General features: G+C 71.1%; 216 protein-coding genes, 2 tRNA genes and 3 pseudogenes (2 of these 221 cut by a window edge). 79 read left to right on the plus strand and 142 right to left on the minus strand.

From position 1 onward, the window contains the following. Both H504_RS0126885 and H504_RS0126890 read left to right on the plus strand, forming a co-directional pair. Positions 1-213, plus strand: the end of a protein-coding gene (locus H504_RS0126885; protein WP_342668804.1) for a M15 family metallopeptidase. 426 nt of this gene lie to the left of the window's left edge; 213 of the gene's 639 nt are visible here — the last part of the coding sequence; the start codon falls outside the window, past its left edge; the stop codon is at positions 211-213. 182 nt (positions 214-395) lie between these two features. Further along, complete coding sequence (locus tag H504_RS0126890; protein WP_157440653.1) at positions 396-623, plus strand: hypothetical protein; 228 nt, start codon at positions 396-398, stop codon at positions 621-623. 708 nt (positions 624-1331) lie between these two features. Here H504_RS0126890 and H504_RS0126895 read toward each other — a convergent pair. After that, the gene (locus H504_RS0126895) at positions 1332-2414 is read right to left on the minus strand and encodes a M48 family metallopeptidase (RefSeq protein WP_026425305.1); all 1083 of its coding nucleotides are present in this window, start codon (positions 2412-2414) and stop codon (positions 1332-1334) included. Positions 2415-2557: 143 nt separating this feature from the next. On the opposite strand from H504_RS0126895, the gene H504_RS0126900 reads away from it, so the two are divergent. Together H504_RS0126900 and H504_RS0126905 are read left to right on the plus strand one after the other, a co-directional pair. After that, positions 2558-3094 carry a YbhB/YbcL family Raf kinase inhibitor-like protein gene (locus H504_RS0126900; protein WP_026425306.1) on the plus strand — a complete coding sequence of 179 codons (537 nt, stop codon included), beginning with the start codon at positions 2558-2560 and terminating at the stop codon, positions 3092-3094. A 45-nt stretch (positions 3095-3139) separates the two neighbouring features. Continuing rightward, positions 3140-4534: a mycothione reductase gene (locus H504_RS0126905; protein WP_026425307.1), complete on the plus strand. Its 1395-nt coding sequence runs from the start codon at positions 3140-3142 to the stop codon at positions 4532-4534. Positions 4535-4559: 25 nt separating this feature from the next. On the opposite strand, the gene H504_RS0126910 is transcribed toward H504_RS0126905, so the two are convergent. Continuing rightward, positions 4560-5819 carry a CynX/NimT family MFS transporter gene (locus tag H504_RS0126910; protein ID WP_084468255.1) on the minus strand — a complete coding sequence of 420 codons (1260 nt, stop codon included), beginning with the start codon at positions 5817-5819 and terminating at the stop codon, positions 4560-4562. A 49-nt stretch (positions 5820-5868) separates the two neighbouring features. Here H504_RS0126910 and H504_RS0126915 point away from each other — a divergent pair, with 49 nt between their 5' ends. Then, positions 5869-6543 (plus strand): FadR/GntR family transcriptional regulator, encoded by a 675-nt coding sequence (locus H504_RS0126915; RefSeq protein ID WP_026425309.1) that lies wholly within the window; start codon positions 5869-5871, stop codon positions 6541-6543. A 36-nt stretch (positions 6544-6579) separates the two neighbouring features. On the opposite strand, the gene H504_RS0126920 is transcribed toward H504_RS0126915, so the two are convergent. Next, a complete protein-coding gene (locus H504_RS0126920; RefSeq protein WP_051386329.1) occupies positions 6580-8148 on the minus strand; it encodes a cobyric acid synthase in 1569 nt (522 codons plus the stop codon). Positions 8149-8159: 11 nt separating this feature from the next. Here H504_RS0126920 and H504_RS0126925 point away from each other — a divergent pair, with 11 nt between their 5' ends. Further along, positions 8160-8867, plus strand: a complete 708-nt coding sequence (locus tag H504_RS0126925; protein ID WP_026425311.1) for an alpha/beta fold hydrolase — start codon at positions 8160-8162, stop codon at positions 8865-8867. A gap of 9 nt (positions 8868-8876) precedes the next feature. Here the strand turns inward: H504_RS0126925 and map are convergent, their stop codons facing one another. From map to dxr, 6 genes are all read right to left on the minus strand, one after another. Then, positions 8877-9734: a type I methionyl aminopeptidase gene (gene map, locus H504_RS0126930; RefSeq protein ID WP_026425312.1), complete on the minus strand. Its 858-nt coding sequence runs from the start codon at positions 9732-9734 to the stop codon at positions 8877-8879. Positions 9735-9877: 143 nt separating this feature from the next. Further along, positions 9878-11689, minus strand: a complete 1812-nt coding sequence (locus H504_RS0126935) for a penicillin-binding transpeptidase domain-containing protein (RefSeq protein WP_245614470.1) — start codon at positions 11687-11689, stop codon at positions 9878-9880. Positions 11690-11744: 55 nt separating this feature from the next. Continuing rightward, positions 11745-12602: a GNAT family N-acetyltransferase gene (locus tag H504_RS0126940; RefSeq protein ID WP_026425314.1), complete on the minus strand. Its 858-nt coding sequence runs from the start codon at positions 12600-12602 to the stop codon at positions 11745-11747. A 105-nt stretch (positions 12603-12707) separates the two neighbouring features. Beyond that, positions 12708-13871 carry a flavodoxin-dependent (E)-4-hydroxy-3-methylbut-2-enyl-diphosphate synthase gene (gene ispG / locus H504_RS0126945; RefSeq protein WP_026425315.1) on the minus strand — a complete coding sequence of 388 codons (1164 nt, stop codon included), beginning with the start codon at positions 13869-13871 and terminating at the stop codon, positions 12708-12710. 48 nt (positions 13872-13919) lie between these two features. Further along, a complete protein-coding gene (locus H504_RS0126950) occupies positions 13920-15137 on the minus strand; it encodes a M50 family metallopeptidase (RefSeq protein ID WP_026425316.1) in 1218 nt (405 codons plus the stop codon). A 2-nt stretch (positions 15138-15139) separates the two neighbouring features. Further along, the gene (dxr, locus tag H504_RS0126955) at positions 15140-16381 is read right to left on the minus strand and encodes a 1-deoxy-D-xylulose-5-phosphate reductoisomerase (RefSeq protein WP_035306304.1); all 1242 of its coding nucleotides are present in this window, start codon (positions 16379-16381) and stop codon (positions 15140-15142) included. Positions 16382-16588: 207 nt separating this feature from the next. Between dxr and H504_RS0126960 the strand changes: the two genes are divergently transcribed. From H504_RS0126960 to H504_RS0126970, 3 genes are all read left to right on the plus strand, one after another. Then, positions 16589-16861, plus strand: a complete 273-nt coding sequence (locus H504_RS0126960) for a GlsB/YeaQ/YmgE family stress response membrane protein (protein WP_026425318.1) — start codon at positions 16589-16591, stop codon at positions 16859-16861. A gap of 115 nt (positions 16862-16976) precedes the next feature. After that, positions 16977-17246, plus strand: a complete 270-nt coding sequence (locus H504_RS0126965) for a DUF2631 domain-containing protein (RefSeq protein ID WP_026425319.1) — start codon at positions 16977-16979, stop codon at positions 17244-17246. Between the two features lie 236 nt (positions 17247-17482). After that, entirely contained in the window at positions 17483-17971 is a 489-nt protein-coding gene (locus H504_RS0126970) for a beta-class carbonic anhydrase (protein WP_026425320.1), read from the plus strand. A gap of 42 nt (positions 17972-18013) precedes the next feature. On the opposite strand, the gene H504_RS0126975 is transcribed toward H504_RS0126970, so the two are convergent. The 4 genes from H504_RS0126975 to rlmN all read right to left on the minus strand — a co-directional run bounded on the left by H504_RS0126975 (position 18014) and on the right by rlmN (position 20173). After that, positions 18014-18436, minus strand: coding sequence for a type II toxin-antitoxin system VapC family toxin (locus tag H504_RS0126975; RefSeq protein WP_026425321.1), 423 nt, complete (start codon positions 18434-18436; stop codon positions 18014-18016). Then, entirely contained in the window at positions 18433-18678 is a 246-nt protein-coding gene (locus tag H504_RS0126980; RefSeq protein ID WP_026425322.1) for a FitA-like ribbon-helix-helix domain-containing protein, read from the minus strand. Before H504_RS0126980 ends, H504_RS0126975 begins: the two co-directional genes overlap by 4 nt. A 231-nt stretch (positions 18679-18909) precedes the next feature. After that, positions 18910-19038 carry a hypothetical protein gene (locus tag H504_RS43715; protein WP_281173671.1) on the minus strand — a complete coding sequence of 43 codons (129 nt, stop codon included), beginning with the start codon at positions 19036-19038 and terminating at the stop codon, positions 18910-18912. A 31-nt stretch (positions 19039-19069) separates the two neighbouring features. After that, on the minus strand, positions 19070-20173 hold the full coding sequence (rlmN, locus tag H504_RS0126990) for a dual-specificity RNA methyltransferase RlmN (RefSeq protein WP_026425323.1): 1104 nt from the start codon (positions 20171-20173) through the stop codon (positions 19070-19072). Between the two features lie 204 nt (positions 20174-20377). Here rlmN and H504_RS0126995 point away from each other — a divergent pair, with 204 nt between their 5' ends. Beyond that, complete coding sequence (locus H504_RS0126995; RefSeq protein ID WP_026425324.1) at positions 20378-21067, plus strand: helix-turn-helix transcriptional regulator; 690 nt, start codon at positions 20378-20380, stop codon at positions 21065-21067. Positions 21068-21133: 66 nt separating this feature from the next. On the opposite strand, the gene H504_RS0127000 is transcribed toward H504_RS0126995, so the two are convergent. Continuing rightward, a complete protein-coding gene (locus H504_RS0127000; RefSeq protein ID WP_245614471.1) occupies positions 21134-21877 on the minus strand; it encodes a class I SAM-dependent methyltransferase in 744 nt (247 codons plus the stop codon). Positions 21878-22028: 151 nt separating this feature from the next. Between H504_RS0127000 and H504_RS0127005 the strand changes: the two genes are divergently transcribed. Continuing rightward, entirely contained in the window at positions 22029-22880 is an 852-nt protein-coding gene (locus H504_RS0127005; RefSeq protein WP_051386306.1) for a VOC family protein, read from the plus strand. A gap of 6 nt (positions 22881-22886) precedes the next feature. Here H504_RS0127005 and H504_RS0127010 read toward each other — a convergent pair whose 3' ends face one another. The 5 genes from H504_RS0127010 to rpsB all read right to left on the minus strand — a co-directional run bounded on the left by H504_RS0127010 (position 22887) and on the right by rpsB (position 26970). Then, entirely contained in the window at positions 22887-23738 is an 852-nt protein-coding gene (locus H504_RS0127010; RefSeq protein ID WP_026425327.1) for a phosphatidate cytidylyltransferase, read from the minus strand. An 82-nt stretch (positions 23739-23820) separates the two neighbouring features. Beyond that, entirely contained in the window at positions 23821-24378 is a 558-nt protein-coding gene (gene frr, locus H504_RS0127015; RefSeq protein WP_026425328.1) for a ribosome recycling factor, read from the minus strand. Positions 24379-24419: 41 nt separating this feature from the next. After that, positions 24420-25145 (minus strand): UMP kinase, encoded by a 726-nt coding sequence (gene pyrH, locus H504_RS0127020; protein WP_026425329.1) that lies wholly within the window; start codon positions 25143-25145, stop codon positions 24420-24422. Positions 25146-25229: 84 nt separating this feature from the next. Further along, positions 25230-26045 carry a translation elongation factor Ts gene (tsf, locus tag H504_RS0127025; RefSeq protein WP_026425330.1) on the minus strand — a complete coding sequence of 272 codons (816 nt, stop codon included), beginning with the start codon at positions 26043-26045 and terminating at the stop codon, positions 25230-25232. Positions 26046-26124: 79 nt separating this feature from the next. Then, entirely contained in the window at positions 26125-26970 is an 846-nt protein-coding gene (gene rpsB / locus H504_RS0127030; RefSeq protein WP_026425331.1) for a 30S ribosomal protein S2, read from the minus strand. A 354-nt stretch (positions 26971-27324) separates the two neighbouring features. Between rpsB and H504_RS43720 the strand changes: the two genes are divergently transcribed. Then, complete coding sequence (locus H504_RS43720; protein ID WP_051386307.1) at positions 27325-27849, plus strand: M23 family metallopeptidase; 525 nt, start codon at positions 27325-27327, stop codon at positions 27847-27849. A gap of 516 nt (positions 27850-28365) precedes the next feature. Here the strand turns inward: H504_RS43720 and H504_RS0127040 are convergent. The 23 genes and pseudogenes from H504_RS0127040 to H504_RS0127145 all read right to left on the minus strand — a co-directional run bounded on the left by H504_RS0127040 (position 28366) and on the right by H504_RS0127145 (position 51194). After that, positions 28366-29298 carry a FliA/WhiG family RNA polymerase sigma factor gene (locus tag H504_RS0127040; protein WP_169735467.1) on the minus strand — a complete coding sequence of 311 codons (933 nt, stop codon included), beginning with the start codon at positions 29296-29298 and terminating at the stop codon, positions 28366-28368. Continuing rightward, complete coding sequence (locus H504_RS43355; RefSeq protein WP_425394084.1) at positions 29270-30139, minus strand: tyrosine-type recombinase/integrase; 870 nt, start codon at positions 30137-30139, stop codon at positions 29270-29272. Before H504_RS43355 ends, H504_RS0127040 begins: the two co-directional genes overlap by 29 nt. 581 nt (positions 30140-30720) lie before the next feature. Continuing rightward, positions 30721-30886: pseudogene (locus H504_RS41655) on the minus strand (site-specific integrase); the annotation flags it as partial. A 90-nt stretch (positions 30887-30976) separates the two neighbouring features. Continuing rightward, positions 30977-32107: a DNA-processing protein DprA gene (dprA, locus tag H504_RS0127050; protein WP_026425334.1), complete on the minus strand. Its 1131-nt coding sequence runs from the start codon at positions 32105-32107 to the stop codon at positions 30977-30979. 202 nt (positions 32108-32309) lie between these two features. Next, positions 32310-33827 (minus strand): YifB family Mg chelatase-like AAA ATPase, encoded by a 1518-nt coding sequence (locus tag H504_RS0127055; RefSeq protein ID WP_026425335.1) that lies wholly within the window; start codon positions 33825-33827, stop codon positions 32310-32312. After that, positions 33827-34183, minus strand: coding sequence for a YraN family protein (locus H504_RS0127060; RefSeq protein WP_026425336.1), 357 nt, complete (start codon positions 34181-34183; stop codon positions 33827-33829). Before H504_RS0127060 ends, H504_RS0127055 begins: the two co-directional genes overlap by 1 nt. A 468-nt stretch (positions 34184-34651) precedes the next feature. Then, positions 34652-34975: a DUF2469 domain-containing protein gene (locus H504_RS0127065; RefSeq protein WP_026425337.1), complete on the minus strand. Its 324-nt coding sequence runs from the start codon at positions 34973-34975 to the stop codon at positions 34652-34654. 40 nt (positions 34976-35015) lie between these two features. Continuing rightward, positions 35016-35756 (minus strand): ribonuclease HII, encoded by a 741-nt coding sequence (locus tag H504_RS0127070; RefSeq protein ID WP_026425338.1) that lies wholly within the window; start codon positions 35754-35756, stop codon positions 35016-35018. After that, positions 35753-36634: a signal peptidase I gene (gene lepB / locus H504_RS0127075; RefSeq protein WP_026425339.1), complete on the minus strand. Its 882-nt coding sequence runs from the start codon at positions 36632-36634 to the stop codon at positions 35753-35755. Before lepB (H504_RS0127075) ends, H504_RS0127070 begins: the two co-directional genes overlap by 4 nt. A gap of 9 nt (positions 36635-36643) precedes the next feature. Beyond that, complete coding sequence (gene lepB, locus H504_RS0127080) at positions 36644-37525, minus strand: signal peptidase I (RefSeq protein ID WP_051386332.1); 882 nt, start codon at positions 37523-37525, stop codon at positions 36644-36646. A gap of 160 nt (positions 37526-37685) precedes the next feature. Beyond that, complete coding sequence (lepB, locus tag H504_RS0127085; RefSeq protein ID WP_425394085.1) at positions 37686-38594, minus strand: signal peptidase I; 909 nt, start codon at positions 38592-38594, stop codon at positions 37686-37688. A 987-nt stretch (positions 38595-39581) separates the two neighbouring features. After that, positions 39582-39941: a 50S ribosomal protein L19 gene (gene rplS / locus H504_RS0127090; RefSeq protein ID WP_026425342.1), complete on the minus strand. Its 360-nt coding sequence runs from the start codon at positions 39939-39941 to the stop codon at positions 39582-39584. 123 nt (positions 39942-40064) lie between these two features. Beyond that, a complete protein-coding gene (gene trmD / locus H504_RS0127095) occupies positions 40065-40835 on the minus strand; it encodes a tRNA (guanosine(37)-N1)-methyltransferase TrmD (protein WP_026425343.1) in 771 nt (256 codons plus the stop codon). After that, positions 40835-41359, minus strand: a complete 525-nt coding sequence (rimM, locus tag H504_RS0127100) for a ribosome maturation factor RimM (RefSeq protein ID WP_026425344.1) — start codon at positions 41357-41359, stop codon at positions 40835-40837. Before rimM ends, trmD begins: the two co-directional genes overlap by 1 nt. A 14-nt stretch (positions 41360-41373) precedes the next feature. Continuing rightward, complete coding sequence (locus H504_RS0127105; RefSeq protein ID WP_018682041.1) at positions 41374-41613, minus strand: RNA-binding protein; 240 nt, start codon at positions 41611-41613, stop codon at positions 41374-41376. Next, positions 41610-42047: a 30S ribosomal protein S16 gene (gene rpsP, locus H504_RS0127110; RefSeq protein ID WP_026425345.1), complete on the minus strand. Its 438-nt coding sequence runs from the start codon at positions 42045-42047 to the stop codon at positions 41610-41612. The genes H504_RS0127105 and rpsP overlap by 4 nt, the downstream gene beginning before the upstream one ends. Positions 42048-42219: 172 nt before the next feature. Continuing rightward, the gene (locus H504_RS0127115) at positions 42220-42969 is read right to left on the minus strand and encodes a LamB/YcsF family protein (RefSeq protein ID WP_026425346.1); all 750 of its coding nucleotides are present in this window, start codon (positions 42967-42969) and stop codon (positions 42220-42222) included. Beyond that, entirely contained in the window at positions 42966-43742 is a 777-nt protein-coding gene (locus tag H504_RS0127120) for a CPBP family intramembrane glutamic endopeptidase (RefSeq protein WP_026425347.1), read from the minus strand. The genes H504_RS0127115 and H504_RS0127120 overlap by 4 nt, the downstream gene beginning before the upstream one ends. Before the next feature lie 79 nt (positions 43743-43821). Then, positions 43822-44895: an amidohydrolase family protein gene (locus tag H504_RS0127125; protein WP_026425348.1), complete on the minus strand. Its 1074-nt coding sequence runs from the start codon at positions 44893-44895 to the stop codon at positions 43822-43824. Then, on the minus strand, positions 44892-46433 hold the full coding sequence (ffh, locus tag H504_RS0127130) for a signal recognition particle protein (protein WP_026425349.1): 1542 nt from the start codon (positions 46431-46433) through the stop codon (positions 44892-44894). Before ffh ends, H504_RS0127125 begins: the two co-directional genes overlap by 4 nt. Before the next feature lie 566 nt (positions 46434-46999). Beyond that, the gene (locus H504_RS0127135) at positions 47000-49330 is read right to left on the minus strand and encodes a [protein-PII] uridylyltransferase (RefSeq protein ID WP_051386308.1); all 2331 of its coding nucleotides are present in this window, start codon (positions 49328-49330) and stop codon (positions 47000-47002) included. Between the two features lie 134 nt (positions 49331-49464). After that, positions 49465-49803 carry a P-II family nitrogen regulator gene (locus tag H504_RS0127140; protein WP_026425351.1) on the minus strand — a complete coding sequence of 113 codons (339 nt, stop codon included), beginning with the start codon at positions 49801-49803 and terminating at the stop codon, positions 49465-49467. Next, positions 49800-51194, minus strand: coding sequence for an ammonium transporter (locus H504_RS0127145; RefSeq protein ID WP_211239406.1), 1395 nt, complete (start codon positions 51192-51194; stop codon positions 49800-49802). Before H504_RS0127145 ends, H504_RS0127140 begins: the two co-directional genes overlap by 4 nt. A gap of 171 nt (positions 51195-51365) precedes the next feature. Between H504_RS0127145 and H504_RS0127150 the strand changes: the two genes are divergently transcribed. Next, positions 51366-52022, plus strand: coding sequence for a (2Fe-2S)-binding protein (locus tag H504_RS0127150; RefSeq protein ID WP_051386309.1), 657 nt, complete (start codon positions 51366-51368; stop codon positions 52020-52022). Here the strand turns inward: H504_RS0127150 and H504_RS37250 are convergent. The 8 genes from H504_RS37250 to ftsY all read right to left on the minus strand — a co-directional run bounded on the left by H504_RS37250 (position 51980) and on the right by ftsY (position 61063). After that, on the minus strand, positions 51980-53020 hold the full coding sequence (locus tag H504_RS37250) for a DUF6986 family protein (RefSeq protein ID WP_051386310.1): 1041 nt from the start codon (positions 53018-53020) through the stop codon (positions 51980-51982). The two genes, H504_RS0127150 and H504_RS37250, sit on opposite strands and share 43 nt — an antisense overlap. A gap of 64 nt (positions 53021-53084) precedes the next feature. Then, positions 53085-53759, minus strand: a complete 675-nt coding sequence (locus H504_RS0127160; RefSeq protein WP_026425354.1) for a response regulator — start codon at positions 53757-53759, stop codon at positions 53085-53087. Then, positions 53756-54400, minus strand: coding sequence for an ATP-binding protein (locus H504_RS0127165; RefSeq protein WP_026425355.1), 645 nt, complete (start codon positions 54398-54400; stop codon positions 53756-53758). Before H504_RS0127165 ends, H504_RS0127160 begins: the two co-directional genes overlap by 4 nt. 144 nt (positions 54401-54544) lie before the next feature. Beyond that, positions 54545-55171, minus strand: coding sequence for a class F sortase (locus tag H504_RS37255; RefSeq protein WP_035306318.1), 627 nt, complete (start codon positions 55169-55171; stop codon positions 54545-54547). Continuing rightward, positions 55168-55971 carry a DUF4397 domain-containing protein gene (locus H504_RS37260; RefSeq protein ID WP_051386311.1) on the minus strand — a complete coding sequence of 268 codons (804 nt, stop codon included), beginning with the start codon at positions 55969-55971 and terminating at the stop codon, positions 55168-55170. The genes H504_RS37255 and H504_RS37260 overlap by 4 nt, the downstream gene beginning before the upstream one ends. 59 nt (positions 55972-56030) lie before the next feature. Beyond that, positions 56031-58811 (minus strand): glycosyltransferase family 2 protein, encoded by a 2781-nt coding sequence (locus H504_RS0127180; protein WP_026425356.1) that lies wholly within the window; start codon positions 58809-58811, stop codon positions 56031-56033. Between the two features lie 106 nt (positions 58812-58917). Further along, positions 58918-59595: a response regulator transcription factor gene (locus H504_RS0127185; protein ID WP_026425357.1), complete on the minus strand. Its 678-nt coding sequence runs from the start codon at positions 59593-59595 to the stop codon at positions 58918-58920. A gap of 100 nt (positions 59596-59695) precedes the next feature. Beyond that, a complete protein-coding gene (gene ftsY / locus H504_RS0127190) occupies positions 59696-61063 on the minus strand; it encodes a signal recognition particle-docking protein FtsY (protein ID WP_026425358.1) in 1368 nt (455 codons plus the stop codon). Between the two features lie 163 nt (positions 61064-61226). Here ftsY and H504_RS0127195 point away from each other — a divergent pair, with 163 nt between their 5' ends. Next, a complete protein-coding gene (locus H504_RS0127195) occupies positions 61227-62738 on the plus strand; it encodes a sodium:solute symporter (protein ID WP_026425359.1) in 1512 nt (503 codons plus the stop codon). Here H504_RS0127195 and H504_RS0127200 read toward each other — a convergent pair. Both H504_RS0127200 and H504_RS0127205 read right to left on the minus strand, forming a co-directional pair. After that, complete coding sequence (locus tag H504_RS0127200) at positions 62735-64162, minus strand: FAD-binding protein (protein WP_035306321.1); 1428 nt, start codon at positions 64160-64162, stop codon at positions 62735-62737. The genes H504_RS0127195 and H504_RS0127200 overlap by 4 nt on opposite strands. Before the next feature lie 79 nt (positions 64163-64241). Continuing rightward, entirely contained in the window at positions 64242-65159 is a 918-nt protein-coding gene (locus H504_RS0127205) for a GNAT family N-acetyltransferase (protein ID WP_157440654.1), read from the minus strand. 378 nt (positions 65160-65537) lie between these two features. Between H504_RS0127205 and H504_RS0127210 the strand changes: the two genes are divergently transcribed. Continuing rightward, positions 65538-66044 (plus strand): hypothetical protein, encoded by a 507-nt coding sequence (locus H504_RS0127210; RefSeq protein ID WP_026425362.1) that lies wholly within the window; start codon positions 65538-65540, stop codon positions 66042-66044. A gap of 107 nt (positions 66045-66151) precedes the next feature. Here the strand turns inward: H504_RS0127210 and smc are convergent, their stop codons facing one another. The 5 genes from smc to H504_RS0127235 all read right to left on the minus strand — a co-directional run bounded on the left by smc (position 66152) and on the right by H504_RS0127235 (position 73742). Continuing rightward, entirely contained in the window at positions 66152-69940 is a 3789-nt protein-coding gene (gene smc / locus H504_RS37265) for a chromosome segregation protein SMC (RefSeq protein WP_245614473.1), read from the minus strand. Between the two features lie 121 nt (positions 69941-70061). Then, complete coding sequence (locus H504_RS0127220) at positions 70062-70790, minus strand: anti-sigma factor family protein (protein WP_026425363.1); 729 nt, start codon at positions 70788-70790, stop codon at positions 70062-70064. Continuing rightward, on the minus strand, positions 70787-71302 hold the full coding sequence (locus H504_RS0127225; protein WP_026425364.1) for a sigma-70 family RNA polymerase sigma factor: 516 nt from the start codon (positions 71300-71302) through the stop codon (positions 70787-70789). The genes H504_RS0127220 and H504_RS0127225 overlap by 4 nt, the downstream gene beginning before the upstream one ends. Positions 71303-71377: 75 nt before the next feature. Continuing rightward, positions 71378-71707 carry an acylphosphatase gene (locus H504_RS0127230; protein WP_051386312.1) on the minus strand — a complete coding sequence of 110 codons (330 nt, stop codon included), beginning with the start codon at positions 71705-71707 and terminating at the stop codon, positions 71378-71380. 529 nt (positions 71708-72236) lie between these two features. After that, complete coding sequence (locus tag H504_RS0127235; protein ID WP_026425366.1) at positions 72237-73742, minus strand: alkaline phosphatase family protein; 1506 nt, start codon at positions 73740-73742, stop codon at positions 72237-72239. A 216-nt stretch (positions 73743-73958) separates the two neighbouring features. Here H504_RS0127235 and H504_RS0127240 point away from each other — a divergent pair, with 216 nt between their 5' ends. Beyond that, the gene (locus tag H504_RS0127240) at positions 73959-74507 is read left to right on the plus strand and encodes a hypothetical protein (protein ID WP_026425367.1); all 549 of its coding nucleotides are present in this window, start codon (positions 73959-73961) and stop codon (positions 74505-74507) included. A 75-nt stretch (positions 74508-74582) separates the two neighbouring features. After that, complete coding sequence (locus H504_RS0127245; protein ID WP_026425368.1) at positions 74583-75317, plus strand: CAP domain-containing protein; 735 nt, start codon at positions 74583-74585, stop codon at positions 75315-75317. Here the strand turns inward: H504_RS0127245 and H504_RS0127250 are convergent, their stop codons facing one another. The 12 genes and pseudogenes from H504_RS0127250 to H504_RS0127295 form a co-directional block, all read right to left on the minus strand. Beyond that, complete coding sequence (locus H504_RS0127250) at positions 75318-75998, minus strand: response regulator (protein WP_026425369.1); 681 nt, start codon at positions 75996-75998, stop codon at positions 75318-75320. Positions 75999-76161: 163 nt separating this feature from the next. Next, complete coding sequence (locus tag H504_RS0127255) at positions 76162-77286, minus strand: HAAS signaling domain-containing protein (protein ID WP_026425370.1); 1125 nt, start codon at positions 77284-77286, stop codon at positions 76162-76164. After that, positions 77283-77609, minus strand: a complete 327-nt coding sequence (locus H504_RS0127260) for a PadR family transcriptional regulator (protein WP_026425371.1) — start codon at positions 77607-77609, stop codon at positions 77283-77285. The genes H504_RS0127255 and H504_RS0127260 overlap by 4 nt, the downstream gene beginning before the upstream one ends. Before the next feature lie 300 nt (positions 77610-77909). Further along, a complete protein-coding gene (locus H504_RS44120) occupies positions 77910-78191 on the minus strand; it encodes an IS30 family transposase (protein ID WP_425394080.1) in 282 nt (93 codons plus the stop codon). Between the two features lie 10 nt (positions 78192-78201). Next, a complete protein-coding gene (locus H504_RS44125) occupies positions 78202-78441 on the minus strand; it encodes a hypothetical protein (protein ID WP_026425372.1) in 240 nt (79 codons plus the stop codon). Positions 78442-78696: 255 nt separating this feature from the next. Continuing rightward, positions 78697-78804, minus strand: a pseudogene (locus tag H504_RS43900) (hypothetical protein); the annotation flags it as partial. Positions 78805-79030: 226 nt separating this feature from the next. After that, positions 79031-79885, minus strand: coding sequence for a bifunctional DNA-formamidopyrimidine glycosylase/DNA-(apurinic or apyrimidinic site) lyase (gene mutM / locus H504_RS0127270; RefSeq protein WP_026425373.1), 855 nt, complete (start codon positions 79883-79885; stop codon positions 79031-79033). A gap of 2 nt (positions 79886-79887) precedes the next feature. Further along, positions 79888-80637, minus strand: coding sequence for a ribonuclease III (gene rnc / locus H504_RS0127275; RefSeq protein WP_026425374.1), 750 nt, complete (start codon positions 80635-80637; stop codon positions 79888-79890). A 17-nt stretch (positions 80638-80654) separates the two neighbouring features. Then, positions 80655-80837, minus strand: coding sequence for a 50S ribosomal protein L32 (gene rpmF / locus H504_RS0127280; RefSeq protein WP_026425375.1), 183 nt, complete (start codon positions 80835-80837; stop codon positions 80655-80657). A 46-nt stretch (positions 80838-80883) separates the two neighbouring features. Then, positions 80884-81462, minus strand: a complete 579-nt coding sequence (locus H504_RS0127285) for a YceD family protein (protein ID WP_026425376.1) — start codon at positions 81460-81462, stop codon at positions 80884-80886. A gap of 108 nt (positions 81463-81570) precedes the next feature. Further along, positions 81571-82287, minus strand: a complete 717-nt coding sequence (locus tag H504_RS0127290) for a DivIVA domain-containing protein (RefSeq protein WP_026425377.1) — start codon at positions 82285-82287, stop codon at positions 81571-81573. Positions 82288-82403: 116 nt separating this feature from the next. Next, positions 82404-82829, minus strand: a complete 426-nt coding sequence (locus H504_RS0127295) for a guanyl-specific ribonuclease (RefSeq protein ID WP_026425378.1) — start codon at positions 82827-82829, stop codon at positions 82404-82406. A 73-nt stretch (positions 82830-82902) separates the two neighbouring features. Between H504_RS0127295 and H504_RS0127300 the strand changes: the two genes are divergently transcribed. Next, positions 82903-83343 (plus strand): GNAT family N-acetyltransferase, encoded by a 441-nt coding sequence (locus tag H504_RS0127300; protein ID WP_026425379.1) that lies wholly within the window; start codon positions 82903-82905, stop codon positions 83341-83343. A gap of 4 nt (positions 83344-83347) precedes the next feature. Here the strand turns inward: H504_RS0127300 and coaD are convergent, their stop codons facing one another. Continuing rightward, positions 83348-83839 (minus strand): pantetheine-phosphate adenylyltransferase, encoded by a 492-nt coding sequence (gene coaD, locus H504_RS0127305; RefSeq protein ID WP_026425380.1) that lies wholly within the window; start codon positions 83837-83839, stop codon positions 83348-83350. Between the two features lie 52 nt (positions 83840-83891). Then, on the minus strand, positions 83892-84461 hold the full coding sequence (gene rsmD, locus H504_RS0127310) for a 16S rRNA (guanine(966)-N(2))-methyltransferase RsmD (protein ID WP_026425381.1): 570 nt from the start codon (positions 84459-84461) through the stop codon (positions 83892-83894). Between the two features lie 138 nt (positions 84462-84599). On the opposite strand from rsmD, the gene H504_RS0127315 reads away from it, so the two are divergent. Further along, the gene (locus H504_RS0127315; RefSeq protein WP_026425382.1) at positions 84600-86687 is read left to right on the plus strand and encodes a HelD family protein; all 2088 of its coding nucleotides are present in this window, start codon (positions 84600-84602) and stop codon (positions 86685-86687) included. A 401-nt stretch (positions 86688-87088) separates the two neighbouring features. Here the strand turns inward: H504_RS0127315 and H504_RS39070 are convergent, their stop codons facing one another. From H504_RS39070 to H504_RS0127330, 4 genes are all read right to left on the minus strand, one after another. Further along, a complete protein-coding gene (locus tag H504_RS39070) occupies positions 87089-88648 on the minus strand; it encodes a coiled-coil domain-containing protein (protein WP_051386313.1) in 1560 nt (519 codons plus the stop codon). Between the two features lie 75 nt (positions 88649-88723). After that, complete coding sequence (locus H504_RS0127325) at positions 88724-89176, minus strand: DUF6230 family protein (RefSeq protein ID WP_281173672.1); 453 nt, start codon at positions 89174-89176, stop codon at positions 88724-88726. 47 nt (positions 89177-89223) lie between these two features. After that, the gene (locus H504_RS41660; protein WP_157440655.1) at positions 89224-89571 is read right to left on the minus strand and encodes a DUF6114 domain-containing protein; all 348 of its coding nucleotides are present in this window, start codon (positions 89569-89571) and stop codon (positions 89224-89226) included. Then, entirely contained in the window at positions 89568-89837 is a 270-nt protein-coding gene (locus H504_RS0127330; RefSeq protein ID WP_342668809.1) for a DUF6230 family protein, read from the minus strand. Before H504_RS0127330 ends, H504_RS41660 begins: the two co-directional genes overlap by 4 nt. Positions 89838-90294: 457 nt before the next feature. Here H504_RS0127330 and H504_RS37280 point away from each other — a divergent pair, with 457 nt between their 5' ends. The 3 genes from H504_RS37280 (at position 90295) to H504_RS0127350 (ending at position 97582) form a co-directional block, all read left to right on the plus strand. After that, positions 90295-91419 (plus strand): discoidin domain-containing protein, encoded by a 1125-nt coding sequence (locus tag H504_RS37280; protein ID WP_026425385.1) that lies wholly within the window; start codon positions 90295-90297, stop codon positions 91417-91419. Between the two features lie 199 nt (positions 91420-91618). After that, entirely contained in the window at positions 91619-94993 is a 3375-nt protein-coding gene (locus tag H504_RS0127345; protein WP_026425386.1) for a pyruvate carboxylase, read from the plus strand. Positions 94994-95284: 291 nt separating this feature from the next. Continuing rightward, positions 95285-97582, plus strand: coding sequence for an ATP-binding protein (locus H504_RS0127350; protein ID WP_157440657.1), 2298 nt, complete (start codon positions 95285-95287; stop codon positions 97580-97582). A gap of 693 nt (positions 97583-98275) precedes the next feature. On the opposite strand, the gene recG is transcribed toward H504_RS0127350, so the two are convergent. Continuing rightward, positions 98276-100447, minus strand: a complete 2172-nt coding sequence (recG, locus tag H504_RS0127360; RefSeq protein WP_026425389.1) for an ATP-dependent DNA helicase RecG — start codon at positions 100445-100447, stop codon at positions 98276-98278. Between the two features lie 62 nt (positions 100448-100509). Beyond that, a complete protein-coding gene (locus H504_RS0127365; protein ID WP_026425390.1) occupies positions 100510-102117 on the minus strand; it encodes a DAK2 domain-containing protein in 1608 nt (535 codons plus the stop codon). A 177-nt stretch (positions 102118-102294) separates the two neighbouring features. Between H504_RS0127365 and rpmB the strand changes: the two genes are divergently transcribed. Beyond that, the gene (gene rpmB, locus H504_RS0127370) at positions 102295-102486 is read left to right on the plus strand and encodes a 50S ribosomal protein L28 (RefSeq protein WP_018682090.1); all 192 of its coding nucleotides are present in this window, start codon (positions 102295-102297) and stop codon (positions 102484-102486) included. A gap of 498 nt (positions 102487-102984) precedes the next feature. On the opposite strand, the gene H504_RS0127375 is transcribed toward rpmB, so the two are convergent. From H504_RS0127375 to H504_RS0127385, 3 genes are read right to left on the minus strand one after another with little or no spacing between them, the layout of a single operon-like run. Beyond that, positions 102985-103659, minus strand: a complete 675-nt coding sequence (locus tag H504_RS0127375) for a uracil-DNA glycosylase (RefSeq protein WP_035306329.1) — start codon at positions 103657-103659, stop codon at positions 102985-102987. A 37-nt stretch (positions 103660-103696) separates the two neighbouring features. Next, positions 103697-104152: a GNAT family N-acetyltransferase gene (locus tag H504_RS0127380; RefSeq protein WP_026425392.1), complete on the minus strand. Its 456-nt coding sequence runs from the start codon at positions 104150-104152 to the stop codon at positions 103697-103699. Between the two features lie 54 nt (positions 104153-104206). Continuing rightward, positions 104207-105172, minus strand: a complete 966-nt coding sequence (locus H504_RS0127385; protein ID WP_026425393.1) for a thiamine-phosphate kinase — start codon at positions 105170-105172, stop codon at positions 104207-104209. Between the two features lie 108 nt (positions 105173-105280). On the opposite strand from H504_RS0127385, the gene H504_RS0127390 reads away from it, so the two are divergent. Continuing rightward, complete coding sequence (locus H504_RS0127390) at positions 105281-105514, plus strand: Lrp/AsnC ligand binding domain-containing protein (RefSeq protein WP_026425394.1); 234 nt, start codon at positions 105281-105283, stop codon at positions 105512-105514. Between the two features lie 19 nt (positions 105515-105533). Then, the gene (locus H504_RS0127395) at positions 105534-106130 is read left to right on the plus strand and encodes a DUF3515 domain-containing protein (protein ID WP_245614474.1); all 597 of its coding nucleotides are present in this window, start codon (positions 105534-105536) and stop codon (positions 106128-106130) included. A 12-nt stretch (positions 106131-106142) separates the two neighbouring features. Here the strand turns inward: H504_RS0127395 and H504_RS0127400 are convergent, their stop codons facing one another. Beyond that, positions 106143-107279 (minus strand): D-alanine--D-alanine ligase family protein, encoded by a 1137-nt coding sequence (locus H504_RS0127400; protein ID WP_169735468.1) that lies wholly within the window; start codon positions 107277-107279, stop codon positions 106143-106145. Positions 107280-107290: 11 nt separating this feature from the next. Next, positions 107291-108730, minus strand: a complete 1440-nt coding sequence (gene pdxR / locus H504_RS37285; RefSeq protein WP_051386335.1) for a MocR-like pyridoxine biosynthesis transcription factor PdxR — start codon at positions 108728-108730, stop codon at positions 107291-107293. Positions 108731-108797: 67 nt separating this feature from the next. Between pdxR and H504_RS0127410 the strand changes: the two genes are divergently transcribed. Next, positions 108798-109460: a pyridoxamine 5'-phosphate oxidase family protein gene (locus tag H504_RS0127410; RefSeq protein WP_026425397.1), complete on the plus strand. Its 663-nt coding sequence runs from the start codon at positions 108798-108800 to the stop codon at positions 109458-109460. Here the strand turns inward: H504_RS0127410 and H504_RS0127415 are convergent. Beyond that, positions 109429-109905, minus strand: coding sequence for a cysteine dioxygenase (locus H504_RS0127415; RefSeq protein WP_026425398.1), 477 nt, complete (start codon positions 109903-109905; stop codon positions 109429-109431). The genes H504_RS0127410 and H504_RS0127415 overlap by 32 nt on opposite strands. A 1094-nt stretch (positions 109906-110999) precedes the next feature. On the opposite strand from H504_RS0127415, the gene H504_RS0127420 reads away from it, so the two are divergent. Together H504_RS0127420 and H504_RS0127425 are read left to right on the plus strand one after the other, a co-directional pair. Then, the gene (locus H504_RS0127420; RefSeq protein ID WP_035306332.1) at positions 111000-111593 is read left to right on the plus strand and encodes a sigma-70 family RNA polymerase sigma factor; all 594 of its coding nucleotides are present in this window, start codon (positions 111000-111002) and stop codon (positions 111591-111593) included. After that, positions 111590-112324, plus strand: coding sequence for an anti-sigma factor (locus H504_RS0127425; RefSeq protein ID WP_035306334.1), 735 nt, complete (start codon positions 111590-111592; stop codon positions 112322-112324). The genes H504_RS0127420 and H504_RS0127425 overlap by 4 nt, the downstream gene beginning before the upstream one ends. A 15-nt stretch (positions 112325-112339) precedes the next feature. On the opposite strand, the gene H504_RS0127430 is transcribed toward H504_RS0127425, so the two are convergent. The 3 genes from H504_RS0127430 to H504_RS0127440 are packed head-to-tail and all read right to left on the minus strand — an operon-like array spanning position 112340 to position 115183. After that, positions 112340-113452, minus strand: a complete 1113-nt coding sequence (locus H504_RS0127430) for a cystathionine gamma-lyase (RefSeq protein WP_026425400.1) — start codon at positions 113450-113452, stop codon at positions 112340-112342. Next, a complete protein-coding gene (locus tag H504_RS0127435; RefSeq protein ID WP_026425401.1) occupies positions 113449-114453 on the minus strand; it encodes an NAD(P)H-dependent glycerol-3-phosphate dehydrogenase in 1005 nt (334 codons plus the stop codon). Before H504_RS0127435 ends, H504_RS0127430 begins: the two co-directional genes overlap by 4 nt. Positions 114454-114457: 4 nt before the next feature. Further along, positions 114458-115183, minus strand: a complete 726-nt coding sequence (locus H504_RS0127440) for a lysophospholipid acyltransferase family protein (RefSeq protein ID WP_026425402.1) — start codon at positions 115181-115183, stop codon at positions 114458-114460. Positions 115184-115300: 117 nt separating this feature from the next. Here H504_RS0127440 and cofC point away from each other — a divergent pair, with 117 nt between their 5' ends. The 3 genes from cofC to H504_RS0127455 all read left to right on the plus strand — a co-directional run bounded on the left by cofC (position 115301) and on the right by H504_RS0127455 (position 119144). Beyond that, a complete protein-coding gene (gene cofC, locus H504_RS0127445) occupies positions 115301-115948 on the plus strand; it encodes a 2-phospho-L-lactate guanylyltransferase (RefSeq protein ID WP_245614475.1) in 648 nt (215 codons plus the stop codon). A gap of 79 nt (positions 115949-116027) precedes the next feature. Continuing rightward, on the plus strand, positions 116028-118226 hold the full coding sequence (locus H504_RS0127450) for an RNA degradosome polyphosphate kinase (protein WP_051386314.1): 2199 nt from the start codon (positions 116028-116030) through the stop codon (positions 118224-118226). Between the two features lie 3 nt (positions 118227-118229). Continuing rightward, positions 118230-119144, plus strand: coding sequence for an NUDIX hydrolase (locus H504_RS0127455; protein ID WP_342668805.1), 915 nt, complete (start codon positions 118230-118232; stop codon positions 119142-119144). Between the two features lie 288 nt (positions 119145-119432). Here H504_RS0127455 and H504_RS0127460 read toward each other — a convergent pair whose 3' ends face one another. The 3 genes from H504_RS0127460 to leuC all read right to left on the minus strand — a co-directional run bounded on the left by H504_RS0127460 (position 119433) and on the right by leuC (position 122424). Next, complete coding sequence (locus H504_RS0127460) at positions 119433-120116, minus strand: HU family DNA-binding protein (protein ID WP_026425406.1); 684 nt, start codon at positions 120114-120116, stop codon at positions 119433-119435. 265 nt (positions 120117-120381) lie between these two features. Further along, positions 120382-120984, minus strand: a complete 603-nt coding sequence (gene leuD / locus H504_RS0127465) for a 3-isopropylmalate dehydratase small subunit (RefSeq protein WP_026425407.1) — start codon at positions 120982-120984, stop codon at positions 120382-120384. Positions 120985-120993: 9 nt separating this feature from the next. Beyond that, positions 120994-122424, minus strand: coding sequence for a 3-isopropylmalate dehydratase large subunit (gene leuC / locus H504_RS0127470; protein WP_026425408.1), 1431 nt, complete (start codon positions 122422-122424; stop codon positions 120994-120996). Between the two features lie 64 nt (positions 122425-122488). Between leuC and H504_RS0127475 the strand changes: the two genes are divergently transcribed. Next, complete coding sequence (locus tag H504_RS0127475; RefSeq protein WP_211239407.1) at positions 122489-123190, plus strand: IclR family transcriptional regulator; 702 nt, start codon at positions 122489-122491, stop codon at positions 123188-123190. 440 nt (positions 123191-123630) lie between these two features. On the opposite strand, the gene H504_RS0127480 is transcribed toward H504_RS0127475, so the two are convergent. The 3 genes from H504_RS0127480 to H504_RS0127490 form a co-directional block, all read right to left on the minus strand. Beyond that, positions 123631-123703: transfer RNA gene (locus tag H504_RS0127480), tRNA-Glu, on the minus strand. Between the two features lie 67 nt (positions 123704-123770). Further along, positions 123771-123845, minus strand: a tRNA-Gln gene (locus H504_RS0127485). Between the two features lie 102 nt (positions 123846-123947). Beyond that, entirely contained in the window at positions 123948-124748 is an 801-nt protein-coding gene (locus tag H504_RS0127490) for an HAD family hydrolase (protein ID WP_084468259.1), read from the minus strand. Between the two features lie 533 nt (positions 124749-125281). On the opposite strand from H504_RS0127490, the gene H504_RS0127495 reads away from it, so the two are divergent. Further along, positions 125282-126541 carry an FAD-dependent oxidoreductase gene (locus H504_RS0127495; RefSeq protein ID WP_035306339.1) on the plus strand — a complete coding sequence of 420 codons (1260 nt, stop codon included), beginning with the start codon at positions 125282-125284 and terminating at the stop codon, positions 126539-126541. Between the two features lie 90 nt (positions 126542-126631). On the opposite strand, the gene H504_RS0127500 is transcribed toward H504_RS0127495, so the two are convergent. From H504_RS0127500 to H504_RS0127530, 6 genes are all read right to left on the minus strand, one after another. Further along, on the minus strand, positions 126632-127411 hold the full coding sequence (locus H504_RS0127500; RefSeq protein ID WP_026425412.1) for a fumarylacetoacetate hydrolase family protein: 780 nt from the start codon (positions 127409-127411) through the stop codon (positions 126632-126634). Between the two features lie 34 nt (positions 127412-127445). Then, positions 127446-129110 (minus strand): citramalate synthase, encoded by a 1665-nt coding sequence (gene cimA / locus H504_RS0127505; RefSeq protein ID WP_026425413.1) that lies wholly within the window; start codon positions 129108-129110, stop codon positions 127446-127448. Between the two features lie 267 nt (positions 129111-129377). Continuing rightward, positions 129378-130415, minus strand: coding sequence for a 3-isopropylmalate dehydrogenase (locus H504_RS0127515; protein WP_026425414.1), 1038 nt, complete (start codon positions 130413-130415; stop codon positions 129378-129380). 250 nt (positions 130416-130665) lie between these two features. Then, the gene (gene serA / locus H504_RS0127520; protein ID WP_026425415.1) at positions 130666-132258 is read right to left on the minus strand and encodes a phosphoglycerate dehydrogenase; all 1593 of its coding nucleotides are present in this window, start codon (positions 132256-132258) and stop codon (positions 130666-130668) included. Between the two features lie 123 nt (positions 132259-132381). After that, complete coding sequence (locus H504_RS41665) at positions 132382-132549, minus strand: hypothetical protein (protein WP_157440658.1); 168 nt, start codon at positions 132547-132549, stop codon at positions 132382-132384. Positions 132550-133460: 911 nt separating this feature from the next. After that, on the minus strand, positions 133461-133736 hold the full coding sequence (locus H504_RS0127530; protein WP_026425416.1) for a DUF397 domain-containing protein: 276 nt from the start codon (positions 133734-133736) through the stop codon (positions 133461-133463). Between the two features lie 115 nt (positions 133737-133851). Here H504_RS0127530 and H504_RS0127535 point away from each other — a divergent pair, with 115 nt between their 5' ends. After that, positions 133852-134565, plus strand: a complete 714-nt coding sequence (locus H504_RS0127535) for a hypothetical protein (protein WP_026425417.1) — start codon at positions 133852-133854, stop codon at positions 134563-134565. Positions 134566-134607: 42 nt separating this feature from the next. Here the strand turns inward: H504_RS0127535 and ilvC are convergent, their stop codons facing one another. The 3 genes from ilvC to H504_RS0127550 are packed head-to-tail and all read right to left on the minus strand — an operon-like array spanning position 134608 to position 138014. After that, the gene (gene ilvC, locus H504_RS0127540; RefSeq protein WP_026425418.1) at positions 134608-135621 is read right to left on the minus strand and encodes a ketol-acid reductoisomerase; all 1014 of its coding nucleotides are present in this window, start codon (positions 135619-135621) and stop codon (positions 134608-134610) included. Between the two features lie 36 nt (positions 135622-135657). Beyond that, positions 135658-136164, minus strand: a complete 507-nt coding sequence (gene ilvN / locus H504_RS0127545; RefSeq protein ID WP_026425419.1) for an acetolactate synthase small subunit — start codon at positions 136162-136164, stop codon at positions 135658-135660. Positions 136165-136169: 5 nt separating this feature from the next. After that, the gene (locus H504_RS0127550; protein WP_035306342.1) at positions 136170-138014 is read right to left on the minus strand and encodes an acetolactate synthase large subunit; all 1845 of its coding nucleotides are present in this window, start codon (positions 138012-138014) and stop codon (positions 136170-136172) included. A gap of 471 nt (positions 138015-138485) precedes the next feature. On the opposite strand from H504_RS0127550, the gene H504_RS37295 reads away from it, so the two are divergent. Both H504_RS37295 and ilvD read left to right on the plus strand, forming a co-directional pair. Further along, the gene (locus tag H504_RS37295; protein WP_035306345.1) at positions 138486-138962 is read left to right on the plus strand and encodes a PH domain-containing protein; all 477 of its coding nucleotides are present in this window, start codon (positions 138486-138488) and stop codon (positions 138960-138962) included. Between the two features lie 112 nt (positions 138963-139074). Further along, positions 139075-140919 carry a dihydroxy-acid dehydratase gene (gene ilvD, locus H504_RS0127560; RefSeq protein ID WP_026425421.1) on the plus strand — a complete coding sequence of 615 codons (1845 nt, stop codon included), beginning with the start codon at positions 139075-139077 and terminating at the stop codon, positions 140917-140919. 66 nt (positions 140920-140985) lie between these two features. On the opposite strand, the gene H504_RS37300 is transcribed toward ilvD, so the two are convergent. Both H504_RS37300 and H504_RS0127570 read right to left on the minus strand, forming a co-directional pair. Beyond that, complete coding sequence (locus tag H504_RS37300) at positions 140986-141684, minus strand: DoxX family protein (RefSeq protein ID WP_051386315.1); 699 nt, start codon at positions 141682-141684, stop codon at positions 140986-140988. 54 nt (positions 141685-141738) lie between these two features. Continuing rightward, positions 141739-142647, minus strand: coding sequence for a 2-hydroxyacid dehydrogenase (locus H504_RS0127570; RefSeq protein WP_026425422.1), 909 nt, complete (start codon positions 142645-142647; stop codon positions 141739-141741). A gap of 49 nt (positions 142648-142696) precedes the next feature. Between H504_RS0127570 and H504_RS0127575 the strand changes: the two genes are divergently transcribed. Beyond that, positions 142697-144640 (plus strand): tetratricopeptide repeat protein, encoded by a 1944-nt coding sequence (locus H504_RS0127575; RefSeq protein WP_026425423.1) that lies wholly within the window; start codon positions 142697-142699, stop codon positions 144638-144640. On the opposite strand, the gene H504_RS0127580 is transcribed toward H504_RS0127575, so the two are convergent. From H504_RS0127580 to gatC, 7 genes are all read right to left on the minus strand, one after another. Next, the gene (locus H504_RS0127580) at positions 144637-145809 is read right to left on the minus strand and encodes a PQQ-dependent sugar dehydrogenase (RefSeq protein ID WP_026425424.1); all 1173 of its coding nucleotides are present in this window, start codon (positions 145807-145809) and stop codon (positions 144637-144639) included. The two genes, H504_RS0127575 and H504_RS0127580, sit on opposite strands and share 4 nt — an antisense overlap. A gap of 750 nt (positions 145810-146559) precedes the next feature. Beyond that, positions 146560-147765 carry a helix-turn-helix domain-containing protein gene (locus H504_RS0127585; protein WP_026425425.1) on the minus strand — a complete coding sequence of 402 codons (1206 nt, stop codon included), beginning with the start codon at positions 147763-147765 and terminating at the stop codon, positions 146560-146562. Then, on the minus strand, positions 147765-148067 hold the full coding sequence (locus tag H504_RS0127590; RefSeq protein WP_026425426.1) for a putative quinol monooxygenase: 303 nt from the start codon (positions 148065-148067) through the stop codon (positions 147765-147767). The genes H504_RS0127585 and H504_RS0127590 overlap by 1 nt, the downstream gene beginning before the upstream one ends. A gap of 114 nt (positions 148068-148181) precedes the next feature. After that, positions 148182-149684, minus strand: coding sequence for an Asp-tRNA(Asn)/Glu-tRNA(Gln) amidotransferase subunit GatB (gatB, locus tag H504_RS0127595; protein WP_281173673.1), 1503 nt, complete (start codon positions 149682-149684; stop codon positions 148182-148184). Beyond that, the gene (locus H504_RS0127600) at positions 149681-149875 is read right to left on the minus strand and encodes a hypothetical protein (protein ID WP_026425428.1); all 195 of its coding nucleotides are present in this window, start codon (positions 149873-149875) and stop codon (positions 149681-149683) included. The genes gatB and H504_RS0127600 overlap by 4 nt, the downstream gene beginning before the upstream one ends. Then, positions 149875-151386 carry an Asp-tRNA(Asn)/Glu-tRNA(Gln) amidotransferase subunit GatA gene (gatA, locus tag H504_RS0127605; protein ID WP_026425429.1) on the minus strand — a complete coding sequence of 504 codons (1512 nt, stop codon included), beginning with the start codon at positions 151384-151386 and terminating at the stop codon, positions 149875-149877. Before gatA ends, H504_RS0127600 begins: the two co-directional genes overlap by 1 nt. Next, on the minus strand, positions 151383-151682 hold the full coding sequence (gene gatC, locus H504_RS0127610) for an Asp-tRNA(Asn)/Glu-tRNA(Gln) amidotransferase subunit GatC (protein WP_026425430.1): 300 nt from the start codon (positions 151680-151682) through the stop codon (positions 151383-151385). Before gatC ends, gatA begins: the two co-directional genes overlap by 4 nt. A 675-nt stretch (positions 151683-152357) precedes the next feature. On the opposite strand from gatC, the gene H504_RS0127615 reads away from it, so the two are divergent. Beyond that, a complete protein-coding gene (locus tag H504_RS0127615; protein ID WP_026425431.1) occupies positions 152358-153011 on the plus strand; it encodes an ACT domain-containing protein in 654 nt (217 codons plus the stop codon). A 97-nt stretch (positions 153012-153108) separates the two neighbouring features. Here the strand turns inward: H504_RS0127615 and H504_RS0127620 are convergent, their stop codons facing one another. From H504_RS0127620 to H504_RS0127660, 8 genes are all read right to left on the minus strand, one after another. Continuing rightward, entirely contained in the window at positions 153109-153609 is a 501-nt protein-coding gene (locus tag H504_RS0127620) for a GNAT family N-acetyltransferase (RefSeq protein ID WP_026425432.1), read from the minus strand. A 603-nt stretch (positions 153610-154212) separates the two neighbouring features. Further along, positions 154213-154398 carry a hypothetical protein gene (locus tag H504_RS0127625; protein ID WP_026425433.1) on the minus strand — a complete coding sequence of 62 codons (186 nt, stop codon included), beginning with the start codon at positions 154396-154398 and terminating at the stop codon, positions 154213-154215. A 122-nt stretch (positions 154399-154520) separates the two neighbouring features. After that, positions 154521-154688, minus strand: a complete 168-nt coding sequence (locus tag H504_RS41675; protein ID WP_157440660.1) for a hypothetical protein — start codon at positions 154686-154688, stop codon at positions 154521-154523. Positions 154689-154842: 154 nt separating this feature from the next. After that, complete coding sequence (gene ligA, locus H504_RS37305) at positions 154843-157056, minus strand: NAD-dependent DNA ligase LigA (RefSeq protein ID WP_425394086.1); 2214 nt, start codon at positions 157054-157056, stop codon at positions 154843-154845. Between the two features lie 104 nt (positions 157057-157160). Further along, the gene (locus H504_RS37310) at positions 157161-157793 is read right to left on the minus strand and encodes a hypothetical protein (RefSeq protein ID WP_035306349.1); all 633 of its coding nucleotides are present in this window, start codon (positions 157791-157793) and stop codon (positions 157161-157163) included. A gap of 30 nt (positions 157794-157823) precedes the next feature. Then, entirely contained in the window at positions 157824-158570 is a 747-nt protein-coding gene (locus H504_RS0127650; RefSeq protein ID WP_026425435.1) for a succinate dehydrogenase/fumarate reductase iron-sulfur subunit, read from the minus strand. Continuing rightward, positions 158567-160495, minus strand: coding sequence for a fumarate reductase/succinate dehydrogenase flavoprotein subunit (locus H504_RS0127655; protein ID WP_026425436.1), 1929 nt, complete (start codon positions 160493-160495; stop codon positions 158567-158569). Before H504_RS0127655 ends, H504_RS0127650 begins: the two co-directional genes overlap by 4 nt. A gap of 5 nt (positions 160496-160500) precedes the next feature. After that, positions 160501-161208 (minus strand): succinate dehydrogenase cytochrome b subunit, encoded by a 708-nt coding sequence (locus H504_RS0127660; protein ID WP_157440661.1) that lies wholly within the window; start codon positions 161206-161208, stop codon positions 160501-160503. Positions 161209-161295: 87 nt separating this feature from the next. Here H504_RS0127660 and H504_RS0127665 point away from each other — a divergent pair, with 87 nt between their 5' ends. Then, a complete protein-coding gene (locus H504_RS0127665) occupies positions 161296-162222 on the plus strand; it encodes a LysR family transcriptional regulator (RefSeq protein ID WP_026425438.1) in 927 nt (308 codons plus the stop codon). Positions 162223-162247: 25 nt separating this feature from the next. Here H504_RS0127665 and H504_RS0127670 read toward each other — a convergent pair whose 3' ends face one another. Further along, positions 162248-162835 carry a DUF2867 domain-containing protein gene (locus tag H504_RS0127670; RefSeq protein WP_026425439.1) on the minus strand — a complete coding sequence of 196 codons (588 nt, stop codon included), beginning with the start codon at positions 162833-162835 and terminating at the stop codon, positions 162248-162250. 10 nt (positions 162836-162845) lie between these two features. Then, positions 162846-163874: a methionine synthase gene (locus tag H504_RS0127675; protein ID WP_026425440.1), complete on the minus strand. Its 1029-nt coding sequence runs from the start codon at positions 163872-163874 to the stop codon at positions 162846-162848. A 65-nt stretch (positions 163875-163939) separates the two neighbouring features. On the opposite strand from H504_RS0127675, the gene H504_RS0127680 reads away from it, so the two are divergent. Beyond that, entirely contained in the window at positions 163940-164830 is an 891-nt protein-coding gene (locus H504_RS0127680; RefSeq protein ID WP_026425441.1) for a serine/threonine dehydratase, read from the plus strand. On the opposite strand, the gene H504_RS37315 is transcribed toward H504_RS0127680, so the two are convergent. Further along, a complete protein-coding gene (locus H504_RS37315; RefSeq protein WP_051386316.1) occupies positions 164790-165338 on the minus strand; it encodes an SDR family oxidoreductase in 549 nt (182 codons plus the stop codon). The genes H504_RS0127680 and H504_RS37315 overlap by 41 nt on opposite strands. Positions 165339-165497: 159 nt before the next feature. On the opposite strand from H504_RS37315, the gene H504_RS0127690 reads away from it, so the two are divergent. The 5 genes from H504_RS0127690 to H504_RS0127710 all read left to right on the plus strand — a co-directional run bounded on the left by H504_RS0127690 (position 165498) and on the right by H504_RS0127710 (position 170369). Further along, a complete protein-coding gene (locus tag H504_RS0127690; protein ID WP_026425442.1) occupies positions 165498-166544 on the plus strand; it encodes a GAF domain-containing sensor histidine kinase in 1047 nt (348 codons plus the stop codon). Beyond that, complete coding sequence (locus tag H504_RS0127695; RefSeq protein ID WP_026425443.1) at positions 166534-167175, plus strand: response regulator; 642 nt, start codon at positions 166534-166536, stop codon at positions 167173-167175. The genes H504_RS0127690 and H504_RS0127695 overlap by 11 nt, the downstream gene beginning before the upstream one ends. Before the next feature lie 199 nt (positions 167176-167374). Continuing rightward, positions 167375-168385: an efflux RND transporter periplasmic adaptor subunit gene (locus H504_RS0127700; RefSeq protein WP_026425444.1), complete on the plus strand. Its 1011-nt coding sequence runs from the start codon at positions 167375-167377 to the stop codon at positions 168383-168385. Then, complete coding sequence (locus H504_RS0127705; RefSeq protein ID WP_026425445.1) at positions 168382-169080, plus strand: ABC transporter ATP-binding protein; 699 nt, start codon at positions 168382-168384, stop codon at positions 169078-169080. Before H504_RS0127700 ends, H504_RS0127705 begins: the two co-directional genes overlap by 4 nt. Further along, positions 169080-170369, plus strand: a complete 1290-nt coding sequence (locus H504_RS0127710) for an ABC transporter permease (protein WP_026425446.1) — start codon at positions 169080-169082, stop codon at positions 170367-170369. The genes H504_RS0127705 and H504_RS0127710 overlap by 1 nt, the downstream gene beginning before the upstream one ends. Before the next feature lie 103 nt (positions 170370-170472). Here H504_RS0127710 and H504_RS0127715 read toward each other — a convergent pair whose 3' ends face one another. From H504_RS0127715 to H504_RS37325, 11 genes and pseudogenes are all read right to left on the minus strand, one after another. Then, on the minus strand, positions 170473-173043 hold the full coding sequence (locus H504_RS0127715; protein ID WP_026425447.1) for a CHAT domain-containing protein: 2571 nt from the start codon (positions 173041-173043) through the stop codon (positions 170473-170475). A gap of 68 nt (positions 173044-173111) precedes the next feature. Next, positions 173112-174974, minus strand: coding sequence for a S8 family peptidase (locus tag H504_RS39075; RefSeq protein WP_051386318.1), 1863 nt, complete (start codon positions 174972-174974; stop codon positions 173112-173114). 537 nt (positions 174975-175511) lie between these two features. Then, complete coding sequence (mnmA, locus tag H504_RS0127725) at positions 175512-176600, minus strand: tRNA 2-thiouridine(34) synthase MnmA (protein ID WP_026425448.1); 1089 nt, start codon at positions 176598-176600, stop codon at positions 175512-175514. 3 nt (positions 176601-176603) lie between these two features. Then, entirely contained in the window at positions 176604-177824 is a 1221-nt protein-coding gene (locus H504_RS0127730) for a cysteine desulfurase family protein (protein WP_026425449.1), read from the minus strand. 34 nt (positions 177825-177858) lie between these two features. Then, on the minus strand, positions 177859-179235 hold the full coding sequence (locus H504_RS0127735; protein ID WP_026425450.1) for an MFS transporter: 1377 nt from the start codon (positions 179233-179235) through the stop codon (positions 177859-177861). 82 nt (positions 179236-179317) lie between these two features. After that, positions 179318-180187: a lysophospholipid acyltransferase family protein gene (locus tag H504_RS0127740; RefSeq protein ID WP_026425451.1), complete on the minus strand. Its 870-nt coding sequence runs from the start codon at positions 180185-180187 to the stop codon at positions 179318-179320. Positions 180188-180235: 48 nt separating this feature from the next. Continuing rightward, positions 180236-181000, minus strand: coding sequence for a GNAT family N-acetyltransferase (locus H504_RS0127745; RefSeq protein WP_026425452.1), 765 nt, complete (start codon positions 180998-181000; stop codon positions 180236-180238). 152 nt (positions 181001-181152) lie between these two features. Continuing rightward, positions 181153-182121 carry an electron transfer flavoprotein subunit alpha/FixB family protein gene (locus H504_RS0127750; protein ID WP_026425453.1) on the minus strand — a complete coding sequence of 323 codons (969 nt, stop codon included), beginning with the start codon at positions 182119-182121 and terminating at the stop codon, positions 181153-181155. An 11-nt stretch (positions 182122-182132) separates the two neighbouring features. Then, entirely contained in the window at positions 182133-182918 is a 786-nt protein-coding gene (locus tag H504_RS0127755; RefSeq protein ID WP_026425454.1) for an electron transfer flavoprotein subunit beta/FixA family protein, read from the minus strand. Positions 182919-183305: 387 nt separating this feature from the next. Beyond that, positions 183306-183917 carry a DUF397 domain-containing protein gene (locus H504_RS43365; protein WP_245614476.1) on the minus strand — a complete coding sequence of 204 codons (612 nt, stop codon included), beginning with the start codon at positions 183915-183917 and terminating at the stop codon, positions 183306-183308. Positions 183918-184135: 218 nt separating this feature from the next. After that, positions 184136-185071 (minus strand): annotated as a pseudogene (locus tag H504_RS37325) (helix-turn-helix domain-containing protein); the annotation flags it as partial. 80 nt (positions 185072-185151) lie between these two features. Between H504_RS37325 and H504_RS0127770 the strand changes: the two are divergent. After that, on the plus strand, positions 185152-185976 hold the full coding sequence (locus tag H504_RS0127770; protein ID WP_026425456.1) for an SAM-dependent methyltransferase: 825 nt from the start codon (positions 185152-185154) through the stop codon (positions 185974-185976). A gap of 1833 nt (positions 185977-187809) precedes the next feature. Here H504_RS0127770 and H504_RS37330 read toward each other — a convergent pair. Further along, a complete protein-coding gene (locus H504_RS37330) occupies positions 187810-188670 on the minus strand; it encodes a helix-turn-helix domain-containing protein (RefSeq protein ID WP_035306356.1) in 861 nt (286 codons plus the stop codon). Between the two features lie 257 nt (positions 188671-188927). Between H504_RS37330 and H504_RS0127780 the strand changes: the two genes are divergently transcribed. The 4 genes from H504_RS0127780 to H504_RS42695 all read left to right on the plus strand — a co-directional run bounded on the left by H504_RS0127780 (position 188928) and on the right by H504_RS42695 (position 192574). After that, a complete protein-coding gene (locus H504_RS0127780) occupies positions 188928-189902 on the plus strand; it encodes an aldo/keto reductase (RefSeq protein ID WP_281173674.1) in 975 nt (324 codons plus the stop codon). A 15-nt stretch (positions 189903-189917) separates the two neighbouring features. Beyond that, positions 189918-190319 carry a carboxymuconolactone decarboxylase family protein gene (locus tag H504_RS0127785; protein WP_026425458.1) on the plus strand — a complete coding sequence of 134 codons (402 nt, stop codon included), beginning with the start codon at positions 189918-189920 and terminating at the stop codon, positions 190317-190319. 40 nt (positions 190320-190359) lie between these two features. After that, the gene (locus tag H504_RS37335; RefSeq protein ID WP_051386319.1) at positions 190360-191607 is read left to right on the plus strand and encodes an MFS transporter; all 1248 of its coding nucleotides are present in this window, start codon (positions 190360-190362) and stop codon (positions 191605-191607) included. A 259-nt stretch (positions 191608-191866) separates the two neighbouring features. Then, entirely contained in the window at positions 191867-192574 is a 708-nt protein-coding gene (locus H504_RS42695; RefSeq protein ID WP_051386320.1) for a helix-turn-helix transcriptional regulator, read from the plus strand. Positions 192575-192712: 138 nt separating this feature from the next. Here H504_RS42695 and H504_RS0127800 read toward each other — a convergent pair whose 3' ends face one another. Continuing rightward, a complete protein-coding gene (locus H504_RS0127800) occupies positions 192713-193474 on the minus strand; it encodes an SDR family oxidoreductase (RefSeq protein ID WP_026425459.1) in 762 nt (253 codons plus the stop codon). Between the two features lie 151 nt (positions 193475-193625). Between H504_RS0127800 and H504_RS0127805 the strand changes: the two genes are divergently transcribed. Next, entirely contained in the window at positions 193626-194480 is an 855-nt protein-coding gene (locus H504_RS0127805) for a helix-turn-helix transcriptional regulator (RefSeq protein ID WP_026425460.1), read from the plus strand. A gap of 142 nt (positions 194481-194622) precedes the next feature. Here H504_RS0127805 and H504_RS0127810 read toward each other — a convergent pair whose 3' ends face one another. Next, a complete protein-coding gene (locus H504_RS0127810) occupies positions 194623-195897 on the minus strand; it encodes an MFS transporter (RefSeq protein ID WP_026425461.1) in 1275 nt (424 codons plus the stop codon). Positions 195898-196117: 220 nt separating this feature from the next. Between H504_RS0127810 and H504_RS0127820 the strand changes: the two genes are divergently transcribed. Continuing rightward, positions 196118-196729 carry a malonic semialdehyde reductase gene (locus H504_RS0127820; protein ID WP_026425462.1) on the plus strand — a complete coding sequence of 204 codons (612 nt, stop codon included), beginning with the start codon at positions 196118-196120 and terminating at the stop codon, positions 196727-196729. 57 nt (positions 196730-196786) lie between these two features. Here the strand turns inward: H504_RS0127820 and H504_RS0127825 are convergent, their stop codons facing one another. Continuing rightward, positions 196787-198190: an LVIVD repeat-containing protein gene (locus H504_RS0127825; protein WP_026425463.1), complete on the minus strand. Its 1404-nt coding sequence runs from the start codon at positions 198188-198190 to the stop codon at positions 196787-196789. Positions 198191-198412: 222 nt separating this feature from the next. On the opposite strand from H504_RS0127825, the gene H504_RS0127830 reads away from it, so the two are divergent. The 3 genes from H504_RS0127830 to H504_RS0127840 all read left to right on the plus strand — a co-directional run bounded on the left by H504_RS0127830 (position 198413) and on the right by H504_RS0127840 (position 201960). Further along, positions 198413-199042 (plus strand): DUF305 domain-containing protein, encoded by a 630-nt coding sequence (locus tag H504_RS0127830; RefSeq protein ID WP_245614477.1) that lies wholly within the window; start codon positions 198413-198415, stop codon positions 199040-199042. A gap of 193 nt (positions 199043-199235) precedes the next feature. Further along, positions 199236-201290 carry a threonine--tRNA ligase gene (gene thrS, locus H504_RS0127835; RefSeq protein ID WP_026425465.1) on the plus strand — a complete coding sequence of 685 codons (2055 nt, stop codon included), beginning with the start codon at positions 199236-199238 and terminating at the stop codon, positions 201288-201290. Between the two features lie 118 nt (positions 201291-201408). After that, entirely contained in the window at positions 201409-201960 is a 552-nt protein-coding gene (locus H504_RS0127840; RefSeq protein WP_026425466.1) for an HIT family protein, read from the plus strand. A 79-nt stretch (positions 201961-202039) separates the two neighbouring features. Here H504_RS0127840 and H504_RS0127845 read toward each other — a convergent pair whose 3' ends face one another. Next, a complete protein-coding gene (locus H504_RS0127845; protein ID WP_026425467.1) occupies positions 202040-202591 on the minus strand; it encodes a YceI family protein in 552 nt (183 codons plus the stop codon). Positions 202592-202672: 81 nt separating this feature from the next. Here H504_RS0127845 and H504_RS37345 point away from each other — a divergent pair, with 81 nt between their 5' ends. The 5 genes from H504_RS37345 to H504_RS0127870 all read left to right on the plus strand — a co-directional run bounded on the left by H504_RS37345 (position 202673) and on the right by H504_RS0127870 (position 206920). After that, a complete protein-coding gene (locus H504_RS37345; protein ID WP_035306364.1) occupies positions 202673-203161 on the plus strand; it encodes a MarR family winged helix-turn-helix transcriptional regulator in 489 nt (162 codons plus the stop codon). An 85-nt stretch (positions 203162-203246) separates the two neighbouring features. Further along, complete coding sequence (gene pgsA / locus H504_RS0127855; RefSeq protein ID WP_026425468.1) at positions 203247-203870, plus strand: phosphatidylinositol phosphate synthase; 624 nt, start codon at positions 203247-203249, stop codon at positions 203868-203870. Continuing rightward, entirely contained in the window at positions 203867-204778 is a 912-nt protein-coding gene (locus H504_RS0127860; protein ID WP_026425469.1) for a phosphatidylinositol mannoside acyltransferase, read from the plus strand. Before pgsA ends, H504_RS0127860 begins: the two co-directional genes overlap by 4 nt. Before the next feature lie 43 nt (positions 204779-204821). Continuing rightward, positions 204822-205955 (plus strand): glycosyltransferase family 4 protein, encoded by a 1134-nt coding sequence (locus tag H504_RS0127865; RefSeq protein WP_035306366.1) that lies wholly within the window; start codon positions 204822-204824, stop codon positions 205953-205955. Continuing rightward, positions 205952-206920 (plus strand): NUDIX hydrolase, encoded by a 969-nt coding sequence (locus H504_RS0127870; RefSeq protein WP_026425471.1) that lies wholly within the window; start codon positions 205952-205954, stop codon positions 206918-206920. The genes H504_RS0127865 and H504_RS0127870 overlap by 4 nt, the downstream gene beginning before the upstream one ends. Here H504_RS0127870 and H504_RS0127875 read toward each other — a convergent pair. Continuing rightward, the gene (locus H504_RS0127875; protein WP_026425472.1) at positions 206917-209022 is read right to left on the minus strand and encodes an elongation factor G-like protein EF-G2; all 2106 of its coding nucleotides are present in this window, start codon (positions 209020-209022) and stop codon (positions 206917-206919) included. The two genes, H504_RS0127870 and H504_RS0127875, sit on opposite strands and share 4 nt — an antisense overlap. Before the next feature lie 251 nt (positions 209023-209273). On the opposite strand from H504_RS0127875, the gene pdxS reads away from it, so the two are divergent. Next, the gene (pdxS, locus tag H504_RS0127880; RefSeq protein ID WP_425394082.1) at positions 209274-210206 is read left to right on the plus strand and encodes a pyridoxal 5'-phosphate synthase lyase subunit PdxS; all 933 of its coding nucleotides are present in this window, start codon (positions 209274-209276) and stop codon (positions 210204-210206) included. Between the two features lie 29 nt (positions 210207-210235). Here pdxS and H504_RS0127885 read toward each other — a convergent pair whose 3' ends face one another. Next, positions 210236-210793: a helix-turn-helix domain-containing protein gene (locus H504_RS0127885; protein WP_026425474.1), complete on the minus strand. Its 558-nt coding sequence runs from the start codon at positions 210791-210793 to the stop codon at positions 210236-210238. Positions 210794-210881: 88 nt separating this feature from the next. Between H504_RS0127885 and H504_RS0127890 the strand changes: the two genes are divergently transcribed. From H504_RS0127890 to H504_RS0127960, 15 genes are all read left to right on the plus strand, one after another. Beyond that, a complete protein-coding gene (locus H504_RS0127890) occupies positions 210882-211583 on the plus strand; it encodes an AzlC family ABC transporter permease (RefSeq protein WP_026425475.1) in 702 nt (233 codons plus the stop codon). Then, positions 211580-211888 carry an AzlD domain-containing protein gene (locus H504_RS0127895; protein ID WP_026425476.1) on the plus strand — a complete coding sequence of 103 codons (309 nt, stop codon included), beginning with the start codon at positions 211580-211582 and terminating at the stop codon, positions 211886-211888. Before H504_RS0127890 ends, H504_RS0127895 begins: the two co-directional genes overlap by 4 nt. Positions 211889-211942: 54 nt before the next feature. Further along, entirely contained in the window at positions 211943-212614 is a 672-nt protein-coding gene (gene pdxT, locus H504_RS37350) for a pyridoxal 5'-phosphate synthase glutaminase subunit PdxT (RefSeq protein WP_051386321.1), read from the plus strand. Further along, positions 212611-213360: a YebC/PmpR family DNA-binding transcriptional regulator gene (locus H504_RS0127905; protein WP_026425477.1), complete on the plus strand. Its 750-nt coding sequence runs from the start codon at positions 212611-212613 to the stop codon at positions 213358-213360. Before pdxT ends, H504_RS0127905 begins: the two co-directional genes overlap by 4 nt. A 66-nt stretch (positions 213361-213426) precedes the next feature. After that, complete coding sequence (locus H504_RS0127910; RefSeq protein WP_035306371.1) at positions 213427-213939, plus strand: DUF4262 domain-containing protein; 513 nt, start codon at positions 213427-213429, stop codon at positions 213937-213939. An 81-nt stretch (positions 213940-214020) separates the two neighbouring features. Continuing rightward, positions 214021-215718: a metallophosphoesterase gene (locus H504_RS37355; RefSeq protein ID WP_035306374.1), complete on the plus strand. Its 1698-nt coding sequence runs from the start codon at positions 214021-214023 to the stop codon at positions 215716-215718. Positions 215719-215779: 61 nt separating this feature from the next. Then, the gene (gene ruvC / locus H504_RS37360) at positions 215780-216412 is read left to right on the plus strand and encodes a crossover junction endodeoxyribonuclease RuvC (protein WP_051386322.1); all 633 of its coding nucleotides are present in this window, start codon (positions 215780-215782) and stop codon (positions 216410-216412) included. After that, positions 216409-217002, plus strand: coding sequence for a Holliday junction branch migration protein RuvA (gene ruvA / locus H504_RS0127925; RefSeq protein WP_026425479.1), 594 nt, complete (start codon positions 216409-216411; stop codon positions 217000-217002). The genes ruvC and ruvA overlap by 4 nt, the downstream gene beginning before the upstream one ends. Next, positions 217002-218054 (plus strand): Holliday junction branch migration DNA helicase RuvB, encoded by a 1053-nt coding sequence (ruvB, locus tag H504_RS0127930; protein ID WP_035306377.1) that lies wholly within the window; start codon positions 217002-217004, stop codon positions 218052-218054. The genes ruvA and ruvB overlap by 1 nt, the downstream gene beginning before the upstream one ends. 158 nt (positions 218055-218212) lie before the next feature. Next, positions 218213-218584 carry a preprotein translocase subunit YajC gene (yajC, locus tag H504_RS0127935; protein ID WP_026425481.1) on the plus strand — a complete coding sequence of 124 codons (372 nt, stop codon included), beginning with the start codon at positions 218213-218215 and terminating at the stop codon, positions 218582-218584. Positions 218585-218795: 211 nt separating this feature from the next. Further along, positions 218796-220661, plus strand: a complete 1866-nt coding sequence (secD, locus tag H504_RS0127940) for a protein translocase subunit SecD (RefSeq protein ID WP_026425482.1) — start codon at positions 218796-218798, stop codon at positions 220659-220661. Positions 220662-220666: 5 nt separating this feature from the next. Next, positions 220667-221959 (plus strand): protein translocase subunit SecF, encoded by a 1293-nt coding sequence (gene secF / locus H504_RS0127945; protein WP_026425483.1) that lies wholly within the window; start codon positions 220667-220669, stop codon positions 221957-221959. Then, the gene (locus H504_RS0127950) at positions 221956-222480 is read left to right on the plus strand and encodes an adenine phosphoribosyltransferase (RefSeq protein ID WP_026425484.1); all 525 of its coding nucleotides are present in this window, start codon (positions 221956-221958) and stop codon (positions 222478-222480) included. The genes secF and H504_RS0127950 overlap by 4 nt, the downstream gene beginning before the upstream one ends. A 202-nt stretch (positions 222481-222682) precedes the next feature. Continuing rightward, positions 222683-224974, plus strand: a complete 2292-nt coding sequence (locus H504_RS0127955; RefSeq protein WP_026425485.1) for a RelA/SpoT family protein — start codon at positions 222683-222685, stop codon at positions 224972-224974. A 60-nt stretch (positions 224975-225034) separates the two neighbouring features. Beyond that, on the plus strand, positions 225035-225919 hold the full coding sequence (locus tag H504_RS0127960) for a hypothetical protein (protein ID WP_026425486.1): 885 nt from the start codon (positions 225035-225037) through the stop codon (positions 225917-225919). On the opposite strand, the gene H504_RS0127965 is transcribed toward H504_RS0127960, so the two are convergent. Both H504_RS0127965 and H504_RS0127970 read right to left on the minus strand, forming a co-directional pair. After that, the gene (locus tag H504_RS0127965; protein ID WP_026425487.1) at positions 225897-226604 is read right to left on the minus strand and encodes a helix-turn-helix transcriptional regulator; all 708 of its coding nucleotides are present in this window, start codon (positions 226602-226604) and stop codon (positions 225897-225899) included. The genes H504_RS0127960 and H504_RS0127965 overlap by 23 nt on opposite strands. Beyond that, complete coding sequence (locus H504_RS0127970; RefSeq protein WP_026425488.1) at positions 226601-227494, minus strand: peptidylprolyl isomerase; 894 nt, start codon at positions 227492-227494, stop codon at positions 226601-226603. Before H504_RS0127970 ends, H504_RS0127965 begins: the two co-directional genes overlap by 4 nt. Positions 227495-227624: 130 nt before the next feature. Here H504_RS0127970 and H504_RS0127975 point away from each other — a divergent pair, with 130 nt between their 5' ends. Together H504_RS0127975 and H504_RS0127980 are read left to right on the plus strand one after the other, a co-directional pair. Continuing rightward, positions 227625-228320 carry an MBL fold metallo-hydrolase gene (locus tag H504_RS0127975; RefSeq protein WP_026425489.1) on the plus strand — a complete coding sequence of 232 codons (696 nt, stop codon included), beginning with the start codon at positions 227625-227627 and terminating at the stop codon, positions 228318-228320. A gap of 4 nt (positions 228321-228324) precedes the next feature. Beyond that, the gene (locus H504_RS0127980; protein ID WP_026425490.1) at positions 228325-228969 is read left to right on the plus strand and encodes a hypothetical protein; all 645 of its coding nucleotides are present in this window, start codon (positions 228325-228327) and stop codon (positions 228967-228969) included. Here the strand turns inward: H504_RS0127980 and H504_RS0127985 are convergent. Further along, complete coding sequence (locus H504_RS0127985) at positions 228941-230272, minus strand: YibE/F family protein (RefSeq protein ID WP_245614478.1); 1332 nt, start codon at positions 230270-230272, stop codon at positions 228941-228943. The genes H504_RS0127980 and H504_RS0127985 overlap by 29 nt on opposite strands. Before the next feature lie 70 nt (positions 230273-230342). Here H504_RS0127985 and H504_RS0127990 point away from each other — a divergent pair, with 70 nt between their 5' ends. After that, a protein-coding gene (locus tag H504_RS0127990) for an intein-containing Rv2578c family radical SAM protein (RefSeq protein WP_157440664.1) crosses the window boundary here: on the plus strand, positions 230343-230686 show its 5' end (the start). 1606 nt of this gene lie beyond the right edge of the window; only the first 344 of its 1950 coding nucleotides appear in the window; its start codon is at positions 230343-230345; the stop codon falls past the right edge of the window.

Below are 230686 nucleotides of genomic sequence, written 5' to 3' on the forward strand. Positions count from 1 at the left end.
GTGGATGTCAATCCGTTTTGCAATCCTTACACGAAGGGGAAACTGGTGCTGCCGGAGCTTGCCTCGTCCTATGTGGACCGAGGGGATCGGCGGGCGGGGATGGTCTACCCGGGGGACGGGGTGGTGCGGGCGTTCGCGGGCATCGGGTGGACGTGGGGTGGGGGCTGGAGCTCGCCGGTCGATCGGCAGCACTTCACGGCGACCGGCGGCTGATGATCACCGATAGCTGGGATGTGTAACGCTGCGCACAGGGGAGGCGACCCTGAAATGGACCGCACGCAGCACCCGAGACACCAGCGTAGGCCGGACACCACAGCGGGTTCGGCCATCCGCACCCGGCCGGGCGGATACGCGCGTTGGTGACCCACAGCGATCAATGAGCAGGAGGACCGGTGGTGACAAGTACGAACGCAGCGCCCAAGAGTGGCCGGAGATGGCTGTTCCTTGCCGTCTGGCTGCTCTGGTTCGCGGTTGGCTTCCCCTATCCGACACCCACGTGGCCTGCCGTCGGCATGGCCGCTCTGCTGGCGAGCGGAGCGGCGACGCTGATGGTGTTGGCGGCGACGGGGATCGGGTGGTGGCAGCACCGGCCGCGGACGGTGCGTGGGGAGCAGCGGTCGTAGGGGGTGAGTGGTTTTGCGGGCGTCCGGGGATGGTGCGGGCGCCCGCTTGGCTTTGGGAGTCACTGGGCCTCGGCTGCGCCTCGGGGTTCGGCCTGGTCGCCTTCGGCGACGCCGGCCGCGGGCGCCAGATAAAACGGGGGTGCCCGCTGGGGTGAAGTTGTTTTGTTCGGGGCCCCTAGCGGCAGCCTCAGGTAAGGCTAAAAGGCGGGGCCACTGGAAAGCGTGGCCTTACCCGCCAGCCGGCTTAGGCCACCGCCTCCCCCAAACAAAACAACTCCACCCCAGCGGGCAGTTGGCATCGGCGGCTCCCGAGGCGCGCGGCGCGGGAGTGCTGTGGTGCTCCTATGGGGCGGGTTTCGAGGCGCGCGGCGCGGGAGTGCTGTGGTGCTTCAGCCCAGCGGGCGGTTGGGGTCGGCGGGTTTCGAGGCCCGTGGTGCGGGCTGGCGGGCTTCGTTGATGGGTCGGGGGATTTCGGGTGGGCGGTGCAGGCTCGCGGCCTTTGCTGAAGCCCGACCTCACGAGCGATCACCGAATGATGTCGACCCAACATCCGCCCAATCGCCTGAACGAACAACCCACACGTAATTCCCGCGAAATCGTCTCCCGCTCCGCAACACTCAACATCTCACGACACGCCATCACACAATCTCCACTCACCCACCTACGCGGAGATCATCCCACACATGGCGCCTCGACCACTTGAGGTGGCTAGTTGGGGTCGGCGTTGGTGTTGGTGGTGTCGTCGGTGGGGCGGGGGGTGGGGGTGAACTTGCTGAAGACCTTGCCCGCGGTGTCGAAGATGGTTTCGCCGACGGTGGTGAGGAGGGTGGTGAGGGGGTCGGTGGATTGGGTGAAGGATTCCTTGTAGGAGCTGGCGGCGGATTTGAGGTCGTCGGCGAAGTCTTTGGTGGGGGTGTCGGTGTCGCGGCGAGGGTATTGCGCGGTGAGGATGGTGCGGTAGTCGTCGGAGGCGGCCCAGCGTTGGAGTTGGGCGGCGCGGACTACGGCGAAGGGGTGGTTCATGCCTTCGACGTTGCGGAGTTTGTGGATGCTGTCGCGGATGTCGTCGACTTCTTCGTATTCCTTGGCTTGTTGGAGGAATGACGGGAGGTCGATCTGGGTGAGGTCGGTGCCGCCTGCCAGGTAGACGTGGGCGCGGAGGGCGGCGGCGGGGTCCTGGCCTGCCAGGAGGCCCGCGCGGTCGGCCGTCAACTCGGCCTTGCGGAACCATTCGCGGAGGGCGGCGATGATGGCGCGCAGGCCGAGGGCGCCCATGGGGACGAACGAGATGGTGGCCTGGAGGTTGACCAGGCGTACCAGCAAAGTCCTCAGCACGGCGTGGCCGGAGAGGACGTGACCCATCTCGTGGCCGATGACGAAGCGGAGGCTTTCGGTGTCCAGGGCCTCGACCAGGCCGGTCGTCAAGACGATGAACGGCTCGTCGATGCCGATGGTGAGGGCTTGGGCGTCCGGGTTTCGCTCGACGAACACATTGGGCACCGTGTCGAGGTCCAGGGTTTCGGCGCAGTCGAGGCGGAGTTGGTTGAGCTTGGGGTACTGCTTCTCGCCGACCCGGATGGACGAGGCCAGGGCCATCAGGCGTTCGCCGCGTTCGGTGAACAGGCCCGCGGCGGTCTTGAGAACATCCGAGAGGCCGGGGATGGCGCGCAGGCCCGCCATGGCGCCGCGGTCGGCGGGGTGTTCGTAGGCGCGGGGGCTGATCCGCGGGAAGCGGACCCGGGTCGTCGAACGGGACACCTCATGGTCCGGGTGGTCAGGGCTCTCGGTCACGGCGGCTTCCTCCCCAAATGGTCTGGTAACCCCCACATTAGGCCGAACAGGCCGGACGGTGTCGGGGTTTGTCCACAGGCGAGCAAGCACCCGGACTAGATTCGGTGGCGACGAAACGAAACACGACGGCTGGAGGAAGACAGATGAGCCTGGACCGCCCGGTCGCCCCCGATCCCTACGCGCTGCTGCCCGCGGTCGGCACGTTCGACGTGACCTCGACTGACGTGCGGGACGGCGCGAAGCTGGACCTCAGGTACGTGCACGGGTCCGCGGGTGGCGAGAACGTGTCGCCGCAGTTGGCGTGGAGTGGGGCGCCGGAGGGCACCAAGAGCTACGTGGTCACCTGCTTCGACCCGGACGCCCCGATCCCAGGCGGGTTCTGGCACTGGGTCGCGGTGAACCTGCCCGCCGACACGACCGAGTTGCCCACGGGCGCAGGTAGCGGCGACGACAGCCTGCCCGGGGACGCGTTCCACGTCCGCGCCGACTACGGCTCCCGCGAGTACGGCGGTGCCGCGCCGCCGCAGGACGACCAGGACCACCGGTACTTCTTCGTGGTGCACGCGGTCGACGTCGAACGACTGGACGTGGATGAGAACGCCTCGCCCGCGGTGGTCAGCTTCAACCTGGCGTTCCACACGTTGGCTCGCGCGATCATCACCCCCACCTACGCGCACTGACGAGCGTGGGAATGCGGGAACCGGTTGGTGCGGTTTGATGTGGTCGTGGCCCACTACGACCTGGTGATCATCGGAACCGGCTCCGGCAACTCGCTGCTGGACCCGCGGTTCGCGCACCTGCGCACGGCGATCGTGGAGCGCGGGGTGTTCGGCGGGACCTGCCTGAACGTGGGCTGCATCCCGACGAAGATGTTCGTGCACACCGCTGACGTCGCCGCCACGCCGGGGCACTCGTCCCGGCTCGGTGTCGACGAGACGCTGGACCGGGTGCGGTGGCCGGACATCCGGGACCGGGTCTTCGGCCGGATCGACCCCATCGCCGCCGGTGGTGAGCAGTACCGGCGGGAGCACCCGGACAACGCCAACGTCACGGTGTACGCGGGGACCGCGCGGTTCACCGGGCAGCGGCGGTTGGAGATCACGCCCAACGACGGCGCCGCGGCCGAGACGATCACCGCTGACCGGATCGTGCTGGCCGCCGGTGGGCGCGCGGTCGTCCCGGACATCGATGGCATCCACGACGTCGACTTCCACACCAGCGACACGGTCATGCGGCTGGCCGAGCTGCCCGAGCGCATGGCGATCTTGGGCGGCGGGTTCATCGCGGCCGAGTTCGCGCACGTGTTCTCGGCGTTCGGGGTGGCCGTCACCGTGATCGCCCGCTCGGGTGCGCTGCTGCGCGCCGAGGACCGCGACGTCAGCCGCCGGTTCACCGAGCTGGCCCGGCAACGCTGGGACGTCCGGCTGGACCGCAAGGCCGTGCGGGTCGAAAAGATCGAGACCGGGGTCCGGCTGCACCTGGAGGGTCCTGGCGGCGCGGAGACCGTGGACGCGGACCTGCTGCTCGTCGCGACCGGCCGCACGCCGAACACCGACCGGCTCGACGTGGCGGCGGGCGGCATCGAGGTCGCGCCGACCGGGCACGTGGTGGTCGACGAGTTCCAGCGGACCAGCGCGGCGGGCGTGTGGGCGCTGGGCGACATCAGCTCGCCGTTCGAGCTCAAGCACGTCGCCAACCACGAGGCGCGGGTCGTCCAGCACAACCTGCTGCACGCGGACGAGCTCATCGCCGCCGACCACCGGTTCGTGCCGCACGCGGTGTTCACCTCGCCGCAGATCGCCTCGGTGGGGCTGACCGAGCAGGAAGCCGAGGAGCGCGGGCTGCCCTGGGTGGCGGCGACCGAGGCGTTCGGCAGCATCGCCTACGGCTGGGCGATGGAGGACACGACCGGGTTCGCCAAGATCATCGCCGATCCGGACACCGGGTTGATCCTGGGCGCGCACATCATCGGCCCGCAGGCGCCGACCCTGCTGCAACCGATCATCCAGGCGATGAGCTTCGGCCTGGACGCCCGCTCGATGGCACGCGGCCAGTACTGGATCCACCCCGGCATGCCCGAGGTCGTCGAGAACGCCCTGCTGAACCTGAAACTGAACTAGTGGCTCGACCCAGAAGGTTGGGCCACTAAACCGTCCTGGGCCGTCCGGCGGCGTAGCCGAAGACGGCCTGCACCGCCGTGACGACCAGGACGAGGACCAACGACGCGGTCCAGTTGCCGGTGGCCCCGCGCAGCACCCCGAACAGGAACGGGCCACCGGCGGCGATGAGGTACCCGATCGACTGGGCCATCGCGGAGAGCGACGCCGTGTCGGCCGGGTGTTCGGTGCGCAGCGCGAGCACGGTGATGAGCAGCGGGAACACCCCCATGCCGACCCCGGCGAGCACCGTCCAGGCCAGCGGCGCGGCGCTCGGGGCGACCAGCAGGCCGACCATGCCGAGCCCGCCGACGAGCGTCAACGCCACGATCAGGCCGGACTGCGATCGCATCCGGACGGCCAGCGGCGGCAGCAGGAGCCCGGTGGGGACGCCGAACAGGGTGCAGATGGCCAGGTAGAGACCGGCGGTGTTCCGGTCGACCCCGGCGTCCACCAGGACCTCGGGCAGCCAGCCCATGATCACGTAGGCGATGAGCGACTGCAGGCCGAAGAACAGCGTCACGATCCAGGCGAGCCGGTTGCGGTACAGGGACCGGCGGGGCTGCGGCGGCGCCGACCCGGTCACGGCGGTGTGCCGGGCGGCGGTGACCCACAGGAGCAGGGCGGCCGCGCCGAGCAACGCCCACGAGCCCAGCGCCAACCGCCAGTCGGCGAGGGCGTCCGCGAGCGGTGGGGTCAGCGCGGCGCCGATCGCGCCGCCGCCGGAGAGGGCGCCCATGTAGATCCCGGTGACCAGACCGATCCGGTCCGGGTACGACTGCTTGATGACCACCGGGAGCAGGACGTTGCCCACGGCGATGCCCGCGCAGGCGACCAGCGTCCCGCCGAGCACGACGAGCGGGCCGTCGAGCACGCGGATCGCCAACCCGGCGGTCAGCAGCGCCAACGCGCCGCCGATCGACCGGGCGAGACCGAAACGCCTGTTCAGCCGGGGCGCGAGGACGCCTGCGGCGCCGAAGCAGACGGCCGGGAGCGCGGTGAGCGCGCTGGCCCAGGCGTGACTGGCGCCCAAAGACCCGCGCACCTGCTCCAACACGGATGCCAGACTGGTCACCGCGGGCCGCAGGTTCGCCGCGGCCAGGGCGACCCCGACAACCAACAGGACCGTGCCGACCAGGGCGGTGCCGCGCGGAGTGATTCCGGCCGGGTCCGTGGTCGGTGCCCCCACGGCAGGGCCCGGCGTGGCAGTCTTGACGTCCCCGGCGCTCCGCCTGTCGTGGAGCGTCATGGTCCGAGTATCACATAAACATAGGATGTTTGTCGGAAAGGATGGCGCTGTGCCGTTGGCCACTACCCGGCGTTCCGGCCTCGTCGACCAGGTGATCGACCAGATGCGGGCGGCGATCACCAACGCGGAGTGGAAGGTCGGCGAACGCATCCCGACCGAGCCCGAACTCGTCACCGCCCTCGGCGTCGGCCGCAACACGGTCCGCGAGGCGGTGCGCGCCCTGTCCCACGCGGGCCTGCTGGAGGTGCGCCAGGGCGACGGCACCTTCGTCCGCGCCACCAGCGAGTTCTCCGGCGCGGTCCGGCGGCTCGCGGGCACCGAACTGCGGGACGTGCTGCAGGTCCGGCGGACCCTCGAGGTCGAGGGCGCCCGGCTGGCCGCGGCGCACCGCACCGAGGAGGAACTGACCGACCTGACCGAGCTGCTCAACGCCCGCGACCACTCGATGACCACGAAGGACTACGAGCTCGGGGTCGACCAGGACGCCGCTTTCCACCTCGCGGTCGTGCGCTGCTCGCACAACTCCCTGCTGGCGGAGCTGTACCAGGGGCTGACCGAGGTCGTGCGCGCGTCGGTGGCCAGCACGGTCAGCACCAAGCCCAGCATGGCCGCGGTCGACCACCAGCGGCTGCTGGCGGCCATCCGCGACCGGGACACCGCCCGCGCCGCCGCGGAGGCCGCGGGCTTCCTCGACGAGCTGCTGGCCGACCTCGACCAGGACTGAGCCGCTCACCCCCGATCGAGCCCCGATCGAGCACGGTCACGCCCCTGGCGGCAGGACCGGCAGACCCGGCGGTGCGCCGTGCTCGATCAGGTGCGTGATCGCCCGGGTGTCCAGGTGGTCGGCCACCAGGTCACCGAGCAGGTCGAGTTGGGCTTGGCGGGCGGCGGCGAAGTCGGTGTCGACAGCGGGGCGGAAGCCCGCGCGGCCCGCGCGGTCAGCCGCCCACACCAGGAACGCGCGACGGACACCGTCGTTCTCCAGCAGCCCGTGCCAGTGGGTGCCGACGACCGCGTCCGCCAGCGCGCCCTCACCCGAGCCGTCCGGGAGGGTGATCAGCGACCGCTCGGCGTGCCGGGTGACCCGGCCGTGGTGGATCTCGTAGCCGGTCGCGGGCGCGTCGAAGACGGTGCCGTGCGGACGGGTGAGGGTCTTACCGGTGGCGAACTCGACGTCGAGGTCGAGGAGGGCGAGGCCGTCGACGGTACCCGCGCCGGACTCGACGCGGTCGTCGATCCGGTTGGCGAGCATCTGGAAACCACCGCAGATGCCGAGCAGCGGCAACCCGCGGCGGTGGTGGTCGACGACGGCATCGGCCAACCCGGTGCGGCGCAACCAGGCCAGATCGTCCACTGTGGACTTCGAGCCGGGCAGCACGACCAGGTCGGCGTCGGCGAGGCGCGCGGGCTCGGTGACGAAGCGGACGGAGACACCCGGTTCGCAGGCCAGCGCCTCGACGTCGGTGGCGTTGGAGATCCGGGGCAGCCGGACGACGGCCACCCGCAACCACTGGTCGCCCAGCGGCGGCCGGGGACGCCCGACCACCCCGTCGGCGGTGTAGGACAGGGAGTCCTCGGCGTCGAGCCACAACTCCTCGCGCCAGGGCAGCACGCCCAACACCGGCCTGCCGGTGAGCAGGCGCAGTCGGGCCAGGCCGGGGTCGAGCAGGGCCGGATCACCGCGGAACTTGTTGATCACGAATCCGGCGATGAGGGCCTGGTCGGCGGCGTCGAGGAGGGCGAGCGTGCCGAAGAGGTGCGCGAAGACGCCACCGCGGTCGATGTCGCCCACGACGAGCACGGGGATGTCCGCCGCGCGCGCGAGCCCCATGTTGGCGATGTCGGTGGCACGGAGGTTGATCTCGGTGGGTGAACCAGCACCTTCGCAGATGACGACCTCGTAGTCGGCGCGCAGGTCGGCCACTGTGCTGAGCACGACCTCCATGAGCTCGGCCTTCCGCGCACGGTAGGACAACGCGGACGCGAACCCGGTGGGCTTACCGAGCACGACAACCTGAGAGGTCCGGTCAGAACCCGGCTTCAAGAGGACCGGGTTGAACCGGACACTCGGCTCGACACCGCACGCGGCAGCCTGCACGGCCTGGGCACGGCCGATCTCGCCACCGTCGAGCGTGACCATGGAGTTGTTGGACATGTTCTGGGCCTTGAACGGCGCGACCCGGACCCCCTGGCGGGCCAACCAGCGGCACAACCCGGCGACCAACACACTCTTGCCCGCGTCGGAAGTCGTCCCGGCTACCAGGAGGGCACCGGCCAACACGCACCTCCACCAACGTCCACTCCCCCGCGGACACCCGGGGGCTGCCATCATCTTCTGTCATGCCCGCCGCAGCCGTCACCGCAGTCCTGGCGCACAGCCCGTTCCTGGGGCCGGCCAGCCTCCGCCCGCTGGCCGACGCGCTCGCCGCGCTCGGGCACCCCACCGTCCTGCTCGACCTGCTGCCCAGCGTCGCCGCGGCGCCGGTCCACCAGCGGCTGATCGGCGCCTTCGCCGACGCCCTGTCCGACGCGGCCCTCACCGGCCCGATCGCCATCGTCGGCCACAGCGGCGCCGGTCCCCTGCTGCCCGCGTTCGCCGAGGAACTCGAGGACGACGTGCGCGCCCTGGTCTACCTGGACGCGGGCCTGCCCACCCCCGGTCGCAGTTGGCGCGACACCGCCACCGCCGCCGAGTACGCCGACCTGCGCGACCGCAGCCGCGACGGTATCCTCCCGCACTGGCCCCAGTGGTCCCCGACCGATCCGCTGGCCGCCGTCACCGACCCGGCCCTGCGCGCCGAGATCACCGACGAGGCCCCCGAGGTGCCGCTGGCCTACCTCAAGGAACCCCACCCCACCGTCGAGTGGACCGGCCCGACCGGCTACGTCCGGCTCTCGGCGGACCACGCCGCCGACGCCGACACCGCCCGCGCGAACGGCTGGCCCGTCCGCGCGGCCGACCTGCACCACCTCGCCGCCGCGACCCACCCCGAACCCGTCGCCCGGCTGGTGCTGGCGGTACTGCTGGAACTGCTCAGCGGGGACTGAGGGCCGGGGTCACGGCAGGGTGAGGATCTCCGAGCCCGTGTCGGTGACGACCAGGGTGTGCTCGAACTGGGCGGTCCACGACTTGTCCTTCGTGGTGGCGGTCCAGTTGTCGTCCCACAGGTCGTAGTCGATGCCGCCGAGGGTGATCATCGGCTCGATGGTGAAGGTCATCCCCGGCTCGATCACGGTGCGGTCGTTGAGGTCCTCGTAGTGCAGCACGACCAGTCCACTGTGGAAGGACCGGGCGATGCCGTGGCCGGTGAACGCGCGCACCACGCCGTAGTCGAACCGCTTGGCGTACTTCTCGATGACCCGGCCGATCACGTTGAACTCCCGGCCGGGCCGCACCGCCGCGATCGCCCGCATGGTCGCCTCGTGGGTGCGCTCGACCAGCAGCCGCGCCTCCTCGCTGACCTCGCCCGCCAGGAAGGTGGCGTTGGTGTCGCCGTGCACGCCGCCGAGGTAGGCGGTGACGTCGATGTTGACGATGTCGCCGTCCTCGATCACCGTCGAGTCCGGGATGCCGTGGCAGATCACCTCGTTGAGCGACACGCAGCACGACTTCGGGTAGCCGCGGTAGCCCAGCGTGGACGGGTAGGCCCGGTGGTCGAGCAGGTACTCGTGCACCACGGCGTCGATGTCGTCGGTGGTCGCCCCCGGCTTGACCGCCTTGCCACCCTCCTGCAGCGCCCGCGCCGCGATCCGACTGGCCACCCGCATCGCTTCGATGATCTCCGGCGGCTGCACCCACGGGTCGGTGTTCTTCGCGGGCGCGGGACGGTCCACGTACTCGGGCCGGACGATGGTGGACGGCACAACCCGACGGGACGTCTGCACGCCGGGCGTCAACGGGGCACGAACGGACATGCCCTCCACCCTACGACCCCCACCCACCCCGTTTCCCACCCGGCAAACCACCACCCGCGCACATCACACCTCGACGTGGCAACACCGGCCAACCCCCGGCTACAACCGGCTCCCGGGTACTCGACCTTCCTCGTTGCCGCGGCTCAACCGACCGAGGTGAGGAAGCGGCCCGCGGCCTGGACGGCGGTGGTGGACTGGCCGACGTCGGTGAGCAGGACGGCGAAGGCGAGGTCGCCCTTGTACCCGACGAACCACCCGTGTGAGTGGGTTCCGTCGCCGAACTGGGCGGTGCCGGTCTTGCCGCGGACATCGCCCAGCGGCTTCAGCGCGGTGGCGGTGCCGGTGGCGACGACCTCGGCCATCATGCCGCGCACGGAGTCGAGGACGGCGCCGGGCACCGGGTCGGGGGTACTGTCGATCTTGGTTTCCGAGCCGTGCACCAGGACCGGCTTGGGCACGCTGCCCGAGGCGACGGTGGCGGCGACCACGGCCATGCCGAACGGGCTGGCGACCACCTTGCCCTGCCCGAACCCGTCCTCGGCGCGCTCGGTCTGACCGGACGCGGACGGCACGGACCCGGTGACCGTGGTCACCCCCGGGATGACGAAGTCCAGGCCGAGACCGAGCTTCTTGGCCATCTGGGTCAGCTCGTCGGGCCCCATGGCGAGGGCGAGCTGGGCGAAGGTGGTGTTGCAGGAGAACGCGAACGCGTTGCGCATCGGGATGACGCCCTTGTCGAACTTGTTGCTGTTCGGGATCTCCCGGCCGTCGACGACGGTGGTGCCGGGGCAGCCGAGCGGCGTGTCCGCGGTCGCCTTGCCGGAGGCAACGGCCTCGGCGGCGGTGACGATCTTGAAGGTGGAGCCGGGCGGGTAGCGGCCGGTCAGCGCGAGCGTGCCCTGCTGGTCGGCCGGGGTGTTCTGCGCGACGGCGAGCACGTCACCGGTGGAGGGCTGGATGGCCACGATCATCGACGGGGTCTTCTCCCCCGCGATGGCCGCCTGCGCGGCGTTCTGCACCTTGGTGCTCAGCGCCAACTGCACGGCCTTCGCCGGTTCCGCCGCCTTGGCGTAGAGCTCCTCGCCCTCCTTGCCCGCGCTGTCGACGGTGTACACCCGCCACCCCGACTTGCCCTGCACCTGGTCCTCGACCAGCTTGCGCAGACTGGGCAGCAGCGCGGGCGCGAACTTCTTGTCCAGCGGCAGCAACCGGGTGGACGCGGTGAACCGCACCCCGGCCAGGTCGTAGATCTGCGCCTTGACCTTCTGGTAGTCCGCGTCGCGCAACGACACCACCGGGTACGGCTGCCCGTTGGCCTTCGCCGCGCCGTCGAGGATGCCCTGCGCGGTGATCGTCGGGTCGATCCCGCCCAGCGCCTTGGCCAACTGGCCCGCGATCGCGGTGGCGTCGCCCGCCTTCGCCTGCTCGAACACCACCGACACGACCCGGTCCGGCTGCATCACGGCCTGGCCGTCCCGGTCGAGCAGCGGCGCCAACTGGGCGTCGTTGTCCTGCACCGCCAACGTCTGCTGCGCGGCCAGCTTCGGGTGCAGCACCGCGGGTTCCCAGTGCACCTTCCACTTCTCGTCCTGCAGCCGCAGCTCGAACTTGCTGTCGTAGGACCACAACCGGTTGTGCCCCAGGTCCCAGGTCAGGTGGTAGGTCGCCGTCGCCGTGTTGTCGGTCGTGTCGACCCGGTTGACCTGCGCCATCACCGTGGCCGGTTTGAGCGCGCCGCGGACCTTGTCCATCAACGCCTTCGCCGAGTCGGCCGCGTCGGTCTGCGCGGACGCCGACGCCGTGTCGCCACCGGCGAACGCGGCGACGAACTGACTGGCCGCGTCCTCCGGCTTCGGATCGGAGCCGAACAGGCCGCAGCCCGCCAGCGGGAGAACGGCCACCAGCGCGATGAGCAGCGCGAGCAGCCGGGCGGTCGGACGGTGAGAGGCAAGCACGGCCGCAGTATGCCCGCTTCCGGGGAATCAGCGCCGGAAGTTGTCCACAGGCGGATCAGAACAGCACGGTCGCGTACTGCCCGACCTGCGCGAACCCGATCCTGTCATATACAGCACGGGCAGGTGCGTTGTAGCCGTTGACATACAGGCTCGCGGTCCGTCCCATCCCGCTGACCAGCCGCTGGACCACCGCCGCCGTCCCGGTGCCGCCCAGCCCCTCACCGCGCCGGTCCGGGTGCACCCACACGCCCTGGATCTGCCCGACCATGCTGGACAACGCGCCGATCTCGGCCTTGAACACGACCTCGTCGCCCTCGAACCGGGCGAACGCGCGGCCCGCCGCGATCAACTCGGCGACCCTGGCCCGGTAGCCCGCGCCGCCGTCACCCAACCGGGGGTCGATGCCGACCTCCTCGATGAACATGCGCACCGCGGCGGGCAGGTACCGGTCCAGCTCGTCCGGGCGCACCGGCCGCACCCGGGGATCGGGGGTGACCAGCGGGGTGCTGCGCAGCGCCAGCAGCGGCTGGTCGGCCCGCACCTCGCGGGCGGGCCCCCACTCGGCCGACAGCTCGGCCCACAACCCCAGCACCTGCTCGGCCGGGCCGACCATCGACGAACACATCCGCCTCCGCCGCAACGCCCGGTCGGCGAACGCGCGCAGCGACGACGGTCTGCCGCGCAACGGGACCAGGTTCGGCCCGGCGAAACACAGCGCGTCGAGCCGCCCCGAGGCGCGCAGGCCACGGCTGTCGCAACCCCACACCTCGCCACCCAACCGCCACGGGTCCAACCCGGCCGCCTCGACCCGCGAGGCCACCATGCAGGACGCCACGGGATCGGCGGTGAGCACCGCGCGCACCGCCTGGCCGTCCCGCTCGTCGAGCAGCCGCGCTCCTGCTAGCCGCAACACGCCCTCAGCGTGCCAGAAAGCACGACCGGGGGAAAATGGTGTGAATCCCCGGCGCCCCCGGCATCGTCGCCGACTTCACTCGTTCGGCGGCGCGCCGCCGCCCGCTCAGCCGACCGCGACGACGGTGGGAGCCCCGGACTCGCCGTCGACCGGCTCGCCCATCTCCTCGGCCAAGCGCATGGCCTCCTCGATCAGGGTCTCCACGATCTGCGCCTCCGGCACGGTCTTGACGACCTGGCCCTTGACGAAGATCTGGCCCTTGCCGTTGCCCGACGCCACGCCGAGATCCGCCTCGCGGGCCTCCCCCGGTCCGTTGACCACGCAGCCCATGACCGCGACCCGCAGCGGCACCGACATGCCCTCCAGGCCCGCGGTGACCTGGTCGGCCAGCTTGTAGACGTCGACCTGGGCGCGACCGCAGGACGGGCAGGACACGATCTCCAGCTTGCGCGGCCGCAGGTTCAGCGACTGCAGGATCTGCAGGCCGACCTTGACCTCCTCCACCGGCGGCGCGGACAGCGACACCCGGATCGTGTCGCCGATGCCCTGCCGCAGCAGCGCGCCGAAGGCCACCGCCGACTTGATGGTGCCCTGGAACGCCGGGCCCGCCTCGGTGACGCCGAGGTGCAGCGGGTAGTCGCACTGGGCGGCCAGCAGCTCGTACGCGCGGACCATCACGACCGGGTCGTTGTGCTTGACCGAGATCTTGATGTCGTGGAAGTCGTGCTCGGCGAACAGCGACGCCTCCCACAGCGCCGACTCGGCCAGCGCCTCCGGGGTCGCCTTGCCGTACTTCTCCATCAGCCGCTTGTCCAGCGAGCCCGCGTTCACGCCGATCCGGATCGGCGTGCCGTGGTCCTTCGCGGCCTGCGCGATCTCCTTGACCTGGTCGTCGAACTTGCGGATGTTGCCCGGGTTGACCCGGACCGCCGCGCAGCCCGCCTCGATCGCGGCGAAGACGTACTTGGGTTGGAAGTGGATGTCGGCGATGACCGGGATCTGCGACTTCCTGGCGATCGCGGACAGCGCGTCGGCGTCGTCCTGCGACGGGCAGGCCACCCGGACGATGTCGCAGCCCGCCGCGGTCAGCTCGGCGATCTGCTGCAGCGTGGCGTTGATGTCGGCGGTCACGGTGGTCGTCATCGACTGCACCGAGACGGGGGAGTCACTGCCGACGCCGACCGAGCCGACCTGGAGTTGGCGGGTCTTGCGGCGCTCGGAGAGCACGGGGGGCGGCGTGGTGGGCATGCCGAGCATCACGTCGGACATGAAGACCTCTCTGAAATCAATGCTGGGCTCTTGTCCCAGTGTGCGCTCTTATTGCAGTCGAATCGGGTTCACGATGTCCGCGGTCACGGTGAGGAGCACCACCGCGCCACCGAGGATGACGAGGACCATCGTGATCCCAGCCAGCCTGTTGTAGTCCACCGGGCCGGCGGGCGCCTTCCCACGCGCCTTGCGGATCACGTCCCGTACCCGTTCGTACAAGACGACCGCGATGTGCCCGCCGTCGAGCGGTAGCAGCGGCAGCAGGTTGAACACACCGACGAAGAAGTTCAGCGCCGCGAGCATGAGGACGAAGATCTGCCACACGCCCTGCTCGACCGCGTCCGCGCCGATGATGCTGGCGCCGACGACGCTGACCGGTCGCTCGGGGTCGTTCTGCTCGCCGCCGATCGCCCGCAGCACGGCGGGGATCTTCTGCGGGAACTTCATCAACCCTTCCCAGGTGGACGCGAACAACTGCCCGGTGAACTTGGTGGTACCGCCGATGGCCGCGATGGGTCCGTAGTGGAGTGTCCCACCCGGTCCGACGCCGATCGCACCGACCTCGGTGACCGCGTTGTCCGAACCCGCCTTCGCGTCCGGCGAGGTGCGCTGGACGGTGGCCACGTCCACGGTGACCGTCCGCTGCACACCGTCACGCTCGACGACGAAGGTGTTCTCCCCGTGCAGACCGCGGATCTTGCCGACCAGGTCGCTCCAGGTGCCCGCGGGTTGGCCGTTCACGCTGATGATCTCGTCGCCGGGCAGGATGCCCGCGGCCTTGGCTGGCGACGGGTCGCTCGCCGTGCACGCGCTCAGCTTCAGCGTCTTGGCGTCCTGAGTGGCCGCCGCGCACTCGGTGCTGCCGACCAACGGCTTGCTCTCCGTGTTCGGCAGGCCCATGGTCACGGCCATCAGGTACAGGATGATGAACCCGAGCAGGAAGTGCGTGATCGACCCGGCGGACATCACCACCACGCGCTTCCAGGTGGCGAACCGCCACATCGCCCGCGGCGCCTCCTCGGCGGTCACCGGGTCCAGCGCCGTCATACCCGCGATGTCGCAGAAACCACCCGCCGGGATGACCTTGAGCCCGTACTCGGTCTCACCGCGGCGGAACGAGAACAGCGTCGGGCCGAACCCGATGAAGTACCGGCGCACCCGCATGCCGAACGCCTTCGCCGAGACCATGTGCCCGGCCTCGTGCAGCGCCACCGACACGCAGATGCCCAGCGCGAACAGCACGAACCCCAGCAACCAAGCGACCACGGTCAATCCCTTCCCGACCCGGCGTCCACGGACACGGCGAGCAGCTCGGCGGCCCTGGCCCGCGCCCACTCCTCGGCGGCGAGCACCTCGTCCACGTCCCGCGGCGGGCCGTGCCAGGCCACCGCGTCGTCGACCACCCTGTGCACAGTGTCCACGATGTCTGTGAAGGTGGTGTCGCCCCGCAGGAAGGCGGCCACCGCCTCCTCGTTGGCCGCGTTGAACACCGCGGGCAGGCAGCCACCGGTCGTCCCGACGGCCCTGGCCAGCCGCACCGCGGGGAACGTGTCGTCGTCGAGCGGCTCGAAGGTCCACTGCGCGGGTACGCCCCAGTCACAGGGACGCGCGGCGCCGGGCACCCGTTCCGGCCAGGCCAGCGCCAGCGCGATCGGCAGCCGCATGTCCGGTGGGCTGGCCTGGGCCAGCGTGGAGCCGTCGGTGAAGGTGACCATCGAGTGCACCACCGACTGCGGGTGGACGACCACGTCGACCCGGTCGTAGGGCACGCCGAACAGCAGGTGCGCCTCGATCAGCTCCAGCGCCTTGTTGACCAGCGTCGCCGAGTTGATCGTGATGACCGGGCCCATCGCCCAGGTCGGGTGGCGCAGCGCCTGCTCGGCGGTGACGCCGACCAGGTCCGCCCTGGTCCGGCCGCGGAACGGGCCGCCGGAGGCGGTCAGGACCAGCCGGTCCACCTCCTCGGCGCGGCCGCCGCGCAGCGCCTGGGCCATCGCCGAGTGCTCGGAGTCGACCGGCACGAGTTGGCCCGGCCTGGCCGCGGCGAGCACCAGGTCACCGCCGGCGACCAGCGACTCCTTGTTCGCCAGGGCCAGCGTCGCGCCGGTGCGCAACGCGCTCAGCGTCGGGGCGAGACCCCGCGAACCGGTGATGCCGTTGAGCACCACATCGACCGGGACCGACTCGATCAACTCGGTGACCGCGTCCTGGCCCGCGAAGACCCGGGGCACGGGCACGCCTGCCCGCTTGGCCGCGGCGTCCAGCGCCGCCCGCAGGTCAGCGGCCGCGGCGGTCCTGGTCACGGCGACGGCGCCGACCTGGAAGCGCAGCGCCTGCTCGGCCAGCAGCGCCGGATCGGACCCACCCGCGGCGAGCCCGGCCACGGTGAACCGATCGGGATTGGCCGCGACGAGGTCGAGTGCCTGGGTGCCGACGGAGCCGGTCGAACCGAGCACGAGCAGTGAGCGCCGAGCGGTGCCGGGCGCGGGGGAAGCACTCATCACCACCATTGTGGCCGACGGCCCGACACGCACGGCAACGGCCACCGGGTGATGTCGCGTCCCCGCGCGCACCGTCCGTACCGCGAAGGATCGTCCGAACGGCGCAATCCGAAAAAAGTTCCGCACCGAAGGAGTGAAACTCCGACACCGGGGGCACTTACTCGGCAGCACGGAAAGACCGCCGGGACGCGCGGCGGTCATCTGGAAGGAGCATCGATGGGCATTCTCGGCTGGATCGTTCTCGGTTTGGTCGCCGGTCTCATCGCCAAGGCCATCATGCCTGGTCGGGACCCGGGGGGCATCATCATCACGATCCTCATCGGCATCGTGGGCGCCATCATCGGCGGATTCATCGGCAACGCGATCTTCGGGGGCGGACTCGGCACATTCTTCGACCTCCGCACCTGGCTGCTGTCGATTCTCGGATCGGTGATCCTGCTGGCCATCTACCGCGCGGTCACCGGCGGTCGGGGTCGGGCAAGGGTGTAGCCGAGCGAGACCCGTCACACCCGAGGGCGCCGTGGGCAACCACGGCGCCCTCGGGCTGTGCGGGGTGTGGGAGGATCGGCGGCGAAGCAGTGTGGTTCGAGCTGGAGGGAAACACGTGGCGAACACGGAGCTGGAGAAGCGGAAGCCCACCGCGGCGGGCACCGTGAGCCCCGCGGACGAGCCGTCCGCCGAGTGGGGCTGGCACGGGTCGTTCCCGCGCGCCACCCTGATCGCCGGGGTGGTCGTCGGGATCGTCATGTTCCTCATGCTCATCGGCAACCACCGCGGCCGCACCGAGGACCTGTGGCTCGTCGGCGTCGGCGTGCTGCTGCTCGGCGGGGTCGCCTGGAAGGTCCACAAGAACCGGACCTCCTGGCGGCGCTAGCAAACGATCACTCGGAAGAGTGGTTACGCGCCCGCCCACGTGGTGGGCATCTGTTGCGGGTGTGCGCACGGGCACAGTTGGCTGACGGCCATGCGCCCCTGTGCACTCGAGCCGTTCTGGCCATCGCGCCGACCCCGGCTCTACGACGAAGCGTGTACGACGGCCGCGTGGGTGCGCTGAACCCCACGCGGCCGTCGTCGTTTCCGTCCACACCCGACACAGATCCGGAGCCCACCATGTCCGTCACGGACGAACTGCTCGCCAACAACGCCGAGTACGCCTCGGCGTTCCAGGGCCCGCTGCCGCTCCCGCCCGCCAAGCACGTCGCGGTCGTCGCCTGCATGGACGCCCGCATCAACGTCTACGGCGTGCTGGGCCTGGCGGAGGGCGAGGCCCACGTCATCCGCAACGCGGGCGGCGTCGTCACCGAGGACGAGATCCGCTCGCTGGCCATCAGCCAGCGCCTGCTCGGCACCACCGAGATCATCCTCATCCACCACACCGACTGCGGCATGCTCACCTTCTCCGACAAGGACTTCCGCGACGGCATCCGGGACGAAACCGGCGTCCGCCCCGCCTGGTCCTCCGAGGCCTTCGACGACCTGGACACCGACGTCCGCCAGTCCATCGCCCGCATCAAGTCCAGCCCCTTCATCCCGGTGAAGGACTCCATCCGCGGCTTCATCTTCGACGTCGCCACCGGCAAGCTGAACGAGGTCGCCTGAGACGGCCCGGGGACGCGACCCCCGGTCGCGTCCCCGGTTCGACTACGAATCACCCCACGGGTCGCGGAGAGCGATCCCGGTGTCAACGAAGTCCTTGACGTTGCGCGTACCCAGACACGCGGCATGACTACGGCAGATCGACGCGATAAGCGCATCGGCCATGCTTATCGGGAGCCCAGCGCGTTCGCGCGTTGACACTATGTCCCCGTAGTACTCGGCGGCCACGGTGTCGAACGGCAAGATCCGGTCTTGGAAGTCTTCCGCCAACAACCCGGCAACCTTGTCCACGAGCGTTTCCTTACGCCGCCCGTCGGCCACCCTGGCAACACCGTAGGTCAGTTCGGCCGCCGTGACCGCGGTGAGGTAGACCTCCGCCACCGGATACCGGTCAACCCACCGCACGACGGTGTCGTCCGGGGACTGCCGCATCAACTCGGAAACGACGTTCGTATCGAGAACGATCACTCGAAGATCTCCGGCAACCGGGGGAACTCCGTCCGCTCCGGCAGTTCAAGCGCCACGTCACCGACATCGGTGAACCTCTGCCGGATCCGCGACCCCAACCCCGGACCAGTCGCCGACCTGGTCAGCGCCGCCGCGAGGATCGCCCGGACCTCGGCCTCCATGGATCGGCCGTGCTCAGCGGCCCGCACTCGCAACTTGGCCTTGAGATCCTCGTCGAGGTCACGGATGGTCAAGGTAGCCACAGCACACCTCTCACTGCTAGCAGTGCAGTCAATGCTAGCACGGATGGCTGTTCTCGTCCTCGGCAACGAGGGTCATCCCCCTGGGTGCCAAGGGTCAAGGTCTCCTCCAGCGCCGCCAAGTCCGCATACCCGTGGTCGCGCTCCGCCCGGTCAACGAAATCAGACAAGCGATCTCGCACCACCTGGAGTGGCTCAACCACGTATTCGATGGGCACCCGAGGCATGCCGCCGCTACGACCACACGAGGTCGGTCGGCTGAGCGGCCTCACGGTCTACCTCAAGAGTGGACACGACATCGTGGTCTTCGAAGTCGGCAACGAGCTTCAGACGGCCACCCAGCGCGAGAACGTATCGGCTCAAGGTGTCCACCTCCATCCCGCAGTGGCCCTGCTCAGCCCTCGGCGGCGAGCTGCCCGCAGGCGGCGGCGATCTCCTGGCCCCGGGTGTCGCGAACGGTGCACTCCACGCCCTGTTCCTTCACCCGCCGGACGAACTCGCGCTCGACCGGCTTCGGGGACGCGTCCCATTTCGAGCCCGGGGTCGGGTTCAGCGGGATGACGTTGACGTGGGCGAACTGGCCGAGGTGCTTGTGCAGCAGCTTGCCCAGCAGGTCCGCCCGCCACGGCTGGTCGTTGATGTCGCGGATCAGCGCGTACTCGATGGACACCCGGCGCCCCGTGCGGTCGGCGTAACCGCGGGCGGCGTCGAGGACCTCGGCCACCTTCCACCGCGTGTTCACCGGCACCAGGGTGTCCCGCAGCTCGTCATCCGGCGTGTGCAGGGAAACCGCGAGCCGGACCTGCAAACCCTCTTCGGTCAGTTTCCGAATCCCCGGCACCAACCCCACCGTCGACACGGTCACCGAGCGCTGGGAGATCCCGAAACCGTCCGGGGCGGGATCGCAGATTCGGTGAACAGCCGCCAGAACCCGGCCGAAGTTGGCCAATGGTTCACCCATACCCATGAAGACGATGTTGGACAGCCTGCCCGGGTCGCCGAGTTCGCCGTCGCGGAGGGTAGCAGCGGCGGCGCGGACCTGGTCGACGATTTCGGCGGTGGAGAGGTTGCGTTGGAGGCCGCCCTGGCCGGTGGCACAGAAGGGGCAGGCCATCCCGCAGCCCGCCTGGCTGGAGACGCACAGGGTGACGCGGTCGGGGTAACGCATGAGGACGCTCTCCAGGAGCGTGCCGTCGTGGGCTTTCCACAGCGTCTTGCGGGTGGAGCCGTCGTCGCAGGTGACGTGGCGGACGACGGTCAGCAGGGGCGGGAGCAGCGAGTCGGCGAGGCGGTCGCGGGTGGCGGCCGGGATGTCGGTCATCGCGGCGGGGTCGGCGGTCAGCCGGGCGAAGTAGTGGTTGGAGAGCTGGTTCGCGCGGAACGGCTTCTCCCCGAGTTCGGCCACCGCGGCGCGGCGTTCGTCGGCGGTGAGGTCGGCGAGGTGCCGGGGCGGCAGGCCGCGCCGGGGTGCGTCGAAGACGAGGGGAAGTGAGGTCATGGCCACCCCATTGTCCCACGTCGGCGGGCGGCGGTTCGGGGCGGCCGCAGTGCGCCGGGCGGGCTTGGGACGGCGGCGCCACCCGGTCACGAGCAGGCAGAACCCGCCCCGACCAGATTGCCCGTTGCATCGCGACATGTTCCGATATATCGTTGAGCTATCGCGAGCGACCGGCTCGCGGTCAACCAACCAGGGGAGAGAACAATGCAGATCCCACACGAGCACCTGCACCGGCGCGGCCCATGGCGCCGACACGCACGCCGCGGCGAGCACGGTTTCGGCGCGGACTTCGGACCGGAGGATGAGATGACCCCGCCCTTCCCGCCGCTGCCCCCGTTCCCGCCCGGCGCCCCGTTCGGTCCGGGTGGACCGTTCGGCGGCGGCTGGGGCCGGGGGCACGGCCGCGGCGGCCGGGGGCGCGGGATGGGCAGGCAGCGCCGGGGCGACGTGCGCGCCGCGCTGCTGGCCCTGCTGACCGAACGCCCGATGCACGGCTACGAGATGATCCAGGAGATCGCCGAGCGCAGCGGCGGGATCTGGAAGCCGAGCCCCGGCTCGGTCTACCCGACCCTGCAACTGCTCGCCGACGAGGGCCTGGTCACCGCGGTCGACGGCGACGGCGGCAAGCGCCTGTTCCAGTTGACCGAGGACGGCACGGCCGCCGCGGGCAAGCTGGACAGCACCCCGCCGTGGGAGCAGGCGAGCGCCGACGTGGACCAGAGCGACGTCGCGCTGCGGTCCGCCATCGGCCAACTGGCCGCGGCCGCCATCGCGGTGTCGCAGGCCGGTAACGCCAACCAGAAGGCCCGCGCGGTCGACATCCTCAACGGGGCCCGCCGCGAGCTGTACTCGCTCCTCGGCGAGGACACCGCTACCGAGGACAGCGCCGAGTAAGCGCTAACCGGGGGTCTTAGAGCTGCCCGCAGTACCTTCCACAGGGGTGCTGCGGGCAGTTTCGCGTCAGCCGACGATGAGCCCACTCGGCTTGCGGCGCACGAGGGCGCGGTAGCCGACCGGGAACTCCAGACCCGGGGTCTCCGCTATTGCGCGCGCGGCAACGGCGGCCGAGAACTCTATGCGCAGCACGGCTTCCAACGTCTCGCGGTCGGGGAACGCCCACCGCGTCACCACCCGGTGCCGCCCAAAGCCGGAGATCTCGAAGAACCGGTCGACCTCGGCGACGTCGTACCCGGGTAGGTCCGCGCGCATCCACCGCCCATACGGCGGGTGCGCGGCGTCCAGGTCGACGATCACCAACGCGCCGCCGGGCCGCAGCACGCGATCGGCCTCGCGCAGGCCGGGTTCGCAACCGGGGCCGAAGAAGTAGGCCGTGCGGGCGTGCACCACGTCAACGCTCGCGTCCGCCACCGGCAAGTCCTGCGCCGACCCGAGCACGACCGCGACCCCGGTCATCCCGTCGATCCGCGTCTTGGCGCGCTCCACCAGCGGCGGGTGCGGTTCGACACCGAGCACGGCCGCGGCGCGTTCGGCGAAGCGCGGCAGGTGGAAACCGTCGCCGCAGCCGACGTCCAGCACGTCGCCGGTCCAGTTCGCGACACCGGCGAGCAGCCGCCAGATCTCGCCATCGGCGTCCTGGGCGCGGTTCTCCGCCTCGTACACCTGCGGCCAGTGCCAGATGTTCGGGCTGGGCAGCACCCGGTCCGCGCGCAGCGTCGCCGTCAACCGCTCCCGCGCCCGTGCCACCAGTGCCCTGCCCCCGAAGCCCACCCGCCAAGGAAAGCACACCGGCTGCCCAGCGCGGTGGGCGGTCAAACGCCAGGAAGATCACCACCGCGAAGCGGCTGACTGACCCACTCGATCGGGTTAGTGTCAGGGAACTCGCCAGGAGGTCGCCATGATGCCAAGCGATGCGATCAGCGCTCTGGAAGAAGTGCCGGATGGCACCCCGGGCAGACCCTGTTGGGTCGAGGTCGCCACCCCGGACCCCACGGCAAGCAGTGAGTTCTACCGGGGCCTCTTCGGGTGGACCTATCGAGTAGGCGACGACGGTTACGTCATGGCGTACGTGGACGAGGTGTCCGTGGCGGGCATCTATACGCCGCAAGGCGGACAACCCAGTCTCTGGACGCTCTACCTAACCGTGCACGACACGGGCAACACGACTGAACGCGTCCTCCAACTCGGCGGCCAGATCCTCACCGCGCCGCGCGAGATCCCCGGCCAGGGCGGCCTGCTCATCGCGGCCGACCCGAGCGGCGGCCCCATCGGCTTCTGGCGGCAAGACCGCGGCTGGGACCTCGGCACCGGTTTCCCCGGCGCGTTCACCTGGGCCGAGCTGAACACCTGGGACGGCGCCGCGGCCGACGAGTTCTTCCGCGCCCTGTTCGGGTTCGAGCAGTCCCAGATCGGCGACGGCGACAACTTCGACTACACCAGTTGGCGGCTCAACGGCGACGAACTGCTCGGCAGGCTCCGGATGGGCCCCGAGTTCGCCGCGGACAGACCCCCGCACTGGATGGTGTTCTTCGAGGTGGACCCGGAAATCGGGACCGACGCCACGGCCGCGCTCGCGGTCCGCCTCGGCGGCCGGATCACTGTGCCGCCCTTCGACTCCCCGTACGGACGGGCAGCGGTGCTCGCCGACGTCACCGGCGCCGAGTTCACCGTGCTCGACCGCTCCCTCGCCATCTCCGTGGTCCCGGAGGAGGAAATCGGCGCGGAAGTCGACGACCCGTACGACGACTAGCGCCCTTTAAACGGGGATGAACAAGCGCAGCAGAAGCAGGGACACAACGGCCGACGGCAACAGCGAGTCCAACCGGTCCATCAGGCCGCCGTGCCCAGGCAGCAGCGTGCCCATGTCCTTGATCCCCAGGTCCCGCTTGATCACCGACTCGACCAGGTCGCCCAGGGTGGCCGTGGCGACCAGGGCGGCGCCGAACAGCACCCCCTGCCACCACCGGCCGTCCAGCATCAGGGTGAGCGCCAGCGCGCCCGCGACGACACCGGCGACCAGCGACCCGGCGAAGCCCTCCCAGGACTTCTTGGGGCTGATCGTCGGCGCCATCGGGTGCTTGCCGAACAACACGCCCGCGATGTACCCGCCGGTGTCCGAGCTGACCACGAGGATCAGGAAGCACAGCACCCGGTGGGTGCCGTCGGCGGGCAACACCATCATCGCCGCGAACGACGCGAACAACGGCACGTACGCGGCGGTGAACACCGACGCCGTCACGTCCCGCAGGTAACCGTCGACCCCGCCGCGCAGCCGCCACAGCAGGCACGCCAGCAGCGTCACCACGAACGCCGCCAACACCGCGTCCCGGCCGAACGGCCACGACAGCCACACCATCGCCTGACCGCCGACCAGCACCGGCCACCGCGCGACCTCGATCCCCGCGCCCCGGCGCAACGCCCCGGTCAGCTCCCAGGTGGCCACCGCGACCGCCACCGCGACGACGCCGACGAAACTCTGCCGAACCGTCAACAACGACACGAGGATCGCCGCACCCAGGCCGAGCCCGACCCCGATCGCGGCAGGCAGGTTGCGCCCGGCCCGGGAGGCCCGCGGCGCGGCGGGCCCACCGGCGCTCTCGACGCTCACCCGTCGGTCCCCGACCGAATCATGCTCCAGCTCCCCAACGGGTCCGGCCACCATCCCAGCGATCCCCCTCCACCGCGCGAGGTCAGACCTCCAGCAGCTCGGTTTCCTTGTGCTTGACCAACTCTTCGACCTGGTGGACGTACCGGTCGGTCAGGTTCTGCAGTTCCTTCTCCGCGCGGGCGACGTCGTCCTCACCGGACTCGCCGTCCTTGACCAGCCGGTCGAGCTCCTCCTTGGCCTTGCGGCGGATGTTGCGGATGGAGATCTTGGCGTCCTCGCCCTTGGTCTTGGCGACCTTGACCATCTCCCGGCGCCGCTCCTCGGACAACTGCGGGATGACCACGCGGATCACCGTGCCGTCGTTGGACGGGTTGACCCCCAGGTCCGAGTCCCGGATCGCCTTCTCGATCGTGTTGAGCGCGCTCACGTCGTAGGGCTTGACCACGGCCATCCTGGCCTCCGGGATGGCGACGCTGGCCACCTGGTTCAGCGGGGTGGGCGTCCCGTAGTACTCCACGTGGATCCGGGAGAACATGGACGGCGTCGCCCGGCCGGTGCGCACCGCCCCGAGGTCCTCCTTGGCCACCGACACCGCTTTGTCCATCTTCTCCTCGGCGTCGAGGAGTGTCTCGTCGATCAAGGGTGCTCCTTGTCCATCTACCCGCGAACCCGCTCGCGCGGTCACGCGGTCGGGGTGCTGACCAGCGTGCCGATCCTCTCACCACGCACCGCGCGGGCGATGTTCCCCTCCGTCAGGAGGTTGAACACGATGATCGGCATGTTGTTGTCCATGCACAGGCTGAAGGCGGTCGCGTCGGCCACCTTGAGGTTGCGCTCCAGGACCTCGCGGTGGGTGATGTCGGTGAACATCTTCGCGTCCGGTTCGAGCCGCGGGTCGGCGTCGTAGACCCCGTCGACCGCCTTGGCCATCAGCACCACGTCGCAGCCGATCTCCAGCGCGCGCTGGGCGGCGGCGGTGTCGGTGGAGAAGTACGGCATCCCCACCCCGCAGCCGAAGATCACCACACGGCCCTTCTCCAGGTGCCGCTCGGCCCGGCGCGGGATGTACGGCTCGGCGACCTGGCCCATCGTGATCGCCGTCTGCACCCGCGTGTCGATGCCTTCCTTCTCCAGGAAGTCCTGCAGGGCGAGGCAGTTCATCACGGTGCCGAGCATCGCCATGTAGTCGGCGCGGTCGCGGTCCATGCCGCGCTGGCTCAACTCCGCGCCGCGGAAGAAGTTGCCGCCGCCGATCACGATCGAGGTCTGCACCCCGCCGCGGACCACGTCGGCGACCTGGCGGGCGACGGTGAGCACCACATCGGGGTCGACGCCGATCTCGCCGCCGCCGAACATCTCGCCACCGAGCTTGAGCAGCACGCGGCGGAACTTGCCGTTCTGACTCACGTAGACCCCTCCTCGTGACTATGCCCCGCCCCCGTTTCCCCGGGGGCGGGGCACAATCGGATCACTGCGGCCGCGCCGAACCGGTCAGGACTGGCCGACCTCGAAGCGGGCGAACCGGGTCACGGTGACCCCGGCCTCGTCCAGCAGCGCCTTCACCGACTTCTTCGAGTCGAACACCGAGGACTGCTCGAGCAGCACGACGTCCTTGTAGAAACCGTTGACCCGACCCTCGACGATCTTGGGCAGCGCCGCCTCCGGCTTGCCCTCCTCGCGGGCGGTCTCCTCGGCGATGCGCCGCTCGTTGGCGACGACATCGGCCGGGACCTCGTCGCGGGTGACGTAGCTCGGCTTCATCGCCGCGATCTGCTGGGCGACCTGCCTGGCCGCGTCCTCGCCCGCACCGGTGTACTCGACCAGCACGCCGACCGCCGGGGGCAGGTCGGAGGCGCGCTTGTGCAGGTAGGTGCTGACGGTGCCGTCGAAGTTGACCGACCGGCGCAGCTCCAGCTTCTCGCCGATCTTGGCCGAGAGGGCCTGCACGGCCTCGTCGACGGTGGACCCGTCCAGCGGGGCGGCCTTGAGGGCGTCGACCTCGGTGGCACCGGAGGACTTCGCGGCGACGACGATCTTGGTCGCCAGCTCCTGGAACTCCTCGTTCTTGGCCACGAAGTCGGTCTCGCAGTTCAGCTCGACCAGCACGCCGCCCTCGGCGGCGACCAGGCCCTGCGCGGTGGCGCGCTCGGCGCGCTTGCCGACGTCCTTGGCGCCCTTGATGCGCAGGATCTCAACGGCCTTCTCGAAGTCGCCGTCGGTCTCGGTCAGCGCCTTCTTGCAGTCCATCATTCCGGCGCCGGTCAGGTCCCGGAGCTTCTTGACGTCGGCCGCGGTGAAGTTCGACATCGTGCGTTTTCCGTCCTTCTTCGGGTACGCGCGTTGGGAAGGGGTCCCCGGCGGGCGGGTCGCCCGCCGGGGTGAGCCGTCAGGACTCGGCCGGGGTCTCGGTCGCCTCGGCGACCGCGGTGGCGGCCTGCTCGCCGTCGGCCGCGGCGGTCTCGGCGCCTGCCAGCAGCTCCTGCTCCCACTCGGCCAGCGGCTCGGCGGCACCCGCCTCGGGCTTGTCCGAGCCGTTGCGCGCGCCGGAGCGGGCGATCAGACCGGCGGCGGCGGCCTCGGCGACCACCTTGGTCAGCAGGGCGGCGGAGCGGATCGCGTCGTCGTTGCCCGGGATCGGGTAGTCGACCTCGTCCGGGTCGCAGTTCGTGTCCAGGATCGCCACGATCGGGATGTTCAGCTTGCGCGCCTCGCCGACGGCGATGTGCTCCTTCTTGGTGTCCACGATCCAGATGGCGGAGGGAACCTTCGCCATGTCGCGGATACCGCCCAGGGTGCGCTCCAGCTTGTCCTTCTCCCGGGTGAGCATGAGGATCTCCTTCTTGGTGAGACCCTGGAAGCCACCCGTCTGCTCCATCGCCTCGAGCTCCTTGAGCCGCTGCAGGCGCTTGTGGACGGTGGAGAAGTTGGTGAGCATGCCGCCCAGCCAGCGCTGGTTGACGAACGGCATCCCGACGCGCTTCGCCTCGTTGGCGATCGCCTCCTGCGCCTGCTTCTTCGTGCCGACGAACAGGATGGAGCCGCCGTGCGCGACGGTCTCCTTCACGAACTCGTACGCGCGATCGATGTAAGTCAGCGTCTGCCGCAGGTCGATGATGTAGATACCGTTGCGGTCGGTGAGGATGTAGCGCTTCATCTTCGGGTTCCAGCGGCGGGTCTGGTGCCCGAAGTGCACGCCGGAATCCAGCAACTGCTTCATGGTGACGACGGCCATGGCCGGTTTCGCACCTCTTCATTCGGGCGCGCTCGGCCGGTGGGGCCAGGCACGCGATCACGGTTGTCGCAGCGGACCCGGCAGGTCCACCACCCTGGTGCCGTGCGGACGCCCGGACCCGGTGGTGGTGACACCATCGAGACCGCCGGGCGTCGGTGACCGCGCTCTGTGGGACCGCGGACGCGCACTGGCACGCGAAGTCGTCCGGTGAAGGCCACAGGACGCGGGGGAAGCATACGCCGCACCGGTGGGTCAACCGGAACCGGATTGCCCGGCCACGTCAAGATCCAAAGTTGTCCACAGGCCCGAAGTCGACGGTGGCGATCTTGAGCCGGTCTGCGGGACCCTGGTCACATGGTAGTTGACCTGCGGGGATCCGCATTCGTTCTGGTGGTCGTGGTGGTGTTGACCCTGTTGTCAGGCGTCCGCGCGGTGGGAACGACAGCACCCGGACAACGACCCCGGGTGTTCGCCTGGCCACTGGCACCACCCCGACCGGTGGGCCGCCCGTTCACCGCGCCGGCGCACCTGTACGGGCCGGGACACCGGGGCGTGGACTTACCGGGGACCGTGGGCGAACCGGTGTACGCGGCGGCGGACGGGGTGGTGGCTTTCGCCAGGCCGGTGATCTCCCGTGGCGTGGTATCCGTGCAACACCCGCAAGGTCTGCGGACCACGTACGAACCGGTCACACCCGTGGTCACCGCAGGCGCGGTCGTGCACCGAGGAGACCGGATCGCCCTGCTCACCGCAGGCCACGACGGCTGCCCCGGCGCACCCGCCTGCCTGCACTGGGGCTTACGACGGGGACGGGAGTACCTGGACCCACTGGTGGCGGTGAATCGCCCCCGAGTGCGGCTACTCCCCGTCTCCCCCTGATTTCAACGCTTCTTCGACCGTGGAAAGGAGGAATGACCCAGTCGGCAGATGCTCGATCCGTGAGGTCGTGAACGCCGCCGGGGCCCGGATGCGGGTGGACGAGGTCTCCATCGGCGACCACGTGCCGGTCGGTGGCGGGGCACAGACACCGCTGGACGGTCGCGATCGCCACCGTCCTGGCTACTGCGCCCAGCCCGGGTCACGCGTCGGCAACAGCCCCGGTGCTCGACCAACCCGGCTCGCCATGCTGCCTGCGGGTGCGGCGGCTAGACCCAATGCCGTCAAGTCAAGCGTCTCTGCTGGCCAGCGACCCTGTGGACACCTTGACCGGCCTCGAAGTCCACTGGAAGCGTGGTCCACAGAGGTCAGAACTCGCGGAGTGCGAGGCGAACGCCCGGGTCGCCATCTCCCGGGCGGGTCGCCACCGACGGCGGAACCCGCCATCGACCCGCCTTCCGGAGGCCACGGAACTGCACCTGACCTGCGAAAACTCGGCTCAACCCAGCGGCATTGCGGCTAGACCTCGGCGGTTTCCATGAGTTTGGCGCGGAGGCGGAGGACGGCGCGGGTGTGCAGTTGGCAGACGCGGGACTCGGTGACGCCGAGGACGCGGCCGATCTCGGCGAGGGTGAGGTTCTCGAAGTAGTAGAGGGTCACCACCACCCGGTCGCGTTCGACCAGGAGGCCGATAGCCTCGGCGAGTTGGCGGCGGTTGTCCTGGTCCACCAAGAGGGCTACCGGGTCCTCGGCGGCCTCGTCCTCCAGCACGTCGGCGAGGGAGTTGGCGCCCCGGCCCGCAGCGGCGAGTTCGTCGAGGGCGACGACGCTGGTGAGCTGGAGTTGGGCGTAGACGTCGCGGAGTTCGCCGACCGAGAGGCCGAGCTCGTCGGCGAGTTCGGCGTCGGTGGGGGTGCGCTGCAGTTTGGCGCCGAGCCGCTCGATGCCGCGTTCCACCTCGCGGGCCCGGCCGCGGACGGTGCGCGGCACCCAGTCCTGGGCGCGCAGGTCGTCCAGGATGGCGCCGCGGATGCGCTGCATCGCGTAGGTCTCGAACTTGAGGCCACGTTCGGGTTCGAACTTCTCGATCGCGTCGACCAGGCCGAAGATGCCGGACTGGATCAGGTCGGAGACGTCGACGTGCGCGGGCAGACCGGTGCCGACCCGGCCCGCGACGTACTTGACCAGCGGGGCGTAGTGCAGCACCAACCGGTCGCGCAGGACCTGCTCGCGCTGCTCGCCGAACCGGCGCCACAGCGCGACGATGCCCGCCTCGACGTCGTCGGCGGTGCGGTGGTCACCGGGCAGCACCCCGGACGACTGGCCCGCGCCGAACTGGGCGTTGCCGTTCACCTGGCCCGCCCGACCTGCGGACCCGCCTGCCCGCGGCAGCCGCGCCGAGGCACGGGAACCAGTCCCGGGGTCATCGGGAACGGGGGTGGGTACGGTCATGGATCGCCTTCAGCCGTTCGACGGTCACGTGGGTGTAGAGCTGCGTCGTTGAGAGCGTAGCGTGACCGAGTAACTCCTGGACGCTACGAAGGTCCGCACCTCCTTCGAGCAGGTGTGTCGCCGCTGAGTGACGAAGACCGTGCGGTCCGAGGTCCACCACCCCCGGCACGGCGGCCGTCACACCATGCACGATACGCCGTACGGCGGTCGGGTGGAGCCGTCCGCCACGAGCACCCAGCAACAGTGCCCGGGGCGAGTCGGCGCGGACAAGTGACGGACGACCCTGGTCCAACCAGGTCCGAACCGCTTGCCCGGCGGGAATCCCGAACGGAACGGTCCGTTCCCGGTCGCCTTTGCCGACGACCCGGGCAACCCGCGTGTCGAGGTCGATGTCGTCGAGGTCGAGCCCACACAGCTCGGACACCCGAACCCCGGTCGCGTACAACAGCTCGACCACAGCGTGATCACGCAGCGCGACCGGGTCCAACTCCCGCGCCCCCGCCGCCGACGCCCGCATCACCTCGCCCGCCTGGTCCTGCCGCAACACCGCGGGCAACACCCGCTGCCGCTTGGGCGCCGCCAACCGCCCCCCGCTGTCCGCCCCCAAATACCCCCGCCGATGCGCCCACGCCGTGAACCCCCGCGCCCCCGCGGTACGCCGCGCCAACGTCGCCCGCTCCACCCCCGCGTCCCGCTGCGCGGCCAACCACGCCCGCAACCCCGGCAACTCAACCCCGAGGTCGTCCAACCCCGCCCCACCCTCACCCACGACCCGCCCGACCGCGGCAACCTCACCCGCAGCGACAACCTCGACAGCAGCGGCAGTCCCACTCCCCGCCACCGCTACCCCACTCACTGCGGCAACCTCGCCCGCAGCGACCTCGCCCACCTTGGCGGCCTCACCGGCTGCAGCGACCTCGACCGCGGCGGCGATCCCGCTCCCTGCCACAGCAGTCTCATTCACCACGTCGGCGTCACCCACGGCCGTGGCTTCCCGCACGGCGCGAGCCGCGTGCACCGTGGCGACCTGACGTGACACGGCGGGCCCATGCACCAAGTGGGCCTTGCCCGCCCCAGCATGTTGATCCACGGCGGCGGCCGCACCCCCGGTGGTGGTCTCGGCCACAGCGGCGTTGTTCACGGCCACGTCTCCTCCCAACGCGCCACGCTCGGGTGGTGATTCCCCACCCCGGTCGCCTGAGTGGTCGATATTGGCGCCGGGAACGTCAGGGGTGGAGTGGCCACGGTGATCAAAGTCGCTCCGGTTGGACGCGCTGTTTCCGGCCATTGGCGGTGGCCGCGTTGCGCCGTTCGCCGTGGTGGTCGGGAGGAATCCGGTGCTGACCTCCGTTTCGGGGGCTGGAACAGGTTCGCTCGGGCGGGGCGTGGATTCACCCGATCGTGTGGGGGCGACGTCGGTGATGCCCGCCAGGAAGCCCAGTAGGGAGACGGCGTCGCCCAAGTAGGCGCGGACCGTGTGTGGGGACAGGCCCCGCTCGTAGGTCAGGTGCCGCTCGTACTCGTCGACCACGGCTTGGACGGGGGTGGGCAGCCGCGCCCGCACCGCCACCAGATCGACCCGACCCATCGCACGACCAGTCCCACGTGACACCCACGCCACGCTGGGCCACAGACCCGCACCGGTCAAGCATCGCCACGCCCTCCGGGCGCTCGGGTGCTAGTGGCTCATGCTCAACCACCCCTCATCGGTTTGCCGGGCGAGTCCGGTGAGTTCGAGTTCGGGCAGGAGGGACCGAACTCGGTCTAGGGGAACACCGGAGGCGTGCGAGAGGTGTTCAGGACCGCGCGGCGTCTTCCGGCTGAGCGCGTCGTGCACCCGGATGGCTTGCGGTCCGAGGTCGTCGGTGGGGCGAGTGGGGCCGGTGACCGGCGCGGCGAGCTCACCGATCACCCCAACGGCTTCGAGGATGTCGGGCACCGAGGTGACGATGCCCGCGGTACCCGCGCGAATCAGGTCGTGGCACCCACGGGACATCTCGGACGTGACGGGCCCGGGGACGGCGAGAACCGGCTTCCCGAGCGCCGCGGCCGAACTGGCCGTGTTGCGCGCCCCGCTGCGCACACCGGCCTCGACCACGACCGTGCCGCCCGGCATGGCGGCGATGAGCCGGTTGCGCACCAGGAACCGGTACTTCGCCGGTGCCGTGCCCGGCGGGTACTCACTGATCACCGCACCGTCGCGGGCGATGCGGTCGAGCAGGGTCGTGTGGGCGGCGGGATAGCTGACATCGACCCCGCAGGCCAGGACCGCCACCGTCGGCCCCTCGGCCGCCAACGCGCCCCGGTGGGCGGCGCCGTCGATGCCGAACGCCGCACCGGAGACGACCGTGACCGACTGCCCCGCCAGTTCGAAGGCGAACTCGGCGGCTGTCCGCTCGCCGTACGACGTCGCGGCCCGAGCCCCGACAATCGCGACCGCCCGCCGCATCGCGTCGTCGATCTGGGCGGGGCCGCGCACCCAGAGCGCGAGTGGCGGTGCGGCCCAGCGCAAGCCGCGTCTACGGCCGTTGTCGAGACTGAGCAAGGGCCAGGCGGGCCACTCCGGGTCTTCCGGTATGACGAGCCGGACACCCAGGTCGGCCGCTTTGGTGAGGTCTTCGGCAGCGAGATCTTGGCTTGCCCGCGCCGAAGTCTCGTCGTGGACGGGTGTCGGCGCCTGTCTGGACCGCACCAACTCGGCGGCCTGTACCGGCCCCACGTTCTCCACCAACAACCCCAAAGCCACGGCGGGCGGCTCGGCCACGCGGGACAGGTAGGCGCGCGCCAACCGGACGTCATCCACGGCCACTCCCCCGCCGCGATGCGTCCCAGTCGGACTGGTGTGCGGCCGTTCGGCCACCAGACGGAGGACTGCCGAAGCCAGGCAACCGACGGCGTCGGGTGAGGGTGGGGCGAGATCCGAGCAGGTGCCACTCGTGCGGAACGTGACCGCCAGGCGGCGGGGTGATCATGCGAGACATGTGAACTCCTTGTGCGGCAACGGGAATCGGCTAGGCGACCTTGCGGTCGCGGAAGTTGAGGGCGGAGGCGACGTGGTCGGGGGTTGGGCTGGGGGCGCCGGCGAGGTCCGCGAGGGTCCAGGCGACGCGGAGGCAGCGATCGGCGCCGCGAGCGGTGAGGGCACCGGAGGTGAGGGCGCGGTCGAGTAAGGAGGTGACGGGCCGGGGAAGGGCGAACTCGCGACGGAGAGCGGGGCCGGGGGTTTCGGCGTTGGTGCGCCAACCCTGGGCGGACCAGCGCTTCGCGGCGCGGGCGCGGGCCTCGGTGACGCGGGCGCGGACGGTGGCGGTGTTCTCCGGGGTGGTGTCGAGGGCGTGGGACAGCGCGGTGATGGGGCGCATGCGGACGCGGAGGTCGACCCGGTCGAGCAGCGGGCCCGAGAGCCGGGCCAGGTAGCGGCGACGAGTCTGGGGCGGGCACACGCAGTCGGCCTCACGGGGTGGGGCACAGGGGCAGACGTTGGTGGCGAGGACGAGTTGGAAGCGAGCCGGGTAGGTGACGACACCATCGCGGCGGGCCAGCCGGATCTCGCCCTCCTCCAAGGCCGTGCGGAGCGCTTCGAGGCGGGACGAGGCGAACTCCGCTGCCTCGTCGAGGAGGAGAACACCGAAGTGGGCCTTGCTGATGGCGCCGGGTTTGGCGAGGCCGACGCCACCGCCGACGAGGGCGGCGACCGAACTGGTGTGGTGTGGGGCGATGAACGGCGGGATGGTGACCAGCGGCGAGTCGGCGGACAGGGCGCCCGCCACCGAGTGGACGGCGGTGACCTCCAGGGCTTGTTCGGTGGACAGGGGCGGGAGCAGACCCGGGAGGCAGCGGGCGAGCATGGTTTTGCCGGTGCCGGGTGGGCCTGCCAGGAGGACGTGGTGGCCGCCCGCGGCGGCGACCTCCAAGGCCCAGCGGCCCTCGGGCTGACCGAGGACGTCGACCAGGTCGGGTGGGTCGGTGGGTGGTGGGGTGGCGACCGGCGGGTCGGGGTGGCGCAGGACCTCGATGTCGCCGCGGGACCAGGTGACGACCTCGGTGAGGGTGGCGGCGCCGAGGACGTCGAGGCCGCTGACCAGGGACGCCTCGGGCAGGGCCGGGGTGGGCACGATCGCGCGGGTCAGGCCTGCGCGGCGGGCGGCGAGCAGGCAGGGCAGGACGCCCTTGACCATGCGGAGGCGGCCGTCGAGGGCGAGTTCGCCGAGCAGGACGGTGTCGGCGAACGGATCCGGCGGGATCTTGTGGTCGGCGACCAGCATGGAGACGGCGAGGGCCAGGTCGTAGCCGGAGCCCCCCTTGGGGAGGGCGGCCGGGGACAACGCGAAGGTGACCAGTTGGTCCGGCCACTGCAGGTCGCTGTTGCGCACAGCGGCCCGCACGCGGTCCTTCGCCTCGTTGAGCGCGGCGTCGGGCAGGCCGACGATCTGGGTGCGGGGCCTGCCGCCGCCGATGTCCGCCTCGATCTCCACGGCGATGCCGTCGACCCCCGACAGCGCCACGGACCAGATCCGGGAGAGCACCATCAGAAGACCCCGATCAGGTGCTGGACGACCGGGTCGCCGCCGGGTGGGAGCAGGACCGCGACGATGTCGAAGCGGATCGAGCACTTCGGGATGCCCCGGTCGACCCGCCAGCGGCGGGCCAACCTGCGGATGCGACGGGCCTTGACGTCGGTGACCGCCTCGGCCGGGCCGCCGTAGTGGGTGCCGGTGCGGGTCTTGACCTCGCACACCACCAGCCGGTCGCCGTCGGCGCAGACGATGTCGAGCTCGCCGAGTTCGCAGCGCCAGTTGCGGGCCAGGATCACCAACCCGCTGTCCACGAGGTGCTTCGCGGCGATCTCCTCGCCGCGCTCGCCCACCCGCAGGTGTTCCGCCATGACCACTCCCCTCTCCGCAGACCAGCGCGGCGATCGCCGCGCCCCTGTCGACGATGCGGCCTCGGCGAGGCCGGTGGGAGGGGTGGTTCGGATCAGTGGATGGCCGGCGCGAATGTGGATAACTCGCCAGTAACCAGGGATCGGCCAAGGCGGGACTTGAAGCCGGAGGCGGGCGGGCCGGATCCGGGGCTCACGCGGATCGCTGGTTCGCCACAAGTCGACGCGAAGTCGGCGGGCGGGTCAGCGCAGCCCCGAGGCCGCTGGGCGCGGACCGCCCGAAAGCAGCCGGCGACGCGAACTGACGACGGAACGGCCGGGCACCGGACGGAACGGCCGGGCACCGGACGGAACGGCCGGGCACCGGACGGAACGGCCGGGCACCGGCAACAGCAGATCCGGCTCATGCCGGAGACCCGGGTCCGTGGGGAGTGGGCCCGGGTGTGCCGAGAACGGGGTCAGCCGACTGGGTCAGCTACCGAATGGGCCGTCTTCCGGGAGGCGGAGGTCAGGCTTGTCGAGCTCCTCCACGTTGACGTCCTTGAAGGTGATGACCCGGACGTTCTTGACGAAACGGGCCGGGCGGTACATGTCCCAGACCCAGGCGTCGGACATGCGTACCTCGAAGTAGACCTCGCCGTCGGAGTCGCGGACCTGGACGTCGACGCCGTTCGCCAGGTAGAAGCGGCGTTCGGTTTCGACCACGTAGGCGAACTGGCCCACGATGTCGCGGTACTCCCGGTAGAGCTGCAGCTCCATCTCGGTCTCGTACTTCTCGAGATCCTCCGCGCTCATCTGTCCGCGCGCCCCTCCTGGTCGTGACCTGTGCCGCCCGCTACTGCGGGGGTTCACCATTCTGGACCACAGCGGCCGCCGCCACACTCAGCGCCACCCGGTGTGGCGCGCGAAGACCGTGGGCGATGCCCGCGGCGGCGACGTTCGCATAGGACCAGCGGTGTTCGTGACTGGGCCCGTGGTCGCGCAACGCGCGGCCGTGCAGGCCCGTGCAATACCCCTTGTGCACGTCGAACCGGTACTCCGGCAGCTCGCCGTGCAGGTCTTCCATGATGCGGTCCCGGGTGACCTTCGCCAGCACGGACGCGGCGGCGACGCAGGCGGCGGCCTGGTCGCCCTTGATGACCGGCATGCTCGGCGCGGTCAGCCCCGGCACCCGGAAACCGTCGACCAGCACGTACCCCGGGTGGGTGGCCAACCGGGCGACCGCGCGGCGCATGCCCTCGATGTTCGCCACGTGCACGCCCATCAGGTCGACCTCGGCGGCGGGCACGACGACGACGGCGTAGTCGACCGCGCGGGCGCGGACCAGGTCGAACATGCGATCCCGGGCGGCGGGCGTCATCAGCTTCGAGTCGGTGAGCCCGTCCAGCCGGGCCGCGTCACCGGGACGCAGCACGCACGAGGCGATGACCAGCGGTCCGGCGCACGCGCCGCGACCGGCCTCGTCGACCCCGGCGACCGGGCCGAGACCGCGCCGGTGCAGCGCCGTCTGCAGACCCCAGTTGCCGGTGTCGCGGCGCAACACCACGCGCGGTGGTCGCAGCACCTCCGTGATCACCCGGTCCCCTTCCGTAACCGCGAGCGCAGCCGCCTGGCCAGCCACAACGTCGGCCAGGCCGCCGCGACACCAACCCCGGCGGGCAGACCTTCCTGCCACGCCGGTGCGGACAGCGCCTGCTGCGGGTCGTGGTCGCCGACCCCCCGCCACCGCGATGGCGGCAGGATGACCGCGCGCACCTTGCCGATGACATTGTCCACCGGCACCACACCGTTGCGGCCGCCGCCACCCTGGACGCGGGAATCGGCCGAGTTGTTCCGGTTGTCCCCCATGACGAACAGCATGCCCCGGGGGACCGACACCGCGTCGAACTCCTCCTGCCTGCTGCCCCGGTCGGGCTGCCAGTAGACGTACGGCTCGTCGAGCGGCTTGTCGTCCACCAGCACCCGGTTGGCCTCGTCGCAGCAGCGCACGGTCTGCCCGCCGACCGCGACGACGCGCTTGACCACGTCGTCCTCGTCGGGCGCGGCGAAGCCGAACTCGGCGCCGATGCCCTGCACCCACCGGACGAACCCGTTGTCCGAGCGCGCCGTGTGGACCTCCGAGCGGTTCCACGTGTCCGGCCGGTGGAACACGACGACGTCGCCGGGTTCCGGGTCGCCGAACACCGAGTAGGCGAGCCGGTCGACCAGCACGCGGTCGCCGTAGCAGCCCGAGCAGCCGTGCAGGGTCTGCTCCATCGACTCCGACGGGATCACGAACACCCGGGCGATGAACGACTGGATGATGATCGTCAACACCAGCGCCATCGCGATCAGCAGCGGGATCTCCACCCAGAACGGGCGTTTCTTCCGCTTCCCCCGGCGTTCCCCGGCTGATCGGCCGGGCTCAGCAGGCTCATCGGGCTCGTCACCGTCCGGCACGGGACTTTCGGCCACCGGCGCAGCCTATCCGGCGCGTTTGGCGGAGCCGCGCGACAGGGCCGCGCGCACGCGCCTACCCGCGCCGCGGCTCAGCCACAGCGTGGGCCACGCCAGCGCGATGCCAACACCAGCCGGTAGTCCTACCTGCCACGCGGGAGCAGACAGGGCTTCCTGCGGGTTGTGGTCGCCGATGCCACGCCACCGCGACGGCGGCAGGATGATGTAGCGCGCCTTGCCGATGACGTGGTCGACGGGGACGAACCCGTTCGAGCCGCCGCCGCCCTGCAGGCGCGAGTCGTCGGAGTTGTTGCGGTTGTCGCCCATCACCCAGAGCATCCCGTCCGGGACGGTGATCTTGGCGAACCGGCGCTGCGTCTCGTCCGGGTACGTGCGGTAGATGTACGGCTCGTCCAGCGGCTTGCCGTTGACCAGCACCCGCTCCTGGGCGTCGCAGCACTCCACGGTCTGGCCGCCGACCGCGATCACCCGCTTCACCACGTCCTCGTTGCTCGGCTGGGCGAGGCCGAACTGGGAGCCGAAGTCCTGCAGCCAGGCCACCACCGGGTTCTCCGAGCGGTTGCCCGGCCCGTCCTGGTCCCAGGTGTCCGGGCGCTTGAACACGACCACGTCGCCGGGCTCCGGGTCGCGGAAGTAGTAGACGACCCGGTCGACCAGGATGCGGTCGCCGTTGCAGCCGTAGCAGCCGTGCAGCGTCTGCTCCATCGACTCCGACGGGATCACGAACACCCGGGCGATGAACGACTGGATGATGATCGTCAACACCAGGGCGACCCCGATCAGGATCGGCAGCTCCACCCAGAACGACCGCTTCTTCTTCTCCTTGCGGCCCTTGGCTTCCCCGCCCTCGACGCCCCCGACATCCTCAGTGTCCTCGGTGCCGTCCACCTCCGGCCCGTCGTCCGGGCCGTGGGACCGCGGTCCGTCGTGCGGCGCGGGCCCGGTCGGTGTGGCGGTGGTGGCGTCCCTACCGGTCTGCGGTCGAGGCACGTCGAGGTCCTCGGTGCCGCGTCCTTCCCCTGGCACGGCACCGTTTGCGTCCGACAAGCTAGTCAGCCTTCCTGGGAGTGAGTGCGTTCTTCACGCGGCGCCCGAGCCACAACGCGGGCCAGGCGGCGGCCAGGCCGACACCGAACGGGACCCCTTGTTGCCAACCCGCCGCGGACAGTTGCGGCCCCGCCTGCGGGTTGTGGTCGCCGACACCGCGCCACCGCGACGGCGGCAACACGATGTAGCGGGCCTTGCCGATGACCTTGCCGAGGGGGACGACTCCGCGTACGCCGCCGCCACCTTGGAAGCGCGAGTCGCTGGAGTTGTTCCGGTTGTCGCCCATCACCCACAGTGTGCCCTCGGGCACGGTAACCCGGGTGAACTCCCGCTGCGAGTTGGGGTTGCCGTTCTCCCAGTAGATGTACGGCTCGTCGAGCGGCTTCCCGTCGACCAGCACGCGGTTCTTGTCGTCGCAGCACTCCACCGTCTGCCCGCCGACCGCGATGACCCGCTTGACGAAGTCGCGCTCGTCCGGCGGCGCGATGCCGATGAACGACCCGGCGTAGCGCAGCGCGCGGACCACCGGGTTGCCGCTCTCGCTCTCGCCGGCGTCGTTCTCCGTCCACGTGTTCGGCCCCTGGAACACGACGACGTCACCGGGCGAGGGGTCCTTGAAGTTGTAGACCATCTTGTCGACGAACACGCGGTCGCCGTTGCAGCCGGGGCAGCCGTGCAGGGTCTGTTCCATCGAGCCGGACGGGATCGAGTAGACGCGGCCGACGAAGTGCTGGATCAGGAACGTCAGCGCGAGCGCCACCACGACCAAGGTGAGGATCTCGCGCCACAGCGGCTGCTTGCGCGGCGGACGGCGGTGCCTGCCGCCCTTGCGGTTGGCCTTCTCGGCTTCCCTGGCCCGTTTGCGCCTGGCGCGGGGCGAGGTGTTCAGCGCCTCCGCGCGGGCGCGCACGCGCGGGATCAACGCCGTCAGGTCGACGTCGGGGACGTCCTCTTGCGGGACAACGTCTTCCTTCTCGACGTCCTCCCACTCGGGCGCCTCGGTCAACTCGGACAGGTCGACCGCGGGCTCGCGCCGGACCGGGATGTCCGAACGGCTACCGCCGCGCGCGGCGGGCACCTCGGGCTCGACCGGTACCAGGTCCTGGCGGGACGCCTCACCGCGCCGGGGGACGCCGGGTGCGAGATCTGGACGCGGGAGATCGGGACGCGGCTGGTCCGGGCGCGGCTGGTCGGTACGCGGGCGCGGGGCCTCGGGGCGACCGGTGTTCCGCGCGACCGGGACGGTCTCGTCCTCGTCGATGTCGTCGGTCGACACCATGTCCGCATGATGCTCGCCGGTGACGCGCGCCACATCATGAACGGGCTGCTGGGCCGGGGTGACCCCCGACCGGGTGTACGGGTCCGGGCGTTCGACCGACCGGGACACCGACGCCGGGAACCACTCGCCGCGATCGCCGGGGGCGCCATCGCCATCGGGCACCGGCGAGCCGAACCAGAAGGCCGGGTCGGCGGGCGGCACCGGGGGGAGCGGCGGCACGTCCGGCACCGGCGGCTTGCGCCGGATCGGCTCGGTGCGCTGCGGCCCGGGAACCGGTGTGCCGTTGCGCGCGGGTACGCCGTTCACCGGAGCGCCGTTCACCTGATCCCTGGTGACCGGGGTCCCGTTGAACGCGCCCGGTTCGACTGGGCTCCGGTCGCCAGGCGTCCGGTCGACCGGACCGCCGTTCACCGGAGCGCCGTTGACCCGGCGACCAGTCACGTCCCGCTTGCTGATCGGCTCGGTCTGCCGCGCCGAGGGGTCCTGGTCAGGGCCCCGAGTACGGTCGACCGACTCCCGGCGGGAGCGCTCCGGCTCTGCCCCGGCGTCCGGCGGCACACGGTGAGGAGGACGGTCGACCACGCACCCGAGCCTACGGGAGCGGGTGTGCTGACCGCGTCAGGAAGCGGCCTGCGGCTCGCGCTTCTCCTTGATCTTGGCAGCCTTGCCGCGCAGCTCGCGCAGGTAGTACAGCTTCGCGCGGCGGACATCGCCGCGGCGGGCGACCTCGATCTCGGCGATGTTCGGGGTGTGCACCGGGAAGGTGCGCTCCACGCCGACACCGAAGGACACCTTGCGCACGGTGAAGGTCTCCCGGATGCCACCGCCCTGGCGGCGGATGACCACGCCCTGGAACACCTGGACCCGCGAACGGGAACCCTCGATGACGCGAACGTGGACCTTCAGCGTGTCACCCGGGCGGAAGTCCGGGATGTCGGAACGCAGCGACTTGGCGTCCAGGGCATCCAGGGTGTTCATCGGTAGTCCGTCCTCGTCTTCTGAAGCTTCTCTACGTCCCGGCCAGGGGCGGCAGCGAACCGAACAGCCTGGCTCGGGTGGGCTTGCGGGCGCGCCGTGGGGCGCGGCAACCCGGAAAGTATGTCAGACCGGACCGGCGGACCCGAAATCGGCCCCCGCACGCAATGTGTCCAGCATCGCCCGATCGTGTTTGTCCAGGCTGTCCGCCGGGAGCGCGGCGAGCAGGTCGGGCCTGCGGGCGAAGGTGCGCTCCAGCGACCGGTCCCGCCGCCAGCGGGCGATCGCGGCGTGGTTGCCGGAGCGGAGCACGTCCGGCACCGGCCGGTCCCGCCACACCTCGGGCCGGGTGTAGCTGGGCCCTTCGAGCAGGCCGTCGGAGAAGGAGTCCTGCTGGGCGGAGACCGGGTTGCCCAGCACGCCGGGCAGCAGCCTGGCCACCGCCTCGACGATGACCATGACCGCGACCTCGCCGCCGACCAGCACGTAGTCGCCGATGGAGACCTCGTCCACCCGCACCCGGGTGCCCGCGTCGTCGACGACCCGCTGGTCGATGCCCTCGTAGCGGCCGCAGGCGAACACCAGGTGCTCCTCGGCGGCGTACTCGTGCGCCAGCGCCTGGGTGAACGGGCGTCCCGCGGGCGTGGGGACGACCAGCCGCGGCGGCGGACCGGCGCAGACCTCGTCCAGCGCCTCGCCCCACACCTGCGGCTTCATCACCATGCCGGGACCGCCGCCGTACGGGCTGTCGTCGACCGCCTTGTGCACGTCGTAGGTCCACTTGCGCAGGTCGTGCACGGTGAGGCTGAGCAGTCCGCGCTCGATGGCGCGCCCGAGCAGCGCCGCCCGCAGCGGCTCCAGGTACTCGGGGAAGATGGTGACGACGTCGACGCGCACTACTCGATCAGACCTTCCGGCGGGTCCAGCACGACCCGGCCGCCGCGCACGTCCACCTCGGGCACGATCTCGCGGACGAACGGCACCAGCAGCTCCGCGCCGTCGGCCCGATCGATGACCAGCAGGTCGGGGCCGGGTCCGTGGGTGATGTCGCGGACAGTGCCCACCCTGGTCCCGTCGACCAGCTCGGCGGCCAGGCCTGCCAGCTCGTGGTCGTAGAACTCGTCCGGGTCGTCGATCGGCGGCAGGTCGGCGGGGTCGGCCAGCAGCAGGGCCCCGCGCATCGCCTCCGCGGTGTCCCGGTCGGGCACCTCGGCGAAGACGACCAGCAGCCGCCCGGCGTGGTGCCGGGCGGCCGACACGGTCAGCTCCCGGTGCGATCCGTCGCGCAGCCGGGCGGTGAGCCGGGCGTCGAGCGCGAACCGCCGCTCGGGCGAGTCGGTGCGCACGTCCACGGCGAGCTCGCCGCGGATGCCGTGCGCCTTGGCGACCCGCCCGACGGCGACCAGGTTCGATCCGTCCATCGTGGTCTGGGTGATCAGTGGTCGGTGTCGACCACGTCCACCCGGATCCCGCGACCGCCGACCCCGGCCATCACGGTCCGCAGCGCGGTCGCGGTGCGGCCGCCCCGGCCGATCACCTTGCCCAGGTCGTCGGGGTTGACGTGCACCTCGAGGGTGCGGCCGCGGCGGGTGGTGACCAGCTCGACCTGCACGTCGTCGGGGTTGTCGACGATACCGCGCACCAGGTGTTCCAGGGCGTCCGCGAGGGCACTCACTCGGCCGCGGCCTCCGCCTCGGCGGGCGCGTCCTCGGCCTTGCGCGGCGCGGACCGCTTCTTCGGGGTCGTCGCGTCGGTGGAGGGCTCCTCGCCCGCCGCCTTCAGCGCGGCCTCGAACAGCTCCTGCTTGCTGGTCTTCGGCTCCTTGACCCGCAGGGTGCCCTCGGCGCCGGGCAGGCCCTTGAACTTCTGCCAGTCGCCGGTGACCTCCAGCAGGTGCTTCACCGGGTCGGTCGGCGTGGCGCCGACCCCCAGCCAGTACTGCGCCCGCTCGGAGTCGACCTCGATGAGGCTCGGCTCCTCCTTGGGGGCGTACCGGCCGATCGTCTCGATCGCCTTGCCGTCGCGGCGGGTGCGCGCGTCGGCGACGACGATGCGGTAGTACGGCGCGCGGATCTTTCCGAGGCGCTGCAGCTTGATCTTGACAGCCACGGGTAGGGGTACTCCTCAAAGCTCTCGAAGTGCGGTGTCGGGCGCGACGGCCCCGAGTGGGGTCGGGGATCTCGCCCGAAGTTCTGGGTGTCACGGCACGGTGAGAGGGTCCGGCCACGACGGACAGCCGCCAATTCTGCCAGATGGGTCCCCGGGGGAGAACTCGCGGGGGTCAGCCCGCGAACGGGACCAGTTCGACGCCCGCTCGTTCGAGCCCGGCTCGGACGGCCCGTGCGTGGTCCACGGCGCCCGGGGTGTCGCCGTGCAGGCAGAGCGACCGGGCAGCCATGGCGAGCACGGTGCCATCGATCGCGACAATCTCACCCGATTCGGCGAGTCGGACAGCGCGGTCGACGACGGCGGCGGTGTCGGTGATCAGCGCCCCTTCTTGCCCACGCGGGACGAGGGTCCCCTCGGGCGTGTAGCCCCGATCAGCGAAGGCCTCCTCAACGCCGACCGAGCCTGCGGCAGTCAAGAGGCGTGAACCGGGTAGGCCGAGGATGGGGAGGTCACCGAACGCCTTGACCCCGTCGACCACGGCTTGGGCTTGGGCGTCGTGGTGCACGGTGGCGTTGTAGAGCGCGCCGTGCGGTTTGACGTAAGAGACGCTGGTTCCCGCCGCTCGCGCGAACGCTTCCAGCGCCCCGATTTGGTAGAGCACCTCATCGGCGAGGCGGGCGGGTTCGACGTCGATGAAGCGGCGGCCGAAGCCCGCGAGGTCCCGGTAGGACACCTGGGCGCCCACGGCGACCCCGCGCGCGGCGGCGGAGACGCAGACGGCGCGCATGGTGGGGGCGTCACCCGCGTGGAAACCACAGGCCACGTTGGCGGAGGTCACCACGTCGAGCAGGGCGTCGTCGTCGCCGAGGCGCCACACGCCGAAGCCCTCGCCCAGGTCGCTGTTGAGGTCGAGCGCGGTCACGAGTGCATCACCCCGAGGCTGATCAGCAGCGAGACGAGCGCGGGCAGGAAGTTGTTCACCTGGTGCGCGACCACGCTGGCGCCGAGGCGCTCGGTGTAGAGCCGGGCCAGGCCGATCGGGATGCCGATGACCAGCAGCAACGAGGTGCGCAGCGGTTCGAGGTGGCTGACCGCGAAGATCGCCGTGGTGAGCCCGAACACCGCCCACCTGCCCCACTTCAACCGCTCCAACGCCCCCCACAGCAGGCCGCGGTAGATGATCTCCTCGAAGACCGGTCCGACCAGCCAGACGTAGACGAACAGGATGACCGCGGCGGCCACCGGCATGGTCTGGTTGTCCACCAGCCTGCCCAGCGACGAGGTGGCGTCGTGCTCGCCGACGATGCGGGACCAGATGGCCGCGGCGACGGTGGTGCACACCAGGCCGAGCAGGCCGAACTTCACCCCGGAGCGCAGGTCGGCGCGGTTGTAGGACAGCCGCAGGTCGACCACCGGGCCGTTGCCGCGGACCCAGGTGACCACCAGCGCCGCCAGGGTCGCGAGGGCGGTGGGCACGATGGTGCCGACGAGGATCACGGCGACGGAGTCGATCGAGTCGGGGCCGCCCAGGCCCATCAGCGCGTTGATGACCACCGCGGACAGCAGGAACACGGCGAAGACGAACAGGAACGCCCCGAAGCCCCACTTGTGGTCGCGGCCGGGCGCGGTCGGTGGGACCGGCGGGGTCACCGCCTGCTTCTCGGCGGTGGGCTCACCGGGCGGAGGTGGTGCCATGGCGTGCTCCCCCACAGTCCATCCGAGTGTCCGTCCGATTCGGTTCCAACTGGTCGCGCTGCGCCGCACCCGGGCTGGATCACCCGACGATCCGCCCTCTCAGGATGATCCGCCTGGGGGCGCGCAGCACGGTGAGATCCTTGCGCGGGTCGTCGTCGAACGCGAGCAGGTCGGCGGCGGACCCCTCTTCCAGGCCCGACCAGCCGAGCCAGCCGCGCGCGGCCCAGGAGCCCGCGCCGAGGGCTTCCTCGGCGGGCATGCCAGCCCGGTGCAGGGCGGTGATCTCGTCGACGATCCGGCCGTGCGCGATGCCGCCGCCCGCGTCGGTGCCCGCGTAGACCGGCACCCCGGCCTCGACGGCGGCCGAGACCATGGCGCCCGCGCGGGCGTGCAGGTCGGCCATGTGCGCGGCGTAAGCGGGGTACTTGGTGGCCTTGGCGGCGATGTCCGGGAAGTTCTCGATGTTGATCAGGGTGGGCACCAGGGCGGTGCCGCGCCTGGCCATCTCGGCGATGACCCCGTCGGTGAGCCCGGTGCCGTGCTCGACGCAGTCGATCCCGGCGTTGACCAGGCCGGGCAGCGCGTCCTCGCCGAACACGTGCGCGGTGACCCTGGCGCCCGCGTCGTGCGCGACCTTGATCGCCTCGGCGAGCACGTCGTCGGACCACAGCGGCGCGAGGTCGCCCCGGTCGCGGTCGATCCAGTCGCCGACGAGCTTGACCCAGCCGTCGCCGTAAGCGGCCTGTTCGGCTACCGCGGCCGGTAGCTGTTCCGGGTCGCCGACATCGATGCCCAGGTGCGGGAGGTAGCGCTTGGGGCGGGCGATGTGCCTACCGGCGCGGACGATCCTGGGTAGATCCAGCCGCTCTTGCAGCGGCCGGGTGTCTATGGGGGCGCCGCAGTCGCGCAGCAGCAGCGTGCCCGCGTCGCGGTCGGTCTCAGCCTGCGCCGCGGCGGTCTCCAGGTCCACCGGGCCCTCCGGCCCGATGCCCACGTGGCAGTGCGCGTCGACGAAACCGGGGAGCAGGTAGCCGCCGTCGACGACCGTCTCCGCGTTGGGCACCGGGGTGGTGCGGATCCGACCGTTGACCACCCAGAGGTCGCGCTCGTCGTCGCCGGGCAGCACGACCCCGCGCAGGTGCAGCGCGGTCACGGCTTCTTGGGGAACCGCAGCTTGGACGGGTCGAACCCGGGCGGCAGCGTGTCCAGCCCGGCCAGGCCCGGCGGGATCTCGTTGAGGCCGGGCGGCATGCCGGACAGGTCGGGGAACCCGCCGGGGAGACCACCGGGCAGTCCGCCGCGCACCCGCGGCGGCGTCGGGCCGCGGCCCTTGCCCTTCTTCCCCTTCTTGCCCTTCTGCTTGCGCTGGTTGGCCCGGCCACCCATGCCGAACCGGCCCGCCATCTGCTGCATGACCTTCTTGGCCTCGAAGAACCGGTTGACCAGGTCGTTGACGTCGCGGACCTGGACACCGGAGCCGTTGGCGATGCGCAGCCTGCGGGAGGCGTTGATGATCTTGGGGTCCTGCCGCTCGGCCGGGGTCATGCCGCGGATGATCGCCTGCAGCCGGTCGATGTGCTTCTCGTCGACCTGGGCCAGCGCGTCCTTCATCTGCCCGGCGCCGGGCAGCATGCCGAGCAGGTTGGCGATCGGGCCCATCTTGCGGACCGCGAGCATCTGCTCCAGGAAGTCCTCCAGGGTCAGCTCGCCGGAGCCGATCTTGGCGGCCGCCTTCTCCGCCTGCTCGTGGTCGAAGTGCTGCTCGGCCTGCTCGATCAGGGTGAGCACGTCGCCCATGCCGAGGATCCGGGACGCCATCCGGTCCGGGTGGAACGCGTCGAAGTCCTCGAGCTTCTCGCCGTTGGAGGCGAACATGATCGGCGCGCCGGTGACCTCGCGGACCGACAGCGCGGCGCCACCACGGGCGTCGCCGTCGAGCTTGGTGAGCACGACACCGGTGAACCCGACGCCGTCGCGGAACGCCTCGGCGGTGGACACCGCGTCCTGGCCGATCATGGCGTCGACCACGAAGAGGACCTCGTCGGCGGACACCGCGGCCTTGATGTCGGCCGCCTGCCGCATCAACTCCTCGTCGACACCGAGCCGACCGGCCGTGTCGACCACCACGATGTCGTGCTGGCTGCGCTTGGCCTCCTCGATGCCGCGGCGGGCCACCGAGACCGGGTCGCCGACCCCGTTGCCCGGCTCCGGCGCGAACACCGAGACCCCGGCCCGCTCGCCGACCACCTGCAACTGGGTGACCGCGTTCGGGCGCTGCAGGTCGCAGGCCACCAGCAGCGGGGTGTGGCCCTGGCCCTTGAGGTAGCGGGCCAACTTGCCCGCCAGGGTGGTCTTACCGGCACCCTGCAGGCCCGCCAGCATGATCACCGTGGGTGGGGTCTTGGCCAGGTTCAGCCGCCGGGTCTCGCCGCCGAGGATGGCGACCAGTTCCTCGTTGACGATCTTGACGACCTGCTGCGCCGGGTTGAGCGCCGCGGACACCTCGGCACCCTTGGCGCGCTCCTTGACCCTGGCGATGAAGCCGCGCACAACGGTCAGCGCGACGTCGGCCTCCAGCAGCGCGATGCGGATCTCGCGCGCGGTGGTGTCGATGTCGGTCTCGCTCAGCCGCCCCTTGCCCCGCAGGTTCTGCAGGACCGCGGTGAGCCGGTCGGAGAGGGTGTCGAACACGGGTGCGGCACTCCAGCCTTGCGGATCGGGTCGGGCGGGTCGCGCGACGCGGCCCGGTGTCGAGGGTAGTCGCCGGTCGGGCCGGACCGCCCGGATGTCCGGGGACCGCCCTGTGGACAACTTCGCGCGGCCCACCGCCGACCGGTGCTAACTTCCCCGGCACTGACCGAGTTTACCCATTCGCCGCAGGGGGTGTGTAGGTGGAATCCCTAGACAGGACAACGAATCCGGACGTGCCCGGCCTGATCGCGGTCGCCGCCGCGCTCACGGCGCTCGCGGTGGTGCTTGGCGCGGCGGGGATCGCGGCGATGTCGGTGGTGGCCGCTGTCGGGGCGGGTGCCTGCGGTCTGCTGTGGGCGGGGCGCGGTGGAGGTCTGGCCGGGGAGGCCCGACCCCTCGGCGGACCTTCCCCGGACCCGGGTCGCGGTCGGTGGCCCGGTTGCCCTCCCCGGCGGCCGGGGGTCCCGGTGCGACGCCCCGAAGTCTGGTGGACGGTCGGGGGCCCGCCACAGCGTGAAGGCACCCGGGTGGCACCGGGTAGGACTACTCAGTCGCGGGCGGCCCGGTCAGCGCGCGGCGGCGAGGACGGCTTGTTCGATGGTGGCGCGCCAGTCGGCGGTGGCGGCGGGGGCGGTGAAGGCGAAGGAGTCGACCGCGGAGGTGGCCAGGGTGGTGGCGCGGGCCCAGTGGACGTCGACGCCGGTGTGTTCGAGGGCGGTGGCGACGCTGTGCAGGAGGCCGATGCGGTCGGTGGCGCGGAGTTCGAGGACGACGGCGGGGCCGCCCGCCTCGTGGTCGAACCAGAGGACCCGCGGTGGCGGGGTGTCGCCAGGGTGGTGGCCGTAGTCGCGTTCCTTGGCGGCCAGTTTCTCCGCGAGCGGGAGGGAGCCGGTGACGGCGCGGGTGAACTGCTCGCGGAGGAGGGTCGGGTCGGGCATCGAGCCGAAGCGCGGGGTCACGGCGAACACGCCGACGGCGGCGCCCGCGTGGATGGCGACGGTGGCGGCGTGCACCTCCAGCGAGTTGAGGGCGAGCACCCCGGCGGCGCGGGACAGGACGCCGGGGCAGTCCGGGGCGGCCAGGGTGATGGTGGCGCCGGAGTCGGCGGGGTCGACGAGGACGTCGGGTCTGCCGGTCGCGGCGACGGTCCCGGCGAGGGCGCGTTGGGCGTCGTCGAGCGGGACGGGCTCGGGGTAGGCGCCGCCCGCCATGGCGGTGCGGCAGTGGGCGACGAGGTCGGCGACCAGGCGGGCCTTCCAGTCGGTCCAGACGCCGGGGCCGGTGGCCAGGGAATCGGCCTCGGTGAGGGCGTGCAGCAGTTCCAGCAGCACGGGGTCGCCGTCAAGGGTGTCGACGACGCGGCGGACGGTGGCCTCGTCGTCGATGTCGCGGCGGGTCGCGGTGTGCGGCAGGAGCAGGTGGTGGCGGACCACCGCCGAGAGCACCCCGATGTCCGGTGTGGACAGTCCGATCCTGGCGCCGACCTGGGCGGCCAGCGCCGCGCCGACCACCGAGTGGTCCTGCTCGCGGCCCTTGCCGATGTCGTGCAGCAGCGCGCCGACCAGCAGCAGGTCCGGGCGGGAGACCGAGGTGACCAGGCGGGCGGCGTTGACCGTGGTCTGCACCAGGTGCCGGTCCACCGTCCACACGTGCGCGGCGTCGCGCGGCGGCAGGTCCCGCACGGCGCCCCACTCGGGGAACAACCGCGCCCACAGCCCCGTCCGGTCCAACGCCTCGACCACGTCGGCCAGCCCCTCGCCCGCGCCGAGCAGGGTGAGCAGGTCGTGCCGGATGTCGGTGGGCCAGGGGGCGCGCGGCTCCGGGGCCGCCTCGCCGAGCCGCGCCAACGAGCCGGGCGAGATGGGCTGACCGGTCCGCCCGGCCGCCGCGGCGACCCGCAGCAGCAGGCCCGCGTCCCGGCCGGGGTCCGCGTCCCGGGCCAGCGCGACCTCCGAGCCGTGCAGGACGACGCCCTCGTCGAGCGGACGCCGGTCTGGAGCGCGGCGCGGCACGCCGAAGACCTTGCGCGGTGTGGTGGACCGCAGCGCGACGTCGAGGGCGTAGGCGATCGCGCGCCCCGCCCCGGACAAGGCCCGAGCGAGGGCGAACCGGTCGGCGAGACCGAGCGCGGCGGCCACCTCGTCGCCGTCCTGCGGGCGCACCACGTCCCGCGCCCGTCCCGCGACCCGGCGCAGCTCGGTACGGGTGTCGAGCAGAAGCTCGTGCGCGGCCGCGACCTCCCCGCCGGGCCGGTCCACCAACTGCGCCGCGGCGAGGGCCCGGAGCACGGCGATGTCCCGCAACCCGCCCCGGCTGTGCTTCAGATCGGGTTCGACCCAGTGCGCGACCTCGCCCGAGCGCGCCCACCGGGCCCGCACCGACTCGGCCAGCTCGACCACGCGTTTGCGGGCCCCGGTCCGCCACTGCTCCCGCGCCGCCCCGACCAACCGGGCCGAGATCTCCGCGTCGCCTGCCAGGTGCCGACCGTCGAGCAGGCCGAGCGCGGTCCGCAGATCACCGCTCGCGACCGCCAGCGCCTCCCCGACCGTGCGGACCGAGTGGTCCAACCCGACCCCGGAGTTCCACAGCGGGTACCAGAGCAGCTCGGCGACCGGCCCGACCCGGCTCCGGCCGTCGTGCGCCAGCACCAGGTCGAGGTCGGCGTACGGCGCCAGCTCGCGCCTGCCGAGGCCACCGACGGCGATCAGCGCCACCCCGCCGCCACGGCCGGGGACCCCGGCGCGGGCGGCGTGCGCGGTGAGCCAGAACTCGTGCAGGTCGGCGAGCGCGTCGCGGAGGGCGCCGGGGGTGAGCCGGTGACCGGAGCCGAGCAGCCGGTCGCGCGCGCCGACCAGGTCCGCCGCGGTGCGCAGCAGACCGGGGTCCGGCTCGGTCATCCCAGGGCTCCCTGGCCATCGGGCCACCGGCCGCGGGCGGACGGGGGCGTTCGAAGCGGACGGTGTCGGCGGGGACTGCCCCGGCGGCCGAGCGGCGTGGCCGCCGGGGCAGTCACAGTGCTCTCCGCCGAGGGTCAGATCGCGTCGGTGCCGCGCTCGCCGGTGCGGACGCGGACCACGGTCTCGACCGGGGTGACCCAGACCTTGCCGTCGCCGATCTTGCCGGTGCGGGCGGCGGCGACGATGGCGTCGACCACCTTGTCCCCGGTGGCGTCGTCGGTGAGGACCTCGACCCGGATCTTGGGGACGAAGTCGACCGAGTACTCGGCGCCCCGGTAGACCTCGGTGTGGCCCTTCTGCCTGCCGTAGCCCTGGACCTCGCTGACGGTCATGCCGAGCACGCCGATCTGCTCGAGCGCGGCCTTCACGTCGTCGAGGGTGAACGGCTTGATGATCGCGGTGACCAGCATCATTGCCCGGCTCCTTCCGTGCTCGCGCCCGCGGCCTCGCGGATCTTCCCGGCTCCGGCCAGTATGTCGGCCGTCCGACCCAACGACGAGCCGCCGCCACGCAGGCTGGAGAACTCGTAGCCGCTCTCGGCGTGTTCGGCCTCGTCGATGCCGGTGCGCTCGGCCTCGGTGGACACCCGGAAGCCGATGGTCTTCTGGATGAGGAACCCGATGACCAGGGTCAGCACGAACGAGTAGCCCAGGACCACGAACGCCGCCACGGCCTGCTTGCCGAGGAGGCCGACGCCGCCGCCGTAGAACAGGCCGTCCTTGCCCGCCGGGTTGACGCCGGTGGTGGCGAACAGGCCGATGAGCAGGGTCCCGATGAGACCGCCGACCAGGTGGACGCCGACGACGTCGAGCGAGTCGTCGAAGCCGAGCTTGTACTTGAGGCTGACCGCGAGGGCGCACACCACCCCCGCGACCAGGCCGATCACCAGCGCGCCGAGCGGGGACACGAACCCGCAGGCCGGGGTGATGGCGACCAGGCCCGCGACCGCGCCGGAGGCGGCGCCGAGGGTGGTGGGCTTGCCGTCGCGGACCTGCTCGACGACCAGCCAGCCCAGGACGGCGGCGGCGGTGGCGGCCGTGGTGGTGATGAACGCGACCCCGGCGAGGTCACTGGCGGCCAGCGCGGACCCGGCGTTGAAGCCGTACCAGCCGAACCAGAGCAGCCCGGCGCCGAGCATGACGAACGGCAGGTTGTGCGGCCGCATGGGTTCGCGCGGCCACCCCTTGCGCTTGCCCAAGACCAGCGCGAGGGCGAGTCCGGCCGCGCCCGCGTTGATGTGCACGGCGGTGCCGCCCGCGAAGTCGAGCGCGCCGAGCTTGTTGGCGATCCAGCCGCCGACGAAATCCGCGCCGGTGGCCCCGTTGAAGTCGAACACCCAGTGCGCGACCGGGAAGTAGACGACCGTCACCCAGACGGCGATGAACAGCGTCCACGCCCAGAACCTGGCCCGGTCGGCGATCGCACCGGAGATCAGCGCGGCGGTGATGATCGCGAACATCAACTGGAAGACGACGAACACGAGGTGCGGGATCTGGTGCCCGTTCACCCAGGGCGAGTTCGGGTCGGTCGGGGCGGTGCCGACCAGGGAGCCCAGGGTGCCCTTGAGCCCGGTGAAGTCGAGCCCGCCGAGCAGGCCGCCGCCGACGTCGTTGCCGAAGGCGAGGCTGTAGCCGTAGAGCACCCACAGCACCGTCACCACCGCCAGCGCGATGAAGCTCATCATGAGCATGTTCAGCACGCTCTTGGCCCGGACCATGCCGCCGTAGAAAAAGGCGAGGCCCGGGGTCATCAGCATGACCAGCGCGGCGCTCACCAGCACCCAGGCCGTGTCTCCTGCGTTCACACTGTCCTCCCGTGAACTTGGTTGGCGGGAAGCATCGGCGGGTGCTGTTTCACCGGACGGCACCGGAGGTTTCCGGCCGGTGAACTCCCCGCTCACCAGTGTTACGGCCAGGTTTCCGGTACTGCCAGTACACGATCGACTACGGAATCGTGCCGGTAACGTGGCTCCGCGATGAACCAGGTCCGGGAGGTGTACGCGGCGATCGCCGCTCGGTTGCCGTACCACGTGGGCGCCGGGGCTTCCGGACACGGCGTCCCGGTGGCGGCGGTCGGCGATCCGAAGTGGATCTCGGACCAGGTCGACCTGGCCGGGAAGCTCTACCGGCACGGTGACCGGCGGACCCTGGGCGTGCTGTGGTGGTACTCGGCCAGCGTGGTGGTCCCGGCGCCGACCGTGGAGTCGCTGGTGGTGACCGGGTCGGCGCTCGATCCGGCGGCGGTGCGGCTGTACCCGCAGGCGGACGGTCGAATCCTCGCCGCCACCGCGGACGCCCTGTGCTCGTCTCCCGGCTCGGCGTTGCGGGACGTTTTCCAGTCCGCGATCGATGCCGTTTCCGCGGTGACCGGGGCTCGGGCGCGGACACTGTGGGCGATCGCGGCCGACTCGCTGGCCAATCGTGTGTTGTGGACAGGGGGACGGCCGGAGTTGGCTCTGTCGTTGGCAGATGACATGCACGAGCTACCGAAACCACGATTCGTATCCGTCAACGGTCGCGACTACGTCCGGCGTGGATCGTGTTGTCTTGTCTACGAGACCGGGGCCGCCAAGTGTGTCTCTTGTCCCCGTCAAAGGCCGGAGGAGAGATCGGCGAGGCTTTCCGCGCTGTGAGCCTCCAGCCGGTGGGTGTAGACGGCGGCGTAGCGGGTCACGAGTTGCGCGGGATGCAGGTCGATCCCTTGCAGGAAGCCAAGAGCGAGTGAGCGACGCACTTGGTTGTAGTGCCTGCGCCAACCCTCTATGACGGCGTCCCCTACCGGCAGCAGGGTGGTCGGGCTGTCGCAGAGGCGGATACCGCTACCGGCCGCGCCGACGAGGATGGCCTGCCGGGCGAAGTCGCAGGCGGGGTGGTCGGGTCCCGCGTCGGTCAGGCCGCAGGTGGCGGCGTAGGTGTCCGCGCCGAACACGAGCCCGGAGACCCGGCCCTGGCCTGACTCGATCAGGTGCGGCACGGCGAAGTGCCCGTCGTGGTCGACGACGGCCCGCGCGGTGTCCACGCCGATCTCGAACCGCAGCGCCCCGTCCGGCAGCCCGAGCCGCCGCTCCAGCACCTCCAGCAGGCCGACCAGGGCGGTGACCTGGCCGGGCCAGGTGACCTCGGGCAGGGTCAGCGCCTGCGGTCGGCCAAGCGCGGTGACGACCAGGTCGAGCGAGCGCACCGCCCGCCGGAACGACTCGGCGGCGGCGAACGGGCGGACCCGGATCCCGGCCTCGGGCAGGCACCAGCGGCCGAGCAGGACGGCCGCGCGCAGGGCGTCGATGTCGCCGGTGTCGTGCTCGCGGCGGGAGAGGTCGATCCGGACGTCCTCGACCGGGTCGGTCGCCAACTTCCCGCGCACCCGCTCGTAGACGGTCTCGGCGATGGCGGGTGGCAGACCGACGATACCGGCGAGGGCGGCCGCGTCCGGGGCGTGCTCGGCGAGCGCGGCGGCGGCGAGCGCACCCCACCGGGACGGCAGGTCCTCGTCGGCGTCCTGCACCCTGACCAGGCAGGTGTGCACGGGCTGGCGGGCGGCGGCGCGACTGTCCACGGGGGACGGCTCCGGGGCGGCCTCGGCCAGGGCGGCGACGAGACCGGCGATCAGGGAACCGTCCAGGGTGGTCCGCATGCGTCCATAGTGAACCCGGGCGGCCGATTCAGACAGTTGGATCAGGCGGGTGGACCCGGCGGGCTCAGGTGCCGGTCCTGCGGTGCGGCTGGTCGGCGAGGATGCCGTTGCGGACGGCGAAGGAGGCGGCCTCCAGCCGGGAGTGCACGCCGAGCTTGGTCATCAGCGCCTGGACGTGGGTGCGGACCGTGGTCGACGAGATGCCCATCCTGCGCTGCATGGCGGCGGTGCCCGCGCCCTCGACGAGCAAGGCGAGGCACTGGCGTTCGCGCGGGGTGAGGTGGGCGGCGAGCCGCTGGGCGTCACCGGTGGCCGTCGAGCGTGGACGTTCGCCCCGGGTCGGCAACTCCACCACGACCTCGCCGTCCAGTGCGCGGCGGAGGGCTCGGGCGAGCGAGTTGACGCTACCCGTCTTGTGGAGGTAGCCGGCCGCGCCCGCGTCCAACGCGCGGGTGACGGTGGCCGGGTCGTCGTCGGCGGTCAGCACGAGGATCTTGGTGCGCGCGCTGGCCCTGGTGAGCTCCCCGATCGCGGCGACACCGTCGCCGTCGGCGAGCTTGCGGTCCAGCAGGCACAGGTCGGGGTGCAGGCCGCGCAGGGCGGCGACCGCGCCGGACACCGTCGGCGCCACCGCGCGCACGGCGAACCCGTGCAGGGCGAGCACCGTGCTCAACGCGTCGGCGAAGACCGTGTGGTCGTCGCACAGCACCACATCGACCGGGTCGACCGGGTCGCTCATCTCGCCTCCGGGGGGTCGTCGGTCGGCTCAACGACGCCGAAGGTCACCCGGATGCGCGTACCGGCGGGTAGTTCCGGGGTGATCCGGACAACGCCGCCGACCGACCGGACCAGACCGTCCACAATGCCCAGACCGCGGCCGGACCGGCCGGGCGGCCCCGCGCCGAACCCGGGTCCGGTGTCGACCACGTCCACCGCGACCGGGTCGGTGCCGACGACGGCGACCCGGACGGTGCCACCCGCGCGAACGGCGTTGGCCACCAGGTTGGCCACGACCCGCCACAACACACCCGGGTCCAGCGGCGCGAACACCGGTTCCCCCGGGTCGAGGTCGACCGGGGCGCCCGCGGCGGCGGCCACCCCGACGAGCCTGCCGAGCAGGGCCCGCACGTCCAGCGGGGCGGTGACCGGGGTGCCGCGGACCAGGTCGGTGAGCCGGGCCACCTGCTCGGCGATCAGCCCGACCCTGGTCCTGGTGTCCGCCCGCAGTTCGGCCGCGGTCCGCACGGACTCGACGAGCAGGGCGAGGGTGGCCAGTTCGTGGTCGATGTCGTGCAGGACGTCCTCGGCGGCGTGCAGCGCGTTGGCCCGGTCGGTGGTGCGCCGTCCGGGTCCGACCCGGCGGTCGTTCGGCCAGTCCATACGGCGCCCCTTCGGGGAGAGTCCACTTGCCAGATCGGTGCACACGACCCAGGCGTTTCGTGGTATTCGGCGCGAACGGCCTAGCGGTTCACCCGAATGTAGGACTTTCTCATCCCAGATTTGCCACTCCGCGTGGCGGATCATTCACGGGGTGGTGAGGACGGCCTGGACGATGACGTTGTCGCGGTAGCTGCGGATGGCCCGGTCGAAGGTGCCGCCGCAGGTGACCAGGCGCAGTTCCGGGCCGGGGGTGGGCGCGTAGACGGCGTCGGTGGGGAACGCGGCCTTCGGGGTGCGGGTGGTCGAGACGACGCCGAACACGGCCCGGCTGCCGTCGGCGCGGTCGACCTCGACCCGGTCGCCGGGGCGCAGGTCGACCAGCCTGAAGAACACGCCCGGTCCGGCGCGGGAGTCGACGTGCCCCGCGAGCAGCGCGGGGCCGATCGCGCCGGGGGCGGGTCCGGCGGTGAACCAGCCCGCGATGTCGGGGGCTGTGGGTGGGATGAGTGCTCCGGTGCCGTCCACGTTGATGTCGACGAGCGGTGTATCGACGCCGATGGCGGGGATGCGCAGCCGGGTCGGTCTGGGCGCCGTCGTCGTGTCCGTCGCTGTGCCGATGGACGCTGTGTCGATGGACCAGGTTGGTGCTGCCGGGCCGGTCCGCGCGGCGGGGTTGACGGTGGTGGGCTGGTCTGCCGACCCTGTGACCAGGAAGCAGACCAACGCCACCACGACGCCGAGTACCGCGCCGACCGCGACCCGGACGATCACGCGCGGCGGCGGCGCAGCGACGAGACGAACAAGACCCCGACCGCGCCGGTGAGCACGACGAGCACGAGGGCGGCGATCGTGACCGGGCTGGTCCCACCGCCGCCGGTCTCAACGCCACCGGCGGGGATCACCTCGGCGCCCTTCGCGTCGGCCTTCACCTCGGCGGTGAGCCCACCGTTCTTCTCCAGCACAAGAACCGTGTAGACGCCGCCCGGGTCAAGAGACACCGGCAGGTCCGTCGGGGACGTGTTCTTGGGAACCACCTGCAGCACAGTGGACCCGGACGGAACCAGGCTGTAGTTGGTGGCCTGACCGAACGACGCCTTCTCGATGACGGCCACACCGGCGCGGTCGATGTCGAGGTCACCGGCCGAGGGTGCCGCGTTGACGACCCGCATCCGCGCCTGCCCGGACGGCGGCAGGGTGATGTCGTCGTCGAGGACCTTGAGCGCGAGCGAGGCGAACTTGCCCAACCCGGCGACGGTGTAGGCGCGGCCGTCGCCTGCCTGCAGGGTCGCGGAGATCACCGGCGGGGTCGACGGGTCGGCGCCCGCCGGGCGCATCGCGACCGTGTAGGTGCCCGGGTCGACGCGCTGGTAGGCGGACACGGCGCCGTAGGCGACGCCGTTGAGCTTCACCGACCAGTCCGGCTTGGCGAAGTTGGTGACGGTGACATCGACGGCGGGGGTGTCCGGCGACAAGTGGGCCAGCCGCAGGTAGGTGCCGGTCGCGGCCTGCGCGGGCGCCGCGCCCAACGCGGTCAGCACCGCCACCACCAGCAGGATGAGGGTCTTGCGCATGGTTCGGTGTCCTTCGGTCTAGTTCGGCGCGGTCTAGTTCGGGGCGGTGTAGTCCGGGTCTAGTTCGGGGTGGCGTCGCCGGGGGCGGGGATGCGCCAGGAGAGGGTGAAGCCGCGGTCGGTGGCGCGGGAGTCGTCGGGGGCGTAGGGCGGCTGTTGGGCCGCGACCCAGGCGGTGAGGGCGGCGACCACGGACTGGTCGGTGGCGGGGTGGCCGTCCACCTCGGTCAGGACCGCGGTGCGCAGCGGCAGGTCGGAGCCGGTCTCCGGGCCGGGGTTGGTGACCTCGGCGACGGTGATGGCGTGGCCCGCGCTGATCTCGGCGAGCACGGTCATGACCCGCAGGTCGACCTGACCGGCGCGCAGCGCGGCGCGGACCGTGGCCGGCGCGGTGATCCTGGTGTTGGCGGCGAGTTGGGCACCCGCGATCGCGCGGTTGCCGTCACCGACGTAGCCCGCGCCGCCGTCGGTGAGGCTGACCGTGACGCCGGGGAAGGTCGCGATCGGAAGTCCGCGCCCGTTGGCGGTGAGCGCGCCGCGGTCGTCGAGCCGCACGCGGCCCTCGGTGTCGTGGAGGTCGCGGCGAAGGTCGGATGCCAGGAGCGGCGGTGCGGACAGGGCCATGTCGTGTCCGGCGGCAGCGGCGTACCAGTCGGCGGTGGCGCGGTGGTCGACGGTGGGCGCGGTCGGTTGGATCGCCTTGACGCCCCACACAGCGCCCGCAAGCGCGGTGAGCGTGGCAAGAGCTATGCCGGGGCGGAAGGAGATGGCGGGTAGGACAACCCTGTCGAGCATCGCGGCCGTGAGGAATACCGCGCCAGTGAGCGCCACCGGCACAAGTTGGTCGGTCCCAGTCTCAAGAACCAAGGCGAGCACGGACGCAGCGGCTACTCCTGTTGCGACAGATCTAAAAGGAGTGATGAGCCCACCGAGAGCGACAACAAGAGCCGCGAGCAAGAGCAACGATCGCGTGCCGGGTACGAACATCGCGGCCGGGGTAGTGAGGTACAGGAATGGCACGACGCCAACGACTGCGACGACAGCGAAGGTTGCCGACCAACTCCACCGGCGGGTAGGGATGCTCCACGCGAGAGCGCCGACCGCCGCCGGTAGGACAAGCATGGGTGCCGTGGCGACAGCGGCAACGGCCGCGACGACGACTACGGGAACAGGTTTGATGTCGCGGCGGGTGATAGCGGCGACTGAGGCCACACCCGCGACACCGAGCCAGGTAGTGGCCAACGGTCCCGGACCGGCTGTGGCGAAAGCGGTCGCGGCGACAGTGCACGCCGCGGCAATGGCCACCGCGACCGCCAAGGGCCGGAGCTTGAGAAGTGCGGCAGCGAGTAAGAGGCACAGGGCGAGGACGACCGCGGCAGCGACAGAAGCCTCGCGAGCGCTGAGAAGAACGCTGCTGTACCGGTCGAACGAGCGACTTATCCCGCCGTAGAGCACCAACTGGAGGTTGGTCGGGACAAGAGTGCCCGCCACCGGTGGTTCACCAATGCCGGCTACTCGGCTGTAGACCCCATCGATGACGGTGGTCTCCAACGGCGACGCAGGCAGGGTCGCGGCCGTCAGATAGACCCGAAGGACGAACACCCCTGCCGAACCCAGCGCGAGAAACCAACCGGCCACGGCGATCGGACGGGTCCGCCACCAACTCCGACTAGCGACAGCAGGTGTCACAGCCCGGACCGGGCTCAGCCACCGCGCGCGAACAGGTGTGACGAGCGCGCTCAGGAACAGGACTCCGTCGAGCACCCGGACCAGCGGCAGGAAAACCGCGACGGGGAGATAGCGCGGCTCCTGCTGTCTACTGGCGACGACAAGAGTCAGCAGCAGGTCGGGCACGAACACGCCGAGCAGCAACGCCGGCACGGTGACCACGCCCGTAGCGACCAAGACCGGTAGAGCTATCCACAGCAAGGACGCGACAACCGTCTCCGCCGCGAAGGCGACAATCCCGCGCGTGTGCGATCCACCGCCGCCGTCACGCCGGGCAGCCTGCCAAAACCCCTTGGCCCATAAGCGAAGCTGGGTGCAGTAGGTGCGTAGGTCATCTGGGTCACGGGTGCTGACCACTGCACCGCGCACCACAACAACACGACCCAGTCGACGCCGGTAGATCTGGTTCGACAGGTCGAAATCCGCGACAGCCACACCGTCCGGGTCGAGATCGAGCTCAGCCAACACGCTCGACCGGTATAGCCGCGCCGGGCTCGGCAACAGACGGGCGACCTCGGTGCGGGGGCGGGTGCGGTCCACGGTCAGCAGCCACTGGGTCAATGCCAGCGACCGGGCCCGGTACGCGGTCAGCAGGCGGGCCACCGGGTTGCGCCGGGCGGTGTCCCACTCGGTCTGGGCGTACCCGGCGATGGCCACCACGGCGGGGTCCTCGAACAGCGGCAGGGTCCGGTCGAGGAACCGGGGGTGCGGCCGGTGGTCCACGTCGAGCAGCAGGACGTACCGGTACCGGTCCAGCGCGCCGAACCCGGTCAAAGCCGCCGAGACGGCCCCCGACCGGCCCGAGGGCCGCACCGTCTCGGCGACGTTCACCCCCTGCGCGTGCGCGACGTCCAGCGTGCGGTCGGCGGAGGCGTCCACCACCACGTGGATGTCGGTGCGCGGCACCAACCGGGCGGCCGCCGTGATCGCCGCCGCGACCTCGTCCTCGGCGTCGCGGGCCAGGATCAGCACCGCGACCTCGCCGAGCACCGGCTCGCCCCGCTCGACCGGCGGCGACCCGCGCTCCCGGTCCCGGCGGAACACCCCGAGCACCGCGCCGACCACGAACCCCACGCCGACCACGAACGCGGCGAGCACCCACGCCGGGATCACCCCGGCACCGATCCGTGGCCCACCGCATCTCCCCTACACCGTGCCCCAACACGGCGACCGTAGGATCCGACGGACCAATTCGGCTCACCCCGCTGGATGAGCGCGCCTACGACATATGGACGGGATCTTTCGGTCGCGGTAAGAGCCCGGCGGCACGGGCAGCGCTCACGGCCTGCAAGCGACTGTGCACTCCCAGTTTCGCGTAGACGCTATGTGTGTGGGTCCGCACCGTGTTCGTGGACAGACCCAACTCGGCGGCGATCTGCGGGCCACGCATACCGTCCACCATGCACCCGAGCACCTCGCGTTCCCGTGCGGACAACTGGTCCAGTGGGCCCTCACCGACGCGGTTGACGTCGTCACGCAAGCCACGCAGGACCGCGCCGAGGAACCGCGGCGGGAACCACGCGTCACCGCGCGCGACACCACGCAGGACCTCCACGAGGTGGGTCATCCCGGACGCCTTGGAGATCCACGCGTCGACCCCGAGCCGGGCCGCGGCCAGCGCGCGCTCCGGGTCCTTGCTCCCGGTCAACGCGACCAGCCGGGCCTCCGGGGCCGCGGCGCGCAGGACCCCCAGCAGTTCGGCCAGTGGGACGCGGGCGGTATCGGGCTCGACGGTGATGATCGCGGGCCGCTCCCGCTCCAACCGGGCGGACAACCGCGGGTCGTCGCTGGCACTGCGGCCCGCCACCCACAGGTCGGTGAACGCGGCCAACCGGGTGGCCAGCGCGTCGGTGAGCAGGCTGTGGTCGTCGACGAGCCAGAGTCTGATGGGGTCCACGGGCGGACACGGTGCATGAGGAAGCCTCGACTGTCCTCATGCAGTTGGAGGAGACTCACCCGATCGTGGTTCCCAGAGTTGACGTCAAGTCAGCAGCGCGTCAATTCAACAACGCGTCCACGAAGGCGCGGGGGTCGAAGGGGGCAAGGTCGTCAGCGCCCTCGCCGAGGCCGACGAGCTTGACGGGGACGCCGAGCTCGCGTTGGACCTGGAAGACGATGCCGCCCTTGGCGGTCCCGTCGAGCTTGGTCAGCACGACGCCGGTGACGGCCACGACCTCGCCGAACACCCGGGCCTGGGTGAGGCCGTTCTGACCGGTGGTGGCGTCGAGCACCAGCAGCACCTCGTCGACCTTGGCCTGCTTCTCCATCACCCGCTTGACCTTGCCGAGCTCGTCCATCAGGCCGCTCTTGGTGTGCAGCCGACCGGCGGTGTCGACGAGCACGGTGTCGACCCCGGACTCACGGCCCGCCTTGACCGCGTCGAACGCGACGGCGGCCGGGTCGGCACCTTCCTTGCCCCGGACCACTTGGGCGCCCACCCGGTCGGCCCAGGTCTGCAACTGGTCGGCGGCGGCGGCGCGGAAGGTGTCGGCGGCACCGAGGACGACGGTGCGGCCGTCGGCGATGAGCACTCGGGCGAGCTTGCCGGTCGTAGTGGTCTTACCGGTGCCGTTAACCCCTACGACAAGCACAACCGCGGGCTGCCGGTCGCCGTCTTCACCGTGCGGTAGCGCGCGCACGGACCGGTCCATATCCGGGTGGAGCGCGTCAACCAAGACCTCACGTAGCAGTGCGCGGGCCTGTTCGGCGGTGCGGACTCCGCGCGACACCAGTTCGGTGCGCAAGCGATCGACGATGTCCTGGGTGGTGGCGGCGCCGAGGTCGGCCAACAGCAGGGTGTCCTCGACGTCGGTCCACGAGTCCTCATCCAGGTCGCCCGCGCCGAGCAGGCCGAGCAGGCCCTGACCGAAGGACGACCGGCTGCGGGCCAGCCTGCCGCGCAGCCGCTCCAGCCGACCGGCGGTCGGGGCGATCTCCTCGACCACCGGGGGCACCGGCTCCGGGTCGGCAACCGGCTCGGGCGCCACGACCACCGGTGCAGGCACCGCCGCGACGACCGGGGGTTCGCCGGTGGCATCGGTGACATCAGGCTGGGTGACATCCGGCAGGGTGACGTCGACCAGCGGGCGCTTGACCGAGTCGCGCGGTACCGACGCGTCGTCGCCGACGCCGGGCTGGCCGTCCACCTCGGTCCGCTCGCCCGCCGGGTGCGGCGGGGCCTGCGGGCCGCCCTGGGCCAGGTTGATGCCGCCGCCCGCCTGGTACCCACCCTTGGGCCGCTCGGTCACCCCGGGTTCCCGGTCGAGGGTGATCCGCCTGCGCCGGGCCAGCACGACACCGGTGACGATGCCCGCGACCAGCAGCACCAGCACGACGACGAGGACGACGATCAGGGTGTTCGACACCCGGCCATCCTCGCATCCCGACACCCCGGCCCGCCGCGCACCGGGCGGGAGCACCCCCTGTGCTGCTCGGGTCCGGGCGGTCGGCCGTGGTCCAATGGGCGTCCACCGGGTGGCCGCCTGCAGGGCTTCCGGGCCGTCCCACCCCGACCCGGCGGGAGTCCGCGTGCACGTCCTCGACCTGGCGATCATCGTGGTGTTCCTGATCGGCATGCCGCTGCTGGGGGTGCTGATCGGCGGGCGGCAGCGGTCCGCGAAGGACTACTTCGTCGGTGACGGCAAGATCTCGTGGTGGGTGGCGTGCCTGTCGGTGGTGTCCGCCGAGACGTCCACGCTGACGGTGTTGAGCGTGCCGACGGTGGCCTACCTGGGTTCTTTCACCTATTTGCAGCTCGCGATCGGGTACATCATCGGCCGCACGGTGGTCGCGTTCGTGCTCTTGCCGCGATACGTCGCCGGGAACATGACGACCGCGTACAACTTCCTCGGTCAGCGGTTCGGACCCGGGCTGCAGGCAACGGCGTCGGTCACGTTCCTGCTGACTCGTCTTCTTGCCGACGGCGTGCGGCTGTTCGCGACGGCCATACCGGTGAAGGTTGTGCTGTCCGCCTACGGTTTGAACGCTCAGTACTGGCAGATCGTGGCCGTGCTCGGTGTCGCGATGGTGGCGTACACGTTCTTCGGTGGGGTCCGCGCGGTCGTGTGGGTCGACGCGGTGCAGATGCTCTGGTACGTCGCGGGCGGGATCGCGGTGATCGCGGTGCTCGCCGGGAAGCTGCCCGACGGGTGGCTGGACGCGGCGGTGCACGCGGGCAAGACGCAACTGTTCGACTTCGCCGCGGCGCCGCTGTCGAACCAGTACTCGGCGGTCGCGGCGATCATCGGCGGCGCGGTCCTGTCGATGGCTTCGCACGGCGCCGACCAACTGGTGGTGCAGCGGCTGATGGCCTGCAACGACGTGCGGGCCAGCCAGAAGGCGATGATCGCCAGCGGCGTGGTGGTGATCCTCCAGTTCGCGATGTTCCTGCTGATCGGGACGATGCTGTGGTCGTTCTACCGCGGCCTGGACCCGGTGAAGGGGCTCGGGCTGACCACGTCCGACGAGCTGTTCGCGTCGTTCATCGTGACCGACCTGCCCAGTGGGCTGTCCGGGTTCGTGATCGCGGGCATCCTGGCGGCCGCGCTCAGCTCGTCGCTGGGGGCGCTGGCGTCGTCGACCGTGACCGACGTCTACCAGAAGGTCGCCCGCCGAGACCTGTCGGACGCGGAGACGCTGCGTCTTGGTCGCATGTGGACGGTGGTGTGGGCGGGCGCGCTCATCGTGTTCGCGTCGATGTTCACCACAACCACGAACCCCATCGTCGAAACCGCCCTGGCCATCACCGGCTACACCTACGGCGCGCTGCTCGGCGCGTTCGTCTTGGGGCTGGCCGTGAAACGGGCCAGACAGGTGGACGCGATCGTGGCGTTCGTCGTAACGGTCGCGGTTATGGCGTTCGTGATCCTGGGGTTGAAGTTCGACAAGGCCACTGGCTCGTTCCTCGGCGTCAACTTCGCCAAGGCGTCCGGTAGCACTGTCGCGCTCGCGTTCCCCTGGTACACCCCGCTCGGGGTCGCGGTGACGCTACTCGTAGGCGGTCTGCTCGCCCTGCGCCACCGCAACCCCGTGCAGGTCTAGAAGACTCCCTGGGCGGGGGCGAGGATGCCGCTGGGGTCGTACTTGGCTTTCAAGCGACGCAGACGGGGATAAGAGGCCCCGTAGTGGCGTGCCCAGTCACCTGAACGGCTCGGGATAGAGCCAATCGGGTACTGGGCGCCGCCTACGGACAGCGCGCGTTCGTAGGCGTTCCGGTTGTCCGTCAACAACTTCTGGACCATCGCGTCATCCGATGGGGCTACCACGCGCAGGATGGACAAGATGAACACGACAGGGCTGTCGGGCACCGACACCATGGGCCGGGTAAGACGCTTGCGGGAGAACGGGTACAGCAGGATCGGGCCGTTACCGGTGTCGGCGGGGGTCAGCTTGGACAGCAACTCCTCGACGTAAGAGTCGGTGGCCTTGTCAGGCAGGAACAGGTTGAGCCACGGGTTCGGGAACCGTAGTGGCCGCAATTGCTCGATAACCGCATAGATCCGGTTGAGCCAGTCCAAGTACGGCATCGACGTGATTTCCGTCGTCACCGGGGCCGGTAAGCCGCGCAGGATCGCGTTGTCGTCGGGATTACCGCCGTAGACACCGCCTTCGAGCAGGTAGGTCCACCCGGTGCCGGACCACACGGCCTGACCTTCCAGGTAGTCGAAACGGCCGTCGGCGAGCGCGATCCGTTGCGCGGCCGTCATGGAACGCAGGTCCGGATAGCCGTAGTGGTAGATGCGGGCCGTGGCGGCCGCCGGGACAAGGGCCAGCGTGACGCGCACGATCACGCCGTACTGGCCGAGCCCGCCGAGCACGGCGTCGAACAGTTCCCGTTCCACGGTCGGCGAACAGCGGACGAGCCTGCCGTCGCCGGTGACGACCTCCACCTCCCGCACCGCGTCCACCTGCAGGCCGTACCGGGAACTGGCCCCGCCGATCCCGCCGACCGACAGGGTTCCGCCCACGGACAGCCCGAGGTAGTCGGTCGCGACCGGCGGGGTGTACCCGGCCGCCAGCGTCGCCCGCACCACGTCCAGCCAGGTCGCGCCCGCGTCGACCACAACGGACCCGCGCGACACCGGGCCGATCTTCGCCAGGGTGCGCGAGTCGATCACGACACCGGCCGGGGCCTGCGCCTGGCCGAAGGTGGAGTGCCCCTGCCCGCGCACCGCCACCGGAATCCGGTGCGCGGCGGCGAACCGGACCACCGCCGTGATGTCGTCCACCGAACCCGGCCGCAGCACCGCGCGCGGACGGCGGTGCGCGATCTGCCCGTAGTCGTCGGCGGCCTCGCCGAGCGCCGCGTCATCGGTGACCAACCGGCCGTCCAGCCGGGGCACGGGGATGCCGCCCGCGCCGGTGTCCGCCTGGGCCTGGGTCACCCACCCCGGGCTTAGCGCGTCGAACGCGACGATCGCGCTCGCGGCACCTAACGAAGCAAGAACCTGACGGCGGTTGGGCACGGGGACTCCTCGCCAACTCGGCAGCGGTGATCGGGGACCGGTCGAAGATGATCACGACCGGGGTCACCCTAACGGCCGATCACCGCCGCCGGTAAGCGACCAGTTCCAAGTGGAGCCCGAACCCGAGCGCGGTGAACATCCGCTCCGAGGCGTCGTTGCCGAGCGCGATCACCGCCGCCGCCTGGCCGCGCACCCCCTTCGCCGCGGCGAGCGCACGCAACAGTGCCCGGACCAACGACCGGCCCGCGCCCGCCGACCGCATGTTGGGATCGACGGCCACATAGTCGACGTACAACTCCTTCTCCTGCACGAAGCCCGCCGCGTAGCCGATGACGCCGTCCGCTCCCGTCAGCACGACGACCGTGTGGCCACGCGCGCCCCGCACCAACTGGTTCCCGGTCACCGTGCGGTTGGGGAAGCACCGCTCGTGCAGCTCGACGACCTGCGCCCGGGTCTCCGGGTCGTTGTCGAGCCGTCGCGGCCCAACCGGGTCCGGCACCGCCCCCACCAACACCGACCGCAACGCGGACCCGGTGAGCGTGAACACCCGACTGGCCGAGCCCGCCGCGAACCCGTGCCGGGCGGCGAAATCACCCAACCCGCGGTTGCGCCGGTGCCCGTAGAGCTCCAGATCGGTGACACCCGCCAGCCTGGGCAGGGTCGTGACCAGGTCCAGCAGCTCGTCGGCGGTGTTCTGCCACACCTGGCGGGCCGCCGGGTGCCCGGTCGGCACGTCGACGAACGGCCCGTACAGCCAGGCCCGGCCCAGTTCCGGGCGCACCTCCGCGCTCAGCACGGCGCGCACGGCGCCGTGCTCGTCGCAGCCGACCACGGCGCCCGCGGGCCAGTCCCGGACGACCTGGGTCAACTCCTCGGTGATCTCCTCGGCCGTGGTCCCGTGGTAGCCGATGTGGTGCCCGGGATCGGCCTGCAGCCGGACCAACAACTCGACGACGGCGGTCAGGTCCGCCTCGCACGCGGCACGAATCGAATACATGTCCGAAATCGTGACCGGCGCGAGCACCCCCGCGCGACCGGATTACCGCAAGGGCAACCGGCCCCCGAGCAGTACACCCGACCGGACGCACCCGGCGCGCACCCCGTCGGCCCGCTGAATCGAGAAACCCGGCCGAGCGCACCAAGTGGACGGTGATCGCGCACCGCGACCGGATAACCCCAGGCAGTAGTCGTCCCATCCGGACAAGGGCCCAACGGCCACCAGCACGGGCAACGATCTCCACATTCGTCTACCCGAGACGGTCCCGTTATTTGCGAAACGGTCGGTTCAGACCATACTTTGTGCGATCCTCACCGCGTCCCGCTCGCACGCGGGCACCCGCGTACCCCCGAGATATCCCCAGAGAGGCCCCAGCCGATGGCTAACTTCGACCCCAAGCGCGTCACCCCGATCGAATGGGCCGGCATCGGCGCGGGCGCGCTCGCGTTCATCGCCAGCTTCTTCCCCTGGTACACCGTGTCCTACACCGGCGGCTTCGGCCTCAGCGGCATCGGCGGCTCGCTGAGCGCCTGGGGCGTCGGCATCCTCGGCTGGGGCGCCGTGCTGATGCTGCTGGCCGCGGGCGTGCTGCTGGTCCTGCCGCACGTGGGCACCGCGGTGAAGAACCTGTCGCTGATCTGGCTGATCCTGGCCGTCGTCTCGGTGCTGTTCGTGATCATCCGCTGGCTGACCCTGTCCAGCTCCAGCGGCCTCGGCTCGCTGGGCGCCGACGTGGGCATCTCCGAGGGCGCGGGCTTCGGCCTGTACCTCGGCCTGCTGGCCGCGATCGGGTCGACCGTCGGCGCGGTGCTGGTGTTCCTGAACCAGCGCAAGACCGTCCCGCCGCAGGCCCCGCCCGCTCCTCCGGCCTACCCGGCCGCCTGACCCGGGCGCAAGAGACCAAGCCCCGGCCGCAACCCCCCAGCGGCCGGGGCTTTCCCTTGTCCTCGGGCGGGTGGTCGCGACCGCACTGTCTGTCGCGTTAGGAGCGTCTAGTCGGCGCTCGGCTGTTCTACGGTGACGGGTTCACCAACGACCTGCTCGACCGAGGCAGGCTCAACGGCGACGGGCTCGACGGCAACAGGTTCAACCACAACGGGCTCGACCGCGACGGGCTCAACCACGACGGGTTCGGCGGCAACGGGTTCGGCGGCAACGGTTTCCGCGGCGGCGGGCCTGCGCGCCTCGGGCAGCGGTCGGGCCGGGCGCTGCAGCCGCTGCGAGATCACCTGGGTGATGCCGTCGCCGCGCATGCTGACGCCGTAGAGCGCGTCGGCGATCTCCATGGTCGGCTTCTGGTGGGTGATGATGATGAGCTGCGAACTGGCCCGCAACTGCTCCAGCAGACCGATCAGCCGCCGCATGTTCGTGTCGTCCAGCGCGGCCTCGACCTCGTCCATCACGTAGAACGGCGACGGCCGGGCGCGGAAGATCGCGACCAGCATGGCCACCGCCACCAGCGACTTCTCCCCGCCGGAGAGCAGCGAGAGCCGCTTGACCTTCTTGCCGGGCGGGCGGGCCTCCACGTCGACGCCGGTGGCGAGCATGTCGTCCGGCTCGGTCAGCACCATCCGGCCCTCGCCGCCGGGGAACAGCACGTTGAACACGGTGACGAACTCGCGGGCCACGTCGTGGTAGGCCGACGCGAAGACCTCCAGGATCTTGTCGTCGACCTCCTTGATCACCGTGAGCAGGTCGCGCCGGGTCGCCTTGAGGTCTTCGAGCTGCGTGGAGAGGAACTTGTAGCGCTCCTCCAGCGCGGCGAACTCCTCCAGCGCCAGCGGGTTGACCTTGCCGAGCAGGCTCAGGTCCCGCTCCGCGCGCTTGGCCCGCCTGGCCTGGGTGTCGCGGTCGTACGGCGACGACGGCGGCATGCTGACGTCCTCGCCGCGCTCCTTCGCCGCCTCGTACTCGGCCAGCTCACCCGGGCTGGGCGGCACCGGGACCTCGGGGCCGTACTCGGCGACCAGGTCCGCCAGGCCGATGCCGAAGGTCTCCGCGATGCGGACCTCCAACTGTTCGAGCCGCAGCCGCTGCTCGGCGCGCAGCACCTCGTCGCGGTGCACGGCGTCGGTCAGCTTCTCCAACTCGGTGCTCAGCTCGCGGACCTTGCCGCGGACCTCGGTCAATACCCGTTCGCGTTCGGCGCGCTGGGCCTGGATCGTGTCGCGCTCCTCGGCGGCGCGGGCCAGTGACCGGGCGATCCGGGTCAGCGCCAGCTCACCGCCGTCGACAACGGCCTGGGCGATCGTCGCGCCGCGCTTGCGGGAAGCCATCGCCCGGGACGCGCGCTCGCGGGCCTCGCGTTCGGCGCGGGCGGCGCGGCGCAGCCCGTCGGCCTTGCCCTGCAGAGCGCGGTGGCGTTCCTCGGAGGTGCGCAGCGTCAGCCGCCCCTCCATCTCCTCTTGGCGGGCGGTGGCCAGCGACGCGGTGTACTCGTCGCGTTCGCTGGAGTCGGGTTCGTCGTCGACGGACTGCTCCTGCTCGACGACGGCGAGCCGTTCCTCCAGCTCGGCGAGCCGGGTCAACGCCTCCTCGCGGGCCCGCTCGACCTTGGTGCGCTGGGTCTCGGTCCGCTCGGCCTCGGCCTCGGCGGTGCGGACGGCGGCGCGCAGCCGGTTGAGCCGCTCGGCGGACCGGGCGGCGCGGACCTTGCCCTCGTTCACCGCCTCCTTGACCGCGTCGACGTCGGCGCGGCGGGCCTGCTGCTCGGCGCGGGCGCCCTCCAGCGCGGCGGACGCCTGCTCGGCCGCTCGCTCGGCGGCGGAGAGCTTGGCGTTGGCCTCGTCGACGGCGGCCTGGACCTCGATGACGCTGCGCGCCTTCTCCGAACCGCCGACCGCCCAGTGCGCGCCGAGCACGTCGCCGTCGCGGGTCACCGCTCGCAGGTCGGGATAGGTGCCGATCAGGGCGTTCGCCTCGGGCAGGCCGTCGACGACCGCCATCCGGTCCAGCGCCCGGTGCACGGCGGGCAGCAGCGCGTCCGGCGCCCGCACCAGGTCGACGGCCCAGCGCGCGCCCGGTGGCAGGGTCGGCCAGCCCGCGCGGTCCAGCGGTTCGGCCGGTCCGCCGACCAGCATCCCGGCACGGCCCGCGTCGCCCGCGCGCAGCATCCGCAGCGCTTCCAGGGCACCGGTCGGGTCCGCCACGGCGACCGCGTCGGCGACCGGTCCGAGCGCGGCGGCCAACGCGGCCTCAGCGCCGGGTTCGACGGTGAGCAGCGCGGCGACCGACCCGAGCAGTCCGGGCAACCGGCCGGACGCGGCGAGCAGCGCGCCCGCCCCGTCCTTGCGGGACAAGCCGAGCGACAGCGCGTCCACCCGGGCGCGCCAAGACGCGATGTCCTTCTCCGCCTGCCGTTCCGCGCGGACCAGTTCCTCGACCCGGGCGCGGGCGGCGTCCAGCGACGCGGTGACCTGGCCGTGCCGGTCGCCCAGGGTAGCGTCGTCGGTATCCTCGACGCCGGTTTCCTCTTGGGCCACGGCCAGTTCCTCGGCGGCGATCTCCACGCGCTCCCTGGCCTCGCCGAGGGTGAACGTCAGCCGCTCGATCTCCTCGTCGGTGGCGCCGGTCTTGCTGCGCAACGCCTCGACCTGACCGCCCAGCCGGGCCAAGCCCTCCCGCCGGTCGGCGATCGCGCGGACCGCGGCGAGGTGCGCCTTCTCAGCGGCCTGCACCATCCGCTCCAGCTCAGCGCGCCGCTCGGTGGACTCGGCCAGCGCGTAGCGGGCCTCGGCGACAGCCTCGAACAGCTCCGCCTCACGCATGGCGGTGTGCTCGGCCTCTTCTTCCAGTTCCTCCGGGGCACGCCCGCCGCGCGGGGCCTCCACGGCGGCGGACAGGTGCCGGGCGCGTTCGACGGCGAGCCGCACGGTGCCGCGCAGCCGTTCCTCCAACGCCGAGAGCCGGTACCAGGTCTCCTGGGCGGCGGCCAGCTTCGGCTGGTCGACGGCGAGGTTGTCCTCCAGCTCGGTCTGCCGGGCCTGGAACACCTCCAGCCCCTGTTCGACCTCGGCCCGCTTGCGCCGCGCGGTCGCCTCGTCGGCCTCCTCGCGCGCGATGTCCGAACGCTGGGTGACCAGGTCGTCGGCGTGCAGCCGCAGCCGGGCGTCACGCAGCTCCGACTGCACGGTCTGCGCCTTGCGGGCGATCTCGGCCTGCTTGCCCAGCGGCTTGAGCTGGCGGCGCAGCTCGGCGGTCAGGTCGTTGAGCCGGGTGAGGTTGGCCTGCATCGCGTCGAGCTTGCGGATGGCCTTCTCTTTGCGCTTGCGGTGCTTGAGGACGCCAGCGGCCTCCTCGATGAACGACCGCCGCTCCTCGGGCTTGGACTCCAGGATCGCGGCGAGCTGCCCCTGCCCGACGATGACGTGCATCTCCCGGCCGATGCCGGAGTCGGACAGCAGTTCCTGCACGTCCATCAACCGGCAGGACTGGCCGTTGATCTCGTACTCGCTGGCGCCGTCCCGGAACATCCGGCGGGTGATCGACACCTCGGAGTACTCGATCGGCAGCGCGCCGTCGGTGTTGTCGATGGTGAGCGTGACCTCGGCCCGGCCGAGCGGGGCGCGCCCGGAGGTCCCGGCGAAGATGACGTCCTCCATCTTGCCGCCGCGCAGGCCCTTGGCGCTGCCCTCGCCCATCACCCAGCGCAGCGCGTCGAGCACGTTCGACTTGCCCGAGCCGTTCGGGCCGACCACACAGGTGATCCCGGGCTCGAACTTGAGCGTCGTGGCCGAGGCGAAGGACTTGAAGCCCTTCAGCGTCAGGCTCTTGAGGTGCACGGGGCGAGACCCTTCCGGTTGCGGTGCGAGCCGCCGTAATCCGGCTGAGACTACCTGTGCCGACGGCCGCGATCCGGGAGGCGGGGCCCATAACGTCCGCGTGCGGACGGGTCTGCGCAGGTCAGGACGGCGCGGGGACGTCGACGAGCACCACGTCGTCGTCGGTCACAACCTCGACGCGGGAGATCCGGGTCAGGTCGATCGAGGTGCTGCCGGGGATCGGGTCGCCCTGGGTGTAGCTGCTGGCCCACCACCCGGCGACCTCGCGGTACCCGTCGCGACCGCGCACCACCAGCTTGCACGGCTTGCCCGGCGGCACGTCGTGCAGGCGCAGCCGGACCTCGGTCCCCCAGGTCCGGTCGGTCAGGTCGACATCGGCGCGCACCCCGCTCGCCGGGTCGGTCGCCGACCAGCTCACCACCAGCGGCTGGTTCCCGCCGGACGCGTGCAGCGACTGGTAGACCAGCACCCCACCGACCGACAACGCCACCACGATCGCCGCGGCGGCCGCCATCAACGTCCACCGGCGTGCCTTGCGCGGACGCTCGGCATCGGTGACCACGGCCACCGCCGCCGGTCTCGCCGCGGGCTCCGGCTCGACGTCGAGCGGGTCCTCGGTCCAGGCGTGGCCGTCGCCGTCGAACGCCCGCAGGTCGGCGGGCACCTCGGGGGTGTCCTCGAAGTCCGCCGGGGAGATCCGGTGCAGCAGGCCGGGCAGCGGCGAGAGCCGGACCAGCTCGTGCCTGCAGTCCGGGCAGGACGCGGCGTGCGCCTCGAAGGTGGAGCGCTCCAGCGGGTCCAGCGCCCCCAGCAGGTACGCCCCCAGGGACAAGGTGTGCGAACAGGTCACAGCTCCGTCACCCCGCGCTCCTCAAGGGCGTCACGCAGGGCGCGCAGCGCGTAGAACGACCGGGACTTGACCGTGCCCGGCGGCACCCCCAACACCTTGGCCGCCTCGGCGACGGTGCGACGGCGGTAGAACAGCTCCGCGATCACCGCGCGGTGGTCGCGGGACAGCGCCCGCATCGCCTCCGCCACCTGCCAACCCTGCAGGACCTGCTCGAACTCGTCACCGGAGCGCGGCCAGTCGGCGTTCTCGATCGGCACCTCGGCCACCCTGGCGCGCTGGCGGCGGTAACCGGAGATCACCAGGTTCTTGGCCACCGTGTACAGCCAGGGACCGGCCTTGTCGGCCTCCAGTGACCCGGCGTGACGCCACGCCCGCAACAGTGTCTCCTGCACGACATCCTCGGCGCGCTGGTGGTCACCGCCGACCGCGCGCAGCACGTAGCCGAGCAGCGGCCGCCGGTATCGGCTGTAGAGCTCACGGACGAACTCGTCGTCCTGCCCCGGGCTCCCCACGTCCTCCGTTTACGCCTCCACGGCCACTGCGGTTCAACGTGCACTGTGGACCAGGTCACGTTGAACCTGACGGGTTTACCGCTCAACGAAGCCGTTGAGGTTGCCCTTCGCGTCGCCCCACCGCTCGACGACCGCGGCGACGCTGCCTGGCGCGTCCCCCGAACGCAGCGCGGCGAGCAGTTCCTCACAACCCGGTCGCGGCCCCTCGGCGACGACCTCGACGCGGCCGTCGTCGGTGTTGCGAGCCCAACCGGTCAGCCGCAGCCGCAACGCCTGCGACCGGGTCCACCAGCGAAAACCCACACCCTGGACATGGCCGCGGACGAACGCGGTCAACCGGGCGGGACCCTCGGCGGCGGTGAAGTCCGACACGGGCCCATGGTGACATGAGCCCGTGTCGGTCATCGGGATGTGTGATCCAGCCGTACTAGCGCGCCGCTGGACCGGCGCCCCGGCCATCCACATGCCGCGAGTTGTCCACAGGCGGGCTCAGTCCCGGTTTCTCGCAGTCGGGACGCGGTAGACTGGCCTCGGGGACGCCCCCCGGGAAGGGTGGGGGCCGCCCGGGGTTGGGTGCTGGGGTGGGATTTCGAGTAGGTGTGGCGGGCTTGGGTGGTGATGGTTCCGGTCGGGCGGGGGCGCTGATGGCGTGGTTGTGCGGGCGGTCGCGGTGCAGGGCGTGGTGGCGGCGCGGGCGTGGGAGGGGTCTTCGTGGTCAGTGATGTCGCGGAGGCGAACGGACTCGGCGACAGCCACCACCGGCACTCTCCGGCATCGCGGCGGGCACGGCACTCTCATATGACCAATCAGAGACCGTGCCCGCCCTCATGCGGGTAGCCGACCGTGGCGGAACCCTAGGGGCGCCCGGGGTTCTGTGGCGTGGCGGCAGCGAGTCAAGCGCTGAGTTGGGTGATTTGGGTGGGTGTCGTCGGTGTTAGGAGGTGGCGAAGGTGGGGGCGTCGACTGCCCAGTACCAGTTGTTGGCGCCGTTGGCGAGGCGCCAGGTGACCTTGACTGACTGCGCGCCCGCGGGGACGGCGGCGGACAGGGACTCGATCTTGGCGGTGACGTCGCCGGTGTAGGTGGACACCGTGCGGGTGGCGCCGCCGTCGAAGGACACTGAGACGGTGGCGGTCTCGTTGCCCTCCTTGCGGTAGTGCGAGCTGAACCCGATCTTGAGGGTGCTCTTGCCTGCCACGGACACGGTGGGCGAGGTCAGTGAACTGTTGAACGTTCCGGAAGTCGACTTGTCCGACCACTCGTCGGAGTCGGCGACGGCGAACACGCCGCGGGCGCGCACGTTGCCCTCGCGGCCCTGACCGGTCTCGGTGCGGGTCCAGAAGTCGTCGGTGGTGAACGACCAGCCGCGCCACTCGGTCATGCCGCCGGTGCCCATGCCGGTGTTGTCGATCGTCCAGCCGGACGGGGTGGTCTTGGTCCAGCCGCGCACCGAGGTGGGGATGCCGGTCTCGTCCACCCGGGTCTGCAGCGAACCGATGAGGGAGTCGAACGGGTCGGTGCCTGCGGTGCCCAGCACCCGGCCGTCGAGCGCGGCCGGGACGGGGACACCGAGCAGGGACAGCACGGTCGGCGCGACGTCGACGTTCTTCGGCGCGATCGCGGGCGTGCCCGGGGCGACGCCGGGGCCGGTGCGGATGATGAACGACGCGCGCTCGGGCGGGGTGTTGCCGCCGTGGCCGCCCGCGTCGGTGTGGCCGTGGTCGGCCGAGACGATGATCGTCCAGTCCTCGTCGGCGTAGGTCGGCCGGGCGTGGATCGTGTCCACGAACTGCTTGACCCTGGTGTCCGTCGCGGCGATCGCGGTCAGGTAGCAGGCGCCCGCGGCACCGCAACTGTGACCGGCGGCGTCCACGTCGTCGAGGACCACGAAGCTCGCGTCCGGGCCGACGTCGCGCAGCCGGGCCACGGTCTGGTTGGTCGTGTCGGTGTCGTTGGCGCCGTTCACCCGCGCGTCGACCGCGCTGGAGAAGATCGCCTGCCCGGCCGAGTTGTCCACCAGCGGGTCCCAGGTGGCGGCGGCGAAGGTCGACAGGGCGGGCTTGGCCTGCTCGACCCGGGTGAGGAAGTCGGGGTAGGTCGACAGGTTGGTCGACGTGCCCCACGAGTTGCTCAGCACCTTGTGCTTGTCTGGCCAAGTTCCGGTGGCCAGGGTCGCCCAGCCCGGACCGGACAGGGTGGGCGCGAACGGGGGCGCGTAGAGCACGGTCTTGCTCGACTGGCCGGTCGCGATCAGGGTGTCCAGGGTCGGCGCGTTGGCCGGGGCGATCTTGTCGAACAACAGGCCGTCGATGCCGATGACCAGCACCTTCGGCGTCTTGGCCGCCGCTTCGGCGGGGCCGGTGCTGATGGCGGGCGCGACCAGGGCGCCGGTCGCGACGGCGAGACCGGTGAGCAGGGCCGACAGTTGCGTTCGCCGCAAGGTTTCCTCCCAGGGAGCAGGTTCGGCGAGTACGCGGCAACCTTCCTGTACAGACAAGTCGGCGACAACGGACGGCGGTCGTTCGACGACGGAACGTCGGGTGAACAGTGGACGGCCCACACCGCGCCGCCGTCCCGCGACCCGGGTGGGCGAAACCCGGTGATACATTGCCGCGCCGTGGCCCGGCTGCATCCGGGTCAGGGAGGTAGGACCCGCATGTCCGAGTCACCCGACGATCCCATCGTCAAACTCGTCACCGAGTCCGACGACGCCGACCGCGGTGCGGCAGGCGCCGATCGCCCCGGACTGCGCAAGGCCCCGTACGCCGTGCTGGGGGTCGCGGGCCTGGTGGTCTCCACCGTGTTCGCCGCCGTGGCCGCGTTCGCCACCAGCGAGGGCAAGGACGCGCAGTCACCCGGCACCGAGGTCACGGTGAACACGACCGAGAACACCAGCGCGACCACCACCGACGACCCGACGTCCACCGACGCGACCACCGCGTCGGACACGTCGGCGACGACGACCACCACCGAGTCGTCCGCCACGACCACCACGACGACGCAGCCGGGCGAGCCGACGACGACCACGACGTCGAAGAAGCCGGGGCGCCCGACCACGACGACGGTGCCGCAGCAGACGACCAACCCGGGTACGCCGGTCCCGCCGACATCGCACACGACCGCGACCACGCGCCCGGATCCGACGACGTCCTCGCCGACGACGACAAGTAACCCGCCCACGTCAACGACTCAGCCAACCACCTGATCGGCAGGCCGAGCGCCCCGGTCAACTGGTGACCGAGGGTGGCGATCTCACCCGTTAGTGGTACGTTGCCGAACCGTGACACAACGACGGCACCCGCGCGGTCGCCGCTCCGGCGTTGTCGCCGCCGGCCTGGTGGCCCTCGCGGTCGGCGCGGGGACGGCCGGGGTGACCACGGTCCTCACCGCCCCCGAGGTGCGTGACGCCACGGCGGCCATGTCCGCCGATCGGACGTCCCTCGACCAGGGGGTGGTGCTGGTCGACGGGACCACGACCGACCGGCCCGCGTCCGGGTCGCAGGTTCCCACGACCACCACGTCGGTGACCGGCACGTCCCCGACGACGACCACGACCACGTCGTCAGCGCCTCCGGTCACCACAACAACCACCGCGACGACAACCACGACCAAGCCGACCACGACGACGTCCAAGGCGCCCACGGACACGTCGATGCCCGGTCAGGTCTTGGCGCTGACCAACACCGAGCGCGCCAAGGCGGGCTGCTCCGCGCTGGTGCTCGACTCGCGGCTCAACCAGGCCGCGCAGGCGCACAGCGCGGACATGTCGGCGCAGCACTACTTCTCGCACACCAGCCTCGACGGCCGCACCTTCGTCGACCGGGCGAAGGCCGCCGGGTACCCCAACCCGGGCGCGGAGAACATCGCCATGGGCCAGCGCAGCGCGGCCGAGGTGATGAACTCGTGGATGAACTCAGCCGGGCACCGGGCGAACATCCTCAACTGCGGCCTCAAGACCATGGGCCTCGGCTTCGTGCAGTCCGGCTACTACTGGACGCAGATGTTCGGCTGGTGATCAGAGTTCGAACCGGTAGCCCATACCGGCCTCGGTGATGAGATGGCGTGGCCGGGACGGTTCCGGTTCGAGCTTGCGGCGCAGTTGGGCGAGGTAGACCCGGAGGTAGTGGGTCTCGTTCGCGTAAGCGGGTCCCCACACCTCTTGCAGCAACTGCTTTTGCGCCACCAACCTGCCACGGTTGCGGGTAAGAACCTCGAGGATGCCCCACTCCGTGGGAGTCAGGTGCACCTCGACGCCGTCTTTGCTGACTTTCTTCGCGGCCAGGTCGACTATGAACGACGCCGTCTCGACAACGGCCTCTTCAGTCGCCGGGACCGTGGTGCCACGACGTACAGCGGCTCGTAGGCGGGCCAGGAGTTCGTCCATGCCAAAGGGTTTGGTGACGTAGTCGTCTGCGCCCGCGTCCAACGCGCGAACCTTGTCAGTGGAGTCACCGCGTGCGGACAGCACGATGATCGGCACCGACGTCCAACCCCTCAGGCCCGCTATGACGTCGGCGCCATCGATGTCCGGTAGGCCCAGGTCGAGCACTACGACATCGGGTTTGCTCTCGGCCGCCGCGCGCAACGCCGCCGCGCCGTCGTGGGCGGTGCGGACGTCGTAGCCGCGAGCGGTGAGGTTGATGCGCAGGGCACGGACGATCTGCGGCTCGTCGTCGACAACGAGAACTGTGGTCACGGCGGCTCCAGAACTCTGCACAACCTGTACAACCTCGGTGCATCCTCGCACCACCGGGCCACACACGCGTGGTCCGGTCGCAGGAGAGGGTGCATCTCCCGCGACCGGACCGGTCGGCATCTTGCGCGTCCTTGACACCGCTACCTGCGGCTCTTACGCGTTCTTAGCGGGTAGGTGTTGTGGGGGGTGCTGTCGTTGGGGGCGCGGTCGTCGGGGCCGATGTGGACGAACTCGGCGCGAGCGACGTAGTGCTGGGAGGCGCACTGCTGCCCTGTTGCGGTAGCGGTACGAACGGGAGGCCGGTGACGGGCACGCAATCTCCGGTACGGCTGTCGAGCATCGGTAGCGGGAACTTGTTGCTGGGGTGGTAATCCGGCGACAGGTTCTCGTCACACATGGGGTGCGGCACGTTGATCGGCTCACCACCCGTTGTGTACAGGTAGAACTCGGGCAGGGGCGTGCCGTTGGCGTCCACCGCGTACAGGTTGCGCAGGGGGACGCCGTCGTAGGTGAGGCCGTCGTTGTACTGAACGGGGCCGTAGTCGTGCCTACCGGTCGACCACGTGAACGCCGCGAACACCAACGAGACCAGCACACTGGCCAGGAACACGTTGGTCACCACGGCGATCGGCAAGACCCGGTCGTCGGTGCGCGCCCGAGGACCCGCCCACGTCACCACCGCGGACGCGCCGAGCACGACCACCGCCGCCTCGACCCGACCGACGAGCAGCATCAACACCGCCAGCCCGATCCGGATCAGCCCCCAGGCGGGCCGCAGCGACCGCAGATACCCCACCACCGGCTCGGGCAACTTGGCCACCGTCGCGTGGAAGCGGCGGCTCAGCGACCGGTACTCGGGCAACCGCCGGACATCGGCGACGGTGACCTTGCCGGTGAACAACCAGAGCATCCCCGGGGCCACGAAGATCAGCAGGAACACCCACACGGCGTACCGGCTGCCGCTGCCCTGGGCGGCCGCGGCCAACCCGGCGAACAACGCCAGCAGGGCCAGCCCGACCATCACCCAGAAGGTGAACCTGGCCCACCCGTGCCGCTCCGGCGGCGGCGCGGTCGGCGGCGGGTAACCACCTGCCGCCCGCAACTCCGCCGCGTACGCCTCCGGCGACCCCAGGCGCTCGATGCCGCCCGCCTCCGCGAAAACCTCGGCCACGTGCGGCTCGACGTCCTCCATGACCTCGGCCAACTCCTCGGCGGGCAGATCCGCCAACGCCGCCCTGATCCGGGCCAGGTAGTCGACCACCTCGGGCGACCCGGTGTGCACGCTCATGCCGCCGCCTCCTTCAAGATGCCCTCCATGGCCTCGGCGAACGCCCGCCAGGCCCGCTCCGACTCGACCAGCCGCACCCGGCCTGCGTCGTTCACCCCGTAGTACTTCCGGTGCGGCCCCTCGTCGCTGGGCACGACGTACGAGGTGAGCAACCCGGCCCGGTAGAGCCGCCGCAACGTCCCGTAGACGGAGGCGTCACCGACCTCCTCCATCCCGCCGCCCCGCAACCGCCGCAGTACGTCGTAGCCGTAGCCGTCCTCATCCCGGAGAACGGCCAGTACGGCGAGGTCCAGCACTCCCTTGAGCAACTGGCTGGTGTCCATGCGCCCCCTCCTGCTATCGCGCTGTGGACACTATTACGCATAGCGCACTACCGCGCAAGGCGCACCCCGCACTGATGTTCCCCTGGGGCGGAGTCCGACCCGCGCGGTCCAGCCACTCCCGAGCCCCACCCAGCCAACCGAGCCCCGCTCAGCCAACACGGGACGCAATCACACCGACGCCGCCACCACCCAAGAATGAATGCGCCCGCCCCCGAACAATCACCCGACTCGGCCCTTGACTTTCCGCCGAGCCAGCACTACCCCCTGGGCAGGCCCCCTCCCACCCGGGGGCGCTTGGTCTCAGCCGATCGTCGCACCACCGTGTTTGAGCAGTAGCTCGTTCATCTTCTCAACAGGTTTGCGCCGGCCGAGGGTCTGTCTCGGTCGACCATTGAGCTCGTCGGCGACGTAATCGAGGTGGGCCTGGGAGTGCACGACAAGGTCGGTGCCTTTGGGAGAGTACTGACGCAGCAGTCCGTTCGTGTTCTCATTTGTCCCCCGCTGCCAAGGTGAATGCGGGTCACAGAAATACACCCGGGATCCCGGTGGCGATGGTGAACCGGGCGTGGGCGGCCATCTCACTGCCCTGGTCCTAGGTGACCGACCCGCGTAGAAACTTCGGCAGAGTCATCATCTTCTCCGCCAACAAACAAGCGATCCGATCCGCGGACCGGCCGTGGGGAACCCGCTGCAGCATCACGAACCGGGTGCTGCGCTCCACCAACGTCAGAATCTGCGACCGGCACGCCTTGCCGAGAATGAGGTCCCCTGCCCAGAACCCGGGCACCGCCCGGTCCTCGGCCTCCTTCGGGCGCTCGCTGATCGAGACCATGCCCTGGATGGTCCCCGGACGAGGGCAGGCGCGACCCGGAGACACCCGGCGAGCACGACCGGACCGCAGGGCCTGATACAGCAACGCCCGCAGCGGCCCCTCGACATCCAATTTCCGTGACTTCGGACGAGCACGAGCCACTCGCGCGCGCTTTCCCGCCCGCGCCGCCCGATACCCCGACCTGCCCCCATTCACATCGACCTCACGCGACACCACCGTGTGATCCCGACCCAACAGACGACCGATGTGCCGAAAGGACCGGCCGACCGCCAACTCCCTGGAAATCGTCTCCCGCTCCTCCGGAGTCAGCAACCTACGACATGCCACGAACAAATCTCCGATCACCAGGCTTGACAACATCATCCCACACCTGGTGCAACGACCACCTGAGACCAAGGGGCCACTGTGTCCCAGGCTACGGCAGGAATGGGGTGGTGTGGAAGACGGTGGTGGTGAACTGTGAATGGTTGGGCGGGATGTGGATAACTTGACGAAGCGCAGGTCGGAAAGGCGGGGCGGGCCGATTGGTTAGCTGTGGATGACTGCGCAGGATGTGGATAACTCGTGGGAGGCGCAGGGTCGGGAAAAGCTAAGCGGGGCGGGGTTGGCAGTGGGGGCAGGAGAAGGAAGAACGGTTCATGAAAGGCTCGCGGATGAGGGGGCGGCCGCAGCGGTTGCAGGGGAGGCCCTCTTGGCCGTAGGCGTTGAGGGAGCGGTCGAAATAGCCGGATTGGCCGTTGACGTTCACATAAAGGGCGTCGAAAGAGGTGCCGCCGACGCCTAAGGCGGCGTTCATGACGCTGGTGGCGGCGGTGATGAGGTCGGTTGCCTTGCGGGGCGACAGGGTGTCCGTGCGGCGGGACCAGTGCAGGCGGGTCAGCCAGAGGGCTTCGTCGGCGTAGATGTTGCCGATGCCGGAGACCAGGGTTTGGTCCAGCAACGCCCGTTTGACCTCGGTGCGGCGGGAGCGCAGGGCGCGGGAGGCGGCGGCCAGGTCGAAGGCGGGGTCCATCGGGTCGCGGGCGATGTGCGCGACGGGGGCGGGCAGGCGGTCGCCCGCGACGTCGACGACGTCCTCGATGGAGAGGCCGCCGAAGGTGCGTTGGTCGACGAAGCGGAGTTCGGGGCCGTTGTCGGCGAACGCGAAGCGGGCGCGGAGGTGCTTCTCGTCGGGGGCGCCGGGCGGCTGGACGAGCATCTGGCCGCTCATGCCGAGGTGGGCCAGCACCGCGTCACCCGAGGAGAGGTCGAGCCACAGGTACTTGCCGCGGCGGCGGGCGGCGTCCAGGCGGACGCCTGCCAGCCGGGCGGCGAAGTCGAGCGGGCCCGCCGGGTGGCGGCGGATGGCGCGCGGGTGGAAGACATCGACGGCCGCGATGGTGCGACCGGCGACGTGGGCCTGCAGGCCGCGGCGGACGACCTCCACCTCGGGTAGTTCAGGCAAGCTCAGGCACCGTCCGCGCCGTCGGTGTCCGCCTTGATCTTCTCGGAGAGCTCCCGCCAGGCCGCCTCGGCGGCCTTCTGCTCGGCTTCCTTCTTGGTGCGGCCGTCGCCGTTGCCGTAGCCCTGGCCGTTCACCACGACGATCGCGGTGAACTCCTTGCGGTGGTCCGGGCCCTCCTCCTGCACGCGGTACTCGGGCACGCCGAGGCCGTGCGACGCGGTGAGCTCCTGCAGGCTGGTCTTCCAGTCCAGCCCGGCACCCAACCGCGGCGCCTTCGCCAGCAGCGGGTCGAAGTGCCGGTGCACCACCTCGCGGGCGGTGTCGATGCCGTGCTGCAGGTAGACCGCGCCGATCACGGCCTCCATGCCGTCGGCGAGGATGCTGGCCTTGTCCCGGCCGCCGGTGAGTTCCTCGCCCTTGCCCAGCAGCAGGTGCGCGCCGAGACCACCGGGACCGAGGCCGCGGGCGACCTCGGCGAGCGCGTGCATGTTGACCACGCTCGCGCGCAACTTGGCCAACTGCCCCTCGGCCCGCTCCGGGTGGCTGCGGTAGAGGTGGTCGGTGACCACGAGCCCCAGCACCACGTCACCCAGGAACTCGAGGCGCTCGTTCGGCGGGAGCCCCCCGTTCTCGTAGGCGTACGAGCGGTGCGTCAGGGCGAGCACGAGCAACTCGGCGTCCAGCCGGACGCCGAGCGCTTCGAGCAGCGTTTCCGGATCCGCCGTGGGACCCCGGGACGCTTTACCCCCCATGCGTGCTTCGCCGGGGCTTAAGCGGGCTGGATGACCTGGCGACCGTTGTACTGGCCACAGGTCGGGCAGGCGATGTGCTGCGGCTTCGGCGCACGGCAGGCCTTGTTCGAGCAGGGCTCCAGCACCACGGCAGTGGCTTTCCACTGCGCGCGGCGCGAGCGGGTGTTCGAACGCGACATCTTCCGCTTGGGGACGGCCACGACTGCATCTCCTCTGACAAAGCTGTGTGAGCAGGACTGTACCGGGCTATCGCCCGGGGTCCTGTTGGAACCGCTCTTGCAACGCGGCCCACCGAGGGTCAATGGTCTCATGCCGGTGATCGGGCCCGAGATCGGCCCACTTCCCACCGCACCCCGGGCACAGCCCAGGGCAGTCTTGCGAGCACAACGGCACGTGCGGCACGGCGAGCACCACCGCGTCGCGCACCACCGGCTCCAGGTCGAGCAGGTCGTCGACCAGCCTGCTGACCTCGTCCTCGTCGGTGGTCTCGTCGGTCGCGCTGGCCGGGTAGGCGAACAGCTCGGTGACCCGCACGCTCACCTCGTCGGTGATCGGGTCCAGGCAGCGGGAGCACTCCCCCGCCAGCGGACCGGACGCGGTGCCGGACACCAGCACGCCCTCGACCACCGACTCCAGCAACACGTCCAACTCGACCTCGGCGCCCACCGGCACCCCGATGACGTCCTCCAGGCCGAGCACGTAGCTCGCCGCAGCCGTCCGGTGCACGCTCCGGCTGGCGCCGGGACGCCTGCCCAGCTCACGGGTGTCGATGACCCACGGACTGGTGCTCACCGGGCGGACGACGCCCTTGCGGTTGGCGGACATGGCTGCTCGGGTCAGCACCTTCGGGTCGGGAAACACACGGCACGGCTGCGCACGCGCACAGCCAGAACAGGGTACGCGATGAGCGTGGGATGGTGAAAACCGAGCCGATCAGCCCTCGTAGTCGTACGGCACGGCCGCCGACATGCTCATCGGGCCCCGCAGGTGGGACCGGCCCTTCCCCACCGTGCGCAGCGTGTGGGTGAGCAGGTCCTCGAACTCCGCGAGCTTGCCGTCCACGTAGGCGTCGCACTCGGAGCGCTGGCGGGCGGCCTCCTCGGCGGTGGCGTCGAGCACGCGGGCGGCCTCGGCGTGCGCGGCCTGGACGACCTCGGTCTGCGACACCAGCCTGCCCTGTTCGAAGCGGCCTTCCTCGACGGCGCGCTCGTAGGACTCGCGGCCCGCGTGGATCATGCGGTCGGCCTCGTTCTGGGAGCGGGTGACGAGGCTCTCGAACTCGGCGCGACCGGAGGCGACGGCGCGGTCGGCCTCGTCGCGGGCGTCGGCGACCAGGCGGTCGGCGTGCGCGGTGGCGTCGGCGATGAGGGCGGCGGCCTGGGCGCGGGCCTCGGCGACGGTGTTCTCCGCCTCCATGGCGGCCTTGCTCAGGGTCTGCTCGGCCTGGTGCTCGGCGGTGCCGACGATCTCGTCCTTGCGGTCGAGGACGTCCTGGGCGTCGTCGACCTCGGTGGGCAGCGCGTCGCGGATCTCGTCGAGCAGTTCGAGCACGTCGCCGCGGGGGACGACGCAGCCGGAGGTCATCGGCAGGCCGCGGGCCTCCTCGACGACGGTGACCAGTTCGTCGATGGCCTCGAAGACCTTGTACACAACTCCACCTCCACCGGCCCACCGAGACTTTCGGTGCCGATTCTGCCCGGTTGTCGGCACCGCTCGGGGGACGTGGCCGCCTGGCGTGTCCCGGATCGGCCACGTCCCGCGCGCGGCTAGAAGGTGATCAACCGGAAGGACGCGTAGTGGTCACCGGTGTAGAAGTACTCACCGCCGTTGCCGGTGATGATGCGGCGGGCGCCGCGGTCGGACGAGCCGGGCGTCTTGACGGTGTACTCGTGGTAGTAGCCGGTGGCGCAGTTGGGCAGGAGCCGTTCCCGGTTCTGGAAGACGACGCCGTCCTGCGGGTACGGGAAGGGGCCACCGGATCGGATGAGCCGGTAGGTGTCGGTCGCCTGGGAGGGCAGGCTGGACAGCGCTACCCGCGTGTACGAGGAGGTGTTGCCGCAGGCGGGCTGGGCGGCTGCGACACCGGTGGTGGCAGGGGCGGCGGCCGCGGCGGTCTGGACGCCGAGGAAGCCGAGGGTGGCGAGGACGAGGGCGAGCAGGACCTTGGCACTGCGGCCGGTGTAGTTGCTCATTCACGGAAAGTAGCTCGATCAGGTGATCATCGCCTGTCCGTGGCGTGAACCCTCGTTGTGGCAGGCTGTGCCAGTGTTGATCCGTCCCGCCCACACCGCCGATCTGCCCGCCATCGTGGCCATGCTCGCCGACGACCCGCTCGGCGCGGCGCGGGAGAGCCCCGGCGACCCCCGCTACGCCGCCGCCTTCGCCGAGATCGACGCGGACCCGCGGCAGGTGCTGGTGGTGGCCGAGTCGGCGGGCGAGGTCGTCGGGACGCTGCAGTTGACCTTCACGCCCGGTATGTCCCGGGTGGGCGCCACCCGCGCCACCATCGAGGGGGTGCGGGTGCACGCGGCGCACCGGGGCGGCGGTCTGGGGCAGCGGTTGGTCGAGTGGGCCGTGGACACCGCGCGGGAGCGGGGCGCGATCCTGGTGCAACTGACGACGGACTCGTCCCGCAAGGACGCTCACCGCTTCTACGAACGCCTCGGGTTCGTCGCGAGCCACGTCGGGATGAAGTTGCCGTTGTAGCGGCCTATCCCGCGGCGCGGTTCTCCTCGAGGCGGGCCAGGAGTCGCTTGTGCACGTTCGGCGGGAGCAGGTGGGCGACGTCCCCGCCGTAGGTGGCGACCTCCTTGACCAGGGAGCTGGACAGGAAGCTGTTGAGCGGCTTGGTCGGCATGAACATGGTCTCCACGCCGGTGAGGCCCTGGTTCATCTGGGCCATCTGCAGTTCGTAGTCGAAGTCACTGACCGCGCGCAGGCCCTTGACGATGGCCTGCACGTCGTGCCGGGCGCAGTAGTCGACCAGCAGGCCGTGCCAGGAGTCGACCCGGACGTTGGGCAGGTGCCCGACGGTCTCGGCGAGCAGCGCCAGCCGCTCGTCGACGGTGAACAGACCGCGCTTGGTCTTGTTGATCATGACCGCGACCACCACCTCGTCGAACAGGGCGGCCGCCCGCTCGACGATGTCGAGGTGGCCGTTGGTGGGCGGGTCGTAGGAGCCGGGGCAGACCGCGCGCGTCATGATCCGGACCGTAGCAGTCGGACCCGGCGCTGATCGGCGGCTGTCGCGGCGGTCACCCGGCGCGGTGCGCGGTGCGGTGTACAGCCCAGTGCAGCGTCGTCTCGCCGTACCGGCGGGCCTTCGCGGGCTCCATTGCCGACGGCCACCGCGGCTCACCCGACCGAGTGGACCGCTCCACCACGACAGTGGCGTCCGGCGCCAACCAGCCACCGGTGAGCGCGGTCAGCACGGCGGCCAACTCGTCGTCGTCGAGGGCGTACGGCGGGTCGGCGAACACCACGTCGTAGCGCGCCGACGGGGGCGTGGCGAGGACGCGGTCGACCCGGGACGCCCGGATGTCGACCCCCGGCAGCCCCACCGCGTCGGCGTTGCGGCGCAACACGGCCACCGCGGCCCGGTCGGACTCGACGAGGGTCACCACGGCCGCGCCGCGCGAGAGCGCCTCGAAACCGAGCGCGCCGGACCCGGCGTACAGGTCGAGCACGCGGGCGCCGTCCAGGTCGACCGCCGCGTTCAGGGCGCTGAACAACGCCTCGCGGACCCGGTCGGCGGTGGGGCGGGTTCCCCTGGGCGGGACGGCGAGCCTGCGCCCCCCGGCCACCCCGGCCACGATCCTGGTCACCCGGTCATCGTGCCCGACCGGTGGGACCGCCCCGGCCACCGGGGTGAGGCGGAGCACATCCTCCCGGCGACCGATTCGCGTGGCCGCCCGACCGCGTAATCTCTCTCTTCCGTCCGAAGAACACCCCGGGAGCGCTGCGTGTCGGAAACCTCTGTGAGAGAGGCCGAGATCGCGGTCGAGCAGAAGCACGTCGACATCGTCTACGCCCGTGTCGCCGAGATGCGCGACGAGGCGGTGGCCATGCGCACGAGGGGCGACGAACTCGCCCACGGCGCGCGCAACGAGGCCGTGTTCGAGCAGGCCGCGATGCTGTTCGAGCGGGACGTGATGGTCCGGCACGCCACGCAGATCCTGCGCACCCTCGACGCCGAGCACGAGGGCCTGGTGTTCGGCAGGCTGGACAGCACCGACGGCGAGACGATGTACGTCGGCAGGCTCGGGGTGCGCGACGGGGACTTCGAGAACCTGGTGACCGACTGGCGCGCGCCCGCCGCCGCGCCGTTCTACCAGGCCACCGCCGAGATGCCGATGCAGGTGATCCGGCGCAGGGTGATCCGCTCCACCGGGCACGCCGTGGTCGACATCGACGACGACCTGCTGATGCCGGAGAGCAGGCTGGAGACCATGCCGGTGGTCGGCGAGGGCGCGCTGATGGCCAGCCTGACCCGGGCCCGCGGCGAGAACATGCGCGACATCGTCGCCACCATCCAGAAGGAGCAGGACGAGGCGATCCGGGCGCCGTGGCAGGGCGTCACCGAGATCACCGGCGGCCCCGGCACCGGCAAGACCGCCGTCGCGCTGCACCGGGTCGCGTACCTGCTCTACCGCGACCGGCGCCGGATGGGCGGCTCCGGGGTGCTGGTCGTCGGCCCCTCCCCCGCGTTCACCTCGTACATCTCCCGGGTGCTGCCCTCGATGGGTGAGGACAATGTGGAGTTGCGGTCGCTCTCGGACCTGCTGGACGGGTCCGCCGCGGCGCGGGTCGACCCGGCGCCGGTGGCCGCGGTCAAGGGGTCGCTGCGGATGCGGCGGGTGCTCAAGCGGGCCATCCGGGAAGCACCGGCGGACGCCCCGACCGAGCTGCGGATCGTCTACCGGGGTGAGGTCATCAAGCTCGACGCCCGCGACCTGGCGGCGGTGCGCTCGACCGTGCACAACGGTCGCCGACCGCCGAACCAGTCCCGGGTGGACGCCGCCGAGGCGCTGCTTGAGGCGCTGTGGCGCAAGGCGGACTCCTATGAGGACTTCCCGGTCAAGCGGGCGGACCTGGTGCACGAGTTGGGCGAGCGGATCGACTTCCACCGGTTCGTCGTCATGTGGTGGCAACTGGTGACCCCGGCGGAGGTCCTGCGCGGCCTGTCCGACCGCAGGCGGCTGGCGCGGGCGGCCGGGCGGGTGCTGTCGCGGTCCGAAGTGGACATGGTGGCGGACTCGTTGGCCGATCCGTCGGCGGGGTGGTCGGTCGCGGACATCGCGTTGCTGGACGAGCTGCGGGTACTGCTGGGGCGGCCGCCGAAGCGCCGGCGTCGGCCCGAACACGATCCGTTCGCGCCCGTGCACACGGGGACGGGGCGACGGGCCGACTACGACGAGTACTCACATGTCGTGGTGGACGAGGCGCAGGACCTGTCGCCGATGCAGTGGCGGATGGTGGGGCGGCGCGGGAAGTACGCGAGCTGGACCGTGGTGGGCGACCCGGTGCAGAGCTCGTGGCCGGACCCGGCTGAGGCGCGGCAGGCGATGGATGCCGCGTTCGGCGGGCCTCGGACGCAGCGACGGCGATTTGGGTTGCGGACGAACTACCGGAACTCGGCGGAGATCTTCGCGTTGGCGGGGCGGGTGGTTCGGGACGTGGCGACGGCGGAACAATTGCCGATCGCGGTGCGGAGCACGGGGATGGAACCGGTGATCCGGGTCTGTGCGGATGTGAACGCGGTGGCTGTGGGGGAGGCTGTCGCATTGCTGGGGGTGGTGGATGGGACTGTGGGGATCATCAGCGCGACCAGCCGGGTGGGTGGGTTGCGGGGGGCGGTTGAGGGGTTGGACGTGCGGGTGCGGGTGGTGGATGGGCTTGAGTCGAAGGGGCTTGAGTATGACGCGGTGGTGTTGGTTGAGCCGGATGAGTTGATTCGGGAATCGACTACTGGGCCGCGGACGTTGTATGTGGCGTTGACTCGGGCTACGCAGCGGTTGACGGTTGTGACGTCGAATGGGGAGTGGCCGTGACTGCTTGTCGCCTGGCGGCGACGCCGCTGGATTGCGCCAGATAAATGCGTGGGTGCCCGTTGGGGTGAAGTTGTTTTGTTTGGGGCCCCTGGCGGTGGCCTGGGTAAGGCTAAAAGGCGGGGCCACTGGAAAGACGTGGCCTTACCCGCCAGTGAGCTTAGGCCACCGCCTCCCCCAAACAAAACAACTTCACCCCAACGGGCAGTTGGTGTCGGCGGCTTCCGAGGCGCGTGGGGTGGGCTGGCGGCCTTCGTCGATGAGGGGTGGGGGATGGTCGATAAGGGTGGTGGTTGGTAGAAGTGTTTGCGGGTCTTGTTGACCCGGGGGCGCCGGGGGGGAATAGACACAAAAGCGCGCTGGCAGAGGGGGGTCTGCCAGCGCGCTGGGGTAAAAAGGGTGGGCTAGCGGGAGCCTGCTCGGGCGGGGGTGCCGTTCTTCGACGGAGACGTGGGCTTGGTGGCGTTGGCCAGGCTCTCGGTGAAGTGTTGGCGGGCTTCTTCGAGGACGGCGAAGGTGTTGGCGACCTGTTCTGACACGCGGCGTTCGAAGGCGTCGGCTTGTTCGTGGCGGGTGGTGGCGTTGGCGAGTTTCGACTCGGCGTCGGCGATGAGGGTGGCGGCGTGGGATTCGGCGGCTTGGCGCTGGGTGGTGATGTCCGCGTCGGACTTGGCGCGGGCGTCGGCGAGAGACTTCTCGGTGTCCGCCTTGTGCTTTTCGGCGTCGGCGACGAGTTTGGCGGCGGCCTTTTCGGCGGTGTCGCGCTGCGACTTGATGTCGGCGTCGGACTTGGCGCGGGCGTCGGCGAGGGCCTTTTCCGTGTCCGCCTTCTGCTTTTCGGCGTCGGCGACCAGGCGGGCGGCGGCCTTTTCGGCGGAGTCGCGTTGGGTCTTGATGTCGGCTTCGGCGCTGGCGCGGGCGTCGGCGAGGGCCTTCTCGGTTTCCTCGGTTTGGGCGAGGAGGGCGGCCTCGATCGCGGCGGTCTGCTCGGCCAGGTTGCCCTCGACCTCGCTGGTGCGGGCGGCGAGGGCGTGCTCCACCTCGTCCGTGCGCTGGGCGATGGCGGCCTCGGCGGCGGCGCGCTTGTCGGCGAGGGCCTGGTCGGCCTGCTGCTCGGCGGCGGCGCGGCGGGTCGCGGAGTCGGCGTCGAGCTGGTCGCGGGCGGCGAGGGCCTCGGTGTCCAACTGGTCGCGGTGCGCGGCGGCCTCGTCGTAGAGCTGGGCGATGCGGGCCTCGTTGGCCTTGGCCTGCTTCTCGACCTCGGCGCGGGCGTCGGCCATCAACTGCTTGTGCTCGGCGGCCAGGGTGGCGCGCATCGACTCGTACTCGGCGTCCAGCTCGGCGTGGTTGCGGGTGTAGTCCGCCTCCAACTGCTTGCGGCGCTCCTCCAGGTCGACGATGAGCTTGTCGTGCTTGGCCTTGAGGGTCTTGGCGTAGGTGTCGGCCTCGCCGCGGGTGGCGGCCGCGGCGTCGTCGGCGGTCTTGGCCGTCTTGCCCGCGTACGCCTCGGCGTTGAGGCGGGTCTGCGCGGCGTAGTCATCGGCGGCGGTGCGCGTCGCCGAGGAGTAGCCGTCCGCTTCCTTGCGGGTACCCGCGCCGTAGGACTCGGCCTCGGCCCTGGTGGAGGCGCCGTACTCGTCGGCCTGCCGCTTGAACTCGGCGATCTCCTCCTCCGCCAACTGCATCATCAACCGCACCCGCTCGGTCATGCCCTCGGTGCTGTTGGGGTTGGCGCTGATCCGGTTCAACCGGGTCGTCGTCTCCAGTAACTGCTGCTGGAGCGAGCCGAGCGACTTGGTCAGCTCGGCGACCTTCGACTGCGCGTCGTCGCGGCCCTTGGACGCGTGGCGCAGGTCGTAGGTGAGGCGGGTGACCCGTTCGTTGACCTGGCGGGGGTTGTACCCGCGCAGAACGGTGTCGAAGTGCGGAAGTCGGTCGGTGGACTCGGCGTCACCAGAGGGCATTGCCCCACTTTAGTATGACCGCCGCGGGAGTGAACCCGCCGGAGTAGTTAATTCTCGGTGGGTGGGCCCGCCGCGCTACGGATTGCCTTGCGGCGCAGCGGGAGCCGCGCATTGCGCGCGACCCGGCTGGATCCGCACCGCCAGGTTCGGCATCGTGAACGGCTGCGGGATGGTCATCACGGCGATCCGGCCCTGCACCTGGCGGAATTCCGCGAAACCGGCATCGATGCCGATCCGGCGCTCACCGGGGGGAACGTGAAGGGGGTTCGGTGCGGAATTCCCCGCCGCGTCCTTGATCGTTGTGACGTCCTCGCCGGGCACCCCGGTGTCGACCACACCGTCCATGTCCAGCGCACCGGTCGCCGACACCACGTCCAGCTCCACGTTCTCGGTCTGGATCTCCCAAGTGGACCGGTCGCCGTCGCCGCCGGTGACGAAGAGGGTGAACCAGGCGCCGAGGATCTGCTGCCGCACGGACAGGCACAGCTCGGATCGCGTCGCCGACGGACAACCCGAAGTCAGTCCCATACAGACCACTGGTGGACAGCGACAGCGTCCCGCCCCGGATCACCACTTCACTCGCGAGCGCCCCACCGGCCACACGCGCACCGAGTGCACCAGCGAGGGTGAGCGCGGGCACGACGAGCAGCGCGGCGCGGCCGAGCAGCACGCCGACCAAGAACCCGGCCGGGTGGCGGGCGCGGGGCGAACCAGGCGCACAGTCCGAACAGGATCAACCCGACGCCGAGCAGGTACCCGGCGAAGCCCGCCGCGAGCACGGCGGCGACCGGCGCGAAGGTCAGCGACATGATCGCCCAGCCGCCCAGCACCAGCCACAGCCCGCCCCAGAACGGCCGGGTGCGCCGGAAGTCGGCGAACCAACGGGAAGGCGATTCCCGGCACCCGCATGTCCACCACCTCAACAGTTGACAGTGCCTGGCACGATGCCGGGGTTTAGTTTCCGCGGGGCGATGTTGGCGCTGATCTCCGCGGTGTAGGCGTCCGCGCTGAGCCCGGTGACCTGGACCACGCCCGCCTCCAGGCCGAAAGCGCCGACCGTGCCGCCGTCGAGCGGTTGTCCGCCCATTCGCACCCGGTTCGCGGTCTTGCCGAGCACCATTTCGGAAAATTGGCTCTGGCCGCCCTGGAAAGCCTTCACCTCCAAGATCAGGTTGTGGGCGTTGACGATGGGCGGTCTCCGGGGTCAGCGCCTCGCCCGCTGCTCAGGGCCGAGACGGTGAGACGGCCGATGGTCACCCCGAGTAGTCGACTAGCGGTTTGCTAGAAGCTACCGCCGGGTAACGTGCGCGCATGCGGCGACTGCTCGGCGACAACCCGGCCGGTTCGAACGATTCGCGCGCCTTCGGCTGGGCGCCGGTCAACCTGGTGCGCGGGGTCGTGTGGGTCACCGTGTGGTGACGAACCGGTGATCGCGTGAGCGGGTGCACGGGCGAACTCCGCGTGAACACGGCGATGCGCAACCTCTACTGCGGACAGTCCGGCCGGTGTCCGGACGCCGCCGTCCGGGTGAGGCCCCTGGTGCCCGCGGGGTCCCGGCCGGCAGCATCGCGGCCGTGTCCGGCTGGGGGCGTTCCCGGGCACGGAATCGAGCCGCGGACGTTGTGGTCCGGACGAGAGGATCCGCCATGCCCCCGGGAGGCAGACGCCCGCGAGTCGCCGCGCCGCTGGCCGCGACCGTGATCGGCGCCCTCGTCGGCGCGCTGGCGGGCACGCCAGCCCAGGCCGAACCGGAGCCGGACCGGGTGGTCGCGACCGACGACGCCCAGGTTCCGGTGGACCTGTCCGGGGCGATGGCCCGGTTCTGGGCCGGGTACTCGGCGGGGACCGACGTCCGCAAGGACGCCGCGATCGTGGACGCCCTGCTGCGGGCCGAGGGACCGGCGACCGAGCCGGTGCGGCACGCGGTGCGGATGCTCGCCGCGCACGCCGAGGGTGATCAGCGGCGGGCCTGGTGCGAGCGGCTGGCGCTGCGCGGCGTCCCCGTCCCCGAGCGGCACGCCGCGTTCACGACCGCCGCGCTCGCCGCCTCGGACCGGGCGCTCGGGCTGGTCCGCTCCCGGCCGGTGTCGACCGCGGCCGCCGCCTACACCGACCACGTGGCCGCCCGGATGACCGACGGCGACACCTCGACCTTCTACTGGAGCGCGGGCGCCCCCCGACCCGGCACCCAGTTCGTGCTGGACCTCGGTCGGGTGCGCCCGGTCGAGGAGGTCGGCCTGACCATGGGCACGACCGCGCGGCCACGGGACTTCCTGCGCACCGGGGTGCTGGAGGGCTCGGTCGACGGGGTGGGCTGGACGACCGTGCGGCGGCTGCCCGGGTCGGCCACCGTCACCGCCGACCTCGGCCCGGCCCCGCTGGACGTCCGCTACCTGCGGTTGCGGGCGACCGCAGGCCAGCGGCACTGGCTGGCCGTGCGGGAGGTCTCGGTGCGCCCCGGGCCGACCGACGCGACCGCCGACGGTGACGCCGACACCGGCTACACCTCGACCGGCGACCCGCTGGTGGTCCCGCTGGGCGTGCCGCACCCGGTGCACCGGGTCGTCGTGCTCGCGGGCCGGGGCACCCAACCCGGTACACCGGTGCAACTGCGCGACCAGTCCGGCGACTGGCACACGGTCGGTCGGGTGGCGGGCGAGTACACCGACGTCGACGCGCGCGGCCTGGTGGCCGGGCAGGCGCGGCTGCTGTTCGGGCCGGGCTCGACGGGGACGGTCGTCCATGAGATCGTGGAGCGGCCGACAGTGTGAACGGCCGTTAATCGCGCCCGTCGAGCTGTCCCGCCGACAGGCCGGAAATCCTCGCGGATCCCGGTCTCCCCGCCGCAAAACATCGAATGCGGATCGATCAGGATGGGCTCTGTCACGTGGGACGACGTTCCCGATCACTGGGACATCCACGATAATCTCCGGTGACCGTCTTCTCCCAGGCAGCAGGAGGTAACCGGGCATGTTCCGCAAGGTGCTCGTCGCCAACCGAGGCGAGATCGCCATCCGGGCGTTCCGAGCCGGGTACGAACTGGGCGCGGGGACGGTGGCGGTCTTCCCCTACGAGGACCGCAACTCGCCACACCGGATGAAGGCCGACGAGGCCTACGAGATCGGCGAGCCCGGTCACCCGGTCCGCGCCTACCTGAGCGTCGAGGAGATCGTCAAGGCCGCCCGGAAGGCGGGCGCCGACGCGGTCTACCCCGGCTACGGCTTCCTCTCCGAGAACCCGGAGCTGGCGAAGGCGTGCGCCGAGGCGGGCATCACCTTCGTCGGGCCGGACGCGAGCGTCCTCGAGCTGACCGGCAACAAGGCGCGCGCCATCGCCGCCGCCCGCGAGGCGGGTCTGCCGGTGCTGCGCTCCACCGAGCCGTCCACCGACGTCGAGTCGCTGATCACCGCCGCCGACGACATCGGCTACCCGGTGTTCGTCAAGGCCGTCGCCGGTGGCGGTGGCCGCGGCATGCGCCGGGTGGAGGAGCCCAAGGCGCTGCGCGAGTCGCTGGAAGCCGCGATGCGCGAGGCCGAGTCCGCGTTCGGCGACGCCACGGTGTTCCTGGAGCAGGCCGTGGTCGACCCGCGGCACATCGAGGTGCAGATCCTCGCCGACGGCGTGGGCAACGTGATCCACCTCTACGAGCGGGACTGCTCGCTGCAGCGGCGGCACCAGAAGGTCATCGAGATCGCGCCCGCGCCGAACCTGGACCCGGACCTGCGGGACCGGATCTGCGCCGACGCGGTGGCCTTCGCCAGGCACATCGGCTACCAGAACGCGGGCACCGTCGAGTTCCTGCTCGACACCCGCGGCAACCACGTCTTCATCGAGATGAACCCGCGCATCCAGGTCGAGCACACGGTCACCGAGGAGGTCACCGACGTCGACCTGGTGCAGTCGCAACTGCGGATCGCCTCCGGCGAGACGCTGGCCGACCTCGGCCTGAGCCAGGACGACATCTACCTGCGCGGCGCGGCCCTGCAGTGCCGGATCACCACCGAGGACCCGGCCAAGGGGTTCCGCCCGGACACCGGCATGATCAGCGCCTACCGCTCCCCCGGCGGCAGCGGCATCCGGCTGGACGGCGGCACCGCGGCGGGCGCCGAGGTCAGCGCCCACTTCGACTCGATGCTGGTCAAGCTCACCTGCCGCGGCCGCGACTTCCCGGCCGCGGTCCGCCGGGCCCGGCGCGCGGTCGCCGAGTTCCGCATCCGCGGTGTCGCGTCGAACATCCCGTTCCTGCAGGCCGTGCTGGACGACCCGGACTTCGTGGCCGGTCGGGTCACCACCGCGTTCATCGAGCAGCGCCCGCACCTGCTGACCGCGCGCAGCTCCGCCGACCGCGGCACCCGGCTGCTGACCTACCTGGCGGACGTGACGGTCAACCGGCCGCACGGCGCCCGCCCGAAGGTGCTCGACCCGCGGGAGAAGCTGCCCGAGGTCGACCTGGCCGCCGAGCCGCCCGCGGGCACCAAGCAGAAGCTGGTGGAGCTGGGCCCGGAGGGCTTCGCCCGCTGGATGCGGGAGAACAAACGGGTCGGCGTCACCGACACGACCTTCCGCGACGCGCACCAGTCGCTGCTGGCCACCCGGGTGCGCACCAAGGACCTGCTCGCGGTCGCCCCGCACGTGGCGCGGTCCACGCCGGAGCTGTTCTCGCTGGAGTGCTGGGGCGGCGCGACCTACGACGTGGCACTGCGGTTCCTCGCCGAGGACCCGTGGGAGCGGCTGGCGGCGCTGCGCGAGGCGGTGCCCAACATCTGCCTGCAGATGCTGCTGCGCGGGCGGAACACGGTCGGCTACACCCCGTACCCGACGGAGGTCACCGACGCGTTCGTCCGCGAGGCCACCGACACCGGCATCGACATCTTCCGCATCTTCGACGCGCTCAACGACGTCGAGCAGATGCGGCCCGCGATCGAGGCGGTCCGGGAGACCGGCACCGCGGTCGCCGAGGTCGCCCTCTGCTACACCGCCGACCTGTCCGACCCGGCCGAGCAGCTCTACACGCTGGACTACTACCTGAAGCTGGCCGAGCAGATCGTCGGCGCGGGCGCGCACGTGCTCGCGGTGAAGGACATGGCCGGGCTGCTGCGCCCGCCCGCCGCCGCGCGGCTGATCTCCGCGCTGCGCAAGGAGTTCGACCTGCCGGTCCACCTGCACACGCACGACACCGCTGGCGGGCAACTGGCCACCTACCTGGCCGCCATCCAGTCCGGTGTGGACGCCGTGGACGGCGCGGTCGCGTCCATGTCCGGCACCACGTCGCAGCCGTCGCTCTCGGCGATCGTGGCCGCCACCGACCACAGCGACCGGGAGACCGGGCTGTCGCTGCAGGCCGTGTCGGACATGGAGCCGTACTGGGAGATCGTGCGGAAGGTCTACCAGCCGTTCGAGGCGGGCCTGCCGTCGCCGACCGGCCGGGTGTACCACCACGAGATCCCCGGCGGTCAACTGTCGAACCTGCGCACCCAGGCCGTCGCGCTCGGCCTCGGCGACCGGTTCGAGGAGATCGAGACCACCTACGCCGCCGCCGACCGGATGCTGGGTCGCCTGGTGAAGGTGACCCCGTCGTCCAAGGTCGTCGGCGACCTGGCGCTGCACCTGGTCGGCGCCGGGGTCGACCCCAAGGAGTTCGAGGCCGACCCGGGCCGCTTCGACATCCCGGACTCGGTGATCGGCTTCCTGCACGGTGAGCTCGGCGACCCGGCCGGTGGCTGGCCGGAACCGTTCCGCACCAAGGCGCTCAAGGGCCGCCCGGCGCCCAAGGGCGTCGCGGAACTGACCGACGAGGACCGCGCGGGGCTGGAAAACGACCGGCGCGGCACGCTGAACCGGCTGCTGTTCCCCGGCCCGACCCGCGAGTTCCTGGCCCACCGCGACCAGTTCGGCGACACCAGCGTGTTGGCCAGCAAGGACTTCTTCTACGGCCTGGAGCAGGGCCGCGAGTACGCGGTGCACCTCGACCGCGGTGTGACGCTGCTGCTGGAACTGGAAGCGGTCGCCGATGCCGACGAGCGCGGCATGCGCACCGTCATGGCCACGCTCAACGGGCAACTGCGGCCGATCCAGGTCCGCGACCGGTCCGTCGCCGCGGACCTGCCCGCGGCGGAGAAGGCGGACCGGGCGAACCAGAACCACGTCGCCGCCCCGTTCGCGGGCGTGGTCACCCTGGCGGTGGCCGAGGGCGACGCGGTCGAGGCGGGCGCCACCGTCGCCACCATCGAGGCGATGAAGATGGAGGCCGCGATCACCGCCCCCAAGTCGGGCACCGTGGCGCGGTTGGCCATCGGCGCGGTCCAGCAAGTCGAAGGCGGCGATTTGCTCGTCGTACTGGGGTAGTGGTCCGGTCGCGCACCCCCGTCGCACCCGGTGTCGGCGGGGGTGCGCGCATGTCCGGGAAACTACGTACGCGCGCCGTGACCTTGATCCCAGCGGCCACCGAAACCGCAGGACAACCGGTGCGCGTCGGGTGCGGTTCGGGTTACTCGGTGGAGGTCGGCTCAGGTGGTCGGTACACATCCCGATGTCGGGGGGCATGGAGCGGGCCGCCCGCACCCAGCCCGTGGTAACCGAATGGGGGTGGGCTGCGGCGCCGGGCGGCCCGCCCGCCGATCGGCCTAGGCTGGTCGGGTGGCCACTGGGGAGGAGTTGATCGCGCGACCGGTGCCGGTCGCGACCTTCGTCGGCCGGGACGACGACCTGGCCGCGCTGGCGGAACGGCTGCGCGGCACCCGGATGCTGACCGTGCACGGCGCGGGCGGTGTCGGCAAGACCGAACTGGCTCTGCGCGCGGTCCGCGACTACCCGGACCCGGTGCACGTGGTCGACCTGACCCAGGTGAACGACGCGGAGATGCTGGTCGCGCTGGTAACCGAGTCGGTCGGGGTCCGCGACCACTCGCCGCACCCGCCGCTGACCGCGCTCTTGGACCACCTCGGCGCGCGGGCCGTTCTGTTGGTGCTGGACAACTGCGAGCACGTGGCCGACGCCGCCGCCGACTTGGCCGCCACGTTGCTGGCGAGCGCGCCCGCGCTGCGAATCCTGGCCACCAGCCGGATCGCGCCGCTGCACGTCCCCGGCGAGCGCCTGTACCGGTTGGAACCACTGGGTTTACCCGATCCGTGCGCGGGTCTCGACGAGGTGCGTGCGAGCGACGCCGTGCGACTGCTGGTGGACCGGGCAACCGCGGTGGCGGGCGATTTCGCGGTCACCGAGGACAACGTCACCGACGTCGTGCACCTGGTGCGCAAGCTGGATGGTCTACCGCTGGCGATCACCCTCGCGGCGGCCCGGTTGCGCAGCCTCACCGTCAACCAGCTCATCGACCGGCTGGACGGCGCCTTCAGCGTGCTGGCCTCGCAGCGGCGCGACCTCGCCCCGCAGCACCGAGCGCTGGCCGGGGTGCTGGACTGCACGTACCGGCTGTGCGACGCGGCGGAACAGTTGGCGTGGCAGCGGTTGTCGATCCCGGAGGCGGGCTTCTGCATCCGCGCCGCCGAGGCGATCTGCGCCGACGGCACCGAGATCACCGCGGACCGGGTGCTCGACCTGGTGGACGGGCTGATCCAGAAGTCGGTGCTCGGCATGTACGAGGTCGACGGGATCGCCAGGTACCGGATGCTGGAGACCACCCGCCAGTACGCCGCCGACCGGCTCGCCGAGAGCGGCGAGACCGCGCTGCTGCGCGACCGGCACCTGGCGTACTACCGGGACTTCGCGCTCGAAGCGGCCCAGAAGTGGTTCGCCCCGGGGGAACGCGAACTGTGGTGGGTGCGGATGGCGGTGTCCCACTTCGCCAACCTGCGCAGCGCCATGCAGTACGCCGTCGACGCCGGTGGCGACCAAGCCGTCGCGGGCCTGGGCATCGCGATCGGCTTGGCGAACCTGCGGGTGTGGTTCTTCCGCGGCACCATCCGCGAGGGCTACCTCTGGCTGACCCGGCTACTGGCCGAACAACCCCCGTCGGCACCGGTGCCTGTGCTTGTCGAGGCCGCCGTCGCCGCGTCGTGGACCGCCGTGTGCATGGGCGACCCGACCCGCGCCGAGGCCGCCCTGTCCCGCTGCCGCGCACTGGCGCCACGCGACCCCGCCACCACCTTCGCCGAGGGCGCCTACCGCCTGATCATCACCGGCGACGCCGCCGCGATCCAACAGTTGGCCCGCGCCCGAGCAGACCTCCTCGCCGCCGACCGCCACGGCGCCGCCCACATGGCCGCCCTGTTCTGGGGAATCGCCACCGCGTTCCTCGGCTCCCCCGCCGAAGCCCGCGAAGCCGCCACCCAGATCCACACCGAGGCCACCACCGCGGGCGCCGCGTGGGCCCTCAGTTGGACCCGCTGGGTCCGCGCCCTCACCGAACTCCGCCACGGCTCCCCCACCCGAGCAGTCACGCTGTTCCGCCGCTCCCTCCTCGAACAACGCTCCTGGGACGAACGGTGGGGCACCGTGTGGAGCATCCACGGAATCGCCTGGTCCCTCGCCGCCACCGGGGACTACGGGACGGCCACCCGGGTCCTCGGCATCACCCGCACCCTCCGCACCACCACCGGTTTCCAAATCGCCGCCATGCGCCCCTTCGCCCACATCCACAGCGAAGTAGAACGACAATGCCTGCGCGCCCTCGGCCCGGAAACCTACCGAACCACCTTCGACACCGGCACCACCCTCACCCCCTCCGCGGCCCAAGCCGTCGCCCTCGGCGAAACCCCACCCGCCGCCAACCCCTGGCTCGAACTAACCACCCGCGAACGCGAAGTCGCCGAACTCGCCGCCCAGGGCCTCAACAACCGCGAAATCGCCGAACTCCTCCACATCAGCACCCGAACCGTGGAAACCCACATCCGCCGCCTCCTCCCCAAACTAGGCCTCCGCCGCCGCGCCCAACTCCCCCGCTGGTACACCGACCGCCACAACCAACAAACCGCCTGACTCCCCCCTTTGCAATCCGCACTCATTCTTCAGCAGAGGAGGAGCGCGCCAATGGGGATGGGGATGGGGATGGGGATGGGGATGGGGATGGGGATGGGGATGGGGATGGGGTAAAGCGAGCAGGAGCAGAAAGAAAAAAGAAGGAGCAAAGCGAAGAGGAAGAGGAAGAGGAAGAGGAAGAGGAAGAGGAAGTCTAACAGAAAAGAAGAGGCCAAAAGCGGGCAAGGGAATGAGGGGCGGAAATCGGGACAAGAACCTGAAAATGACAGACAAGAAGGGGTGAGAAAAAGGGAGACGGGAGACGGGAGACGGGAGACGGGAGACGGGAGACGGGAGACGGGAGACGGGAGACGGGAGACGGGAGACGGGAGACGGGAGAGCAATCAGAAAAAGAGAAGAGACTGGAATACAAAGCGCACACTCGCACCGCGCGCCTCGAAACCCGCCGATACCAACCGCCCGCTGGGGTGAAGTTGTTTTGTTTGGGGGAGGCGGTGGCCTAAGCCGGCAGGCGGGTAAGGCCACGCTTTCCAGTGGCCCCGCCTTTTAGCCTTACCCAGGCCACCGCACAGGGGCCCCAAACAAAACAACTTCACCCCAGCGGGCACTGCCCGAAAAATCCGGCGCCCGAGGCCGGCGTCGCCGAAGGCGACCAGGCCGAACCCCGAGGCGCAGCCGAGGCCCAAAGACCCCTCAAGCCTTCTCCAAATACTCCGCCCGCCCCGCGTCAATCACCTGATGCACCATCCCAGCCAACCCGGGAAATCCCCCCAGCTCGGCATCATCAGCCACCAGCGCATGCGCCACCACCCGCGCGTCCGCGATGATCTGCTCGTCCCGCGTCAAACTCAACATCTTCAACGTCGACCGCACCCCCGACTGGCTGGCCCCCAAAATGTCCCCCTCCCGCCGCAACTCCAAATCCAGCCGAGCCAGTTCGAAACCGTCCAACGTCGACGCCACGGCGTCCAACCGATCCCGCGTGGCCGTCCCAGCAGGCATCTCCGTGACCAGCAAACAAACCCCGGGCGCGCTCCCCCGCCCCACCCGCCCCCGAAGCTGGTGCAACTGGCTCACCCCAAATCGATCAGCATCCAGAATCACCATCGCCGTCGCGTTCGGCACGTTCACCCCCACCTCAACCACCGTTGTCGCGACCAGTACATCCACCACCGCCCCCGCAAACGCTTGCATCACCGCGTCTTTGTCGTCAGCCGCCATCCGTCCGTGCAGAATCCCCACCCGCAGCCCAGCCAACGGCCCCCCGGCCAGCGAAGCGGCGACATCGATGACTGCCAACGGCGGCCGCCGGTCATCGGCTCCCCCCGGGCCGTCCTCCTCATCCCCAATTCGAGGACACACGACATAAGCCTGGTGCCCCCCGGCCACTTCCTCCCGGACTCGCTGCCAAACCCGATCAAACCAAGCCGGTTTCTCCGCCACCGGCACAACAGTCGTGGAAATCGGCGAACGCCCCGCCGGAAGCTCGCGCAGCGCTGAAGTCTCCAAATCGCCGTACACCGTCATCGCGACCGTTCGGGGAATCGGGGTGGCCGTCATGACCAGCACATGTGGAGTGAGGTCGTCCCCGGCCCGACCACGGAGCGCGTCCCGCTGCTCGACCCCGAACCGGTGCTGTTCGTCCACAACCACCAGACCGAGCGCGGCAAAGCTGACCTTGTCCTGGATGAGAGCGTGCGTGCCCACGACAATCCCGGCCGCACCGCTCGCCGCGTCCAACATGGCCTGTTTACGCTGCGGCGCCGTCAGCGACCCGGTCAACAACGTGATCCGAGTGGCGTTCGAGGCCCCACCCAGCTCCCCCGCCTGTGCAAGATCCCCCAGCAGTTCCCGCAACGACCGCGCGTGTTGCGCGGCGAGAACCTCAGTCGGCGCGAGCATCGCCGCCTGCTTGCCCGCGTCAACTGCCTGCAACATGGCCCGCAGCGCCACAATCGTCTTACCCGAACCCACTTCGCCCTGCAGCAACCGGTTCATCGGGTGCTCGACGGACAAATCCGCCTCGATCGCCGCGCCGACCTCAACCTGCCCGGCCGTCAAGGTGAACGGCAGTCGCTGGTCGAATTCGGCAAGGATGCCACCGGGTTTGACGGGGCAGGCCGGTGCGGGGCGCGCGCCCGCCGCCTGCCTGCGCTGGGCCAGCGCCAACTGGACGGACAACGCCTCATCCCACTTGAGCCGGACCCGCGCCCGCTCCAGATCGGCCCACTCCGCCGGGCGGTGGATGGACCGGACCGCCTCCTCGTACGGCGGCAGGCCGAGTTTGTCGCGCAGCTCGTCCGGGAACGGGTCCTCGATCTCGTCGAGCACGGCCAGGGTCTGCTGCACGCACTGGGCGATCTGCCAGGACTGGATCTTCGCCGACGCCGGGTACACCGGGATCAGCCCGCCCGCGAACTCCTCGACGGCGGCGGTCCCCGGCTCGGCCTCGGCGTCGCCGTCGAGCAGTTGGTAGTCCGGGTTGGCCAACTGCAGCTTCTGCCGGAACGCGGTGACCTTGCCGGAGAACAGGGCGCTGATGCCGGGCTTGAGCTTCTCCACGTGCCACGGCTGGTTGAAGAACGCGCACTCCAGGTTCCGCTTGCCGTCGGTGAGCGACACCTCGACCAGGCTGCCGCGCTTGGTCTTCATCTGCCGCTTGTTCACCGACACGACCTTGGCCATGACGGTGACGTGCTCGCCGACCTCCAGCCCCGCGATGTCGGTGAGCTGGCCGCGCTCGGCGTACCGGCGCGGGTAGTGGCGCAGCAGGTCACCGGCGGTGGCCAGGTTGAACGCGGCGGCCAGCGCGTCCGCCGACTTCTTGCCCACCAACCGGTCCAGTCGCTCGCCCAGCGCCGTCATCCCGTTCCTCTCGTCCGCCTGACGCACATTGTGTCGCGACCCACCGACACTGCGTCACCGGATCACTCCACGCCGAGCACCACCACCGAACCAGCCTGCCCGCCCCGGTGCACGGCCAGGTCGATGTCGGGGCGCTCGCGGCGCAGGAACGCGGCCAGCCCGTCGGCCACCGCGTCCGGCGCGTCGAGGCCCATGAGCGCGGTGACGAGCTCGCCGCCCGCCACCAGCATCCGCTCCAGCACGCCGACCGCGGCCCGGACCAGCACGTCCGGCCCGGACGGCCCCACCTCGATCAGCACGACCTCACCGTCGGCGAACCCGAGGACGTCGTCGGCGCGGCACGGCCCGATCCAGGTGATGCCGTCCGCTTCGGCCACCACGACCTCACCGCGCCGGGTCGCCGCGGCCGCCTCCGCCATGGCGACGACGTCGTCACCGGCACGCCTGCGCGGGTCGTGCACCGCGATCGCGGCCAACGCCTGCACCGGCGACGCGCACGGCACCACCACCACGTCCTGCCCGGCCGCGACCGCCCGGATCGCCGCCTCGTCCGCGACCGCCACCAGCCCCGAGTCCCCCGGCAGCACCGTGACGTGCCCCGCGCCGGTCCCGGTGATCACCTCGACCAGTTCGTACGCGTTCGGCTCGGCCTGCCCGGCCTTGAGGACCGCGACCCCCTCGGCCGCGACTAACTCCGCCAGGTCGTCCCCGCGCACCACCGCCACCACCGCCCGATCCCGGGTGAACCGGTCGACGGTGGCGGGCACGGCGTCGGCGAACCGCGCCACCCGGATCCGCCGCGGCCTACCCGCGTCGATCCCGGCCTCGATGGCGGCGCCGATGTCGTTGCAGTGCACGTGGACGGTCCACAGGCCATCACCGTCGCCGACCACGGACACGCAGTCACCCACCCGGTCCAACTCGTCCCGCAACCCTTCGACGGCGGGCTCGTCGATGTCGTTCAGCAGGTACATGACCTCGTAGGCGTACAGGTCGGAGCCGCCCTCGCGGGCCCGCGGGATGTGCGGCTCGTCGTCCCTCGCGCGCGCCGCCGCCGCCAACGCCGCGGGCTGCTCCGCGATCACCGCGACCAACGCGTCCAACAGGACGACCACGCCACGGCCCCCCGCGTCGACCACCCCGGCCTCGGCCAGTGCCGCCAACTGGGCCGGGGTCCGGTCGAGGGCCACCGCCGCCGCCCGCGCCGCCGCGACCGCCACGTCGTGCAGCCCATCCGGCCCCTCGGCGGCCGCCGCCGCGTCCAGCACGCTCAGCATCGTCCCCGGCACCGGCTCGGACACCGCCGTCGCCGCGAACCGCGCACCCTCCCGCAGCGCTTCCCGCAGGTCAGGCCCGGTTATCACCGCACACCCGCGCACCGCGTCGGCCATCCCCCTGAGCACCTGCGACGCGATCACCCCCGAGTTGCCGCGCGCCCCCGCCAACGCCCCACGGGCCGCCACCCCCACCGCCGCGCCCGCCTGCCCGACCGGGTTCTCCTCCAGCGCGGCCAACGCCGACCGCAGCGTGTCCAGCAGGTTCGACCCGGTGTCCCCGTCGGCCACCGGGTACACGTTGATCCGGTCGATCCCGACCCGGTGCACGTCCAGCGACTGCACGCACGCCGCCACCCACCTGCGCACCACCGCCGCGTCCAGCGCGTCGAGCACGCTCCACCTCCAGCCCCTGGTTGCCGCGAGAGTAGCCCCCGGTTTGGAGCCGCACACCGACACCGGTTACCCTGTGCTGACCGCCCAGGCACGCCTGGGCTCTCGTACGTGCGCCCGCGGACTGACATCATTGTTCGTGCGCGGTGCGAGCAACACCAAGGCGAAGGAGTGTCTGACGTGGCTGCCGTGTGCGACGTCTGTGGCAAGGGGCCAGGCTTCGGCAAGTCGGTCTCGCACTCGAACCGGCGGACCAACCGCCGCTGGAACCCCAACATCCAAACCGTCCACGCACGCCTGGGCATCTCCCAGCGCAAGCGCCTGAACGTCTGCACCTCCTGCCTCAAAGCAGGCAAGGTCGTCCGCGGCTGACGGTTTTTCGAGTACGCCCCAGTTTCACAAAAGGGTCGATTCCCCCACCGGGAATCGACCCTTTTGTGAAACTGGGAAAGAGTCTGAAGAAGAACCACCACAACCAACCCGCCCCGCGCGCCTCGAAACCCGCCGATCCCAACCGCCCGTTGTGGTGAAGTTGTTTTGTTTGGGGGAAGCGGTGGCCTAAGCCGGCCGGCGGGTAAGGCCACGCTTTCCAGTGGCCCCGCCTTTTAGCCTTACCCAGGCTACCGCTAGGGGCCCCAAACAAAACAACTCCACCACAACGGGCACCACCGCTTTAATCTGGCGCCTATGGCCGGCGTCGCCGAAGGCGACCAGGCCGAAACCCGAGCGCAGCGAGGCCCAGAGACCCCTCACGCCAAGATCAACCAGCAGAAAAGCCCCCGAATACACAGCCTAGACGAACCCACCGACAGTCCCCGGCAAACCAGGTCACACCCATGATCAACCGCCGACCCGAGCAACCGAAGCTCCCTACGGCAGCTTCCACTCCACCGGCTCAGCGCCCTGCTCCACCAGCATCGCATTGGCCCGACTAAACGGCTTCGACCCGAAGAACCCATTATGCGCCGACAACGGACTCGGATGCGCCGACTCAACAGCAGGCACACCCCCCAGCAACGGCCGCAGGTTCCGCGCGTTGCGCCCCCACAGGATCGCCACCAACGGCCCCCCACGCGCCGCCAGCGCCCGGATCGCCGCTTCGGTGACCTGCTCCCAGCCCTTCCCCTGGTGGGAGTTCGACTTCCCCGGCTCCACCGTCAACGCCCGGTTGAGCAGCAGCACCCCGTGCTCAGCCCACGGCGTCAGATCCCCGTTCGACGGCGTCGGGTAGCCCAGGTCGTCCACGTACTCCTTGTAGATGTTGATCAGGCTCTTCGGAATCGGCCGCACGTCGGCGGCGACTGAGAAGGAGAGGCCGACCGCGTGACCCGGAGTCGGGTACGGGTCCTGCCCGACGATCAGGACGCGGACGTCGGCGAAGGGCTGTTGGAACGCGCGCAGCACGTGTTCGCCCGCGGGCAGGTAGCGGCGGCCCGCGGCGATCTCGGCGCGCAGGAAGTCGCCCATCGCGGCGATCTGGTCGGCGGCGGGGGCGAGGGCCTCGGCCCAGCCGGGTTCAACGATGTCGGTCAGCGGTCGTGCCACGGCGGCAGACCATACTCACCCCGCCGAGTGGTGATCGTCATGGGGTGAGGGTCTTGCCCAGGTGGCGGGACAGGTCGTTGTCCGCGTAGAAGCCGAACGGTGCCACCGCCGTGTAGCCGCTCGACTCGTACAGCGCGATCGCTTCCGGTTGGCGCAGGCCGGTTTCGAGTACCAGCCGCCGGTGGCCGCGGTCCCCGGCGGTGCGTTCGAGCTCGGCGAGCATGAGCCGGGCCAGCCCGCGGCCGCGGACCGACGGGGCCACGTAGAGCCGTTTCATCTCGACGGTGGTCGCGTCCACCGCGCGCCAGCCGCCGGAGACGGCGGGGGTGTCATCGACGTAGCCGACGAGGAAGAGGCCCGACGGTGGGGTGAACTCGGCCGGGTCGACCGGGGTCTCGTCCATGCCGCCGTAGCGGATGACGTACTCCTGCTGGATCTCCGCGATCAATTTCACCGCGTCCGGGTGGTCGTAGCCACGAGCCTCTATGCGCACCAACGCATTGTGACCGAACTCGGTTGTCAGACAATGATTCTGTGGCACAGCGGACTACCGCCAGTGCTGCCAGCCGGTTCCCCCCGTGTACACCGCCCCGTCGACCGTGACCCCCGTGCCGTGTCCGACGGTGCCGATGACGCGCCAGCCGTCGGGAACGCCGTGCGGGTCGGGGAAGGTGGCGGCGAGCGCGTGGTCCTCGCCGCCGGTGAGGACCCAGTGCCGCGGGTCGCCGCCCAGCGCGGTCGCGACGTCCACCAGCCGCTGGTGCACCTCGACCAGGTCGGACCGGACGTCGATGGCCACCGAGGACGCGACCCCGATGTGCCCGAGGTCGGCGAGCAGCCCGTCGGACACGTCGATCATCGCGGTGGCACCCGCGTCGGCGGCGGCGGGACCGGCGGCGTACGGCGGTTCCGGGAACCGGTGCGCCCCCACCACGCTCACCGGCGACCGGAATCCCCGGCCCAGCACGGCCAACCCGGCCGCGCTCCACCCGAGCCGCCCGGCGACCGCGACGACGTCACCCGGACGCGCGCCGCCACGGGTGACCGGCGCCCGCCCACGCAGATCACCCAATGCGGTGAGGGAAATCACAAGGGTGGCGGACGCGGTCATATCGCCGCCGACGATGCCGACCCGGGCCTGAGCGGCCTCCTGCCACATCCCGGCGGTCAGTTCCTCGATCACCGCGGACCCGGTCTCGCGCGGGCAGGCGATGCCGACCAGCAGCGCGGTGGGGACCGCGCCCATCGCGGCGATGTCGGCCAGGTTGACCGCGACCGCCTTGCGCCCCACCTGTTCCGGGCTGGACCAGTCGAACCGGAAGTGCACGCCCTCCACGAGCACGTCGGTGCCCGCGACGACCCGCCCGTCCGGGGCGGCGACCACGGCCGCGTCGTCACCGGGACCCAGCAGGGTGGTGCGCGGCTGCGGTCTGCCCGCGGTGACCCGTTCGATGAGCCCGAACTCACCCACCTCGGCAACGGTTTCCGCGCCTTCAGGCGTGTTCGGACTCACTGCTTCCTCCGATCACCGACATTCGGAATCCCCAACGAAACGCAACTGGGGTACGTTGCTGGACACGTTCCTACCTCTTGGGGACGCCTACCCGCGAAGGGGCGCGCCGTGGTCCACGCATACATCCTGATCCAGACCGAGGTCGGCAAGGCAGCCGCGGTGGCGGCGGAGATCGCGGGCATCCCGGGCGTCACGACGGCCGAGGACGTCACCGGGCCGTACGACGTCATCGTCCGCGCGGACGCGGAGAACGTCGACCTGCTCGGCCAGTTGGTGGTGGCCAGGATCCAGAACGTGGAGGGGATCACCCGCACGCTGACCTGCCCGGTGGTCCACCTGTAGGCCGTGGTCTAGTGGGCGGGTGAGCCTGCCGAGCGCGACCGCCCCCGAGTCCAGGGACACCGGGTTGTCCCGGCGCACGGTCGTGGCGGCGGCCGTGCTGGTGGGGCTGCTCGTGGTGGGGGTCGTGGTGGCCAGCCGGTTCGCGCCGCGTGACCTCGGGGACCAGGCCCCGGTGTCGACCGCGAAGACCGCCCGGACCGGGCCGGTCGGCTTGGTACCGGTCGACGCGCCGGACTCGGGCACGCCGTCGTGCGTGGCGTTGACCGCCGCCCTGCCCGGCTCGCTTCCCAACGGCGGCAAGGCACTGCCGCGGCTCGACCTCGCCGACCCCGCCCCCCCGGCCACGGCCGCGTGGGGCGACCAGATCGGCGACCCGGTGGTGTTGCGGTGCGGGCTGGGCAAACCACCGGAGCTGACCCCGACCTCGGAGCTGCGCGAGGTGTCCGGGGTGCGCTGGCTGGTGGTGACCGGCGACGAGGGCGCGTCGACCTGGTTCGCCGTCGACCGCCCGGTCTACGTGGCGCTCACCCTGCCCACCGGGCTCGGCACCGGACCACTGCAGACGGTGTCCGAAGTGGTCGGTCGGGCGCTGGAGCGGCAACCGGTGCGGCCGTGAGACGCGACCCGGCTAGCGCAGGCCCGTGCCGCGGGCCAGCGCCGTGTCGATCAACACGCTGAGCAGGCTCGGGTAGTCGACGCCGCTGACGTCCCACATCTTCGGGTAGGCCGAGGTGGGGGTGAAGCCGGGCATCGTGTTGACCTCGTTGACGGTCAGCGTGCCGTCGTCGCCGACGAAGAAGTCGACCCGGGCCAGGCCCTGGCAGTCCAGCGCGCGGAACGCGGCGATCGCGGTCTCCCGCAACTGCTCGGCGACGTCGTCGGACAGCTTGGCCGGGATGTCCAGTTCGCACACGGCGTCGAGGTACTTGGCGTCGAAGTCGTACCAGTCGACGCCGTCCTGCAGCCGGACCTCGGCGGGCAGTGACGCGCGGACCGAGCCGTCGGGGAACTCCAGCACCCCGCACTCGACCTCGCGGCCCACGACGGCGGCCTCGACGAGGACCTTCGGGTCGACGGAGCGGGCCAGCACGATCGCGGCCTCCAGGTCGTCCCACGAGGTGACCTTGCTGATGCCGGTCGACGACCCCGCGCGCGACGGCTTCACGAACACCGGCAGCCCCAGGTACGCCCGCTGCTCCTCGGCGAGGGTCGCCTGGTCGCGGCGCAGTTCGACGTAGCGGCCGACGTTCAGGCCCTCCACCGCGAGCAGCTTCTTCGTGTAGCCCTTGTCCATCGCGACGGCGCTGGCCAGCACACCGGGGCCGACGTACGGGACGCCGACCATCTCCAGCAGGCCCTGGATGGTGCCGTCCTCGCCGTAGGCGCCGTGCAGCACCGGGAACACCAGGTCGACGCCGCTGAGGACCTCGCCGTGCCGCCCCGGTTCGAGCGCGACCAGGCTCGCGTTGGTCGGGTCGGCGGGCAGGGTGAGCGCGGTGCCCGAGGTGATGCTGGGCATCCGCCGGCCCTCGATGCGCAGCGTCGCCGGGTCGGCGGGGCCGAGCACCCACGTGCCGTCCGGGGTGATGCCGACCGGGACGGCCTCGAACCGGTCGGTGTCCAGGTTGGCCAGCACGCTCGCGGCCGACACGCAGGACACGGTGTGCTCGGTGCTGCGACCGCCGAACACCACCGCCACCCGCAGTTTCCGGTCGGCGGGCCGCCGCGGCACCGGCGTGGACGAGGACGGCGTGGGGAAGGGCATGGTGAACGAGACTACCCGGACGGAGTACCGCCGGGTTCGCTCGACTGGGACAACAGCGACAGCAGGTCAGGGATCACGGCGCGCAACTGGGGCCGCGAGCACGCCGCGTAACCGATGGCGAGCCCGAACCAGGTCGGGGTCCCGAAGTGGTGGCGGACCAGGCCGTCGACCACGATGCCCCGGTCGCGGGCCCGGTCGATCGCGGTCCGCTCCGCCTCCGGGGTGTCCAGCGGGACCACCAGGTGCGCGCCCGCGTCGTCGCCGAGGAAGCGGATCCCGGCGCCGGTGAGCGCGTCGACCAGCAGACCACGCCGCTCGGACAGCTCGCGGCGCAGCTTGCGCAGGTGCCTGCCGAGGTCGCCGTTGCGGGCCAGTTCGACCAGGACCAACTGCCCAGCCGCCGACGGGCTGGGGCCGGTGACGTCGCGGTGGCGCAGGACGGCGGTGACGACCGCGGGCGGGGCCACCATCCACCCCACGCCCAGCGCGGGCGTGAGGATCTTGCTCGTGGTGCCGAGGTGGACGACGACGTCCGGGGCGAGCGCGGCCAGCAGCGGCAACGGGGCCACGTCGTAGCGGAGCTCGCCGTCGTAGTCGTCCTCGACGACCAGCCAGCCCTCGCGGCGGGCCCGGTCGACCAGCTCGACCCGGCGGGCCGCCGACATCCGCCTGCCCAGCGGGTACTGGTGCGCCGGGGAGCAGTAGACCAGCCGGGTGCCCGCCGGGATCGCGTCGAGCAGCAGCCCGTCGCCGTCGACCGGGGCGGGCACCACCCGCAGCCCGGCGGCCAGCAGCGTCTGGACCGCCCGCTGGTAGCCGGGTTCCTCGACGGCCACGGTGTCCCCCGGGCTCAGCACGGCGGCGGCGATCTCGGCGACCGCGGCCGTCGTACCACCGGTGGCCAGCACCGACTCGCCGTCGCCGTCCTCGAAGCCGCCGCCGTCGAACTCGGCGCTGACCCGCAGGCCGCGGTGGCGCAGCAGGTGCTCGGCGACGGCGGCCCGGTACGCGGGGATGCCCGCGCGCTGCGGTCGGGGCAACGGGGCCACGTCGGCCGCGCCGCGCCACGCCCGCCGCCACGCCGACCGGTCGATCCCGGCCGCCCACGGCGACCCGGGCCGCAGGTCGACGGCGGTCACCTCGGTGTCGTCGAGCGGCCGCGGCCGGGGGCGGGCGGCGGGCGAGCCGGGGGGCGCGGTGGTGACGTAGGTGCCGGAGCCGTGCTTGCCGGTGATCCAACCCTCGGCGTGCAACTGCTCGTACGCGGCGGCGGTGACGGTGCGGCTGACGTTGAGCTGCGCGGCGAGGGCCCGGGTGGACGGCAGCCGGTCGCCGCTGCGCAGCCTGCCGTCACCCGCGGCCGCGCGCAGTTCCTCGGCGAGCTGCACCGCCAGGGGGGTGGGGGACGCCCGGTCGAGGGTCACCGGCAGGGCTGGGCTCTCCGTCACCAGTGGCCTCCTGGAATCACCGAGCTGTGGCCCTGTCAGAATGCCACTTGCCTGAGGCACGGTAAACGGCGTGACCGAGAACCCGCCGCTGTCGCCGACCCCGCGCAGCACCGTCAAGCGCGGCGCGAAGCGCGCCCAGACCGACCGAGCCGCACTGCGGGACGTCTTGGACAACGGGCTGATCTGCCACCTGTCCACCGTGGTCGACGGGACCCCACTCGTTCTGCCCACCGGCTACGGCCGCGACGGCGACACGCTCTACTTGCACGGGTCCACTGGCGCGCGCAGCCTCCGGGCGGCCGCGTCCGGTGTGGAGGTGTGCGTCGCGGTGACCCTGGTGGACGGTGTCGTCTACGCCCGCTCGGTGTTCCACCACTCCATGAACTACCGGTCCGCGGTGGTGCACGGCACCGCCGTCCAGGTCAGCGAGCCGCGCGAGAAGCTGCACGGCCTGCGGGTGCTGACCGAGCACCTCGCCCCCGGCTCCTGGGACTACACGCGCGAACCGAACCCCAAGGAACTCGCCGCCACCACCGTGCTCGCCCTCGACCTCACCGAAGCCGCCGTGAAGATCCGCACCGGCGGCCCGGTCGACGACGACGAAGACGTCTCAGCCGACCGCGGCTGGGCGGGCGTGCTGCCACTGCGCCAGGTGTGGGGCGCGGCCGAGTCGTTCGCCGACCACCCCGTTCCCGCGCACGTCACCGCTCGGGCAACCGCTCCAACCCCGTGACCGGGTCGATCCGGTAGTTCCGCATCGGCGGCCGCCCCGACCGGTACACGTGGATGCTCACCGCCGGATCCACCGAGTCGTTGCCCACCTGGTGCACGTAGCCCGGCCCGAACACCCGGGACTGCCCCTCCACCAGCGTGTGCAGCACCTCGGCAGGCCTGGCCACCGCGACCCGCTCGGTCAACACCCCGGACACCACGGTGAACGCCCCGGCGGCGACCCCGTGGTCGTGCAGGTCGGTGTGCTGGCCGGGCAGCCAACTCATCAACCACACCTCCTGCGCCCCGGTCCGCTCGATCAACACCGCGAACCGCTGATCCGGGTCATAACGCAGGTGCGGCGCCCACTTGGCCCGATCCCGGGCGAACTGGCGGGCGATCAGAACCGGGTGCGCGGACGCGGGTGTCTCCGCGAGCGCGACAGTGTTGGGCGGCACGGCGAACATGCGCTGCTAGTCCTTCGTCGGCGGGATTCAGCTTGACGCCCACCCACGTGGACGCCCTGGATGGGCTGGATCAACAACACCGACAGAGCGCACTCGCGACCCGCCGAAGGTCGATGTGACCCCGGCGGTCGGTCATGGCGCGTAGCAACACGCGGCACAGCGTGACAGCGCCCCACCCCCACCGCAACCCGCCACCTGTCCGGTCCACCCAGTGGAACGCACCCCGCCTGGCCGGACCGCCCCACCCGCCCGCCCGCTCCTCGTCGCCGACCCGACGGCACCGCCGCCCGCCACCGGCGAGGTCCACGCACCCACTGCGCTTTCCAGCAACCGCCACCGGCGAGGTTCGCACACCCCCACTGCCCGCTTCCCAGCAATCGCCACCCGATCCAGCGGTTGACTTCGACTCCACCCGGGTCCACGCAGGAGCCCGCCCACCCGGGGCGCCGGGGCCCATTCCTGACGATAACGCGCACCGCGGCTTGTCAAGGGGGACGAGCAGCGAGCTGTGGACAACCGAGGGGAATGTGGACAACGGCGCGGAAGGAGATGGCAACGAGCGGGCCGAAGATGAAAGGAGATGGGCGGGCGAAAGCAGAAGAGGACGGGCGGAGCTGCGGCGAAAGCAAAACGAGATGGACACCGGGCGGAGGGCAGAAGGAGACGGGCGCCGGGCGGGGGCGGAAGGGATGGGGACGGGCGGGTGTGGAAGCAGAAGAGGACTTGCACGGAGCAGGGACCGAAAGCGGAGGAGACGGGCACGGAACCGGGCGGCGGAAGCAACGGGATGGGCACCGAGCGCGGGCCACGAGTGGAACGAGATGGACGCGAAGCGGAGGGCAGAAGCAGTAGGGAGACAAGCATCGAGCGGAAGCCAGAAGGGGACAAGGTGGACACCGTGCGATGGGCGGGAGCAGAAGGAGACAGGCACGAAGTGGGGCCGGAAATCCCGAGAGCCAGGGTTGATCGGCGGGTGGGGACGGGTGGGCGCAGGCTGGGTGGGGCAATCCGGACGGTCGGGTGGGCCGAATGAGGGCTGATGGCGTGGCCGGGACTCGTGCCGCGGGTGTGGGAACGATGACGAGGCGGTGGTCATGGCCGAACGGGTTCGGCGGATCGCGGGTGGGGCTGAAGGGGTGCGGCCGCCGGACGCGGAAGCGTTGTTGTTGTTGGTGGCGCGGGGGGATGAGGGCGCGTTCGAGCGGCTCTACGACCTCGTGTCCGGGCCGGTGTTCGGGTTGGTGCGCCGGATCGTGCGGGACCCGGCGCAGTCGGAGGAGGTGACCCAGGAGGTGTTGTTGGAGTTGTGGCGGACGGCGGCGCGGTTCGCGCCGGATCGCGGGAGTGCGATGACCTGGGTGCTGACGCTGGCGCACCGGCGGGCGGTGGACCGGGTGCGGTCGGCGCAGGCGGCGACCGACCGGGAGGACCGGGCGTACCGGCGGGACGCGGACCGGCCGTTCGACGAGGTCGCCGAGCAGGTGAGCACCCGGCTGGAGCACGAGCAGGTGCGCCGCTGCCTGTCGTCGTTGACGGACCTGCAGCGGGAGTCGGTGGAGTTGGCCTACTACCGGGGGCTGACCTACCGGGAGGTGGCGGAGTTGCTCGACACTCCGCTGGGGACGATCAAGACTCGACTGCGCGACGGGCTGATCCGGTTGCGCGACTGCCTGGGGGTGGCCCGATGACCGCCGACATCCACGCGTTGACGGGGGCGTATGCCCTGGACGCGATCCCGGAGTTCGAGCGCGCCGCGTTCGAGCGACACCTGCACGAGTGCGACGCGTGCGCGCAAGAGGTGCGGGAGTTGCAGGCGACCGCGGCCCGGTTGGGCGACGCGGTGGCGGAGTCGCCGCCGCCGGAGTTGAAGGCGCGGGTGTTGGCGCGGGTCGCGGAGGTGCGGCAGTTGCCGCCCGCACAGCACAGTTCGGCGCGGGCCGCGGGCCCTGGGTCGACGTGGGCGTTGCGGTTGACCGGGGTGGCGGCCGCGGTGCTGTTGGTCGTGTCGGTGTCGTTGGGGGTTCTGCTGGTGCAGGACCGCGGCGAGTTGAGCGACCGGCGGCAGGAGTCGGCGGCGGTGGTGCGGTTGCTGTCCGCCGACGACGTCCGGTTCGTCAGTGGCACGACGACCTCCGGCATGAACGGGACGGCGGTGGTGTCCCGGTCCCGTGGGCAGGTGATGCTGCTGACCGCGAACATGCCGCCCGCCCCGGACGGCAAGACCTACCAGGCGTGGCTGATGGCGCGGTCGGGCAAGCCGAAGTCGGTGGGGGTGTTCGCGCCGGACCAGGCCGGGCGGGCGTCCATCATGGACAGCATGGAGATCGGCGACGCGAACCAGGTCGGGGTGAGCGTCGAGGCCGCGGGCGGGTCGGACACGCCGCACGAGGTGGTCATGGCGATGCAACTGCCCGCCTGACCCCCGGACCGGGGATCAGCCCAGCGCTGTGAGGACATCGGCGACCAGGTCGGCGGTGTCCTCACAGCCGCAGGAGAACCGGATCGTGCCGTCCGGGACGGCGTCGCCCCAGCGGGCGCGGCGGTCGGCGCTGGAGTGCAGGCCACCGAAGCTGGTGGCGGAGACGACCAACCGGGACGCGGCGAGGAACCCGGCGACGGCATCGGCGGAGTCGAGTTCGAAGGTGACCACGCCGCCGAACCGGCGCATCTGCCGGGACGCCACCGGGTGCGCCGGGTCCAGCGGGGACCCGGGCCACCGCACCGACCGCACCCGCGGGTGGCCGCGCAACACCCCGTACAAGGCGGCGGCGTTCTCGGCTTGCCGGGCCAGTCTGAGGTCGAGCGTGCCGAGTCCCCGGTGCGCCAACCACACCTCGAACGGACCGGGGACCGCTCCGCTGACCGTGCGCTCGGACCGCAGCCGGGCGGCCAGTTCCGGGTCGGTGGTGCTGGTGTGCCCGAGCACGACGTCGCTGTGCCCGGACAGGGCTTTGGTGTCGCTGGCCAGGGAGATGTCCGCGCCGAGCGCCAACGGGCGTTGTCCCAACGGGGTCGCGGTCGTGTTGTCCACCGCGACGAGGGCGCCCGCCGCGTGCGCCGGCGCGGCGATCGCGGCGATGTCGCACACGTCCAGCCCGGGGTTCGACGGGGTTTCCAGCAGCACCAACCGGGCGCCCGCGACCGTCTCGGCGGTCCACTCCCCCGCCGTGGCGACTTCCCGCACCCGCAACCCGGTCATGTGCTCGCGCACGTACGACCGCGCGAGGTAGTAGCCGTCCGACGGCAGGACAACCGTGTCACCGGGCCGCAGGACGACCCGCAGCAACGAGGACAGCGCCGCCATGCCGGACGGGTAGACGACGCAAGAGCCGCCGTCGAGTCCGCCGATCGCGTCTTCCAGCGCCCGCCAGGTCGGATTGCCCGCCCTGCCGTAGAAGTCCGGCCCGGGGCCCTCGGACAGGTGATGCTGCTCGGACAAGTGGTACTGCGCGGCGAGCACCGGCTGCGGCGGCACGGCACCACCCGGGACGGGCGAGGAGGAACCCGCGTGCACGCAGCGGGTCCCGTCGCCAAGTGGGGCGTTCACCGTTCCGGCTTGGTCTTGCGGCCGATGAGGGCGCCCGCCATCTCGTTCGGGTCGAACCCGTCGTGGCAGACCCGGTGCACCACCTCGGTGATCGGCATCTCCACCCCGTGCCGCATGGCCAGCTCCCGGATCGAGGAACAGGACTTGACGCCCTCGGCGACCTGACCGCCCACGGCCGCCTGCGCCTGCGCCATCGTCTCGCCCCTCCCCAGCCTGGCACCGAACGTGCGGTTGCGCGAGAGCGGCGACGAGCAGGACGCGACGAGGTCGCCGAGCCCGGCCAACCCGGCGAAGGTCAACGGGTCCGCGCCGAGCGCCGCGCCCAGCCTGCTGGTCTCGGCCAGGCCGCGGGTGATCAGGGTGGCCAGCGTGTTCGCGCCGAAGCCGAGCCCGTCGGCCATGCCGCAGGACAGCGCGATCACGTTCTTGCAGGCGCCGCCGAGCTCGCAGCCGATGACGTCGGTGATGGTGTACGGCCGGAAGTAGCCGGTGGTGCAGGCCCGCTGCAGGGCCACCGCGCGGTCGTGGTCGCGGCAGGCGATGACGGTGGCGGTCGGCTGCTCCTGCGCGATCTCCTTGGCCAGGTTCGGCCCGGACACCACGGCGACCTGGTCGTCTGGCACGCGCGCGACGTCGACGACGACCTCGCTCATCCGCTTGAGCGTGCCCAGTTCCACGCCCTTGGCCAGGCTCACCAGGGTCACCCCGGGCGGCAGCAGCGCCCGCCACGCGGTCAGGTTGTGCCGCAGCGTCTGGCTGGGCACGGCGAGCACCACCGTCTCCGCGCCGGACAGCGCCAACCGCGGGTCCGAAGTGGACGACAGGGCGGCGGGCAGCCGCACCCCGGGCAGGTAGTCCCGGTTCTCCGCGGTCTCGGCGATGGCCTCGGCGACCGCGCCGCGCCGCGCCCACAGCACCACCGGGGCACCCGCGTCGGCCAACACCTTGGCGAACGCGGTGCCCCAGGACCCCGCGCCCATCACGGCGATCTTCCCGGTCATCGGCTCAGGCCGACTCGCCGCCGCTGCCCGGCCGGAAGAACTCGGCCGGCGCGGGTTCGTCGCGGATGCCCGCCAGCAGGTCGCGCACCCGGCCCATCAGCAGGTCGGTGACCTCGCGCAGCACCTGGTTGGTGATCGGCTGCCCCCGGTAGGCGGACAGGTCGACCGGGTCGCCGACGGCGGTCACCACCCGCTTGCGCGGGAACGGCCGGAACTTCCGGTCGTAGCCGTTCCAGATGTCCTGGGTGCCCCACCGCGCGGCGGGGACGACCGGCACCCCGTGGTCCAGGTTCTCCAGCGCCAGCCGGGCGACGCCGGTGCGCGCCCGCATCGGCCAGCCGGTGGGGTCCTTGGTGATCGTGCCCTCCGGGTAGATGAGCACCAGCTTGCCCTCGCGCAGCGCGTCGTGCGCGGCGCTGAGGCTGCTGCGCGCCTCGCCGGAGCCACGGCGCACCGGGATGCCGCCGGACGCGGCCAGCATCCGGCCGAACACCGGGATCGTGAACAGGCTCTCCTTGGCCATGAACCGCGGCACCCGGCCGCGCCGGTGCACCATCACCGAGTCGCTGGGCGGGTCGAGGTGGGAGACGTGGTTCATCACCAGCAGGACGGGGCCCTCGGCGGGCAGCTTGTCCCAGTCCCGGTACTCCCGCTTGCCCACCAGGCTCAACGGGTAGAACAGCGCGGCGGCGGCCCACACCCAGAACCCGGACTTCTCGCGCTTGACCAACGCCCGCTCCTCACTCGCACCCGCACCGCACGTGGCCCATGAGTCTCCCCGGCCGCCCCGCCGCCGGTCCACACGGGTCCACCCGGCCGGGTGGCCGGTGGCCGGCAGGATCGTGGTGTGGCCGACCTCATCGACCTTGTCGACCTTGTCGTACCGGTGAAGAACCTGGACCGGGCCAAGTCCCGGCTGCGCGGCGCCGTGCCCGGTGGGCAGGCCGCGCACCGGGAACTCGTGCTGGCTGTGGTGTTGGACACGGTGTGCGCCGCGCTCGCCGCCGACGGGGTGCGCAGGCTGCTCGTCGTCTGCGAGGACGCCAGGGTGGTCGCCGCGCTGGCGGGCACCGGCGCCGAGTGCGTTGACGAGCGCGGCTTGCCCGGTCTGAACGCCGCCCTGGACTTCGGCGCCGCACTGCTGCGGGCGGCGGACCCGCGGGTCGTCGTCGGGGCGATGCAGGCGGATCTGCCCGCGCTGGCGCCGGATCAGGTGACCGCGGCGCTGGCCGAGGCGGACGGCAGGCGCGCGTTCGTGGCCGACCGGCCGGGCACCGGGACCACGTTGTTGCTCGGCGCCCCGGGGGGTCCGCTCGACCCGAGGTTCGGGCCCGGTTCGGCCGCCGCGCACGCCGAGTCCGCCGTCCGCGTCGGCGACCGGCTGGACCGACTGCGTTGCGATGTGGACACCCCGGGTGACCTCGGCGTGGCCGCGGGCCTGGGATTGGGGCCGCGCACCACCCGACTGGCGCAGGCGGGCTGCGGCTGTCGGTGACCATCGGCGCCCGGGTACAACGAAAATTCACATCAAGTCCTCAGGTGGAGATGCGCCATCCGCAGGCGAGTGCCCGACAATGGGGGCCGTGACCACGGAGAACAACCAGGACCAAGCGCAGCAGGCGGACAGCCCGACCACCGAGGGCGCGACCGACAAAGCGGGCGAGCCGCGCGGGGTGACCTCGGCCCCGCCCGCGGTCACCCCCGACGACGCGGGCACCGACCTGCCCGACGACCGCTACCTCAACCGGGAACTGTCCTGGTTGGACTTCAACGGCCGGGTGCTCGCGCTGGCCGAGGACGCCTCCCAGCCGCTGCTGGAACGGGCCAAGTTCCTGGCCATCTTCGCCTCCAACCTCGACGAGTTCTACATGGTGCGGGTGGCCGGGCTGAAGCGGCGGAACGAGACCGGCCTGTCGGTGCGCAGCGCGGACGGGCTGACCCCGCGCGAGCAGTTGGCCTACATCTCCAAGCGCAACCAGGACCTGGTGGAGCGGCACGCCCGGGTGTTCGAGGAGCAGGTGCGCCCCTCGTTGAGCGAGCGCGGGATCAGCATCGCCACCTGGTCCGAACTCACCGACGACGACCACGCCCGGTTCGCCGCGTACTACCGGGAGCAGGTCTTCCCGGTGCTGACCCCGCTGGCGTTCGACCCGGCGCACCCGTTCCCCTACATCTCCGGCCTGTCGCTCAACCTCGCGGTGACGGTGCGGAACCCGGAGACCGGGCGGGAGAGCTTCGCCAGGGTCAAGGTGCCGGACAACGTGCCGCGGCTGGTGCCGGTGGACCGCACCGCCGACGAACAGGTGGCGGTGTTCCTGCCGCTGGAGGAACTCATCGCGGCGCACCTGCCGACCTTGTTCACCGGCATGGACGTCATCGAGGTGCACGCGTTCCGGGTGACCCGCAACGCGGACCTGGAGGTCGAGGAGGACCGGGACGAGGACCTGCTCAAGGCGCTGGAGCGGGAACTGGCGCAGCGCCGGTTCGGCCCGTCGGTGCGCCTGGAGATCTCCGACGACATGAGCGAGCACATGCTCGAATTGCTGCTGCGCGAGTTGGAGGTGCACCCCAGCGACGTCGTGGTGGTCAACGGGCTGCTCGACCTGTCGTGCCTGTGGCAGATCTACGGCGTGGACCGCAAGGAGCTCAAGGACCCGCCGTTCCGCCCGGCCACGCACCAGGCGTTCGCCGAGCGGGAGACCCCGCGCAGCGTGTTCGCGACCCTGCGCGAGGGCGACGTGCTGGTGCACCACCCGTACGACTCGTTCTCCACCAGCGTGCAGCGGTTCATCGAGCAGGCGGCGAGCGACCCGCACGTGTTGGCCATCAAGCAGACCCTGTACCGCACCTCGGGTGACTCGCCGATCGTGAACGCGCTCGTCGACGCGGCCGAGGCGGGCAAGCAGGTGGTGGCGCTGGTGGAGCTGAAGGCGCGGTTCGACGAGCAGGCCAACATCAAGTGGGCCCGGCAGTTGGAGAAGGCGGGCGTGCACGTGGTGTACGGGCTCGTCGGCCTCAAGACGCACTGCAAGACCTGCCTGGTGGTGCGGCAGGAGGGTTCCACGATCCGCCGGTACTGCCACATCGGCACCGGCAACTACAACCCGAAGACCGCGCGGCTCTACGAGGACGTCGGCCTGCTCACCGCGGAGCCGTCGATCGGCGCGGACCTCACCGACCTGTTCAACGTCCTCACCGGGTACGCCCGGCAGGAGGAGTACCGCAGCCTGCTCGTCGCCCCTTACGGGGTGCGGCGCGGGATCGTGGAGCGGATCGAGCGGGAAGTGGCGCTCCAGCGCGACGGCAAGCCCGCGGGCATCCGGATCAAGATGAACTCCCTGGTGGACGAACAGGTCATCGACGCGCTGTACCGGGCGTCGCAGGCCGGGGTCGCGATCGATGTGGTGGTGCGCGGGATCTGCGCGCTCAAGCCGGGGATTCCCGGGCTCAGCGACAACATCCGGGTCCGGTCCATCCTCGGCCGGTTCCTGGAGCACTCCCGGATCTTCCACTTCGTCGGCTCGGACGAGCACTGGATCGGCAGCGCGGACATGATGCACCGCAACCTGGACCGCCGGGTCGAGGTGCAGGTCCGGGTCACCGACCCGCGGTTGACCGCGCAGCTCGACGCCATCTTCGACTCCGCGTTGGACCCGTCGACCCGGTGCTGGGTGCTCACCGCGACCGGCGAGTGGGTGCCGTCGCCCGCCGACGGCAGCACGGTGCGCGACCACCAGGCGGGGCTGCTGACCCAGCACCGCGCCCTGGGCTGAGCGGTGGCCCGTGTGCACGCGGCGGGCGCGGTGCTGTGGCGGGTGGACGAGCGCGGCCGGATCGTGGTCGCGCTCGTCCACCGACCCCGCTACGGCGACTGGAGCCTGCCCAAGGGAAAACTCGACGGGGGCGAGTCCACCCACGCGGCGGCGGTCCGCGAGGTGGCCGAGGAAACCGGCTGGGCGGCGGTGCTCGGCCGTCACCTCGGTCGCGTCGACTACCCCGTTCCCGCGGGTGACAAGCGGGTGGACTACTTCGCGGCGCGCGCGGTGACCGGCGCGTTCACGCCGAACGATGAAGTCGACGAGCTGCGGTGGCTCCCGGTCGACGAAGCGGGACCGGTCCTGACGTACCCGCACGATCGGGTGGTCTTGCGGCAGTTCACCGCCGCGCCACCGGACACCACGACCGTGTTGTTGGTGCGGCACGCGCACGCGGGCCGCAAGAGCCTGTGGACCGGGCCCGACGACCAGCGGCCGCTGTCCGCGCTCGGACGGCGGCAAACCGCGGCGCTCACCGCACTGCTGCCGCTGTTCGGTCCGGATCGGGTGCACGCGGTCCCCAAGGAGCGCTGTGTGGCCACAGTGGCGCCGCTGGCCGGGTCGCTGGGGGTGCCGGTGCTCGCCGAGCCGCTGCTCGCCGAGTCCGCGCACTCCGGTCACGACGCTGGCCATGACTCCAGCCGGGACTCTGGTCCGGACACCGGTCTGGACGCGGCCGTCACCCGGCTGCGCGAGATCGCCGCGGCAGGCGGCACCCCGGTGGTCTGCAGCCAGGGCGGCGTCATCCCCGGAGTGGTCGCCGAACTCACCGGACTGGCCGAACCCCGCGCCCGCAAGGGCAGCGTGTGGGTGCTGTCGTTCGCCGGGTCGAAAGTCGTGGCGGCCGACCACATCCCACCCGACTCGGGGGACTGAGCCCGGCGAACACGGGGAAATCCCCGGTTCCCACGGACCCCGCCATCCACCTGGGATGGCGGGGTCCGCCCATTCCCACCCCCGCTTGGCCTCCCGGAACATCCTGTCCGGACCGCGTGGGAGCACAGGGGATACCGGCCCGTCAGGACATGGCGGGCACGTGGTCCGGACACGCGAGAGCCCCGCACGGGGGAAGCGTGCGGGGCTCTCGCGATGTGCTCAGACAACCACAGACGAAACCTGAACCGGCCCTCCCGGGCTGGCTCAGGCGCCGACGGCCGGTACTGCCTACTTCTTGGTGGCCTTGGCGGTCGCCCGGGGCGTGCTGCTCTTGGCGGCCGTCGTCTTCTTCGCGGCGGGCTTGGCGGCCGCGGTGGTGGTCTTCTTGGCGGCGGCGGTCTTGGCCGGGGCCGCCTTGGGGGCGGCGGCGGTCTTGGTCGCCGTGGTGGTCGCCTTGGCGGCGGTGGCCCGGGTCCGCGTGGTCTTCGCCGCGGTCGTGGCCGCCGCGGCGGCGGGCTTCGCCGCTGCCGCGCGGGTGCGCGTGGTGGTGCTGCGCGTGGTCGCCGCCGCGGGCTTGGCCGCGGTCGCCCGGGTGCTCGCGGCCCGGGTCGTGGTGGCGGTTCCGGTGCCGCGGGCGGCGGGGGTCCGCGTGGTCGCGGTGCCGGTGGTCTTGGTGGCCGCGACCTTGGGCAGCTTCTTGGCCCCGCTCACGACCTCCTTGAACATCGTGCCCGCGCGGAAGGCGGGAACGTTGGTCTTCTTCACCTTCACCGTCTCACCGGTGCGCGGGTTGCGCGCGGTGCGGGCGGCCCTGGCGCGCTTCTCGAACACGCCGAAGCCGGTGATGTTGACCTTCTCGCCCTTGTTGACCGTGCGGACGATCACGTCGACGAGACCGTCGACCGCGGCGCCCGCGGCCTTCTTGTCGCCAAGGCGCTCGGTCAACGCCTCGATGAGTTGGGCCTTGTTCACCCTTCAGTCCTCCGTAAGAGAGCCACAACGGCCGATTCAGGCCGACTTCTGGCAAAGATAGGCCCAAATGCGCGCGATTTCCACGCGACGCGCCCGATTTTTCCTTGCCGTATGCGGTTCCCACCCCTGCCGGGGGGCCGAATCGGAGGTTTTCGGGCGTCGCGCGGGGGTGGCGGACCACTCGCGGAGGTTGGGTTGTGGACCGGGAACCGGGCCCGGCCGGGCCGGAACCCCCCGTGCGCGAAGGGGATTCCGGCCGGGTCGATCAGGTGCCCGCGATGGGCGTGGTCACCGGCAGCCAATCGGCCCTGGCCTGCTCGAACTCGTCGATCACGGCCGCGTGGCGCAGCGTCAGGGCGATGTCGTCGAGGCCGTCGAGCAGCCGCCAGCGGGTGTAGTCGTCCACGGCGAACCCGGCGGTGAAGTCCTTGGCGCGGACGGTCTTCTCGCGGAGGTCGACGGTGACCTCCGTCCCGGGCTCGGTTTCCAGCAGCTTCCACAACAGTTCGATGTCGGACTGCTCGCACACGGCGGCCAGCAGGCCCGCCTTGCCCGCGTTGCCCCGGAAGATGTCGGCGAACCGGGCGGAGAGCACGACCCGGAACCCGTAGTCCGACAGCGCCCAGACGGCGTGCTCGCGGGAGGACCCGGTGCCGAAGTCCGGTCCGGCCACCAGCACGCTGCCCGCCCGGTAGGGCTCCTGGTTGAGCACGAACTGCTCGTCCGAGCGCCAGGCGGCGAACAGCCCGTCCTCGAACCCGGTGCGGGTGACCCGCTTGAGGTAGACGGCGGGGATGATCTGGTCGGTGTCCACGTTGGACCGGCGCAGCGGCACCCCGACGCCGGTGTGGGTGGTGAACGGCTCCATGGCTACTCCCTAGTTCTCGGCGCCCGCGGCGGCCGGGGTGCGCAGGTCCTCGGGCGAGGAGAGCGTGCCGCGGACCGCCGTGGCCGCCGCGACCAGCGGCGACACCAGGTGGGTCCGCCCGCCCTTGCCCTGCCTGCCCTCGAAGTTGCGGTTCGATGTGGACGCGCTGCGCTCGCCGGGGGCGAGCTGGTCGGGGTTCATGCCAAGGCACATGGAGCAGCCCGCCTGCCGCCACTCGGCGCCCGCGGCGAGGAACACCTCGTCGAGGCCCTCGGCCTCGGCCTGCGCCCGCACCCGCATCGACCCCGGTACGACGAGCATCCGCACCCCGTCGGCGACCCGGTGCCCGCGCAGCACGTCGGCGGCGGCCCGCAAGTCCTCGATCCGGCCGTTGGTGCAGGAACCGAGGAAGACCGTGTCGACGCTGATCTCGCGCAGCGGGGTGCCCGGGGTGAGGTCCATGTACGACAGGGCCTTCTCGGCGGCGACCCGCTCGTTCTCGTCCGCGATGCGCTCCGGGTCAGGCACCGACGCCGAGAGCGGCAGCCCCTGGCCCGGGTTGGTGCCCCAGGTGACGAACGGGGTCAGCTCGTCGGCGTCGATGACCACCTCGGCGTCGAACTCGGCGCCGTCGTCGGTGCGCAGCTCCCGCCACGACGCCACGGCCCGGTCCCACTGCTCGCCGCTCGGGGCGTGCGGGCGACCCTTGAGGTAGGCGAAGGTGGTCTCGTCGGGGGCGATCATCCCGGCCCGCGCGCCCGCCTCGATGGACATGTTGCACACGGTCATCCGGGCTTCCACCGACAGCTTCTCGATGGCCGGGCCGCGGTACTCCAGGACATAACCCTGCCCGCCGCCGGTGCCGATCCTGGCGATCACGGCGAGGATGACGTCCTTCGCGGTGACCCCGGGGCGCAGCGCGCCGGTGACGGTGACCGCCATGGTCTTGAAGGGCCGCAACGGCAGCGTCTGGGTGGCGAGCACGTGCTCGACCTCCGAGGTGCCGATCCCGAACGCCAGCGCGCCGAACGCGCCGTGGGTGGAGGTGTGGCTGTCGCCGCACACCACCGTGGTGCCGGGCTGGGTCAGGCCGAGCTGCGGGCCGACGACGTGCACGATGCCCTGCTCCCGGTCGCCCATCGGGTGCAGCCGGACGCCGAACTCCGCGCAGTTGCGGCGCAACGTCTCCACCTGGGTGCGCGACACCGGGTCAGCGATCGGGAGATCGATCCCGACGGTCGGGACGTTGTGGTCCTCGGTCGCTATGGTCAGGTCGGGCCTGCGCACCGGCCTGCCCGCGAGCCGGAGCCCGTCGAAGGCCTGCGGACTGGTCACCTCGTGCACGAGGTGCAGGTCGATGTAGAGCAGGTCGGGCTCGGCTCCGGTGCCCTTGCGCACCACGTGCCGGTCCCACACCTTCTCGGCGAGTGTTTTGGCCATGGCCAATCACCATCTGCTTCCCACGGACTGGACTTCCCACATAACGGGAAAGTAGTATCGAGACGTGGGACAGCATAGCGGCATCGGAGTTCTGGACAAGGCAATGGCCGTACTGCAGGCGGTTTCGAAGGAACCCTGTGGTCTGGCGGAGCTGTGCACGAAGACGGGCCTGCCCCGGGCGACGGCACACCGGCTCGCGGTCGGCCTGGAAGTGCATCGCCTGCTGCGCAGGGGAAGCGACGGGCGCTGGCGGCCGGGCGCGGCACTGGCCGAACTGGCGGGCGGGGCGACGGACCCGCTGCTGGACGCGGCGACGGCGGTGCTGCCGCGGCTGCGCGACCGGACCGGGGAAAGCGTTCAGTTGTACCGGCGTGATGGTCTACACCGGATCTGCGTGTGCTCGGCGGAACCGCCGAGTGGGCTGCGCGACACAGTGCCGGTGGGGGCTCGACTGCCGATGACGGCGGGGTCGGGGGCGAAGGTGCTGGCGGCGTGGGCTGATCCGGCGACGCAGCGGAGTCTGCTCGCCGACGCCGTCTTCGGAGAACGCGCCCTCCTGGAAGTCCGCCGCCGCGGCTGGGCCCAAAGCGTTGCCGAACGCGAACCCGGCGTCGCCAGCGTGTCAGCCCCCGTGCGAGACGCGTCCGGGACCGTTGTAGCGGCCGTGTCGGTGTCGGGGCCGATTGATCGGATGGGGCGGCGGCCGGGGGCTCGGTGGGCGGCCGATCTGTTGGCTGCTGCTGATGCGTTGCAGAACCGGTTGTGAGGTGACTGCTTGTCGCCTGGCGGCGACGCCGCTGGATTGCGCCAGATGAGTGCGGGGTGCCCGGTGGGGTGGAGTTGTTTTGTTTGGGGCCCCTACGGGGACCGCGGGTAAGGCTAAAAGGCGGGGCCACTGGAAAGACGTGGCCTTACCCGCCGGTGAGCTTGCGGTCCCCGTCCCCCCAAACAAAACAACTCCACCCCACCGGGCAGTTGGGATCGGCAGCCTACGAGGTGCGCGGTGCCGGAGTGCGGCGCAGGAGTGGTGTGGTGTGGTGCTATGGCGCTTCACCACAGCCGGTTTGTGTGGCGAAGCTCCACACAACGCGACCTATGGCACCGTGCGCAACCACGGCACCGTGGGGGTCTGGGGGGTCGCCCCCCAGTGCAACGCGAAAGAGGCCCGCGCAGACGCAAAGCGTCAAGCAGACCTCTGTCACTCTGTAGCCCCGACGGGATTCGAACCCGCGCTACCGCCTTGAGAGGGCGGCGTCCTAGGCCGCTAGACGACGGGGCCAGGAACTTTCGTTATTCTGTTTGGTTTTCTTGCTGAGAGACTCTAGCAGGCTGCTTTTTTGTCTCTCTGGCTGGGGTACCAGGACTCGAACCTAGACTAACTGAACCAGAATCAGTCGTGCTGCCAATTACACCATACCCCACTGGCACGACCGGTTGGCTCGGGCCGGTTGTGAGCCGGTCGGGGCTGTCCTGCGTGCCGGAGAAGATGTTAGACCACGGCGAGCTGATCGAGAAATCGACCCCTACCGGCGTGGGGAGGGGAGCCCGGAGGTGCTGGTCACGGTGGGTGTGCGGTATTCGGTGACGAGCAGGGCGGGGAGGTCGTCGAGGGTGTCGATGACGGGGATGTCGGCGGGGTCGGGTTCACCGGTGTGGGTGCGGTCGAGCCAGATGCCGTGCAGGCCCGCGGCGCGGGCGCCCGCGGCGTCGAGGTCGAGGCGGTCGCCGATGTGGGCGGTGTGGTCGGGGGGGACGCCGAGGTGGGCGCAGGCGGTGTGGAAGATGACCGGGTCGGGTTTGGCGGCGCCGAGTTGGCCCGCGCTGATCACGGTGTCGAAGAAGCGGTCGACGCCGAGGGTGGCGAGGCGGGCGCGTTGGTGGGGGCTTGAGGCGTTGGTCACAGCGGCCAGCCGCAGGCCCGCGGCGCGGAGCCAGTCGAGGCAGGGGAGCACGTCGGGGAACAGGCGCCAGGCGCGGTTCATCTGGGCGAGGCGGCGGTCTTCGAGGGCGGCGACGGCGGCGTCGTCGAGGTGGGTGCCGAGGTGGGCGAGGAACGCCTTGGTGCGGGCGTGCCGCATGGTGTCGTAGTCGAGTACGCCCGCGACGACCATGGCGCTGTGTTGTTCGGTGACGCGTTGCCAGTCCGGCCAGAGGTCGTCGCGGCCGGTGAGGTGGGTGAGGGCGGTGCGGGCGGAGCCGGTGAAGTCGATGAGGGTGTCGTCGATGTCGAGGCAGATGGCGTCGACGGCGGGGGGTCGGTGCGGGTGCTGCGCGCGGCCCGGGGTGGCTGATGTGGACGGTGCGGGCACGAGCGCTGAAGTCATCCAGCGAGGCTAGATCCGGGAGCGGGGTCGGCGATTCGTCTGCCCAGGTGATGTTTCGGGTTCTGACACGGTCAAGCCGGAAGTCGCCGCACGGGGCCAAAACCTAGGTCTATCGCGGGTTTCGCGTGACGCGTTACGGCAGGCCGCGCCGTCGATCGGGTGAGAGGGCGGTCACGCTGGATCACCACCGCGGCGGGGACACTGTACGGCCGACGACGGGGGGTGACCAGGGGCGAACGCCTTGTGCCGCCTGGGGTTCCGGCCGGGCGTGTTGGCCGTCAACCCCTCACCCGCGCGGAAAAGGAAGCACTTACCGGACCCGTGTTTGTGTCCTAAGTGGCCGGTTCGTCGGCGCACGTGACCCTCTTGGCCGTCGAACCACCCGGCGCCCGACTAATCCGATGTGGACGGTGGGGTACCCCTACCCGGCCCGCCGGGCACCCGTGCCCCGATCGGCGCAACGCGGCTTGACCGGGTGCGCGGGCGGGTGCATCCTGAGCTTATTCAACTGGTGTTGAAATCGGGGAGGGATCATGGACAGCACAGCCGCAGACCGGACGTCGGTGTGCGTGGTCGGGGGCGGACCGGCCGGGATGTTCCTCGGCCTCATGCTGGCCAGGGCCGGGATCGCGGTGACGGTGCTGGAGAAGCACCGGGACTTCCTGCGCGACTTCCGCGGCGACACGGTGCACCCGCCGACGATGGACCTGCTCGACGACCTCGGCCTCGGTCCGGCGTTCCGGGCGTTGCCGCAGCGGCGGATCGAGCAGGTGCAGGCGCCGTTCAGCGGCGGGTCGCTGCGGGTGGCGGACCTGCGGGCGCTGCCGGGGCCGAACAACTTCGTGGCGATGGTGCCGCAGTGGGACCTGCTCGACCTGCTCGCTCGGGCGGGCGACCGGGAACCCGCGTTCACGCTCAGGATGAGCACCGAGGCGGTCGGGCTGCGCTGGTCGGGCCACCAGGTCACCGGCGTCGACTACCGCACCGAAGACGGCGGGACCGGAGCCATCGAGGCGGATCTGGTGGTGGCCTGCGACGGGCGCGGGTCGGTGCTGCGCGCCGCCGCGCACCTGCAGCCCAGGTCGTACCCGACGCCGATGGACGTGTGGTGGTACCGGGTGCCCCGGCACGACAGCGATCCGAGCGGGATCACCGCGCTGATCAGCCGCAGGCGGGCCGCGGTCCTCATCGACCGGGGCGACTACTGGCAGGTCGCCACGTTGATCAGCAAGGGCTCCGACCCGGCTGCGCGGCGCGAACCGGTGGGCGGGCTGCTGCGCGACCTGGCCACCTCCGGCCCGTGGCTGGCCGACCGGACCGACGCGTTGTCCTCGTGGGACGAGGTGAAGACGCTGGACGTGAAGCTGGACCGGTTGCCGCGCTGGCACGTCGACGGGCTGCTCTGCCTCGGCGACGCGGCGCACGCCATGTCGCCGGTCGGCGGGGTCGGGATCAACCTGGCGGTGCAGGACGCGGTGGCGGCGGCGCGGCTGCTGGCGGGTCCGTTGCGCGCCGGTCGGGTGTCCACACAGGACCTGGCGCGGGTGCGCAGGCGGCGGTGGCTGCCGACGGTGGTGGTCCAGGGGGTGCAGCGGGTGTTGCACGCGAAGGGCCTGCGACCCGCGTTGGAGGGTCGGGTGGACCTGACCGGGTCGACGCGGCCGCCGCTGCCGATGCGGATCCTGACCCGCACGCCGCTGCTGCGCAGGCTCCCGGCGCAGGTGGTCGGGCGCGGCGTGGTGACCGAGCCGACCCCGGACTTCGCCCGCCGCGCACCGGAACCGATCGGGTGAACGCCGGGAAACCCCGACACCACTGACGAATCCGGTCGAGAAACCACCCGTCCGGGTGACCACGGCGGTGCCGCGGCCCCCGGGTGGGGTTCAGCGGGCGGCGACGGTGTTGGTGAGGGTGCCGAGGCCCTCGATGGTCACCGACACGGTCTGCCCGGCGGTGATCGGGCCGACGCCCGCGGGGGTGCCGGTGAGGATGACGTCGCCGGGCAGCAGCGTCATCACCCGGGACACCCACTCGACGAGCCGGGGGATGTCGTGGATCAGCAGCGAGGTCCGCGAGTCCTGCTTGACCTCGCCGTCGACGGCGGTGCGCAGCGCCAGGTCGGCCGCGGTGGCCAGGTCGACGCCGGTGGTGATCCACGGGCCGAGCGGGCAGAACGTGTCGTGCCCCTTCGCCCTGGTCCACTGGCCGTCGGCCTGCTGCTGGTCGCGGGCGGTGACGTCGTTGGCGATGGTGTAGCCGAGGATGACGCTGCCTGCCTTGGCGGCGGGCACGTCCCGGCACGGCGTGCCGATGACCACCGCCAACTCGCCCTCGTAGTCCACCCGGGACGAGTCGGCGGGCAGCCGCACCGCCGCGCCCGGCCCGATGACCGAGGTGGACGGCTTCATGAAGATGACCGGGTTGGCCGGGGCCTCGCCGCCCATCTCGCGGGCGTGGTCGGCGTAGTTCTTGCCGACGCAGAGCACCTTGCTGGGCAGGATCGGGGCGAGCAGCCTCGTGTCGGCCAGCGGCCAGCGCCTGCCGGTGTACGTCGGCGTGCCGAACGGGTGCTCGGCGACCTCGGCGGCGACCTCGGCGCCATCGTCACCCTCGATGGTGACGAAGGCGACGCCTTCTGGGTGGGCAATTCGAGCGATACGCACGGTGCCCACCCTAAAGCGGCCCCCCGGGCCGGGTTCAGCCGGAGTGGGCGACGGCGCCGATCGCGCCTGCCCGCATCGCCTTGTGCGCCAGCGCGTCGCACAGGGCGAGCCAGCTCGCCTCGACGATGTTGCCGTGCACGCCGACCGTGGTCCACTCCCGTTCCCGGTCGGTGGATTGGACCAGCACCCTGGTGACCGCGTCGGTGCCGTGGTCGCCGCCGCGGGCGCCCGCGGTGAGGATGCGGACCTTGTAGTCGGTGAGCTCCACCCCGTCCAGCCACGGCAGGTGCGGGGACAGCGCCTTGCGCAGCGCGGCGTCGAGTGCGTGCACCGGACCGTTGCCCTCGGCGGTCGCGATGACCCGCTGCCCGTCGACCCGCACCTTCACCGTGGCCTCGGAGACGACCGAGCCGTCCCGGTCGTGGTCCAGGATCACCCGGTAGGACTCCAGCTCGAACGGGGACACCGGGTCGGACTGGGTCGGGTCCACCCCGGCGATCTCGGTGCGCAGCAGCAGCTCGAACGAGGCGTCCGCCGCCTCGAAGGACCAGCCGCGCGCCTCGAGGTCCTTGACCTTGCGCAGCGCGTTGGTGACGGCCTCAGGCCTGCCTGCCAGGTCAACCCCGAGCTCGTGTCCCTTGAGCTCGAGGCTGGCCCGGCCTGCCATCTCGGTGACCAGGACCCGCATGTCGTTGCCGACGATGGCCGGATCGATGTGGTTGTAGAGCTCCGGATCCACCTTGATCGCGCTCGCGTGCAGGCCCGCCTTGTGGGCGAAGGCCGACGACCCGACATAGGCCTGGTGGGTGTCGGGTGCGATGTTGGCGATCTCGGCGAGGGCATGGGAGACCCGGGTCAGCTCGGCGAACGCGCCGGTGGGCAACGCCTCGATGCCGAGCTTGGTCACGAGATTGCCGGTCACGGCGAACAGGTCGGCGTTGCCCGCCCGCTCCCCGTAACCGTTCGCGGTGCACTGGACGTGGCTCGCGCCAGCCTGTACCGCCGCGACGCTGTTGGCCACCGCGCAGGACGTGTCGTCCTGGCAGTGGATGCCCACCCGGAACCCGGTGCGGGCGATGACCTCGCGGACGGTGTCCGCCAGGCCCAAGGGCAACTGGCCCCCGTTGGTGTCGCACAGCACGGCCACGTCCGCGCCCGACTCGACGGCCGCGGCGAGGACGCGCAGCGAGCAGTCCGGGTCGAAGGCGTAGCCGTCGAAGAAGTGCTCGGCGTCGAGGAACACCCGACGCCCCTCCCCCACCAGGAACGACACCGTGTCGCGGACCATCTCGACTGCCTCGGCCACATCGGTGCGCAACGCGCGTTCGATGTGCCTGCGGTCGGACTTGGCGACCAGGGTCACCACCGGCGCCTGGGACTCCAGCAGCGCGCGGACCTGCGGGTCCTGCGCCGCCGTGGTTCCCGCGCGGCGGGTGGAGCCGAACGCGACGAGGGCGGCGTGCCGCAGTTCCAGCTCACCGGCCGCGGCGCGGGCGAAGAACTCGGTGTCCTTGGGCAGCGCGCCCGGCCAACCGCCTTCGATGAACCCGACGCCGAGCCCGTCCAGCAACCGCGCCACGGCCAGCTTGTCGGTCACCGAGTAGGAGATGCCCTCCCGCTGGGCGCCGTCGCGCAGGGTCGTGTCGTAGAGGTGGAACGCGTCACCGAGTGGCGTGTCGGCGGGGGTCGTGCGGGTCACGGAGTCGCTCCTTGGGGTTTGTACCGCAAACAAAAAGACCCCCCGCTGAATGCGAGAGGTCTGCGCGCCGGGCTCGACGAGGAGCTACCCGGCGCGCTGCTCAATAATGATCACGACGAAGTCGGACACATCCCGATCCTGGCACAGTGGACTCTCCGCCGTCCACTGCACGGACGGGTGCTCCCAGCGGCTGGGAGACGTTAGTGGTCGCAAACGCCGATGGCCGCCCCGGGGAATTCCGGGGCGGCCATCGGCGAAGAGAGCGCGCTAGGCGGACTTGACGTTGGAGGACACCAGGGCGGCCAACCGGTCGCCGATGGCGAAGGTGCCGCCGGGTGAACCGTGGTCGCGGGTGGCCAGGTCGAAGGCCACCGACGCCTCGATCCGCCGGGCCGCCTCCACCTGGCCGAGGTGGTCGAGCAGCAGCGCCACCGACAGCACGGCCGCCGTCGGGTCCGCCACGCCCTGCCCGGCGATGTCCGGGGCGCTGCCGTGCACCGGCTCGAACATGCTCGGGTTGCGCCGGGTGATGTCCAGGTTGCCGCTGGCCGCGAGGCCGATGCCACCGGTCACCGCCGCCGCCAGGTCGGTGAGGATGTCGCCGAACAGGTTGTCGGTGACGATCACGTCGAACCGGGTCGGGTCGGTCACCATGTGGATGGTGGTGGCGTCCACGTGCTGGTAGGCCACCGTCACGTCCGGGTGCTGCAGCGACACCTCCTCGACCACGCGCGACCACAGCGAACCGGCGTGGGTGAGGACGTTGGTCTTGTGCACCAGGGTCAGGTGCTTGCGCGGCCTGGCCGAGGCGCGGGTGAACGCGTCGCGCACCACCCGCTCCACACCGAACGAGGTGTTGACGCTGACCTCGGTCGCGATCTCGTGCGGAGTGTCCTTTCGCAACAGTCCGCCGTTGCCTGCGTAGAGGCCCTCGGTGCCCTCCCGGACCACGATCATGTCGATCTCGCCCGGGTCCGCGATCGGGCTCTTGACCCCGGGGTAGAGCCGCGCCGGGCGCAGGTTCACGTGGTGGTCGAGCTCGAAGCGCAGCCGCAGCAGCAGCCCGCGCTCCAGGATGCCGCTGGGCACCGACGGGTCGCCGACCGCGCCGAGCAGGATCGCGTCGTGCTCGCGCAACTCGGCGAGCACGGATTCCGGCAGGAGCTCCCCCGTCGCGTGCCACCGCGCCGCGCCGAGGTCGTATCGGGTGATCTCCGCGGTCGGAACGACCTCACCGAGCACCTTCAGTGCCTCGGCGATCACTTCCGGCCCGATCCCGTCACCTGGGATCACCGCGAGCCGCATGCACACACCTCCCGGGTATCGGCCCGAACTGGTCAGGGCCTGGTAGTCGAGGGAAGGCTACCGGGAAGTCGTCCGGTCGCCGCATCTCGCCACCCCTCTGGGTGGCGATTCCTGGTCGGAACGGCCCTCCGGTGACACGAACGGTGCCCGGATCGGTTGTCGACCAACCGATCCGGGCACCGTGCGAGCCTGCTCACGCTTCCCAACCCGTGGACGACGCCCCCGGGCGACGGCGCGTCGCGGGTCCGGGTCAGCCGAAGGTGACCGACCGGACGATGGTGGCGCCGATCGAGGCGCCGATGGACTCCAAAACCGACTGGTCGACCGGGCGGTCCACCCGCAGCAGCATCACCGCGTCACCGCCGGAGGTCTGGCTGATCTGCGCGGCGTCGATGTTCACCCCGGCCTCGCCGAGCAGGGTGCCCACGGTGCCCATCACGCCGGGGCGCTCCGGGTACTCCAGCAGCACCACGTTGCCCTCGGCGCGCAGGTCGAAGGACCGGCCGTGCACCTCGACCAGCTTCTCCACCTGGCCGAGCCCGGAGAGGGTGCCGCTGACCGTCACGACCGCGCCGTCCGGGTAGACCGCGCGCAGGGTGACCACGCTGCGGTGGTTGAGGCTCTCGCTCTCCTTGGCGACCTCGACCGTGACCCCCAGCGTCTCGGCCAGCCGCGGCGCGTTCACGAAGGTGACCTGGTCCTCGACGATGTCGGCGAACACGCCGCGCAGCGCCGCCAGCGGCAGGATCGAGACGTCCTCAGTGGACAGTTCGCCGCGGACGAGCACGGTGATCGAGGTGGGCGCCTTGCCGCCGAGCGCGGAGAGCACCAGGCCCAGCTTGTGCACCAGCGGCAGGTACGGGCGGACCTCCTCGCCGACCGCGCCACCGGCCACGTTCACCGCGTCCGGCACGAAGTCGCCCGCCAGGGCCAGCCGCACCGAGCGCGCCACGTCGGTGCCCGCCCGGTCCTGCGCCTCCTCGGTCGAGGCGCCCAGGTGCGGGGTGACCACGATGCCCGGCACGCCGAACAGCACGCTGTCGGTGGTCGGCTCCTTGCTGTAGACGTCCACACCGGCGCCGCCGACCTGACCGGAGCGCACCGCGTCGACCAGCGCGTCCTCGTCGATCAGGCCACCGCGGGCGGCGTTGACGATCAGCACGCCCTTCTTGGTCTTGGCCAGCGCCTCGGCGTTGATCAGGCCCTTGGTCTCGGGGGTCTTGGGCAGGTGCACCGAGATCACGTCGGCGCGGGCGAGCAGCTCGTCCAGCTCGACCAGCTCGATGCCCAACTGGGCGGCGCGCGCGACCGAGGCGTACGGGTCGTAGGCGATCAGGGTCGTGCCGAACGCGGCCAACCGCTGGGCGAACAACTGACCGATCTTGCCGAGACCGACCACACCGACCGTCTTGCCCCACAGCTCCACACCGGAGAACGAGCTGCGCTTCCACTGCCCCTCTTGCAGCGTCTGGTGCGCGGCCGGGATCTGCCGGGCGGTGGCCAGCAGCAGCGCGACCGCGTGCTCCGCCGCCGACACGATGTTCGACGTCGGCGCGTTCACCACCAGCACACCGCGGTCGGTCGCGGCGGGCACGTCGACGTTGTCCAGACCAACACCCGCTCGGGCGACCACCTTCAGCGTCTCGGTGGCCTTGAGCACCTCCGCGTCGACCTGGGTGGCGGAGCGCACCAGCAGCGCGTCCGCCTCGGCGACCGCGGCCAGCAACGCGGGCCGGTCGGTGCCGTCGACGTGGCGGATGTCCACCGCGTCACCGAACACCTCCAGCACGGACGGCGCGAGCTTCTCGGCGATGAGGACGACGGGGCGGCTCGAAGTGGTCACGCTGCGACTCCTGGGCTGAAAGAGCTTTGAGGGACGCGGTTACGACGCTGTAACCCGAGACCCTGAGCATAGGCCGGTCGCTGAACCGTTCAACCGCTGGGTGAGCCAGGTGACACGTTCCGATTAACCGCCGATCACCGGCGGCGCGGTGAGATCGCCGTTGCCGAACATCTCATCCGGATCGCCCTCCACCAGGTAGGCGGGCCGCTTCCGCGCGGAGTCCTTCGTGGTGGGCGGCTCGTCCGGTTCGGTGGCACGCGGCGGGAGCGGCGTGGTGCCCGTTGTGTACACACCGGAACCAGCCGGACCGAAACCCGCACCGGGGAAAGGCGCCGGGTGCGGAATGAGCGGTGGCGAAACAACGGAAAACGGGGGCGTTTGCTGGAGATTCGCGCGCGGCGGGGAGGGAATCTGAGGAATCGACGGCGGCAGCGGGGGGAATCCGGCGCCGGGCGCGGCACGGACGGGTTGGACCGGGGGGACCGGCGATTGACCCGATGGTGCGGGGCGGCCGGTGTTGGCGGGGGGTTGCCTGCCGGGCGGGTGGGCGCCCGTCCGACTGGGGGCGTCGGTTAACGCACCAGGGCGCGGGGGCGACGGCGGCCGATCCGCGGGAACCGGCCCGGGGCCGGACGGCGCCGGAACCGGGGCATGGCGGCCGGCGTGTGCCTGCGGCGGGACCGGCCGATGCGAACCGGTGCCGGAGGCCGCGTTCGGAGCAGGCGGCGAGACCGGGTGATGTGAACCGGTGCCAGGGCCAGCGCTCGGAGCAGGCGGCGGGACCGGGCGGTGCGAACCGGTGCCGACGGCCGCGTTCGGAGCAGGTAACGGCACCGGCCAATGCGAACCAGTGTCGGGGCCTGGGTTCGGAGCGGGCGGCCGGACCGGGCTGTTGAAGCTGCTTTGGGGCCTTTCGGCGAGTCCCGGCGGCGAGACCGGGTGGCGGAAACCGGTGTCATGGCCCGGGTTCGGTGGCGGGTGCGGCGAACCGGCGGCGGGGTTCGGGTGCGGTCTGGGGGGCGCTCCCGGGGGTACCGGCGTTCCCGGGGGCGGGGTGGCGCGGTGGGGTGGGGGCTGGATGGCCTCGGTGCGGGTGGTGTCGGGGGTGAGCGCCTCCGGGGGGATCCAGACGGCCGGATTGGCCGGGATGGCGAGGTCGCCCGAGAGTGAGGACCGCTCGGGTTGGGCGCCCTCCGCTGGGGTCACCACGGTTCGTCGAACTCGCCCGCCTTGGCGCCCTCGACGAAGGCGTCCCACTCCGATTCGGTGAACACGAGGACCGTGTCGTCGGGGCTGGTGTAGCGGGAGTTGCGCATGGCGATGTAGGTCTTGCCGTCGGTGTGCGGGACGAAGGCGATCTCGACGTACTCGCCGTCCGGGTCGGCGTCGGGTTCGGCGGCGCGCTGCCACTCCGCCTTGGAGAGGTCGAGGTTGCCGCGGACCTCGGCCTTGTCGTCGTAGATCGGTGCGCTCTCCATGGGGACTCCTCGCTGGGCCGGGGGCGGGTGCTGCGGGCACCAGGTATACCGCAGGGCATCGCACGCACCGTGTCGCGGGCGTCCCGTACCGGTCGCGGTGAGTAACGTTACCGCCGTGACCTCGTACTTCCAGCGCTACCTGCGTGGCGAGCGGGTGGCGGTGTGGGCTGAGCTGCGCGCGCTGGGCCCGGTCCCGGACGACCTGGCCGAGGACGTGGCCGCGGTGGCGGACGAGACGATGATCCGGGTGGCGCAACAGGTGGCGCGGATCGCGGCGGCGTTGCCCGAGCTCGATTGGGTGTCCGCGACCAGGGTGACACCGCACGACCCGCCGCACGAGGGCGAGCTCGAACTGGTCGACACGCTGGTGGAGAAGGTCGGCGGGCTGCCGTTCGCGCTGGAGGCGTGCCTGCGCCGGGTCGGCCAGGTGTCGTTCACCGGTGACTGCGAGGCGCTTTTCCTGAGCTACCACCGGGAACCGGTGCCCCGGGGGCAACCACCCGGCCCCGAGTACCCCGACCCGCTGTGCCTGGGCAACGCCTACGCGCTGAAGAACGACTGGGACGAGTACGGCGGCGTGCCGGGCTTCTACTTCGAGCTGGCGCCGGACGAACGGCTGAAGGCGAACGTCGACGGCGGCACCCACGACATCGAGTTGCCGTCGTCGGTGGCGGACCCGGTGGTGCGCGGGGTGGCGGGCAGCCCCGAGATCACCCTGGTGGAGTACCTGCGCCACTCCATCCGCTGGGGTGGTTTCCCGGGTTACTCGCACGCCCCCGAACTCGCCCCCGCGGTGCTGATCACATTGCAGGACGAACCGGACTTCTGAGGCGGGGAGGGGACCGGTGCGCGGTCCCCTCCCACACCGAAATCAGGCCGTCTCGGTGATCGGGCGGTCGACCCAGGACATCAGGCCGCGCAGCTTCGCGCCGGTCTCCTCGATCGGGTGCTTGGCGCCCTCCTCCTGGAGGCGGTGGTAGTTGGCGCGGCCGCTCTCGTCCTCGGCCACCCACTCGCGGGCGAAGGTGCCGTCCTGGATCTCGCCCAGGATCTTCTTCATCTCGGCCTTCACCGCGGGGGTGATGACGCGCGGGCCGCGGGTGAGGTCGCCGTACTCGGCCGTGTCGGACACCGAGTAGCGCTGGCGGGCGATGCCGCCCTCGTACATCAGGTCGACGATGAGCTTGAGCTCGTGCAGCACCTCGAAGTAGGCGATCTCCGGGGCGTAACCGGCCTCGGTGAGCACCTCGAACCCGGTCTGCACCAGCGCCGACGCGCCGCCGCAGAGCACGGCCTGCTCGCCGAACAGGTCGGTCTCGGTCTCCTCGGTGAAGGTGGTCTTGATGACCCCGGCGCGGGCGCCGCCGATGGCCGCCGCGTAAGACAGGGCGAGCGCCTGCGCGCCGCCGGTGGCGTCCTGGTGCACGGCGATCAGGGCGGGAACGCCCTTGCCGTCGACGAACTGGCGGCGCACCAGGTGACCGGGGCCCTTGGGGGCGACCATGGCCACGTCGACGTTGGCCGGGGGCTTGATCAGGTCGTAGCGGATGTTGAAGCCGTGACCGAAGAAGATCGCGTCGCCGTCCTTCAGGTTCGGCTCGATGTCCTCGGCGTAGATGAACCGCTGCTTGGTGTCCGGCGCGAGGATCATGATGAGGTCGGCCTCCTTGGCCGCCTCGGCGCTGGTGAGCACCCGCAGGCCCTGCTCCTCGGCCTTGGCGCGGGACTTGGAGCCCTCGGGCAGTCCGATCCGGACGTCCACACCGGAGTCGCGCAGGCTCAGCGCGTGCGCGTGGCCCTGGCTGCCGTAGCCGATCACGGCCACCTTGCGGCCCTGGATGATGCCGAGGTCGGCGTCGGCGTCGTAGAAGATCTCGACAGACATGGGGTGGGAACTACCTTTCTGGCGTTGTACTAAGGACTATCGAACAGCGGTGGCGGTGATGGACCTCGGGCCTCGGCCGATGGCGACCATGCCCGACTGGACCATCTCGCGCACGCCGTAGGGCTCCAGCATGCGCAGCAGGGCCTCGATCTTGTCGGCGGTGCCGGTGGCCTCGATGGTCAGCGCCTCCGGGGAGACGTCGACCACCTTGGCCCGGAACAACTGCACGGTCTCGAGCACCTGGCTGCGCACGGTGGCGTCGGCGCGGACCTTGACCAGCAGCAGTTCCCGGCGCACCGCGGCCGTCGACTCCAGCTCCACGATCTTGATGACGTTGACCAGCTTGTTGAGCTGCTTGGTGACCTGCTCCAGCGGCAGGTCCTCCACGGCGACGACGATGGTCATCCTGGACACGTCCGGGTGCTCGGTCGGGCCGACGGCCAGCGAGTCGATGTTGAACCCGCGCCGGGAGAACAGCCCGGCGACCCTGGCCAGCACGCCCGGCTTGTTCTCCACCAGGACGCTGAGGGTGTGTTTGGTCATCTCGGTCAGTCCTCGTCGAACAGCGGGCGGATGCCGCGGGCGGCCATGATCTCGTCGTTCCCGGTGCCCGCGGCGACCATCGGCCACACCTGGGCGTCCTTGCCGACCACGAAGTCGATCACGACCGGGCGGTCGTTGATGGCCATCGCCCGGTGGATCACCGAGTCGACCTCCTCCTTGGTCTCGCAGCGCAGGCCAGCACAGCCCAGCGCCTCGGCGAGCAGGGTGAAGTCCGGGATGCGGTGCTTGTGCGTGCCGAGGTCGGTCTGCGAGTAGCGCCCGCTGTAGAACAGGTTCTGCCACTGGCGGACCATGCCCAGGTTGCCGTTGTTGATGACCGCGACCTTGATCGGGGCGCCCTCGATGGCGCAGGTCGCCAGTTCCTGGTTGGTCATCTGGAAGCAGCCGTCGCCGTCGATCGCCCAGACGACCGTGTCCGGCCTGCCGAACTTGGCGCCCATCGCGGCGGGCACCGCGTAGCCCATGGTGCCCAGGCCGCCGGAGTTGAGCCAGGTGCGCGGGTGCTCGTAGCGGACGTGCTGCGCGGCCCACATCTGGTGCTGGCCGACCCCGGCCGTGTAGATGGCCTCGGGACCGGCGATGCGGCCGATCCGCTCGATGACGTACTGCGGGGACAGGGTTCCGTCGGCGGGCCACTCGTAGCCCAGTGGGAAGGTGTCCCGCCAGCCGCCGAGGGTCTCCCACCACGGCGCCAGGTCGGTGTGGCCGTTGGCGCGCTCGGCCTTCACCGCGGCCAACAGCTCGACCAGGATCTCCTTGCAGTCGCCCACGATCGGCACGTCCGCGCGGCGGTTCTTGGAGATCTCGGCGGGGTCGATGTCGGCGTGCACGATCGAGGCGTCCGGGGCGAAGCTCTCCAGCACGCCGGTGACCCGGTCGTCGAACCGGGCGCCCAGCGCCACCAGCAGGTCGGCCCGCTGCATGGCGCCGACCGCGGGGACGGTGCCGTGCATGCCCGGCATGCCCAGGTGCAGTTTGTGCGAGTCGGGGAACGCGCCGCGGGCCATCAGCGTGGTCACCACCGGGATGCCGGTCAGCTCGGCCAGCTCCAGCAGCTCCGGCGCCGCGTCCGCCTTGATCACGCCGCCGCCGACGTAGAGCACCGGGCGCTTGGCCGCGCACATCAGCCGGGCCGCCTCGCGCACCTGCTTGCCGTGCGGGCGGGTGGTCGGCCGGTACCCGGGCAGCCGCAGCTCCGGCGGCCAACTGAACGAGGTGGTCTCCTGCAGCACGTCCTTGGGGATGTCGACCAGGACCGGGCCGGGGCGGCCGGTGGCGGCCAGGTGGAACGCCTCGGCGATGGTGCGCGGGATCTCCACCGGGTCGGTGACCAGGAAGTTGTGCTTGGTGATCGGCAGCGTGATGCCGCAGATGTCGGCTTCCTGGAAGGCGTCGGTGCCGATCAGGCCGCGGGTCTGCTGGCCGGTGATCGCCACGATCGGCACCGAGTCCATGTTCGCGTCGGCCAGCGCGGTGACCAGGTTCGTCGCGCCCGGCCCCGAGGTGGCCATGCACACGCCGACCCGGCCGGTGGCCTGCGCGTAGCCGGTGGCCGCGTGCCCGGCGCCCTGCTCGTGCCGGACCAGCACGTGGCGCAGCTTCGTCGAGTCCAGCAGCGGGTCGTATGCGGGCAGGATGGTGCCGCCCGGAATGCCGAAGACGATCTCGACCCCCACCGCCTCAAGCGAGCGCACGAGCGATTGCGCTCCGGTCACCCGGACGGGGGTCCCGGTCGGCGGCGCAGGCTTGGGGCGGGCAGGCTGCGCGGTGGCGGACGCCGTCCCAGGGTTCGCTGCGGCCGGGGTGGGCCGCGATGTTGCGCTGGTCATCGTTCTGCCTCGTGGGTCGAAGGTGATCGCGTGGGGCTCTTGCTGCTCGGGTGCTGCTCGGGCTCGTGCTGCTCGGGTGGGGGGCGATTGTTGGGAAGTCGGACTGTCGGTGGTGCGAATACGGGCCTGGACACGAAAAAACCCCCGTCGACCACGGATGGGTCGATCGAGGGTCGCGCGTTCGATGCGTCAGGAACCTCCGTCAGCGTCGAACGCGCGGCGGAAGTACGAGAATTGATCGGACTGGCACGACGCTGACGCTAGTGCGTTCGGGGTAGAGCGTCAACTCTGCGGGACGGTGCTCCCGAATGGTGGACGCCAATCTGGGACCCGAGGGCCGTCCGCCGCGACCGCGGGTGCACCATCTGAGCACGCACGAAACCATGTCAACCAGCCCCGTGACGTGGCCTGCCAAGCCGGGAACGATGCCGGGTGGGGACGTGGGGGTGGGTGGTGGGAGGAAATGAAACAGTGTCTGAGCAGCCTCTTGTCCCGTCCAGGCTTGTCTTCCGGATTCCGGGGGTCGCGGTCTTGGCCGCGCTCCTGTTCGCGATCTGCGCCACACCGTTCGCGTTCGCCGCGCCGGGGCTGGTCGCGGTCTACGTGATCCCCATCGCGAGCGTGGTGTGGGTGTTACGCGTGCGCACGACCGCGACCACCGACGGTCTGGTGGTGCGCGGCGTGATCGGGTCGCGGTCGCTGCCGTGGACCGGGCTCAAGGGCCTGCGGCTCACCCCGCGCGGCGGAGTCGTCGCGGTGGCCGAGGACGAGACCGCGGTGCCGCTGCCGAACGTCCGGGTCCGCCACCTGCCCGCGTTGTCCCTGGTCAGCGGCGGCCGGTTGACCGACCCGACGGAACTGCCGCGGCCGGAGGACAACGTCGCGCCGGAGGACGAACCCGCGGTGGCGGCAGAGGACGCAGGGCGTCCGGCCGCGACACCGGAGTAACCTGGTCGGCACCGCCTCCCCACTGGTCGACGCCCCACCCCGCGGCGTGACCGGCAGCACCAGACCACCCCCGCGCGCGAGTCGCGCACCGAGATCGACACTTGGAGGAGCCGTGCCCGCGCTGCGCTCCCGCACCACCACCCATGGCCGCAACGCCGCCGGGGCCCGCTCGCTGTGGCGGGCCACCGGAATGACCGACAGCGACTTCGGCAAGCCGATCGTGGCGATCGCCAACTCCTACACCCAGTTCGTGCCCGGCCACGTGCACCTGCGCGACCTCGGCGACATCGTGGCCGACGCGATCCGCGCCGCCGGTGGCGTGCCGCGCGAGTTCCACACCATCGCGGTCGACGACGGCATCGCCATGGGCCACTCCGGGATGCTGTACTCGCTGCCGTCCCGGGAGATCATCGCCGACGCGGTCGAGTACATGGTCAACGCGCACCAGGCGGACGCGCTCGTGTGCATCTCCAACTGCGACAAGATCACCCCGGGGATGCTGAACGCGGCCATGCGGCTCAACGTCCCGGTCGTGTTCGTCTCGGGTGGACCGATGGAGGCGGGCAAGGCGGTCGTCGTCGGCGGGGTCGCGCACCCGGCCAGCGACCTGATCACCACCATCTCCGCCTCGGCCAACAGCGCCGTCGACGAGGCCGCGCTCGGCGAGGTCGAGCGGTCCGCGTGCCCCACCTGCGGCTCGTGCTCGGGCATGTTCACCGCGAACTCGATGAACTGCCTCACCGAGGCGCTCGGGCTCGCGTTGCCCGGCAACGGGTCCACGCTCGCCACGCACGCCGCCCGCCGGGACCTGTTCACCCGCGCGGGAACCACCGTCGTCGAGCTGTGCAAGCGGTGGTACGAGCAGGACGACGAGTCCGCGCTGCCCCGCTCGATCGCCACCCGCGCCGCGTTCGAGAACGCGATGGCGCTGGACATGGCGATGGGCGGGTCGACCAACACGGTGCTGCACATCCTCGCCGCCGCCCAGGAAGGCGAGATCGACTTCACCCTCGCCGACATCGACGCGATCTCGCGGCGGGTCCCCTGCCTGGCCAAGGTGTCGCCGAACTCCGACTACCACATGGAGGACGTGCACCGGGCGGGCGGCATCCCGGCCATCCTGGGCGAACTGTGGCGGGCTGGGCTGCTCAACGAGGAGGTCACCTCGGTGCACTCCCCGTCGCTGGCCCAGTGGCTGTCCGAATGGGACATCCGCGCCGAGTCGCCCGCCGCCGAGGCCGTCGAGCTGTTCCACGCCGCGCCGGGTGGAGTCCGCACCACGCAGGCGTTCTCCACGTCGAACCGGTGGTCCTCACTGGACACCGACGCGGCGGCGGGCTGCATCCGCGACCGCGCGCACGCCCACACCGCCGACGGTGGACTGGCCGTGCTGCACGGGAACCTGGCCGAGGCGGGCGCGGTCATCAAGTCCGCGGGCATCGACGAGGACCTGTTCGTCTTCCAGGGCCCGGCGCGGGTCGTGGAGAGCCAGGAACAGGCCGTGTCGGTGATCCTCGGCAAGCAGATCCAGCCCGGCGACGTCCTGGTCGTCCGCTACGAGGGTCCGGCCGGTGGCCCCGGCATGCAGGAGATGCTGCACCCCACCGCGTTCCTCAAGGGCGCGGGCCTCGGCAAGAAGTGCGCGCTGATCACCGACGGCCGCTTCTCCGGCGGTTCATCGGGGCTGTCCGTCGGCCACGTCTCGCCGGAGGCGGCGGGCGGCGGCACCATCGCGCTGGTCGAGGACGGTGACCAGATCCGCATCGACGTGCACGCCCGGTCGCTGGAGTTGCTGGTCGACGCCGATGTCCTGGCCGAGCGCCGGGCCAAGATGGAGGCGGGCGAGCGACCCTGGCAGCCGAGGGACCGGGTCCGCCCGGTCACCAACGCCCTGCGCGCGTACGCCCGGATGGCCACGGACGCGTCCACCGGCGCCGTCCGCGACCCCAACCGCTGACGCACATGACAAGGGGCCGGGTCAGTCGACCCGGCCCCTTGTCATGTCAGCGGATATCGGTGGGGGTCAGCGCAGGACGACCAGGGTGACCACGCTCGCGGCGGCCGCCAGGATCAGGAAGACGAAGCCGAAAGCCGGTGCCCGGCGGAACCACGGCGTGTGGTTGTCCAGCGACGCGCGGCCCGCGCCGGTGAACAGCAGGGTGAAGGCGGCCGCGGCGTAAATGGCCTGGATCTCGACGCCGCCCGCGAACAGGTTGACGTCCACCCGGATCCAGATGGCGTTGGCCACGATGGCCAGCACCGCACCCGCCGCCGCCGGGGTGAACAGGCCGAGGATGAGCAGGGCGCCCGCGGCGAGCTCGGTGATGCCGGTGACCCAGGACAGGATCGTGGCGTGCTGGAAGCCCAGGGCGGAGAGCACGTGCCCGAAGCCGTCGATCCCGGCGCCCTCGAACAGGCCGAACACCTTCTGCAGGCCGTGGCCGAGGACCAGCGCGCCGAGCACGACGCGGAGCACGAGCAGGCCGAGGTCGGCGCCGACGTGCCAGGTGTGCGGCGCGCGGTCGAGCACCTCCTCCCGGCGGTCCGGGTCGTCGTCGTAAGAGGTGGTGTTGGGGCGGGGGAGCGCCGCGGTGGTGCCGCCGCTGTACGCGTCGGCGCCGCCGGTGGTGGGGGTCGTCGGATAGGTGCTCTCCGACGGCGTGAAATAGCCGCTGTCCGCGTATCCGCCGCTCTGCCTGGGGCGGTCGTCTTCGGTACTCACGCCCGCACAGTAAGCGATCGGTCAACCCCCTGCCGATCAACCTGGTAGATCAACCTAGTAGAGGCCGCGCACCAGGTTGTCCGGCTCGTCGCCGCGGACGAACTGCTCGATCTGGTTCGCGACGACCCGGTACGCACGGTCGTGCACACCCGTGCAACTACCCGCCACATGCGGCGTGAGCAGCAGTCCCGGCGCGGACCACAGCGGGTGTTCGGCAGGCAGCGGCTCCGGGTCGGTGACGTCCAGCGCCGCCCGCAACCGCCGCGAGGTGAGCTCCTTCACCAGGGCGTCGGTGTCGACAACCGGCCCGCGAGCAGCATTTACCAGAACCGCGTTGTCCCGCATCCTGGACAGGAATCCCGCGTCGACCAGGTGGTGGGTGGCGTCGGTCATCGGGACCATCAACACGACGGCGTCGTGGTGTGGCAGCAACTCCGGGAGCTCACCGACCCCGCGCACGCCGTCACGCGCGGCGTTGGCGACCATGGTGACCTCGGCGTCGAACGCGAGCAGCCGCCGCTCCAACTGCCGACCCAGGTCACCGGCCCCGACCACGAGCACCCGCTTGTCCTGCAAGGTCTCCGTCTGGTGGAACGACCACGCCCGGTTCGCGCGGTCCCGGTCGAACTCGCGGATCTCCCGGTAGATCGCCAGCAACGCGGCCATCGCCCACTCCGCCGTGCTGCCGCCGTGCGCGCCGGTGCAGGTCGAGAGCAGGACGTGCTCGGGCAGCTTCCCGATCCACGCCTCGGCGCCCGCGGTGAGCAACTGCACCATCCGCAGCTTCGGCAGGCTCGCCACCAACCGCACCTTGTCGGCGGACAGGAAGGTCGGCACCAGGACCTCGGCCTCCTGGGCCTCCGGCGGCAGGTTGTCCGGGTCGTACCGGACGGCCAGCACGCCGTCGAGGGCCGACAACGCCGCGACCCCGTGCTCGTCGGGGACCAGAACCGTGACAGTCACGGCTCCACCCTACGGGCGGGCCACCGCCGAGGTGGTCGATCATGGCCCCATGCCCGGTGAACTGCCCCTCCGCTCCAGCGCCGTCCCGGTGGTGGTCGACGGCTTCCAGCGCCGGTCGGTCCCGGAGCTGGACGGGCTGACATCGGGCGGGGTGGTCCTCTCCGGCCTCGGCGGCGTCGGCAAGACCCAGACGGCGGCCGAGTACGCGAATCGGCTGTGGTCGGCGGGCGAGGTCGACCTGGTCGGCTGGGTGACCGCGACGAGCCGCACGAGTGTGCTCAGCGGCCTGGCCGAACTCACCGGTAGCCCCACCGGCGACGCCAGCCTGGACGCCCGCCGCTTCCTGGACTGGTGTGGCTCCACGACCCACCGGTGGCTGCTCGTCCTCGACGACGTCACCGACCCGGCCGACCTGGACGGGTTGTGGCCGCACACCGGCACGTCGGGTCGGCTGGTGGTGACCACGCGGCGCAACGAACCATCCCTGCGCAGCGCGGACCGTCGACTGATGCCGCTGGCGGTGTTCACGCCGGACGAATCGACGGCCTACCTGACGGGCGTGCTCGGCGCCGACTCAGGCATCCCCGAACTGGCGGAACTGTTGGGGCACTTGCCATTGGCGCTGAGCCAGGCGGCGGCTTACCTGTCGATGGTGCCCGGCCTGACCTGCCGCGACTACATCGCCACTTGGCAACGAACCCTGGCCTCGCGGTTCCCGGAAAGCTGGGCGGGCCGGACCGTGGCGACAACGTGGTCGATCTCGGTCGACGCCGCCGACGAGTTGCCGCCGATGGGGTTGGCGCGGCCGGTACTGTCGGTGATGTCCTTGTTGGACCCCAACGGGATCCCACTGAGCGTGCTGACCTCGAAACCCATGCTGGACTACCTGTCCTCCGGTGGAGGTGAACCGGTCGACGCCGTGGCCGCCGCCCGCGCACTGGGAAACCTCCAGCGGCTGAACCTGATCAGCGTCGACGCGGACCACATCGCGCGCGTGCACGCCCTGGTGCAGCACGCGACCCGCGACCAGCTCCCGGGAGACGGGCTCGGCCGCCTCGCCAAGGTCGCCGCCAAGGCACTCACCTCCAGTTGGCCCAACGTGGAACGGGACACCGGACTGGTTCTACGGTTGCTCGGCAACACTCATGCCCTCTTCACCGTCGCGCCCGCCGAACTCTGGCGGTCGAACGCGTACCGGGTGTTGTTCCGCGCGGGGCTGAGCCTCAGCCAACTCGGGTTCACCGACACCGCGGTCGAGTACCACACCTCGCTGTACATGATGGCTCACGCCAATCTCGGCGTCGACCACCCGGACTCGCTCGTCGCCCGGCACGAGATCGCCCGCCTGCTCGGCGAGAAGGGCGACCACGGCGCGGCGGTCCAGGCGATGACCGAGTTGCTCGACGACCAACGACGCGTCCTCGGACCAGACCACCCGGCCACGCTGGCCACCCACTACAGCCTGGCCTACTGGCTGGGGATCGATGAGCCGACCACGGCGTTAGTGGAGTTGGAAGCGGTCCTCGACGACCGGGTCCGCGTGCTCGGTCCGGACCACCGGGACACCCTCACCACCCGCCACGAACTGGCCCGCTCACGCGGCCGAGCGGGCGATCCCGCCGCAGCGGTCAGGGATCTCACCGAGGTGCTGGCCGACCGGGTCCGCACCCTGCGGCCCGACCACCCGCACATCCTGGCCACCCGGCACAACCTCGCCCACTGGCAGGGCAAATCGGGTGACGTCGTGGCGGCCGTACTGGGGTTGGCCGGGGTGTTGGAAGACGAGATCCGGGTACTGGGGCTGAGAAACCCGCGAACCTGGTCGACCATGCACGATCTGGCGTACTGGTTGGCGGAAGCCGGATCCACCGACATCGCGGTCCGCGCCTTCCACGAGGTCCACGACCTCCGACTGGGCACACTCGGACCGGACCACCCCGACACCAAGCGCACCAGGGGCGAACTCGACCGACTGTCCACTGAGGACGGCTAGTCCGCCCCCCCGCCACCACCCTGCGGCTGCACGATGATGGCCACCGCACGGTCATCACTGGAGATGGCGGGGCCGGTTTGTTTGTTGACGGTGCCCGCGACGGCGATCTGGTTGGTCATCAGGTCGAGGCCGTCGACCTTGCCGAAGCCGTCCGGTGCGGCCAGGGTGACCTGGGGTTTGCCGGTGAAACTGCCGTCCGGGGCCTGCGGGATGTTCTGCAGGTTGCCCGCCGTCGCCATGGCGATCCAGACGAGTTCGGGGGTGGCGGCGCAGCCCGCGACGCCGGGGCGGTCGGGCCAGGTCCAGGCGGGGGTGCTCAGCGGCTTGCCCGCGACGACCTTGTACAGCACGTCGGCGGTGGCGCCCCGGTCGGTGACCCAGGTCTGCGTGCCGTCCAGCGAGGTGCAGATGCCGCCGGGGGCGTGCAGACCGGACGTGAGCACCAGGCTCTTGCCGGTCGTCGGCTTGCCGTCGGTGTTGAAGCGGAGCACCTTGCCCGCCAACGACGACTGATCGGCGGCGGCGGTCGGCGAACCCGCGTCGCCGGTGGCGAGGACGAGGGCGCCGCGTCGGTCCTGGGTCAGCGAGCCGCGATTGCCGGTGTGCGCGCCGCGCGGGATGCCGGTGAGGACGGGCTTGGCCGTGTCGTGCGGCGCGACCCGGACCACCCGGTTGTCGGTGGCGGTGGTGACGTAGGCGAAGACCAACTGGTCCTCGACGTAGTTCGGGGACAACGCCAGCCCGGTGAGGCCGCCGTCAGTGGCCGCGTCAACCGGGATGGTCGCGAACACCGTCGGCGCCTGGCCCTTGCGGACCATCAGAATCCGGCCGGTCTTGCGCTCACCGACCAACGCGGTGGGATTCGACCCGTCACCCGGCAACGCGGCCACCGCGACCACGGTGTCCAGACAAGTCGCCAACACCGCCGGGTTGAAATCAGTACACCCGTCCGGCGGCGGGATCTTCGTGGGCGTCCCGGTCGGCTGGGCGCCGCCACCCCCATCAGCCCCACCCGTATCCGGCTCCGGAGCGGCCTGCGGGGTCAACGGCACCTCCGGCTGCCAACTCGCCGCAGGCGGCTGCTCCGGGAACGACGCACACGAGGCCACGGCCAGCACCGCACACACCGCCGCGACCAGCCGGATCGGGGAACGCAACACGCCAGCCATGATTTCCCAGCGTACGGCGGGGGGCGTGAACCCGCCGTGAGCGGGGGGTTCTGCGCGTTGGGGGCTTCGGCTTCGGGGGCTTCCTCGACCTCGATGGTCTAACGGTGGGAGGTCACTATCAAGGGCGCCTGCGGCGTCGCTGCGCGATGGAGCGAGCTCCACCCTTGACAGCAACCTCCCACCGTTAGAGATGGCCTGTACGAGGAAGTGGGGGAAGTGCAGTCAGACGTGGGGCGCGGTGGTGTGGCTAGCTTCGGGAGTGGGTTTGTGCAGGTCACAGCAGATGTCGATGGACTGCGTGGACGGCGGCACCGTCTGGATCAACTTCGTAGGTCACGGCGATCACCACGGCCGTGATCCCTGACTTTCACCCGTCTCAGCGACAAGAGTTATCCACAGGGGGACGTCCCCGGCTGCCATTCCAAGATCTTTTGTCGCACCCGGCCGGTAGACTGGGCTCGGGGACGCCCCCCGGGAAGGGTGGGGGCTGGGGCGAAGCCGGTTGGCGTGAGGTGAGGCTGGACTCGTGGTGGCCAGCCTGCCCGGACGCTCGTGTTGCCTACCGTCTAGGTAGGGGTGACGGTCCAGGTGTTCACGCACGGCGGTGGTCGCGTGGTCCAGTGGGCCCCATAGAACCGTGTCGACGGCGCCCGTCGTGGCGGTCATGCTGCTTGTCCCCCACCAACGCCAAAGTACCCACCCGCCCAGATGGAAACACTATGAGTGTGGGTAGCGCATAAATTGTTCGGGTTAGATGGTCTGGTCGAGTGTCCTGGCGAGTTGCGCGAGGTCAGGGTTGGTGGGGTCGGCGCGTAGGGCGTCTGTGAGGAGCTCGCGGGTAGTGGGGTGGTTCTGGATCTGTTCTGGTGCGATCTGCAACGCCTCTTGCAGGGCGGAGGCCATGAGGGCGGGCGAACGTCGCTGGTTGTGTGCGCGGGCGATGTCGATCAGCAGTCGGGCGCGTCGCTCGGGGGACAGGTGGGATGGGTCGGTCTTGGCTGCCACGCGCAGCGCTCGGCCGGCGTCGCCGAGTTCTACGGCGACGTTGACCTCATGGAGCAGGACGTTGGTGGGGCCGAACTCGGTGTTGTGATCGTTGCGGTCGACCTTGAGCGTGCGGGCCAGCGCGGCGGCTTGGTCGAGGTAGCTGTACGCCTCGTCGCCCTCGTTGGCGCGGGCGGATACCACGGCGAGTTGGAGGTAGAGGGCGCCGGTCAGCGCGAGCGCTTCGTCGTCGCCGGATGCGACCAGCCGCGACAGGGCGGTGATCGCGGTCGTCGCGGTGCGCTTGGCCAGGTCGAGTTTGCGAGCACCCTGGAATACGATCGCCAAGCGGAACGCGCCCGCAGCCATCAAGAGGGGTTCGTCCGCGTCCTCAGCGGCCGAGATGGCTCGATCGACCGCAACCCAGGCCGCGCCGACCTCTCCGAGTTTCGACAGCACTCCTGCGGCCGCCTGATACGCCTTCGCTTTGGCGACACACATCCGACGCCGGTCCAAGCCTGCCGTCTTGCGGGTGGCGTACTCCAACTCGGGGATCAACGTGCCCAAGAGTTCGCTCAGGTTCTCGTACCGCGATCCGTGCGCGTGTTCCCACGCTTGATCGGCACTGCGCCCCAACCGCTCGACGTCCACCGGCGACACATCCGACAGCACAGCGTGGAGAGCGTCGCTCGAACACAACGCCAGACTCAACGACGTCGCAGCCTGAGGCCGAGCCGTCGCCGCGACGACGTTCGCTTCTGGCGCCAACTCGGCGAGCTCGATCTCCAGGGCCGCCGCGACCGCCTCCAGCACCGACATCCGATCGATGCGCCGCACACCCCGCTCAACCTGGCTCACCCAGCTCTCCGACCGGTTGAGCATCTTCCCGAGCTGCCCCTGCGTCAGCCCACGCTTCCCCCGCTCAAACGCGATCCGCCGACCCAGTGCCTTCTCGTCACCAGGGGACGACATCACACCCCCTTCCCGGTCAGCGACGTCAGGAACTCCACCCGGAAGTCCGTCAGGTACTGCACCCGCTCCGCCAGGAACCGCTTCGTGTGCGCCTGCTCCTCATGCACCCCGAACGCCGCCTTGTCCGCGTACACCTCGTAGAACACCCGGGACAACGGCGCGCCCGCCACCTCATGCACCGCGTAGACCAACGTCCCCGGCTCACCCGCGATGATCTGCGGCAACGTCTCAGCCACGAGCGTGTCGAACCCCTGCGCAGCCTGCTCGTCCCTCAGCTCGAACCGCACCACCAACGCCCACATGGCGCCTCCCCTCCTCAAGGTCGCACATATAGTACGTGCTCACACTCGGAGTGACAGGTCGCAAGGGGATGCCGCCTGCCCGAGGGGTGGGCAGGCGGCATCGAGGGTGGGGGGTTAGGCGCCGCAGCGGTCGAGGATCAGTTGGCGGACGCGTTTGGCGTCGGCTTGGCCGTTGGTGGCCTTCATGACGGCGCCGACGATGGCGCCTGCGGCGGCGTGTTTGCCGTCGCGGATCTTGACCGCGACGTCGGGTTGGGCGGCGAGGGCCTCGTCGACGGCGGCGGTCAGGGCCGAGTCGTCGGAGACGACCTTGAGGCCGCGGGTGGCCACGACCTGGTCGGGGTCACCCTCATCGGCCAGTACGCCGTCCACGACCTCGCGGGCGAGCTTGTTGGTGAGGGAGCCGTCGGTGACCAGGGCGATGACGCGGGCGACCTGGGTGGGGGTGATGGGCAACTCGGTCAGCTCGACGCCGCGGTTGTTGGCCTGTTGGGCCAGGTAGGACACCCACCAGGAGCGGGCGTCGGCGGGTGGGGCGCCCGCGGCGACGGTGGCGGCGACCAAGTCCAGGGCGCCCGCGTTGACCAGGTCGCGCAGTTCGAGGTCGGTGAGGGACCACTCGGCCTGGACGCGCCTGCGGCGCTCGGCGGGCGGCTCCGGCAGGGTGCCGCGCAGCTCCTCCACCCAGTCCCGCGCGGGGGCGATGGGGACCAGGTCGGGCTCCGGGAAGTACCGGTAGTCCTCGGAGGTCTCCTTGCGCCGACCGCCGCGGGTGGTGCCGGACGCCTCCTCGAAGTGCCGGGTTTCCTGCAGGATCGAACCGCCGGACGCCAACACGGCGGCCTGGCGGGTCATCTCGTAGCGGACGGCGCGTTCGACGCTGCGCAGCGAGTTGACGTTCTTGGTCTCGGTGCGGGTGCCGAACACCGTGGTGCCGCTGGGCATCAGCGACACGTTGGCGTCGCAGCGCAGCGACCCCTGGTCCATCCGCACGTCGGACACGTCGAGGGCCTTGAGCAGGTCGCGCAGGGTGGACACGTAGGCGCGGGCCACCTCGGGGGCGCGGGCGCCGGTGCCGGTGATCGTCTTGGTGACGATCTCGATCAGCGGCACACCGGCCCGGTTGTAGTCCAGCAGCGAGTGCTCGGCGCCGTGGATGCGGCCGGTGGCGCCGCCGACGTGCAGCGACTTGCCGGTGTCCTCTTCCATGTGGGCGCGCTCGACCTCGACCCGGACCACCTCGCCGTCGTCCAGGGTGACGTCCAGCCAGCCGTTGAACGCGATCGGCTCGTCGTACTGGGAGGTCTGGAAGTTCTTCGGCATGTCCGGGTAGAAGTAGTTCTTCCTGGCGAACCGGCACCACTCGGCGATCTCGCAGTTGAGCGCCAGCCCGATCCGGATGGCCGACTCGACGGCCACCGCGTTGACCACCGGCAGCGAGCCGGGCAGGCCGAGGCAGGTCGGGCAGACCTGGGTGTTCGGCTCGCCGCCGAAGGCGGTGGGGCAGCCGCAGAACATCTTGGTGGCGGTGGACAACTCCACGTGCACCTCGAGGCCGAGCACCGGGTCGAACCGGTCGACGACCTCGGCGTAGTCCATCAGCTCGGGGGTGGTCACTTGTCCCTCCGGTAGGCGCGCACGGCGATGAGCACGCCGGTGATGGCGACGATGATGCTGCCGATCGCGTTGGCCAGCACCAACTTGTCCTTGTCGGCCCGCGCGGTGGCGAGGCCGCGGGCGGCGCTCGTGGCGGCGGTGACCGAGCTGACCAGCCCGAACACGCTCTTGACCTTGCTCGATCCGGCCATCAGCGGCTGACCTCCAACTCCGGGACGCGGTGGATGAGCGGACCGCCCTGGGCGGCGTCGCGGGCGGCCTCGTAAGCGGCGGCGACCCGGTAGCCCCGGTGGTCCTGCAGTGCGGGCGACATGATCTGCAGACCGACCGGCAGGCCGTCGGACAGTCCACAGGGGACGGACAGGGCGGCGTTGCCCGCCAGGTTCGACGGGATGGTGCACAGGTCGGCGCGGTACATCGCCATCGGGTCCGCGGTGCGTTCGCCGATCTTGAACGCGGTGGTCGGCGTCGTCGGCGAGACCAGCACGTCGACCTTGGCGAACGCCGCGTCGAAGTCGCGCATGATGAGGGTGCGGACCTTCTGCGCGGAGCCGTAGTAGGCGTCGTAGTAGCCGGCGGACAGCGCGTAGGTGCCGAGCATGATGCGCCGCTTGACCTCGGCGCCGAAGCCCGCGGCACGGGTCAGCGACATGACCTCCTCGGCGCTGTGCGTGCCGTCGTCGCCGATCCGCAGGCCGTAGCGCATGGCGTCGAAGCGGGCCAGGTTGGACGATGCCTCACTGGGCGCGATCAGGTAGTACGCGGGCAGCGCGAGGTCGAAGCTCGGGCAGGAGACCTCGACGATCTCGGCGCCGAGGTCGCGCAACTGCTCGATGGCGGCGGTGAACGCGGCGGTGACGCCGGGCTCGTAGCCGTCACCGGCGAACTCGGTGACCACGCCGACCCGCACGCCCTTGAGGTCGCCCGTGGCACCCTCGCGGACAGCGGCAACGACCGGCGGCACCGGCGCGTCGATGGAAGTCGAGTCCAGCGGGTCGTACCCGGCGATGACCTCGTGCAGCAGGGCCGCGTCGAGGACGGCGCGCGCGCACGGGCCAGCCTGGTCCAAAGAGGACGAGAAAGCGACCAGGCCGTAGCGGGACACGGTGCCGTAGGTGGGCTTGACGCCGACGGTGCCGGTGACCGAACCGGGCTGGCGGATCGAGCCGCCGGTGTCGGTACCGATGGCCAGCGGCGCCTCGAACGCGGCCAACGCGGCCGACGAACCACCGCCGGAGCCGCCGGGGATGCGGTCGAGGTCCCACGGGTTGCGGGTCGGGCCGAACGCGGAGTTCTCGGTGGACGACCCCATGGCGAACTCGTCCATGTTGGTCTTGCCGAGGACCACCACACCGGCCCGCAGCAACCGCTGCGTGACGGTCGCGTCGTACGGCGGCTGCCAGTTCTCCAGGACCTTGGAGCCGCAGGTGGTGGGCGCCCCCTGCATGGCGAGCACGTCCTTGAGCGCCAACGGCACACCGGCCAGCGGCGACGCGGCGGGACGACCGGCGGCGACGTCGTCGTCGACGGCCTTGGCGGCCGCCAGCGCGCGCTCGGTGTCGACGTGCAGGAAGGCGTGCACCGCGTGGTCGACGGCGGCGATGCGGTCCAGGTGGGCCTGGGCGACCTCGACGGCGGACACCTCACGGGCCTGGACCTTGACGGCGATCTCCGCCGCGGTGAGCCGGGTCAGCTCGCTCATGCTTCCTCCCCCAGGATGCGCGGCACGCGGAAGCGGCCGTCCTCGGCCGCGGGGGCGCTCGCCAGCGCCTGCCGCTGGGTCAGCCCCGGACGGACCTGGTCGCGGCGGAACACGTTGGTCAGCGGCACCGCGTGCGACGTCGGTGGGATGTCCTGGTCGGCGACCTGCCCGACCTGGGCGACGGCGGCCACGATCTGGTCGAGCTGGCCCGCGAACAGGTCCAGTTCTTCTTCCGTGACGGCCAACCTGGCCAGGCGGGCGAGGTGCGCCACCTCGGCGCGGGAGATGCTGGGCACTCGACGGACCCCCGGGGGTGTCTTCTCGATTCGGACCCCGCGAGTCTATTTCGCGCGGTCCGCCCGCCACGAACGGGTTGTTCCAGGCGCGCCGCGGTGCTAAACCGGTGCCCGATCCCACGATCGGTGGCAGCCCGCGCGACCTGGCCGTGGTCTGCGACAATCAGCGGTCGGTCGGGATTGGGTGTGGGCAGGCAGGTCAACACCGGATCGGGTGTGGACGGGCTGGTCGACACCAGATCGGGTGTGGACGGGCTGGTCGACCCCAGATCGGGCGGCGACGGGTCAGTCGACACCAGATCAGGCGGCGGCAGGCATGTCGACACCAGATCGGGTGTGAGCAGGCGCGTCGATGCCGGATTGGGCGTGGGCAGGTCGGTTGGCACCGGATCGGGCGTGGACAAGGCTGTCAACGCCGGATCGGGCGTGGACGAGTCGGTTGACGCCGATTTGGGTGTGGACGGGCCGGCGACATCGGATCGGGCGTCGGCGGGTCGGTTGGCACCGGATCAGGTGTCAGCGGCACCGGTCAGCACCGGATCGGGCGTGGACAAGGCTGTCGACGCCGGGTTGGGTGTGGGCGGCTTTGGTGGCGTCGGGTTCGGCGTGGGCGGGCGTCGGTTGGGCGTGGGCGGCATCGTCCGCGCGAGGCAGCTAGTGCGGGAGGCGTTCGCCTTGTCGTTCCTGATCCGGGTCCAGCTCCCGGACAGCCCGGGGACCCTGGGCGCGGTCGCGACCGCCCTCGGTGCCATCGGCGCCGACATCCTCAGCGTGGACGTGGTGGAGCGGGCGGGTGGGGTCGCCATCGACGACCTGGTGATCGAACTGCCCGGCGGCAGGCTCCCGGACGTGCTCATCACCGCCGCCGAGTCCATCCCGGGGGTCGAGGTCGACGCGGTCCGCCCGTACGCCGGTGTGCTGGACACGCACCGCGAGCTGGAACTGGTCGAGGACGTGGCCGCCGACCCGGCCGACGGGCTGGCCATCCTGGCCGAGGGCGTGCCGAAGATCGTCCGCGCGGGCTGGGCGCTGATCGTGGCCGCGAGCGGCGACGGCGCGACCCGGCTGGCCGCCAGCACCGCCGCCCCGGACCTGCGGACCATCGACCTGCCGTGGATGCCGCTGGCCCGCGCCACGGTGCTCGACGGCGAGGAGTCCTGGGTCCCGGCGACCTGGCGCGAGTTGGGCACGGAACTGGCGGCGACACCGCTGGGCAAGCCGGAGCGGGTCATGCTGGTCGGCAGACCGGGCGGCCCGATGTTCCGCGCCGCCGAGGTCGCCCGACTGGCCCACCTGGCGGGCATCGTCGCGGTCGTCCTCCCGGACTGAAAGTTCACCCGGTCTGGTCAGCCCGGTCGACAGAACGGGCAGAACTGGTCGGACAGCGAACACAATGACTGACTACAAGCGTTGTGGAACCGGCTCGTCAAAGGTCGAGGGTGTACGCGATCAACAGGACGTCGGGGCCGGGGCGCCAGTCGCGGGTGGGGAGACGGGTGAAGCCGAGCCGTTCATAGAGGCGGTGGGCGGCGGTGAGGGCTTCCGGGCTGCACAGCACAACCCGTTCCAGGCCTAACTCCCTGGCTCTGTCGAACACGGCGCGCACCAGCAGTTCACCGATGCCACGACCACGCGCGGGCGGCGCGACGGCCAGCATCCGCAGTTCCAGTTCACCCGCTCGGGATATCTCGGCGAACGGGGTGCCGGGGAGGGCGACCGTGACCGTTCCGAGCAGACAGCCGTCGCGTTCGGCGGCGACCAGCAGTTCCGCCGACCGCAGCCGCGACTCGGCGTCGGCCAGGATGCCCGCGTAGCCGGAGCCACCGGCCCCAGTCGGGTACCCGACGGAGCGGTACGCCTCGACGGTCATCGCGCCGATCTTGCGGACCTCGTCCGACCGGGCCGGGCGCACCACCACGTCCGCCAGGTCAGTCACCTCTGCCACGCCACGCCTCCACGTTCGAGTTTCACCTGATTCGGTCAGGTCACCTGTCGGTCGGACGCGCGGGAACCCAGGCCGGGCACCGCCGAACACCCGGGTCGGCGCCCGGTCGCCCGCCCGGCGCGCCCACCGGTCCCGACCGACCGGCCCGACCGATCCCGCGGCCGTCGCCCCACCTCCCGCGACCGGCCGCCCGGCGCTCCCCAGACCGGCACCGGCGGACCACCCGCCCGACCCCCCGTCATCGCTTCCGTGCCACCACCCTGCCAAGCGAGCGCGGACCTGCCAACCACCCGGCACAGCGGTTTCGCGACGGATTCGCCCGCTGACCGTTGCCCGGTCACCCACCGCGCAGGCCCAGCATCACACGGATGGCCGAGCACGGAAGCGTTCCCCACACAGCTGTTCAGACAGGGCCACGCCACCCTCAGTCCTCAGCGGACTCGCCCGGCACGGCACGGACGTTCGGGTCGGTGCCCGCGTTCGGGTCCACGCCGCCACTCCGGATCAGCGCTCGCGTTCAGGTCGGTGCCCGCGTTCAACTCGGTCTCGGCGTTCGGGTCGGTGCCCGCGTTCGGGTTCGCGCAGTCACTCGGAATCAGCGCCTGCACTCAGGTCAACACCTCCGTCCGAGCCGACGCCGACGTTCAGATCAGCGCCGGCGTTCGGGTCGACATTCCCACCCAGATCGATGCCCGCAGCCGGCTCGGTCTCAGCGATCGAATCGGTCTCAGCGATCGGGTCCGCGCCGTCACACGAGATCAGCGCCCGCACTCAGGTCAACACCTCCGTCCGAGCCAGCACCTGCGTTCGGGGCGATGCTGGTATTCGGGTCAACGGTGCCACTCAGGTCAGCGCCCGCAACCGGCCCGATCTCAGCGATCGGGCTCGCGCCGTCACACGAGATCAACGCCCGCACTCAGGTCCGCACCTCCGTTCGGGTCGGCACCGGCATTCCGGTCGACGGTGCCACTCACCTTGGCGCCCGCAACCAGCCCGGTCTCAGCGACCGGGTCGGTGCCCGCGTTCTGATTCACGCCGTCACTCGGGATCAGCACCCGCACCCGGGTCAACACCCCGTCCGGATCCGTGCTGGCATTCGGATCGGTGCCGGCATTTCAGACGGTGCCACTCGAGTCGGTGCCCGGAGTCGGCTCGGTCTCAGCGGTCAGGTCGGTCTCGACGTTCAGATCGGTGCCCGCGTTCGGGTTCGCGCTGTCACTCGGGATCAGGGCCTGTAGTCGGGTCAACACCTCCGTTCGAGTCGGCGCCTGCGTTTGGCTCAGTGTCGGTGTTCGGGTCGGTGCTCGCGGTCGAGTCGGCGTCGGCGTCGGGGTCGGCATTGGGGTCGCCGATGGTGGCGATGGTGGTGGCGGCGTCGGGGCCGTCGGTGAGCAGTACGCGGAAGCCGTCTTCGTCGAGTACCGGGACCTTCAACTGGACGGCCTTGTCGTACTTGGTGCCGGGGGCGTCGCCGACGACGACGAACGCCGTCTTCTTGGACACCGAGCCGGAGGCCTTGCCGCCTCTGGACACGATGGACTCCTTGGCCTCGTCCCGCGAGTAGCCCGTCAGGCTGCCGGTCACCACGATGGACAGGCCCTCCAGGGTGCGTGGGGTGCCCTCGTCGCGTTCGTCGACCATCCGGACGCCTGCGTCGCGCCACTTGTCGACCACGTCGCGGTGCCAGTCGACGGCGAACCACTCCTCGACGGCGGCGGCGATGGTCGGGCCGACGCCTTCCGTGTCGGCGAGTTGCTGCTCGTCGGCGGCCTCGATGGCGGCCAGCGAGCCGAACTCGCGGGCCAGCGCCTGCGCGGCGGTGGGGCCGACGTGCCGGATCGACAGCGCCACCAGCACCTTCCACAGTGGACGGTCCTTGGCCGTCTCCAGGTTCACCAGCAGCTTGCGCCCGTTGGCCGAGAGCTCGCCCGCCTTGGTGCGGAACAGCTCGACCTCCATCAGGTCGTCCTCGGTGAGGCTGAACACGTCGCCCTCGTCGGTGAGCACGCCGGAGGACAGCAGCGCGCCCGCCGCCTCGTAGCCGAGGACCTCGATGTCGAACCCGCCGCGCCCGGCCAGGTGGAACAGCCGTTCCCGCAACTGCGCCGGGCAGGTGCGGGCGTTGGGGCAGCGGATGTCGGCGTCGCCCTCCTTCTCGTACCGCAGCGTGGTGCCGCACACCGGGCACTCGGTGGGCATCTCGAACTCGCGGGCGTCCGCCGGGCGGGCGTCGACGACCGGGCCGAGGACCTCGGGGATCACGTCACCGGCCTTGCGGATCACCACCCGGTCGCCGATCAGCACGCCCTTGCGCTTGACCTCGGCCGCGTTGTGCAGGGTGGCCATCTCGACGGTGGACCCGGCGACCTTCACCGGCTCCATGACGGCGTACGGGGTGACCCGGCCGGTGCGGCCCACGTTGACCCGGATGTCGAGCAGCGTGGTGGTCGCCTCCTCCGGCGGGTACTTGTAGGCGATCGCCCAGCGCGGGGCCCGGGAGGTGCTGCCCAGCCTGCGCTGCAGCACCACCTCGTCGACCTTGACGACCACGCCGTCGATCTCGTGCATTGCGTCGTGCCGGTGCTCGCCCCAGTACCGGATGTGCGCGGCCAACTCGTCGGCGGCGGTGAGCAGCTTCGTGTGCTCGGACACCGGCAGGCCCCACGCGGCCAGCGCCCGGTAGGCCTCGGACTGCGACGCCGGTTCGAAGCCGACCCGCTTGCCGAAACCGTGGCAGATCATCCGCAGCGCGCGGCTCGCGGTGACCTTGGGGTCCTTCTGCCGCAACGACCCGGCCGCGGTGTTGCGCGGGTTGGCGAACGGCGGCTTCCCCGCCTCGACCAGGCGGGCGTTGAGCTCGGTGAAGTCCTCGACCCGGAGGAACACCTCGCCGCGGACCTCGACCAGCTCGGGGATCGGGAACTCGGCGCTCTCGGCGAGCCGCTCGGGCACGTCGCGCATGGTGCGCACGTTGAGCGTGACGTCCTCGCCGGTGCGGCCGTCGCCCCGGGTGAGCGCCCGGGTGAGCCTGCCGCGCTCGTAGACCAGGTTGATCGCCAAGCCGTCGATCTTCAGCTCGCACAGGTAGTGCGCGGCGTCGCCGACCTCCTTGGTCACCCGGTCCACCCAGGAACCCAACTCGTCCAGGTCGAAGGCGTTGTCCAGGCTGAGCATCCGCTCCAGGTGGTCCACCGCGGCGAACTCGGTGGAGAAGCTGCCGCCGACCCGCTGGGTCGGCGACTCGGGGGTGACCAGCGCCGGGTGCCGCTCCTCGATGGCCTGCAGCTCGCGCAGCAACGCGTCGAACTCGCCGTCGGAGATCGTGGGCGAGTCGAGCACGTAGTAGCGGAACTGGTGGCCGAGCAGGTCCTCGGCCAGCGCGGCGTGCCGCTCCCGCTCCTCGGTGGGGACGTCTTCGATGCCCTCAATGCCCTCGGCGCCCTCGGCCTCGGTGCCGGTGGTCTGCTGGGGCAAGTCCTGGTCTGCGCTGGTCACAGGTCCACAGTAGCGAGCAGGACCGACAGTCCGCGTCGTCAGCCCGCCAGCCTGTGGACAACTTCGCGCAGCTCAAGCAGGTCGATGCTCTCGGCGGGTGGTTCCTCGGCGGTCTCCACCCGGCGGAGTCGGCGACCGGCCAGTCGCTCACCCAGCGTGGCGTCGAGCGGGAGGAAGGTCATCGCGGAGCGGGCCGCCGGGTCGAGCTCGCGCAGCAGCGGGTGGTACACGGCGACGTCCACGACACCCGCGTCCGCGTCGACCTGGACGTGCACGCGGATGTCGGCGAGGTGGACGCGGTGCGGGCCGAGGTTCACGGTGACCCCGGTCGGGTCTGGCACCGGTGGCACCGAGTCGTGGAACTCCCAGATCGCGTCGTCCGGTGGGGCCGCCGCCTTCCACGCGTCGGTGTGCGGGCGCAGCCTCGGGTCCTCTTGGCCGGATATGACCAGGGCGTAGATGGACCTGCCGCCGCGTTCGAGCGCGAAGTGCAGATCGGGGTGCAGGTCGGCGACGAGGTCGCAAAGCTGGTTCTCGACCCGGTGCGGTTCCCCTTCACCGAGCGCGGCGGCCACCTCGGGCAGCAGGACGTACCACCGCTCCCAGAAGCGTTGGGCCAAGACGGCCGGGGCTTCGGGGGGTGGTGGAACGCTCTTGCGGAACCAACCCATGCCGCCAATCTTGGCCTAGTCACTCAACGCCTAGTCACCGCGCATGGCAGCGGTGAGGACGTCGTGGTTGAGACGGGCGATGGTGGACAGCGGGATTCCCTTGGGGCACACGGCCGTGCATTCGCCGGTGAGGGTGCACCCGCCGAAGCCGAGGTCGTCCTGGGTTTCGACCATTGTCCTCGCGCGGGTGAAGCGCTCGGGTTGGCCCTGCGGCAAGGCGCCGAGGTGGGTTGTCTTGGCCGCGGTGAACAGCATTGACGAGCCGTTGGGGCAAGCCGCGACACACGCGCCGCAACCGATGCACGCGGCGGCCTCGAACGCGGTGTCCGCGTCGGGTTTGGCCACCGGCAACGCGTGCGCGTCCGGGGCCGCTCCGGTTCTTGTCGAGATGTAGCCGCCTGCCTCGATGACGCGGTCGAGTGCGGATCGATCGACGACGAGGTCCCTGACGACCGGGAACGGCGCTGCCCGCCACGGTTCGATGACGATCGGTCTGGCGGGGTCGAACTGGCGCATGTGCAGTTGACAGGTCGTGGTGGCCTTACCGGGGCCGTGCGCGACACCATCGATCATGACGCCGCAGGCTCCGCAGATGCCTTCGCGGCAGTCGTGGTCGAACGCGACAGGGGCGTCCCCGGCGAGTTGCAGGCGCTCATTGAGCACATCGAGCATTTCCAGGAAGGACATGTCGGGCGTGACGTCGTCCACCTCGTACTCGACGAGGCTGCCGGTGGCCGTTGGGCCTGTCTGCCGCCAAACCCGCAGCGTGTACTTCACTTGTAGCTCCTCACTGTGGGCCGGACGGCCTCGAAGCGCAGGTGTTCGTGGTGCAGCACGGGTGGTTCGCCGACGCCGGTGAACTCCCACGCGGCCACATACGCGAAGTGGTCGTCGTCACGGCGGGCGTCGCCATCGGCGGTCTGGCTCTCCACGCGGAAGTGGCCGCCGCAGGACTCCGTGCGGTGCAGCGCGTCCACGCACATCAACTCGGCCAGTTCCAGGAAGTCGGCCACCCGCCCTGCCTTCTCCAGGGCCTGGTTGAGTTCAGCACCGGAGCCGGTCACCTTCACTCGTCGCCAGAACTCTTCGCGGAGCGAGGGGATGCGGTCGAGGGCCTTGTGCAGGCCCTCCTCGGACCGTTCCATGCCGCAAAGGTCCCACATGAGCCTGCCCAGTTCACGGTGGAAGGACTCCGGGGTGCGGTCACCGTCGATGGACAACAGCGTCGTGACCAGGTCGCGGACAGCGCTCTCCGCCTCGCTTACCGCGTCGGCGCCAACCGGACCGAAGGGGCCGTCGGCGAGGTAGTCACCGATGACGGCGGGTAGCACGAAGTAGCCGTCCGCGAGCCCTTGCATGAGGGCGCTCGCCCCGAGCCGGTTGGCACCGTGGTCGGAGAAGTTGGCCTCACCGATGACGAACAACCCTGGGATGGTGGCTCGCAGGTCGTAGTCGACCCACAGGCCACCCATGGTGTAGTGCACGGCGGGATAGATGCGCATCGGGACCTGGTAGGGATCTTCATCGGTGATGCGTTGGTACATCTCGAAAAGGTTGCCGTATCGGGCGGCGACGCTCGCCCGGCCAAGACGCTCGATGGCATCGGCGAAGTCGAGGTACACGCCGAGCCCACCGGGCCCGACTCCCCTACCGGCGTCGCACACCGCTTTCGCCGCGCGTGACGCGATGTCCCTGGGGACTAGGTTGCCGAAGCTCGGGTACATCCGTTCCAGGTAGTAGTCCCGCTCGTCTTCGGGAATCCGGTTGGGCGGCCTGTCGTCCCCGGCTTGAACCGGTACCCACACGCGGCCGTCGTTGCGGAGGGACTCGCTCATCAGCGTCAGCTTCGACTGGTGGTCGCCACTGACCGGGATGCACGTGGGGTGGATCTGGGTGTAGCAGGGGTTGGCGAAGAGGGCGCCGCGCTTGTGCGCCCGCCAGATCGCGGTGGTGTTGCAGCCCTTGGCGTTGGTGGAGAGGTGGAACACGTTGCCGTAACCGCCGGTGGCGAGCACTACCGCGTCGGCCAGGTGCGTGGAGATCTCGCCGGTGACGAGGTCGCGCACCACCACGCCCCGAGCGCGGCCATCGGCGACCACCAGGTCGAGCATCTCGGTACGCGGGTGTGACCGGACGGTCCCGGCGTGAATCTGCCGCGCAAGCGCTTGATACGCGCCGAGCAGCAGTTGCTGACCGGTCTGCCCGCGCGCGTAGAACGTTCGCGACACCTGCGCGCCACCGAACGACCTCGTGTCAAGCAGGCCGCCGTACTCGCGCGCGAACGGGACGCCTTGGGCCACGCACTGGTCGATGATGCTGGTGCTGACCTCGGCGAGCCGGTGCACGTTGGACTCACGCGAGCGGAAGTCACCGCCCTTGATGGTGTCGTGGAAGAGGCGGTGCACGCTGTCGCCGTCGCCCGCGTAGTTCTTGGCCGCGTTGATGCCGCCTTGCGCGGCAATGCTGTGCGCTCGCCGGGGACTGTCCTGGTAGCAGAAGGACAGCACGTTGTAGCCGAGTTCTCCGAGGGTCGCCGCGGCCGAACCCCCGGCTAAACCGGTGCCGACGACGACAACCGTCAACTTGCGCCGATTGGCCGGATTCACCAGGCGGGCCGCGAACCGCCGTCGCTCCCACCGCGTCTCCAGCGGCCCCGCCGGGGCCCGGGTGTCGGCGATCGGGTCACCTTCTCGGTACGACATGGTGGTCACCTCACGATTCCGAAGAGGACGGCGTAGGGCACGGACAGGAACCCGATCGTGATGACCAGCGCCACGACCAGGGCGGCAGCGGCGGAGCGTGACGGGGCCCGGCCGAGGCTGCGCAGCCCGCTCCACAGGCCGTGCCGCAGGTGGAACCCGAGGGCGACAACGGCGAGCGTGTACGCCGCGACCACATACCAGTGCCGGAAGTCGGCGACGACGTTCGCGTGGATCTGGCCATCGACACCGTGCGGGTTGAGCACGCCCGCGGTGAGGTCCAGCAGGTGGTAGCCCACGAACAGGGCAATGATCACACCGCCCCAGCGCATCGTCCGCGCCGCGTAGCCGCCCTGCGCCCTGGGGCGCTTCGCGTAGCCGACCGGTCTCGCCCTCGCGGACCGGCGGGCGAGTTGGATCGCGGCCGTCATGTGCAGGACCACGGCGAGCACCAAGACCGCGCGGATCACCCACACGAGACCGCCGTAACCCAGGACGGGGGCGAGGAGCCGCCGGAGGAACACACCGTAGCCGTCGATGTCGCCGAAGAAGATCGTCAGGTTGCCGATCATGTGCGCGAGGAGGTAGCCGAACAGGATCGCGCCGGTGACCGCCATCACGGCCTTCTTGCCCACGGTGGACGCCCACAGCCGCCGTGGGAACCCTTGCGCCACCGGCTTTTCCGGCCGCACCGGGGCCGGGCTGGTCACTGCCATGCGGCCACGGTAGGAGCGCCTGGGACGAGTCGTCCAATACATGAATCGGCTCGTGTCGATAGCCTGGAACTATGCCAAGCTGACAGCGTGACGCTGCAGCAACTGGTGTACTTCCTGGCCGTCGCGGAAACCCGGCACTTCACCCGCGCCGCCCGACGGGCACATGTGGCGCAGCCCTCACTGAGCAAGCAGATCCACAGCCTGGAGACCGAGCTCGGCGCGCCGCTGTTCAGCCGGGCTCGCGGCAACGTGGCGCTGACCGCCGCGGGCGAGGCGCTGCTGCCGATCGCCCGGCGCATCCTGTCCGATGTGGACTCCGCCCGGCTGGAGGTGGCCGAGCTGGTCGGTCTCCGACGCGGCCGGATTCGCCTCGGCGCGACACCGAGCGTGTGTGTGGGTGTGCTCGCCGACGTGCTGCGGCGCTACCGGGACCGGTATCCCGGCATCCAGTTGGAGGTCGAGGAAAGCGGTTCGGGCGACCTCACCACAGCGCTGCTCGGCGGCGCGCTGGACTTGGCATTGGTCATCGTTCCGCCGCAAGGGGTCGAGACAGCGCTAACGATGACACCGGTGCTGCGCGAGCATCTTGTGGTCGCCTCGTCGGTGAACGCGCCCGAGCTACCGGCGAAGGTAAGACTGGAATCGTTGCGCGACCACCAGATGGTCATGTTCCGACAGGGCTACGACCTCCGCGAGACCACCTTGCACGCGTGCCGAGAGGCGGGATTCGAACCCAAGCTCGCCGTACAAGGTGGGGAGATGGACGCGGTTCTGCGGTTCGTGGAGGCCGGGCTCGGGATCGCCGTAGTGCCCAGCCTGGTGCTACCGGGCCGCCCGGGGCTACGCGCGACTCCACTCGCAGGTGCACCCCTGCGCCGGACGATCGGGTTGGCGCACCGCACGGACACACCGCCCACGGCCGCTGCTCGGGCTTTCCGCTCAACCTTGCTCGACCACATCGACGCACTCGTGGCCGCGAACGCCCTACCCCCGGGAGTGGAACCACTCCGCTAAGAGCCACCGGTAGCGGCAACGGGCTCTAGTGGTTCGGCGGGGTCGCCTGCCACGCCTGGCCGAAGTGTCGGATCAGCGGTGGGTAGACGACCAGGTGTCTGAACGGCGCGATGGCCTTCATGTAGGCCTGTCCCAGTCTGCCGTTCGGTTTGACCAGTACGGCCATCTGGCCCCGGTAGCGGCCGGTGCCGTCGGGGACCCAGGCCAGGTGCATGACCGCGTGCACCGTCCGGTTGGCGATCTCGGCCGCCCATTCGGTCTCGGTCAGGTAGACGGAGGTGAAGGGGCGGTTGGCGAAGGTGGGGCCCGGTGGCGCGGCCAGCAGGTCGGCGGGCAGCCGCTCGCGCAACGTCGCCACTCGGGAGCCGACGCCGGAGTCCGGGGCGTCCCAGCCGAACCACGCGCCCAACCCGCGGCGGATCGCGACCAGCGCACGGGCGAACCGGGAGGGGGTGTCGGCGGAGTCGCGGTCCGCGGCGAGCCGCACCAGGCGGGGAAAGTCCTCGACGCCGCCGGGGGTGGGTAGTGCCCAGACATCCTCAAGGTGGAAGTCGGGGGCGAGCTCGTGGATGCGCCACGGCTGACGGGTGTGCGCGGTGTCGGGGAGCCTCATGTCGTTGTCCCTACCAGCCTTCCGGGGGCTCGACGAAGGCCTTGCCGATGTCCCGGGTCAGCGAGATCGCGCGGCGGGCCCAACTGGTCGTCGCGCCGGCGAGTCCGCAGGTCGGGGTCGCCACCGCCCGTTCGGCGAGGAAGGCGCGGTTGAAGCCGAGGCGGTCGACCAGCCGGAGCGCGGGCTCGGCGGCCTGGCGGAGGGAGACCGGCCTGCCCGGATCGGTGCTCGGCACCACCCCGAGGAACAGCACCGCTCCCCCGTCCCAGACCTCGCCCACCTCGTCCAACTGCTCGGACCTCAGCAGCGTCACGTCCAACGCGATCGCGTCCGCCCCGGCCTGCTGGAGCAGGCGCAACGGGGCGTTGGGGGCGCAGCAGTGCACGACCACCGGCTGGTTGGTCGCCGCCTTGACCGCACTGACGACGGTGGCCAGGATCTCCCGGGCCTCCGGCTCGGCCACCGCGGGCACCGTGCCGTAACCCGATGGGGTGGGAATCGCGCCCGCGAGGACCATGGGCAGGCTGGGTTCGTCGAGCTGCACGACGACCTCGGTCCCGGTTCGCCGCCGCACCTCCGCGACGTGCCGGGACAGGCCCTCGGCCAGCGAGTCGGCAAACTCGCGCAGGGCGCCCCGGTCGGTGAGGACCTTGTGCCCGCGGGGCAGCTCGACCCCCGAGGTGAGCGTCCACGGGCCTGCCGCCTGCACCTTGAGCAGGGCGGGCGGCGTGCCCAGGCGCTCGACGGCCTCCTCGACGGCGTCGAGGTCCCAGCGGATCAGGTCGGTGGCTCGACGGTGGTCGATGCCGGGTCGAGCCGTGACCCGGTAACCCGACGGCACTACCTCGATCGGTAGGTCCACCAGCAACGCGGCCGTGCGACCCAAGATGTCCGCACCGAGACCACGCGCGGGGAGCTCCGGCACATGCGGTAGGTCCGGCAGCTCACCGAGCACGGTGGCGGCGGCCTCCGCTGGGTCTGTCCCGGGCAGGGAACCGATCCCGGTGGCGGTACCGGGAGGCCAAGGTGCGGTGCTCACGGTCCGAGTCTGCTCGATCGTCTCGACCCGCCGCGCGGCGGGCTGCCCGGTTAGCATCGGCGGCTGTGGACCACAGCGACGTCGCCGCGGCGGCAGACCGGATCGCACCGCACATCAGGCGGACCCCGATCCTGCGGACCGAGGTGGACGGTCGGGCCGTTGTGCTGAAACTGGAACAGGTGCAGCGGACGGGGTCGTTCAAACTGCGGGGCGCGCTGAACGCGTTGCTCGGCGGTGAACTGCCCGCCGCCGTTGTCACCGCGTCGGGTGGGAACCACGGGCTCGCCGTCGCCACGGCCGCGCGGGTGCTCGACCTGCCCGCGACGGTCTACGTCCCCGTGCGGGCACCCGAGTCCAAGACCCGCCGGATCGAGGCAACCGGCGCCACGCTCGTCCGGCACGGGAACACCTACGCCGAGGCCTCCGCCGCCGCGCTCACCGAGGCCGCTGACACCCGCGCCCGGTACGTGCCCGCGTACGACGACCCCCTTGTCGTCGCCGGACAAGGCACCTGCGCCGCCGAATGCGTCGCCGAGGCGCCGGACATCGACACCTTCGTCGTCGCCGTGGGCGGCGGCGGGCTGGCGGCGGGCACGGTCCTCGGCGGCCGACGGCCGGTGGCGCTCGCCGAACCAGTCGGCTGCCAGGCCATGCACGACGCGCTCGCCGCCGGGACGCCGGTCGACTCGCCGGTCTCCTCCGTCGCCTCCTCGGCCCTGGGTGCCACCCGGGTCGGCGCGCTGCCGTTCGACATCGTGCGCGGCGGCGCGGTGACCACCACCCTGGTGACCGACGCGGAGATCCTGGCCGCGCGGGACCTGCTGTGGGACGAGTTCCGGCTCGCGGTGGAACCGGCGGGGGCCGTGCCGCTGGCCGCGTGGCGCACCGGTCGCGTCTCCGCCGCCCTCCCGTGCCTCATCCTGTGCGGTGCCAACAGCGACTGGACCGCGGGCTGACGCCACCGCCCACGCGGGCCAACCACACCCGGACGGCGGGTTCCTCTCTCGACAGCACCTTGCCCAACTGTTCCACCGCGGCAAGGCAAATCCCGGACGCGCTGCCCGAGGTGATGGTGACGACGGCACCGCGGTGGTGGCGCAGCGCGGGCAACGCCAACTGCGTAAGGGCGAACGGCGCGGTCACCGCGCGCTCGAAGGCCACGCGCAGGGCGGGTACGGGAAGGCAGGCGAGCACACCGGGTGGGTCCGGTGCGCCGATGTCGTGCACCACCAACGCCGCGCCGCCACGGGCGTCCGCGGCGGCGATGAGCCGGTCGCGGTGCGCGGGTTCGGTGATGTCGCCGGGGACTACAACCGTTTCGCGAGCGCCGGGGGTGTTGATCGCGCTGTCCGGCAATGGTTTCCCGGTGGCCGGGTCGCGGGCCGTGGTGACGACGGACCACCCGGCGGCGGCGAGGGCGCGCACGAGCTCGCGGGCGGCGCCGGTGACAATCGCGGTGGGCATGGGGTTTCTCCGTCCGTTGACCATCCGTCCGTTGAGTACCTGTTCGGGTCAACGGTAGGGAAAGGCTGCTGGGGTGCCATCGGACCCGAGGTGGGAGTTTTCTCCGACTTTGGTCCTAGGACTAGCGGTTTCGTCGGATGGGGTCGGTACCTTGGGGTCATGAGCGGGATTGGGGGGGATGGGCTGCGCGCTGTCAGCGCCGTCGTGGTGGCGGGGGCGACGCGGTTGTCCGCGCGCGGTGTGCTGCGGGTGGTTCTCTCCTCCGCGCGCGGGTTGGTCGGCGCGCGCTACGCGGGTGGGTTCGTCGACGGGCGGTGGCTGACGATCGGGCCGGTGCCGCGCGGGCGGGTGCTGACCGGGCCGGACCCGGTGCGGCTCAACGGGATCCGGCCGGGTGAGCGGTTCGACTGGTGGCCTGCCGGGCATCCCGCGCCCGGCGAGTTCCTGTGCGTGCCCGTGTCCGACGGCGCCGAGGTGCTCGGCGAGCTCTACGTCGCCGACAAAACCGGCCCCGGTGGGTTCACCGCGCGCGATGAGGACGCGGTGGCGTTGTTGGCGGCGCAGGTGGCCGTCGCCGTGGTCACCGGGCGGTTGCGGGAGCGGGTGCGGGAGTTGTCGGTCGCGCGGGAGCGGGCCGGGGTGGCGCGCGAGGCGCACGGCGCGGTGCGCGAACAGGTGTTCGGGTTGCGGTTGGCCGCCGAGTCGGCCGGGTTGTTGGCGCGGCGGGACCCGGTGGCGGCGTACGGGCAGTGGGACGTGGTGCGCGGGCTGGCGGGCGCGGTCGCCGACGGGTTGGCGGCGGTGGCGGCGGGGTTGCGGCCGGTAGTCGCCCGCGACGGTCTGGCACCCGCGATCGGGACACAGGTGGCGCTGCTGGACCGGCTGCCCGGAGTGGACGTAGTGTTCCGCGGCGGCGCCGTGCCGCGGTTGGCGGCGCCCCAGGAGGAGGCGGTGTTGCGGGTGCTGCAGGAGGCGCTGCTCACCGCTGTTCGGCGGGCGCGGGCCCGGCGGGTCCGGGTGGAGCTGCGGGTCGAGGCGGGCGTGGTGGTGTTGGAGGTGGCCGACGACGGGGCGCGGGTGGGCGCCGGGGAGCGGGGCCTGGCGGCGCTGCGCGCACGGGTGGTGGCGGTGGGTGGCCTGCTGCGGGTCCACTCGACCGGGCCACGGGGGACGGCGCTACGGCTGGAGGTGCCCGGTGTGGACTGAGCTGATCAAGGTGCTGGTGGTCGACGATCACCCGGTGGTGCGGCACGGGGTGCGCACGTTCCTCGACCTGCAGGACGACATCACCGTGGTCGGTGAGGCCGGTGACGGGGCGTCCTGCGTCGTCGAGGCGCAGCGGCTGCGACCGGACGTGGTGGTGCTGGGGCTGCGGATGCCCGGCGCGGACGGGGTTTCCGCGCTCAACGCGCTGCGTGAGGCGGGGAACAAGGCGCGGGTGCTGGTCATCACCGGCGCCACCGAGCCGGTGGCGGTCGTGCCCGCCGTGCGCGCCGGGGTGGCCGGTTACGTCTGCCCGGATGTCGACCCGTTCGCGTTGGCCGTGGCGGTCCGGTCCGTGCACGCCGGGCACGTGCTGCTGCACCCCGCCGCCGCGCGGTTGTTGGCGGAGGGCGAGGCGCGACCGGGTGGTGCCGCGCTGACCACCCGGGAGCGGGAGGTGTTGGGCGAGGTGGCGCGCGGCAACTCGAATCGGGAGATCGCGCGGAAGCTGACCCTGTCGGAGAAGACGGTGAAGTCGCACATGACGGCGATCCTGGGCAAGCTCGGCCTGCACGACCGCACCCAGGCCGCGCTCTACGCGGTCCGCACCGGGTTGGTGGCGACCGGCAGCTAGCGGTCGGGTTCGCCGGGCGTGGCAACCCGGACCGTCGGGGCGGCGTCTTTTCCAGTGACACCCGGTTCTGGTTTCGGCGCGGGCACTTCTCGGCGCGAACACCGGATGGTCCGATCGTCGGATGGCACCGCGAACCCGAACTATTCACCGTGTGTATAGTGCGGTCGACACTCGGTTCACGAACCATTGGGGGTACTGGGTGAACCCACGGCTCATCCTCACCGCGCTCGCCGTCACGGCCGTCACCGCCGTCGCGGGCTGCTCCGCATCGACCGCCGGACCGCCCACCCCGGGCCTCGCCGAACGCGGCACCACCATGACCACGGCGACGCTGACCCGCATGGACCTCACCGCCAAGGTGAGCCTCAAGGGCAAGGTGGCGCTCAACCCGGTGTTCGGGCTCGCCGCCCCGGTGGACGGCCAGATCCGGTACGTCGAGGTCAAGGACACCCCCGGTACCCCGGCCAAGCCCACCAGGGCCGGGTCGGTGTGGGTGAAGGGCAAGTCGACCCCGGTCGACGTCCCGGCCGGGTCGACCTTCGCGGGCAGGCTCGTCGACGACAAGACCAACGTCACCGCCGGAACCCCGGTCGTGTCGGCGAAGTACGGCGGCTACGCCCTGGTCGCCGACATCGACGGCGGGCAGGCGTACGCGCTCGCCGACGGTCTCGGCGTGGTCCGCGCGCAGATCAAGAGCGGTCCCGGTCCGTTCGACTGCTCCGTGCTCGGCACCACCGCCGCGCTCCCGCCGGGCACCATCCCGGCGCCACCCGCCCCGCAGGTCCCGGCGCAGCAGGTCCCGGTCGACCCGGGTCAGGCCAACCCGCCCGTGCCGCAGCAACAGCCGCAGGCGCCGGAACAGCAGCAGGACGGCCGCACCCCGTCGGAGTCCACCGGCATGCGGCTGGTCTGCGTCCCGCCCGCCGGGGTCCGCATGATCAACGGCGCCGACGCGACCCTGGAGGTGACCACCGCGCGGGCCAAGGACGCGCTGGTCGCCCCGGTCGAGGCGGTCGCGGGCCGGGAGAGCGCGGGCAAGGTCGACGTGCTCGACGCCAACGGCGCGCGGCAGACCAAGGACGTCGTGCTCGGGTTGACCGACGGCCAGTTCATCGAGGTCAAGTCCGGGCTCACCGGCACCGAGACGCTGGCCGTGCCCGGTCCGAGCCTGCCGCCCGCCCAGCAGCCGAACGGGGGGCCGGGCAAGTGACCCCGCTGATCCAGCTCACCGGGGTCGGCAAGACCCTGAAGGGGCAGGGCGAGCCGCGGTCCATCCTGTCCGGTGTGGACATGACGCTGCACGCGGGCGAGTCGGTGGCCATCCTCGGCCGGTCCGGGTCCGGCAAGAGCACCCTGCTCAGCCTCATCGGCCTGTTCGACCGGCCGGACGACGGCCAGTACCTGTTGCACGGCAACGACATCAGCCGGATCGCCGAGCGCAGGGCGGCCCGGCTGCGCAGCGCCGAGTTCGGGTTCGTGTTCCAGCGGTTCTTCCTGCTCAAGCACCTCACCGCGATGCAGAACGTGGCGATGGCGCTGGTCAACGGGCAGGGTTGGGCGGCGCGGCGCAGGCGCCGGGCCAGGGTGATGGCCGCGCTCGACCAGGTCGGCGTCGCGCACCTGGCCAAGCAGCGGCCGCCGCGGCTCTCCGGTGGCGAGCAGCAACGGGTCGCGATCGCCCGCGCGCTGGTCCGCGAGCCGCGGATCCTGCTGGCCGACGAACCGACCGGCGCCCTGGACACCGAGACCGGCGCGCTGGTGATCGACGTGCTGCACGCGGCGACCGAGCGCGGCTGCGGGCTGGTGCTGGTCACCCACGACCACGCGCACGCGAACCGGATGGGCCGGGTGCTGCGGCTCAACGACGGCGTGCTGGTCACCGAGCGGGCGGGGGTGTCGGTCTGATGGCGCTGTCCGGGCGGTTCCGTTCCGCGCTGGTGATCGGCCTGCAGGGCATCCGGGCGCGCAAACTGCGCACTTTCCTGTCGATGATCAGCCTGTTCCTCGGGGTGCTCGCGGTGATCGTGGTTCAGACCAGTTCGGTGCTGGCGAACCGGGAGCTGCTGACCGACATCGAGCTGTCCGAGGGCAAGGACGGCACCGTGGTGATCTCGATGCCGCCGAACGAGCAGACCGCCCCGGTCGTGCTCGACGCGTTGCGCGGCCGCGCCGACGCCGTCGGCGTCGTGGAGACGAACGCGATCATCGGCGAGCCCGGCGTCACCCCGATCAACCCGGGCGCCATGCCGCTCAAGTACGCCGACCAGGGCGGCGGGGCGACCAAGATGATCTGCGACAACAACATGTGCTACCCGGAGCCGTCCACCGAGGCCCCGCCGCCGCGCGGTCAGGCGATCGAGGTCCGGCTGGTCGCCCTCACCGGCGACATCCGCCCGTTCCGCCCGTTCCCCACCGTGTCCGGCAGTTGGCTCGACTTCACCGGCGCGGCCTCGTTCGCGCCGCGGCTGGTCCTCAACAACGAGGCCGCCGACGCGTTCACCCGGTACCGGCTGCCCGCCGAGATGCGGATGGACTCGGCGAGGGCGCACTCCACCCCGCAGGTCATCGGCACCATCCACGACGGCCAAGCCCAGCCGACTGTCTACATGCGACTTGACGAGCTGGTGAACTGGATCCCCGCGAGCACCCTGGGCACCTCATCCGGTCTCACCGTCCTGCGCACCCAGTCGGCAGGCGCCGTCGAGCAGTACCTGCAGGCGAAACTCTCCCCCACCTCGCCGTTCTTCCCCCGCACCGTCGACTCCCGCGAACGCATCGGCGGTCAGCTCGACATGATGCGCTGGATCTTCTACGGGATGGCGGCGCTGGTCCTGCTGATCGGCATCGCGGGCATCCTCAACGTCGGCCTCGCCACCGTCGGCGAACGCGTCGAGGAGTTCGCCCTCCGCCGCGCGGTGGGGACGCCGAGACTGCTGCTGGCGGGCATCGTGCTGGCCGAGACCCTCATCATCGGCCTGCTCACCGCCGCCACCGCCATCGGCACCGGGGTGGTCGGACTGCAACTGGGGAGCAGGCTTTTCGGCGGCAACCACCCGTCACTGCAGAACGTCGGCTTCCCCTGGGAGGCAGGCGTGGCAGGCGTCGCGGCGGGTCTGGTAGCGGGCATCCTGGGCGGGCTCCTCCCCGCGATCCGAGCGGCCCGCATCCCCATCGCCACTGTCATGCGCGCCTAGCCATGACAGCGGACCGCGCCCCCTGCCGCCCTCCCACCCGCGGCAGGGGGCGCGCCACATCCGCTATCACAGAGCACAAAGGACACTGGCCCGGCGGGTTGCCTCATCCCGCGCCGAGACAGATGAACGGCCTGCGGTACGGGTCTTCCGCGATGGATTCCGCCAGTGCCCGTGCCGGGTTCACCCCAGCGGTGAGGTGGCGGTGGTAGGTGATCATCGCCGTCGCGGCTGACTCGTCGCCGACGCGGGTGGTGGCGGCGACCACCGTGCGGACGCCGCTGGCCAGCAGGGCACCCGCGTAACCCAGGGCCTCATCCCCGGGCCGCACGTAGTTGAGGGCGAGTTCGCAGGCGGCCAGGACGACCTGACGCGGGGGTTGCCGCAGGCGGGCGACTTCGTAGGCGAACAGCGGTCCGTCGGCGAGTTCGAGCCGGGAGAACAACGCGTTGGTGGGTTCGTGTTCGCCGTGCGCGGCGATGTGCGCGAGTTCGGCCCCGTCCAACGCGGTCAGCACATCGGCGACTGTCGCGTGTTCACCGTCCAAGGCGACGGCGTCCGGGTAGACCGCCCGGAGTGGTCCCTCCTCGGCGACCAGGCCGGTGAGCATCGGTCCGCGGGCGAGGACCGTGCGGCCCTTGGGGGACACGCCGGTGGTGGCGCTGAGCCAGGCGGTCGCGGACGGGGCGACGACCAGCGGGCGGCCCCACAGCGACGGCAGGCTCCCCCAGGGCACGGCGTACAGCGGGCCGGTCGGGATGATCACCAGCTCGTGGTCGTCGATCAACGGCAGCAGCGGTTGGATGAGCTGACGATCCAACCCTCCCGCGCTCCGGGCGGCCGAGGCCTTGACGACCTCCACCACCGGCGGCGGCAAGGTGTCCGGCGCCAACACATCCAGGTCCGCGTGCAGCCGGGCGGCCCATTCCGCCGCCTCGGTGGCCGAACCGAGGCGGACCATCCTGGCGCCGGTCCCGGAGGCCACGACGGCGACGACCTCGTCGCCCGACGTGGCGAACGAGACCAGCACGCGGCCGAGCAGGGCGGGCGACACCGCTTCCAGCGTCGCGACCGGCCGCGGTTTGCCCCACGGGCTCGCGTACCAGCCCTGCCGTTCGATCTCGCGTTCCAGGACGGCGGTCTGCTTCTCCAGCTCGTCGGCGGAGCGGCCCGCGAGGCGGGTCAACTGGGCGGTGCGCTTGGCCAGGCGGAGCTCGGCGGCCTTCTCGGCGATGTTGGCGTCGCGGATGTCGGGCACGGGTTCGTAGCGGTAGACCTGCGCGCGGGTGCGCTCCAGCCAACCGAACAGCCTGCGCGCGTCCGGGCGGGGGCGTTCCAGGACGAGCTTCACGGCGAGTTCGCCGAGGTGCCTGCCGTGCACGGCGGTGCCGCAGACCAGTTCCAGGCCGCCCATCCGGTCGCGGGCCCGGCCCAGTTCGGACAGCCCGGCGCGGGCCTGGCCGAGCGCGGCGCGGATGTCGGACTCGGCGACGGCCAGTTCCGCGCGGCACAGGCGCAGCAGCATCCGGTGGTCGACCGGGGTCGTGGCCCGGGGCTTGGGGACCTGGGCGAGCAGCTTGGCCGCCGTGTCGAGGTTGCCGCGGCGGATCTCCAGGCGGATGGCGAGCATCAGGGCCAGCGCGGCCTCGTCTTCCAGCAGCAGGCCGCGGAGCTGGTCGGCGAGCTGGACGGCGGTGGCGGGCAACGTCGCGGAGATGCGGGACCGGTCGAGGGCGTCGAGGGTGTCGGCGCGCAGCGCGGCCAGGGCGGCCACGGCGGCCCAGCGCTCGTTGCCGCGGCGGCGGAACATGCGCTCGGAGCGGCGGGCGCGCCTGCGGGCCTGGGCGGTGTCGCCGTGCAGCAGGGCGGCGGCGGCGCGGGCGACCTCGGCCTCGGCGGCGTCCTGACCGACGCGTTGGCGGCGCAACCGGGGCAGCGCGTCGTCGAGGTGCCGGGCGGCCTCGTCGACCAGGCCACCGGCGAGCAGGGCGCGGGCCTGGTCGAGCTGGGCGACCGGCAGCATGCCGGGGGCGCGGGCGGCGCACTCGCGGGTGGTCTCGGCGAAGTAGCGCAGCGCGGTCGGCACGTCGCCGATCATGTGGGCCACGTAACCGCGGTTGTGCCGGGCCTTGATGGCGATGTCGTGCAGGCCGTACCGCTCGCACAGCTCGATGCACGTGTCGAGCTCGGCGATGGCGGCGGCGGTGTGCGCGCGTTCGATCTGGGCCAGGCTGCGGTTGAGGTAGAGGCTGGCCAACACGTAAGGGTCACCGGAACCCGCGGCGAGACCGGCCCGCAACAGGTCGGCCGCCTCGGACAGCAGGTCGAGACCGAGGTCGATGGCACCGGCCCGGATGTGCAGGAACCCGCGCTGCTCCAGGGAAAGCCCGGCCAGCTCGGCCCGCAGCGCCCCGTCGGACACGGTGCCGACCAGCGCGTCGGCGTCGGAGAGCCTGCGGATGCCCTGGGTGATGGTGGCGCCCTCGGTCTCCGCGTAGGCGAGGGTGACCAGGATGCGCACCCGCAGTTCGACGACCTCGACCGCGGTCTGCGACGGCGCGGTGTCCAGCACGGCCAACGCCTCGCCGAGCAGCGCTCGCGCGCGAGCGAAGGTGTAGGCGTACACGGCTTTGCGGCCACGGCGGTAGAGCGCGCCTGCACGCCGGACAGCGGGCATACCGTCAACCCTACGTGCCGCGTCCACCGGTGGTGGACGCGGCACGGCGGTTTCGAACCACTAGTGCCTCAGCTACGCCAGCCGAGCTCGGCGAGGTCGCCGTCGCACAGGTCGCGGGCCAGCCCGGCCCGGACGACCCGGTCCTCTGGGGTGCTCGCGTCGGCCAACTCGGCGAGCCTGCCCGCGATCATGCCCGCGACCACCGGGGCCGCGAACGAGGTGCCCGCCCACACGGCGAAGCCGCTGGTGAGGTCGTCCGGGTCCAGGGTGGCCCTGGGCAGCGCGCCCGGCCCGGGGGTCTCCAGCTCCGGTTCCTCCGGCCCCTGCCACAGCGGGACGGTGCTGACCACGGCGTTGCCCGGCGCCCACCGGGTGACCCAGTCGCCCTCGTTGCTGAACGCGGCGACCGACTTGCCGGACGGGTTGAGCGCGCCGACCGCGATCAGCAGCGGGTTGCCGCTGTTGGAGCTGTCGTGGTTGAGCGCCATCGCGGCCGGGATGAACGGCCGCGTCGTGGCGTCGTTGCCCGCCGCGGCGACGACGAGCACGCCGAGGTCGGTGAGCTTGCGGACCGCCTCGGTGAGCTGCCGCCCGGTCTGCTGGTCGGTGTTCTCCGGGTAGAAGCCCAGCGACAGCGACACCACGTCGACCAGGTCCTCCGGCCGCCCGCCCGCCAGCGCGGAGGCGACCCGCTCGCGCAACCACTCCAGGGCCAGCAGCACCGAGCCGTCGGTGGTGATGCCGTCGGTGTGCAGGACCCGCAGCGACAGGATGCGCGCGTCCGGGCAGTTCTGGAACACCAGACCGGTGACGAAGGTGCCGTGCCCCGAGTGCGAGTCGGTCACCCCGAGCAGCGGCTGCAGCACGTCGCGCTCGTCGATGGGCGAGATCATCGACGGCAGCGCGCCACCGCTCTGGTCGGTGAGCGTGGTCTCCAGGTCGTTGAGCAGACCCTGGAAGTCGTCGGAGACCTCGACCACCGGGTCGGTGTGCGCGGGGCCGATGGTCAGCCACGGGTGCGGGCCGATGCCGGTGTCCAGCACCGCGACCACCGGCCGCCTGCCCGCCCGGAGCGCGGTCGGCTTGCGGCGGTGCGGCTTGGGCATGAACACCCGCACCGCGTTGCGCTGCCCGTTGCCGAGCGCGATCGCGCCGCCGTTGTAGCCGACCGGGACCCCGTTGCCGAACGGCACTCCATTGCCGAAGGGGACGCCGTTGCCGAACGGAACCCCGTTGCCGAAGGGGACACCGTTGCCGAACGGCGCGGCACCCCAATGGGCGGAGACGGCGGCGCTGTACCCGGCGTTGTAGCCCGCCCCGTAGTGCACGTGGGACGGCGCGGCGCCGGGAGCCGCGGCGCTGTACGTGGTGCCGGTGCCCGCGTCCGGCTCGGTGTGGCCGTCCATCCCGACCGAAGCGGCCAGCGCCAGGTGTTCGAGGCCGATGCCGCGCACCGCGTCCGGCCCGAGGGCGCGGCGCAGGTTCGCCAGCACGGTCCACGGGTCCGGGGCCGCCTCGACGACGGCGTCCTCGCGGACCTCCAGCAGCATCGGCACGGCGACGTCGGCGTCGAACTCGGCCACGGCCCGGCGCCAGGTCGGCGTCTCGGGCAACCGGAGCACCATGCGGACGCCGATCCGGGCCAACACGTGGTTGAACTTCGCGATCTGCCGCCGGTCACGCGCGATGCCCAGCGGCACCAGCAGCGTGTTGTAGCGGTAGGCGGTCGAGTCCGGGCGGCGGCCGCGCTCGCCGGGGACCGCGGTGGACGGGTCGAGAATCCTGGCCCGGTGTCGCACCAGGACGTCGGCGCCCAGGTTGATCACCTGGGTGAACCGGGAGAGATCCGGTCCGGTCTGGACCCCGCCGCGGGATCCGGTCCGCTCGTTCGGCTCGTTCGGTTGCCCCCCGTTGGCCCGCACGTCCGCCATGGATTACCCACCCCGAAAGTCGTTGGTCACGGTCGGTGTCGTTCGCCCGCCGACCTGCTCTCAACCGTAGTAGAGCAGAATCGTGGTCATGAGATACATCGATTGACAAACCCCCTGCGTAACGCGCATTTGGGATCAACTCTCCGCTGATACCGAGGTAACGATCAGTAAGCGAAAACCGGGGCCGACCGAACAACGTCCACTCGGACAGCGCAGTGACCGGCCGCTCGGAATGGATCTTCGTGCGACCAGGCCGGACCTGGGGGAAGCGAACAGCAATCATCGTGGCCGCGCAACGCCCCCATCGGGTACGGAGAGCGCGCGCGGGCGCACGCACGGGAGTCGTCCACTGTGCCGGTTCGCGCTATTCGAACAGGTGAGCGGCGAACCGGCCAGAATGATCTTGAAAATTCCGAGAATCCACTGTGGACAAACCAGGGGAATTCGCCGAGCCCGGAACCGGACCGCATTATCGCACCGGTGTTCGACACTTACGCCGGAGTGACCGGGCGCTCGCAGAATGCGTGGGACCAGCCGCTAGCCGGTCGCGGAAATCATCGCGCTGCCCAGCACGACATCGCCCGCCGGGTCCGGGCGGTAGAGCACAACGGCCTGCCCAGGGGCGACCCCGCGCAGTTCGCCGACCGGGTGGACGAGCAGTCGACCGTCCACAAGCGACGCCGTGGCCGGGGTGGTGCCGCCGTGCGCGCGGATCTGCGCCACGCACTCGACGGTGCCGGTCAGCGGGTCGCCGGAGGGCCAGACCGGCCGGTCGCCGAGGATCTCGCGGACCGCCAGCCGCTCCGCCGGGCCGACCCGCACGGTGCCCCGGACCGGTTCGAGCGAGAGCACGTACCGGGGCTTGCCGTCCGCGGCGGGGGTGTCGATGCCCAGGCCGTGCCGCTGCCCGACGGTGAACCCGTGCACCCCGGCGTGCACACCGAGCACCGCGCCGGTCTGGTCGTCGACCAGGGTCCCGGGGCGGGTGCCGAGCTTGCCGGTCAGGAAGGCCCTGGTGTCCCCGTCGGGGATGAAGCAGATGTCGTAGCTGTCCGGCTTCTCGGCGACGGCCAGCCCGCGCTCGGCCGCCTCGGCCCGCACGTCCGACTTCACCGAGCCGCCCAGCGGGAACATCGCGTGCGCGAGCTGCTCGGCGGTCAGCGACGCCAGCACGTAGGACTGGTCCTTGTCCGGGTCGGCCGCGCGGCGCAGTTCCGGCTTGCCGTCGACGGTCGCGAGACGGGCGTAGTGGCCGGTGCAGACCGCGTCGAAGCCGAGCGCGACCGCCTTGTCCAGCAGCGCCTCGAACTTGATCCGCTCGTTGCACTTCAGGCACGGGTTCGGGGTGCGGCCCGCGGCGTACTCGGCGACGAAGTCCTCGACCACGTCCTCGGTGAACCGCTCGGCGAAGTCCCAGACGTAGAACGGGATGCCGAGCAGGTCGGCCACCCGGCGGGCGTCGTGCGCGTCCTCCACGGTGCAGCAGCCCCGGGAGCCGGTGCGCAGCGTGCCGGGCTTGGCCGAGAGCGCCAGGTGCACGCCGACCACGTCGTGCCCGGCCTCGACCGCGCGCGCGGCGGCCACCGCCGAGTCCACTCCCCCGCTCATCGCGGCCAGCACTCGCACGACTCAGACCTCCGCCGGTGAGGCGCCGCGGCGCAGTCCGGCCAGCCCGGCGTTGCGGGCGCGGGCGACGACCGGGCCGATCGCGTCGCCGAGCGCCCGGACGTCGGCGTCGGTGGAGGTGTGGCCGAGGGAGAACCGCAGCGAGCCGCGGGCGGCCGCGGCGTCGGTGCCCATGGCCAGCAGCACGTGCGACGGCTGCGCCACGCCCGCGGTGCAGGCGGAGCCGGTCGAGCACTCGATGCCGCGCGCGTCGAGCAGCATGAGCAGGCTGTCGCCCTCGCAGCCGGGGAAGCTGAAGTGCGCGTTGCCGGGCAGCCTGGACGGTCCACCGTCCACTTCGGACTCACCGGGGTCGCCGTTGAGCACCGCGTCCGGGACCACCGCGCGCACCGCGCGGACCAGGTCGTCGCGCAGCCGGGCCAAGGTGGTCGACCGGCGCGCGCGCTGCTCGGTGGCGACGCGGACCGCGGTGGCCAGCGCCACGATCGCGGGGACGTCCAGGGTGCCGGAGCGCACGTCGCGTTCCTGGCCACCGCCGTGCGACACCGGGGTGCACGCCACGTCGCGGCTCAGCAGCAGCACGCCGACGCCGTAGGGACCGCCGACCTTGTGCCCGGACAGGGTCAGCGCGCCCGCGCCGGAGCGGCCGAAGTCGACCGGCAGCACCCCGACGGCCTGCACGGCGTCGGTGTGGAACGGGATGCCGTGCAGGGCGCAGGTGCCCGCGAGCTCGCGCACCGGGTTGACCGTGCCGACCTCGTTGTTCGCCCACATGACGCTGACCACGGCCACGTCGTCGGGGTTCTCGGCGATGGCGGCGCGCAGGGTGTCCTCGTGCACCCGGCCGAAGTCGTCGACCTCGAGCAGGGTGACCTCGGCGCCGTCGTGCTCGGCCAGCCACAGCGCGGCGTCCAGCACGGCGTGGTGCTCGACCGCGGACACCAGCACCCGGGTGCGGCGCGGGTCGGCGGCCTTGCGCGCCCAGTAGATGCCCTTGACCGCGAGGTTGTCGCTCTCCGTGCCACCGGAGGTGAAGATCACCTCGGACGGCCGGGCGCCCAGCGCGGCGGCGATGGACTCGCGTGCCTCCTCCACCGCGCGGCGGGCGCGGCGACCGGAGGAATGCAACGAAGAGGCGTTGCCGTACGCGGACAACGCCCCGGTCAGCGCCGCGGCCGCTTCAGGCAGGATCGGCGTGGTGGCCGCGTGGTCGAGATAGCTCATCGCCCGTCCAGGGTAGACCGGCCAGGCCCCGGGGTCACACCCGGTCGTCGGTGGACCGGCGGAACGCGATCGCCCCGACCAGCGCCACCCCGGCCATCGTCAGGTCGATCGGGACCAGTGCGGGCCCGGGGGCGGCGGTGGAGGCCAGCGCCGCCAGCAGCACCCCGCCCAGGCCGATCAGGGTCGCGGACAGCCCGGTGTCGCTGACCTGCAGCGCCGACGAGGTGAACCCGCGCTCGTGGGCCGGGGTCAGGCCAAGCGCCAACACGTTGATCGCCGGGAAGGCCAGGCCCATGCCCGCCCCGCACACCGTCCACAGCACCGCCGCCAGCCAGGGCCAGACCCACGGGAACGCCACGAACGCCATCGCCGCCAACCCGACCACGACGGCAAGGAACCCCGCGCGGATCAGGGTGGTGCGCGGCACGTCGGGGTGCCTGCCCTGCCAGAGCGAGGCGGCCGACCAGCCGAGCGCGCCGACGGTCAACGGCAAACCCGCCATCCACGGCGCGAACCCGTGCACGGTGGTGAGGGTCAACGGCACGAACGCCTCAACCCCGAAGAACGCCCCGGCGAACAGGCCGCGGGCCAACACGAGCTTGGGCAGCCCCGGTCGGCCGAGCAGCGTGCCCTTCGGCAGCAGGACGCGCAGCGACGGGACGAGCAGGGCCACCCCGCCGAGCCCGAGCCACAGGGTGGTCAGCGACGGGTGTTGTGCGGCCCAACCGATCGCGGGGATGCCGATCCCGGCCGCGAGCGCGGCGAGCGGCACCCACCGACGGGTCTGCCGCCGCCGCTCGTGCGGGGGCAGGTTCCGCAGCGCCGGGACCAACAACACCACCCCCAGCACGGCGAGCGGCACCAACCCGAGGAACACCCACCGCCACCCGTACCGCTCGGTCACCACACCCGCCAGCGTCGGCCCGACGATGGAGGGCACCACCCAGGCGGCGGCGAGCAACCCGAACGCCGCGGGCCGGACCCGCTCCGGGTAGATCAGCGCGACCAACACGTAGATGGCGACGATCTCGGAACCCCCGCCGAACCCCTGCAACACCCGCGCCGCCAGCAGCACCGGCATCGACCCGGCCGTCCCGGCCACGACGAGGCCGAGCAGGAACAGGACCGGCCCGACCAGCAACACCGGCCGCGCGCCGACCCGGTCACACACCCACCCGCCGACAACGGTCGCGACCACAGTGGCGGACAGGTACGTGGTGAACGGCCACGAGTACAGCGCCCCACCGTGCAGGTCGGCGACCATGCGCGGCAACGCGGTCGAGACGCCGAGCTGCTCGAACGCGCTGATGGTGACGAGCAGCAGGACACCGAGCGTGGTGGCCCTGGTCCGGGCCGCCCACAGCTCGGCACCGGGACGGGTTCGCGCCGGACTGGCCTCGGTCGTGGTCACCCACTCATCTTGGGACCTCGACCTCGGTGGAGGTCCAGCCCTTTTCGCTCACACCGGCCCAACCGGCAACGGGCGGGGCCGCTCAGGCCGAGAGCCGGGCCGGGCGAGCACGGCGCCTGCGCTGGGCGGGGATGGTGGTGACCCGGCCGAGGGCCGAGTTCAGCGCGGCCTCGGTGAGGGCGGCCAACTCGCGGCGGTCGGCCGCGCGGCCCGGGGCCAGCTCGTCCAACACGGTCAGTTCCACGACCAGGCCGCGCAGGCGGGCGGTGCGCCGGATCGAGTCGATGATCGTCTCGGTGCCGATGAACGCGGGGGTGGTGCTCTCGCGGCCGTCGGCGAGGCGGTAGCGCAGGGCGAGCGGGCGGACCGGGACGCCGCCGTCGATGGCGGCCTGGAACAGGGCGGGGCGGAAGTGGCCCATGCCCTGGCCGCACCACGTGGTGCCCTCGGGGCAGACGTAGACCAGGGAGCCGTTGCGCAGCGAGTCCGACAGGGCGTCGACCGTGCCGGGCAGGGACCGCAGGCTTTCCCGGTTGACGAACAGGGTGCCCGCGGCGGCGACCACCCGGCCGATGACCGGCCACCGCCGGATGTCCTCCTTGGCCAGCGCCCGCATCGGCCGGACGGCGTTGACCGCGGCGATGTCCAGCCACGAGATGTGGTTGGCGGCGACCAGGGCGCCCCGGGTGCGGCCCGCGCGCAAGGCCGCGCCGCCGTGCACGACCAGGCGGACGCCGAACGCGCCGAGCACGCCGCGGAAGATCCACTTGGCCAGCCGGTCGCGGCCGCGGCGGCCGATGACCGGCATCAGCGGCACCGACAGGGCGGCGACCAGCAGGACGCCGACGGCACCGGCGAGCCGGGCGGCGACCCGGAGGCGGCCGACGGTGGGTTCGCCGTCGGTGAGGCATTTCGGCCCACACGGTGACGTGGGCATCCAGTCGTGTGCCATGGCGCTACTCCCCCGAACCGGACCAGGACAACGGAACCACCCCCGGGGCTACTCCCCCAGGAAGAACTTCAGGTAGCGCTGGTCGACGTTGGCGAGGTCGAGCAGCACGAAGAAATCGGCGACGCCGAAGTCGGCGTCCAACGCGGGCGGGCCGCAGACCTTGGCGCCCAGCCGCAGGTAACCCTTGAGCAGCGGCGGCATCGCGATCCGGGGCGGCGCGGCGACGGACTCGAAGTCCCACGGCACGCGCGGCCGGACCCGCAGGTCCGCGTTCGTGTAGTGCTTGTCCCGCACCGTTTGCCAGACCCCCGCGGCGAGCGAACCGCCGTCGGCGAGCGGGACCGAGGCGCAGCCCGCGAGGAACCCGTGGCCGGACAGCAGCATGTAGCGGGCGATCCCGGCCCACACGAGGGACACGACCGAACCGTTGCGGTGGTCGGGGTGCACGCACGAGCGACCGGTCTCCACCAGCGCGCCGCGGATGCCCGCGAGCGCGGACAGGTCGAACTCCGTGTCGGAGTAGAGCGACCCGGCCTCGGCGGCGCGTTCCGGCGGCAGCATCCGGTAGGTCCCGACGATGTCCCCGGTCGCGTCCTCGCGGACCACCAGGTGGTCGCAGAACGGGTCGAACCGGTCGATGTCCAGACCAGGGGTCGTGGTGTGCAGGGTGGCGCCCATCTCCCCGGCGAACACCTGGTGGCGCAATCTCTGCGCGGCCTCGACCTCGGACCCGTCGTGCGCGACGAGCAGCGAGTACGTGGGGACGTCGGTTCCGGGCTTGGCAGTGCTGACCAGCACCTGGGCCTGCGTCATACCTGCAGGTTAGGGCGATCTCGGCGTCAAGCGTGTGCTATTTGCCATGACCGGACAGTGGCAACTGAGTGAATTGCCGGTTCCGTCGCCCGGCCCGGAACGCGCGCACGGGGCGGCTCCCGGTGGGAGCCGCCCCGTGACCAGGGGAAAGATCAGCCCTTGCGCTGGGCGACCGCGGCGGTGAGCTGCGGGGCGACCGCGAACAGGTCACCGACCACACCGAAGTCGGCGATCTCGAAGATCGGCGCCTCGGCGTCCTTGTTCACCGCGACGATGGTCTTCGAGGTCTGCATGCCCGCCCGGTGCTGGATCGCGCCGGAGATGCCGAGCGCCACGTAGAGCTGCGGCGACACGGTCTTGCCGGTCTGGCCGACCTGGAACTGCGCCGGGTAGTAGCCGGAGTCGACCGCGGCCCGGGACGCGCCCACCGCGGCGCCGAGCGCGTCGGCGAGCTGCTCCACGACGTCGAACTTCTCCGCGGAGCCGACACCGCGGCCGCCGGAGACCACGATTGACGCCTCGGTCAGCTCCGGGCGGTCGCCACCGACCACCGGCTCGCGACCGGTCACCGCGGTGGCCTTGGCCGGGTCGACCGCGGGGACCTCGACGGCCTCCTCGGCCGCGGCGCCCGCCGACTCGACCGCGTCCACGCCGCCGGGGCGGACGGTGACGATCGGGGTGCCCCGGGTGGCCTTCGCCCGGACCGTGAACGCGCCACCGAAGATCGACTGCACGCCGACGACGGCACCGTCGACCGACTCGACGCCGACGGCCTCGATCAGCAGCCCCGAGTCGGTGCGCACGGCGAGCCGACCGGCGATCTCCTTGCCCTCGGCGGTCGCCGGGACCAGCACGGCGGCCGGGGACTTGGCGCCGACCAGCGCGGCCAGCACGTCGACCTTGGGGGTGACCAGGTAGTTGGCCACGTCGTCGGACTCGGCGACATAGACCTTGGCCGCGCCGTAGGCGGCCAGCGACTCGCGCACCTTCGCGGCGGTGCCGGGGGCGGCGACCACGACCGCGGCGGGCTCGCCCAGCTCGCGGGCCGCGGTCAGCAGCTCGAAGGTGACCTTCTTGACCTCACCGTCGACCTCGTCGACGAGGACCAGGACCTCGGACATGTCTCGTCTCCTCAGATGATCTTCTGGCCGATGAGGTACTCGGCGATCTTGGTGCCGCCGTCGCCCGCGTCCTCGACCCGCTGCCCGGCCGAACGCGGCGGCTTCGGGGTGGCCTCGACGACGGTGGTGCTCGCCGCGTCGAGCCCGACCTCGCCCGCGTCGATGCCCAGGTCGGCCACGGTGAAGGTGTCGACCGGCTTCTTCTTCGCGGCCATGATCCCCTTGAACGAGGGGTAGCGCGGCTCGTTGATCTTCTCGCCGACGCTGACCACGGCGGGCAGGGTCGCCCGCAGGTGGGTCAGGCCCGTGTCGGTCTCCCGGGTCACGGTGATCTCCGAGCCCTCGACGGTGACCTTGCGGGCGTGCGTGAGCTGCGGGAACCCGAGCACCTCGGCCAGCATGGCGGGGACGGCGCCGCCGCGGCCGTCGGTGGCCTCGTTGCCCGCGATCACCAGGTCGACCCCGTCGACCTTGCCGATCGCGGCGGCCAGCACCCTGGTGGTCTGCAGCAGGCAGGCGCCGTGCAGGGCCGGGTCGGTGACGTGCACCGCCTTGTCCGCGCCCATCGACAGCGCCTTGCGGATCGCCTCGGTCGCCCGCTCCGGGCCGACGCTGAGCACGGTGACCTCGCCGCCCTGGGCCTCCTTGATCAGCAGCGCCTCCTCGACGGCGCGCTCGTTGATCTCGTCGAGCACCGCGTCGGCGGACGCGCGGTCCAGGGTGTGGTCGGCGTCGGTGAGCCTGCGCTCCGAGTACGTGTCAGGCACCTGCTTGACCAGGACAACGATGTTTGGCATGGGTCTGCTTCGACCTCCTGGGACGAGCACCGGGGTGGCGGGCCGACGGGGGTGCCGGCGAGCCCGATTTTCGTGCGGTCCGGCCGAGCTTGCCATGTCCGGTACCACCGCGGTCCGGCCGGGCACGACGGGCTCCGCCGAGGCCATGTTACTAGCCGGTAGCGCGGTGGCAATCGGTGGCAATCGGAAACCTCTGCCACTGTCGTGGGCATCACCCCGTCCCGCCACCCCAGTTGTCGGCGAACCGACCCCTGGACACGCCTGAAGGCCACCCCCTGGGTTGGCGGGTGGCCTTCAGGCGCGGTGCCTACAGCGGTGTGCCGACCGGTGGCGCGCCGGTCGAGCACGGGCCGGTCGCGAAGGTCAGCGTGACGGGTCCCGGGCGGCTCACGCCGACGCGGGCAGCCACTTCGACCGGCCGGGGGTGGTGGGCACCCAGACCCCGTTCACCGGGTCGTCACGGAAGGCGAGCGTGCCGGGGGTGCGGTCGTCGGGCAGGTCGATCATCTGGCGGAGCACCTCGACCGCCCAGCCCTCGCGGCGCCAGAGCACCTCGTCGGGGTTGGGGTTGAGCACGTCGTCGGTGTCGCCGGGCAGGCGGGAGGCGATGACCTCGTCCTCGGCGTGCAACCGGACGACGTCGATCACGTTGTGGTGCGCGCGGACACCGACCACGGCGGCGATCTCACCGCTGGCGTCGCGCGGGTGCAGGAACTCGAAACCACGGGAGACGAGCTTGCGCAGGTAGGCCTCGGCGGCGTGCGACGCGTCCGGAGTCGTGATGTGCCCGTCCTTCACCGCGCGGGTGAACGACGCGATCACGGGACCGTGGAACACGAGCGCGGACCCCGAGGCGTTCTTGGAGTCGCGGATCGCGGTGCGCGCGCTGTCGATGGGCGACACCTCGACGCAGTTGCCCACGGCGCCGCTGCGGCTGCCCTTGCGCCACCGCGCCCCGGGCACGCCGTCCGCCGCCATTCCGTTGCGAATCTCAGACACAGGACTCTCAGACACTGGACCTCGCCTTCGGCAGTCACTCAGTGCAGGTGCACGTGCGTTGATCGTGACGACCGTAACACGCTCGGGCGGTCCCGCAAATGCACGTGCATCCGAACGGGCCAACCGCACAAGACGATTGACTGTGCAACATCACGATGACGGGCAACACTGAGCCGCCCACCCCCGAATGGGGTGAGCGGCACAGGGTGAACGGCCTGAATCTCCTCGCGGCGCTTGCTGAGGAGTTGGCGGGAGCGGCTGGGCGTCTCCGCGTCGACCGTGAGCCGGTCGACGACGCGGCTGTAGCGCTCGATCTCGTCGATGCGGTCCAGGAAGATCGCGCCGCCGAGGTGCTCGATGTAGACGATGTCGGGCAGTTCCTGCTCGGTGAACCGCAACATGGTGAACGAGCCCTCGGCCGCGTAGCCGCTGAGCGGGTACGGCATGACCTGCAACGTGATGTTGGGCAGCCGGGTCATCTCCAGCAGGTGCTCCACCTGCTGGCGCAACACCCGCGGCCCGCCGATCGGCCGGTGCAGCACCGACTCGTCGATGACGACCCACAGTTTCGGCGCGTCCAGCCGTTGCAACACCTTCTGCCGCGACATCCGCAACGCGACCCGCCGGTCGACCTCGTCCTTGCCCAGCTCCGGTCTGCCCCGCCCGGCGAGCATCCTGGCGTACTCCTCGGTCTGCAGCAGACCGGGCACGAACTGCAGCTCGTAGGTCTGGATCCGGGACGCGGACTCCTCCAGGCCGACGAAGTCGTTGAACCAGCTCGGCATCAGGTCGCTGTAGCGGTGCCACCAGCCCGGCTCGTTGGACTGCTTCACCATGTCCAGGAACTGGGTGCGCTCGGTCTGGTCGTGCACCCCGTAGAGCGTCAGCAGGTCGGCGACGTCGCGCTCCTTGAACCCGACCCGGCCCAGCTCCATCCGGCTGATCTTGGATTCGGAGCCGCGGATGTGGTACCCGGCGTCGGCGCGGGTGATCTCCGCGGCCTCCCGCAGCCTGCGTAGCTGCGAACCGAGCACGATCCTGCGGGCGGTCGGGCCGGAACTCTGCCCACCGTCACCTCTGCTGTCGGCCACGTCGCGTCCCTCCCGCCACTGCCCCGACACCGGCGGTGTCCGCGTCGGAACCCAGCGTGGCATCGGCCTTGCTGATACCCCTAGGGTGAGCTTACCCCTTGAGTGCGCAACGTCCATGATCCACGACGGTCGGTGAGGTAGAGATGGCGGTCCAGGATCCCGCGGTACCGGTGTACATCGATACGTCGAAAGCCAGCATCGCCCGCGTGTACGACGCGTTCCTCAACGGCAAGGACAACTACGAGATCGACCGCGAAGTCCTGCGCCGCGTGCAGCAGGTGGCCCCCGAGGCGGCCCAGTTAGCCTTCGACAACCGGGAATTCCTCATCAGGGCCACCCGGTTCATCGCACTGCAAACCGGCATCCGGCAATACCTGGACTGCGGCTCCGGCCTCCCCACCGCCGAGAACACCCACCAGGTGGCGCAACGCATCCGCCCCGACTCCACGGTCGTCTACGTAGACAACGACCCGGTCGTCCTCGCCCACGGCCGGGCGCTGCTCGAGGAGAACGACCACACCCACTTCATCGCCGAGGACATCTTCGAACCGGAACAGGTCCTGGCCAACGACATCGTCCAACGCAACCTGGACTTCACCGAACCAGTCGCCCTCTTCCAAATGGGCACCATCCACCACTACGACGGCCCCCGCCCCCCCGCCGACATCATGCGCGCCTACATCGACGTCCTCGCCCCAGGCTCCATCGTCGGCATCACCCACTTCCACGACCCGGAAACGACGGAACACTCCCCCCTCGCCCGCCGCATGGAAGACGTCTTCCTGCACAGCCCCATGGGCACCGGCCTCTTCCGCACCATGCCGGTCATCCAGTCCATGTTCCCCACCCTCACCATGATCGACCCCGGCATCACCCTCTGCGCCGAATGGTGGCCCGACGGCCCCCGCCTCAAACCACTGGACCAGGTGCAGTACTGCATCGTCGGCGGCCTGGGCATGAAGCAGTAGCACCCAGCCCGTCACAAACACACCCACCAAAACTGCCGCGTGAATACCTACCGCGACCAACCCACACCCCGCGCCCAAAAAACCCGCGCCTCACCGACGAAGCGCCACACTGGCACCGCGCCCCCCAAAAAACCCCACCCCATATCGATATATCGACGAAGCGCCACATCTGCGCCGCGCGCCTCGGGACCCGCCGACACCAACCGCCCGTTGTGGTGGAGATTCAAAACCCCCGGCCCCTCTCCCCGTCGGCTGACCCCACTCCGTCGGCCCACCCCCGACTCCGTCGGCCCACCCCTTCCTCGTCGGCTGACCCCACTCCTAGGCACACCCCTCCCCACCCCCACTCCTAGGCACCCCCACCCCCCGCAACACCCCGGCGCCCACCCAGGTACGCCGCATCCCCACACCAACCCGGCCCCCAGTTATCCACAACGCCCCAAGCCATCCACAGACTGCGCCATGATCCCTTCCCACCGCCTCCCAGCCGGTAGACTGGACCCGGGGACGCCCCCCGGGAGGGTGGGGGGCTGCCCTGGGGTTGCGGGGGTGGGCGTCAATAGCTGGATTGGCTGAAAGAGCAGGAGTTGGCGGCCGCACCGGCCCCACCACGGCGGGACCCGCTGCCGAATCGAGGCGCGGTGGTCGAGGCGCGGCTCGACCCAGAACGCCGCCCCCCCACGACATCCCTGGCCGGCATTGCCGGAACCGCCCAAGGTCCAGCAACCCGCGTTCCGGCGCCTTGCGGGAACGCCGCGGACAGACCGATGCCCAGCCGAGGTTCGACCTAGAGACTCACCCAGGGGTTGTCCCCCCACCGGCGTTCCCCCAAGGCGCAACAGCAAGCGTTCTCGACGACAAACGCCACGAGCCCGTTCTCGCCCGTCGCACCGCCGTCTCAACGCCCGCTGTTGTCCCGCACTACGACACGGGCCGCCGCATCACGCTCGACACCAGGAACGAACAGTCAGCAACAACACCCCGCCCGACCACGCACACCGCCCCCACCCAGTACCGCCCCCAACAACGTCGCCCCACCTCGCCGCCACCCGATCCAGCGATTGACACCAACCCCGCCACCCCACTACCTCCAGGGCGGCCCCCACCCTCCCGGGGGGCGTCCCCGGTCCCAGTCTACCGGCTGGAAGGCGCCGGCAACCGACCACGGCGGTTCCTGTGGACAGCTCAGACGATGTGGACAACTCCAGCCCAGATCGCCGCGCGGATGGGGCAGATCGGTGTAGGAACCGCAAACCCGGGGTCCGCACCGGACCCGCTGTGGCGGGGGCTGCCAGCGGGATGGATGCCGCTCGGCTCAGTGGTTCGAGCCGGGGCGTTGGTCCTGTACCGGCCTGTCCCGCTGCTCCTGGAAAGGCGCCGGAACGCGCGTCGACACCGATGCGCGACAACCTCGCCGTCTCGACCGCCCGCACTACGGCAGGCGTCAACTCCCCCGCGGCGTCACACTCAAGCCAGGAGCGAACAGCCAACGGGCAGCCCCCACCCTCCCGGGGGCGTCCCCGGTCCCAGTCTACCGGCTGAAAGGCGCCTGCGACCGACCACGCCGCTACCTGTGGACAGCTCAGGCATTGTGGACAACCCAAGGCCCAGGCCAGCACGAACTACGGACAACCCAAGGCCCAGGCCGGCACGGAACTCAAGGCCCGGCATGGAACTCAAGGCCCAGCACGGATCAGGGCGTACCCGCATGGACGTCACCGGCAAGCCCCCGCGAGAACACAAGCCCCCGCGAGAACACAAGCCCACGCGAGAACACAAGCCCACGCGAGAACACAAGCCCACGCGAGAACACACGAACGCGGGAACCGGAACTCACGCGCCGACCGCCAACCGCTTCGCCACCGTGTTCAGGCGGATCATCGACTCGTAGTCGGCCGTGCCCGGTTGGGCTTGGTACACCACCAACCGCTCGTCCGTCTCCGAGACCGCGAGTGTCTCGAAGGTCAGGCTCATCCGCCCCACGACCGGGTGTTCGATCACCTTCACCCCCGTCGTGCGCCGTTTCACCTCGTGTTGGCGCCACAGGCCGCGGAATTCGGCGCTGGCCGCGCTGAGTTCGGCGACGAGAGCCACCAGGCGCGGGTCGTCGGGGGCGGTTCCGTGGGCGGCGCGCAGGTGGGCGACTGTGCCCCAGGCGATGTCGTCCCAGTGGGGGAAGACCTGTTCCGCGTTCGGGTGCAGGAACACGTATCGGCTGGTGTTGCGCTTCTCCGCGGGCCAATCTTCCATGCCCGCCAGCAGGACCTGTCCCGCCGTGTTCGACGCGAGTACGTCGTTCACGCTGTTGAGCAGGTACACCGGCAGTGGTTCCAGTGTGCGCAGCAGGGTCAGGACCTCGTCGCGGACGACTTCGCGTTCGGGTAGGGGGGTGGCCCTGGTCCGTGCCCCGCTTTGCGCCCGCGCGGCGATGTCGATCAGGTGGCCGTGGGCTTCCTGGTCCAGGCGCAGGACGCGGGAGAGCGCTTCGAGCACTGGCGGGCTCGGGTTGCGTTCGCGGCCTTGTTCCAGGCGGACGTAGTAGTCGACGCTGATCCCGGCCATGGTCGCGAGTTCTTCGCGGCGCAGGCCGGGGGTGCGGCGCAGGCCGGAACTGCTGGCAAGGCCGATGTCGGCGGGGCGGACGCGTGAGCGGCGGGCCCGCAGGAACTCCCCGAGTTCGTTTCGCTCCGGCATGTGTCGATGGTGGCACGTCCGCCCCCGTGGCGACAGCGAATCGGCGGGTGGTTCCCGGGCGCGCTGTTCCTGGGAGTGCGGCACCCAGGAACGCCCCTCCTGGAGAGCACCGGGCCTGTCACCGGCCGCCGTACGGCGACACGATCGTTCCCGACGAGGACCACCACCGGTTCAGAGGGAGACGAACGACCGTGACGAACACCGACACCGGCGACACCCCAGTCGACGCTGTCGCCGTGCCCACCCTCCAGGCGCCGCTGCGGCGGCTCGGCGTCGACGGGCCGCTGGTCGGCGCCATCGGCCTCGGCTGCATGGGCATGAGCGAGATGTACGGCCCCACCGACGACTCCGAGTCCGCCCGGGTGATCAACGCCGCGTTGGACGCCGGGGTGACCGTGCTCGACTCGGCCGACATGTACGGCGCCGGGCACAACGAGGAACTGGTCGGTTCCGCCATCCGGCACCGCCGCGACGACGCCTTCCTGATCACCAAGTTCGGCATCCGCCGGGACGGGGGCAGGCGCTGGAACGACAACAGCCCCGAGTACGCCAGGCAGGCCTGCGAGGCGTCGCTGCGCAGACTGGGCGTCGACCACATCGACCTGTACTTCGTGCACCGCTTCGACGGGTCCACCCCGGTCGAGGACACCGTCGCCGCGCTGGCCGACCTGGTCGACGCGGGCAAGGTCCGGCACATCGGGCTGAGCGAGGTCAGCGCGGACACGTTGCGCCGGGCCGCCGCCGTGCACCCGGTCGCGGCGGTGCAGAGCGAGTTCTCGCTGTGGAGCCGCAACCTCGTCACCGACGGCATCCTGGCCACCGCCCGGGAGCTGGGGATCGCCACGATCGCGTACTCGCCGCTGGGCCGCGGTTTCCTCACCGGCACCGTCCGCGACTTCGACGTCCTGGCGGACAACGACTTCCGCAAGGCCAACCCGCGGTTCACCGACGGCAACCTCGCCGCGAACCTGGCGCTGCTCGACCCGGTGGAGCGGCTGGCCGACAAGCTGGAGGTGCCGACCGCCGCCGTCGCGCTGGCCTGGGTGCTGGCCCAGGGCGACGACATCATCGCCATCCCCGGCACCAAGCGGTTGCGCTACCTGGCCGCCAACGTCGAGGCCGCCGCGCTGCGGCTGGACCCGGCCGACGTCGCCGAGCTGACCGAGGCCTTCCGCGCCGAGGCCGTCGCGGGCGAGCGCTACCCGGCCGCGATCATGCCCGTTACCCGCTAGGAGACGCGAAAACCCATGAGCGAGCAGACAACCACCCAGACCGAGCCCGAGATCTCCGCCAAGGAGCAGGCCGGTCGGGACGTGATGGGCACCCTGGGCATCGACCCGGACGGCCTCATCGCGGGCTACTCGGGCCTGGACGAGCGGTTCGGCCACTCGGTCGTCGAGTTCGTGTTCGGCGAGTTCGTCAGCAGGCCCGAGCTCGACCTGCGCACCCGGCAGTTGGCCACGGTCGCGGTGCTCACCGCGCTCGGCGGCTGCGAGCCGCAGTTGGAGACCCACCTGCGGGCCACCCTCCGCGCGGGCGCCACCCGCGCGGAGATCATCGCCCTGATCGGCCACGTGCTGCCGTACGCGGGCACCCCGCGCGTGATCAACGCGATGAACGTGGCCAAGCGCGTCTTGGGCGCCGAGTAACGCCCTCCCCGTCCGCACCCGTGGAGCACCTGGAGCAGAAGTGACCACTTCCGAGCGTGAACTGACCACCCCGGCGGGCAAGTCGACCCCGTCCGCCGACCCCGCCCTGCCCGCGCCGCTGGTGCAGTGGCTGGGCGTGGTGACCCTGGCGTTGGGCGTCTTCGCCATCGTCACCGCGGAGTTGCTGCCGGTCGGGCTGCTGCCCGCGATCTCCGGCGAGATGGGCGTGTCCATCGGCACCGCCGGTCTCAGCATCACCCTCTACGGCATCATCGCCGCGCTCACCGCGGTGCCGCTGACCGCCGCGTTCGCCCACCTCGACCGCCGGTTCCTGCTTGCGGGCCTGATGGCGATCCTCACCGCGGGCAACATCGTCACCGCGATCGCGCCCAACTTCACCGTCCTGCTGCTGGCCCGGATCCTGATGGGCTTCGCGCACGGCGTGTTCTGGTCCACCACCCCGGCCAGCGCGGTCCGGCTGGTCCCGGCCGCCAAGGCGGTGCGGGCCACCACCGTCGTGCTCTCCGGCATCTCGATCGCCTCCGTCGCCGGGGTCCCGCTGCTGACCGTGGTCGGCCAGCAGACCGACTGGCGGACCGCGTTCTACGTGATGGCGGGCATCGGCGTGCTGGTCCTGCTCGGCGCGCTGACCCTGCTGCCCCGGCTGGCCCCGCGCGGCAGCGGTGGGCTGGCGGCGCTGCCCCGGTTGGTCCGCCGCGGCACCCTCGGCGCCGCGGTGCTGGTCACCAGCCTGGTGATGATCGGCCACTACCTCGCCTTCACCTACATCACGCCGTTCCTGGAGCAGGAGGCGGGCTGGAGCACCGGTTCCATCGGCGCGATGCTGCTGGTCTTCGGCGTGGCCGGGGTGATCGGCAACTTCCTGATCGGGCCCGCCGTCGGGCGCAACCTGCGCACCGCGCTGGCGGGCAGCCTGCTGCTGTTCGTGGTCGCCCTGGCCGGTCTCTCGCTGCTCGGCGAGTTCAAGGCGGCGACCGTGGTCCTGCTGGTCGCCTGGGGCCTCGCCTACGCGGCGCTGCCGGTCTGCCTGCAGACCTGGGTGCTCAAGTCCAGCCCGGACGCCCCGGACGGCGCGTCCTCGTTCTACATCACGTCGTTCAACTTCTCGATCGCCCTGGGCGCCTTCGCGGGCGGCCGGGTGGTCGACGGGATCGGCCTGGGCACCATCACCTGGGTCGCCGCGGCGCTGGCCGCGGTCGCGCTGCTGGTCGTGCTCGCCGCCCGCCGGGTGGGCGAGCCCGCCCCGGACGCGGTGACCGCCGACTAGTCCCACTGGTCCGCGCGGGCCAGGACGGCCCGCGCGGACCACGGCAAAGTCCGCACTTGCACCGAATGGGTGTGATGCGCGGCACCTTCCCGTTTCGTCGTGGGTGGACATTGATTCACGGTATTCTGCGACGCGCGGAAGACTCTTGTCATGATTAGAGCTGACTGTTCACCCTGCTTGATCACCAAGATGGCGAATTCGGAGAGCTCCGGAATAGCGCCTTGGGCGCCCGGTGTGTTGCCAAGGGGAGGGGATTCACATGACCGACGGTGTAGACAGCCCGTTATCCATCTCGGTCGCGATGGTGGTCCGCAACGAGCTCCACCGCTACGGCGTGGAGAAGATGATCGCGGCGGGGGGCGTCGCCGGTACCGTCTACTGCGTGCCGACCGCCGCCGAGGCGGTCGAACTGGCCGGGCGCGTCCGGGTCGACGTGCTGGTGGTCGACTGCGCGGCGCTCGACGACGACGGCACCGACGAGATCCTGCTGCGCGCCAAGGCGCTGGGGGTCAACGTGTTGTGGCTGGCCGACGACGCGCTGCCCTACGAGCGGCTCTCGCTGCTGCGCTGCGGCGGCTGCCTGCCGGTCGGCCAGCTCAGCCCGGAGAGCCTGCGCGACGCGCTGCTGCGCACCCACCGCGGGGAGACGGTGATGCCGAGCAGCCTGGTGGAGACCCTGGTCGACATCGCCCAGGACCGGCTGCGCGAGCCGCGGTCGTGGGCCCGGGTCCGGTTCACCCCGCGTGAGCGGCAGGTCACCGGCCTGCTCGTCGACGGGTTGAGCAACAAGCAGATCGCCCGCAGGCTGCGCATTTCCGAACACGGCGCGAAAAGGCTGGTGGCGAACATACTGGCCAAACTCGACTGCACGAACCGGACCCTCGCCGTGTCGAAGATCCTCCGTGAGGGCCACATCGAGGAATATGCCGATGCCGCCCCCCTCGACACCCTTGTGGTCGGCCGCTGACCCCTTTTCGGCGGTCTTGTTCGCTTTATCTGGAACTGCTCGCCGGCCGGTTCGGCCCGGGTGCGCCAGGAACGCGCGCCCGACCGCCGTCATGCCCGCTGGTGCCGGTCCGCGCACCCGGACCGGCACCAGCGGGCGTCAGGACGGCTGGCCGGTCGGCATGACGGTGACCCGCTGCAGGTTGACGTGGGCGGGCAGCCCGGCCAGGAACTCCACCACGGCGGCGACGTCGTCCGGCTCCAGCCAGGTGGTGCTCCGCCGGGCATCGGCCAGCCAGTCCAGGGCGTCCTGGTCGGTCACGTGGCCCTGCAGCTCGGTGGCCACCAGCCCCGGCTCCAGGGCGCTGACCCGGATCCCCTTGCCACCCAGTTCGGCGCGCAGCGTGCGGGCCAACTGGGTGGTGTAGGCCTTGCTGCCCGCGTAGACGGCGAAGTTCGGGAAGATGTTCTCCGCAGCGATGGACGACGTGGTCACCAGGTCGGCCACCCTGCCCTGCTCGGCGACCTCCACCAGGTGCGGCACGAACGCGCCCATGGTGTGGGTGAGCGCGGTGACGTTCACGTCGATCTGGTGCTGCCACTGGTGCCGGGGCAGCTCCTCGACCGGCGCGGGCAGCATGACACCGGCGTTGGCGAACACCAGGTCCGCCGGGCCCAGCTCGGCGTGCACCCGGTCGGCGGCGCGGTAGAGCGACTCGGTGTCGGTGACGTCGGCCTCGAGTGCGACGGCCTTGCCGCCCGCCCGCTCGACGTCGGCGACCAGCTCGGTCAGCCGGTCGCCGCGGCGGGCGACGGCGACCACGGTGGCCCCCGCGGCCGCCAACCGCCGCGCGCTCGCCGCGCCGATCCCGCTGGACGCCCCGGTGACCACCGCGACCCGACCGGTCAGCGCTGCGCTCATGGACTGGCTCCTTCGTTGTGCCGGTGGCCACGCGGGCCTGGTACGCCCCAGCAAACCAACGCGGTAACCCTTGTGGGGGGCCGGAAGCGGCCCCGTTCGACCTAGGACCGGCAGACCCACCCGACGCCGGTCGCCGACGAAGTGGAGTCCAGTGCAGACCAACATCGAGCTCAAGGAGTTCCTGCGGTCCCGCCGCGACCGGCTCAGCGCCGACGAGACCGTCGCCGTCGGCGCCGGACCGCGCCGGGTGCCGGGCCTGCGCCGCGAGGAGGTCGCCCGGCTCGCCGGGGTCAGCGTCGACTACTACGCCCGGCTGGAACAGGGCCGCAACCTCAACGTCTCCGACGAGGTCATCGCCGCCGTCGGCCGCGCCCTGCGCCTCGACGACGTCGAGCACGCCCACCTGGCGCGGCTGGTCCGCCGGGACCGGATCCGCGGCCGCTGCCCCGGTACGGTCCAGCGCGTCCGGCACAGCGTCCGCACCCTGCTGCGGTCGCTGGACACCGCCGGGTGTCCCGCGTTCGTGTTCGGCCGCCGGATGGACGTCCTGGCGGGCAACCGGCTGGGCGCCGCGCTGGTCACCGACTTCGACACCCGGCCGCGCCGGGACCGCAACATGCTCCGCTACGTCTTCCTCGACCCCGCCGCGCAAACCCTTTACACCGACTGGGACGACGTCGCCAGGGAGAGCGTCGCCATCCTCCGCCTGGACGCGGGCCGCCACCCCGACGACCCCCTGCTCACCGAGTTGGTCGACGACCTGGCCGCCCGCAGCCCCGAGTTCCGCCGCTGGTGGGCCGCCGCCGACGTCCGCGAGCGCAGCCACGGCACCAAGAGCTACCACCACCCCCTCGTCGGCGACCTCACCGTCGACTACGAGTGCCTCACCCTCCCCGCCGACCCCGACCAGACCCTCTGCGTCTACACCCCCCGCCCCGGCTCCCCGTCCGCCGACGCCATCCGCCTGCTCGCGGGCCTGACGATCGCCCCGTCCGGTCTGAGCTGACCCTCCCTTACGACTTCCCGCTCCCCACCTTGACCACGGCCGCGGCGGCTGTCGAGCGCCAACACGGACGTCTGGCATCCGAGTCGACACCTACGCCGCCCTGACCGCCGCGCACGCGTTGGTGCGCGCGGCGGAGTAAGCGCTACCGGAGATCCGTGCCCTTGGTCTCGGGCACGCTCAGGATCACCACGAACGCGATGACGGCCGCTCCGGACAAGTACCAGAAGAAGACGGTCGACATGCCCGCGTCAGCAAGGGCGGTTACGACCAACGGTGCGGTACCCCCGAACAGGGCCACGGTCAGGTTGTACCAAGCCCCGATGCCAAGGCCACGCAGTTCGGTGGGGAACAACTCGCTCATGATGGCCGGGGCCACCGAGGTCATCGCCGTGTACAGGGCAATGCCGACGCAGAAGGCCACGAGCAGGTTCGACAGTCCCGGGCGGACGAACGTGGACAGGGGGTAGCTCAGGATCGCGGTGGCGCCAGCCCATACGAGCAGTTGGGGCTTCCGTCCGAACCGGTCCGCCACCGCGCCCATCGGGTACTGCAAGAGCACGAACAACGCTGTCGCGATCGATAGCGCCAGAAACACATCGGTGTCGTTGGCCTTGCGGGCGTTGATGGCGAACGGGGTAAGAGCACTGAAGAACGTGTAATAGCACAGGGTCGACAGCATCGTGAACCCCACAAGCTGACCGACGGCCTTGGGGTGGTGCCGCAGCGTTGACAGCAACGGGTTACTCAACCCGCGCGCCTTGTCCTTGTTGTCCTCGAACTGATCCGTCTCTTCAAGCGTGCGGCGCAGCACCAGCCCGAGTAGACCCAGGACGCCGCCCACAAGGAACGGAATCCGCCAGCCGTAAGAGCCCATGTCCGCCTTCCCCAAGCCACTGTTGAGGAAGTAACCGAGCAACGACGCGATCAACACCGACACGCCCGTGGAGATGTAGAAGAACGCCGAGTACCGCCCCCGCCGCGCACTCGGCGCGATCTCCCCGAGGTACGCGGACGCGTTCGACACCTCACCCCCCATCGACACACCCTGCACGATCCTGGCCACCAGCAACAAAACCGGCGCCAACCACCCCACCTGCGCGTACGTCGGCAACACCGCGATCACCAACGACGCCCCCGCCATCGCCGTGATCGTCAACAACATCGCAGGCCGCCGCCCCCGCGTATCCGCGAAGCGACCAAGCAAAAACCCACCCAACGGCCGAAAGAAGAACGCCAACGCGTAGGTTGCGAACGTCGCGATGAGCCCCTTGCTCCCCGGCGCGAACAACGCGTTCGCGATGTACGTACTGAACGTCGCATAGACCGTCCAGTCATACCACTCGATGGCATTACCGACACTCGCGGCGAACAGCTTGCGTACCGGTAAGCGATGTCGTTCGGTGATGGTGCCGACCACGTTCGACCTCCCTGTGCGCTGGGTGTTGACCTGGCTGGTGGACCCCGGTGTGCCGGGGGCGCGGTAGGGTCCCGCCGTCGATCCTCGGGACAGGGCGGGGGTCCCGCTGGGTGGCTGGTCCGATCGGGTGTGACGGCCGTCATGGTGGCAGGTGGAAATAGTCAAACGCTCAATCAAGTTGTGCTGGGTGGCCGCACCGCCTACCGAGGAGCCAACCGACATGACCGCCATCGAGACCAGCCCGATCCTCCGCCTCACCGAGGACGCCCAGGACCTGCTGTTCCGGGAGGCCCGCACGGCCAACGCGTTCTCGGCGGAGCCGGTCACCGAGGAGCAGGTCCAGGCCATCTACGAACTGGTCAAGTGGGCCCCCACCGCGATGAACTCGCAGCCGCTGCGGGTGCTGCTGGTCCGCACCCCCGAGGCGCGCGAGCGGCTGCTCACCCACATGTCCGAGGGCAACCGGGCGAAGACCGGCACCGCCCCGCTGGTGGCCGTGCTGGCCGCCGACACCGACTTCCACGAGCACCTGCCGACCGTCTTCCCGCACTTCCCGGGCGCCAAGGACGCGTTCGCCGACCCGGCGCCGCGCGCGGAGACCGCCCGGTTCAACGCGCTGCTGCAGGCGGGCTACTTCGTGCTGGGTGTCCGCGCCGCCGGGCTGGCCGCCGGGCCGATGGCCGGGTTCGACGCCAAGGGCCTCGACGCCGACTTCTTCCCGGACGGCCGCCTGCGCTCGCTGATCGTGGTCAACATCGGCAACCCCGCCGAGAACGCGTGGTTCGACCGCAACCCGCGCCTGGACTACGACCAGGTCGTGCAGTCCGTCTGACCCCCTGACGACAGGAGGCCCCGCCGACAGCCGCGGCGGGGCCTCTTAAATCCTTGCCTACCCGTTGTAAGAGTTCTGGGTTTGCACGTTCAGCTCGTTCCACCGGTAGGACTTGGCCTGGTCGGTTTCAGGGTCGTTGACCTCAAGCACGTCCAGGCCCTTGCCGAGACCGGACGCGTAGATGTAGCCGTTGTAGTAGTAGGCCGACCACACACCACCCGCCTCGGCGGGGTCCGCAGCCGGACCGCGGTCGAAGAAGCCGATCGCCCGTGGCCGCCTCGAGTCCGTGAAGTCGACCACCTGCACGCCGCCCATGTACCAGGCCTGGACCATGATGTCGCGGCCCGGGATGGGCAGCAGCGAACCGTTGTGCGCCACGCAGTTCTCCGCGTCGGTCTGCTCGCGGTCGATCTTGTAGTAGCTGCGGAACTCCAGCAGCCGCTGGTCACCGCGCCCGGTGATGTCGTACACCGCGTCCGCGCCGCGGACCGGGCCGATCCTCGGGTTGCACGTCGCCGCGCCGCCACCGCCCAGCTCGTCGGTGAAGATGACCTTCGTCCCGGCGTTGTTGAACGTCGCCGAGTGCCAGAACGCGAAGTGCTGGTCGTCCTCCACCCGGTTGATCACCCGGGGCCGCTCCCGGTCGGAGATGTCCATCAGCACGCCGTCACCCATGCAGGCACCGGCCGCGAGGTTCTTCGACGGGTACACGGTGATGTCGTGGCAGCCGGAAGTCGTTGACACGTAACCGGAGTCCACTGTGCCGGGTACACCGGGGTTGCCGCCGTCCGGGAACAGGTTCGGTGTCGCGACCACCGCTGCCGCGCCGGGGTTCTTCAACGGCACCTTGATGATGGTGATGGAGTCGTGCGGCGGTTGGCACTTGGAGATCTCGGGCGCGGGGGCGTAAGAGGACACGTACAGGTACACGTCCTTGCCGCGCTTGTCCGGCACCAGCGTGTGCGTGTGCGATCCGCAAGAGGTCTCGATTGACTTGATGTAGCGCGGGTTTCGCTTGTCGCTGATGTCGAAGATCTTCATGCCCTCCCAGTACGGCTTGGTGCCGTCGTTCTGGGCGACCGAGGCGCACGAGTTGTCGCTGCGCCGCGAGTCGGTGGACACGAACAGCAGGTTGCCGCTCACGGACACGTCGTTCTGCGAACCCGGGCACAAGACCTGGCTGACGATCGCGGGCTGCCGCGGGTTCTTGATGTCGTAGACGGTCAACCCGAGGTAGTTGCCGACGATGGCGTAGTCGCCGGTGAAGGCGATGTCGGTTCCGGTCGACCCGGTGCCCTTGAGCGGGGCGGTCGCCGGGATGTTGGCGATGTGCTTGACATTGGGGCTGGTCACGATCTCGTCCGGGCCGGGGAACTGGCTCTGGGCGGCGACCGACGACGCCCCGAGCAGACCCGCGGCGGCCAGCGTCGCTGCCGAGACAGCGGCGACCGCGGAGCTCACCGTCCACCTGCCGCGTCGGGATGAAGGCACGCTGCTTACCCCTCTCGTGCAGACCTGGGACTTAGCAGTATCGAGCCGTTCGTCCCGGTTCAACCAGCGCCGATAGTGGGGTTTTTTCACCACTTGGTCACAGTCTGTCGCCAAACGTCCGGCTCGGGTACGGTCGGGGGCCGGACCCGCGACGGGAGGGCTGCCATGCTCGGTCGGCGGATTGTGTGCGGTGTGCTAGTGCTGTTCCTCGCGGCCGGTGTTGCCGCTTGTACCACCGAACCAACCGCGCACAACCCGGTTGTGCAGCCCGGCAAGCCCGGTGAGGACAACCGGACGCTGTCGCCGCAAGAGGCTCAGGTTGGCACCGCGGCCGACAGGCCCAACGACGCCGACCTCGACTACGCGCGGATGATGATCGTCCACCACCAGCAGGCCATCGACATGGCCGCGCTCGCCCCCGACCGCGCCGCCAACCCCACGCTCAAGGCGTTCGCCGCCCGGGTCGCCGACAGCCAGGGCCCGGAGATCGCCGTGATGAACGGCTGGCTGCGCGCTGTCGGCCAGCCCGAGGTCGACCCCCACCAGTCCGACCACCCAGCCGATCACGCGGGTCACGACATGGGCCACACGATGCCGGGGATGGCGACCCCGGAGCAGGTGGCGCGGCTCAGGGCCGCCACCGGGCCCGCGTTCGACACGCTGTTCGTCCAGCTCATGACCCGCCACCACCAGGGCGCGATCGAGATGGCCAACGCCGTGCGCCGGACCGGTTCGGCCGGGAAGATCCAGGAATGGGCGGACAACGTGGTCGCCGAGCAGTCCGCCGAGATCCAGCGGATGACCGCCATCGGCAAGCCTTGATCATCAGTGGCTCGACCCAGGGGGCTGCCAGGGTCTCGACCTGCCCCCTGGGTCGAACCACCAGTTGTCCACAGGCGGGGGAAACCGGGGAGCGGGGGTTCGAGCGGGCTCGCTAGCATCGCGGGTGCCGGTCGCGGACGTGACCGAAACGCGTGGTCACACCCGATGTGACCGGAACACCCGAGGAGCAGTCGTGTCCCAGCAACAGTCCCCGGCCGTCGCAACCGCCGCGCGCGTGGTGGTGCAGGCGGGCACTACCGCTGGGGCCGCCGTCCGCGATGCCGGGCTGCCCGGCAAGGGGCCGGACGCCGTGGTCGTCGTGCGCGATCCCGAAGGCGGGCTGCGCGACCTGTCCTGGTCGCCCACCGCCGATGTCGAGGTCGAGCCGGTCGCCGCGAACACCGGCGACGGCCGCTCGGTCATCCGGCACTCCACCGCGCACGTGCTCGCCCAGGCCGTGCAGCAGCAGTTCCCCGAGGCCAAGCTCGGCATCGGCCCGCCGGTGCGCGACGGCTTCTACTACGACTTCGCCGTCGACCGCCCGTTCACCCCGGAGGACCTGCAGGCGCTGGAGAAGCGCATGAAGGCCATCATCAAGGGCGCGCAGCGGTTCTCCCGCCGCGTGCTGGAGTCGGTCGACTCGGCCAAGCAGGAGCTGGCGGCCGAGCCGTTCAAGCTGGAACTGGTCGACATCAAGAGCGATGTCGACCCGAGCGAGGTCATGGAGGTCGGCGGCGGCGAGCTGACCATCTACGACAACCTCGACCCGCGCAGCGGCGAGCAGGTGTGGGGTGATTTGTGCCGTGGCCCGCACGTGCCGACCACCAAGCACATCCCCGCCTTCAAACTGACCAGGGTCGCCGCCGCCTACTGGCGCGGCAACGAGAAGAACCCGCAGTTGCAGCGCATCTACGGCACCGCGTGGGAGTCGCAGGAGGCGCTCGACGCGCACCTGGAACTGATCGCCGAGGCCGAGCGGCGCGACCACCGCAAGCTCGGCACCGAGCTCGACCTGTTCAGCTTCCCGGACGAGATCGGCTCCGGCCTGGCCGTCTTCCACCCCAGGGGCGGCATCGTCCGCCGCGCCATGGAGGACTACTCGCGGCGCAGGCACGAGGAAGAGGGCTACGAGTTCGTCTACTCGCCGCACATCACCAAGGGCACCCTGTTCGAGACCTCCGGCCACCTCGACTGGTATCGCGACGGCATGTACCCGGCCATGCACCTCGACGCCGAGTACGACGACCAGGGCAAGGTCCGCAGGCCCGGCCAGGACTACTACCTCAAGCCGATGAACTGCCCGTTCCACGACCTGATCTTCCGCTCCCGCGGCCGGTCGTACCGGGAGTTGCCGCTGCGCATGTTCGAGTTCGGCACCGTCTACCGCTACGAGAAGTCCGGCGTCATCCACGGCCTCACCCGCGTGCGCGGCATGACCCAGGACGACGCGCACATCTTCTGCACCCCCGACCAGGTGCAGGAGGAGCTCAAGTCGCTGCTCACCTTCGTGCTCAACCTGCTGCGCGACTACGGCCTCGACGACTTCTACCTGGAACTGTCCACCCGCAACGACGAGAAGTACGTCGGCTCGGACGAGGTGTGGGAGAAGGCCACCGAGGCGCTGCGCGAGGCCGCCACCGACTCCGGCCTCGACCTGGTGCCCGACCCGGGCGGCGCCGCCTTCTACGGCCCCAAGATCTCCGTGCAGGCCCGCGACGCGCTCGGCCGCACCTGGCAGATGTCCACCATCCAGTTGGACTTCAACCTGCCCGAGCGGTTCGAACTCGAGTACACCGCGGGCGACGGCACCCGCCAACGCCCGGTGATGATCCACCGCGCCCTCTTCGGCTCCATCGAGCGCTTCTTCGGCGTCCTCACCGAGCACTACGCGGGCGCCTTCCCCGCCTGGCTCGCCCCCGTGCAGGCCGTCGGCATCCCCATCGCCGACGAGCACACCGACCACCTGCTCCAGGTCGCCAAGTCCCTGCGCGCCAAGGGCATCCGGGTCGAGGTCGACACCTCCGACGACCGCATGCAGAAGAAGATCCGCAACCACACCCTGCAGAAGGTCCCGTTCATGCTGGTGGCGGGCGGCAAGGACGTCGAGTCCGACTCGGTCTCCTTCCGCTTCCGCGACGGCTCCCAGCTCAACGGCGTCACCGTCGCCCGCGCGGTCGACGCCATCCACACCTGGGTGGCCCGCCGTGACAACACCTCCCCGTCCGCCGACACCTTCACGGTCGACTGACCACCGGGTGGTTCGGACCCGAGACCAGCGATCGCTGGGCGTGGCCCGGCGGCGGCCGACGGGGATGGGCCGCCGCCGGGAGGCGTGGGGTGTCACCCGGCGCCACTAGGATCGGGGCATGGCTGGATCCGAGCGGGAACTCGTGCCCCAGGACGGGGTGGGGGTCGCCGACGCCCTGCAGCGGTTGTGGACTCCGCACCGGATGGCGTACATCCGGGGAGAGAACAAGCCGGAGGGGGAGAGCAGCTCGGGGTGCCCGTTCTGCGGGCTGACCAAGCTCGCCGACGCGGACGCGCTGATCGTCGCCCGAGGTGAGACGGTGTACGCGGTGCTCAACCTGTACCCGTACAACCCCGGTCACCTGATGGTCGTCCCGTACCGGCACGTCGCCGACTACACCGACCTCACCGACGCGGAGACCGACGAGCTCGCGCGGTTCACCCAGCGGGCGATGCGGGTCGGCCGGAAGGTCGCGGCGCCGCACGGGTTCAACATCGGGATGAACCAGGGCGTGGTCGCCGGTGCCGGGATCGCGGCGCACCTGCACCAGCACCTGGTGCCGCGCTGGGGCGGCGACGCCAACTTCATGCCGGTCATCGGGCACACCAAGGTCCTGCCGCAGTTGCTCGGCGAGACCCGCGCCCTGCTCGCCGACGCCTGGACCGACTGAGACCAGGACCGGACTGGCACCAGGACCGGGACCGACCCGGGCCGGGTGGTCCGGCGTGGACCACCCGGCCGGGGGTGGGTCAGCCCTGGCGGAGGACGGCCTCCAGCTCGATGTGGACGTTGATCTTGTCGCCGACCACGGCGATGCCGTTCTGCACGCCCTCGAAGTTCACCCCGAACTCGCGCCGGTTGATCTCGGTCTGCGCGGAGAAGCCGACCCGGGTGCCGCCGTACGGGTCCGGGCCGAAGCCGTTGAGCTCGAAGCGCAGCGGCACCGACTTGGTGACGCCCTTGAGGGTCAGTTCGCCGTCGAGCACGTAGTCGTCGCCGTCGGCGCGCACGCCGGTGGCGGTGTAGGTGAGCTCCGGGTAGGTCTCGACCTCGAAGAAGTCGGCCGAGCGCAGGTGGCCGTCGCGCTGCTCGTTGTGGGTGTTGATGGTGTTCAGGTCGATGGCGACCCGCACCGACGACGCCGCCGGGTCCTCGGTGGTGACGATCTCGCCGCTGACGCCGTCGAAGCGGCCCTTGACCTTGCTGACCACCATGTGCCGCACGGTGAAGCCGACGTCCGAGTGGACGGGGTCGATGTCCCACGTGCCCGCGACGAACCCGGGGAGCTGGGCGAAGCTCATGTTGTCTCCTCAAACCGGTTGAACACTCAATCGAAATCCTACGCCGAGCAAGTTGAGAGTTCAACCAGTAGACTCGAGGGCATGGACGAACCGCGCTGGCTCACCGACGCCGAGCAGGACGTGTGGCGCACTTTCGTCACCATGCTGGGTGCCCTCGGCGACCACATGGACCGCCAGTTGCAGCGCGACTCGTCGATGCCCTACACGTACTACGAGATCCTGGTCGTGCTCTCCCACGCGCCCAACCGCATGCTGCGGATGAGCGAACTGGCGGGCCTGCGCGGGTCCAGCCGCAGCAGGCTCTCGCACGCGGTCGCCCGGCTGGAGGCCCAGGGGTGGGTCGAACGCCGCGAGTGCCCGACCGACAAGCGCGGCTCGCTGGCCGTGCTCACCGACGCCGGTTTCGCCGCGCTCGCCGCTGCCGCGCCCGGTCACGTCACCACCGTACGCGAGGCCGTGTTCGACCGCCTGTCCCCGGAACAGGTCCGCGACCTGGGCCGGATCAGCGCCGCCATCCTGGACGGACTCGACCCGGACAAGACGCTGCCCGGCTGCCGCGAACTGGGCTGAGCGGCGGTCGGCGCGGGGAGCGCGACCGGCTGCGGTTAGGCTGCGCTGGCCAGGTCGTCCCGCGTTAGGTGCGTCTCACAGCCCCATGCTCAACATCTTCGCCCGCGCCTCCGTCTCGCGCGTCACCGATCCGATCGGGGCGCGGCTGGTGCGCATCGGGCTCACCCCGAACGCCGTCACCGTGCTGGGCACCGCAGGGGCGGTCGCCGGTTCGCTGTGGCTGTTCCCGCTCGGCCACCTGCTCGCGGGCACCCTGGTCGTGTGGGGCTTCGCCATGTTCGACCTGCTCGACGGCGCCATGGCCCGGTCGCGGGGCGGTGGTACCCGCTACGGCGCGGTGCTGGACGCGACCTGCGACCGCATCGCCGACGGTGCCCTGTTCTGCGGCATCACCTGGTACCTGTTCGACGTCGGCGACCGGACCACGGTCGTCGCCGCGCTGATCTGCCTGGTGCTCGCCCAGGTCGTGTCCTACATCAAGGCGCGCGCCGAGGCCACCGGCCTGGACGCGGACGGCGGCCTGGTCGAGCGCGCCGAGCGGCTGATCATCACCCTGGTCGGCGCCGGGCTGTCCGGGATGGGGGTGCCGCACGCGCTGCCGGTGGCGCTGTGGCTGCTGGCCGCGGGCTCGGTGATCACCGCGTTGCAGCGGCTGCTGGCCGTGCGCCGCTCGGCCGAGGCGGCGCCGGTACCGGAGAAGACGCCGTGAGCTGGGGAGATCGGCTGCAGGCCGGGGGCTACGGCCTGGGGTGGCGGCTGGTCCGCGCCCTGCCCGAGAAGACGGCCGCCGCGCTGTTCCAGGTCGGAGCCGACTTCGCCGCCCGGCGTGGTGGCGGTGGTGTGCGGCAGTTGCGGGCGAACCTGGCGAGGGTCGTGCCCAAGGCGGGTCCGTCCGAGTTGGACGACCTGGTGCGGCAAGCCATGCGCTCTTACGCCCGCTACTGGCTGGAGGCGTTCCGCCTACCGAGCATGGATCTCCGTGCGATCCACAGTGAGATCGACGCGACCATCATCGGCAAGCACTACATCGCGGCCGCGCTCGAAGAGGGCCGGGGCGCGGTGATGGCGCTGTCGCACTCGGGTAACTGGGACGCGGCCGGTGTGTGGATGGTCGGCGAGCACGGCTCGTTCACCACCGTGGTCGAGCGTTTAAAGCCGGACTCGCTGTACGACAAGTTCGTCGCCTACCGCGAGTCGCTCGGTTTTGAGGTCGTCCCGGCGACCGGTGGCGATAAGAACCCCGCGGTCGTCCTGGCGGAGCGGCTGCGGCAGAACAAGCTCGTCTGCCTGCTCGCCGACCGCGACCTGACCCCGGCGGGTATCCCGGTCACCTTCTTCGGCGAGCAGACGAAGATGCCCGGCGGCCCGGCCTACTTGGCCGCGCGCACCGGCGCCGTCCTCCTCCCCGCGGGCACCTGGTTCAACGACGGCGGTTGGGTGGTCCGTATCCACCCCCCAGTCAAGGTCGACGGCGTGCGCGGGGTACCGGCCGCCACCCAGGTCCTCGCCGACACGCTCGCCGCGGACATCAGCGCGCATCCCGCCGACTGGCACATGCTGCAGAAACTCTGGCTCGCCGACCTGCCCGACGCCCAGCAGCCGAAGCGTGCTCGCTGAGTCGGGGACGACGCCGGGGTGGGGAAGGGTGGTGGGAGAAAGTATGCACAGAATCGGTATCGTCTGTCCGTACTCGTTTGATGTTCCGGGCGGCGTCCAGGCGCACGTGCTCGACCTGGCTCGGGCGTTGCGCGGGCTCGGTCACGAGGTGGACGTGCTCGCCCCCGCCGACGAGGACACCCCGCTGCCCGACTTCGTGCACCCCGCCGGCCGCGCCCTGGGCATCCCGTACAACGGTTCGGTGGCCCGGCTCTCGTTCGGCCCGGTGTCCTACGCCCGGGTCCGGCGCTGGGTCCGCGACCACGACTTCGACGTGCTGCACCTGCACGAGCCGGTCGCGCCGAGCCTGTCCATGCTGGCGCTGATGGTGGCCGACGGCCCGATCGTGGCGACCTTCCACACCTCGACGCCGCGCTCGCGGGCGCTGAGCGCGTTCCAGTCGGTGCTGCAGCCGTTCCTGGAGAAGATCACCGCGCGGATCGCGGTGTCCGTGCTGGCCCGGCGGGTCCAGGTCGAACACCTCGGCGGGGACGCGGTCGAGATCCCCAACGGGGTCGACGTCGGCTTCTTCCGCGACGCCCAGCCGCTGCCCGGGTATCCGCGCCAGGGCGGGACGGTCGGTTTCGTCGGCCGCTACGACGAGCCGCGCAAGGGCATGCCGGTCCTGCTCAACGCGCTGAAGCTGCTCGTCGACGACCTGCCCGACTTGCGGCTCGTCGTCGTCGGTAGGGGCAACGAGAACGAGCTCCGCCGCGCCGCAGGGTCCCGCTTAGCGCCTCGGATCGATCTACTTGGGTCGGTCGACGACGCCGACAAGGCTCGCATGCTCAGCAGCGTGGACGTCTACTGCGCCCCCAACCTCGGCGGGGAGAGCTTCGGCATCATCCTCACCGAGGCCATGTCCGCCGGGACCACCGTCGTCGCCAGTGATCTCGACGCCTTCCGCCGGGTCCTCGACGACGGCCGCGCGGGCGTCCTCACCCGCGTCGGCGATCCCCGTTCGCTCGCCGAGGGCATCAAAGCGGCGCTGGCCGATGACACCTATCGGGCGACCTTGGCCGCGGAGGCGTCCCGCCGGGTCGCCGTGTTCGACTGGTCGGTGGTGGCCGCCCAGGTCCTGCGCGTCTACGAGCAGGCCATCGCCGCCGACCCGCGAGCGGTCGGGGAGGTGTCGTGATCTCCTGGATCGTGGCCGCCGCGATCGTCGTGGTGGTGTTCGCGGGGAGTTGGCTGGTGGCCATGGCCAACCGGCTGGACCGGCTGCACGTGCGCACCGACGCGGCGTGGGCGGCCTTGGACGCCGCGTTGGCCCGCCGCGCCGTGGTCGCCCGCGCGGTGTCCGGGGTGGTCGACCCGGGGGCGGGTGACCGGCTGCGGGTGCTGGCCGACCGCGCCGAGCACGCCACCCGACCGGACCGCGAGTCCGCCGAGAACGCGTTGACCCGCGAACTCGCCGCCGTCGACCGCCAAGACCTCGCGCTGGCCCTGGTCACCGAGGTGGTCGACGCCGAGCAGCGGGTCATCATCGCCCGCCGCGTGCACAGCGACGCCGTCCGCGACACCCTCGTGCAACGCCGCCGCCGTCCTGTGCGGTGGTTCAAGCTCGCGGGTACCGCGCCCAGCCCGGAGTACTTGGAGATCGCCGAACCCTCCTCCTCCGACGACGCACCCAGCCCCCGCCCTTCCGCGCGGGTTGTCTTACTCGACGCGGACCACCGTGTCCTGTTGTTCCACGGCCACGACCCTGCCCGTCTCGGTGATACCTACTGGTTCACCCCCGGCGGCGGTGTCGAACCTGGCGAGGACCTGCGCACGGCGGCTCTTAGAGAATTGCGCGAAGAGACCGGCATAGCCCTGCCGGACGACGGTCTAACCGGCCCTGTGTGGCGTCGTCGCGTCCTGTTCAGCTTCGCGGGACGCACCTACGATGGTGAGGAGTGGTTCTTCCTCGCGCACCTCCCCGCCGGTTCCACAGTGGACACCTCCGGTTTCACCGACCTGGAGTCCGCCACCATCGCCGAGCACCGCTGGTGGCCCGCCACCGACCTGCGGACCACCGGCGACACGGTCTACCCGGTCCAACTGGCCGACCTGCTCCCCGAACTGTCCACATGGGACGGCGAACTGCGCCTGGTCCGCTAGGCGTACTGGGTCGCCAGCGCGGACGGCAGCGGGTCGAAGCGGGCGAAGCAGCGGGTGAAGGTGCCGGTGCCCGAGGTCAGCGCGCGCAGGTCGATCGCGTAGCGGAGCAGGGCGGTGGCCGGGATCTCGGCGTCGACGGTGGTCTGGCCCGCGTCGCCCGCGGTCGTCCCCAGGACGCGGCCGCGGCGGGCGGAGAGATCGCCGAGGACCGGGCCGAGGTGGTCGTCGGGGATCGTGATGCGCACCTGGTCGACCGGTTCGAGCAGGGAGATGCGAGCCTTCTCGGCGGCGTCGCGCAGGGCGAGGGAGCCCGCGGCCTGGAAGGCGGCGTCGGACGAGTCGACGCTGTGCGCCTTGCCGTCCACCAGGGTCACCCGGATGTCCACGACGGGGTGCCCGTTGTGCAGGCCGCGTTCCAACTGGGCGCGCACACCTTTCTCGACGCTGCCGATGAACTGGTGCGGCACGGAGCCACCGACCACCCGGTCGACGAACTCGAAGCCGGTCCCGGTTGGCAACGGCTCCACCTCGATGTCGCACACCGCGTACTGACCGTGCCCACCGGACTGCTTCACGTGCCTGCCGTGCCCGCGTGACGGCGCCGCGAACGTCTCCCGCAGTGATACCCGCACCTCTTCGGTTTCCACTTCGGCGCCACCCGCGCGTAGCCGGTCCAGCACGACGTCCGCGTGTGCCTCGCCCATGCACCACAGCACCAACTGCCCGGTCTCCCCGTTGCGCTCCAGACGCAAGGTGGGGTCACCGGCGACGAGGCGGGAAAGGTTACGGGCGAGCGTGTCCTCGTCGCTGCGGGTCTTGGCCGTTACCGCTACCGGCAACAATGGCTCGGGCATGTCCCACGGCGTCATCAGCAGGGGGTCGTCCGGCGCGGACACGGTGTCCCCGGTCTCCGCGGACCCCACCTTGGTCAACGCGCACAGGTCGCCCGCCACGCAGTACGGGACCTCGCGCAGGGACGCCCCCAACGGCGAGTAGATGTGCGCGACGCGTTCGTCGGCGTCGTGGTCTTCGTGGCCGCGGTCGGCCAGACCGTGCCCGGACACGTGCACCGCTCGCTCGGGCCGCAGCGTCCCGGAGAACACCCGCACCAGGGATACCCGACCGACGTAAGAGTCGACGGCGGTGCGCACGACCTCGGCGGCCAGTGGCCCGTCCGGGTCGGCGGTGAGCGCGGCGTGCGCGTGGCCCTGCGGGTCGGTCACCATCGGCAGCGGGTGCTCCAGTGGCGACGGGAACGCCCTGGCCAGCGCGTCCAGCAGCTCGGACAGCCCCAGTCCGGTCGCCGCGCACACCGGGAACACCGGGTGGAACGCGCCCCTGGCGACCGCGGTCTCCAGGTCGGCGATGATCGTCGCCGGATCGATCTCCTCGCCCGCCAGGTAGCGGTCCATCAGGGTCTCGTCCTCGCTCTCGGCGATGATCCCCTCCAGCAGCCGCCCGCGCTCGATGTCCATCAGCGCCAGGTCGGCGGCGGTGGCCGGGCTCGCCACGGGCGGGTGGCCGGTCAGCCGCCGCTGGGTGATCAGCCCGAGCAGCCCGTCCGGCACCGGGAGGTACACCGGGAGCACGTTCGCGCCGAACGCGTCCTGGCAGGCGGCCAGCTCACCGGCGAAATCGGCGCGCGCGTGGTCCAGCCGGGCGATCACCAGCGCCCGCGGCATGCCGACCGCCGCGCACTCCGCCCACAGCGCCGTGGTGGTCGCGTCGACCCCCTCGAACGCGCTGACCACGAACAACGCCGCGTCCGCCGCCCGCAGCCCGGCGCGCAGCTCGCCCACGAAATCCGCGTACCCGGGGGTGTCGATGAGGTTCACCTTCACCCCGTCGTGCAGCAGCGGGGCCACCGACAGCCCCACCGACCGCTGCTGGCGCACCGCGGCCGGGTCGTGGTCGCACACGGTCGTGCCCTCGGTGACCGAGCCCGCCCGGCCCACCACCCCCGAGGCGGCCAGCAGCGCCTCGGTCAACGTCGTCTTGCCCGAGCCGGACGGCCCGACCAGGACGATGTTGCGCACCCTCCGCGGGTCGTCCACCGCGACACCGGACTCGGTTTGACCGTTCTCGGAGTGCTTCGACCCCACGGTGCCCCACCTCCACTCGGTCGGGGGAGCCGCCGGGGCTCCCCGTTGGCAATCCAGTCGCGCCGGTCGTGCCGACTGTTCACCTGCGCGTGTGTTCGATCTCACACCGATTTCGGCGGGCGGACAACCCCACCGACCCGAGTGGCCTGCCGAGATAGCCCTCAACTGGCCACTTCCAGCGGGCCACCTGGGTCGTAACCTGTGGTCAGCGCGTTCTCCGACGCGCCGAGTCGACCCGAAAGGCCGCAGTCGTGTCCGAAGGCTTGTCCGACAGCACCAGCGCCCCCCAGCCCCAGACCGCCCCGGCGACCGGCACCACCCGGGTCAAGCGCGGCATGGCGGAGATGCTCAAGGGCGGCGTGATCATGGACGTGGTCGACGCCGAGCAGGCCAAGATCGCCGAGGACGCGGGCGCGGTCGCGGTGATGGCCCTGGAGCGGGTCCCCGCCGACATCCGCGCGCAGGGCGGCGTGGCCAGGATGAGCGACCCCGACCTGATCGACGGGATCATCGCGGCCGTGTCCATCCCGGTGATGGCCAAGGCCCGCATCGGCCACTTCGTCGAGGCTCGGGTCCTGCAGTCGCTCGGCGTGGACTACATCGACGAGTCCGAGGTGCTCACCCCCGCCGACTACGCCAACCACATCGACAAGTGGGCGTTCACCGTGCCCTTCGTCTGCGGCGCGACCAACCTGGGCGAGGCGCTGCGCCGGATCACCGAGGGCGCGGCGATGATCCGCTCCAAGGGCGAGGCGGGCACCGGCGACGTGTCCAACGCGACCACGCACATGCGCAAGATCCGCGGCGAGATCAAGCGGCTGACCTCGCTGCCCGAGGACGAGCTGTACGTGGCGGCCAAGGAGCTGCAGGCGCCCTACGACCTGGTCGCCGAGGTGGCCCGCACCGGGAAGCTGCCGGTCGTGCTGTTCACCGCGGGCGGCATCGCGACCCCGGCGGACGCGGCGATGATGATGCAGCTCGGCGCGGAGGGCGTGTTCGTCGGCTCCGGCATCTTCAAGTCCGGCAACCCGGCGCGGCGGGCCGAGGCCATCGTCAAGGCCACCACCTTCCACGACGACCCGGACGTGATCGCGAAGGTCAGCCGCGGCCTCGGCGAGGCGATGGTCGGCATCAACGTCGAGGACGTCCCCGAGCCGCACCGGCTCGCCGAGCGCGGCTGGTAACCGGAGCGCTGGTAACCGGGTTACCGCGGCTACACGTGTTCGGACACCATGCAGGCCACCGTGCCCGGCTCCAGTGCCTCGAACACGTGCGGCTGGTCGCCGGGGTAGCACACGTAGTCGCCCGGTTCGGCGGTCACCGGGTGCTCCGGTGGGCCGATCAGGGCCCGGCCGGAGCACAGCACGACGTGCTCGACGACGCCGGGGGAGTGCGGTTCGGACGCGCGCCTACCGCCCGGTTCCGCCGTGATCAGGTACAGGTCGCGGCGGGCCCCGGGCGGGCAGGACGCCAACAGGGTGGCCACGTAGTCGGCCCGCTCGGAGTACACGGCGGGTCCCTCGCCCGCGCGGATCACCCGGATCGTGGGCTGCGGCGGCTCGACCAGCCTGCTGAACGGCACGCCCAGGGCGACGCTGAGCGCCCACAGGGTCTCCACGCTGGGGTTGCCCGCCCCGGACTCCAGTTGCGACAGCGTCGACTTGGCGATCCCGGCGCGCTTGGCGAGCTCGCTGAGCGAGAGCCCGACCCGGTCCCGCTCCCGCCGCAGCGACCGGGCGATCACGTCCAACGGCGCCCCGCGCTGCTCCACCGGCCCACTCCCGTCCCGAGGTCGTTCGCTATGACGAACAACGCGTTCTCCTTGACGAACGCATGTCCGGTGTTCATCATACTGGACTATGCGTTCGATCTGGCGAACTCTCGATGCCGGGCTGTGGCGGGGCGTGCTGGCCATCGCCGCCGCGGCCGCGGTCAACGGCGCCTCCTTCGGGGCCATCGCGGTCGCCGCCGGGCTCCCGCTCTGGGTGCCGGTGGTGATGTCCCTGCTGGTCTTCGCGGGCGGCTCGCAGTACCTGGTGGTCGGCGTGGTGGCCGCGGGCGGCAGCCCGATCGCGGCCGTCCTCGGTGGTCTGGTGCTCAACGCCCGGCACCTGCCCTTCGGGCTGGCGGTCGGCGAGGTGGTCGGCAACGGCTGGGGCGCCCGGCTGCTGGGCAGCCACCTGCTGATCGACGAGTCGGTCGCCTTCGCCATGGCCCAGTCCGACCGGGTCCGCGCCCGTGCCGCCTACTGGGCCTGCGGCGGCTCGCTGTTCATCGCCTGGAACGTGGGCGTGGCGGCGGGCGCGCTGGCCGGGACCCTGGTCGACGACCCGAGCAAGCTCGGCCTGGACGCGGTCTTCCCCGCCGTCATGCTGGCCCTCGTCTTGCCCGCCCTCAAGGAGGCGGGCAAGTGGCGGCCCGCACTGCTCGGCGCCGCGGCCGCGTTGGCCACCACGCCGTTCCTCCCCGCGGGGGTACCGGTGCTGGTTGCCCTCGTCGGCCTGCTGGCCGTGCCCCGCCGAGCCGATGAGACCGACCAGCCCGAGGCGGTGACGGCGTGAGCATCCTGCCGATCCTCGTCCTCGCCCTGGGCACCTTCGCCTTCCGGTTCGGTGGCGTCGCGCTGCGCGACCGGTTCACCATCCCCCCGCGGGTGCGCGAACTGCTGTCCACCGGCGCCATCGTGCTGCTCACCGCTCTTATCGCGACCAGCACGCTGACCAAGGGACACGGCTTCGCCGGGTGGGCACTGCCCGCCGGGGTCGCCGTCGCAGGCCTGCTCGCCTGGCGCAAGGCCCCGTTCGTCGTCGTGGTCATCGTCGCCGCCGCGACCACCGCCGTACTTCGCCTCGCTGGGGTGGCTTGACCGGACCTCCTCCCCGGCCGTTTAGTCTCAGGTCCGGAAACGGGGAGGACCCACTTGTCCGCAGATCGTCCGCTCATCGGCGTGTTGGCCCTGCAGGGTGACGTGCGTGAGCACACCGCCGCGCTCGAGGCGAGCGGTGCCAGGGTGCTGCCCGTGCGCAGGCCGAGCGAGCTGTCCGAAGTGGACGGGCTGGTGCTGCCCGGCGGCGAGTCGACCACCATCTCCCGGCTGCTGGCCACCTTCGACCTGCTCGACCCGCTGCGCGCCCGGCTCGCCGCCGGGATGCCCGCCTACGGGTCCTGCGCCGGCCTGATCCTGCTCGCCGAGAAGGCCATCGACGCCCGCCCCGACCAGCACCAACTCGGCGCGCTGGACCTGATCGTCCGGCGCAACGCGTTCGGTCGGCAGGTCGACTCGTTCGAGGAAGACCTGCACGTCACCGGGGTCGACGGCGGGCCGGTGCACGCCGTGTTCATCCGCGCCCCGTGGGTCGAGTCGGCAGGCCCGGCGGTCGAGGTGCTGGCCAGGGTGCCGGACACCCCGGCGGCCGGAGCGGCCGCCGGTAGGATCGTCGCCGTTCGGCAGGGCGGCGTGCTGGCCACCTCGTTCCACCCGGAACTGACCGGTGACGCGCGCGTGCACCGCCTGTTCGTGGCCATGGTCCGCAAGGGCCTCGACCACGGGCGCACGACAACTGATCTTCAGGCCATGACGGAGGAGACATGAGCGGCCATTCCAAGTGGGCGACAACCAAGCACAAGAAGGCCGCCCTGGACGCCAAGCGTGGCAAGCTGTTCGCCAAGCTGATCAAGAACGTCGAGGTCGCCGCGCGCACCGGCGGCGGCGACCCGGACGGCAACCCCACCCTGTACGACGCGATCCAGAAGGCGAAGAAGAACTCCGTCCCGCTGGACAACATCGAGCGCGCCCGCAAGCGCGGCGGTGGTGAGGAGGCTGGCGGCGCCGACTGGCAGACGATCATGTACGAGGGCTACGGCCCGAACGGCGTCGCCGTGCTCGTCGAGTGCCTCACCGACAACCGCAACCGGGCCGCGGGCGAGGTGCGCACCGCGATGACCCGCAACGGCGGCAGCATGGCCGACCCGGGCTCCGTGTCGTACATGTTCAACCGCAAGGGCGTGGTGATCCTGCCCAAGAACGACCTCGGCGAGGACGACGTGCTGCTCGCGGTGCTCGAGGTGGGCGCCGAGGAGGTCAACGACCTCGGTGAGAACTTCGAGATCGTCTCCGAGGCCACCGACCTGGTCGCCGTCCGCACCGCCCTGCAGGGCGCCGGCTACGACTACGAGTCCGCCGACGCGTCGTTCCTGCCGTCGGTCACCGTGGCGCTCGACGCGGACGGCGCGCGCAAGATCTTCCGGCTGATCGACGCGCTGGAGGACTGCGACGACGTGCAGAACGTGTACGCCAACTTCGACATCCCGGACAGCGTGCTGGCCGAGGTCGACTGACATCCGCCCCGGGGCCCGGAGCGTTCCGGGCCCCGATTCGGTCCCCACCGGGTTGGAGTTCCCGCCGTGTCGCTCGACGAGATCAGCGAGGAGCAGGCGGCGCTGCGCGAGTGGCTGCTGCGGACCGTCGACGAGGACGGCCACGCCGTCGTCCAGGTCCCCGGCGACGAGTTCGGCGCCCCGTACGCCTTCTCCGTGGGTGCCTGGCGCCGGTTCGGGGCGCCCGAGGCCGTGGTCATCGGTCTGCCGGTCGACATGATGCAGCCACTGCTGCACGAGTACGTGCGGCGCGCGGCGGCGGGGGAGCGGTTCTTCCCCGGGCTGCCCTACCTGGACTTCTTCGAGGGCACGCCGGTCGTGGTCGAGCGGGTCCACCAGGACTTCTACCCGGAGTTCCTGGGCAGCGCGTTCCTGCTCTACCCGTCCGGCCAGTTCCCGGCGTTGCAGCTCATCGTGGCCACTCCGGACGGTCACTTCCCGTGGAGCCGCCACGCCCCGGCCGGGTTCGCCGACTGGCAGCCGGTGCTGACCCCCAGCGGCGTCCCGGAGAGCTGGCGGCCGGGCATCGACGGCCCGTAGCCGCAGGTCAGCCGATCGGGTCTGCCGGTGCGGGTGACCCGCGGATACGATCTTGGCCTCCGGCAGGAAGGGGCTGGTCCCGTGGCCGAACCGGTGCGCCCGCGCCCCACCGCGCTGACCGAGGCCGAGCTGGGGTTCGCGCCCCAGCGGGCCGTGCGCTGGCTGGCGCCCCGGGTGTTGATCACCACCGGCGTCCAGTCGCTGCTGGCCGAGATCTTCGGGTCCTACTCGGACAAGCGTGAGGTCCAGGGCGGCCTGGCGGTCCGCGAGCACGACCACCGGGACGCCGAGTGGATCGACTTCGTGGCCGACTTGGGCGACGGGTTCGACGCCACGTACACCGTCGCGCAGTTGCTGGCGGCGGAGGAACTGGCGGTCGACGGGCACACGTTGCCACGCGGCCGGGTCCTCGTCATGGGCGGCGACGAGGTGTACCCGTTCGCCTCCACCGTCGCCTATGAAGACCGCACCAAAGGCGTATACCGGGCCGCGTTACCCCATACCGACGACGAGCCCCCGGTCCTGTTCGCCTTACCCGGTAACCACGACTGGTACGACGGCCTGACAGCCTTCATCCGCGTCTTCGCGCAAGGGCACCCCATCGGCGGTTGGACCACCGAGCAGACGCGCTCGTACTTCGCCATCAGGCTCCCGCACAACTGGTGGCTCCTCGCGATAGACACCCAATTCGACGAGTACGTGGACGCCCCGCAGCTCGCTTACTTCCGCGAGGCGACCAAGGACATGGCCGAGGGCGACGGTGTAATCCTGTGCACTCCCTCCCCGGAATGGGTGCGCGCGGGATCAGGCGGTGACACGCGCGGGTACGACACCATCGAGTTCTTCGACCGTGAGATCGTGCGCGCCAAGGGCGCCCAGATCCGTCTGATGCTCTCCGGCGACACCCACCACTACGCCCGTTTCACCGAGCGCGACAGCACCAACCCGCGCCAACGCATCACCTGCGGCATCGGCGGCGCTTACCTTGCCGCCACGCACAAACTGCCCGACTCGCTGCGCCTACCGCCGCCCACGTCCCGTGTCCGCAACGCTTCCCCGACAACGGACTACGACCTCGAACACCGCTACCCGGACACATCCACCTCGGAGAAACTGGCGGCGGGCATCCCGCGGCTTCCGTGGCGCAACCCCGGCTTCTGGGGCCTCGCGGGCATCTTCCAGACCGTGATGACCTTGGCCGTTCTCTACGGGCTCGTGCAGAGTGACATCGGCGTCAAACACTTCTTCGGTCTTGTCGCGAGTTGGGCACCCGCGGTCATCGTCGGTGTCGTACTCGTCATCAGCGCGCTTACCTTCGCCCGGTTAGGTCATCAGCGTCGGGTTGGTCTGGCCAGGTTCTTCGGCCTCTTACACGCGGCAGGACACATAGGACTGAGCGTTGGCTGGTCCTACCTCGTGATTTGGCTCTATACCGACGTTTTCCCCGATGGCGCCGCCCAGGACTGGGGAACATTCGCCGTAGTGGCCCTCGGTACGCCCACCGTGATCGGGTTCATCGACGCCGAGGTCGTCGCCGGCTACCTCTTGCTCTCCAGCCGCGCGGGCATCAACCTCAACGAGGTCATGGCCGGGCAGAGCATCGAGGACTACAAGGGCTTCCTGCGCCTGCGCGTCGACCCCGACGGCATCACCATCTACCCGATTCGCGTCGACCGGATCGGCGGTGGCTGGACCCCGCAGGCCGCAGGACCCTGGTTCCGCCCCGAGACCCCGCTGGACCCGCACCTGATCGAGGCCCCCGTCCGCGTGTCGAGGTGATCCACCCCGACCCACCCCCTAGGCTCTCGAACGAGTGTTCACGAACTAGGCGGAGAGAACCTTGCGCGTGTTGGGCGTCGACCCGGGTTTGACGCGGCTTGGCATCGCGGTTGTCGACGGCGGTGCCGGGCGCGCGGTCCAGGCCGTCGCGGTCGACGTGATCCGCACCCCGCCCGAGGACGAACTGGCGATCCGGCTGCTCAAGGTCGCCGACGCGCTGGAGGTCTGGCTGGACCGGCACCGCCCCGAGGTGGTCGCCATCGAGCGGGTGTTCAGCCAGCACAACGTGCGTACCGCCATGGCCACCGCCCAGGCCGCCGGGGTGGTCGCGCTCGCCGCCGCCCGCCGCGGCCTGCCGGTCATGTTCCACACCCCGAGCGAGGTCAAGGCCGCCGTCACCGGCTCCGGTCGCGCCGACAAGGCCCAGGTCACGATGATGGTCACCAAGCTGCTCGGCCTGACCGAGGCCCCCAAACCCGCCGACGCGGCGGACGCGCTGGCGCTGGCCATCTGCCACCTCTGGCGCGCGCCGATCCGCAACCGGATGGCCGAGGCCGAGGCCAGGGCGGCCGAACTGGCCCGCGCCCACCGTGCCAGGCTGGCCACCGCGCTGCGCACCCAGGGCAGGGCGGACCAGGGCAAGGCAGGCCCCGGCAAGACGGCGCGGAACAGCGGGAAAGCGGTGGGCGAGTGATCTCCTCGGTTCGGGGCAAGGTGGCCGCGATCGGGCTGGACCACGCGGTGGTCGAGGTCGGCGGGATCGGGTTCGCCGTGCAGGCCACCCCGCACACGCTGGCCACGCTGCGCCGGGGTGACGAGGCGGCGCTGTCGACCGCGCTGGTCGTGCGCGAGGACTCGCTGACCCTGTTCGGGTTCGCCGACACCGAGGCCAGGGACCTGTTCTGGCTGCTGCAGACCGTGTCCGGCATCGGGCCCCGGCTGGCCCTGGCCACCCTGGCCGTGCTGGAGCCCGCGCAACTGCGCGCCGCGCTGGCCGACGGCAACATCACCGTGCTCACCCAGGTCCCCGGCATCGGCCGCAAGGGCGCCGAGCGGTTGATCATCGAGCTGCGGGACAAGGTCGGCGCGTTGCCGACCACCGCCGAACCCACCGCGCCCGCCGCGGGCCAGGTCCGCGGCTCGGTGGTGGAGGCCCTGGTCGGCCTCGGCTTCCCGGCCAAGCAGGCCGAGCAGACCGTGGACACCGTGCTCGCCGCCGACGCCACCGCCGACACGGCCGCCGTGCTGCGCACCGCGCTGGCCACCCTCGGGCGCAAGCGCTGATGGAGGAGACCGACCCGGAGTGGAGCGACCTGTCGCCGCTGGTGGCGCCGGGGGAGCGGGACGACGAGTCGTCGCTGCGGCCGCGCAGGCTGGCCGAGTTCGTCGGCCAGCCCCGGGTCCGCGAGCAGTTGCAACTGGTGCTGCAGGGCGCGACCCGGCGCGGCGCCCCACCCGACCACGTGCTGCTCTCCGGGCCGCCCGGCCTGGGCAAGACCAGCCTGGCCATGATCATCGCCGCCGAGCTGGGCAGGCCGATCCGGATCACCTCCGGGCCTGCCCTCGAACGCGCGGGCGACCTCGCCGCGATGCTGTCCAACCTGGTCGAGGGCGAGGTGATGTTCATCGACGAGATCCACCGGATCGCCCGCCCGGCCGAGGAGATGCTCTACCTGGCGATGGAGGACTTCCGGGTCGACGTGGTGATCGGCCGCGGCCCCGGCGCCACCTCCATCCCGCTGGAGATCGCCCCGTTCACCCTGGTCGGCGCCACCACCCGGTCCGGCTCGCTGACCGGCCCGCTGCGCGACCGGTTCGGCTTCACCGCGCACATGGAGTTCTACGTCCCCGAGGACCTGGAACTGGTGCTGCGCCGCTCGGCCACCATCCTCGGGGTCGACCTGCGCCCGGACGGCGCCGTGGAGATCGCGGGCCGCTCCCGGGGCACCCCCCGGATCGCCAACCGGCTGCTGCGCCGGGTCCGCGACTACGCCGAGGTCCGCGCGGACGGCGCCGTCGACCGCGCCGTGGCCCAGGCCGCGCTGGAGGTCTACGACGTCGACGAACTCGGCCTGGACCGGCTCGACCGGGCCGTGCTCTCCGCCTTGGTGCGCTCGTTCGGCGGCGGACCGGTCGGCGTCGCCACGCTGGCGGTCGCGGTCGGCGAGGAGCCGACCACCGTGGAAGAGGTGTGCGAGCCGTACCTGGTGCGCGCCGGGATGCTGGCCCGCACCCCACGCGGCCGGGTGGCGACCGCGCTCGCCTGGTCCCACCTGGGGCTCACCGCCCCGACCGACGCGCCCGGCTGGGCAGCGCCTACCCTGTTCGACGAGTGACCACCCGCATCCGGCGCCCGCCGCGACCACCGGGGCGCCGCACGTGGTCAGTGCTGATCAGGTGAGCACGTCGGTCGGCGTGACCTGGCAGACTCGAACAGGACAACCCGAAACCGGACTTTTCGCCGAGCGAGACCGCCCGCGCGAATTGGAGTGACATGAACCAGTCTCTGATCCTCGTGCTCATGATCGCCGTGCTGGCGATCCCGCTGGTGCTCAACTCGCGCAGGCAGAAGCGGATGGCCGCCGAGCAGAAGAACCTGCTCGGCTCGCTGAGCGTCGGCGACCGGGTGATGACCACCTCCGGCCTCTACGGCACCGTGTCCGACGTCTCCGACGAGGCCACCATCGGCATCGAGATCGCCCCCGGCGTCGAGACCACCTGGCTGCGCCAGGCCATCCGCGAGAAGGTCGGCCCGGACCTGGTCGACGAGGACGAGGACATCGACGAGGTCGACAGCACCCTCACCGGCGAGCACGAGTCCATCCCCGCGGAGGGCACCACCGAGACCGGCAAATCGAAGAACTGAGCGCACCTGCCGGTCGACTACGCCCGGGGTAAAGGGCTGTACGTGAGCCGTGCAACACTGAGTTGACCCCGCAGGCGCTACGCTGCGCCCTCACCCGATGTGCGCCTCGTGTGCACACCCGGGTGCGGGCGCAGTGTCATGACCACCTATCGCGGCGCGCACGTACCGAAGATCTCGTGCGGCCCGCGCGACTCGAGGAGACGGACCGACCGTGGCACCACCGGTTGGGCAGATCCGCCCAGGACGCTATCTGGCGTTCTTCCTAGCAATCGTCGTCGTCCTGTACTTGCTGGTCTTCCTGACCGGTGATCACAAGCTCAGTCCCAAGCTGGGCATTGATCTGCAGGGTGGCACCCGCGTCGCGCTGACCGCGCGGACCGACAACGGTCCGCCGAGCAAGGAATCGCTGAGCCTGGCCCGCGAGATCATCGAGCGCCGGGTCAACGGCACCGGGGTCAGCGGCGCCGAGGTGGTGCTGGACGGCAGCACGGTCGTGATCACCGTCCCCGGCGAGGACGGGGAGAAGGCCAAGGACCTCGGGCAGACCGCGCAGTTGCGGTTCCGCCCGGTGGTCGGGTCGGTGGCCGCGCAGCAGCAGCCGACCACGACGAACACCGAGCCGCCGCTGCCGTCGGTGACCGGGTCGGCCGCGCCGACCTCCCCGGCGGCCCCGACCTCGGGCGCCCCCGCCGCGGGGACGACCACGGCCAAGCCGCAGGGCCGCCCGGCGCCCGCGCTGGCCGCCGCCCCGGCGACCACGACGACCAAGCCCGCGGCGACTACGACCACGCCACCCGCCGCGACCACCACCCCGGCCGCGCCTGCCACGTCTGCCGCCCCGGCTGCCGCCGACCCGGCGCTCGCCGCGTGCACGGACTACCTGACCCTGCTGGCCGACCCCAAGGCCGAGGTCGCCAAGCAGATCACGGCGGCCAAGAAGTGCCGCCAGGACCCGAAGTTGGCCGACGGCAAGGACGCCCAGGGCAACGCGGTCACCGCCGACCAGACGCTGCAGCAGGCCGCGCTGGCCAGCCTGGACTGCAACTCCACCAAGGCCGACCCGTTGGTCGGCAACGACGACCCGAAGCTGCCGCTGGTCACCTGCGACCAGAAGGGCGCGGAGAAGTTCGTCCTCGGCCCGTCCTTCCTGGAGGGCACCGAGATCAACGACGCCAACGCGCAGATGGACCCGCAGGGCGTCGGCTACGTGGTCAGCCTGAGCTTCAAGTCCACCGGCTCCAAGATCTGGTCGGACTACACCGCCGCGCACGTGCAGGACCGGGCCGCGTTCGTGCTCGACACCGAGGTCGTGTCCGCCCCGACCATCCAGGGCGCGATCAACGGCGACACGCAGATCACCGGCGGCCAGGGCGGCTTCAAGTCGGCCGAGGCCACCGAGTTGGCGCAGGTGCTCAAGTACGGCTCGCTGCCGCTGTCGTTCGAGTCCTCCGAGGCCGAGACGGTGTCCGCCACGCTGGGCCTCGCCTCGCTGGACGCCGGTCTGATCGCGGGCGCGATCGGCCTGGTGCTGGTCTTCCTGTACTGCCTGGTCTACTACCGGATCCTCGGTCTGCTCACGATCCTGTCGCTGGTCCTGTCCGGTGTGCAGGTGTTCGCGGTGCTGGTGCTGCTCGGCCGCTGGGTCGGCTACAGCCTGGACCTGCCGGGCATCGCCGGTCTGATCGTGGCGGTCGGGTTCACCGCGGACTCGTTCGTCATCTTCTTCGAACGGCTCAAGGACGAGATCCGCGAGGGCCGCACGTTCCGCTCGGCGGTGCCGCGGGCCTGGGTGCGCGGTAGGCGCACGATCCTGTCGGCGGACGCGGTGCTGTTCCTGGCCGCCGCGGTGCTCTACGCGCTGGCCGTCGGGCAGGTCCGCGGGTTCGCCTTCACCCTGGGCGTGTCCACCATCCTCGACCTGGTCGTGGTGTTCCTGGTGACGCACCCGCTGGTGGCGATGGCGTCGAAGTCCAAGCTCCTGTCCAACCCGAAGCTCTCCGGCCTCGGCTCGGTGCAGCGCTCCGGCGCAGCCCAGCGCGCGGCCAGGGTGCCGGTGTCCGCCGCGAAGGAAGTGTGACGACCGTGTCCAGCAACGAGACCCCGAGCGCACACCTGAACGCGACCGGCGACGTCGCGGTCGGCGGCAAGCGCAGCGTGTTCGAGCGGCTCTACACCGGCACCGGCGCGTTCGACATCGTCGGCAAGCGCAGGCGCTGGTACCTCCTGTTCGGCACCCTGATGCTGGTCTGCGTCGCGTCGGTGATCTTCCGCGGCTTCAACCTCGGCATCGAGTTCGAGGGCGGCACCAAGATCGCGCTGCCCGCGACCAGCGCGTCCGGCCAGATCGGGACCGACCGGGTGCAGGAGGTGTTCAAGTCCGCCCTCGACCGCGAGCCGTCGGCGGTGCAGAAGGTCGGCGCGGGCAACACCGCCACCATCCAGATCACCTCGCCGACCCTCTCCGTCGCCGACGTGGCCAAGGTGAAGCAGGCGCTGTTCGACCAGCTCAAGCCGCAGCCGCCGAGCGGGACGCCGAGCGTGCAGGAGATCAGCGACAGCGCCGTGTCCGGCAGTTGGGGCAACGAGATCTCCCAGCAGGCCGGGATCGCGCTCGGCGTGTTCCTGGTGCTCGTGTCGATCTTCCTGGCGCTCTACTTCGAGAAGTGGATGGCCGTCTCGGCGCTGGCCGCGCTGGTGCACGACGTCATCTTCACCGCGGGCATCTACTCCATCGTCGGCTTCGAGGTCACCCCGGCCACGGTGATCGGCTTCCTCACCATCCTCGGCTTCTCCCTCTACGACACGGTCGTGGTGTTCGACAAGGTCAAGGAGAACACCCGGGGCCTGCTCGGGCTGACCAGGCGCAGCTACGCCGAGGCGGCCAACCTGGCGCTGAACCAGACCCTGATGCGGTCGATCAACACCTCGCTGATCGCGCTGCTGCCGGTGATCGGCCTGCTCATCGTCGGCGTCGGCCTGCTCGGCGTCGGCACCCTGCAGGACCTGGCCCTGGTGCAGTTGGCAGGCATGCTCGCCGGTGTGCTCTCGTCGATCTTCCTGGCCACCCCGATCCTGGTCGACCTGAAGATGACCGAGCCGAAGTTCCAGGAGCAGGCCAAGCGGGTGCACCTGCGCCGGGCCAACCTGGCGCGGCGGCACGAGGCCGCCGACGCCGACCTGTCCGACGACGACACGCTGGACGCGGAGGTCCGCCGGGAGCGCGCGTACGCCGTCGCCTCCAGCGTCCCCGCCCGCAACCCCAAGGCGAGCGACGCCCGCCGCGCCGGTCGGCCGACCGGCAAGTCCGGCGGCGCGGGATCCGGCTCGGGTTCGAGCAAGCCCGCAGGCAAGCCGTCGGGCAAGAAACGCCGTTGAGTTCTGCCGCGCTGGACAGGGCGCTCGGTCTCGTCCGGGAGGTCACCGACTTCCCCGAGCCGGGCGTCCTGTTCCGTGATCTGACCCCGGTGCTGGCCGACCCGTCGGCCCTGCGCGCCGTGGTCGACGCCCTCGCCGACCGGCTCCCGCCGGGTGTGCGCACCGTTCTCGCCCTCGAAGCCCGCGGCTTCCTCTTCGCCGCCGCTCTCGCCGCCACCCACGGCCTCGGCGTGGTCCCGGTCCGCAAGCCGGGCAAGCTCCCCGCGGTCGCCGACCGGGTCACCTTCGACCTGGAGTACGGCACCGCCACCTTCGAGCTCCCCGCCGACACGCTGGTCCCCGGTCAGCGCGTGGTCGTGGTGGACGACGTCCTCGCCACCGGCGGTACCCTCGCCGCCGCCACCCTGCTGGCCACCCGGGCGGGTGCCGTCGTCGAGTCCGCCCTCGTCGTCCTGGAGATCGGCGCGCTGGGCGGCCGCGGCCGAGTGGGTGTACCGGTGCACGCCGTGCGCACTGTTTGATCGCGGTCCGAATCGTCCGGCGGGCGGTCGGCCCGGTTCGCCCTGCCTGATCGGGTGAGCCGGTTCACCGGCCCAGGGGAACGCTTCAGCGCCCCACCACCCGGTCAGCGGCGCTTCCGGAGTTATTCTCGATACCCGGGCCACACCCGTGACCCGGACGCGCTGTGCGCCGCGACGGCGGACCGAGCTGCCGGGAGCATGGGTGACCCACGACGTGAGGACACAGGGGGACGCGCCCGCGGAGCCGCCGGGACCGTCGGCGACCCGCCGGGTGCGGTCCCGGCTGGCCAGGCGGATCACCGCGCAGCGCGCCGCCCCGGTCAAGCAGGTGCTGGAGCCGCTGGCCGCGGTGCACCGGGAGCTGCACCCGAAGGGCGACCTCGGCCTGCTGCAGCACGCCTACGACGTGGCCGAGGAGATGCACCGCAACCAGCGGCGCAAGTCCGGCGACCCGTACATCACGCACCCGCTGGCGGTGGCGACCATCCTCGCCGAGCTGGGCATGGACACCACGACGCTGGTGGCCGCGCTGCTGCACGACACGGTGGAGGACACCGAGTACTCGCTGGACGGGCTGCGCGGCGACTTCGGCGACGAGGTCGCGCACCTGGTCGACGGGGTCACCAAGCTGGACAAGGTGCAGTTGGGCACCGCGGCCGAGGCCGAGACCATCCGCAAGATGGTGATCGCGATGGCCAGGGACCCCCGGGTGCTGGTGATCAAGCTGGCCGACCGGCTGCACAACATGCGCACCATGCGGTTCCTGCCGCCGGAGAAGCAGGCGAAGAAGGCCCGCGAGACGCTGGAGGTGTTGGCCCCGCTGGCGCACCGGCTGGGCATGGCCACGGTCAAGTGGGAGCTGGAGGACCTGGCGTTCGCCATCCTGCAGCCGAAGAAGTACGACGAGATCGTCCGGCTGGTCGCCAACCGGGCGCCGTCGCGCGACACGTACCTGCAGACGGTGATCGGGCAGCTCGGCGGCGACCTGGAGTCGTCCCGGATCGCGGCGAAGGTCGAGGGCCGCCCCAAGCACTACTACTCGATCCACCAGAAGATGATCGTCCGCGGCCGCGACTTCGACGACATCCACGACCTGGTCGGGGTGCGCATCCTGGTCGACGACGTGCGCGACTGCTACGCCGCGATGGGCGTGGTGCACGCGCTGTGGCAGCCGATGCCGGGCCGGTTCAAGGACTACATCGCCCAGCCCCGGTTCGGGGTGTACCAGTCGCTGCACACCACGGTGATCGGGCCGGACGGCAAGCCGCTGGAAGTGCAGATCCGCACGCACGAGATGCACCGCACCGCCGAGTACGGCATCGCCGCGCACTGGCGGTACAAGGAGACCAAGGGCACCCACGCCGGGGTCGACGTCGACGAGATGGCCTGGATGCGGCAGTTGCTGGACTGGCAGCGGGAGGCCGCCGACCCGGGCGAGTTCCTGGAGTCGCTGCGCTACGACCTGGCCACCCGGGAGATCTTCGTCTTCACCCCGAAGGGTGACGTGCAGACGTTGCCCGCCGGGTCGACGCCGGTGGACTTCGCCTACGCCGTGCACACCGAGGTCGGGCACCGGTGCATCGGCGCCCGGGTCAACGGCCGCCTGGTGGCGCTGGAGCGCAAGCTGGAGAACGGCGAGGTCGTCGAGATCTTCACCTCGAAGGCCGAGGGCGCCGGGCCGAGCCGGGACTGGCTGGCCTTCGCCGCCTCGCCGCGGGCCCGCGCCAAGATCAAGCAGTGGTTCGCCAAGGAGCGCAAGGAAGAGGCGATCGAGGCGGGCAAGGACTCGATCACCAAGGAGGTGCGCCGGGTCGGGCTGCCCATGCAGCGGCTCGTGTCGGCGGACTCGGTGACCGCGTTGGCCAGGGAGCTGCGCTACCCCGAGGTCAGCTCGCTGTACGCGGCGGTCGGCGAGGGCCACGTCTCGGCCAGGCACGTGGTGCAGCGGCTGGTCGCGCTGCTCGGTGGAGTTGACCACGCAGAGGAGGAGCTGGCCGAGCGGGCCACCCCGTCCACCATCACCCGCAGGCGCGGTTCCGGCGACGCGGGCGTGATCGTCAAGGACGCCACCGACGTGTGGGTGAAGCTGGCCCGCTGCTGCACCCCGGTGCCCGGCGACGACATCCTCGGGTTCGTCACCCGGGGCGGCGGGGTGAGCGTGCACCGCACCGACTGCACCAACGCCGACGACCTGGTGGGCAGCCCGGAGCGGCTGGTCGAGGTCGAGTGGGCGCCGTCGGAGTCGTCGGTGTTCCTGGTGGCCATCCAGGTGGAGGCGCTCGACCGGCACCGGCTGCTCTCCGACGTGACGAAGGTGCTGGCCGACGAGAAGGTCAACATCCTGTCGGCCTCGGTGACCACTTCGCGGGACCGGGTCGCGGTGAGCCGGTTCTCGTTCGAGATGGGCGACCCGAAGCACCTCGGTCACGTCCTCAAGGCGGTGCGCAGCGTCGAAGGTGTGTACGACGTCTACCGGGTCACCTCGGCCTCTTAGTGGCCTCTTAGTGTCTGTTCCGTACAAGACGGGATGGTCCAAGAGGCTTAGGTTGGCCCGGTGAAGACACTCAGCGAAGACGCCTTCCGACGGGCCGAGGGGTTCGTGCAGCGGACCGCGCGAATCCTGGACCGCCGCCGTTTCGACCTGCTGTTCCACGACGGTCCCACCGAGCCCGTGCTGACCGCCCTTGCCGCCTACCGCAACCCGGACGGCGGCTACGGGCACGCGTTGGAGCCGGATGGTCGTGGGCCGGGTAGTCAGCCGGTGACGGTTCTTACCGCGCTGCACGTGCTGCACGAGGCCCATACCGCGCCCGATGGGGTCGTCGAGTACCTGGAGTCCATCACCGCTGAGGATGGGGGAGTGCCGTTCGTGCACCCCAACATCCGCGACTACCCGCGTGCGCCGTGGTGGCAGCTCTCGGACACCTACGAGGGTTCCCTGTTGCCGACCGCCAACCTGGTGGGCCTGCTGTGGCGCGCGGGCGTTTCTTCACCGTGGATCGACCGCACCGCCGAGTACTGCTGGACCCGGATCGACGCGATCACCGCGACCCACCCGTACGAGGCTCTGGGCTGCCTTACCTTCCTCAACCACGCCCCCGATCGCCCCCGCGCCGAGGCGGCAGCGGCGCGCATCGGAAAGCTGGTGCGCGACAGCGGGTTTGTTGACATGGGCGACGGTGGCACCGCCCCAGACGGTTATAACCCGGCCGAGTTGCACACCCCGCACGAGTACGCGTCCACTCCGGACTCCCTCGCCCGCGCGTGGTTCACCGACGACGAGATCGCCACGAGCCTGGACCGCCTGGTCGACACCCAGCACGAGGACGGTGGCTGGCGGGTGCGGTGGGGGATCTGGACGCCGGTGACGGAGTTCGAGTGGGCGGGCTGGGCCACCATCGAGTCGTTGCAGACCCTCAAGGCCTACGGCCGTTGGTGAGCGCGCTCAACGACACCCCGGCAAGTGCTCTTACGTCCCGCGCCAGGTGAGGCTGGTCGGCGTACCCGACGCGGTAGGCGACATCGGCGAAACCGACCCCTTGCCAGGCAAGGGCAAGAGCCCGCTGGAACCTGAGGACCCGGTGCAGCATCTTGGGCCCGTAGCCGAAGGCGGCGTGACTACGGCGGTTGAGCTGCCGCTCACTCAACCCCAACTGGTCGGCCATGTCGTGCACGCTCCCGGTCCGCACGGCCAACTCCCGGATGGCGGTAACAACCGGGTCGGGTTCTGATGGGAACGCGGACAGCAGTACCCGCTGCGCGTCGTCCACAGTTGCCGTTTGCGCCAACCGGTCGGCGATCTCGCCTGCGCGTGCGCCCCACAGGCCCGACAGGTCTGACACGTCCACCCGCGCGTCACGCAGTTCGCTCGCCGGTAGCCCCATCGCGAGATCACCGGGTCGGAACCGCACCCCCACGATGGCCGAACTCCTGGTCGGATGCGCTGTCGTGTCCGGCCCGGCGACCCACAACCGACCGGTCGACCGCTCCCACATGACGTCCGTGCACCCGTCCGGCACGACGACTACCTTGGCCACCTCGGTGGGGGCCGGGGAGTCCCGGTGCCACACGCAGGCGACGCCCGCCCCGAATCCCCGGGGCGGGCGCCGCTCGCGGTAGCTCAAGAGACCGTCACGTTGTTGATCTTGACCGCGTTCTTCGGCTTGCCGTCGCCGGGGCTGCCCTGCGAGATGGTGCCCGCCTTGGCGATGTCGTCGATCTTCTTCATGCTGTCCGCGTCGATGTAGCCGAACACGTTGTAGTTCGGGTCCAGTTGCGCCGAGCCGTAGACGATGAAGAACTGGCTGCCGTTGGTGCCCTTGTTCGTGTCCGGGTTCTTGCCCGCGTTCGCCATCGCCAGCAGGCCGCGGCCGTACTTGATCTCCGGGAACGTCTCGTCGTCGTAGCTGTAGCCGGGGCCGCCGCTGCCGGAGCCGGACGGGTCACCGCACTGCAGCACCTGCAGCGTGTCCGAGGTGGTCAGCCGGTGGCACGGGGTGTCGTTGAAGTAGCCCTGCTTGGCCAGGCTGGTGAAGCTGTTCACGGTGCACGGCGCGAGCGCGCGGTCCAGCGTGGCCTTCACCTCGGCGCCGTTGATGGTCAGCGTCGCGTTGACCGTGCCCTGGCTGGAGATGTCCTTGCCGTCCGGCGCCTTCGCGGGCTTGGCCGCGGGCGTGGTCTCCGCCGGGTACGAGCAGGTCACCTTCGCGGGCAGCGGCGTCGCGCGCTTGGGCACCGGGGCGAGAGCGGTCGGGATCGACGCGGGCGTGTCCGCGGGCTGGTCGTTGCCCGACGCGTTCGCCGCGGTGGTGTCCACCGTGTTCGCCGAGCCCGCCTCGGTCGAGTTCCCACCGATGTTCGCCAGCCAGTACACGATGCCGACGATCGCGACGACACCGACCACCGTGCTCGCCAAGCCGATGATCCGGCGCCTGCGGGCGCGCTCCACCCTGTTCGCGAGCTGGCGCTCCAGCTTCCGCTTGGCCGCCTCCCGGCGCTGCTGGTTGCTCGGCACCTCGCACCCTCCTACCTCAGCTCATGCTGGCTGGCGCGCAGTCTACGGAGACCCCCGGTAAGAACCGCGTGGAGGTAGGGCCCACTAGGCTGAGAAACAGCCAAGAATCTCCCGACCGGAGGTCAAGCCCGTGCTCGTCGTCGGTTTCCCGACCGGGGCCTTCCAGGCCAACTGCTTCGTCGTCGCCCCCGCGGCGGGCGAGCAGTGCGTGATCGTCGACCCGGGTCAAGAGGCGGAGGAACCGCTGGTCGAGGCGCTGCGCGAGCACCGGCTCTCGCCGGTCGCGGTCATCCTCACGCACGGGCACATCGACCACATGTACTCGGTCACCCCGGTCTGCGACGGCAACGACATCCCCGCCTGGATCCACCCGGACGACCGCTACATGCTCAACGACCCGCTGCGCGGGATGAGCGAGGAAGCCGCCCGGTTCTTCGGCCCGTTGTCGGTGCGCGAGCCGCGCGAGGTCCGCGAGCTCGGCGACGGCGTCGAGCTCGACCTCGCCGGGCTCAAGGTCGACGTCCTGCACACCCCCGGCCACACCGACGGCTCGGTCAGCTTCGGACACACCACCGACGAGGGCGGCAGGCTGCTGTTCGCGGGCGACACGCTGTTCGCGGGCTCGATCGGCCGCACCGACCTGCCCGGCGGGTCCATGGCCAGGATGACCGAGTCGCTGGCCCGGCTGCTCACCCTGGACGACGACACGGTCGTCCTGCCCGGCCACGGCCCCACCACGACCATCGGCCGCGAGCGGGTCGCCAACCCGTTCCTCACCGGACTGGGCGACCCGTCGGCGCGGCCCGGCCGGGGCAGGGGGCTCTGAGACGATGAGCGACCCCATCCCACTCACCCTGGCCGAGCCCGGCCGCAGGCGCGGTTGGCTCACCGCCGTCATCGCGGCCGTCTTCGGCGTCGGGATCGGCGCCATCATCGGGCTGCTCGTCGGGCTCGTCGGCAGTTGGACCGCGGGCTTCACGGCGGGCCTGGTGACCGCCGCCGTGGTCGTCGTGCTGCTGCTCCTGATGACCTGGGCCAGCGGCCGCCGGAAGCTGTGGCTGCGCGACGGGCACACCGTGGTGGCGCGCACGATCGGCAGCAAGGCGGTCGACCTGCGCACCGCCGACCGGTTCGAGCTGATGGTCACCGACGTGCGCAACATCCGCACCGTGGGGTTGCTGGTCGGCGACGGCAGCACCTCGATCAACCTGGCGCTGGCCATGTACTCCGGCACCAGCGGCCGCGAGCTGGGCATCCTCGAGTTGCGCAGGCTCGCCGACGGTCTCGCCGCCAGCGAGAACCCCGCCGGGCTGGTCTTCTCCGAGCTCCTGGTCGCCCAGTTGCGCGCGGAGGCCAAGGGGGAGGCGGCGCCGGAGCGGCCGCTCTACCGGCTCGGCGCGCTCGCCCCGACCGGCAGGCTCGCCCAGCGGCTGCGGCCCGAGGCGGTCACCCGGTTCGTGGCTTCGCTCGACTGACCCGGCGGCGCCCCCGGTTCGTCCCGGCGGTCCTGGTCTTGGTGATCGTCCCGGCGGGTTCGCGGACGGCCACCAGCGCGGCCACCGCCGTGGTCACCGGGACCGCCGCGACCAGGCCGATGCTGCCGACCAGCGTCCGCACGATCTCCTGCGCGATGGTCTGCGACTGCAGCACCGTGCCCAACCCGACCCCGGACAGCGACGAGTACAGCAGCACCGGCAGCGCCGCGCCCGCGTAGGCCATGACCAGGGTGTTCACCGCCGACGACACGTGGTCGCGGCCGATCCGCTGACCGGCCGCGTACAGCTCGCGCCAGGTCAGCGCCGGGTTCGCCGCGCGCAGCTCCCACACGGCGCTGGTCTGGGTCACCGTCACGTCGTCCAGCACGCCCAGCGAGCCGATCACGATCCCGGCCAGCAGCAGGCCACGGGTGTCGATGCCGTGACCGAGCGACCCGACCAGGGTCGCGGTCTCGTCGTCCAGGCCGGTGAGTTTGGTCGCCGCGCTGAACAACGCGCTAAGAACACCGATGAGCGCCAAGCTGACCATGGTGCCTAGTACCGCTGTGGATGTGCGCGCGGACAGCCCGTGCGTCAGGTAGAGCACTACGAACATGATGACGCCCGCGCCGACGGTGGCCACCAGTAACGGGTTCTCACCGCGCAGGATCGCCGGTAGGACGAACAGCAACAGCACACCGAAGCTCAACACCAACGCCGCCAGGGCTTTGACGCCTTGCCAGCGCCCCAACACCAGCACCGCCAACGCGAAGAACGCCGCCAAGACGGCCAGTGGCACACCGCGTTGGAAGTCGACCAGTTGGTAAGAACCGCCGCTGAGGGGGTCGCCGCCGTTGTAAGCCAGGACCACGTTGTCGCCGACGGCGAAACGGGGCGAGCTCGGTTCGATCGGCACCTGGGTGCGGACGTCGCTGCCCTTCGCGTTGCCGTCGGTCATGCTGACCGTGACCGTCAGGCACTGGTTCGCCGCCGCGTCACCGCTCCCGCACGGGCCGACCTGGGCCGCCGTGATCATCCCCTTGACCGCCTGCTGCCCCTGGGTCTGCGGGCCGTCGCCGGTCGGGAACAGCCACACCATGCCCACCACGGACGCCAGCGCGAACGGGGCGAGCAGGGCGATCAGCAGCTTGCGGACCCGGGGCGAGGCCGGGGTCGCCGGACCGTGGTTGTGACCGTGTCCGTGCCCCCGCCCGCTCGGCGCCGCAGGCGGGTCGTTCCGGGCTGTTTCCGCCGGTAGATCCCCTTTTACCCGGGGGATGGGCTGGGTCTCCCAGTCGTGCACCGCGACATCGTGCCGGCCGCCACTCGATCGGTGAGAACCGGTTGCGCCGGGTTCGAACATGTGTTCGACTATGCGGGTGCGATGGGAACGGCAGCGGGTCACCGGGGTGGGGGAACGGACACTGGGCGAGCAGGCCGCGGGGGAGCAGGCAGTGGGTGGGCAGATCGTGAGCGAACAGGTGTTGCCGGGGTTGTCCGGCTTGGTGCGCAGCGTGCGCACGCCGGAGTTCGCCGGTGTGGTCTTCCACGAGGTGCTGGCGAAATCGGTGCTGAACAGGGTGCCGGACAGCTCGCCGGTGCCGTTCCGGTGGACGGTCAACCCGTACCGCGGCTGCACCCACGCCTGCAGCTACTGCCTGCACGGCGATACCCCGATCCTGATGGCCGACGGCACCACCAGGCCGCTGGCCGAGCT

Origin of the sequence: Actinokineospora inagensis DSM 44258 (genome assembly GCF_000482865.1) — a bacterium.
GTDB classification, from domain to species: Bacteria; Actinomycetota; Actinomycetes; order Mycobacteriales; family Pseudonocardiaceae; genus Actinokineospora; species Actinokineospora inagensis.

Bases quoted from the DNA above. Each gene is read 5' to 3' on its own strand.
- H504_RS0126900 (WP_026425306.1), top strand. From the start codon at position 2,558: ATGAGCCTGGACCGCCCGGTCGCCCCCGATCCCTACGCGCTGCTGCCC.
- H504_RS0126910 (WP_084468255.1), bottom strand. From the start codon at position 5,819: ATGACGCTCCACGACAGGCGGAGCGCCGGGGACGTCAAGACTGCCACG.
- H504_RS0126920 (WP_051386329.1), bottom strand. From the start codon at position 8,148: ATGGCAGCCCCCGGGTGTCCGCGGGGGAGTGGACGTTGGTGGAGGTGC.
- H504_RS0126925 (WP_026425311.1), top strand. From the start codon at position 8,160: ATGCCCGCCGCAGCCGTCACCGCAGTCCTGGCGCACAGCCCGTTCCTG.
- map (WP_026425312.1), bottom strand. From the start codon at position 9,734: ATGTCCGTTCGTGCCCCGTTGACGCCCGGCGTGCAGACGTCCCGTCGG.
- ispG (WP_026425315.1), bottom strand. From the start codon at position 13,871: ATGTCCGACGTGATGCTCGGCATGCCCACCACGCCGCCCCCCGTGCTC.
- dxr (WP_035306304.1), bottom strand. From the start codon at position 16,381: ATGGTGGTGATGAGTGCTTCCCCCGCGCCCGGCACCGCTCGGCGCTCA.
- H504_RS0126960 (WP_026425318.1), top strand. From the start codon at position 16,589: ATGGGCATTCTCGGCTGGATCGTTCTCGGTTTGGTCGCCGGTCTCATC.
- H504_RS0126970 (WP_026425320.1), top strand. From the start codon at position 17,483: ATGTCCGTCACGGACGAACTGCTCGCCAACAACGCCGAGTACGCCTCG.
- rlmN (WP_026425323.1), bottom strand. From the start codon at position 20,173: ATGACCTCACTTCCCCTCGTCTTCGACGCACCCCGGCGCGGCCTGCCG.
- H504_RS0126995 (WP_026425324.1), top strand. From the start codon at position 20,378: ATGCAGATCCCACACGAGCACCTGCACCGGCGCGGCCCATGGCGCCGA.
- H504_RS0127005 (WP_051386306.1), top strand. From the start codon at position 22,029: ATGATGCCAAGCGATGCGATCAGCGCTCTGGAAGAAGTGCCGGATGGC.
- tsf (WP_026425330.1), bottom strand. From the start codon at position 26,045: ATGTCGAACTTCACCGCGGCCGACGTCAAGAAGCTCCGGGACCTGACC.
- rpsB (WP_026425331.1), bottom strand. From the start codon at position 26,970: ATGGCCGTCGTCACCATGAAGCAGTTGCTGGATTCCGGCGTGCACTTC.
- H504_RS43720 (WP_051386307.1), top strand. From the start codon at position 27,325: ATGGTAGTTGACCTGCGGGGATCCGCATTCGTTCTGGTGGTCGTGGTG.
- H504_RS0127040 (WP_169735467.1), bottom strand. From the start codon at position 29,298: ATGACCGTACCCACCCCCGTTCCCGATGACCCCGGGACTGGTTCCCGT.
- H504_RS0127055 (WP_026425335.1), bottom strand. From the start codon at position 33,827: ATGGTGCTCTCCCGGATCTGGTCCGTGGCGCTGTCGGGGGTCGACGGC.
- H504_RS0127060 (WP_026425336.1), bottom strand. From the start codon at position 34,183: ATGGCGGAACACCTGCGGGTGGGCGAGCGCGGCGAGGAGATCGCCGCG.
- H504_RS0127065 (WP_026425337.1), bottom strand. From the start codon at position 34,975: ATGAGCGCGGAGGATCTCGAGAAGTACGAGACCGAGATGGAGCTGCAG.
- rplS (WP_026425342.1), bottom strand. From the start codon at position 39,941: ATGAACACCCTGGATGCCCTGGACGCCAAGTCGCTGCGTTCCGACATC.
- rimM (WP_026425344.1), bottom strand. From the start codon at position 41,359: ATGGACGGATCGAACCTGGTCGCCGTCGGGCGGGTCGCCAAGGCGCAC.
- H504_RS0127120 (WP_026425347.1), bottom strand. From the start codon at position 43,742: ATGGCACCACCTCCGCCCGGTGAGCCCACCGCCGAGAAGCAGGCGGTG.
- H504_RS0127135 (WP_051386308.1), bottom strand. From the start codon at position 49,330: ATGACCGAGCCGGACCCCGGTCTGCTGCGCACCGCGGCGGACCTGGTC.
- H504_RS0127140 (WP_026425351.1), bottom strand. From the start codon at position 49,803: ATGATGCTGGTCACCGCGATCATCAAGCCGTTCACCCTCGACGACGTG.
- H504_RS0127150 (WP_051386309.1), top strand. From the start codon at position 51,366: ATGAACCAGGTCCGGGAGGTGTACGCGGCGATCGCCGCTCGGTTGCCG.
- H504_RS37250 (WP_051386310.1), bottom strand. From the start codon at position 53,020: ATGCGGACCACCCTGGACGGTTCCCTGATCGCCGGTCTCGTCGCCGCC.
- H504_RS0127160 (WP_026425354.1), bottom strand. From the start codon at position 53,759: ATGAGCGACCCGGTCGACCCGGTCGATGTGGTGCTGTGCGACGACCAC.
- H504_RS0127165 (WP_026425355.1), bottom strand. From the start codon at position 54,400: ATGGACTGGCCGAACGACCGCCGGGTCGGACCCGGACGGCGCACCACC.
- H504_RS37260 (WP_051386311.1), bottom strand. From the start codon at position 55,971: ATGCGCAAGACCCTCATCCTGCTGGTGGTGGCGGTGCTGACCGCGTTG.
- H504_RS0127205 (WP_157440654.1), bottom strand. From the start codon at position 65,159: ATGTATTCGATTCGTGCCGCGTGCGAGGCGGACCTGACCGCCGTCGTC.
- H504_RS0127210 (WP_026425362.1), top strand. From the start codon at position 65,538: ATGGCTAACTTCGACCCCAAGCGCGTCACCCCGATCGAATGGGCCGGC.
- H504_RS0127230 (WP_051386312.1), bottom strand. From the start codon at position 71,707: ATGACCGACACGGGCTCATGTCACCATGGGCCCGTGTCGGACTTCACC.
- H504_RS0127240 (WP_026425367.1), top strand. From the start codon at position 73,959: ATGTCCGAGTCACCCGACGATCCCATCGTCAAACTCGTCACCGAGTCC.
- H504_RS0127255 (WP_026425370.1), bottom strand. From the start codon at position 77,286: ATGAGCGTGCACACCGGGTCGCCCGAGGTGGTCGACTACCTGGCCCGG.
- H504_RS0127260 (WP_026425371.1), bottom strand. From the start codon at position 77,609: ATGGACACCAGCCAGTTGCTCAAGGGAGTGCTGGACCTCGCCGTACTG.
- H504_RS44125 (WP_026425372.1), bottom strand. From the start codon at position 78,441: ATGGTCTCGATCAGCGAGCGCCCGAAGGAGGCCGAGGACCGGGCGGTG.
- rnc (WP_026425374.1), bottom strand. From the start codon at position 80,637: ATGGGGGGTAAAGCGTCCCGGGGTCCCACGGCGGATCCGGAAACGCTG.
- H504_RS0127285 (WP_026425376.1), bottom strand. From the start codon at position 81,462: ATGTCCGCCAACCGCAAGGGCGTCGTCCGCCCGGTGAGCACCAGTCCG.
- H504_RS0127295 (WP_026425378.1), bottom strand. From the start codon at position 82,829: ATGAGCAACTACACCGGCCGCAGTGCCAAGGTCCTGCTCGCCCTCGTC.
- coaD (WP_026425380.1), bottom strand. From the start codon at position 83,839: ATGACGCGCGCGGTCTGCCCCGGCTCCTACGACCCGCCCACCAACGGC.
- H504_RS39070 (WP_051386313.1), bottom strand. From the start codon at position 88,648: ATGCCCTCTGGTGACGCCGAGTCCACCGACCGACTTCCGCACTTCGAC.
- H504_RS0127325 (WP_281173672.1), bottom strand. From the start codon at position 89,176: ATGGGACTGACTTCGGGTTGTCCGTCGGCGACGCGATCCGAGCTGTGC.
- H504_RS37280 (WP_026425385.1), top strand. From the start codon at position 90,295: ATGCCCCCGGGAGGCAGACGCCCGCGAGTCGCCGCGCCGCTGGCCGCG.
- H504_RS0127345 (WP_026425386.1), top strand. From the start codon at position 91,619: ATGTTCCGCAAGGTGCTCGTCGCCAACCGAGGCGAGATCGCCATCCGG.
- recG (WP_026425389.1), bottom strand. From the start codon at position 100,447: ATGACGGCGCTGGGCGAGCGACTGGACCGGTTGGTGGGCAAGAAGTCG.
- H504_RS0127400 (WP_169735468.1), bottom strand. From the start codon at position 107,279: ATGCCCTTCCCCACGCCGTCCTCGTCCACGCCGGTGCCGCGGCGGCCC.
- H504_RS0127415 (WP_026425398.1), bottom strand. From the start codon at position 109,905: ATGTTCGCCGTGCCGCCCAACACTGTCGCGCTCGCGGAGACACCCGCG.
- H504_RS0127420 (WP_035306332.1), top strand. From the start codon at position 111,000: ATGGCCGAACGGGTTCGGCGGATCGCGGGTGGGGCTGAAGGGGTGCGG.
- H504_RS0127425 (WP_035306334.1), top strand. From the start codon at position 111,590: ATGACCGCCGACATCCACGCGTTGACGGGGGCGTATGCCCTGGACGCG.
- H504_RS0127435 (WP_026425401.1), bottom strand. From the start codon at position 114,453: ATGACCGGGAAGATCGCCGTGATGGGCGCGGGGTCCTGGGGCACCGCG.
- H504_RS0127450 (WP_051386314.1), top strand. From the start codon at position 116,028: ATGGGGGCCGTGACCACGGAGAACAACCAGGACCAAGCGCAGCAGGCG.
- leuD (WP_026425407.1), bottom strand. From the start codon at position 120,984: ATGGAGCCGTTCACCACCCACACCGGCGTCGGGGTGCCGCTGCGCCGG.
- leuC (WP_026425408.1), bottom strand. From the start codon at position 122,424: ATGGCCAAAACACTCGCCGAGAAGGTGTGGGACCGGCACGTGGTGCGC.
- H504_RS0127490 (WP_084468259.1), bottom strand. From the start codon at position 124,748: ATGACTTCAGCGCTCGTGCCCGCACCGTCCACATCAGCCACCCCGGGC.
- H504_RS0127495 (WP_035306339.1), top strand. From the start codon at position 125,282: ATGGACAGCACAGCCGCAGACCGGACGTCGGTGTGCGTGGTCGGGGGC.
- H504_RS0127515 (WP_026425414.1), bottom strand. From the start codon at position 130,415: ATGCGGCTCGCGGTGATCCCAGGTGACGGGATCGGGCCGGAAGTGATC.
- H504_RS0127530 (WP_026425416.1), bottom strand. From the start codon at position 133,736: ATGGAGAGCGCACCGATCTACGACGACAAGGCCGAGGTCCGCGGCAAC.
- ilvC (WP_026425418.1), bottom strand. From the start codon at position 135,621: ATGTCTGTCGAGATCTTCTACGACGCCGACGCCGACCTCGGCATCATC.
- ilvN (WP_026425419.1), bottom strand. From the start codon at position 136,164: ATGACCAAACACACCCTCAGCGTCCTGGTGGAGAACAAGCCGGGCGTG.
- H504_RS0127550 (WP_035306342.1), bottom strand. From the start codon at position 138,014: ATGACCAGCGCAACATCGCGGCCCACCCCGGCCGCAGCGAACCCTGGG.
- H504_RS0127575 (WP_026425423.1), top strand. From the start codon at position 142,697: ATGCCCGGTGAACTGCCCCTCCGCTCCAGCGCCGTCCCGGTGGTGGTC.
- H504_RS0127580 (WP_026425424.1), bottom strand. From the start codon at position 145,809: ATGGCTGGCGTGTTGCGTTCCCCGATCCGGCTGGTCGCGGCGGTGTGT.
- H504_RS0127585 (WP_026425425.1), bottom strand. From the start codon at position 147,765: ATGTCGTCCCCTGGTGACGAGAAGGCACTGGGTCGGCGGATCGCGTTT.
- H504_RS0127590 (WP_026425426.1), bottom strand. From the start codon at position 148,067: ATGTGGGCGTTGGTGGTGCGGTTCGAGCTGAGGGACGAGCAGGCTGCG.
- H504_RS0127600 (WP_026425428.1), bottom strand. From the start codon at position 149,875: ATGGCCGGATCGAGCAAGGTCAAGAGCGTGTTCGGGCTGGTCAGCTCG.
- gatA (WP_026425429.1), bottom strand. From the start codon at position 151,386: ATGAGCGAGCTGACCCGGCTCACCGCGGCGGAGATCGCCGTCAAGGTC.
- H504_RS37310 (WP_035306349.1), bottom strand. From the start codon at position 157,793: ATGGGTTGGTTCCGCAAGAGCGTTCCACCACCCCCCGAAGCCCCGGCC.
- H504_RS0127655 (WP_026425436.1), bottom strand. From the start codon at position 160,495: ATGTCGTACCGAGAAGGTGACCCGATCGCCGACACCCGGGCCCCGGCG.
- H504_RS0127660 (WP_157440661.1), bottom strand. From the start codon at position 161,208: ATGGCAGTGACCAGCCCGGCCCCGGTGCGGCCGGAAAAGCCGGTGGCG.
- H504_RS0127670 (WP_026425439.1), bottom strand. From the start codon at position 162,835: ATGAGGCTCCCCGACACCGCGCACACCCGTCAGCCGTGGCGCATCCAC.
- H504_RS37315 (WP_051386316.1), bottom strand. From the start codon at position 165,338: ATGCCCACCGCGATTGTCACCGGCGCCGCCCGCGAGCTCGTGCGCGCC.
- H504_RS0127690 (WP_026425442.1), top strand. From the start codon at position 165,498: ATGAGCGGGATTGGGGGGGATGGGCTGCGCGCTGTCAGCGCCGTCGTG.
- H504_RS0127710 (WP_026425446.1), top strand. From the start codon at position 169,080: ATGGCGCTGTCCGGGCGGTTCCGTTCCGCGCTGGTGATCGGCCTGCAG.
- H504_RS0127715 (WP_026425447.1), bottom strand. From the start codon at position 173,043: ATGCCCGCTGTCCGGCGTGCAGGCGCGCTCTACCGCCGTGGCCGCAAA.
- H504_RS39075 (WP_051386318.1), bottom strand. From the start codon at position 174,974: ATGGCGGACGTGCGGGCCAACGGGGGGCAACCGAACGAGCCGAACGAG.
- H504_RS0127730 (WP_026425449.1), bottom strand. From the start codon at position 177,824: ATGAGCTATCTCGACCACGCGGCCACCACGCCGATCCTGCCTGAAGCG.
- H504_RS0127740 (WP_026425451.1), bottom strand. From the start codon at position 180,187: ATGGCACACGACTGGATGCCCACGTCACCGTGTGGGCCGAAATGCCTC.
- H504_RS0127745 (WP_026425452.1), bottom strand. From the start codon at position 181,000: ATGACGCAGGCCCAGGTGCTGGTCAGCACTGCCAAGCCCGGAACCGAC.
- H504_RS0127750 (WP_026425453.1), bottom strand. From the start codon at position 182,121: ATGTCCGAGGTCCTGGTCCTCGTCGACGAGGTCGACGGTGAGGTCAAG.
- H504_RS0127755 (WP_026425454.1), bottom strand. From the start codon at position 182,918: ATGCCAAACATCGTTGTCCTGGTCAAGCAGGTGCCTGACACGTACTCG.
- H504_RS0127770 (WP_026425456.1), top strand. From the start codon at position 185,152: ATGGCGGTCCAGGATCCCGCGGTACCGGTGTACATCGATACGTCGAAA.
- H504_RS37330 (WP_035306356.1), bottom strand. From the start codon at position 188,670: ATGCCGGAGCGAAACGAACTCGGGGAGTTCCTGCGGGCCCGCCGCTCA.
- H504_RS0127785 (WP_026425458.1), top strand. From the start codon at position 189,918: ATGAGCGAGCAGACAACCACCCAGACCGAGCCCGAGATCTCCGCCAAG.
- H504_RS42695 (WP_051386320.1), top strand. From the start codon at position 191,867: ATGACCGACGGTGTAGACAGCCCGTTATCCATCTCGGTCGCGATGGTG.
- H504_RS0127800 (WP_026425459.1), bottom strand. From the start codon at position 193,474: ATGAGCGCAGCGCTGACCGGTCGGGTCGCGGTGGTCACCGGGGCGTCC.
- H504_RS0127820 (WP_026425462.1), top strand. From the start codon at position 196,118: ATGACCGCCATCGAGACCAGCCCGATCCTCCGCCTCACCGAGGACGCC.
- H504_RS0127840 (WP_026425466.1), top strand. From the start codon at position 201,409: ATGGCTGGATCCGAGCGGGAACTCGTGCCCCAGGACGGGGTGGGGGTC.
- H504_RS0127845 (WP_026425467.1), bottom strand. From the start codon at position 202,591: ATGAGCTTCGCCCAGCTCCCCGGGTTCGTCGCGGGCACGTGGGACATC.
- H504_RS37345 (WP_035306364.1), top strand. From the start codon at position 202,673: ATGGACGAACCGCGCTGGCTCACCGACGCCGAGCAGGACGTGTGGCGC.
- pgsA (WP_026425468.1), top strand. From the start codon at position 203,247: ATGCTCAACATCTTCGCCCGCGCCTCCGTCTCGCGCGTCACCGATCCG.
- H504_RS0127865 (WP_035306366.1), top strand. From the start codon at position 204,822: ATGCACAGAATCGGTATCGTCTGTCCGTACTCGTTTGATGTTCCGGGC.
- H504_RS0127890 (WP_026425475.1), top strand. From the start codon at position 210,882: ATGCGTTCGATCTGGCGAACTCTCGATGCCGGGCTGTGGCGGGGCGTG.
- H504_RS0127905 (WP_026425477.1), top strand. From the start codon at position 212,611: ATGAGCGGCCATTCCAAGTGGGCGACAACCAAGCACAAGAAGGCCGCC.
- ruvB (WP_035306377.1), top strand. From the start codon at position 217,002: ATGGAGGAGACCGACCCGGAGTGGAGCGACCTGTCGCCGCTGGTGGCG.
- yajC (WP_026425481.1), top strand. From the start codon at position 218,213: ATGAACCAGTCTCTGATCCTCGTGCTCATGATCGCCGTGCTGGCGATC.
- H504_RS0127980 (WP_026425490.1), top strand. From the start codon at position 228,325: ATGAGCGACCCCATCCCACTCACCCTGGCCGAGCCCGGCCGCAGGCGC.